The organism is Vibrio sp. Vb1337 (genome assembly GCF_033338715.1).
GTDB classification, from domain to species: domain Bacteria; phylum Pseudomonadota; class Gammaproteobacteria; order Enterobacterales; family Vibrionaceae; genus Vibrio; species Vibrio alginolyticus.
Genome location: NZ_JAWOTD010000003.1, coordinates 177,536 through 375,888, shown reverse-complemented (window position 1 = coordinate 375,888; position 198,353 = coordinate 177,536). Strand labels below are relative to the sequence as shown.

Below are 198,353 nucleotides of genomic sequence, written 5' to 3'. Positions count from 1 at the left end.
CACTTCGCAAGCCTTACCCCAACGTATTTAGTCTGTAATCCATTAAATCAAGCTCCTACTGGTGAACGGTTACGTAATAATGATTGAAGAGCAATGCTTGATGCCCCGATTTATAGATGAATAGTACTCATTACTTTATCTAATAATGTAAATTAAAAAATGTATTATAAATCTTAAATTGTTCTTTTATATTTAGGTGTTGATTATTGATTTTATGATTAATTAGGCGCAAGATAACGTAAAAATAAAATAGCATAGTTAATATTCAGAATTACACTGGGAAGTAACTTTTTCATTACATGTTTCATAATAAATAGAGATATTTTTTATCTCTGTTTTTATTTATATTAGAGATTTGTGTATGTTGAGAATCATTAGTGCAGATAAATTTATCTCTTCAAGGTTTATCTTAGAGTACAGTAAGGCTGAGTTCGCTTCTTTATTAGGTGTTTCCGTCGCTAAAATAAGTAATATTGAAAGTGGAAAATCTTCAATCCCCCCGGTGTATGATTACGCCATTAATTACTTGTTGAGTGAACATCCATTTAAAGATAGTGCTGTTGATGCTTTATGCTCTCATGAAACGTTAAACTTTGCTCGTCGTATTGACGTCAATACCAAAGTAAAACGCTTGTCCTGTAAGCGTTGCGATAGCCGTAGACTGCACGTTATGGCTGGCATGAGTGGCTTGTATTTTGTCGAGTGCATGGATTGTAAACACACTATGTACTCGTCAGGCATGTCTGTAAAACGTTATCAGCAATGGTCGAATGATGGAGTCAAACTAGATAGTCATTTATTTAATTGAATTGTGTTTCCTTTGCACCTAAAGTAAAAAGCCATCAATACATGTGTTGATGGCTTTTTTATTATGTGTTTAAATTTAGTTAAAATTAAAATATTTATCATTCCTAATAATATAGTCCTAATGATTATATAGTGATGGAAATCTCAAAAAATTATTTTCTTGATATTTTATTTCTAACAACAATGGCTATGGTCACACAATTTTTAATTATTTTTCCTTTTAAGCCTGGTTTCAATATCATTGGGCTATCAATTGGAAAGTGATGAAGATCGCGAAATTTTAATTCGAGAAAATAAGACTTTTAAATATGAAAATTTAATCACGAAATTTGTTTTTTGAATTTTAAATATCGTTTTCGTTTGTAATATCTGTACCTGTCAATTTTAAAGAACAAAAAAGAGATATTCCAAATGAAACGTTTAATTATAGGTGTTAGTAATTACATGCCAGAAGACTTCAGTTTATTAGCTGAATCTTTAGATGAACAATTTAATCGTCATTTACAACCTTTAGAGCAAGTTGAATTAACCGACGTTGGTGCGGCTATTATTACTTCAGCAGACATTAAAGCAGGTCTGCATAAAATGATTTCTGAAACGGGTTACGGTATTCCAGTTTTCTTAGTAACGGATGCAAACCCAGTTTCGGCTGAAGATTACGTTTGGCTAACTGGCGTTATCGATTTAGAAAGACAATCTATTGAGTACTACTGTCGTCAAATCAACGAAGCAGTAACCAAGTACGAATGTCGTCTGCTTCCTCCTTTCTTCAAGCAATTAACGCACTATGTTGAGATGGGTAACTCAGCGTTTGACTGTCCGGGACACCAAGGTGGTCAGTTCTTCAAAAAACACCCAGCGGGTAAACAATTCTACGATTTCTTCGGCGAAAACCTGTTCCGTAGTGACTTGTGTAATGCGGACGTGGATTTAGGTGACTTACTGATCCACGAAGGTTCTGCACATCAAGCGCAGGCGCACGCTGCAAAAGTATTTAACGCGGACAAAACTTACTTCGTACTTAACGGCACTTCTGCTTCAAACAAAGTAGTCTGTAACGCGCTGGTAACTGAAGGTGATTTGGTACTGTTCGACCGTAACAACCACAAATCGAACCACCACGGTGCGTTAATCCAAGCGGGTGGTATGCCAGTTTACTTAGAAACGGCGCGTAACCCTTGGGGCTTTATCGGTGGTATGGATGAACACTGTTTCGATGAAGAATACATTCGTGCTCAAATCGCGAAAGTGGACCCAGAACGTGCACGCGATGAACGTCCTTTCCGTCTTGCTATTATCCAACTTGGTACTTATGACGGTACTATCTACAACGCTCGCTACGTAATGGATAAGATAGGTCACCTTTGTGACTACATCCTGTTTGACTCTGCATGGGTTGGTTACGAGCAGTTCATCCCGATGATGAAAGACTGTTCACCACTGCTGCTGGATTTGAAACCAGAAGACGCAGGTGTGATCGTGACTCAGTCTGTTCACAAACAACAAGCTGGCTTCTCTCAAACATCGCAAATCCACAAAAAAGACCGCCATATCAAAGGTCAAGCTCGTTACTGTAACCACAAACGCTTTAACAACGCGTTTATGATGCACGCATCGACTTCACCATTCTACGCACTGTTCTCTGCGCTTGATGTGAACGCGAAGATCCACGACGGCGAAGCAGGTCTGCGTTTATGGCGCGATGCGGTTAAGACAGGTATCGAAGCGCGTAAAGAAATCCTTAAGAGTTGTGAATTGATTCGTCCGTTCATTCCAGATGAAGTCGAAGGCCAACCTTGGGGCAGCTACGACACTGACGTGATCGCAACGAACAAGAAATTCTTCATGTTTGAGCCAAACGCAAGCTGGCACAAATTCGAGGGGTACGGTGAAGGTCAATACTTCGTTGACCCATGTAAATTGCTACTAACCACAGCAGGTATTGCTGAAGATGGCAGCTACGCAGACTTTGGTATTCCTGCAACGCTTTTAGCGAACTTCCTTCGTGAAAATGGCATCATCCCTGAAAAGTGCGACTTGAACTCTATCTTGTTCCTACTCACTCCTGCGGAAGATATGGGTAAGATCCGTCACCTTGTGGCTCAAATTAACCGATTCGAAAAATTCATCCGTGATGATGCCCCTTTAAGTATCGTACTTCCAAGCGTCTACGAAGCGAATAAAGAACGCTACCGTGGCTACACCATCCGTCAGCTATGTCAGGAAATGCATGACATGTACAAAGAGCTGAACGTGAAACAGTTACAAAAAGCGATGTTCCGCAGCGAGTACTTCCCACAAATGGTTCACAAACCTGACGTAGCAACACGCAAATACTTCCGTGGTGAATGCAATTACCTACCACTTAAAGAGGCCGTGGGCCGCGTAGCCGCTGAAGGTGCACTTCCTTACCCTCCAGGCATTATCTGTGTGATCACTGGTGAAGTCTGGACTCAACAGGTGGTGGATTACTTCCTATCTCTAGAAGAAGGCATTAACCGCTTCCCAGGCTTCGCGCCAGAAATTCAAGGTGTGTACCTTGAAGATGTTAACGGTCGCACTACCGCACATTGTTATGTCCTAAAAGATTAATCTACCCGTTCGCACCACGCTCCGGCGTCGGTGCGAACCGCTTATTCGTGGAGAATAATTTATGAGTACTGAAACTAAAAAAATGTCGGTGGTGCAGTTAACCATTCTGACGTTCATCAATATGGCTGGCTCCGGTATTATCATGCTGCCAAGTAAACTGGCGCAAGTGGGTACCATTTCAGTGTTGTCTTGGCTGATCACGGCTGCGGGCTCTTTGGCGTTGGCTTATGTGTTTGCAAAATGTGGTCGCTTTAGTATACGAGACGGCGGTATGAACGGTTACGCGTCTTACGCATTCGGTAAATCGGGTGCGTTTATGGCGGGCTGGACTTACGGTTTGTCGCTCCTTATTGCGAATATTGCGATCGCGATTACCTGTGTGGGTTACGGCTCCGCATTCTTTGAAGTGACCCTATCTCCGGTCGAAACCTGTTTGTACACCATCGCCATTCTTTGGATTTGTACTTTCGCTAACTTCGGTGGTGCGAAAATCACAGGTCAAATTGGTACATTCACCGTGTGGGGCGTAATCCTACCAGTGTGTTCATTGGGTATTGTTGGTTGGTTCTGGTTTAACCCAACCATGTACATTGAAGCTTGGAACCCACACAGCTTGCCATTTGGTGAAGCGGTGAGTGCTTCTATTGCGATGACTCTATGGGCATTCCTTGGTCTTGAATCAGCTTGTGCGAACTCTGAAGCGGTAGAAAACCCAGAGAAGAACGTACCAATCGCAGTGCTAGGCGGTACGCTAATCGCGGCTGTGGTTTACATTGTATCGACAAACATCTGTTCTGGTATCGTTGCAAACTCTGAGCTTGCCGCTTCTACAGCGCCATTCTCAACCGTATGGACAGTGATGCTAGGTTCTGCTGCTGGTAAAGTGGTTGCGGGTATGGCGGTATTGGCTTGTGCGGGCTCTCTATTGGGTTGGCAATTCACTATCGCGTCAGTGTTCAAATCGTCTTCTGACGCGGGCTTCTTCCCTAAATTGTTCTCTCAAGTGGACAAACGCGGCACACCGATCAAAGGTATGATCGCGATTACTATCATCCAATCAGTATTGTCTCTAATGACGATTTCTCCAACGCTGAACGAGCAGTTCGAAGCACTGGTTAACCTAGCGGTAGTAACAAACGTTATTCCTTACATCTTATGTATGGGCGCAATCTTTATTATGCAGCAAGTGGCGCACGTGCCAGAGCGCGAGATGAAAACCACCAACGTTATCGCTCTGATTGGCTCTCTGTACAGCTTCTATGCGCTTTACGGCTCCGGCTACGAAGCGATGATGTGGGGCTCTATCGTAACCTTCCTAGGCTGGAGTGCTTACGGTCTGATTGCTGCGAAGCATGAGCCTTTAGCAAATTAAAAAATAATACAGAAAGAGCCTTCCCAAACGCGGTGTGGAAGGCTCTTTGTTTTTAGGCATTTACGCCAAATCCAAGTCAGCTTAATGTATTTGAGGCTAGACATCCAATGACGTGAAAACTCATTTTCGACATTTGGAGGACGAAAGATGATAAGTCAACCTGTTAAAATCGGTGACGACACCGCCGTAGTCATTCCAAGCGTAATCCTAGCTCAGCTCGGGATAAGGGAAGGAGATACCCTAGAAATCGCACTGAATAAAGACAAAATGGAAATTAAGAAGATGGTGTTGAAAACCAGCGCGCCAACTTACTCTGAAGATATTGAGGAGAATTGAGTTAGAGAATCTTGGTTTGTCGGATACACTACTGGTTTCGCAAAACTGGCGCTTGCCGCTGTCTTTGAACTATCGATAACTACAATAAGAGGTAAGGTACTATGCAAGGTATCCTCTCTATACAATCTCATGTTTCTTTTGGTCATGCTGGTAACAGCAGTGCCGTTTTCCCAATGCAACGCATGGGTTTCGAAGTATGGCCGATTCATACCGTTCAATTTTCTAACCACACGCAGTATCAAGAAGGCTGGACTGGGCGAGCGTTTGCGGCTGAAGACATCAGCGAGTTAGTTCGTGGCCTTGGTAACATCGGTGCATTGGAAAAGTGCCAAGCGGTATTGACGGGCTACCAAGGTAGCGCAGAGCAGTGTCTTGTTGTTGAAGATACCGTGACGAAAGTGAAGCAAGCGAACCCGAACGCACTTTATGTTTGCGACCCTGTGATGGGCGCGCCAGACAAAGGCTGCATTGTGGCTCCGGGCATTGCTGAAAATCTTCTAACGCGTTTGATGCCAATGGCGGACGTGATCGTTCCGAACCAATTCGAGCTAAGTCAATTTGCTGAGATGGAAATCCACTCACTAGACGATGCGATCACCGCATGCCAACGTGCGCTAGAGAAAGGTCCAAAAGTGGTGCTAGTTAAGCACCTTTACTGCCTAGAAAATGGCAGCTTCAACATGCTATTGGCTACGCAAGAAGGCATTTACCTTGCGAAGCGTCCTCAATTTGAGTTTGCTAAACAACCTGTTGGCGTGGGCGATCTTATTTCAGCTATCTTTACCGCGGGACTCTTAAAAGGCTGGTCTCCTAAACAAGCTTTCCAACATTGTCACGACGCGTGTTACGGGGTGTTGAGTGCAACGTACCATGCGGGTGAGTGGGAACTGCAAACTATTGCTGCGCAGCAAGAGTTTGTTGAACCAAGCAAACACTTCCTGATTGAAGAAGTGGCTTTGGTCACCGCGTAATTGAGCGCAATTAAACAAAAAAGGGGAGCCATCATCGGCTCCCCTTTCTATTTGTTCTGTCAGTCTTACTGAGCTTTTTGCTGCTCTGATTTACAAACTGCTGCTGTAAAGACAACGTCTGTTGAGCTGTTTAGCGCAGTTTCTGCAGAGTCTTGAATCACACCGATAATGAAGCCAACCGCTACAACCTGCATTGCTACGTCGTTTGAGATACCAAACAGGCCACACGCAAGTGGGATAAGTAGTAGAGAGCCACCTGCAACACCTGATGCGCCGCATGCAGAAACCGCAGCTACAATACTTAGAAGTAGCGCAGTCAGTAGATCAACTTCGATACCCATAGTGTGCACAGCTGCAAGCGTTAGTGTTGTGATAGTGATTGCAGCACCAGCCATGTTGATGGTCGCACCTAGAGGAATAGATACTGAGTATGTATCCTCGTCCAGTTTTAGCTTCTCACATAGTGCCATGTTTACTGGAATATTCGCTGCACTTGAACGAGTGAAGAACGCTGTTACACCACTTTCACGTAGACAACGGAATACAAGTGGGTAAGGGTTTTGTTTGGTTTTAACGAACACGATCGCCGGGTTTACAACGAGTGCGATGATCATCATTGCGCCAAGAAGAACCGCCAGAAGGTGTGCGTAGCTTGCTAGCGCGCTAAAGCCTGTTGTCGCAAACGTTGAAGCAACCAAGCCAAAGATACCAAATGGTGCAAGACGAATGATAAAGCGCACAATGTGAGACACGCTGTGGCTTAGATCTTCAAATACGGCCTTCGTTGTTGCCGATGCGTGGTGTAGTGCAAGACCCAGACCCACACCCCAAGCAAGAATGCCGATGTAGTTTGCTTCTACTAGTGCATTTACTGGGTTGTCGACCAGTTTAAACAACAATGTGCGTAGAATTTCAGCAATACCCTGAGGAGGCGTTGCACCTTCAGCGCCGGTGACAAGCGTTAAATTGGTCGGGAAAAGGAAGCTTAGAACCACTGCTGATAGCGCCGCGAAGAATGTACCCATCAGGTACAGTACAACGATTGGGCGCATGTAAGTGTGTTGGTTTTTCTTTTGGTTTGCAATTGAAGCGGCAACCAAAATAAACACAAGAATTGGCGCGATCGCTTTAAGCGCACCGACAAAAAGGCTACCAATTAATCCCGCGCTTTCGGCATGGCTTGGAGAAATTGTCGCGAGCAAAATACCAAAGACGATACCGACAAGGATCTGGACGACGAGGTTACCACGAGCATATCGGGCAACTAGGCTGTTGTGTTGCATACATCATTCCTGCAATTTTATGCCAGAGTGGCAGGGCAATAGTCCATCATTACACGGCGATAATGCCCTTATATTACAAGGGGTGAGCATTGCTTCTGGTCACTAAGACACATGATTATCAATTATCCTGTTTTTATAAATTCAGCCATTTTCTTGCTGAATATCACATATCTTAGCTTGGTAATATTTTGTGTCTAGTTTTAGTTTGTTTTTGGATTAAATGTTTGCTCAATGTTATTTAAATAAGATTTTTATGTTGAAAATTATCATTAGTTATGAGTAATGGTTTTTAATAAAGTTGTTAAAAAGGAGACTTTCGTCTCCTTTGATTTTATTGACAACTCAAACGCAACAAATTAATAACTTTGTTGGCGCCTGCGCTTATCATTCATGGCATTGCGAGCAAGTTTACCGAATTGTCGACTTTGTGCTCGTTGCTCTGCCAAAGTCGCACCGTTAAAGGCTTGTTCTCGCAATAGTTTTTGATAGTTATTGAAACGACGAACTTCCAGTTTGCCATTTTCAATCGCAGTTTGAATTGCGCAACCCGGCTCAGTTTGATGCTGGCAATCACCAAAGCGACAACGTTGAGCGAGAGCCTCAATGTCAGAAAACGCCTCACTGACCCCCGATTCACAATCTGCTAGTTGAAGCTCGCGCATTCCCGGAGTATCAATCAAGATGCCGCCATCAGGTAATAGATGGATAGAGCGCGATGTAGTTGTATGTCGACCTTTGCTATCGTCTTCACGAATATGCCCAGTTGCCTGTTCTTGTTGCCCGAGTAATGCATTAACAAGAGTTGATTTGCCAACGCCTGAAGAACCGATAAAAGCGAGGGTTTGTCCTTCTTTGCACCAGGTCATGAGTTTAGAAGCACTCTCTATTTCTAAGCCGTTGACTGTCTCTATAGCTAATAGAGGGTCGAGCTTCTGTACTTGGCTTTTTAGTTCATCAGTATTGTCACACAAATCGGCTTTGGAAAGCACGATGACGGGTTCGACTTCGGCTTCATGAGCCAAGGCAAGATAGCGTTCAATACGACTTAAATTGAAGTCGTCGTTAAGGGAACAGACGATAAACACTGTATCCACATTGGCTGCGATAAGTTGCTCTGCCACTTTGCTGCCAGCGGCTTTGCGGCTAAAGAGGCTCAAGCGATCCAGTAAGCGAACAAATTGCTGATCTTCATTTAAGATTACCCAGTCTCCGACGGTCATATTGGGTAAAGAATGGTGGGCATTAAGATGAACTTGCCCAGTTTCTGTTGCCAATAAATAACCACTTCGGTGATGCGCAATTACACGAGCAAAGATAGTGTTGTCGTAATCGTCTAATGTCAGTTGTTGCTGAAAAAATGGTTTCCAACCCAATAGTTTTAGAGGGTTTGAAGTTGAAACTAATGTGTCACAAAAAGTATGTGTTTGATTCATTATTGAATTATCCCAGACGCAACAAAGCGCCTTAATACAAATCGCATTAGGGTCTAATTCGGATAGAGTTGACCCCGGTGAAGACCGGGCAGAGAAGGGGAGTTGTGGCTATGCCACAGAGTTGGTGCTGTTAGGGTTACCCTTGCGATGCCCAGTTAGTGTTATTCAATACAATCATCTTGTGTCCTCTTCGTTGGTTAATAAATAAGTGAGTTAATTAAGCCAAAAGAGTATAGCCGCCCTTTTTTAAAGAGGGTAGCTATACTGCAAAAATATTAACTTTGTTTTGTGATGCGCTCTTCCATAATCTGCGAATACGTGTTGGCTTTTAAGCCGTATATGATTTGGACATGACGAGCATCCAATATCACGACGCCATGCGCGCCATGATTTTTGAGTGCGTTCTTATCGATGACGGACGTCGCTCTGAGGGTAAGGCGCAGCCGAGTCGCGCATGCCCCAGTTTCTAGCAGGTTTTCTATCCCCCCAATGGCGTCAATGATCGTATCGACGTCTTGTTCGACATTGGGGTTGGTTTGAGTTAGGAAATTGAAAAATTGCTTCAGCACTGACTTAACCGTCATTTGAAGAGCCTTCGGTCGTTAGTTTTGAAATGGCTTCAACAATCGGTGCCGGTGAGAGTGTATGCGGTACTTTAGTGATTAACGTGCCATCCGGCTTCAAGAAGTAAAAGTAAGAGCTATGATCCAGCGTGTACTTTAGTTCCGAGCCTTCCAATTCTGTCTTACGGAAAATGACACCATAGTTGTGTGCCAAAGGTGTCGTTACATCAAGTGGTGCCGATAGGCCTTCAATCATTGGATGGAAGTAATGGGCATATTTTGCTGATGCATCGGCCTCATCACGCTCTGGGTCTAAAGAAATGAACATCGGGCGTAGTTGTGCTTTTTGCGCGTCGTCAATTTGATTCAGTGCCCCTGCCAGCATTGCAAGAGAAGTTGGGCAAACGTCTGGGCAGCGAGTAAAGCCAAAATAGACAACTCGGATGCGAGGGTCATTCACATCGAAGATATTGACGGCTTGGTTATTTTCCCCAAACAGTACCGTTTGTTGAGAGGTGGAGCTGTCCACTAGCTCTGGCTTCGTGTTCTGATTATCTAAATAGCTCTTTACGCCAAACCCGAGTGCGAAAGCAGCTACGAGAAATAGGGACCAATTGCGGCTCATAACGATTCCTTATCTTTGCATTTTTATAGCAGGGTAAACGGTATTCTCTCCATCACTGAGTTCACCAACCCAAGTCATTGCATCCTCCGTGCAAACCGGGAGAATGATGTCACCTTGATATTGGCCAGGAGCGATTTGCTTCAGCAAAAACTTAGGCTCACCCATCTCCATTTCTCTTCCTGAAAGACTTAGGATGAGTTGCTTAGCATCGCTTGTATGCCACTCAACATTTAGAGTGGTAGGAACCAAGGGTTGAGCAGTTTCTGAGTTTAGCGTCATCGTAACATTTTCTTGGACGCAAGAGGTTGTAGAGAGAAAGCAGTATTCATCTATTGACTTGCTTTGAGTGGAAGAAGAAAAGCTTTTTATTAGAGTCGGGGCATAAAATCCCGCAACTAATGCGGCTGAAACAGCGGCGATTTGTAACACTTTCATTAAGGTTCAGCATTTATCACTTAACATTACGAGCATCGTAGCACAGATGCGCCGCTCGCCAACTCGTGACCTCAGTAAATTGTGCGTTATACCTCGGTGACCAGCTTCCTAGTAACGCGACGGACTTTATTGCATCAAATACAGCAGAGTTTTCAATTGAGATGTTTTTGCCCTTAGCCAATAGATAAAAACGGAGCCAATTGGCTCCGTTTTTATTTGGTTCAGTATATGTTTGATACCAAAGTTATTTATCTGAATCTGCGAATTTCTCTAGACCCAAAACCAGCACAATGGCTGCAAGCATCATTACGACAGCAAGTACTAACTGAGAAGGTTGTGATGTTACGTGTTCAAATTCAAATGGTGATAGGTTGTGCTGTAGCAATGGCACTTGTTCGCCCTTCGAATTGGTGCGCCAAGTGATGGTTTCTTTCCATGGCCAAATCTTTGGCAACGTACCAATCATTAATCCAGTCAAAAACATCAGGGTGAAATCACGGAACTTGCGTAGTAACCACGACAATAAGTGAGAGAAGGACAGTAAACCGATCACGCAGCCAGACAAAAATAGCGCTAATGTATCGACTTGAAAACCTTTCACTGCGGCTAATACAGGAGCATACATGCCAATCAGCAGCAAAATAAAACTGCCAGAGATACCCGGCAAGATCATCGCACAAATCGCGATAGCTCCAGCGAATAAGGTGTTAATGGCCGTTGGTTCCATGTGTAAAGGTTTGAGCACAGTAATACTATAAGCAAACCCGACACCAACGAGCAGAATGACAAAGCGGACAAGATCGCGTTGCTCAACCTGACGAATAATGTGATACACAGAGACCAAAATTAGACCAAAGAAAAATGACCAAAGTGGGATCGGGTGTGTGTCAAGAAGCCAAGTAATCAACTTTGCTAGCGTTGCAATACTGGTGAAAATGCCGGCAAACAGAGCGATAAGGAAGAATCCGTTGATGTGATTAAACACGGCTTTAACCCCTTCTTTTCGCCAGATAGAGAAAAGTGAGGGGTTAATGCGTCGAATGCTTTCAAGCAGCGTATCGTAAATACCAGTGATAAACGCGATGGTGCCGCCAGATACACCAGGTACAACATCTGCTGCACCCATGGCGATTCCCTTGAAGAAAGTAATTAAGTAGTTCATTGCTCTAATGCTAAGTCGTTTCGATGGCAGAGAGTATACAAACATTGCGATGAAAAAAGTATGAAATAGTGCTGTAACTACTTGGTTTTATATCCAATCTATTGCCTATCTTTATTACCCGCCAAGAGACAATGTCGCCGTAACGAGCTTTTAATGCTTGGTTTACATTTTTGAGATGATTAACTCTACTATCAATTATCAGTCTTGGTTGCATTATGCAATTGCAATTTGCATTACAAAGTTGCATTTTGATAATTTGCGCGTGAATAAATCCAGCTTATATGAGATCTTGTACCCAAAAATAAGTCTTTGCATTTTGGCATGATTAATGCATAATACTGCTCGACCCTTCTTAAGCCGAGGGTCACCTAGCCAACTGACGTTGTTAGTGAATACAATTTGTTCACACTAAATATAAGCCAATCGCGATTATTGCGGTTGGCTATTTTTTTATATGAACAACGTTACTTACGTGCTTTGCAAATTGCACTTCTCTTACTGTCAGTCATAAAAAAGGGCTGACGTGTTACGCCAACCCTTGTGTTTTACTTTACGTTTTAACCCGTTTATCGAGCAGTTCAGTATCCCATCAACTGCAGCAAATTTTCAGCTGTCACAATGGCTTCTTTACGATTAGCAATATTAAGCTTTTGGTACAGGTTGCGAATGTGGGTTTTAATTGTCGTACCTGCCACATCCAGCTCTTGTGCGATTTGCTCGTTACTAAAGCCTGAATAAATCAGTCCCAGAACCTGCCATTCGCGTTGTGTTAATGGGCTGGTACGTACTAGCTCTGGCACATTAGGGTGATTCACCAACTTTTCAATAAAGTCTTCATCAAAGTGAATTGACCGGCTACGTTGATTCGATGAAATGTCCTTCATTAACTGTTGAGCACGGTGACGCTCAAGATCGCCCAGTTCATGGCGGAGGCTCAACTTCTCCAGCAGACCGCCAATGGTTGCACCATCAATCAGGAAGTTTCCGACCATGCCAGTTTGGTTCGTCATTACTAATGCTTCTTTTAACAGAGCCTTGGCTTGCTCCTCATCTTTTTGGCGAGCAGAAAGGACCGCTTCAACCACTAAGTTGCGATTAGTATCTGTGATTAGGTTAGTGCGACGAGCTTCACCTTGGAGAAAATCTAACGCAGCACGAGCGTCGGTATATTGGCCTAAGTTAATGTGGGCGCGGGCAATGTTACGCCATTGCAATTGAGAAAAGTGGTTGCATGCCGATTCAGGACGAACCGCAGTGTTGAGCCATTCTTGCATTGCATCGGTATTCCCGCGCGCTTGCCAAAATAGAATCAACGATAGTGAAGCGTTTGCAGTCCAATCTACGTGATAAGTCGACTGTTTCATCAAGTGTTGGATGTGCTCAATGAATTTACCGGCTTTGTCTAATTCACCGCGTCCAATCGCAATACGCGCCAACATCGAATAGCTATGTAAGTGCTTGCTTGGTGAATGGTTTTCGAGAATTTGCAGACCTTTGTACGCGCATTCTTCCGCTTCATCAAGTCGGTTCCAGCACCAAAGTACTTGCGCGCGAATACGCAGCAAAAATTCATGAAGAGGAACATGCTGAAGCTGCTGATCTTCAATCAGACGAAATGCGGAATCTTGTAGTTCAAAGGCAGCTTGCACGTAACCTTGTGCAATCAAAATCTCGCTTTGCTGCAATATTGCCCATAACGCTTGGTGATATACCTGATACTGACGAGCTAGCTTTTCAGTTTGTTGCATCATCGGCAAAGCACGGTCTAGTTTACCTAGCACGTGGTTAACTTCACCAACAACCGAAGTCGCCACAATTCGGCTACGGTAAATAGTGTTATCAAGTTGGCTAAGCGCTAGCTCCGCTAATTCGAGAGCTTTTTCTGGTTGGTTACTGTTGATAGCCACTTGAGCAAGCAACGCGTTTGCTTGACCTTGATAATGAATATCTAACGCAATGTTACGCTTTTTGTGTTCCTCTTCCGCTTCTTCAAGCAGGTGGCCCACTTGGTTATAACGATGCTGACTTTGAGCCAACCATGCTCGGAGCATCGTAAGTTTTGGGTGGCTGAACAACAGATCATCGTCCAACTTGTTAATTGAGCTTTCCAGTGTGCTGAGTTCGCCTTGGTTAAACATCTTCCAGCCGAATTCGTTTAGGATCTCTACCACTAAGTCCTTATCATTTGATTTTTGTGCATGATGAATCGCTTGGTGCGGTGCTTTTTGTTGTAACCAAGCGATAGCAGCATTGCGGTGGAGATCTTTTTCTTGCTGAGGAATACGAGCTTGGCGCTCATGAGATAAAAACTCGCCAAATAAGTTATGGAACCGGAACCAGTTCTGTTCCCCTTCGAGCGGGTAAATGAATAAGCCGTAACGGTTAAGCGATTCAATCATTCCCAGTGCGTCTTCGCGTTGGGTAAGGGCAAACACTAACTCATCATTGAAGTGGTCAAGCACGGATACTTGCATTAAAAAGTGACGAGTTTCGTGATCGAGTAAGTCAAACACTTCTTCGACCAAGTAATCCCACAAGTGCGCGTGATTGAACTGCGATACCGACTCTACAGTTTGTGCCAATGTGCGGTTTTGATGTTGGGCTTGTAATGCGATCAACTGCATCGCCGATGGCCAACCTTCAACATAGGTTCTTAGGCTGTTCGCCATGTCTTCATCAATACCATCGGCGATACGCTGGTTAAAGAAGCGAGTGGTTTCTTCGGTATCAAACGCCAACATCTCGTTGCCGATTTCGATCATTAAATCACGAACACGTAAGTTTGCAGTGCCCAGAGGCGGCGCTGCACGACTGGTTACCACAACGGTGAGGTTGTCTGGCATGTGCTTTAAGAAGAAACGCATGGATTCATGGATTTCATCATTCGTGATTAAATGGTAGTCATCAAGCACCACGTAGCACTCTTGATGAAAGTCAGCCATTTCAGCGAATACTTCGCTAAATAGGGAGCGTAAAGACGAGATCTGACGTTTTTCCGCCAGTTTTTGTGCGTTAGCGCAACTGAAGTTGGTGGCTTTGTTTAATGCTTGAAGCAGATAGTTTACAAAGCGAAAGCCGTCGTTATCGCTGTCATCAATGCTGTACCAACCGACGTTTGGCTTATCGGATAGCCACTGCGCTGCCATTGTTGTTTTTCCGTAACCTGCTGGGGATCGGAATAAAACCAATTTGTAGTAAGGCGCTTGCTGTAGTAAGTCCAACACTCGTGGGCGCACGATGGCATTGTGCAGGCGTCCTGGTCGAGTAAGCTTAGATGGAATCCACATTAGTAGTTATGTCCTTATTTGTGTATACCCAAATGACTGCAACGTGATCATTCTAGTAAAGCCCCCTTGAAAGCCGTCTTACTGAATGATGTCATCAGCATCAAAAACACTGTTTGAATGCCAGATAATGTCGCTACTGTTGGGGCTTGCGTCCGTCTGAAAAACCATTCCATACGGTCACTTAGATATAAAAGCTAGCGAAAACTAGAAATAACTCACATCGCCTAATTCTAGTTTGTATAAAAAGCGTACAATCCTGTGAGCTGAGAGGGATGTTACGACATCAGAAATGTTCGTTACTTTGATCCACTTCCTAATTCTCAAGGGTTGATGGATTTACCATCAACTACGCCCTTTATTTGTGATTGTCGTCACTTAAATATCGTTTGTTTCGTTAGCGTTAAGATCGCGTTGCACATAGATTACGAAAAGTTCTTCTACGCTGACCGAGTTAATGTGACCGATATTACAATTTTCACATCATCAGATGAGTGGACTATAAAAAGCGTCATGAACGGGTTTTAACCTTTCTCACATTCCATTGTGATCAAAATCACTAAGAACTGGTGCAAAGTTCACTTTGTTGAGATTTGGATCACTAACCTAGCAATGGTACCCCCTCTACGCCCTCAGCCCTCCTCCTTCAAAGGATGAGAATTAGGAGGATGTTTATTCACAGAGGTAAATGCACGATGTATGGCAGATGAATTACCAAAAGACGTGAGAATTTCGTAATGAAACCTACTCAACAAAAACAATTTGACAAGAAGTCGTTCCAAGAAAGCGTAAAGAAACACCTATCTGTAACTTACGCTCATACGATTGAAAACGCAGACAGCCGCGCATGGTACCTAGCAATGGGGCATGCTCTGGCTGAATTTACTACTCTAGATTTGCTTGCGACAGAAGAAGATCCACGCATTAAAAGTGCGAAGAGCGTTAACTACCTTTCGCTAGAATTCCTTATCGGTCGTTTGACGGGTAACAACCTAATCAGCATGGGTCTGTACGAACAAGTAACAGAAGCAATGGCTGAACTAGGTTACAACCTAACTGATCTGCTAGAAGAAGAGCGCGATCCATCATTGGGTAACGGTGGCCTTGGTCGTCTGGCTGCGTGTTTCATGGATTCATGTGCGGCACAAGAATTCCCAACTGTCGGCTATGGTTTACATTACGAATACGGTCTATTTAAGCAGTCGTTCAAAGACGGCCGTCAGCAAGAAGCACCTGACGCATGGCGCGGTGTAGAAGGCTACCCTTGGGAAATTGCGCGTCCAGAACTTGCGCAAGAGATCGGTTTCTACGGTCACGTTGAAGTGATTAACGAGAACGGTAAAGAAGTTCGCAAATGGGTACCAGGCATGACAGTAAGAGCAATGCCTTGGGATCTTCCAATTGTGGGTTACGAATCAGACACGGTTTACCCGCTACGTCTTTGGGAATGTCAGGCGATTGCACCATTTTCACTAGCAAGCTTTAACAATGGTGATTACTTCGAAGCTCAGCACGCACTGATCGACGCAGGTAACATCACTAAAGTGCTTTACCCGAACGACAACCACGAGAAAGGTAAAACACTGCGTCTAATGCAGCAGTACTTCCACTCAGCAGCGTCTGTACGTGACATCCTACGTCGCCACGAAGCTGCGGGCTACTCGCTAGCGGATCTACCTAAGCAAGAGACTATCCAGCTTAACGATACGCACCCAACGATTGCGATTCCTGAACTAATGCGCATCTTGATGGATGAAAAAGGTTTAGCTTGGGAAGCGGCTTGGGAAATCAGCTCTAAGACATTTGCGTACACCAACCACACGCTACTTCCAGAAGCACTAGAGACATGGCCAGAGTCGCTAATCCAGCACCTGCTACCACGTCATATGGAGATCATTTACGAGATCAACCACCGCTTCCTACAAGACGTACGTGCAATGTGGCCGGGTGATGTCGCGAAGCAACAGAAGCTTTCTATCATCGAAGAAGGTTTCCACCGCATGGTTCGCATGGCAAACCTATGTGTAATCGGCTCTTACGCAGTAAACGGTGTAGCAGCACTTCACTCTGAATTGGTTAAGAAAGACCTATTCCCAGAGTTCCACGAAATGTACCCGACACGTCTACACAACGTAACGAACGGTATTACGCCACGTCGCTGGTTGAAGTTCTGTAACCCAGGTCTGTCTCAGCTTATCACTGAGAAAGTCGGCCCAGAATGGCCAGCGAAACTAGAGCAACTTGAAGGTATTGCGAAGTACGCTACTGACGCGACATTCCAAAAAGAATTCATGGCAGTGAAGAAAGAGAACAAAGAACGCCTAGCAACTTGGGTGAAAGAGAACATGGGTATCGAGCTCGATACTAATGCAATCTTCGATGTTCAAATCAAGCGTCTGCACGAGTACAAACGTCAGCATCTAGACTTGCTACACGTACTGTCTCTGTACCACCGTATTCTTAATGAACCAGGTTTTGAGTGTACGCCACGCGTTGTGTTCTTCGCAGCAAAAGCAGCACCGGGTTACCACCTAGCGAAAGAAATCATCTTCGCAATCAACAAGATTGCAGACAAGGTGAACAACGATCCTCGCATCGGTAACAAGCTGAAAGTGGTATTCATCCCTGACTACCGCGTGAGCATGGCTGAAATCATTATCCCTGCGGCTGACGTTTCTCAACAAATCTCGCTAGCGGGTAAAGAAGCATCAGGTACAGGTAACATGAAGATGGCGCTAAACGGTGCGCTAACTATCGGTACAATGGATGGTGCAAACGTTGAGATTCGTGAGGAAGTAGGCGATGAGAACATCTATATCTTCGGTCTAGATGTTGAAGGTGTGAAAGCGCTGAAAGCTCAAGGTTACAACCCATTTGATTACTACAATGCGGATCACTTACTCAAAGCGTCAATGGACTTGCTATTGGGTGAAGAGTTCACACCAGGCCAACCGGGCTTACTGCGTGCCACATACGACAGCCTGCTAGACGGTGGTGACCCATACTTATGTCTCGCGGATTTTGCCTCTTACGTGAAAGCACACGAAGACATGAGCGAACAATATAAAGATCAAGCTGGCTGGGCGAAGAAGGCCATTCTTAATACCGCCCTTGTTGGCAAGTTCACGTCAGACCGCTCAATCCGCGACTACGTGAACAATATCTGGAAACTTGAAGCGGTGAAACGCTAATAGAACCTAGTTAAGACCAAGGTAGCCAAGCGCTACCTTTGGTCATTTTCCAAAAGAAGTTATTGATAACAATAAAACCCTACATGGAAGGTGTTGGTATTACCTTCGGAGAAAGCGATGAAAGAACAAACAGCATTAAAGAAAGTCGCGGAAATGGCGAGATTGGCTGATAGCTATGTCAGTGCTTGGGGAGATGAGGCTAAAGTGTCTGAGGAGACGCTACGCCGCTTGCTCGCTTCGCTTGGCTATGATACTAGCAGTGATGAAAAACTACTGGCTTCTGCTGAAAAGAAACATAAAAAAGACGTACTAGCCCCTGTTCTTGTTTTACGCGACGGCGAACCAGTCGAAGTGGAACTAAACCTAGGTACGAGTGCTCGTGAGAGTGAATTCAGCTGGCGTTTAGAAACAGAACAAGGAGAGGTACTTGAAGGCTATCTTCAGTCCCAAATTGTTCGTGATGAGCGTGCTGAGGGTGGCCCTCTAGTGTTTGCATTGCCAAAGAACTTGGCTTGGGGTTATCACAAACTGATCATCAGTCGTAAGCGTCGTAAAACACCTTACGAGATGTTATTGATCATTACGCCGAAAGCGTGTTTCAAACAAGACGATCTAAACCAACACAAAAAGCTATGGGGTCCTAGTATCCAGCTTTACACACTGCGTACTCAGCATAACTGGGGCATCGGTGATTTTGGCGACCTAAAACAACTGGTGAGTGATATTGCCTCTCGTGGCGGTGACTTCATTGGCTTGAACCCTATTCACTCGCTGTTCCCTGCGAATCCAGAAGGGGCAAGCCCATACAGCCCGTCTTCTCGTCGTTGGTTGAACATCATGTACATCGACGTAAGCTCTGTACCTGAATTCGCGCTAAGTGCAGAAGCACAACAGCGTGTTGGTAGCGCAGAGTTCCAACAACGTCTACAAAAAGCGCGAGACTCTCATTGGGTGAATTACACCGAAGTTTCGCAACTAAAAATGAGCGTTCTTCCGCTGCTATTCAGTGAGTTTAAAGCTCGCCATTTAGACAAGAACACCGATCGCGCTCGTGCCTTCTTGGACTTTGTTGAAAAAGGCGGCGACAGCTTGCTACATCAAGCTGCATTCGATGCACTTCATGCTGATTTACATGCAGAAGATGCAAACATGTGGGGCTGGCCAGTATTCCCTGAGAAATACCGCACATTCGACGCAGCTGGTACTCAGAAGTACATTAAGGACAACCAAGATCGTGTTCACTTGTACATGTACCTGCAATGGATCGCAGACGATCAAATCAAAGAAGCGCAAGCGCTAGCCGAAGAAAAAGGCATGGCTGTGGGTTTGTACCGCGACCTTGCGGTGGGTGTTGCAGATTCAGGCAGCGAAACATGGGCAGACGAAGGCGCGCTAGTATTGGATGCAAGCATCGGTGCGCCGCCGGATGTACTTGGTCCACTAGGCCAAAACTGGGGTCTGCCTCCGCTTAACCCTCAGGTTTTAGAAGCGACTGGCTACGACGCTTACATCAAATTGCTACGTGCTAACATGAAGCATTGTGGTGCATTGCGTATCGACCACGTACTTGGCCTGCTTCGCCTTTGGTGGATTCCAAAAGGCGAGAAAGCGACAGAAGGCGCATACCTGTACTACCCAGTTGAAGACATGCTAGCAATCCTAGCGTTGGAATCTCACCGTCATCAGTGTTCTGTAATCGGTGAAGACTTGGGTACTGTACCTGATGAAATCGTTGATATCCTTCGTGATGCGGGTGTGCATTCGTACAAAGTCTTCTTCTTCGAAACATCAAAAGACGACGGTGGTTTTATTTCTCCGAAGCATTACGCAGAGCAGTCTATGGCGGCATTGTGTACGCACGATATGCCAACACTACGCGGTTTCTGGCACTGTGATGACTTGAAGATGGGGCGTGAGATAGGTCTGTACCCTGATGAGCAGCAGTTGGAAGGCCTATTCGCTGACCGCTTGAAGTGCAAACAAGGCATTCTAGACAGTGTTCGCTGGCATGGCTATCTGCCAGAAGGCATTGGTCATGATGCTCAGTACGTGCCAATGGATTCATACCTAAGCGAAGCGCTGCAACTGCACGTAGCCGCGGGTGACTCTGCACTGCTTAGTGTTCAGCTTGAAGACTGGCTAGAAATGGATCAACCGGTCAATATTCCTGGTACGGTGGATGAGTATCCAAACTGGCGTCGTAAATTGTCGATGAACCTAGATGAAATCTTCAGCCGTGAAGATGTGAATCGTATTTCTAAACGCCTTACTGAAGTTCGTGCACAGGCGAGTAAGTAAGATGCCTAGAGTGGCGTAGATGGACGAGCTGATTACGAATTTTGTTAGCTCAGAGGTACGAAAGTTCCGTCTAGGTCACTCATTCCTAAAACACAATCCGTTAGGATGAAGTACCGTTATTATGCCCGCGACAATAGCGGGCATTTTTGTATTTTGACGCCGTTTACGCAACGAACGTGAGAAGCGGAGTCTTTTTGTGAGTTCACAACGTTGGCTGTGGAGAAACCGATGTTTGATTCAGATCTCTGGTCTTGAAAAGGATGTTGGCTCTAGGGAGAAAGATTTGAAAACCACCAAAACCAAGAAAATAAAGAAACAACACGAACGCGCATACGAACTGCTTGCTGAGGCGGCTTACTCAGATCCATTTGCGGCGCTGGGTCCATTCATTGACGACGAAGCTTCGCTGAGAGTTTGGATGCCGGGCGCAAACAAGGTTGAACTACTTGTTAATGGTGAACCTCGCGTGGCGCTTGAGCGTGATGGCGACAGCGGTTTCATCTTAAAAGAGCAACGCGATTTACACCTGACCCACTACCGTTTAGCGGTCGATTGGAATGGTGTTGAACAAATTATTGATGACCCGTACCAGTACCACAATATCTACCAAGAGTACGAGCATCTGCATACGCCAAAAGACATGTATCACTACATGGGCGCACACTTTGTCACGCTAGAACGTGGCGGTGAAAACATCTCTGGTGTGCGTTTCCTTGTTTATGCACCACATGCATCTGCTGTTAGCCTTGTGGGTTGCTTCAACCAATGGGATGGCCGTCGTCATCCAATGCAACGCCTAGACTACGGTATCTGGGGCCTATTTATTCCTGGCTTAGAAGAAGGCGTTCAGTACAAATTTGAGCTCAAAGGGCCAAATGGGGAAGGGCTGCCACACAAACAAGACCCTTGGGGTTTCTACTCTGAGCAATACCCATCGTTCGCGTCCATTACTTACGATCACAAGCGTTACCAATGGCAAGATGCGAAATGGCAAAACCGCGCAGTGACGCAAAAGCGTGATGAAGCGTTATCGTTTTACGAGCTGCATGCTGGGTCATGGAAGCGCAACGAGAAAGGTGATTTCCTGAACTACCGCGAACTTGCGGAGCAGTTGGTGCCATACCTTGTGGATATGGGCTACACCCACGTTGAGCTGATGCCTGTGTCTGAGCATCCATTCTATGGTTCATGGGGCTATCAACCTGTTGGCTTGTTTGCACCAACTAGCCGCTTTGGCTCCCCTGATGATTTCAAATTCTTCGTGGATGCGTGTCACCAAGCAGGTATCGGTGTTGTGCTGGATTGGGTACCGGCGCACTTCCCATCGGATGATCATGGTTTAGCGAACTTTGATGGTACGCCTCTGTTCCATGATCCAGATCCGCGTCGCGGTTGGCACCAAGACTGGAACTCCTACATTTACGATTTAGGCCGTGAACATGTGCGTCGCTTCCTTGTCTCGAATGCGCTGTACTGGTTTGAACAATTCCATATTGATGGCATTCGCGTGGACGCAGTCGCGTCGATGCTCTATCTCGATTATTCACGTAGCCACGATCAGTGGGTCCCGAACGTTGATGGTGGCAACGAAAACTACGACGCAATCGCAACCTTAAAATGGATGAACGAAGAAGTGTACAAGCACTTCCCGAATGCGATGACGATTGCGGAAGAGTCAACGGCGTTTCCGGGTGTGTCTGCGCCAACCTTTATGGGTGGTTTAGGCTTTGGCTTCAAGTGGAATATGGGGTGGATGCACGACAGTCTTTCATACATCAAAGAAGATCCTGTTCACCGCAAATACCACCACAATACCATCACATTCCCGCTAGTTTATGCGCACAGCGAGAACTACGTCTTGTCTCTCTCTCACGACGAGGTGGTGTACGGCAAAGGCTCTATTCACAACAAGATGCCGGGCGATGAATGGCAGCAAACCGCAAACCTACGAGCATACTACGGTTATATGTATGGTCAACCGGGCAAAAAGCTGAACTTTATGGGCGCGGAAATTGGCCAAACAGCGGAGTGGAACCACGATGATCAGTTGCAATGGTTCTTACTGGAATATGAGCGTCATCAAGGTGTCCAAAAGCTGATGCGAGATTTGAACCACTTGTACCGAAATGAAGCGGCGATGCACGATCAAGATTGTGTTCCTGCTGGTTTTGAGTGGCGTCTACAAGACGAGGCAGATGCAAGCATCCTAGCGCACGAGCGTATCAGTAAAGAGGGTGAGCGTATTCTGATCATCACCAACTTTACGCCCGTACCACACGAGCGTTTCCGTTTAGGTGTTCCAAATGCAGGTCAATACGAACTGCTGCTGAACACGGACGACAGCAAATACGGCGGCAGCGATTTTAAAGTGCTGACCATTGTGAAAACGGAAAAAGTTGAAAGTGAATCACTGCCTCAATCACTTGAGCTTCGTTTGCCTCCACTTTCAACCGTGTTCTACAAGCTGCACAAATAATTTAGTCTAATCAAATTCTAAGCCCGTTTTACATTGTAAATCGGGCTTTTTTTGACCTATTTTTTACCTCTAAAACTTGTTGTTCTTGATTGAATCAGGCAAGCTCACGGGTTTGTTTATCATCAATCGCTAATGCATTGGGGAACTACACATGTTGAAAAGGCTTAAGCCATTTCTATTTAAAATGGTGTTGATATTGCTGATCGCCCCAGTCGTTTTGGTTGGTTTGGTGAAATATGTCGATCCACCAATATGGGGATGGAAGTTAAGCCGCATTGTTGCGCCACCAAAGAACTATCCAGACAATAGTCAACACGAATGGGTATCCTTGTCGCGCATTTCAAAAAATATGCAGTTAGCGGTGATTGCGACCGAAGATCAAAAATTCCCTCATCATTATGGTGTCGATTTCGAATCGCTATTCGACGTGATTTCCGAGGCTGGTGATAATGGTCCGTCGAGAGGCGCGAGCACTATTACCCAACAAGCCGCGAAAAATGTGTTTTTGTTTCCTTCTCACTCCTACGTTCGCAAGGCTTACGAGCTTTACTTTGCCTTACTGATGGAGCTGATGTGGAGTAAAGAGCGCATTCTCGAAGTGTATCTAAATGTGGTTGAATTTGGTCCCGGTATTTACGGCGCTGAAGCGGCGGCGCAGAATTATTTTGGTGTCAGTGCAAAGCAACTCTCGAAGTGGCAAGCAGCGCGATTAGCCGTGGTGTTGCCAAACCCATATCGAATCAAAGTCTACCCACAAAGTGAGTACACTGCTCGCCGCACAAGATGGGCGATGAATCAAATGAGCAATCTTGGCAGCGTGCAACTTTAACTCCCTCAATCTATTGCACTTAAATAGAACTACGCCCCTATATCAATAAAATGTGAAGCGTCACAAGCTTTAGGGCGTAGCCTTTCAGAATGATGTGCTCAGTTTTTCATCCATTTACTATTAGTGTGAATAAAAATACAACACGAATACTGCGCCTATGCGCAACCAATGGACTGAACGATGAAACTGAATCTGATTACGACTACCTTATTGCTTGCATCGGCAAGTGCCATCGCCGAGCCAAACATCACCATTTTGACCACGACCAACAGCCGTGACTTTCCTTTAAATGCAGAGCAGCCTTTGGTTGTGCCCTTAACCAAAGATGGATACACGCTCAAAATTACGGGTGTTGAAGGCGACTGTGTCGCGCCTGATGGCCAGAAGGTCAAATTCAATAAACCTATCGCGCTGAACTGCGGAAAGCCAACAGAACTGCCGTTAAAAATCCGCTTTACTGGCGATTACTCTTTTGCTTTTGATGCGGAAGCGAAAACACTGCGCTTCAAGCGTGAACCTAAGAAAGCCGCGAAGACTGAATTCAAACGCCCAATCCCACAAGTGCAATGTGAGGTTTACCAAGGCGGCGAAGTCACCATCGCGCTGGGTGACAGTTTCCCCGATGGCACCAAGTTGCGTGATGCTTACTCTGGGCAAATGGTTGAAGTAAAAGATCAGCAAGTATCGCTGACACCAAGCAAAGACTCAGGCGGTTTGGTGCTACTAGAGCCAGTGAAGAAAACCAAAGAAGCAGTGCCGTTTGATTATCGCAATGCCAACATTTACTTCGTGATGGTCGATCGTTTCAACAACGCCGATACCAGCAATGACAACAGCTATGGGCGCAAGAAAGACGGCAAAGAAGAGATAGGCACTTTCCACGGCGGTGACCTAAAAGGCGTGATCGAAAAGTTAGATTACATCAAGAGCCTAGGTACAGATGCGATTTGGTTATCGCCAATCGTTGAGCAAGTGCACGGCTTTGTTGGCGGCGGCGATAGCGGCTCATTCCCATTCTACGCTTACCACGGTTACTGGACGCGTGATTTCACCAAGATTGATGAGAACTTCGGTAACGAAGATGACCTGAAAAAGCTGGTGGAAGAGGCACACAAACGTGACCTTAAAGTATTGATGGACGCAGTAATCAACCACACCGGTTACTCAACGTTAGCCGATTTGCAATTTGACGGTATTGAGGTGTTAAAACCAAACGCTGATTTACCGAATAAGTGGGGTGACTGGCAACCAAAAGCGGGTGAAAATTGGCATAGCTATCACCAGAATATTGATTACCAGAGTCCAAACTGGGCGAAATGGTGGGGCGGTGACTGGGTAAGAACAGGTCTACCGGGATACCCAGTTCCGGGCAGCAGTGATATCACCATGTCATTGGCGGGTTTGCCAGACTTTATCACTGAATCAGACAAAGCCGTGAAGCCAGCTCAATGGCTATTGGATAACCCTGGCACTCGCGTTGAGGAGCGTGATAATTACACCGTCTCGGACTACCTAATTGAGTGGCAAACTGATTGGGTGAAACGCTTTGGTATTGATGGTTACCGTGTCGACACGGTGAAGCACGTTGAAGGCGATGTGTGGAAACGCTTGAAAGAAGAGGCATCAAGCAGCCTTGAGCAGTGGCGTAAAGAGAACGGTAAGTCAGGTCAGCCATTCTGGATGATGGGTGAAGTATGGGGACATACCGCATATCGCAGCCCTTACTTCGACGACGGCTTTGATGCGTTGATTAACTTCGATATGCAGAAGAAGTTAGACAAAGGCGCGGCGTGTTTCAGCCAAATGGCAGACACTTACCAAAGCTATGCGGACACTATCGCCAATGAGAAAGACTTTAACCCTGTGAGCTACATGTCTTCTCACGATACCGAGCTGTTCTTCTCTCGCTTCAAAGATTACGGTATGCAGCGTAACGCCGCGAATGCACTGCTTCTGAGTCCTGGTGCTGTTCAGGTTTATTATGGTGATGAAGTTGGTCGTAACATTGGTCCTTACGCGGACGATTTCCACCAAGGCACTCGTTCTGACATGGTATGGAAGCTATCTGATGAGAAGCAAGCGCTGCTCAAACACTGGCAAACTCTTGGTCAGTTCCGTAAAGCGCACCCAGCGATTGGTGCGGGTCAGCATCAAGTAATTGAACAAGAAGGCGCGTACGTGTTCTCTCGCTCGCTTGGCAATGACAAAGTCGTTGTGGCGTTTGTGGGTCGCGACAAGTAGTTAGAACTTCGTTTTAAGCCTAGATAGAAAAAGCCCTTCCTTGAGTTATCAGGGAAGGGCTTTGTTGTATTAGTTCGCCAGTTCTTGGTCGATGACTTTTTCTAGCTCGTCAAACGGCACATAGCCAGGAATGACTTGATCATTAATGATCAACGCGGGCGTGCCGCGTAAACCAAGTTGCGTGAAATACTGATAGTTTTTATCAAGCAACGCCTTGGTCTCTTTGTCGTCGACAAGCTGTGCTTCTGTCCCCGTTTTTTTCGCGATTTGATTTAAGGAACGTGCGTCATGTGCGCCCGGTTTTTTCACCAATAACTCATGCACTTGTCCGTACTTATCTCGCTGGTTTTGCCAAACATTTAATGCGTAACTTGCCGAGTTGTAGCCGTTTTTCTCGTATTGTTCTTTAAAAGAGACATTGAGGTTAAGCACTTTTACCTGCGGATATTCCTTACCAACTTTGACCAGCTCTCCTTCTAAACGTTTACAAAAAGGGCAGCTGTAGTCTGTTACGTTAATAATGGTTAACTCAGGGTTTTCAGCACCAAAAGAGGAATGTTTGCCATCACTTAGATATTGACGAACCTCCTTCAAGGTGTCGCCAAATGACTGTTGATACGCAATGTACTCTTGAAGGTTTTGGTGCAATGAATCAAGAATTTGAGGGTTTTCTTTTAGTATCTGAGTAACTTCCTCTAGCTTTTGTTCTGCGGTCTTTTCTGATGCGAAAGATACGGCAGGTACGATAGCCATCGTTAACGCCAAAAGTGTACGAGTGAATGTCATAATATTTCCTAAAACTTTTAAATTTCGTTGTTTGTTATGTGAAGTGAATAAAATATTTACAAAAGTCAGGCAGAAAGGTCTCTCGCCTTGCTGGCTTTATTCTCTAAATACGCAAAGTTTTAGGTGAACCCGATACTTTTCCGGTATCGGTTCTGTGTATTCCAGATAACGAATTGCTGTGGTTGTCATCGGCAGCGCCACAATCAAAGTAAACAGAAAAAATGGAATAAGAATATGATCAAACTGATGTTGGTACGCTTGAACCAGCTTTTCTGAAAGGTCGCAAGATGGTGATAAATTCACACTCTCATCTTGCTGACTCTGTATTTGGTGAGCCTTCGGGCAGCTTTTCGAGAAACCAGAATTTTGGCTTAAGCATATCATCACCACCCAAAGCACGAGGGCGAGTGTCCATTTGGCTATTTTATATTGTGAGCGTAACAATGGGTCGTATAGTCCTGTTAATTCTGGTTTATGCCGTTTACATATGACCGGGCCATCCTAACCTAAATTTCGTGGCTGAATGTTACTTTCGAGTTAATCGATATTGCCTCAATGCCAAAGTATGAAGTACGTCATGAATGTTGTAGAAAGCAATATTCGTCAGAATCATTTGTTGAGTTGATGAAGAAGTCGTGAGCTATCGACATAGATTAATATACCTAATTGTTAGCACAAATTTTTATTATCTTTCAATTGTGATTGGAATCATAAAACAAAACTTCATAACTGAGTCGCGATAATGTTCGGCAGGCGGATTGATTTTGATCATCTCTCTAGCACATTATTCAGGTGAACATATGTGTTAAGTTCCACATGTGTAGGTAATGTTATGAAAATTCCTGTTCAAACTGAGCGTAAAGTTACACTGGGGTGCTACGTTGCTCTGGCGTTTGCGGTTGTGTTCTTTTCTGGTCTGATGCAATCCAACGAATGGTACGGTGTATTCGACTTTACAACGCTTAATGGCTCTTTCGGTAAAGTGGCTTACGGCGTAACGGAAGGTGCGGATGGCGAGGTACAAGCTGCGACCACATCTTTCCGTGGTACTGGCGGTAGCGGTGCTCGTGACGGTTTCATTTTCGCACTTACTTTGATTCCAACCGTTATGTTCGCATTAGGTATGATCAACGTACTTGAGCACTACGGTGCACTTGAAGCAGCTCGTAAGCTTCTTACTCCTCTTCTACGTCCTCTAATGGGCATCCCTGGTAACTCTGGTCTGGCTTTAATTGCTTCTCTACAAAGTACCGATGCAGGTGCGGCAATGACGCGTCAGCTAAAAGACGAAGGTCACCTAACTAAGCGTGAAACGGACGTATTTACCATGTTCCAGTTCACTGCAGGTGCAACCATCGTGAACTTCTTCTCATCGGGTGCTGTGCTGTTCACACTGACGATGGCTGACGGCTCTCTAGCAGTAACGTCTTCTATTGGTTTAGCAGTTGTGGTGATGTTCGCATTTAAGATCATCGGCGCGAACCTGTTCCGTATCTACCTGAACATGACGGAAGGTAAAGAAGACAAGCAAGACCAAAACAAATCAGAGAACCTAAAAGAGGAGACGGCATAATGGGTGACGTTAAAGCGAAAAAACCAATGGTGACGGATATCTTCGTCGAGGGTGCTAAGAAAGGCTGGGTAATTGCGACTACCTCTACGGTGCCTAACGTATTGATGGCGTTCGTTATCATCAAAGCGCTTCAAATCACTGGCGCGTTGGATCTGATGGGCACGGTGTTTTCTCCAATCATGGCAGTGTTTGGTCTTCCGGGTGAAGCAGCAGCGGTATTGATCGGTGCTTGGATGTCGATGGGCGGTGCGGTTGGCGTAGTGATTACGCTGTTTGACCAAGGTATCCTGAACGGTACGCACATTGCGATTCTTGCGCCTGCTATCTACCTAATGGGCTCTCAAGTTCAGTACATGGGTCGTATCATGGGTCCAATTGGTACTGAAGGTCGTTACATCCCAGTTATGATTGCAATCTCAGTATTGAACGCGTTTGGCGCAATGCTGGTGATGAATCTGTTTGTCTAGGAGTGAGTCATGCAATTCTCTCTAAATGAATATCTAGAAGAGCTACGTCCGCTGATTAATGTGGATTGTGGCACTTACACGACTGATGGTATCGAGTTTATCGCTTCTCAATTTGAAGAGAAGTACCAAGCGATGTCAGGTTGGAGCGTAAAACGCATCGACTGTGGCAGAGCGGGCATCGGTCTTGAAGTTCGAAACAAGCCGGAAGCTGAGCAAATCGACGTAATGCTGATTGGTCACATGGATACCGTGTTCCCTGTGGGTACTGCTGAGCTTCGTCCAATGTCTCAAGATGCAGAGAAAGCCTACGGTCCGGGCGTCTCGGACATGAAATCTGGCTTGCTGAACATCGTATACGCGATGCGCAATCTAGACCAAGCGGTGTTGGATAAGTTGTCTATCGCTATCTGCATGAACCCAGATGAAGAGACGGGCTCTCTGGACTCTGTGGATTGGATTCAATCAGTAGCGAAAAACGCTAAGAATGTGCTGGTTGCAGAAGCAGCACGTGCAGACGGTGGTTTAGTGAAAGCGCGCAAAGGCATGGCTCGCTACAAAATGACCTTTAATGGCGTTGCTGCTCACGCAGGTAACGAGCCAGAAAACGGCCGCAGCGCAATCACTGAGATGGCGAATTGGATTCTGGCTGTCAATGCAATGACCAACTTTGAATCTGGTACTACGCTGAACGTCGGCATTGTTTCTGGCGGCAACGGTGCGAACATCGTCCCTGAGCACGCTGAAGCGATCGTGGATGTGCGTTTCTGGAGCAACGAAGAATACGATGATGTCGACAGCAAGCTAAACGGTACGCTGGAAACACCGTTCGTTGATGGTGTGAGTATCGAATTGGTTCGTGAAGCTTATAAGCCTTCTATGGTGCCAAGCCCACAAACAGAAAGCCTGATGATGCTAGTTGAAGAAGCGGCAAGTGAACTGGCGATCGACATCAATTGGAAGGAAGTGGGTGGCGGCTCTGATGCAAACAACACGGCGATTCTTGGCGTTCCAACTTTGGATGGTCTAGGGCCTATCGGTGCAGGCTTCCACAGTGATCAAGAGTACTTGTTGCTTGAGTCTATTGAACCACGTATCAAAATGCTGATGCGTGTACTGGAGAAGATTGCTCAATAAGGCATTCTGCTTCTAAAGCTTGGTTCCCAAAGCTGTTGGTTTCAAAACCATTTGGTTTCTAAGACTTTTGATTTCCAAGACTTTTTGTCTCCAAAGCAATAATCCCCGGACTTCGGTTTGGGGATTTTTTATCTAGCCATTTTGTTTCCTTCCTTCATTATCATTACGCGCTATTAATCCTACGTTCAGGTTCATGGTCATAATATCTATGCCACAGTCATAAATTTAGGAGGCACGATGACCACAAGCATGTCTGTAAATTCGGCGTCCGATGACGTCTTAGACCAAACGATGCAAGCGCCAGATGAGAAAACCTTCTGGCGTAAAATGAAAAATTCCGTCAAGAAAGCAGGCGAAGAGATTGCTGTTATGGGCATTAAATCATGGCTCGCGATGGCAGATTCCAACACCTCTGTTCGCCACAAGGCAATCTTAGGTGGTGCGTTGGCTTACTTCGTCCTACCAACAGATATGGTGCCAGACGTGTTAGCAGGTGTCGGCTTTACCGATGACATGGCAGCGTTGACTCTAGCGGCGAACTCGGTCGGCAATGCCATCACCGACGAGCATGAAGAACAAGCGAGAGAAAAACTGAGTTCGATGACGGAGTAGGGTTATTACCTATTCTTTAGATTCCAGATAAAACAAAAGCCCCGATGTTTCCATCGGGGCTTTCATTTAGACAGGATAATTGAGTTTGGAAGGGTTTATGCTTCCGTGCGCTTCAGGTGCACTTCTTCTTCGGCTACGCCTGCCATTGGGTCGTTGAAGCGAGCTTCATCCAATGCACCTTCTGATTTCGCAACGATGACGGTTACTGCACTGTCTCCAGTGATGTTTACCGCGGTACGAATCATATCAAGAAGACGGTCAACACCCATTATAAGTGCAATGCCCTCTAGAGGCAGACCTACTTGGTTCAATACCATTGCCAACATTACTAGACCCACACCAGGGACACCTGCGGTACCGATAGACGCCAGAGTTGCCGTCATGATAACCATTAGGTAATCGCCCATAGTTAAATCAATATTGAAAGCTTGAGCAATAAACGCAGTTGCTACGCCTTGCATGATCGCCGTACCGTCCATGTTCACGGTTGCACCAAGTGGTACTGTGAACGATGATACACGGTTCTCAACACCCATGCGGTGCTTTGCTGTTTCCATTGTCACTGGAATCGTCGCGTTCGATGATGCTGTAGAAAAAGCAAACATGATCGCGTCTTCCATCTTACGTAGGAACGTAATTGGGTTTAGACCTGTGAAACCTTTTAACATTAAGCTGTAAGTAACTAGACCGTGTAGGACAAGCGTACCAGCCAGTACTAAGAAGTACTCTGCCAGATTGACGATCGCGCCCAGACCAAGACCAGTAAATAGCTTCGCCATTAAGAAGAACACCCCATAAGGCGCCAAGTTCATCAAAATCGCGACCAGTTTCATGATCACTTCATTCAGATCAGAGAAGAATGCTGCGATACGCTCGCCTGGCTTACCTGCTGCACTGATCGCGATACCGAATAGGACGGCGAACACGATAACTTGCAGGGTTTTACCTTCTGCCATTGCGCTGATTGGGTTAGTCGGGAACATATCAATGATCACCTGACCCAAAGATGGTGCTTCTGCTGATTTGAATGAACTTGCTGCCGTTAGGTCTGCACCAGCACCCGGCTGGAATAGCGTACCCATGGTTAGAGCAAGTGTGATTGCGATAGCGGTTGTTGCTACGTAGAAAGCAAGGGTTTTACCACCCATGCGACCCAGTGTAGAGAGGTCTTTTAGAGAGCTGGTACCACAAACTAGCGAAACAAATACTAGCGGTACAACAAGCATTTTTAAGCTGGCAACGAAGATCTGTCCACCAACTTCGAATAATCCATTAACAATGTATGCGTCGACAAATCCGTTGTCGGCAAAAAGTGTGCGAATTGCAAATCCTGTCAAGATACCCGCTACCATACCTAAAATTACGCGGCTGGTGAGCGACATCGGTTTCTTGGTATTCATGAGAACACTCCTTATAGTTATGCACCTTGAGTTCACTTCAAAGCGGCGAGCAGATTAGCAGCGGAGTGAGAAAATACGAAAGAATAATCCTCTAAATGGTTAATAGATGTGAACTTTATCACTAATAAAAATGGAATTTTAACCAAATATTAACGAATTGGCTGGATAAAAAGTTTGTATTTTAACACTTTTATCGAATATACAACCGATAACAAAGAGGATTTACAATAAATTCTAATAAGAGATAGAGTGCATACTCTCTTTGAGTGGATGCATTTCTGCATAACTATTTAAGTTGTATTCAGACTAGCGGTCGCTTCTTTAGCGATACTTTAGTATTGAGTGTTCATCAGAGCCAACGAACCTTTTATGCTTTCATATTTGTCAACTCAATGATGGTTGGCAAGTGTAGTTAGTTGGAGGTGATCCCAGCTCCAATAACTTTGACTGGTATTTTTAATCCCTCCAACCCAATAGCATTGTTTCGCTCGTATTAAACCCTCCAAACACTGCTTGCCAGCCTCAGTGATACGGACGCTTTGTTCCCACCAGTGCCTTTCACGTGGCTCAATCGTGATCAAAGGTGTTTGACACTGTGCTAGAGGGAGGAGTAACGCGTAAAACATCACGTCTCCTAGGTAAGGAAGAGGTTCTAGTTGTTGATATTGCTCAAACCAATCTTTGATGGGAATTGAACGATTTTGCGAGTTCAAAACCTTTAGTGCGAGGTGTTGTGTCAAGCTCAATCCAGTTTGTGAATTAGGTAACTCTTGCAAATGGCGCTTAAGCACGTCGAGTATATTGGGTAAGCAATCCAGTTGATGTTGCTCTATCAAACTGACGATAGCTTTTGGTGAGGAACATGACACTGCTTGCCAACACTGCTTTGCTTGGCTCAATAACTTAGCAGATACGGGTTTACGATATCGCCAACAAGAACGAATAGCTTCTTCAGGCAACTGCCCAAAGCCGATGAATCGCTCAGTACCCGGAAACTGGTTCAACTCAATGATCTCTATCACTTTGTTCTCTACATTCTCTAACAGTGTTAGAGCACGAATTAGCATCAATTGATCATAGCTGTCATGTTCGACCCAAAAGACGATTCGTTCAAATACATCACTTTGCAACAGATCGAGGTTTGATTGTTCCAATGTGACTATATCTTGAACCGAGTCTTCACGCTTCATCACAGGCAGCAGAGTCTCTACGACATATTGGGCACGAATGGCAAGGAAGTTCTGTGGTGTTGCTGGTATGGGGCCAATACAAAGCGGATCGATCAGGGCTAAAAATGTCCCTTCAAATCCGCTGGCTTTTAGTTGTTGTTGAATGTCGTGGCCACAACGAACGTGTAGCGTTTTTACTTTCGCATCTAGGGGCGGTTTTTGTTCTTTGATGGCTCGTTTGTGCGCTTCTAGCTCTTCGACATGAGCTTTTAGTTTACTCCAACTGGATAAGCCCAGTTCTCTTGCGAGTGCATGTTGAACGTCAGCCAATTGAATTGTATTGGGAGTCAATGACTCTGGTTTGGAGTGACATCGCTTAACTAACTCCAACGTAGCGTCATCGTATAGGCGGATAGCTTTGAGCCTTTTTTTAGCAATGGATTTTTGCTGATTGATATTGATCGAGAAGCTATTTGTAGAGTTCATATTTCACCTTTCTTATTTCTTCCACACTCGCCTAAATAGAAGCTAAAAAGAAGGTAAAAACAGATTGTGCCTGCTAAACCAAGCAGGTGAGGATATTGCCGTGAACCGAGTTCTTTCCGCGAGTGTTGGGTGCTTTAGGCATGAGCAGAGTGATAGTAGGTGGTCGCTATCCTTCGTGCAACCTTTTGTGAGAGTGTAGCGTCACAAAATGGCCGTTTCCCTATATTTAGGGAGAATCAATAGGCGATAACACTAGCGATTCAACTCAATACCACTGTCGCTAGGCTCGAGTTTCTACACTTTTGAGTAAAGTTCGATAAAGCGCTTGAGTCGCAGGACCACTTTTGGCTCCTTTGGGCAAAGTGAGGTGCAGCGCAACTTGATATTGATGGGAGTGTTCGATCTCCAATACTTTAATTTTATCGCTCTTGCGGGCTGCGACTAAGTGCGCTGGTAGCCGACAAAATCCAGCGCCTTGCTCTACGGCGTGAAAAGCGTGGTCGAAGTTATCGACGGTAATACGCTGACGTGCGCGTAACCAACCCACATCTCTTTTCGTTTTGTCTGAATTGCCTAAGTCACGGATGACAATTTGGCTGGTGGTTGCAAAATCGTCGATGGAAACATGCGGCTTTTTAGCGAGTGGATGGTGTGCTGCGACTACAGGCAGCATGGTTGTTACGCCAAATGCTTCGGCAGGGTAGTTGGTTATCGGTAAGTTGATGATTGCGATGTCAGCGAGCTCATTTACGACCATTTCGGTTGTTTTGCTCAGTGACGTTTCAACCACTTGAACGGAGGTCGTGTTGTTGTCCTCCAAAAATTGACTGAGTGGTGCATAAAGCCAACAAGGGTCACAAAGATGATCTATTGCGACCGTGATTTGAGATTCCACCCCACTTTTTAACTGCTCGCTGATGACTTCCAGTTCCCGCGCTTGTTCAAGCATGGATTGTGCACGACGCAGTATGGTTTTGCCGTGCTCAGTCAAACCTGCTTTGCGCCCTCGTACTTCGATAAGTTGGATACCAAGTTGGTCTTCTAACTTCCTCACCGAGTAGATCAATGTGGTATGGCTCTTGTTGAGCAGCAAAGCTGCAGATTGAATGCTACCTTCTTGATCAATCGCTTGTAGCGTTTGCCATTGTTCTAAGGTCGTTTTTAGTCTCATGAGTCAATTTTTTAGACAGTTAATGGCAAAATTATGAACTTTTTTGTCAGTTTTATAAAGGTAATAATCTTGTCATCGAAAGCGAGTCAATAATAAGAGGAGACTCAAGATGGCGAAATTATTGCAAGTTGATTTTGAATTTCATGGTCCGTTTGGTGAAGAGATGTCGAATACTCTGGTCGACTTAGCTCAGTCAATTAACCAAGAGCCGGGTATGATTTGGAAAATTTGGACGGAAAGCGAAAAAGACAAACTCGGTGGTGGTATCTATCTTTTTGAAGATGAAGCCACGGCGCAAGCTTATCTCGAAATGCATGCCGCACGCTTACGAAAAATGGGCGTAGTCGAAGTACGAGGTCAAATCTTCGATATCAATCTGCCGTTAACGACGATCAATCAAGGGCCTATTGGAGGATAAGGAGATGATGACCAACCGCACTTTTCTAACCGTTCATGGCGTCATATATACGGTATTCGCTTTTGCGTTGTTTTTTGTACCAACCATGATGTGGCCGATGTATGGCGTACAAATTAACGACCAATACGCGCTGTTTTTATCGCAACATACATCGATCTTTTTAGGTGGAATCGCTGCGGTGAGTTTGATGCTACGAGATGTGGAATCTGGTAAGACTGCGAAACAGCTGTTTAAAGCATTATTTATTACTAATGGGTTAGGGGCAGTGATTACTACCTATGCCGGCATTATCGGAGTATTTGTCGGTTTTGGTTGGAGTGACCCAATATTCTTTGTCTTGCTTAGTCTGATTACGTACAAGCAATTAAGAGTGCAATAGAAAAAGCCCTGCTGTTTCTAGCAGGGCTTTGTCATATTTGATTTAATTAGCGATCTAAATTCAATTTATGATTCGCTTTTGTACGCGTAGTTATAGTAGCCGTATCCATAGCCGTATGAGTTAGATGCTTTTTTCTCAACCGCATTGAGAATCACACCTTTAACTTCAACGCCTGATTGCTCGAAGCGACCTTGCGCGACTTCAATCTCCTTCAAAGTCGTTTGATCAAAACGAGCGACCATCAGAGTTGTTCCTGCAAGCGCGCCAACAATGCTTGGGTCGGTAACTGCGAGTACAGGCGGCGTATCGATGATGACTAGATCGTATTGTGCAGACATCTCGTCAACAAAGCTCTTGAAGCGAGGGTGCATAAGAAGTTCTGACGGATTTGGTGGTACTTGGCCGCGAGTCACAACATCTAAATTATCAATGGATGTAGATTTAATGATGTTGCTAAGGGATGTCTTACCGCTCAAGTAATCAGAAAGACCGTTGTCCCAGCGTAGACCGAAGCATTGCTGCAAATAACCTTTACGCATATCCGCATCAATAAGCAGCACTTTCTGACCGGTTTTCGCAGCGACGGCCGCAAAGTTGGTCGATACAAATGTTTTGCCGATAGATGGTGCAGGGCCTGAAATCATAAGAACGTTATTCTTCGCTTCCATCATTGCAAAGTGCAAGCTAGTGCGAAGACTACGTAGAGCCTCAATGGAAAGATCGGCTGGGTTAGCTTCCGCTAGAAGGACTAGCTCATTGTTGCTGCCTTTGTTGCGCTTAAGCTTGTTTGCAAATTCCAGTTGTTGAATAGATTTTGGAACGCTTGCGTAAACTGGCATGCCAATCTGTTCAATTTGATCTGGTGTTTCCACACCACGGTGGAATGCTGCACGAATTAATACGAAAGCCACGCCTGCCATACCGCCAAGCAGTGTTGCTAGCACAACGATAAGCGCTTTTTTCGGCTTGATTGGCTTAGAGAAAGATTGAGCGTTATCTAAGATTCGAACGTTGCCAACTGTTCCGGCTTTAATAATGTTGAGCTCTTGAACCTTGTTCAATAGTTGGATGTAGATTTGTTGGTTTACTTCTACATCGCGTGTCATACGTAGAACTTCACGCTGTGTTTTCGGTAACTTTTGAACTTGTTTATTAAGACGTTCTTTCTCTTTTAGTAGTGTTTCACGTTTATCAAGTAGCGACTTATAAGCTGGGTGATCCTGTGTGAAGCGTTGGCTGATCTCACTTTCTTTGAATGTAAGCTCATTTAGCTGTGCTTCTAACTCAACCATTACTTTCAGCGTTGACTGAGCTTCAAGGCCTAAATCGATAGATTCATTTTCTTGACGGAATCGATTTAAAACGTCTTCAGAAGCGGTCAGTTTTGTTTTGATGTCTGGGAGGTGACCTTTCAAGAACTCGAGGCTTTGCTCTGCCTCTGCAGAATTTCTTTGAACGTTTTGTAAGAAGTAGTTTTGGCTAATGTCGTTCAAGATATCTTGAATCTTAGCGCGGTCTTCACCAGAGAAGCTTAAAGATATAATCCCGGTTTGCTTACCACGTTCGCTAATCGATAAGTTTTCTTGAAGTTTATTAATTGCATCTAATTTACTGATTTTGCTGACCGTGAATGAGTCACCAGTTTGAGCCACAAGTTCAGTCGCCAAAAACTGGTATCCATTCTTCTCAAGCAGTTCACCAACTTTACCTTCTAGAATGACGTTATTGTCATCTTCTAAGAGCCTGAACGTCTGTTTTTCAGAATCAATAACTTCAAGAGTTAAAGGAACGCCAACTGCGTAAGAAGGAGCATTAAATCGTGAAACGCTCAGACTGATTTGCTCACCTTGTAGTCGAGCTAGACCTTTACCAATAATTGGCATGTAGTTTGGAGAAACGACAGTCGTTAAGTTGAACTTATCAACAGTACCGCCCAAGATCATACGAGATTTGATGATCTCTATTTCTGTTGTCGCTGATGATTCTGCTGAAAACAGCTCTCCCATATCACCAACCATCGCTGAAATACCACCTGAACTCTTACTTTCGATTTGGATAAGAGCGTCAGCTTTATAGATAGGTGTTGATAGAATGGCAACGCCGACGCCTATAATCGAAAATAGGACTACGGCACATAGAATGAGCCATTTGGCATCGAGAATGATCCCAAATAACTTTCCCAAATCGATCTCATCGTCGGCTTGACGTGATTGCTTAATAGTTTGTGTTGTCATTACTTTAACTTCTTAAATACCTTGCCATTGGCGTTTATTTAGCCTTGCGGCTTATAGTTTTTGAGACCACGCTTTTGCTGCTTTTTCTATAAGCGTATATGCATGTTCGAAAGCTTCTCTACTTTGTCTGTATGGATCAGGGATGTTTTGTTCATTTATCCACTGTCCAAACAGCATCGTTTTACCTCGTGCCTCAGGAGCGATTTTGGTTAAGGCTTCTAAATGACCTTTTTCCATAACCAATATCAGATCGTATTGAGCGCAAAGCTCTGGTGTTAATTGTCGTGCTTCGTGTCCATCTAAGCTTACGCCACGTTCGTTCGCGATAGTGGTTGCCATCTCGTCAGCAGCTTTTCCCGTTAGATGGCTCTTATCTACTGCGATTCCTGCTGATGCGACATGTTTGTTTGGTAGTAAAGACTGCAAAAGCCGCTCTCCTGTTGGAGAGCGGCAAATATTACCGACACAGACGACAAGAATATTAGAAAACAAATGCTTACCCTACTTTAAATTGTATGCTTATGATCTCAACTGAATTGCTGGCTTCTTTATATTGCGCAATTGAGCTGAGTAGCTATCGATTACGTGCCGCAAGAGATAATTTTCTTGCGGCACGTTGTTTTACGGCCAAGTGCGTACTCGTAGTACACCTTCAGTTAGTTCATTAAAGCCGGAAATGGTTGGAACGAGCTGAGCAATCACACGATTCCAACGACTAACAGGTGCAGCCGTCACATAGACTATGTCGTAAGGGTTGAGATCAAACTCAGTACCAATCACCAAAGCAGAAGCGTCAGAAACATCTAGCTGATAAATGTCCGCCATTTTAGCTTCTTCTTTTGAACGTCTGATGACAAACACACCGGTAGCATCTGCGGAGATTTCACTGATACCACCAACACTGCTAAGAGCCTCAGTAAGGCTCATGCCGCTACGATCAATTTTGAGTAATTTCGGATCGTTAACCTCGCCCATAACAAATACTTTTTGCGCATCGTTTCGAGGAATATGAACAATATCGCCAGGCTTTAGAAGGCGGTTTTGAGTTAAATCGCCTTGTTGCATCAGAGCATACAAAGAAACGTTTTCAACAACGCCATTGCGTGTCAGTGTCGCATTACGCCAATCAGCCTCGGCAGCCAGTCCGCCAGCTCTATTCACAGCATCTAGAAGTGTAAGGGGGATGTTTGTAATTGGTTGTTGTCCTGGCTTGTTAACTTCGCCAGTTACATAAGTCTTTTTAGAGCGAAATGCCGCAACGCTTACATCGACCTGTGGGCTCTCAATGTATTTTGCAAGGCGGCTTGCAATGTCTGCACGAATCTGACGTACGTTTTTGCCTTCAACATGTACGACACCTATGTAAGGGTAGAAGATCGTGCCATCCGAATGCACCCAGTTACCCGCTTCGGCTGAGCTTCGGTATGAGCCCGCTGGGATCGTTAGCTCTGGGTGATCCCAAATAGTGATATTTAGGATATCGCCAGGTCCTACTTCGTATTCATATTTTGCGATTTCAATATCTAACTCTGGGTTTGGTTTTGAAAAAGGGTCCACTGAATTTAAAGACGTTACGCGCTCCAAAGTTAAGGGATAAACGGTAACCTGAGACTCTATATCACTCGATTCAGTGCTCATGACTGTTTTGTCACTGACCGAAAGGTGGCTACCAGGCAAAGTACACCCTGTAAGAAGGATTGGAAGTACTGATATCCCCAAAAATTTATTAAATGTGTTCATTGGTTTATAACTACCGAAAGAAAGTTTGCCGACTGAAATTGATTCATTCTAATTGAACTGCGTTTCATCAATATTGACGATTTACTGCAGTTTTAAGCCTTTAGAAAGCGAGTCCATTCAGAATTATTTGTGTAATAAACACTCCAAATGGCTGCTAGCAACTTAGAGCTCTTAGTTTTATTAATGAAGGTGTGAAAATCCGACCCACAAAAAATAGTCAACTATTATCCATCTGGTTGCAATAAAGGCAACAAGTTACTCGAAAAAATACTGACGAATACATGACAAAATTGTGTCTATTTAGCGTTATTGAGATGAATGCATGATTTTGCACAAGCAAACAGGCAAGAATGTGAAAAAACTCATGCCAAAGTTGTATGCATCCTATTTACACTATATGCAACTGCCGTTATGCTTCCTGTTGCGGTCGGATATAACAACAAATATTGGAGCTAATTTTGAAAATCAAACTTTTAACGGCAAGTGTGGCAGCAGTCCTACTAGCAGGTTGTGGTAGTGACAGCGACCCTGAGGTAAAAAGATACTCAGTTCAGGCTTATGACCCAGCTGTTATCGGCATGAAAGTTCAAGCAGTATGTGGTGGTGAGACATACGACGCGATTGAAAATACAACAAACTATGAAGGTATGGTTGGTAAAGCGCGTTTTGAAAATATCAACGTTGTAAATGCGCCAGGTGATTGTGCTTTCGTATTAACGCACACAGAAGATAGTAAAGACGCGTCAAATGGCAAACCTATTACATCTGACTACAAAATCCCTCAAGGCCTAGCCCAGGCGGATTCATTGGTAACAGGCTCTCCATTTACGACTTTGGTTGCTAACTCTTTAAAAGATGGTGAAGTATACTCTTCTGATATCGCTGAAAAAGTATTCGAGAATTTGGGTATCGATATCAATGCAAGTGGTAAAACAGTTGACGAAATCCTTCGTGATACAGAATCTGTAGTAGCAGGACTTGGCAGTGAGGGTGGTAACAGCGCACTTGCTACTCAGCTAGTTGCAACAGCAAACGTTGTATCAGATATCATCAAAGCGAACCCAACAGCTTCGCCTGAAGCTGTAGCTGTTGCTGCAAAAGCAATCACAGAAGATGTAATCGCGGCGAACCCAAATTATCCTGAGAATGATTCAGGAGATGTTATCTACGTAACGATTCCAGCTGAAGATACTCAGAAAGTTGTTGCAGATGTACAAGAGGCTATCGATAACGACATTCCATTAGAAGATATCGAACCTGACGTACCACAAATTCCAGATGCGGAAGTCGGTGAGCCAATTGAACCTGAAGATCCACCGGGTCCAGGCACTGGCGCGACAGGCGGTAACTAAGCAAGTTTTTGCTGATAAATTCTAAAGGCCTCTTCAGAGGCCTTTTTTGATCCTATAGTATTGTAGTCATCACCTTTTAGTGAGCCCTTTTCTGTTTAAGTAAGGCAGGATGTGCGGACGTGATTCGCCAGCCAGTTTACTGGTGACTTCTTGTGACCAAGTACTCTGTTTTTGATTGCTCGAACGGTTTGCATAGTAGTTTCGCATAGTTTGGTCATACGTCTGAATATCATCCAAGTTTAGATATTGATACTGATTCTCATGCACCACGACATGCTTAGGTAGGCGAGGTTTTACTTCAGGGGCTTGATCTGGATGACCAAGACACATACCAAACAAAATGGCGGTATTTTTAGGTAAACCTAATAATTCGTCTACTTTTTGGGCATTGTTTCGTAAACCACCAATATACACACCTCCTAGTCCCATCGACTCCGCCGCTAGCAAGCAATTTTGTGCCATGATGCCCGAGTCTACAGCGCCTATTAGCGTTAACTCGGTAAAGTCAGCTTGAACATCTGGGTTGATACTGGCGTGGCGTTGGTAATCAATGCAAAACACCAAAAACTCAGCCGCGCTTTCAACGTACCCTTGATTTCCGGCATATTGAGCTAATAGCGTACGTTTTTCTTTGTCGGTCACGCGGATAATTGAAACGACTTGCAACATGCTTGATGAGGACGCCGCAAGGCCGGCTTGAAGAATGGCATCTAATTGTTCGCTCTCAATCGGTTGTGAGGTGAATTTTCGAATTGAGCGGTGATTGAGAATTGTTTGAATCGTGCTGTTCATGGTGACTTAACATCCCCTGTTACGTTAAAGGCTGAAGACTCACCTTAGCGACATTTGATGAGTCGGTAAACTATCTCAAAAGAAAAACAATGCTTGGTGCATAAGTGTGAAGACGAATCGAGAATACACCACTCGTTCTGTTTGAGAGCGTATATACTGTTTTTAGAATCAATAATTTAAATGCAGTGGAAAATATGAAAGAACTCATTGTTCATACAGTTACGGTGTTTATGGGCTTCTTTGCCATCATGAACCCTATCGCCAATATTCCCATCTTTTTGAGTTTAACTGCTGATGAAGATAAAGAAACCATCCGTTCCATTGCGCTCCGCTCGGTTTTTATTGCATTTATTATCATCGCGATATTTTCTATTGCCGGTAAGTTAATTTTTGATTTGTTTGGTATCACGCTTTATGCATTGCGAATAACAGGCGGCATTTTGGTGTTTTTGATAGGTTTTAACATGCTTCAAGGTGATTCGACGCATCAGAAAACCAAAGAGAAGGCGTATTCACCAGCTCAGCAACGGGCGGCATTGAGTATTGCAGTGTCTCCACTGGCGATGCCAATATTAGCTGGGCCAGGAACGATTGCTACCGCGATGAACTTTGCGACAGCGGGTGGTTTCGATCAAACCATTATTACTATCGTTTCTTTCGCTGTCCTCTGTGTGATCACCTATGTACTGTTTTTATTTGGAGACAAATTGGTCAAAGCGGTTGGACCAAGTGCTCTAAATGTTGTGACTAAAATGATGGGCTTAATTCTAGCGGTTATTGGTACTCAAATGTTCATTGATGGCGCGGGCGAAGCCTATAAAACGGTTTTCTCCTAGATTTCTCTTAGACCTTGCCACCTTGGTTAAGCCCGCAATTACATTTCTAACGGGTACGGATTTTTTGAACTTTAGTTTTCATTTTCTAAGAGAGAAATAAATAGACTTCACCTATTTCAATAATAAGAATATTCAATTGTTGTGATTGCACGAATTTCATTACTCTTTTGGCAAGGAGAATGGGGGAAATATGGCAACAAAAGCAATTGTAGTAGAAGGTGGCGCGATGCGAGGCGTCTTCGCAAGCGGAGTGTTAGATGCGTTTTTAGAGCAGAGTTATAAACCGTTTGATTTTGCAATCGGTGTATCTGCTAGTGCATCAAATTTGATTGGGTATTTGACCGACTACCCGCATCGCAGTATTAACGTCATTACTAAGCTGGCCACAAGCAAACGCTTTTTTGACCCAACTCGCTTCGTTAAAGGTGGGGACCTCATTGATGTGAAGTGGCTGTTTGAAGAATCTAATCGCTTGTATCCCGTCGATGAAAATAAACTGTTTAATGGCGTTCCTTTTCTCGCAGCGACAACAAATGTAGATACAGGGCAAGCAGATTACTATCGCGTGACACGTGATAATTTTCACCATGCGATTGAAGCGACAACAGCATTGCCGATTGCCTACAAGCATACCCCTTGTTTTTCTGGCGGTTGTTATACCGATGGTGGGGTCGCTGACTCTATACCAGTGCGTGAGGCTTATCGTCGAGGGGCTCGCGACATAACCGTAGTACTCTCTCACCCGCTGAATTATGCCAAAAAGCCAGTTAAGACCACATGGCTGATGAAGAAACTGTTTGCGGAGCACCCCAAAATGGCGGATGCGATGTTAAGACGTGCAGATAACTATAATCAATCATTAGAGTTTATTCGTAACCCTCCACCAGGAACACATGTTAGGGTAATTGCCCCACCAGATAATTTTCATGTTCAGCGCTTATCAATGCGACAATCCGTTTTACTAGAAGGGTATGAAATGGGGCTGATTGAGGGGCGAGCGCATCTCACTAGTTTATCTGGTGTTCATGGTTTAGACCGGGAAAATTGTCATTTTTGCGTTTGATTATAAAAGAGCCTCATAGTGAGGCTCTTTTGCGTAACGTTCAAAGGGTGATTTAGTTGACTTTATCCCAAGCCATCTCCCAGTGTGAACCTATTCCAGGCTCGTAATGGTTTGCGCTTTCTTTCCACTGCATACAGTAACCAGAGTATGGGAAAGGTTTACATTGATAAATGCCCCCGTCGCTGGCAAGCACTTTTGTGCCCGCCGTGTAGCTAGATAGTCCTTCAGGGAAGACAAAATCGTACTCACCAGATGGTGGTGGCGTTACTGGATCTTCTTTTAAGTGAAAGTCGAGCGTTTGCTGAACCACCAAGTTGCCATCTTTATCCTTAATACGTGTTACGAGCATATGGTGACCCGGCTCCGATTTACTTAAAGCGAGCGATATCGCTTCTACCGAGCCGTCTTTCATTTCGTTTGCCCAACTTGCAAGTGGTTCGCGATGGTGATTGTAAACGGTGAGTTCTGCATTTAAATCGCCTTCAGCAGTTAGTGTCAGATCCAACGTTGTCGGTGTTGACTCAATGATATACTCGTCTGCTAAGCCATCTACTGTGAGTGAGTATTCTGGAACAGGAGTTTCAATGTTATAGCCGATCTCTACTCGCTCAAGGCCGCTATTTGCTTGCAGATACACCGGATTAGTACCATAAACAGGAGTGAATTTATCCTCTGCATACTGCCCGGCTTGCAGTTTTGTTTGTTCTTGGTTTAGCTTAGTCGCGAGTGCGTAAGACCAGTTTTTCGCTTGGCCCATTGCTGCATCGGTAATTTCTAGTTCAGTTCTATACGCCACGTTTTCACCTGCTTGATCAAATACGCGTGTATAAACCGAATCCCCAATATTTAAATCCATTGTAGGAATAATTTGACCGCCTTGCTTCCAATCTGGAATAACGGGACTGTCACCATCAAATTTCACATCGATCACGTTATAAAATGAGGCTGCAGTGTCGCCAACATCCCATACTGCCAGGATGACATGGTATCCCTCGCGAGTAGGCACATTACATTGATGGCTTACCTGTTTCGGGGGTTGAACCATATTGCCGTCGACGACACAGAAAGGAGTTAGATCAAAAGAGTCTCGTGATAGTGAAGCGTTTGGGTTCCAATCAGGCTTGGTGATGTAATATTTCCAGTCGCGCGTCACGTGGTTAGCGGTAAATGTCCATTCAAAAGTTTGTGTACCTGCTTGAATAGTGCGTTTTACCCAACGGTCGGCAGTTTGCTCATCAAGGGCAGCTGCTAAAGCGGTTTCGGCACTCGCTATTTTACCATCGCGAGGCCCTGTTTCGGGAAAGCCATCAGGGCCTTCAACGCTTTGCGGTTCATATTGAATCGCACCGCAGTTATTATTTTTTTCGTTAGTATCTGGCGTTGGATACTTACATAGTGCCGAGCGACTTGCAGCGACACCACCATTGGTTTCTGATACATAACCGTGAGCCGCAGCACCTGAGCTAATGCTTGCAAGTGCTAACGCGAGTACGGATTTGGTTGGAAATGATTTCATCACATGTCCTCTGTTATGGCTGACAAACTAGTGTCACACCCCGGCGCATGCTGAGCATAAAGCAACGCTACAGAAATTGGACTTCTGTAACACTGCGTCATGGTAACCCCGCTATCATGAGCATTCTTTTAGATTTTTAAATGCTGACAGACCGGAAGCTTTGCGTCCCACCCTTTCGAATGGTTTGCCGAAATGTGATTGAGCAGCCAAAATTTAGCTTAAGAATTTACATGTGGAAAAGTAAACGTCACTGACATGGAATCCTGTTCTCAAATTGAAAGATAACGATATCTTAACCTCGTCAATATTGTGCAGTGTCGTCTTGCAAGGTATTGATTTTAATTTTGTTTTTATCTTTTTTATAGTCATGGTGAATGAGTGGAGGTTTGTTGGGGATAAGTGGAGAGGAATCGTGCTAAGGGTGGAAGAAGTTCTGTCTAAAGGGCGGAGTGTACCGCCCTTTGAATGGTGTTATTTCGGCATGATGACAGTATCAATCACGTGAATGACACCGTTTTTAGCTTTCACATCGGTTGCAATGACATTTGCATCGTTAACCATGACTTTATCGCCCATGGTTTTAATCATCACATCTTGCCCCTGAACCGTAGTCGCTTTGTCTAGCTTAACAACATCGGCAGCCATCACTTTCCCTGGGACGACGTGATAAGTCAAAACAGTTACTAACTTGTCTTTGTTTTCCGGCATTAAGAGCATGTCGACTGTGCCGTCTGGCAGTTTTGCAAAAGCGTCATCCGTTGGTGCAAAAACAGTAAATGGGCCTTCCCCTTTGAGAGTGTCAACCAGGCCCGCTGCTTTCACCGCAGCAACAAGCGTATTGAAAGAGCCATTTTCAGCGGCAACGTCGACAATATCGGCTTTCATCATGCCATGCTCATGAGCCTTGACGGGCAGCATAAAAGATAACGTCGCCATCAGTGTCGCCGCGATAACTAAGATACGTTTGAACATAATGTGTTCCTTACTAGTTGAGGGTACAACGGGTTCCCTGGAGTGTGTTTGCATTTGTACGCATTGTGATTGAGAGATGATCATCGCGTCCTACTTTCTTTTGAGGGTCTAACATGTCGCGCAAGAATTCGTCTGCCTTCTTGTTTCACATCGGCTCGTTTCCGCCACGTCCATAAGCGCTCTCTTGCTGCCTTAGCTGCGTTGTCTGGTGTGATAATAGGTGCAAGGTAACGGCTATCTGGCTGCAACTGATACATGACAGCTTCCATCTGGGTCATTGTCCAAGGCTCGAATAAAAGAGGGGGAGGAACCATTTGCAATTCAGGTACCCACTTGTAGATGAACGTGCCGTCAGGATCATGTTCTTGGGCTTGCTTGATCGGATTATAAATACGGATTGTGTTAGTCCCGGTTACTCCTGCTTGCATTTGGAATTGTGGGTAATGAATTCCGGGCTCAAAGTCGAGAAACAGTTGCGCTAAATGCGTTACACCTACTCGCCAATTCATGTTCATGTGGTGAGTAAGAAAGCTAACCAGCATGGCACGCATGCGAAAGTTAATGTAACCAGTGTGGTGCAAACAGCGCATGCAGGCATCAATCAAAGGTACGCCAGTATGCCCGGATTTCCATGCTGCTAACTTTTCTTCATCGAAAGTACTACTTTGTTTAATCAATGGTTCGTAAGCCCGATTAACGCAGTAAAACTCCATGTCGTATTCCGATTCGAATTTTTGGATGAAGTGACAGTGCCAATGAAGCCGTGAAGACAATGCAATTAAGCTGCGACGAAACCCAGCGACTTGCCAGTGTTTCAAAAGGTATTGATAAACTTCACGCAAGGATATGTTACCCCAAGCGAGATATGGAGAAAGTCGAGTACAGGCTGTGCGTGAGGCTGTGGGACTAGAAATGCTTCGATAGTAATCACGACCTCGACGATGGAAAAAGTCCTCTAGTGTTTTCCAAGCGAGCCGGCTTCCTCCCGTTTGCATTCCTTTGCATTTTGATAGCCAGGATGATGGTGGCGAAAACGAACAGCCGAGAGCTTCTGCATCCAATGAATGCAATAAGTCGGTTTGGAGCTCAATAGGGCTTATTGAGGCTCTCATGACAGAGTCCCAATGTTTGTCCCAACCTTGCCGGTTTTTTGCACCTCTGATAACAGCACCGTGTTCGAACTCAAACCAGTCGATGTTCTGCTCATACAGCCAAGCGGCAACTTGTTTGTCGCGCTCAAAGGTGCAGTTGAGTCCTATTTCTTGGTGAGAAAAAACAGCGTTGATTTGATATTGCGCTTGAATTGATTGAAAACATGCTAAGGCATCGTCAAACAGCACCGTGATTCGATGCCCATACGCTTTGAGCGTCTCATCCATGTCTTGCAGTGATTGCCAAACAAATCGCCAGTGGCGCTCAGAATAGTGTGGGTTGTTCAATAGCAATGGTTCAACAATATACAAAAGCACAGTTGGGTGCTTTGTTGATAATGCTTGAGTTAGTGGTTGATGGTCAGTCAGCCTTAAATCTCGCTTTAACCACACGACATTGATTGTTTGCATCGGAATCCTCTTTGTTTCCGATGTTGTACGCAAGTAAACCGAAGAAATCTCATCCAATGATCGGTTTTATTCCACAAAACGTAGAGGTAACTTTTAGGGAGGTGACACATGGCAATAGCATTGAGTAAGTTACAAAAATACTTCTATGTAGACAAATTGGTCATTCATTCGCTTGATCTCGCATTGTACCAGGCATCTGTCGTGATTGATGGAGAAGCGCAATTTATCACTGATGACAACGGTATCTTTTTGAGGGCTCATTCCCTGATCGAGATGCAAAAGAAGTGCAGGAATATCAAAGCAAATAAGCAGGTTCTAGTGCATCAAAGTGCTTATGATGAAATGGTGGGGCTACCCGAAGGCAAAAGAGACAATCAACTAGAGGTATTGGTGAGGGATACAAAATTGTATTGAAAGAGTATTGGTGCGCAGTAAAAGCGAGCCACCTTACGGCAGCTCGCTAAATATAAGGAGAGTTAGGCTTAGTCTTGTTTACGCTGCGCTTCTTTTTGCGCGTACTTAGCGGCACGTCGGGCTTCTCTTTGCTTGGCACTTTCACCACCAACATGCTGCTCGCCTCGCTGCTCTGCAAGAACAATTTGTTTTTCACGCTCGCGGAATCGAGCAATTTGTTCTTCTGAGTGTGTGCCGTGACATTTTGGACAGCTCACGCCTTGCTCGAACAATTCTGACTGTTTGTCTTCTTCAGTGATCGGTAGACGACAAGCGTTACATAAATCGTAATCTGCTTTTTCTAGCTGGTGGTTCACTGCAACACGCCCGTCAAATACGTAACAATCGCCTTCCCACATGCTCTCTTCTTGAGGAACTTCTTCAAGATATTTAAGAATGCCGCCTTCTAGGTGGTAGACCTCATCAAAGCCCTGTTCTTTCATGTAAGCCGTTGATTTTTCGCAGCGGATACCACCGGTACAGAACATCGCAACTTTCTTGTGTTTTGCCGGGTCCATGTTTTCTTTTACATAGTCTGGGAATTCACGAAAGGTTTCAGTATTTGGGTTTACAGCGCCTTTGAATGTCCCGATCTCGATTTCGTAATCATTACGTGTATCGACAACAAACACTTCAGGATCAGCAATAAGATCGTTCCACTCTTGAGGTTTCACGTAAGTCCCCACTACGTGGCGAGGGTCTATACCTTCAACACCTAATGTTACGATCTCTTTTTTCAGTTTCACTTTGGTGCGATTGAATGGCTGGGTCTCAGAATACGACTCTTTGTATACGGTGCCAGTCAAACGAGGTTCGTTGTTTAGCCACTCCAGTAGCGTATCAATACCTGCACGATCAGATGCAACAGTACCGTTGATACCTTCACTTGCCAGTAGTAATGTTCCGCGAATATGGTGTTTTTCCATCAACGCAAGTAATGGCTCGCGTAGCTCTTGATAGTTATTCAGCTCAACAAACTTGTACAGCGCACAAACTACATACTGACTCATGAGGTTTCCTTTAAAAATACAGGTGGTCAACGACCTTAAAATTTTAGCGGCACGAAGTATACCTGACTAAACTAGTCGGAAATACGGACAAATTATACGGATATTATGAGTAGGCGGGGCCTGGCGGTCTTTGATAGGGGGAGCATGTCCGCAGGTGAAGCCGCTATGTGTTCAAATTATAAGCATTAATTATAGTGAGTTAGGTAGGTTGGGGCCGATACTTTTGGTTTAAATTTATGTTGTTATTCTGTTTTAGGCCCTTCAAAAAAGTTAGGCGCAAGAAGCACCAAATAATCACCGGAGTCATTGACAAGGAAAGGACATGTCGCAGTTTTATACATGAGGTGGTGAGGGATAAAGGTTTAGGGACAAAGAATGAATGACTGATCGCCATTGTTCATAAACCGCTATAAACGCCTTTTCACCACATACTGAAAAGGCGTATTTCTAATTTCTGCCGTGCTTATTTCAACGTAGCTGCGGTCTGTTTGCCCATGGCAATGAGCCTGTCGAGAATGCGTTCACCGTCGGCACGCAAACCGTTGTGCTCGTACTCGTTGGTGATCCACGCTTTTGAATTTGGGATTAACGCGAGCGTCTCTCGGCTGATATCCATTTCAACAAACATATCATCGGCGTAAACGGCGCAACTGACAGGCACTTTATTTTGAGCCAGTTGAGTTTGATCGTACAGCGCAGCCCAATCGTCTTTCGCGGCCAATATTTCTGCGGCGTCTTTTAGTGGTTTAAGGTTGACGTATTGGTCGAACATCCACGGGAAGACCATTTCCCCCGTAAAGTAAAATGGCTGGCCAGGTTCATAATTAAACTCTGTTCGGGTTTGGCGAACACGGTGCGCACTCCAATTCGACGCAAAGCCTTGGCAGTAAATCGATTCATGCAAAATGGCGTAGATCGGGTTGGTTTGGAAGTTTTGCTGCGCCAACATATCGTTCAAGAACTCATAGCGAAGTTGTGGTTTGCCGTCCACTTCAATCAACGCGCTTTCTAGCCAATAGTAAGTTGGCAAGAAAGTATCACTCACACCAAAGTTGATGCCGATTTGTTGAAATTGCTCCACCGTGAAGCGTTGACCATTTGGTAGGTACTCTTCGTTTTCCAGCAAGTGATTCGCAATGTTTTGGCAAAGTTGTTGCGCATTGGGAAATTGTTGGAAGAACGCTTGGTTTTTCTCCATGGTGCGTTTGAAGGTGGCTTCATACACATCGTCGGCATGACGCGAGACTGATGGCACGCCACCTGTGATGTAGCTTTGTAGCAAGCTGTCTGGGAACAAAGACAAATAGGTGAGGGAGCAAAACCCACCAAAGCTTTGACCTAAGATCGCCCATTTTTCGACGCCAAATTGCTCACGAATGTATTCCGCATCACGAACAATGTTGTCTGCGCGGAAGTGGCTTAAGTAGTCTGCTTGTTGCTGCGGTGTGAAATGAGCCAGAGTCTGATGATTAATCACCGAACTATTGCCCGTACCGCGCTGGTCGAGGAGCAAAACTCGGTACTCTTGCAGTGCGCGTTTTACCCAGCCGTTATTGCCGTTTTGACGCGGAGAGGGAAAGCCAGGTCCGCCCTGAAAGTAAACCAACCAAGGTTTGGTCGATTCTTCATCGCCAACTAGGCAAACCGCACGGGCGAAGACTTCAATGGTGCCTTTGCTCGCGTCTTGGTAATCCAGAGGAACGGTAAAACTGTGGGGAGTGTAATGCAATCCTGCGTCGATAAATGATTGAGCGTTCATTGTTATCTTTATTTCCTTATTGAGGGGTAGCGCTACTTTACTGCGAATGGCGCGAAGAACCAATGCTATTTCCCAATTGCCTCTTCAGTTCTATACCTTGGTCAAATCAATGTAAGTTCAAGAAAATGAAACGATTAGCGACTGGTGCAACTGGTTGAGTGAGCTATGCTCAATAGAGTTGCGACAAAGTAAGAGCATGGAGGAAGTCGGATGAAAGTGTCACTGGCTCGATGGACAATTGTGACTTGTTTAATAAGCGTACCTACTTTTGCCGTTGTTACGCCCAACCCACCTCAGTTACAGGCAAAAGGCTACGTATTAATGGACTTTCAATCCGGTGCCATTATTGCCGAGCATAACGGGCGAGCAGGCCTTGCTCCGGCGAGTTTAACCAAGTTGATGACCGCTTATGTAGTTGGACAAGAAATCAAAGCGGGGCGTTTGAAATGGGATGATGTTGTCACCGTGAGCGAAAACGCGTGGTCGGCCAAGTTTCCCGGTTCTTCTAAAATGTTCATCAAACCGAAAGATGAAATTAGTGTTGCGAACTTAATGCGCGGCGTGATCATCCAATCAGGAAATGATGCGTGCGTTGCACTGGCTGAGCATGTTGCAGGCAGTGAACGCGGCTTTGTCGCCTTGATGAATGGTTGGGCGGAGAAATTAGGACTGCAAGACACCTATTTTGTGAACTCCCATGGTCTTGATAGTGATGGCATCCAAACCTCACCAACCGATATGGCAAAACTCATGCAGTCGATCATCAGCGATGTTCCTGATGTGTACGCGCTATACAGTGAGAAAGTCTTCAAGTGGAACGACATTACGCAGTACAACCGCAATAAGTTGTTATGGGACAATTCCATTGATGTCGACGGGGGCAAAACCGGCTACACCAGCAATGCTGGATACAGCTTGGTGAGCTCGGCCAAAGAAGGAAGAATGCGCCTTATCTCGGTGGTGATGGGTACGCCAAGTAAACAGGCTAGGATCAGCCAATCGAAGAATCTACTCAGCTATGGTTTTCGCTTTTATGACACCAAGCAAGTTGCTAAACAGGGGGAAGTTGAGTCTAAAGTTCGCGTTTGGAAGGGAAATGCTAATCAAGTTGAAGCGATCTTCGCTAAAGATGCCTATCTCACTCTGCCTCGTTCAATGACGGCTGGGCTTGATAAGAGTGTGGTGTTAAATGAACCGTTGATTGCGCCGATCGCGCAAGGAGACGAGATTGGTAAGGTCGTTTGGAAAAGCGATGACAGTACCGTGGCGAGTTATCCCTTGGTCAGCAGCCAAGCGGTAGAAGAGGGCTCGTGGTTCGGTCAGCTTTGGGACAGTCTGGTGCTGTGGGTGAAATCGTTCTTTAACTAGAATAAAAACGAGCAGAAGTGTCTTTCTGCATTTTTTTGTTGATGGCCGTCCAGCTAAACGCTGGGCGGTGTTTTGTTTAACGGTTTATTCCGACAAGGTGATGATTGGTAAATCGTCCCAAATCTTACTTTCACCCGATGCGCCACCGGAGAAGTTCCAAGGGCCTTTGTCTTGTTCTAGCGGACGGTAAGTTGCCGAAAGGCCGTCTAAGTCCCAAGTCGTGACATAGAAGCGGATACCATCGAGCGAATCTGGGCGGCCTAGTGCATCGCTAGCAAAGTCCATCGAAATGGTGTTGTTGGCTTTGTCTACCGTGACCATTGGTGCTGGCGTTACGGCTTCTCCCCATGTCGTCGCATTTGCTCTTTTGGTGTTGTAAATCGAGCTTTGCCAGCCAAAAACAACCGCATTGCGACTCCAGGTTCCGTTTGGCATAGAAGCGTTGATCTTCGGTAGCTCAGACAAGTTGGTTGCGGCTTCTTCCGGTAAATCAATAAAGATGGTGAAACCCACGTGGTCGAAACCGTTTGGTGGCAACCAAGTGTCGGTGATTTTGTCCATAGTGAAGGTCAAACGTACGTTACTGCCAACGGTAAACACTTCTGCTTTGTTGATCGCGAGTTGGCTGTTGTCTTTGTCGAACGTTGGATCCGTTGGTAATGAGTAGTTGCCATTAGGGCCGCCCACGCCGTCTTGTGCATCGCCCGCATCATCAATGGTGTCGTCCGGCGTGTTTGACCAGCTTAGGTTGGAGACAAAATTCACGTCCTCGATGCCTGCTTTTTTCTCGGTGGAATAAATCGCGAAGCGGTGCTGTTGCTCGCCAATCGCAAAATGACGAGTCGACAGCGTGACACTAAACTGACCATCAGCACCTACAGTAATGGTTTGCGCTGTTTCCAAGTTACCATCGACGACGAGGTTCAACTTCTCGTTGGCGTTCGCACTACCCGCGATAACAATATCACCAGTGATGGTTTGTCCTTCCCAATCCTGCGCTAGTTGGATGTTGAGGTCTGGGGTATCTACAGATTGATTGCTGCTTGTTTTTGAGTAAATCACTGCTGACTTGGCTGGCAACTCAAGGGTTACGTGACCGTTTTCATCGGCGATTAACTGCTCTGGAGCGTCCGCCCAATTCGACATGATTTGTTGTTGGAAGACGGTGCCGCCCGCTTGCTCTACATCGAGTTGGTTCATCAACATTGGGGAGTTAGATGTGTTCATTACCACTAAGACTTCGTCGTTATCCAAAGTGCGGGTAAAGGCGAACACACCTGCACCAGCTTTATCGCTGCCAATGACTTTCATTTCGCCGCGTGTCATGACTTTGTTTTCGGTACGTAACTTAGCAAGCTCTTGGATGAACAAGTACATCTCGCTGTTTTGGTCGAATGAGTCTACGTAGTTGCCATCTTCACGGTACCCTCCGGCGAACATCGCATCACGCGCCGCTGACATCGCTTGCTCTGTACCTTGGTAAATCACAGGGATGCCCGGTACCGCCATCATTGTGATCAGAGCTTGCTTCATATCGTTGACACTGCCTTGCGATAGAAAACGTGGCATATCGTGGTTATCAATGAAGTTCGGCATGATGTATGGATTTGGGAACATGTCGATCATTTTCTCAAGACGGAAACGTAAATAGTCGGTCGGTTGCCCTGATGCAAATACGCGCGTCATGGTCGCTTGCAATGGGAAGTTCAGTACCGAGGTTAGCTGTTTCGGCGAGCCACTTTCACCGATGTAAGTCAGCATCTTCTCTTCGCCTTCGGTGTGGTAAGGCGTCGATGTTTCGAATACTTCACCAAAGGTCAGGAAGTTATCGCGACCGGTATCAACCGCTTGAGTCATCACACCATCGTCGGCGTGCAGGAAGTCGTTCCAGAAATCGTGCTCAACAAACTTCACCGTATCGATACGGAATCCGTCGACGCCGACTTCGCGAATCCATTTTCGGTAGCTCTCTTTTAGATAAGCGCGTACTTCAGGATCGGACGTATTAAGGTCATCCAAATCAGAGAGCTGCCAGGTTTTTTCTTGTACCGGATCGTTGTGGTCGGTGATGGTTGGTGTCCAGTGGTAGCTGCCTGTGCCGTCTGTTTTACACTCGTTCATGTTGAGTGGGTACGGCAGTTCTTGCCCGGCGGGTAGTGTATCTTTAATCAAACGGAAGCCTTGGCAAGGTAGGCTTGGATCATAACTGTAAGGATCATCGTAGGTGAAGAAGTTGCCTACATGGTTGGTCACGATGTCCTGAATTAAGAACATGTTACGCGCATGCACTTCGCGTGCTAACGCTTGGTAGCTTTCCATGTCACCAAAGTGCTCATCCACTTTTTGGAAATCGCGCGCCCAGTACCCGTGGTAGCCGCCGTAGTTTTGTTCTGCATCCCACCATTGGTTTGCCACTGGCGGAGTAATCCAGATCGATGTGGCACCGAGATCTTCGATGTAGCTTAACTTATCACTCACACCAACGAGGTCGCCGCCGCTAAATTTTTTATCCGAAGTCGGATCGAATTCGTTTTGCCCTTGATCATTAAGAGCGCTGTCGCCGTCGTTAAAACGGTCGATCATCAGGAAGTAAATGATTTGATCTTGCCAATCAGGAGATGCCACGTGGCTGCCTGTATCGACTGGTGTGGTTTCGTCGCTTCCACAGCCAGAAAGAGCAAGAGCGATCGCTAAAGGAAGTATTTTTATTTTATTCATTGGGTTAGGTAGAGTTTCAAACACAGTTTTTGCCTCCGTTATGCAGCAATGCAGAAACGATAAAGCAAAGGTTTGAAATTGAGAGTGTCATCTCACGCCAAAAAAGACGTGAAATGATGTCACGAAGTGATGGTTTTGATCTGACCGACAGTTTTAATTGAGCGGTTGCACAATAGGATATTGTATCGGGTAATGGTCTTTGGCTAACTCATTACCAGAATGATCATAGAGTCGAAATCGACACTGTTTAGCCGTTTGGGTGAGGGGAAGTTGTAGCGCCCAGCATGTGTAATCTTCTGCATTCTGAGTTTGGCTCATTGTGTGCGGAGCTGGCACATCACCCACGTAGCAATCGATCTTCGCCACGTCTTTTAATCTACATGCGAGTTCCACAAACAAGGTGTACTGTGTACCGAGTTGGATAAGTTGTTTTGTCGGGACAATGTATTCCGTTGCGCCAATTAAAAGCCCCTTGGAGACCACGTAATCACGCTGGTGGTTGTTATCAATGTAGCGCTCACCATCGACTTCATAACACAGGCGAAAGGTCAGTGGATGTGCGACAGGAAGCTCTGTTGTCGCCCATAGTTCGGTGCCATTATTCAAAAAACGCTCGAAGAAGGCTGGGTAGCGACGCCACGTGCCATCACGGTCTCGACATTCAACGGAGACCACTTTTTCAAACGCAATATTATCCACTTCCATCCAGATTTTACCGACGGGTTGGTCAATGTCGTTATCGGCTAAAGTATTCGCTTTGGCGTAGTACAAGCGGATGGGTTGGTTGTTGAGATGAGTGCGGTTATCTAAGCACTGCTGGCGATATTGCATTGGCGAAAATGGATACCAACGGCGAAAGGTTCGGTGGAAGTTGGAAGGCTCTTCATAACCAAGTTGATAGGCGATTTGCTGCGTTGTGAGTTGGGTGTCGGCAAGCAAAGTGAGTGCTTGCTTTCTTTTAGCGAAATCAACGCATTGAGAGTAGCTCATTTGCTTCTCTTGCAGTCGACGTTGCAAGGTGCGTTTGGAGACGCCCAGTTGCCTTGCCGCTTGCTCTAACTTGAGCGCGTAATTACTGTTTTTGATGAACAAGGCGTTCAAAACACTCAGCAATTCTGGCTGTTCAATTGGTTGGTGAGAAAGCAGCAAATAAACATGTTTCACCAGGTCAAACACGCTTGAACTCGTTTTAGAATCTCGCGTTTCCCCTAGAAAAATATCGGCCGCGAGTGGATTGCTGGCTTGAACTTGTACCTGTATTGATTCGCTTAGCTCAAGCATTTCCAATTGCATTTTGAGCAAGCCAAACACCGACTCCGCCCAATTTGGCATATCGGCCGTTCTGCATTCGACTTGCAGATGGATTTGGGCATCACCATGTTGAAATGTGACGTACAAACGGCGGTCGAATAATGAGACACTTTTACTCCACCAAAGCAGCCCTTCTTGGAGGTTAGGCGCTTCTTTCAACATCATACATTGCAAGGCCACCAACTTCTCAATGTGCCAATATTCGCCAGCAATTCGAAGGTGATTGTGACCGAGCTTTTTGCACAGAAAGGATGTAATAATGTTATCTTGAGGCAGCATGAGTTGAGTTTGGTTGCGAGCAAACATGCATTATTGCTGAAAAGATGAAGAAGTTCAGTGAGAACGCTCAAAGCCTTTCTTATCGTTTTATTTTCAAATTTATTTTGAAAATGTTTTTAATCGAAATCGGTTTTTCCCTTTATCTCATGAGGTTATGCTGTTACACAGCTTAAATTCATTAATTGGAGAACCTCATGGATATCGTACAAGCTGCAAAATCTCGATACTCAACGAAAGTGTTTGACCCAACGCGCAAGCTATCTCAAGAAAAAATCGATGCAGTTAAAGAGCTGATTCGTTTTAGTCCATCGAGTGTGAACTCTCAACCTTGGCATTTCATTCTGGCAAGCACAGAAGAAGGCAAACAGCGCATCGCTAAAGCGGCGCAAGAGAACTACGCATTTAACGCGGCGAAGATTCTCAACGCTTCTCACGTATTGGTGTTTTGTGCGAAAACAGGCATTGATAACGACTACATTGAAGCGCTAATGGTGCAAGAAGAAAAAGATGGTCGATTCCCAACTGAAGAAGCGAAAGCGGCTGTACGCGGTGGTCGTAGCTACTTTGTGAACATGCACCGTTTTGATCTGAAAGATGCAAACCATTGGATGGAGAAACAAGTTTACCTCAACGTGGGTACGTTGCTGTTGGGTGCTTCGACGTTAGAAATCGATGCAGTACCAATTGAAGGGTTTGATCCAAAAGTGCTGGATGAAGAATTTGGCTTGCGTGAAAAAGGTTATACCAGTGTTGTGATCGTGCCGCTTGGCTACCACGCGGAAGATGACTTCAACGCGAAAACGCCAAAGTCTCGCTGGGACGCAGAAACCGTATTCACCGAGATCTAATTCGAGCTTACTTACAGGTGACGTAGAACCCCGTAATCAATATATAAATCGCAAAAGAGTGATAAAACGATGATCCACTTAGTCGCAGAAGTGAAAGCCTATCCAGATAGTAAGGATCAGGTGGTGAATTTGCTTGCTGGTTTACTAGAGCCAACTCGTAAAGAAGAAGGCTGTTGCCAATACGAGTTGTATCTCGACGAAAAAGTTGATGGCCTATTTATGTTCCAAGAAATCTGGGCATCGCAAGAGGCCTTGGATAAGCATTTGCAAAGCCCGCATATGGCGACGTTTCTTGAAACATTGGAAGAGAATGATTGGGTTGAATATACCCAGATTCGTCCTCTTCGATTTATCGCCTAATGACAGAAGGTTGCCAGCACGTTGGCGCGTTGCTGGCAGCATTTTTGTTGGATAAAGTCGCGGAAAGTCCGAATCGTTGGCGTCAATAATCGACGATCGGCACATACCATGTAGAGCGGCACTGGGCCGCAATCCCACTCTGGTAACACTCGCACCAATCTTCCCTCGATTAAGTCTCGGCTAATGTCCATCAATGATTTATTCGCAATGCCTTTGCCTTTTATCGCTAACCGGTGTGGCAAGTCACTATCGTTGCTCATCAAGTTACCGCTGACCACGATTTGTTCTTTCTCGCCGTCACGCGTGAGCGTCCATTTGTTGTAGACCGAATCTGCGACCATATAGCACAAGCAGTTGTGTTGCATTAAATCGGCAGGAGAGGTGAGTTCTGGATGTGTAGCTACGTACTCTGGCGATGCACATAATATCCGTTCGTTTGACCCACATAATGCCAATACCACCAGATTGGAGTCGGCCGGCTCGCCGTAGCGAATCGCAATATCGACAGGCTTTGTGTACATATCCGTCAAGCTATCGGACAGCTCAAGTTTGATGGAAACATTTGGGTAGAGATCGATGAACTCATCCACCCAATCGAGCAACATATTGCGACCAAAATCGGAGGGTGCAGTAATGTGCAGCTGACCAGACAACTCCCCGCGCGCACTTGAGATCTGATCCAACCCCTCTTGCAATGTTGCCAACGCTTGCGTGGTTTTGTCTAAAAACAGTTCGCCCTCTGAGGTTAAACGCAGGCTTCGGGTGGAACGCACAAACAACGGGAAACCGATTTGCCCTTCAAGACGCTTAATCGATGCGCTAATGGCGGCTGGTGTCATGTCCATGCTGTTAGCGGCTTTTGAAAAGCTGCCTTGGCGCGCTGTTTCGACAAAAATATTGAGGTCGTTGAGGGCTTTCATCGTGAAAAGGGCTTTTATGAAGTTTGGGCTACTATAGGGGAGAGTCGTAGGCCAATTCAAGGTTAAAACATTAGGTTGCACGGCGAGTTTGAGTTAGATTAGCGCGCAACTTCACTTTACCGGATCAATAGCATGAGCCAACATCAGCCGAATAACCCACTTCACGGGTTGAGTTTAGAGAAAATCGTCACCCGACTAGTTGAACACTTTGGTTGGAATGGCATGTATGAGCGCGTTCGTGTGAACTGTTTTAAGAAAGATCCGTCGATCAAATCTTCTCTGAAGTTTCTGCGTAAAACGCAATGGGCAAGAGACAAAGTCGAAGCGCTGTATATTGAGACATTCTGCTAACCGCTCTATGGTCTGCAGCAAGCGGCAAGTAGATCTTAGTCTCGCTTTGGCTCGCTAGAATGACGCCACTTTTCTTATCGCGTAGGCTAGAAGAGTCGCTCTGCTGTTATGTTTGAAGCGTGATTCAGAATCTACCCTCAGATTGTATTGAGTTTATTCATAGCTCTATGGCCTGCAGAAGCGGTAAGTAGATTCTTAGTCTCGCTATGGCTCGCTAGAATGACGAAGTTTTTCTTATCGCGTAGGCTGGAAGAGTCGCTCTACTGATACGTCTAAAGCGAGATTCCGGATGGTCACATAGGCTTGTCTGGAATCGCTTTTTTAGATGGTTTTGTAGAGGTCAGAGTCAAACTCGAACCGTCATTCTGAACCGCGAGGAACGAGCGTGAATCAGAATCTACCTTCAGATTGTATTGAGTTTATTTATGGCTTTATGGTCTGCAGCAAGCGGTAAGTAGATTCTTAGTCTCGCTATGGCTCGCTAGAATGACGCAGCTTTTCTTATCGCGTCGGCTGGAAGAGTCGCTCTGCTGATACGTCTAAAGCGAAATTCCGGATGGTCACTTAGGCTTGTCTAGAATCGCTTTTTTAGATGGTTTTGTAGAGGTCAGAGCCAAACTCGAACTGTTATTTTGAACCGAGAGGAACGAGCGTGATTCAGAATTTACCCTCAGATTGTATTGAGTTTATTCATGGTTCTATGGTCTGCAGCAAGCGGCAAGTAGATTCTTAGTCTCGCTAGAATGACGCAGCTTTTCTTATCGCGTAGGCTGGAAGAGTCGCTCTACTGATGCGTCTAAAGCGAGATTCCGGATGGTCAAATAGGCTCGTCTGGAATCGCTTTTTTAGATGGTTTTGTAGAGATCAGAGCCAAACTCGAACCGTCATTCTGAACCGCGAGGAACGAGCGTGATTCAGAATCTACCCTCAGATTGTATTAAGTTTATTCATGGCTCTATGGTCTGTAGCAAGCGGCAAGTAGATTCTTAGTCTCACTTTGGCTCGCTAGAATGACGTAGCTTTTCTTATCGCGTAGGCTGGAAGAGTCGCGCTGCTGATGCGTCTCAAGCGAGATTTCGGATGGTCACTTAGGCTTGTCTGGAATCGCTTTTTTAGATGGTTTTGTAGAGCTCAGAGCCAAACTCGAACCGTCATTCTGAACAGCGAGGAACGAGCGTGATTCAGAATCTACTCTCAGATTGTATTGAGTTTATTCATGGCTTTATGGTCTGCAGCAAGCGGTAAGTAGATTCTTACTCTCGCTATGGCTCGCTAGAATGACGCTAGTTTTCTTATCACGCGGGCTGGAATGGTACCTCAGCATCATTCCCGATAGCGATGAAGAAGCGCTGTCGGGAACCTCGCCTTTAATCTCTCGTTTCTTGCTACTCCAAATGATGCGTACTACCCACGGTTCCTTCCAAGTCTAAAATCGACTGGCGAACGTGATCTGGAATCGCAGCTTTAACGTTGTTCTTAAAATCAAACATCACACCAGTGGCGGTCGCGATGGTCGCAATTTTACCCCACTTCTTACTCAGCACTTGGTACTCCATCGTGATGCGATCTTCTTGCATGTCGATTACGCGAGAACCGACTAATAGCGTGTCTGGGTAAGTAACAGGCAATTTGTAGCGGCATTGAGTCTCGCTCAGTACTGGTCCAATTTGCGAGGTCTGCAGGTCGACCAGCAGGTTAATTTTGTTGAAGTAATCTAAACGTGCGGTCTCGAAGTAGCGAAAATAGACCACGTTATTAACGTGTTGCAGAGCATCCATTTCACCCCATGCGACTTTTATCTCTGTGATAACGGGAAAGTCCTTTAACAGTGTGTCCATTTTTATTGCTCCTTTTTCATCTGCTTTGCCACAAATTGCGACGCGACTTATCACTTTGAGCATTTATTCTAGATGTAATCATTTAATATGTAATAAAATTGTTTTTAAAATGTGAAATGAAATAGTGGTTTGATTATGTAAACTAGAAACTTTACATAATCGATTTGAAGGCGTAAGTTTAACTAAGAGTAACCAGATAGGAGGTGTCTCATGATTGAACTCAAAGGTTTCAACCTCGCAAGAGTTGAGAAACGCATTGATTGGACAGGTGAGCTGTTCAGTTTGAGAATATCTGGCGCGCCTCTTTCATTTAAAGCTGGCCAATTCACCAAGCTTGCTTTGCTTGATGATGAAGGTAAGCCGATCAGCCGTGCTTACTCCGTGGTTAATGCGCCAAGCGAGCAATTCGATTGGTTGGAATTTCTAATAGTAGCCGACCCTCAAGGACAACTTTCTCCACGGCTCCAAAAGCTTAAATCTGGTGATAGCATTTATGTCGGTGCCACTGCACATGGCGATTTAACCCATGATTCTATTCCTAAACAGGCTCATGACCTGTGGCTGCTATCTACAGGTACGGGGATTGGACCGTTTTTATCGCTGCTGGATGATATAAACTTACCGCCTCACAATGAGCGCATTGTGCTGGTTCATGCCGTTCGTTTCGAAAAAGATCTGGTTTATAAATACCTAATTGAACAGCTTCAGCAACGATATGAAGGCAGATTAAAGTATATACCGATAGTCAGCAGGGAGGTGGTTGATGGTAAATTACAAGGCCGAATTCCTGAACTCATCGAATCGGGTTTACTGTCCAACGCCGCTGATGCGCCATTCTCAGCTCAGCGTAGCTTTGTCATGATGTGTGGGAATCCACAAATGATCAAAGATACCGTGCCCGTCTTACAAGAGCTAGGCTTGGAAAAGTATCGCCATCAAACCGGGGGAAATATCATTTACGAACGTTACTGGTAGCGTTTTGTTAAATTGATACGGTTATGCTCAAGATGTAATGATTACTTTTGAGATACGACCGCGATTTAGTATGTTCTTAGTTGAATATTATGTTGGCAATACCTAAACTGCGCTCACCATTGCGCGTCTGTACACTCAGTCATTCTCGCTTAACCAATTACATTGAGGTGACTGAAGTCCATGTATGCTTTTATCGCGAGCAAGCAACAGAGAATCATTGCTGGTTTTATCGACCTGCTCTTTACGATGGTGGTCGTGTTAATAATTGCATTGAGTATTAACTCTTTTCTTAACGACTTTCAGCTCTCTTTAGCAGATAACCTCACGCTTGTTCGTGAAACTCAGGCGTTTTACTTGCTTTCTTTACCAACGGTTTTAATGATCAACTGGAATGCATTGAGTCATGGGCAAACCATTGGTATGCGCATGATTGGTATTAAAGTTGTAATGAAAAATGATAGTAAGGCAACGAAAGTTACAGCAGGGTTAAGGCTTGTTATTAGCTACTTACTGGAGATGCTCATTCCGGGGATCCCGTTGGTAAATTTGGCATTGTTGTTCTTTCATCCGGAGCGACGTTTGTTGCATGACTTGATCGCCAATACTAAAGTTGTCCAAGTTTCCTAATTTTTGATCAAAAAAGCCACGTGAAGTGGCTTTTTTAATATCGATAAAGTTAACCAGATTTACTGTTGATTAACATATTTCTTAAAGCGAGCTTTGGTTTCTGCGTCTGCTTTTTGGTACCAGAAGTGCAGCATCTCTTCAGCTGTCGAATCCGCTTTAACCGCAGTAGCTCTCACTTGCTTCATATCCGCAGGAACCTTTGCAGGAAGCGTGACTGGCTGCATGGTCGCTGCGCCAGCAAAAGCCACGGCTGCTGCACCGCCAGCTTGGTTATAATCTTCGATTTCACGTACGTAATCACGACCGATTTGCATACCCGGTTTGAGCAACTTGTCCTGGTCAACCGCGATTGCGTTGCCAGAATCATCAACCAGTTTCCAATCTAAGTCTTTGATCTTCTCTTCCGCATCACGTAGGTTGCGGTATTCTGGCATTTGTAGAGTGAGTTCGGTATTGGTCGCGTCAAATCGTGTAACGATAACATCGCTTTCAACACTTAAACGGTCATTACCTTGGTTGAAGTAAGGGGCGAAACGAAATACGACTTGGTTAAGGCCATCAGGTAACGTCAGTGTTCTCTCAGAGGCGAAAAAACCACCCGAAAGTTCTGCTTTTTCACCGTTAGCCGCTAATACTGAAACGTTGTCAGGAACACTCACGGTTACATCTGCGAATGCCATGCCACTCATTGCGAGAGCAAGCGCACAAGTTAAAGGCTTGATCAATTTCATTGTTTTTATCCTAAGCAAATTAGTGGTCATCGAGAGTGCATCGTTCATTGCCCGATTGCAACTCCCAAGTGTAATAAGTATGAAAATTTAACAAGAACGTCATTTTTATCGCATTTATTACGACGAAACTGTGATCCAAATAGAATCAAACCGCTGAAATTCAGCGGTTTGATATCATAACTTATAGATTAAATTTCTTTCTAACTTATTGATTTATTAAATGCCAGCACCATGTCCAGGTTCTGATTGGTCATCAGAAGCGTCTTGTTGTTCTGCCATTTCTTCTTGCTGTTGTGCTTTCTCAATGCTCAACCACCAAACAAATAACTCATACCAAATTGCTAGGATAACGGCACCTAAGAACAGACCAACGATGCCGTAGAAAAGCATACCACCGATGGCACCGAGCAGAATCACAGGCATTGGCACGTCGACGCCACGTCCCATTAACATTGGTTTGAACAGGTTTTCAGAAAGAGCCGCAACTACGACCCAAACAGTAAACATGGTTGCTGTTGAGGTGTCTTGGGTCATGTACATGAAGCCAATCACAGGTAGCACTGCGAGCAACGCCGGGAGCTGAGCGATACATAAAATCATTAGAAGCAGTGTGAGTAAACCTGCTGCCGGAACGCCAAATACGAAGAAACCAGCACCGATCAACAGTGCTTGAATCGCCGCTACACCGACTACGCCAAGCAGTACGCTTTTAATTGTCGCAGCGATAAGCGTGGTCCAGCTTTTTGCGTTTTCACCAGCGGTTCGAATCGCGATGGTTCTTAAGCCTGATGCTGCAGATTCAGAGTACGTCATGAAACCTGCTGCAATCGCAAGTGACAAGATTGAAAGCAGTAAACTTCCCAATACGCCCCCCAGTGTACCCAGTAAAGATGTGAGTCCTGCCTTTATTTGTGGCATAAAGGTTTGAATAGCTTGTTCAAGATTAGTAGCGAATAGGGTCCACACTTCGTAGAGCTTATCACCCACGATAGGCCAATCCGCTACGGAAGGTTTTGGCCCTGGTATTTTCACTTGTCCATTTTGTAGTACTTCAAGCGCGTGCGTTGCACCATCCACAATGGAGCCTGATACCATAACAAGTGGCGTGACAAGGAGGGCAATACCAAGTAAAGCAATGGTTGTGGCTGCCAAGCCTCTACGACCACCATATACACGCTGCAATTTTTGGGTAAGCGGCATTAAAGCGACGGCTATAATAGCGCCCCAAATAACCGGAAGGATGAAGGGTTTGATGATGTCGTACGTAAACATCAGCAAGACAAAGATCAAGCCAATGCGTATTGCCGATTCCACCATATTACTGATGAAAAGCTTACTGTCGATTTTTACCGATTGTTTATCCATTTTTGTTTACCTGATGATCAATGTTAGAACTGACGAGACTTGAAACAACAATCGCCATATAAAAAACACCTGTGATGGCCTCTAAATACACCACGACTTGAGCCAGTGGTGTTAGAGGACTAATGTCGCCATAACCGAGCGTGGTTAAGGTAACGAAACTGAAATACGCTGCATTGGAGAAGTTCTGCCCCCAAGAAATCGCTTCCATACCGGTAAAGGCTTCAGGCGAAAACTCAAGCAGAACGAGGTAGGCAATCGCCCACATCAGACCAAGCAGCAAGAAAAGCGCTACCGAGCCAATGACTTTGTTGCTGTTGACATGGCCGGTGAAAAGAATCTGTCTTGCGATGGATTTAAAAGTGCCGAAAAAGAACGCAAAGGTGAGGGCAAGCATCACCACATTCATCTCTCTGATGTCGAAAACTGTCTTGATCACAATCACAAGAACCCAAACACCAAACAGGCTGTAGAGGAAACGAGACCAGGTTTTGTCAAAGCGAAGGCTCGCAAAACAGACGATAAACGTCAGAACCGTGAAAGCCTGAAGTATGTGTTCAATCGTCCCTTCACCTACTACTTGTGCCATCGCACTCCCTAGCAACAAAATCACTAGCGCTAAGGTTAGATAGAAGAAGTTGTTTTCTTCATTAATGTTTTTGAGGTTTTTACCAATGACCATGGCTCTTCTCACTTAGTTATTGTTCACTGTCTGCGGATGACTCTTTCATCACCATGATGGACGCAGAAAGCCCGAATCGAAGATCAACATCTTCAGGAAGTTCTTGTAGGGAGATTCGCACCGGAATACGTTGTGCTAAGCGAATCCACTGAAAAACAGGGTTTACGTTTGGAAGAAGGTTGTAGCCGACCGTGCCGTCTTTGGGCGCAATACCCCAACCAATCGAGTCAACCGTCGCGTCAATTGGCGTGTCTGGGTGAGACATCAAAGTGACACGCGCTTGGCTGCCAGGTTCGATTTGCGCAAGTTGGTTTTCACGGAAGAAACCAAATACCCAAAAGCTGTTTTTGTCGATCAGTGCGAGCAGTGGTTGGTTTGCGACCGCTTGCGTACCGTTTCTAATATCGAGGTTAGATACAAAACCATCGACGGTCGCATAAACTTTGGTAAAGCTGAGGTTAAGGCGCGCTGACTTTAATTGCTCTTCTGCAGATTTGATTTGCAGTAGCGATTCTTCGTAAGCGATTTCACGACGAATCAGATCCTTGTGAGAAACCGCGCCGCGGTCTTTCGCGCGAATATCTTTAAGGCGGTCGTATTCGATTTTTTTACCGCGAGAGCTAACAATGGCGCGTTCTAGTGCCACATCGGCTTGAGACAAAGCAACTTCGTAAGTCGCAGGGTCGATTTCAAACAGTAAATCGCCTGTTTTCACTTCTTGGTTATCTTGCACCGCGACATTTACAATTGGGCCTGATACGCGAGGAGCCACTTTGATGACGTTAGCACGCACTTGCCCATCTCGTGTCCATGGGTTATTAAAGTATTCCTCAAACTTTTGATAGCCGAGCCAAGCTGCGCCACCAAGAATGACAAGATTGAGTGCGATTACGAATAGTTTTTTCATCTTGTTTGGCACCTAAAATTGAATATAAAAGCTGTCGATGGCCACCACATAACCGACCATGATGGCAATAAACGTCAGAGACGGAAAAGCGATGAAGCGAGACAAACGTGTCTTGTTCAATATCATCACCGTTATCCACGTGGCCGTGACGGCGAGAAAGAGCACGAGTAGCGTAGGAGAAAAGTAAACGTCTCCCCAAGAGAGTTCATGAGGCATTACCAATCCTCCGTTTTGTTTTCATCACTGGTCTCAGCCGGAGTTTCGAGTCGCAAAGGCGGCAATACGCGGTTTTCTTCATTTAAATAACTTCCCCAGTCAGTGCGCTCTGTCATCTGCGTGGCAATCGATTCACTGATGAAAGGTTTGCCTGTTTGGGTTTGCCAGCCTCCACCGAGGGCTTTGTAGAGCGCGACAACTTGGTTCGCAACATTACCTTTGATCGTTGCGTAGCTGTCTTCTGCGCGGGTCATTTTTTCTACCGAGTTAAGCAGACGTTCGAATGAAATTTGTCCGTTTTCGTACTGTGTCATGGATATGTTGAACGCACGAATGGAAGAGTTGACCGATTGCAAGCGTAAATCTTTTTGCTGCAAATACAGGTCATATGCTTCGATTGCATTGGTGACTTCATTAACGGCTTGCAGTACCTTTTTGTTGTAGTTCGTCAGCGTTTCTTGGAAGCGAGCATCTTCGAAACGAATGTTATTTTTCACGCGTCCGTATTGGAAAATGTTCCAACTGAACGTTGGGCCAACCACCATGGTGAGCGAATCGCTAAAACTGAAACTGCTGCCATCGGGAACCGTACTGTCGATACCGATGGAACCGAACAACGAAAAGCTTGGGTACAGAGCGGTTTCTGCCACGCCAATCTGCGCACTTTGCGCGCGAGCTTGCATCTCAGAGACTTGCAAATCCGGACGTCGCATCACTAAGTTAGCATCCACTTGCGTATCCAAAAGCGGTGGACGTGGCACAATGGAGCGCTCGTCGGTGCCCGATAGCGCCGATTTTCTGCTCGTTGATTTGAACTGGGCTTCGTACTCAGCGATTTGCTTGTGCATCCCATCCGACTGTAGCAGTCCATCTACTTCTTCTGGTAACAGACCCAGTAGCAAAGCCAACACAGTACGTGATTGCTTCATTGCCACTTCGAGGCTCGGTAGCGCTGCTTTGGTGGTGTAGAGTTGGTTTTTAGCTTGTTGAACGTCCAATTCTGTAACGTTGCCAGAGTCGAACTGCACCTGAGTAATACGTACGACACGCTCTTGAATCTCGATATTGCGGCGAGACAGCAAAATACGTTCTTGGAATGTGCGATAGTTGATGTAATTGCGTGCCACTTCGGCGGTTATGGTAACCATGATGTCGTGATACGATGCGATGGATGCGTAGTAACCCGCTTCTGCCGACTCAATACCGCGAGCATACTTGCCCCAAACATCCATTTCCCAAGCAGCATCAAACGACAAAGTGGCGTTATTCACGCCCTGATCATTTACGTAGGCACGCGCTAGGTTTCCTGACACGGTTTGAACTTGTGGGTATTGCAAGCCAGTCGAAATACCAAGCAATGAACGTGCTTGTACAATTCGTAGCCCTGCGGCTTCTAAATCGAGGTTTTGTTTGCTCGCCAACTCAACCAGCTGATTAAGAGTCGAGTCATTAAATTGCTGCCACCATTGTTGTAGCTGTTGCTCTGATTGCTGCGTATCTTTGGCTGCTTTTTGCACCGACCAGTCACTTGGCAGTGGCGCCTGCTTTGGATGAACATAATCTGGTCCTACCGTGGTACACGCACTGAGTCCGAGCAAAGAAAGTATGGCGAGGCTTGGTTTGGTTAGTTTTGGAAGCATCATATCCCCACCTTTAAAAACGCTTCTGTTGTAAGTTCACCCAATCGATATCCTCGTAGGTTTGCTTGCAATGCTTGATTGCTTCGAACACGTTCCGTTTTAAATTCAGCAAGATATAAAAACCGGCTATCTCTGAATAAGCGTAGTCAGATAAATCCAACTCACTAAAAAAATCTTCCAGTTTATCTTCGAATGTTTGGTAATCCTGACTGTATTGGTCGAATACGGAGTCGAGTTCTTGTGTTGCTTGATGGCTAGCTAAAGCGCCAGCCATCAAAGGAATGATGGAATCGCGGTGCTGTTGGCGAAGCTTAGTAATCAGCGGATTGGTCATCAACTTTTTCTCGGCGGCCATTAAGATGTTGATGTGATTACTGAGTACATCACACGCTTTGCTGAACGCGCCAATCGCTTCTGGCGTGGTTTTATCAAAGTGTTTGTGGTTGATTTTCGAACCCCAGACTTTGAGCTTTTTCGATGAGACATTGAGCGTCACCAAGTGTAAGGCCCGTTTGGGCGGCGTAATAACCGAGCTAGACTGCTGTTGATAGGTAGTGAACAGCTCTCGGGTATGTCGGAAGTAGCGTTCTTTTATGGTCAAAAAGAGGTGTTCTGGTCGTGAGCTAAACGGGAAGTAGTGCGCGAAAATAATCATGAACACCACCATGTAGAACAACAGCATGATCGTCATGAGGATCCCGAAGTGATAAAACATGTTGTTGTCTAAACCGAGAACAAACAAGCCAATCATATAGAAAATCGTCACTGGCCCGTTAAACAGATAAAAACCGATAAAGGTGTAGATAAAGATGAACAGGCCAAGTTCTAACCCGAGATCCAATTGCGGAAGAATGAAGACGTAAGAAGGCACCGCGAACAAGAAGCCGAAAGTGAACAGCACAAGCAACAAAATTGGGTGCACAGGCACGAACGACAGCAAAGACATAAACATGGTCGAGAAGACCACGAACGAGTAGCCGCCTGGTGGATTGAAATAAATCCAAATCAGTCCAGCAACCCAATAAGTGACAAAGGTTTTGACCGCGGTTTTAAAGTTTTCTGCGTCCCACCATAGAAACTTGCCTTTCGGTTTCGGCAGTGGCACGTCAAAGGAGACATTGTTCGTCACAGAGTCAATACAGCTAATGCTCTCCGCTAAACGCGACAAGTTTTGATGCATCAGTTCCAACAGGTGACCAAGCGTAAGCGCAGAGCCTTTCTCTAGGTGAGCTGCGTCTTCTAGCAACGCTTGGTTGTATTTGACTTTGAATTCCTGAGCACGATAAGCGGGTTCTTTTTTTTCCCAGACTTGTTGGCAGGTATCAAATAGCGCGTCAATTTCCGCCACGGCTTGATCAAAGTTGCTGATGCTTTCACGGTCTTGCTGGTGGCTAAAGTGGCTGTGCGCCGCGACGGTCAATTGTTGCGTTACCTGCTTGTTCAAATGAACTGCCAAGCGCCACTCTTTCATGTAGGCCGACACGTCGCTGCATTCCACACTGACCGTGGCAAAGCGCTGTTCGAGTGCATTTTGAGCGGCAAACATCTGTTCGATGAGAGTGTCCACGCTAGGTTGTGGCTCTTCCGCTTCTGGATTTTCTTCTCCGTCTTCTTGAGGAGAGATTTGCCCTGCCGATTTTTGCTCGAAATTTTGCAAGATAGCGGAGAACAACGCGCGTTGTGCTTGGTTGAGTTGTTCGATGAGCTGCCTTAGGTTTTGTTCTGTTTTGGTCGGGAATAAGAAAGTCCCCACGAGTGTGTAAACCACCACCCCAAACACCGTCATATAGGCGCGGTCAACGCCATAAAGGAACGCACCTTCTGCGTCACCGCCATTGGACATCATCAACGTCATCACACCGGTCAGCATGAGTAGCGTTGGATCTTTTTGATAGGCATTACGGAAGTAAAAAATGAATGAGACCACAACCGACACGCTCAGCATGTACAACAAGCGGTCTTGAGCAAACAATCCCACCAGTAACAAGCCAACGACGGCGCCAACCAACGTACCAAACACGCGTAAGGTACCTTTGGCGAGTGATTCTCGACGACTGCCTGTGGATGCAATCAGCATCACTGTGGTTGCGGCCGTCGATGCTTGCGGCCAACCCATGGCAAACGGGATCAGATAAGCCAGAGTTAGGCTAAGCGATACTTTAATAGCGAATTTTATTTTGTCGTTCATAGTGTCAAAGTTTGCTCAGGCTTATCGTTATAAGTTGATGAATTTCTTATATGAATAATCAGAATCTTGTTCTGAATAAATTAGGGGGGCGGAATATAGCGGGTGAAAAAGTGTGCTTTGTAAACCCTTTGTCAAAACAAAAAGTGCGTATTTGGCTTGATCTCGTGCTAGCCCTTGGCGTTATTGGCGAAACGCCTAAAACGAGCAAATTCGCTATCTGTGATGATTCTCACTTTTGAAACAAAATCGTTGCATTGTGTGAGCCAATTCTCACCTTATATTCTTCGCCTGGTACCAAAGCAGACCACTTGTACCATCTGCAATGAGCTTTACTGCTTTAAAAAGCATAGATGATGAATGGGTACTTGAGAGGGAAAGTTATTACTTTTTATCGGCTTGCCGATTGTTCGTTTGTTTTTTTGGATCGAGATAAAAAAACCAAAGCGATGCCACCAAGAATGATGCCGCTGGTTAAAAGAATATGCAGTGAAAGAGGCTCGTGGAGTACGACGGTGCCGAGTAGCAAAGCAATGGCTGGCACGGAAAGTTGGCTGACGGCGGCTTGAAGCAAAGAGAGCTTACGCATTACTTGATACCAAAGCGTATAACCAAGGCCAGAGGCAATGGCACCAGATGCGATAGCGAGCAACACTCCGCTCCAAGAAAGGTGGATTGAGGACAAGATTAATGGCGAAAGGAGCACGCCAATTATTGATGCAGCGATGAATCCCCACGTGATGCCACTACTTGGAGAAGGCGCTTGTTTACCGAGCGCAGTAAACGCAGCCCAACAAACGCCAGAAATCAACATAAGAAGTGCAGAGCTAATATCGGGACGAGTGGCAGATGGCAACATCAACCAAACAAATCCAACAATTGAAAGGCCGATACCGATGATTTCGAGAAACTGAAAGCGCTCACCTTGCCACCAATAGATTGCCAGTAACGTAAGTTGCACGGCACCAAACAAAAGCAAAGCACCTGTTCCTGTCGCCAGTTGTAAGTACGCGAAAGAGAAAAGGGCAGCGTAACCAAATAACGCCACGCCAGCAAAAAAGCGAAAGCGAGAAGTTGGCCGATCGGTTTTCCACTGACCTCTCACGACAAGCATTGCGATTAAGATAACAGCGCCGGATATCAATCGAACGAGCGTGAAGCTTCCTGCATCAATTAACCCTTCTGCCAAGGCAATTCGACACAATAATGAATTGGCAGCGAACGCCAGCATTGCAATAGCAGTGAGTAAGAAGGTCGACATCCTTGATCCTTAGCGTGTAAATGAACAGCTAGTGTAGATCCAAAAGAACATTTTTATTAGTTGATAAAGTGATTAGTTATAGCTATCAGAGCAAGAAAGTCATTAAAAATAACCAGAGAAAACCTGACCTTAGCCTGAGTCTTACTGTGGTTGGGAAGGTTGTTTGTACAATGACTTAATGGTGTTTTTCAACCATAGCAATTTGGGATTGTACGCATTGCGTTTATGCCAAATCATGGTAAATGGAATCAGTAACTTGTCTTGTTGAGCTTGGTCTAATGGAATTGGCAAGCACACCAAATCGAGATGCAGCTTTTCTGTGTAACTTTTGCAATAGTGCGGCGCGGTGGTGATCATGTCATGCGTCGGCTGCGCTGCCATAAAAAGGGATTGCTCAAAGTTGGACATCGTCAGCCCGGTAGAGCGCTGTAGCCCTAGTTCCGTTAATACTTCATCCAACGCCCAAGTTTCACTTTTTTCCCAAACAATATTGATGTGTTGGTAGCTCAGAAAGGTCTCGAGATTCCACTCTTGCTGTAATGCCGGATGATCTTTATGTAAATACACCATCGGCAGGTCATAAAATAGAATCTCAAAATCCAAGAAATACGGCAGAAGATCCAACGACTCTTTCGATCTCGGGTGACTCTCTCGGCCGGTAAAACCGATATCCGCCTCGCCTCGAATGATGGCGTCGAGTGAGTCGTAATCCCAGTTACTGGTTTTTACTTTCGCTTCAGGGTATCGCTGGTGGATAGCGACGATGAGTCTGTCCAGCATTGTGAGCACTAATGGCGACTCAATCGTGATATCAAAACGCACTCCTTTAGGCGTAATATCGCTGCGTTTTTCTGCAATCTGGCAGCCAATTTGCAGCCATTCTGCAAGATCTTGCTCCATGCTTTGCGCCAAGGGCGTTGGCGCAAGACCTTTAGGTGTTTTGACAAACAAAGGATCATCGAACCAATGACGAAGTTTGTTGAGCGACTTACTTACGGTAGAGGGCGTAACGTTCAGCTTTTTCGAGGCTTTCGAGACGCTTTGCTCTTGCAACAATAATTGCAGAGTGAACATTAAGTTTAAATCAAGTCGCGCTAGGGATTTCTTCATAATGGGTATCGTGAACAGGCTTTGGAATCAATAGTATTAGAGCAAGGCTGATTACGCTACCTAGCACTAAGATAAACACCAACATATTCAGTGCAGTAACGCCGATGAAACCCATAAACCAAATATAGAACGCGGAACTACAAACTTGAGCAATGCCCAGTAACGAGCTTGCCACGCCAGCTTGTTGAGAGAATGGGCTGAGCGCTTGGCTCATGGCCACGCCAAAGCCACAAGCGAAGCCTGCGCAAATCAGCCCAAGTCCGAACACATAGTAAAAAGGTTGTCCATCATGGAAATGGGCTGCACTGAGCACGATGGCTGAACAAACGAGCAATACTTGAGAGCTCATCATTAAGGTTCGCTGCTTGAAAATCCCCAATGCCAATGGCGCCGAGAACGAAATCAACATACTGATCGTCGCAGTCCCCGCCATGATGGAAGAATAGCCACCGCGATCAAAACCAAGCATACTCATCACAACAATTGGTGAAGCGTTAACAAAGGTCAGGATAGTGGTCACTCCAAGTGCAGTAATGATCAGCCTACTGATAAAAAATCGCTCGAAGAAAGTCTCTTGATGGCTCTCTGGCGTTGTCTGTTCTTCACCTTGTTGGCTGGGTAGTGATTCCTTGAGAACAAAAATGGCCAATACACTGACGAGAATGCCCATTCCTGCCATCGTGGTAAACAAACTCGGCCAAGGAAATTTCAGCATAATCAAGTGACCAATCACGGGTGCGATCACTGGAATGATACAGGTGATGCCATTGAGCATCGACAATACTTTCGCGCGGCGTTCATCGTTTAACGTGTCGCGTAAAATCGCGAATGCGACGACATAGCAAGATCCAGCCCCGATGCCTTGGCAAAAGCGAGCAATCAAGAAAGTGTTTGGTTGCTCAGCCATCCCGCCGAGAAAAGACGCGAGCACGAAGATCATCGCGCCGACGACGGCAACAGGCTTTCGTCCCACAGAGTCTGCAATTTTCCCCGCGAATAACATGGTGGTAGCCATGCCAGCTAAATAGATCGAAAACGCAATATGCAACTGAGATTCACTGGCGTTGAGATCTGACGCAATTTGAGGCAAACCAACAAGATACAAATCAATGGCAGTAGGGTAGAGTAAAACGAGTGCAAAACTACAAAGTAAAAAACGGGACATGGAAACCTCTCTATCGAATGGCGAGGATAATAGAGTGCTAAACGTTTGCCTGCGAGTGGGAAATACGACACTAGGTATTTCTATTTACGACATACCCTGTATGAATTGAGCATAAAAACAACAAGGAAGATTATGATTACTATTGAAAAGTATTCGCCTGAGCGACATGAACACACTTGCGAACTTAGCGTTCTAGAAGAGCAATCGCAGTTTACGGTCGCGGATGTGGGTGAAATGCTTACACGTCTTGAACCCACAGAGCTTCCGCATCTGATTTTGGCAGACGATGACGTGGTTGGCTTTTTTCTATTTGATGCTGCTTACAGCGAGAAATACGATTTTTGCCCGAAAAACAGTTTAGGCGTACGTGCTTTGCTGGTGGATCACCGTCATCAAGGCAAAGGCATCGCCAAGCAAGCCATTCAACAGTTTGCCGATTTCGCCAAACGCCATTATCCCGAGTTTGATGCGCTTTATCTCACAGTGAATTGCCGCAACATACCCGCTTATCAGTGCTATTTAAAATCAGGGTTTGAAGATACCAATGAGCTTTACCACGGAGGCCCCGTTGGACCGCAACACATTATGAGACAGCCGCTTTAGCTAGGAAAAACCAAGGATGGAAAGATGAGGATTGAAATCGACAATTTAGAACGGTCGCAAGTGATAGCGCTGTTGGAAGGACATTTACAGGACATGTACGCCACGTCACCACCAGAAAGCGTGCATGCGTTAGATTTAGATAAGCTCAAAGCGCCAGAAGTGACATTTTGGACCGGATGGAAAGGTGAGCAACTGCTTGGGTGTGCGGCGATTAAAGAGTTGGATGACCAACACGCGGAGCTGAAATCCATGCGCACCACGCCTACGGCAAGAAACCAAGGTGTGGCATCTCAATTATTGATTCATGTGATTGAGCAAGCGAAGCAAAAAGGTTTGCAGCGCTTGAGTTTAGAAACGGGCTCGATGGAGTTTTTTAAACCAGCGCGCCTGTTGTATGAAAAGCATGGCTTTGTGTACTGCGAGCCGTTCGGGGATTACGAACTCGATCCGAACAGTCAATTCATGACCCTAGAACTGAGCTAGGGCCATGAATTTTTAGAAGCTAAATCCAATCGATTTAGAAATTCAGATTCAAGTTGATGGTTGGCGATAGGAGGCTTGAACGCTCGTCAGCCAATCGCTTTCTCTTCTCTTTCAGTCTTTTGGCATTATCTTTGTCTGGATTGCCATCAAGCTGATTATCGATGACCGAGATTTCAGTATCGATTTGTTGGATGCGTTGCTGGCGTTGATATTCTTGATGACCCAACTGGTAGTTCTCAATAAACTCTTTGCTGCTGCATACACCGTAATATTCTTTGCCTTCGATACCGACAGTGTACCCATTGTCTGGTGAGCAATATTGGATAGTGCCTTTATCAAAGCCTTCTTTCCATTTCGCTCGGTCGGGTGTCACACCCGCTTCACCACAGTCTTCGGTATAGCTATTGATAATGTTTGGATCGTTGCCGTCTCGGCCATCTTGATAACCTACGTTGTACCAGTTTGCTGTTTTGCACTCATCCGGAGACATGCTGGCGCAACCTGAGAGCAAAGTCAGTAAAGCCAGGGGGATTAGCGCTCTTTTCATCAGTGACTGTCCTTTAAATAAAATCGAATTGATAACTTGAGTTTAAAATGAACACTGTTCATATCAATGGTTGAAATCATTGTATTCACAATTGTGGTGACTCATTAATCTAAGTGATAAATTTATTATGCTGAATAGAAGTGTGTTTGATTAGTATTATCCACGAACTGCGCCTTTGCTGCATCAATCCACTAGCCTTGGCCCCAAATTAAGTGATAATACCAACATAAAGATAAACACCGTCAATGAGGCTAAGACATTGAGCGAACAACCCACCGTCCTTATTATCGAGGATGAATCTGCTATCGCAGAGAACCTGATTCATGTATTAGAGATGGATGGCTACCACGCAGAGTGGTTTGCAACAGCAGGAGAGGGCTTAGCTTTTTTGCAGCACAACTCCGCAGCGTTACTTGTCTTAGACGTAGGCTTACCGGATGGCAATGGTTTTGAATTATGCAAAACCATCCGTGAGTTTTCTGATATTCCCATAATCTTTCTCACCGCAAGAAGCGATGAAATTGACCGCGTAGTCGGTTTGGAAATTGGCGCGGATGATTACGTGACTAAGCCATTTAGCCCGCGCGAAATGTTGGCTCGCATTAAACTTCGAATCAAAGCTAAAGCGCCAATGATGGAGGACAAACCAGAGCCTGTAGCTGTTCCAGAACAACCTCATTTGAACCATGATTTAGTTGCGCAGAACTTCGACTACGGTGTTGGCGGGCAAATGCTTGGGCTGACCGCGGTGGAGTTCAAGATCCTCGATAAACTGATTTCTGTCTCTTCCAATGTATTGAGTCGAGAGCAACTTATGATCGCGGCAGACATGGCGCCAGAGGCTGCATATGAGCGTAATATCGATACCCATATCAAAGCCATTCGCAATAAGTTGAAGCCGTTTGAGATGTCTGAACGCATCTGTACCAAACGTGGCTTTGGTTACTTTTACTGCATTAAAGGTGAATGATGAATCGCTGGCCGAAGATCCCGCTTGGACTCAGACTGTTTTTTCTCTACTTCATCTTAGTCGGGATGACGGCTTACATGGTGAGCAAAACGGTTGTCCAAGAACTTAAGCCAACCGTGCGCCAAACCACCGAAGAGACGCTAGTGGATATGGCGAACTTGCTTGCGGTATTGGCGGAAGAAGACGTTGCGAACGGAAAGTTGTCTGAGAGTCGCTTCTCCAAACTATTAACGGCTTATGGACAGCGAGAGCCTCAAGCGCGCATTTGGGAAATCGGTAAAAAAGCGATTAACCATCGAATTTACATCACCGATAAACAAGGGATTGTGATTGCGGATTCTTGGCTGCAAGACGTAGGCAAAGACTACTCGCAATGGAACGATGTTTATCTCACGTTGCGTGGTCAATACGGCGCGCGCAGTACCATCGAAGACCCGAAAGATCCGCTCTCAACCGTTATGCACGTGGCTGCGCCCATTTACCACAAAGGTGAAATCATTGGCAGCGTGACGGTGGCAAAATCCAATCGCTCAGTACAACCCTTCATCGATCTTTCTAAACGCAATGTGCTGTTTTGGATGGTGTGGATGAGTGGTTTAGTGCTATTGGCAGGGGCATTGTTTGCTTGGCGAATTCACTCGGCACTGAACAAGCTAGAAGACTACGCGACCAAAATGGGTGAGGGTGAAAAGGTCTCTAAGCCGACATTTCGTATCTTTTATGAGTACGGCACGCTAAGCGACGCATTAGAGAAAATGCGCAATCAGCTCGATGGCAAACAATATGTGGAAGAGTACGTACAGACGCTGACTCATGAGCTGAAAAGCCCGTTATCAGCGATTAAAGGCGCGAGTGAAATATTACAAATGCCGTTGCCTGAAGAAAAGGTCGCGCGCTTTGCTGGTAACATTGAGCGAGAAAGCGACCGCATGCAGTCATTGATTGATAAGTTGCTAGAACTTGCTCGTCTTGAAAAGCGCCCCGAGCTAGAGCAAGTCGAAGCTATCTCGCTAAAACAAATGGTCAATGAAGTGGTTGAATCGGCGGATGCGCGCTTGAGTGCAAAGTCGGTGATTGCCAACATCCAAATTGATGACCATCTCGCCGTGCTTGGTGATGCCTTCTTACTGAAACAAGCCGTTTTTAACTTGATGGACAATGCGCTGGATTTTGTTGATTCGGAGGGATGCATTGAATGGAAAGCTGAGGTCGCGAAAGAGAAAATGTGCCTGTCGATTTTCAATTCAGGTCCTCACATTCCCGACTACGCGATGTCGCGTTTGACGGAACGCTTCTACTCCCTCGCTCGGGAAAATGGCGTTAAGAGCACTGGGCTCGGGCTGAATTTTGTTGAGCAAGTGATCAAGCTGCACAAAGGTCAGTTACAAGTCGAAAACGTCGATTCTGGCGTGAAAGTGACCCTGATTTTACCAACTCCATAGAAACTCCACATTAGCTCCATTCGTTCTCCAAATTGCTGATTTAGATTACTTCCATCAGCAAATGGAGAATGAAACATGAAAAAGATCCTCAATAACCAACTCGGCACGAAGTTCGCCTTCGTGCTGTTTTTGTTTGTCTTACTGCAAATCCCGCTTTCAATGGTCACAGGGCTGATCTCAGAACGCTCATATCGCCAAGATGAAGTCAGAAACGACATCGCACGCAGCAGCAGCGGCGAACAGCGCATCATTGGCCCATTCATCATGGTTAACTACACCGAAACCAGTTACCGAGATGACAAAGTACAGATTAAAGAGCGTCGTAAATTCCTCCTACCTAGCACTTTTGATATGAGCGCAAATCTGGACAGTTTTGAAAAGTACCGAGGCATTTACCGCGCGCGTTTATACAAAGCACAAGTGGCGCTGAAAGGCACTTTTGATGCAGACGATCTCGCAGCGTTGCAGGGGATTGATATTGAAAACATGAGTCTAGTGGTTGGCATTGAAGACAGCCGCGGATTGATTCGTCTGGATGACATGACCATGGCGAGCTCTGATATCGAAGTCGCACCGGGAACGGGGTTAAATCAGTTACCACAAGGCTTCCACAGTGATCTGACACTTGCAGACCTAAACGCAGAACAACCTTTGGCATTCGATCTTAACTTCTTGCTACAAGGGATGGGACAGCTTCAAGTCACACCAATTGGCAGTCAAACAACAGTGGAGCTCTCTTCAGCATGGGCGCATCCAAGCTTTATTGGTGATTACTTACCGGTGTCGTCAGAGGTATCTGAAGATGGATTTAACGCGCAATGGGCGAGCAACAACTTCTCTACCAATATCGCGCAGCTGTTCCAAAGCTGTTTGTCATCGAATCATGCGTGTCACGAGCTTGAACAGCGACAAATGGGCGTAGATTTGATTGATCCCGTGGACCACTATTTGAAATCCCATCGAGCTGTGAACTATTCACTGTTGGTTATCACATTAGTATTTGCGAGTTTCTTCTTACTGGAGCTGTTCCAAGCGCGTCCGGTTCACCCAGTGCAATACGGCTTTATTGGTCTGGCTTTAGCGCTTTTCTATCTATTGCTGATTTCGATGAGTGAACACCTCGGCTTTAACTGGGCGTATGTGGTGTCGGCAGTCGCATCGACCGGGCTTTTAAGTGTGTACGTGAGCGGTATGTTGAGCAACACCAAAAACGGCGCGATATTTGGAGCATGTTTGCTCACTCTCTACGGATTACTGTTTGGCTTGCTACAAGCAGAAAGCTACGCATTGGTGATGGGGACATTACTGTGTTTTGCGATTTTGAGCTTCACTATGGTCATTACACGCAACGTCGACTGGTACGCCCGAAATAAGAAAGCAGAAGAAAGTGCAAAGGCGAATCATGAAGACGTTTAAGCGAGCAACTCTCACTGGTCAGCCAAGCGATATGGTGGAAGAGACGTCCGCTATCCACCTGCGATTATCTGCAAAAAATGGACTCAAAAGCTTGGTGTGTTTTATCGCATTGGTCGTTATTGCGCTCTATGTTCGAGACAGCTTTATTCGTCCGACATTTGGTGATGTTCTCGTTGTGGTTTGGCTCTACTACTTTCTTGCAAGCTTGTTCTCCATGCCCGTTAACTGGCTGGTTTCACTGGTGGTGTTGATTGCGTTTGCTGTTGAGTTAGGGCAATTGTTACAGGTTACGGTTTGGCTTGGTATCGAATCTTCATCGCCTCTGGCTGTAATTTTGGGCGCCACATTTGGTTGGAAAGATATGCTGGCTTACTGCATCGGGGGTCTACTGTGTTGGTGGATGGAAAAGAAATGAAAACCGAGATGAAAGCCATTGTGCCACCAAACCGACGTCGACATTCCAAACGAGGTATTCGTAAGAGGATCAAAATCAGTTTACTCAAGCGCGTGTACCTTTGGTCACTGACTAATAGAGAACTGCTGTAAACCTCACCTCTTTATATGAAATACAAAAGGGAATCTTAAACTCACCGACGCACAGGGTGAGTTAAGATTCCCTTACTATTGACTAAGATATTGAGTTCTTACTTTTAATTAGCTTTCAAATGAAAGTTTATCGCCGAACGTCTCTTTCCAGTCTTTATCGAACTGTTCAACCGCCGGTTTTACTGCTGGGTGAGCGAACATTTGTGCCGCCACATCGGTTGGTAATGTAATGGCTTCGATGCCCAGTTTCATCACCTCCATCGCTTGTTGAGTGTTCTTGAAGCTGGCTGCCAAAATCTTCGCTGGTAGTTGGTTCTGATCGAGCAACAATTGAAGATCCGCGACCACTTCAACACCGTTGCCGTTCATCGCATCGATGCGGTTTACGTAAGGTGCTAGGTAGTCTGCACCGCACAGTGCCGCAAGGAAACCCTGTTGAGCTGAATAGATAGCGGTAGCAAGAACCTGAATTCCCTCTTTTTTCATTAGCTTAATTGCAGCTAAGCCTGTTTCTGTTGCTGGCACTTTTACCACCATATCGTAAGGCAATTCATTCAGTTGGCGCGCTTCTGCCACCATGCCTTCGACGGTTGAACTCACGACTTGAGCGTGAAAGCGAGGTGTACCGCCAAGTGCTTCTTGCATGCCTGCTAGGGTTTCATTCAGTCCCTGTTTTGATTTCGCCAAAATGCTTGGGTTTGTCGTCACGCCTTTTAGCGGTAGGCATTGGTTAAAGCGTTTTACTTCTGCCACATCAGCAGTATCTAAATAAAGTTCGATCATGGTTTCTACCTTAAACAAAATCTTCGTTTTGATGATGGGATCACTATAGATCTGACAATCGAACGAGATCTTGATTTTGATCAATTGAAATTTCATTTGAAACTATAATAATTTCATTAAATGAAAGCTTAGTGAAACTTGTAAACGCTCAAATGAAGCTTTCAGTTCGAACAAAGAAAAACCGCTCATAAGACTTAACCAGTAAGAAAGAAACGAATTAGGTACACAGCGGTAGCACAGACCAAGAGGCAAGCAGAGATGTATTTCAATATCCAACGATTCTCTACCCATGATGGCGATGGCATTCGTTCCATTCTTTTTCTTAAAGGATGCAGCTTGTCTTGTCCTTGGTGTCAAAACCCAGAAAGTCGCAGCGAAAAGCATTCACTGTTGTTTGATCAGCGAAGCTGCATGGAAGATTGCCAACTGTGCGTTTCTGCTTATCAAGCCACAACTCAATCTACAGCGGATAGTGAAACGGTGGGTGATGGTATTCAACGTATCGACAACCAGATCATCATTAATCGCAAAGCCATCAAAGAAGACCAACTGATCGCGCTGCGCAATGTCTGTCCGACGCAAGCACTGACCGTTTGCGGTGAAGAAGCGAAATCAGACATGCTGTTCGACACCTTGATGAAAGACAAACCTTTCTACGACCAAAGCCAAGGTGGCGTGACTTTCTCCGGTGGTGAGCCACTCATGCAAGCCGATTTGGTAGCAGAACTCGCACAGCGTCTGCATGACAACCAAGTCTCTACCGCTATTGAATCGTGCATGCATGTGCCGTGGAAGAACGTCGAAAAAGTCGCGCCGCATATTGATTGCTGGTTGGCGGATTTAAAACATACCGATGAAGAAAAGTTTCTTAGCTGGGCGAAAGGTTCACTAAAACGCATCAAAGACAATTTCCGAAAACTGGCACCTATCGCGAAACGCATTGTGATTCGCGTTCCCGTTGTGCCGGGGTTCAATGACACCATCGAAGAGTTGAAAGACATCATCGATTTTGCGGCTTCACTAGAGAGCTGCCAAGAACTTCACTTGCTGCCGTACCACACGCTCGGCATCAATAAATACCGTTTGCTCGATATGCCTTACGAGTGTTCTGACAAGCCATTAAACAAACCAGAACTGCTAGAAAGCGCCATGCAATACGCAAGCGAAAACACCCAACTTAACGTGATTGTAAGAGGTTAACTATGGACCTGAATTACCTTCCTGAGCGTATCAAAGCGCACAAATCGGCACTGGTAAATATCGTAACGCCACCTGTCTGTACCGAGCGTGCAGAGGCATACACTCGTGCTTATCAAGCGAACGAAGACAAACCTGTAATTGTCCAACGTGCGCTAGCACTGCAAGAGCACTTACGCACTCGTACGATTTGGATTAAGCATGATGAGTTAATCGTCGGTAACCAAGCGAGCAAAGTACGCGCTGCGCCTATTTTCCCGGAATACACTGTACGTTGGATTGAAGCGGAAATTGATGAGCTAGCCGACCGTCCTGGTGCAGGCTTTGCGGTCACTGAAGAAGATAAACAAAGCATCCACAGCATCACACCGTACTGGCGTGGCAAAACCGTTCAAGACCGTTGTTATGGCTTGTTTACTGATGAGCAGCAAGAAATCTTAGCCAGCACCATCATTAAAGCCGAAGGCAACATGACTTCGGGTGACGCGCACCTTGCGGTGGATAACGAGAAAATCTTGAAGCTAGGCATGAACGGCTTGTTAGAGGATGTTCGTCAGCACCGTGCTAACAATGATGTTTCGACCTTTGAAGGCTTGAAGAAAGAGCAGTTCTACAAGTCGGTCGAAATCGTACTGCTTGCGATTCAAGAGCACATGGTGAGCTACGCTGAATTGGCGGCAAAAATGGCGTTAGAAGAGACACGCCCGCTGCGCAAAGCTGAGTTAGAAAGCATTGCGGCAAACTGTCGTCATGTCGCGAGCCACGCGCCAGAAAACTTCTGGCAAGCACTGCAATTGAGCTACTTTGTTCAGTTGATGCTACAAATTGAATCGAACGGTCACTCGGTTTCTTTCGGTCGTATGGACCAATTCCTAAACGAATTTTATGTTCGCGATATCGAAAACGGCGCGATTGAAAAAGACTTCGCATTAGAGTTGCTGCAAAGCTGCTGGTTGAAGCTGCTTGAAGTAAACAAGATTCGCTCTGGCGCGCACTCAAAAGCCTCCGCAGGTTCTCCGCTGTATCAAAACGTGTGTATCGGCGGTCAGAAGTTGAATGAAAAGGGTGAGCCTGAAGACGCAGTAAATCCCCTTTCTTGGGCGATTCTGGAATCTTGTGGTCAGTTGCGTTCGACGCAACCTAACCTGAGTGTGCGTTACCACGAAGGTTTGAACCAAGAGTTCTTAATGGGCTGTATCGAAGTGATTAAATGCGGCTTCGGTATGCCAGCGTTCAACAACGATGAGATTGTTATTCCTGAATTCATCAAGCTTGGTGTAGAGAAAGAAGACGCTTACAACTACGCATCTATCGGGTGTATCGAGACGGCGGTTCCCGGCAAATGGGGTTACCGTTGTACGGGCATGAGCTTCATTAACTTCGCTCGTATCCTGCTCGCTTCATTGAACGAAGGTGTGGATGCAACAACGGGTAAAGCTTTCTTGTCGCACGATAAGTCATTAGCAAAAGGCAACTTTGAGAACTTTGAGCAAGTAACGGCTTCTTGGGCAGAGCAAATCCGCTACTACACCCGCAAATCGATTGAGATTGATACAGTCGTCGACAGCGTGCTTGAACAGCAGGCACAAGACATTTTCTGTTCAACGCTGGTGGATGATTGTTTAGCTCGCGGTAAAACCGTGAAAGAAGGTGGTGCGAAATACGATTGGGTATCTGGTTTGCAAGTCGGTATCGCCAACTTGGGTAACAGCCTAGCAGCAATCAAACACCTTGTTTTCGATGACGCGCAGATTACTCAGCCAGAGCTGGCAAAAGCATTGGCAGAAGATTTCGATGGCATGGAGAACGAACAGCTTCGCCAACGTCTTATCAACTTTGCACCAAAATACGGTAACGATGATGACGCGGTAGACCAACTACTGGCAGACGCGTACCAAGTGTACATTGATGAGCTAGAACAGTTTGTAAATACGCGTCATGGGCGCGGTCCAATTGGCGGTGGTTATTACGCAGGTACATCAAGTATCTCGGCAAACGTCCCATTTGGCGCTTCAACTATGGCAACGCCAGACGGTCGTAAAGCGAAAACGCCATTAGCAGAAGGTGCAAGCCCGTCGTCTGGCTCAGACCGTTTAGGTCCAACCGCAGTGTATAACTCAGTGGGTAAGATCCAAGCGAATAAGATCTTGGGTGGCGTGCTGCTTAACCAGAAATTAAGTCCGGCAGCGGTTGAGTCTGAAGGGGATAAGCTCAAGCTTTCTATGTTGATTCGTACCTTCTTCAACCACCACAAAGGCTGGCATGTTCAGTACAATATCGTCTCTCGTGAGACCTTGCTAGCTGCGAAGAAGAACCCTGAACAATATCGTGATCTTGTCGTGCGAGTTGCAGGCTACTCGGCCTTCTTCACCGCGCTATCACCAGACGCGCAAGACGACATCATCGCACGTACCGAGCACGAGCTGTAAGTACACTCACTAAGTAAAACAAAAGGCACCGATAGGTGCCTTTGGTTTGAATACTTAATTCGCGAATGACTATACCTGACCGCATTACAGCTTGTGCAAAATGGTCACGCATTTCTTCGTGACGTTGTCGTATTCTTTCGTCATGTAAGCGGTAGTGATCGCGCCCTCTTTCATGATGCAAATGGCATCGAGTAATGAAGCGTTGTCTGATTTGAGATAGCGTTGAATTAGCTCTCTGACTTGCTGCTTATGGTAGCGGCAATACGTTGCGATCTCGCCACTGTCGTCACTGAATTCCGCGGACGTATTGATGAAAAAGCAACCGCGAAACTCACCCAGCTTTTCTTCAGAGCCATGAAACCAGCCGTTGAGTGCTGTAAATAACTGATCGATCACCTCCGCGCACGTTTGTGCTGAAGAAAGCTTTTCCTCCAACCATTCCATAAATACTTGGTGGCGTTGTTCTAATGCGGCGATGATAAGCGCTTCTTTGCTCTCAAAATGGTTATATAGCGTGCGTTTAGCCACGCCGGAAACATTGAGGACTTCATTGATGCCAATAGAGTTGATGCCTTGTTTGTAAAACAGTGACAAAGCTGTGTCGATCAATAACTGTTTCTTTTTGTTCATAACTATGTCCTCAAAAAGTTCCATAAACACATATTGACAAAGGTAGACAGATTTGTCTATTTTATTTTGTAGACAATTCGGTCTACTTTGAGGTGTTTATGAATAATTTAATTTTATCGTTGGTTGCCGGGCTTGGCGCTACGTTGGCTATTGGCGTATTGTCCTACGCTGAGGTATCACTGACGGAGGTTGTACTCCTGATGGCACCATTTGGTGCTACCGCAGTACTGGTGTTTGGGGTGCCTAGCAGCCCTCTCGCTCAACCAAAAAACGTGATCATTGGTCACTTCATCACGGCATCTATCGGTATTGCGTTTAGCCAGTATGTTGACGTCACGCCGGTCACGCTCGCGATTGCGACGGGGCTAGGTGTGTCTGCGATGCTGATTACGAAGACCACTCATCCACCTGCGGGGGCAAATCCAATTTTGATCATGGCGTCTGGGCAGGGATGGAGTTTTCTCTTCACGCCTGTCCTGATTGGCGCGGTAGTGATTGTTCTGGTCGGTAAAGGGCTACAGTTGCTCCAAAGTCAGTACTTAAACCCTCGACTGAATGGTCAGAAGACCTAGTCGGATTGTAGTTAGAGCCGCGAAAGGGAGTGATCTCTTTTGCGGTTTTATCTTTTGTCGGTTTGCAAAAACAAAATCTGATTCTCTCTTGGTATTCAGTCGTATACATCAACATGGTAGTTAAATTGGTACAATGCGATGAACAGAATCCACCCTAAGAAACTATTGCACAGTAAATGGACGGCAATTTCACCTAAAAACAAAGAGAAGCATTTTGTCGTGACAGAAATGGAACTAGATGAAGATGGTAACGTTGTGAGATGTGTCATCGAGGCAGTCATGAGTAAACGCGACCGAGAGATGAACTGGCAAGACCTAAAAGACTCTGAGCAATGGATGCAAGGGTGGAAGTGAGTGACGCTTCGTTGTTGGGCGAATCAAGCAGAAACGTGCGTTGCGAGTAGGCAAAAGTGGTGCTATCTGATACGTTGATAATTCGTTCTAACGCCCACTCAAAGGATTAATTATGATTGATTTCGACAATTCCTCTGTATTTAAGCTTAAGCCGATTGACGTTTCTAATGCCAGAGAAGACTTCCTTAAGTTCTTGATTGATGGTGAGACTATTTTCGCTGCTTTTAAAACAGTTCGTGACCAAGTGGTGTTTACGAACAAGCGAGTGATAGCGGCAAATGTGCAAGGGATTACCGGCTCAAAAGTGGATTACACTTCTTTGCCTTACAGTAAGATCAATGCATTTTCTATCGAGACCTCTGGTACTTTTGATTTGGATTGTGAAATCGAGTTCTTCATGAGTGAGGTGGGAAGAGTGCGTTTTGAAATTAAAGGCTCGTTTGATTTGATTTCTTTCAACCGTATGGTTAGTGAGTATGTACTAGGTTAAGGGATTAGAAATGAGAGCTTCGCTGAGAGACAAAATTATAGAGGTCTGTGACAAAAAGATCGCGAGTAAAGGTGAATTGGTTGGTCTCTCATTTTATGCGTTTTTCGCTAATAAAAATGACGACCCAGAGCTGTTGATGGAAGCGGCTACGTGGTGGATTCAGACTCATCAGCTCGACCACTTCGAAAAAGCAGTAAAAATAAAATCAATGGTCGAGTCGGGGAGCTAAATTAAAAAAAAGAAGTAAAGAAAGCAGACAAATGCTAATAACGTTGCGGACAAAACAGGGTAGATAATGTAAGAGTCCTGCTTGTTGGTTCGTTGAAAACATAGCGAAACAAGTAAGACGTTATAAACAACAAGTAACAAGCTGATCATGGTTCCGCTGTTTAGTGTCATACTTGATAGCTGAGTTAAGAAAAACGCCAATAAAAGGTAATCGAAGACAATGAGCCATAAAAAGGCTTTCTTCAGTAAGTCGCTTTTTCTTTTTTCGGATGATGTTATGTGCATATAGAACTCAACTAAAAAGTCACAGTAACAGAGGCTTTGGTTAGAGAGGTCACCATCAGAGTGGTGACCTTTTAAGATTATAATTCTTGAATTTTTACTTCGCTGGTGGCGGTATCGCCGGAGTAATTGATGACTTCTTGACGAATGACTGGTTGGTTGAATTCAGCCTTATCTTTCGCTTTTTGCAGTTCACTTTCTTGGTGGTTGCCAAAAAGGGTCTCAAGCACTTTAGCGGCAGGAGTCGTTAAAACAAACAGCTCAATACGACGGTTTTCGCTAGAATCTGGCTCATCAGGATTAAGCAGCGCTCTATCTGACATACCCGTTACCTGCATTACTCTATCATCCGGCATACCGCCTTCAACTAACGTATTTCTTGCTACGTCTGCTCGAGAGGCTGATAACGCCCAGTTAGATTGACGACCAAAACGCTTTTTAAATGGAATTGCATCTGTGTGTCCGCTGATGATCAGAGGGTTGTTAACACGATGAAATACAGGTGCTAGTGCGAGCAGTAAATCTTCAAAAAAAGGAGTAAGTTCTGCACCACCACGGCTGAACATATGCTGTTTGTAATCATCTTGAAGGACGATACGCAAACCTTGTGGTGTCACCGTGACGTTTACATTTCCCTGCGCATTAATTTGGGCAGTCATTTGCTCAATTACTTTCGCTAGTGCGGCAAGTTGCTCTTGAGTATCGAAGTTACCAGGAATCAAAGAATCAATTTCTGGTCCATCCCCATCACCTTTAAAGTAAGAGCTTACTACATGGTTGGAGTTGTGTTTACTTGGCACAGAAGAGTCCTGTGCCAAGTCGATAGGAGAAATACTTTGTGACGTATCAAATGGGTTGCCGTAACTCTTGTCGAATACGCTTGAACTATGCAAGTGGGCAACAATCGCTTTACGCTCTTCTTTGTCTACCACCTGCATAACCCAAAGTACAAGAAACAGCGCCATTAGGGCGATCATGAAGTCAGCAAACGCGACTTTCCACGCGCCGCCATGAGACGACTCATCATGGCTGTATACTTTGGCACGTTTGAACACTACATGCTCTTGTTTTTGCATTATCCCTCCTGTTCAGCTAACCACTTCTCCATTTGGTTGAATGTTGGTTTGATGTCTAGCTGAATATGTTTACGACCAGCGTCAATGGCGAGCAATGTCGGCTTTTTCGCTACGTAGGCAACCAAGGTTGCACGAACGCACTCAAAAGCAGTCATATTACGTTTTACTCGCTGAGCCATGGCGTTACTTAGTGGATCTAAGCCACAGTAACAACCGAAAATACCAATGAATGTACCAACGAGAGCTGCCGCAACGTGATAACCAATCATAGCGATTGAGCCATCAATAGCTTGCATGGTGATAATGATGCCACCAACTGCTGCAAGAATACCGAAGCCAGGTAGTGCTTCTGCTGTACGCTGTAGTGAGCGTGAAGGTAAAAGCATTTCGTTCTGTATTGCTTCGATTTCTTGCTCTAGCAGTCCCTCTAATTCATGAGGCGACATCTGTCCCATTGCCATTAAACGTAAATTGTCAGTAATGAAAGAAATTAGGCGATGATCTTCTGCGATCGTCGGGTAAGCGAGGAACATAGAGCTTTGCTCCGGAGCCTCAATATGAGAATCCAGAAACTTGTATCCGCGATTTCTCGCTGTCTCTAGCAAGTTGTTGAGTAGTGCCATTAATTCCATGTAGTACTCATGCTCTTCTGTTGGACCTTTAATGGTCGCTGGCACTTGGCGACGCATTTCTTTCAGTACATGAGGCGGATTACCGATGATCAAAGAACCAGCAGCGGCGCCAATAATGATAAGGAATTCGGCTGGCTGCCAGATAGCACCTAAGCTACCACCGGCCCACATATATCCACCGAAGACGCACACCAGGATAGTGAGCACTCCAAAAAACTTTTGCATCTTGTGACTCCTAAGAGGACATTAATTGGTTGAGTTGTTTCAGCGCTTGTTTGTGAAGCTGACATATACGAGGTGGTGTCAGATCCAATACCAGAGCTATTTCGTGTAAGTTGAGTTCATGTTGATAGAACAGAGTCAGGAGCAGTTGATCGCGCTTAGGTAATTTACCCAAAGCACTGTCTAAACTACGACGAATATGTTCATGTTCCATGCCATCGTATTGCCCGCCAATGTAGCTATCACCGCTGCTCTCCATCAGTTGGTCAAGGCTTTGCATCTCGCCTGCGAGAGCGGCATTTTGGCGGTTGTAATAATCTTGCTCATTCGTCCCTAAAGCCTGGATGATTTCGGCATCCGTTGGCATTCGACCTAACGTTCGAGTGAGATCTCGAGTCACGTCGTTGAGCTCGTGGGCTTGTTGACGAGTCTTACGTGAACGCCAATCTAGTCGGCGTAATTCGTCTAAAATAGCTCCCCGAACTCGACAAACGGCGAAAGCAGGAAAGTGAGGATCGTCAACATCGCCATATCGGCGTCCAGCCTCGACTAGAGCGATAAGGCCTATCTGCTGCATATCTTCAATACTACAGTGAGAAGTGGCATGAACGCGCAGCTGGTTAACTACGCGTTTTACCATGACCTGATGACGTTGTAGCAATGCGTTTTCATCAATTGGTCGTGACGGTGTTGTCACTTCCTCTTCTGTGGTGTAAGTGTCTTGTACATTCATGTCTAACATGGTTGTGCTCCGTTATTGCACAACATATTTAGTCAACAAAACATCGTCGATTTCTCGGACGATGTCTGTTTTAGCAAAAGCGAGTAGAAGCGTTTGCTTCACTTCGTCTTGCAGAATATCGATGGCACCCGCTTGCTGTAACTGATCAAACGTTTTGTCGCTAAACAGTTTTAATAGAGAGTTTTGTACCATAGGCATGTATTCATCGATCTCTTTGATACGCTCTGGACGGCGTGTCTCAATTGCCAGTTCTAGCATCACAAAGTGAGTCTGTTTCTTGCCTTTAACGGTCAAAACGACTTTGTCCAAAGGATGGAAGCTAGGACCTTTACTTGTCGGTTGTTCTGTGACCAAAAAAGACAGTGGAGAGTCTTCGATCAGTGAACCAGAGTCAGGTGACTCTTGAGCGTGTTTGTTTAAGTACCAGATTCCGCCCATAATTGTGACGGCCGAAACGAGGGCACTGGTGATGATCATGGCGATAAACAGGGCGATCATTTGTTGTTTGGTCATAACCTTTTTCCTCGAAGATTCACTAAGCTTGAGTGCTTAGCCAGTGTTCTGAATAGTTAGTTGTTGTCGTGGTTTGGAATGCACCAGATTCTCGTGCGGCGAAAATATTGGCGTCTTCTTCGTTTGCATGTGGGTCATTTCGACCTTGGTTTTGATCAGAGCCAACATTGACATCGACATGAACGAAGTTTTGCTCTTGTAACTCAGTACGCAATCGTTCCGAAACTTGCATTAAAGCTTCTCGTGTTGCTGCGGCATTGGCGTTGATGTGGACACTCAATCGGTCACCTTCAACACGTACAAGTAAATCCAATTTCCCTAAGTCTGGTGGGTCTAGGCGGATTTTTGCTTCTTGTACATTTTGTTGAGCTTGGAGCGTCACGCGATCATGTAAAACTTGCATCATTTGCTCGCCCCACTTTCCGGCAGTGGTATCAACACGCACTGCTGCCCACTCAGAGCCTTGAGCTTGAACATGACTCGTCGCAACCGGTGAATGTGCAGGTTGTGTTGTAGGAGCTTGTACTTGAAGTAGAGAGGCGGTTGGTTGCCCTTGAACAGGTTGATTCAAAAGAGTTTGAAACTCAGCACCGGAGATAGGCAAACGCGAACTCGATGAAGTCGGCAGACTTTGCTTCACATCTTGTTTTGATGATGTGTTTAACATAGCGTTAGACGAATCTTGAGCAACAGACTTAACTTCGCTCGCAGCCATTAAAGATGACGCTTTTCCTAGTTTCTCAGCCTGCTTCTCTGCCATGGTAATCATACCCTGGGTTAAAGCTTGAGCTTGCGCTGCAAGATCAGTCGATTCTGTTAACCCTGGTGTACTGGTCAAGTTGGCATCCGGATCTGAAGCTGAGCGGTCATCAGTATCAAAACCATGACTTTGTACTTTGTTTGCGCTGTTCAAAGTAGAGGCCGTAAGGTGAAAACTCGGTACCGCTGACGCAGAGTTAAAGTCTTGCTCACCATTCTGCTTGTTCCCTGATTTAAAACCATGAGAAAAGCCGTGTACCGAGTTCGCTTGCTTGATGTGACCCTCATTGTTAGCTGGCGAATTACCCGAGTGCTGAGTTGAAGAAGGTATGATCATTGAGTTAGCTCCATGGTCATTGCTAATTGATAGGCCATAGCGCGTTCTTGATGGTCATTGACCATGTTCATCTCTTTTTTTAACTCGTTGGTCGACTTCTCTAATACTGCGAAGGCATTAGCGTGCACTGTTTTCGCTCGCTGGATTTCAGGTGCAAGCTTAGGATCTTTCAAAAAAGGCTTGTGACTGATCAAAAGCTCTCGCAACTGCAAGTCGTACCGCTTGAGCGCATGCCAATCGGCCGTTTTTGCGGCGAACTGGATGAGCTGAGATAAATGACGGAATCGCTCTGGCGATACTTTATGCTTGTTGTCCAAAATTCATCCAACCTTCACGAATGTTACCCATTACACGCTCAACGTTAACCAAGCGATTTGCATCGTTTTGCACGCTAGCGTAATAAAGTTCGACTTGGCAGAAGTCATACAGCTGGCGTAGGTTTTCCGCAATTTCACCGCCGTTTTCATCATCTAAAGCACTTGTTAGTCCAATCAAGATGTTCATGCATTTGTTGATTCCATTCCCTTTCTCGGCCAAACGATTTGCGGCTAGGTGGCCGCGAATACGTTCAACTTCATCGAGTAGGCCATCGATTAACATGATGACCAATTGGTGTGGATTTGCTGCTGCCGCTTGAGCGTCGAGATCGACTTGTTGGTACGAATCGTAACCAGAATCCATAAGCATGAATATTTCTCCTAAATTTGGAACCAAATGTCTTATTTTTGAGCATTAAACATGGACATGGTTTGGTTCATTTGGGTCATAATTGAATTCATTTGAGTGAATTGTTTGAGATAGCGGTTGTACGACATTTCGTACTTACGCTCTAAATTGGTTTGTTTATCTTTGATTCGGTCTAAGCTTGACTGTATTGCGTCTTTACGCGTGCTGAAGGTACCTGATGAGAACTTCAAGAAAGGCTCTACCATCGCGTCAAGAGAATCTAGCAAAGCGTCATCCCCATTAAACAACGCCTCTAAGCCTGCGCTATTTGTTTGTTGAGCTTCTTTGAACTTTTCTTGATCAACTTTCATTTTACCGTTGCGGTCTAGGCTCACGCCGATCTCGCTTAGGCGCATACCATTGTGTTCACCTCGGATTAACCCCGTTAACTGACTCTCAATAGAACGCAATGTCGAGTCGCTAGCGAGCACGCCGCGTTTCTGATCTTCACCGCCAATTTGGGTGTACTGATCGATAGTCGAAACAAGGGCATTGTAGGTTTCCACAAACTTATCTAGTTGTTCTTTAGTGCCTTCGCTATCAGCTCCAATTTTTAAACCGATTGGCGAATCTCCCGCGGCTTGCGGTTTAGATACGGTAATGTCAACACCGTCGATGACACCTTCAAAAGTATTACTTGCGTTGGTTAGTTTCAGGCCTGAGTCTTTTGCACCTAGCCACATAACCGCATCTTGCGGAGCATTGATTTGCTTGAGGTTGGTGAAGGCGTCTTCAAACCACGCTTGGCCAGTACCCGTTGCAGATACGTTGATCTTATTTTCGACACCAGTCTCAGTGCTCGATAGCATAAAGTGTGTTTGACCATTCGAGCGAACTAGAGTGGCGTTAACGCCAGGGTTATCCGTGTGATTGTTAATCGCGCTTGCTAAATCACTGATCGTTGCAGTGCCGTCACCATTAACATCAACGGAGGACAAGTCTAGAGTCATTGTTTCACCGTTGATGGTGAATTCTAAAGATCCAGTTGTTGGTACTTCTGTCGTTGCCTCAAGGTCTGCAGGCATACCTGTAGATACTTGATGCGCCGTTGCCACTTTTTCTACAAAAATCTGATAGTTACCCGTTAGCGCTTTAGCATCCGCGTTTGCAGTAAAGTTACCTTCTTGAGAGAGTGTCGCACTGTTTTTGATGATGCTGTTTGTGCTGTTATTCATCTCTTTCATTGCAGTACGAAAATCACGTAGTGCGCTTTCAACTTTATTAAAAGCTGACAGTTGTGACTGGTACACATTAGCTTGCGCTTGGTAACGGTTTTTGAATGGGTTTGTGTCCAATTGTGCGAATTGGGTTGCCATTTTTACTGGGTCTAAAGAACTCATGAGGTGTGCTCCTCTCATCTCTTATTGGCTTGAATACTTTGAATGCTACGCCTTAGTTTAATTATCAGTGGCAAGATACGTGCCGTATATTAAATTCAATTAAAACAAAGGTTTAAAGCTATTTTGTTTTCTTGGGAGGAAGTGGTGTTTCCACCTTGTTTGTTCCGCCTTCCTCCATGGAAAAAGTAATTTCCTTATAAGAAAAGGCGACCTAAACAAAGAAAATATTTAATTGTATTGACGGTTCTAATTAGGAGAGATGTTTTAATTAGACGTTATATTCAGCCTTTACTTCAGCTTGATTCAGATAATTCTTACAGAGTGCATTAATTGCGTTCTGATATTATTTTTGATAGTGCGAAGTGCAAGTGTTCTCACTAAAAATTAAATTTTTTACGTTTCAAAGAATGTCAGTTATGAATGAATTTGCGTTGCGATTGATGAAATGTGCTCGTGCATATGAAGAGTTCATTAACAAAAAACTATTAAGTAAACAGAGCATCAATTCTGATGAGATAGCTAGTATCTTAAAGGAAGCTAAGTTCAATTTTCCTGAACTTAGAGATAGTAAAATAGGAAGCAAATTAGAGACGATAGAATTAGAACTGTTTAATAAGGTTTTATTTAATATTATGTTGAAATTCGGATTCAGAGTGCCTGAATCTCACAAAGATAATACGAGCTCTATTTATATTCGTAGATAAAAATAAAGCCTTCCATAGGAAGGCTTTATAATTAAGACGATTTAAATTAAGCGCACTATTAACTAAGTAATTAGCGTAGTAGTGACATTGCCATGCTTGGAAGCTGGTTAGTTTGAGACAGAACAGTTGTACCTGCTTGCATCAACATTTGGTTCTTAGTCATGTTTGAAGACTCTACTGCAAAGTCTGTATCCATGATACGACCTTTAGATGCTGTAACGTTTTCTACCATGTTACCAAGGTTAGCCATAGTGTGCTCAAGACGGTTGATGTTCGCACCGAAGTCTGCACGAGAGCTACCAATTTTTTCTACTAGACCGTCAGCGCCGCTGATTTTGTCTAGTGCTGCTTTTGCTTTAGTCGCGTCATCGATACCATCTGTAATTGCTGCATCAGCAAGGATAGTAGTGATTTCACCGATACCTGCGCTTGCGCTTACAGTCAATGTTTCAGCAGAAGATGCACCGATTTGGAATGTTACGTCACCTGCACCGAAGCCGCCGCCTTTAAGAAGGTTTTGACCACCGAACTTAGTGTTGTCTACGATGTTGTTTAGTTCTGCAGTAAGCTGTGTGAACTCTTTGTTAAGAGACGCACGGTCTGTTGCACTGTTTGAACCGTTCAACGATTGTGTAGCAAGGTCGTTCATACGGTAAACGATGTTTGTCATTTCATCCATCGCACCTTCAGCAGTTTGCATCATAGAGATGCCGTCTTGTGCGTTACGCATTGCTACTGACATGCCGCGTGTTTGCGCTTCTAGACGGTTAGCAATTTGAAGACCAGCAGCGTCATCAGCAGCTGAGTTCACACGGTAGCCTGTGCTTAGACGTTCCATTGCTGTGTTTAGAAGTCCGCTTGTTGTGTTCATTGTGTTTTGAGTTACAAGCGAAGCGTAGTTAGTGTGCATTGATAAAGCCATCTTAGTCTCCTTAGTTAGTCACTATATCTTTCAGGCCTCGGGATATTCCCTTGTCACTAACTAGAGGCGGTCGGTCGGCTTTAATGATTAATTTGAAAATTAAAAAATTTCTAAAAAAGATAAAAATTGATGATTTTTAGTGATTTGTATTCCATGAAAACCGGGAAAGTCATCATATAAGCCTAAATTTTTTAGTTAAGTTAAAGAAACTATTGCCCAATGATCTTGTGGTTATCCGTTATAAATAAAAAAACAGCACGAATAAATCGTGCTGTTTTAAATATAAATGGTTGAGTTTCAACTATTCCTCATCAAAAGACTGAAAGGAGAGAGAGGTTGGGATATCGCTGAAATAACCAAAATAATAACTGGCACCCAATAAACGATAGCGGTTAAGTTCCGTTTGACTCGCTACACGTCCGGCAACCCAAGTATATTTATGCTTTCTTAAGAACTTAGCAATAGGTAGGAAAGCGTGTCTTTCTTCTTTATCCTCTAGTGTGACTGACAATTTGATCATATCGGGACTAAAGTCTGCGACGCGTTCGAAGTTCACTTGCGATGTCGCGACTTCAAACCAAAGTGAATATGCATTCTCTTTTAACTTTTTGGTGAGTGTGGCGACTTTATCACGATCACATAACGTTTCATCAGCTTGAAGAGAAGGAATCACATGTTGAAAAGCAGAAGAGTGGAATTGAATCGTCTGTTCGAGAAAATAAACCCCAGGCTCCCAAAGTAATGCATCCACGCGAATCGGCACGACAACATTACTAATCAAGTCGTGATGAAAGGCTTCTAACTGAAATTGTGTTTGTCTTAGTGCAAGGTAAAGACTGAACAAATCCAGGCAGTACTGCATTTGTTCAGAGAGTTTGAATTGATAGACACTTTGTTCTCCACGCATACCAAATCTCAACGTCAGGTGTTGGAATTCTACTTCCCCTGATTGAGCTTCCCTAATTGCTTGGCATGCGTGTTGGACATCATTGTGTTTTAAAGCATCAAAGACTAATTGATCGTCATCCGTGACGATGTGTTGTACTGCGAGACCAACCAAATGTTCGTACATCGCATGTGTTGAAATAAGATTAACCAAGGTTTCCTACCACATTGATTTGTTTGTTTTCTGGGATTTCGTTGTAAGACAATACTGCCAGCCCTTGTGTAAATGTACGAGCGTAACGCGCTAGAAGAGGGCGCAGCTGTGGCATAACGAGAAGGATCGGAGGTAGCCCCTGTTGCTTAAGCTGTTGTCTGATTAATGGCAAGTTTTGTTGGAACTGACCAAGAATGTTTGGCTCAATTGGGAAGCTATCTAGTGTTACCGTACCAGAAGATTGTGCTTGTTGCAGTGAAGTTAGTAGCATTTGTTCTAGCTCATCAGACAGTGCGTAGACATTTAACTCGTTCTTTTGTCCTGCAATTAAGTTAACAAGCGTACGCTTTAGTGCACAGCGCACATCAGATGCAAGTAGGATCGGGTCCTTTGTATTTTCCGCGGATTCCAACATTGTGTTGGCAATCGTGCGAATATCTTTTAGTGGCACTTGGTCCAATAAAAGCTGACGATATACTTTCAGCTGCTGCGCTGGATTAAGTGCTGCTGCTAATGCTTCTGCTAGTTTCGGGGCTTGTTGTGTCAAACGCTGGGTTATTGCTTCCACATCGTCGTGCGTAAACAATTCTGCAAGGTTTGTCTTCATGATTTTACTAATATGAGTGGCAATAACAGTGCCATCATCGACAACTTGGTAACCCATATTAAGTGCTTTTGCTTTATCTTGATGCTCAATCCATACAGCTGGCAACTGATAAGCAGGATCGCTACCCAAAATGCCATCTACCTCACCGTAAGTTTCGCCAACCGCTATCGCCATTAAACGCTCTGGTTCAATAAAGCCTTGCTCAATGACTTCGCCATTTAGAGAAATTGTGTATTGGTTTGGCTTGAGGCTCAGGTTGTCACGAATACGAACTTCAGGTAATAAAAAGCCAACTTGTTCAGAAAGGTTTCGACGCACACCGCGAATTCGTTGTGATAAAGGTGCCCCTTGTTCTTTGTTGACTAGATGGACGAGCCGGTAACCAAGCGCAAGTGATAATGTTTGGACGTGAGGAATATCATCCCATGTCAGCGGTGTATCATCGTCTTGCATTGCTTGTGAAAGTGCTTCGACCTCTTCAATCTGGGAGTCTTGCACTGGCTTCTTGGTTTGACGCCACCCTGCGAACGCTAATGCGCCAGCAAACGCAAAAAAGGCTAGGTGTGGCATACCCGGTACCATACCGATTACCGCCATAATACCTGCGACAGTAAATAGCGTTGCAGGAGTTGCCAGTAATTGCTTTTGCATGGTTTCCGACATGCCATTATCGCTATCATTAATTCGCGTAACGATAATCGCGGCAGCCGTTGCCAACAGTAGTGAAGGAATTTGAGCAACTAGACCATCACCGATTGTGAGTAGGGCATAAGTTTTAAAGGCGTCAGACGCAGCGAGTCCATGCTCGAAGACACCAATACTGATACCACCAATGATATTGATAAACAGAATCAACAAACCTGCGATGGCATCGCCACGCACAAACTTTGATGCACCATCCATCGAACCATGAAAATCGGCTTCGTTGGCGACTTCTTTACGGCGTAAGCGAGCCGTTTCCTGATCGATAAGGCCAGCGTTTAAGTCGGCATCAATTGCCATTTGTTTGCCTGGTAAAGCATCCAACGTAAAGCGGGCTGAAACCTCAGAAATACGTTCACCACCTTTGGTGATTACGACGAAGTTGATGATCATCAAGATGACGAACACCACCATACCAACGACGTAGTTACCGCCAATGACGACTTCACCGAATGCTTGAATGACCTTACCCGCTGCGTCACCACCATTATGTCCTTCTAGGAGTACAATTCGCGTAGAAGCCACGTTCAATGTGAGACGTAATAATGTTGCGACCAGCAAAATAGTTGGAAAAACAGAGAAATCTAATGGTCGCTTTGCGGTTGTGCTGACCAGCAATACTAGGATTGCTAAGACGATATTAAAGGTAAACAGCGCATCCAGTAGCAGAGGAGGCAAAGGAAGAATCACCATTGCTAATATCATTAGCAAGACGATTGGAATGCCAACGTAGCCTTTGGTTGATGTTTGAAGTTGTTTTAACCGGTTAAGCATACTTTCGTGTCCTTGGATAAACGCGGGTTAATCAGTGCTGCAAATGTTTTGGAATCGAAAAATGAGGTAAAGGAATTGGCTCTTTTCCCTCACCTTTACGAAAGGCTTTCAATTGCAAAACGTAAGTAAGAATATGTGCCACTGCGATGTACAGTTGGCTTGGGATTGCTTGTTCAATCGCCGTCGTGTGATAAATCGAACGGGTAAGTGGCGGGGAGTTAATGATTTCCACTTTGTTTTCTCGGGCGATACGTTGAATGTGCATAGCAGTTTCGTCTACGCCTTTTGCGACGACAAAGGGCGCGTCAGAAAGCGAAGGCTCGTATTTCAGTGCGACTGCGTAGTGCGTTGGGTTTGTGATGATCACGTCAGCCGTCGGCACCATTTTATCGATCTTACGGCGCGCAAACTGTTGCTGTATTTGACGAATACGTTGTTTTACTTCCGGACGACCTTCATTATTTTTAAATTCCTCTTTCAATTCTTGTTTCGTCATGCGGAGTTCTTTTAGGTGTTCCCAACGCTGATAAGGAATGTCGATAACCCCAAATAACAACAAGGCGAAGCCCATTAAGAGTAAGCCTTCAAACAGAATTGACATTACTAGAGAAAAACCTTGGCTGAGTGGGAGGTTTTGCATGCCAAGTAATGGCTGTAAGTGGTTGTCTAAATAGCCATATAAGATGCCGAAGATCACGGCTACTTTGAACGTCGACTTTAAGAGCTCAACCACTGAGCGGGTCGAAAAAATGCGCTTTATCCCGCTCAAAGGATTAATTTTGCTGAGCTTTGGCATCACGTTCGCGGGACGGAACATCCAGCCGCCTAGCACAAGGCTACTACCACAGGTCACGATAATAATGACGGTAAACAATGGTAATAGCATGTCGATGATGACTGCTAAACTTTGTCCCAATTGCTCGACAAGTTGTTTAGGATTTTCTAGGTCGGCTCGCGTCAGCATCATGTTGTAGCGAAAGATCCCCGACATGCTTTCCCAAATACTATTAAGCTGAGAGTAAAAGTAGAGCGCCACCGCTAGAAATATAACCGCAGTAGTAAACTCTTTCGCGCGAGGAATTTGTCCTTCCTGGCGGGCTTTCTTTACCTTCTGCGGTGAGGCTTTTTCAGTTTTGTCTTGAGAAGATTGATCGCTCATGCTCCCCCCAACATAAAGTTACTCAAGTGTCTAATGGTGTCGTGAACGAGCGCCGTGTAGCGACCAGGAACACCAGAAACTGAGATTAATACGCTGAATAGACCCAGCAGCATCGTCATAGGAAAACCTAACGCATAGACATTAAGTGATGGTGCGGCTCGGTTCATTACACCAAAACTGATGTTGGCTAGAAGCATGGAAACAATAGCGGGTAAAGCCAAAGCTAGTGAAGAGGCAAACATCCAACCGAAAATATTGACAACACCTTGCAGAGAAAGCGATGTGATACCAGATCCGACTGGCCAAACAACAAAGCTTTGAATCACGATATCTATGACGAGTAAGTGTCCTTCTAGCGCAAGAAACAACAAGGTTGAGAAAATCAGAAATATGCGTCCCAAAATGGCGACAGAAAGCCCGTTAATAGGATCATTCATCATCGCCATACCTAAGCCCATTTGCAGAGAAATCACCTGACCAAGCATGGTGAAAACGTTAAAGAGCATGTGCAAAATTAACCCAAACATTACCCCCCAAATAGCTTGCTCAAAAGCAAGGAACAGGGAAGTCATAGAGAATAATTCGACTTGTGGCATGGGTGGCATTAACGGTCCAGTAATGACAACGATCGAGAGGGCCAGTAAAGTACGAACCCAAACAGGAATAATTGCATCACCAAAGAAAGGCATTGAAATAAATACGGCTCCCACACGAAAAAACGGCCACCAGAGTTGACCGAGTATCGCCGAGAGCTCTGCAAATGTGATGGCCATTAGCCAATCATCCCTGGTATGTTGTGGAACAAGAAATCAAACAGTTCCATGATCTTACGGAGCATCCAGTGACCTGCAAAAATCACCATTAATAAGGTAACGAGCAAACGTGGCAAAAAGCTGAGTGTTTGCTCGTTGATTTGTGTGGCAGCCTGAAATACGGCGATACACAAACCGACAATTAAGCCTGGAACAACCAATACGGCAACCATCAAAATGATCAGCCATACTGCATCGGAAAATAACGTTACGGTTAGTTCTGGGGTCATAACTGCTCCTAGTTAACCGAAGCTGGCAGATAAGGTGCCAACTGTCATTGCCCAACCATCCACGAGTACAAATACCACCAACTTAAAGGGAAGTGAGACAATTAAAGGTGATAGCATCATCATACCCATTGCCATCAGGACACTGGCGACAACCAAGTCGATGACCAAAAACGGGATGAAAAGCATAAAACCAATTTGGAAGGCGGTTTTTAGTTCACTAATGACAAATGCAGGCAAGACAACGGCAAATGAAATATCCTCAACGTTTTGGTCGAGAGGCTCATTGGCAATACGTAACATTTGTTCAAGAGAGCTTTGGTGCGTCTGTGCCAGCATGAACTCTCTCACTGGTTTCTCTGCAACAGAGAAAGCCTGTATTAGCGTGATTTCGCCGTTGTCGTATGGCTGAAATGCATTTTCATAAATATCGCTCCAGACAGGGCGCATAATCAGTAACGTCAATGCGAGAGCGATCCCGACCAACACTCTGTTAGGTGGGCTTTGTTGAAGACCAAGAGCTTGGCGCAAAATCGCAAGGACAACGACAATTCGAGTAAAGCTCGTCGCCATCAAAATAAATGCTGGAAGAAAACTGAGCGCCGTCATCAACAACAGAATTTGCAGTTTAACGCTGTATTCTTGTTGTGTGTCGCCATCAGAAACGGACAAGATAGTTAAGCCGTTGTCAGCCGCCATTGTTGGGAAAGCAAACAAAAGTGACACCAATACCAAAAGAGGTAACCAACGGTGCCAAGCGCTCAGATTTTTCATTGTGATGCCTACCTAAGATTATTGACCAACGCCACTCAATGCAGAGTCATGTACATCGATCAGACGAAGTCCATACTTATCATTGACAACGACAACTTCAGCGTGGCCCATAAGAGAACCGTTTACTTTCACGTCTAAAGGCTCGCCATTGAGCTTTTCCAACTCGATAACCGTGCCTTCACCCGCTTTCATTAAGTCCCCAAGTGGGATCTCCTTACTCGCAACTTCCAGCGTGACTGTGACAGGAATGCTTTTGAAAAAGCTAAGGTCACGTTCCGCAGTGGCTGGTTCTTGTTGGAGCGTATCTTCGGCTTCAAAGTCTTCTAATTGAAAATCATCAAAGTTCAGTTCTTCTGCGTCGAATGCATTAGTTTCTAGCGCTTCGCTCATCGCTGCGGTTCCTTATCAGGGTTAAAGATCAAAACAAGTTGGCCGTCTTGCTCGGCAATACGACCTGTAAATAGAGATTGGTTGCCAATGCTTACTGGAACCGTGTTAAGAAGCTCAATAGGTAAAATATCGTTGGGTTGTAAGCCAACCACATCACTTAAAGGCATCTTCTTTTTACTTAGAACAACGTTCAGTCGAACGGGGGTCGTCTCTAAAGAACGACAGAAAGGTTGAAACAAATCGGTATCAGGCTGCAGTTCAAGCTGCTCGATTAGCGTTTGAATAAGATGACCATCTAGCTTGAGATGAATTGAGCCTTGATGATCGTCAAACGCAATGTTTAATTGAACGTTAATGCCAATACCTCTAGGGGTCTCATACTCACCCGTGTCCCACATTTCACCAGGAGCAAGCCAACCGATGATGATTCGACTGATGCGCTCTTGTAAACGTAAGTCACTGGCCGTCAGAGTAGCGGCTGAACGCTCTGCACTTGCACCATAAAATCTATCAGCCAACTTTATTAGCGTGTGGGGGTTACCATGGATGAATACCATGCCGCCTTCCTGATGTTGATAGGTCGACGTTTGCTCTTTGTCCATCTCAACCGATGTAAAGCGGTGCAAGTCTACTGAGGTTAAGCTAGCTTCCACTTTTCCTGTGCTGAGCCAATTTTGTAATTCAGTCGTAAGGTTTGAGCAAGATTCTGAAATTAAATTATCGAGCTTCTCACGAATGATATGAATAGGTTTGCCTAATAATTCTACATCAAGTAGTTGACTATCAGAAATAGGCTCGCTAACTCTATTTTCCATTTATATTTTACCGTGCGTTAACAATCGAAAGTGTTTTAACTTAATGGCGTGTAGTCTACACAGAAATTTTAATGATCTTTTAGCTCCAAACTCTAAGATTGTGACTTTAGTTCACATGTTGCTTTGTTCATATAGTCATAATCTTTTAATGAAATTTAAAAAGAGTTAGTTTTCTTTATAAATCGCTTAATAAATAAAATAACAATGTTGAGCGTTTTAGTTGTTATAGATTTTTTAAATTGCCTTTATGGCGTAACAACAACTTCAAATAAATAAATTATAAGATACTGTTTTTTATGCTTAAAGCTTCCGTTGGAGGCTAAGCGTGCTCTCTTGAGCGTTTTGTAACCAATTTTAATATTCAGAATAGGTAATTAAAATGATTAGCTATGCCAGTTCTCTCGGCTTGGTGGCATATTTAATTAAACGGTTTAAGTCATGGGAATGTAAGATATACATGAATCATGTCCGTTTGATAATTTGTAACACAATTATTGTTATCAGTTTTATTTTTTCAAAAGTGTCATATTCAGAAGAAGTCTTAACAATCCCTATGGACCTCTCTAAATGGACATATGAGGGAAATAAATTCAAATGCAACTTGTTGCAATCAAATAAAGACTATGGGAAGTTTTATTTCCTAGCGGAACCTAATAATAAGTTCTATTTTATTTCCGATATAGAATATGAAAACAATAAATGGAAAACGATTGCTTTAACAACTCAAAATGCTCCTTGGGGTGATGAGCTTTATAGAAAAGAATTTGGTTCCCTTGAATTTACTAAGCCGTCTCAGCGTTTCATCTTTAATAAAGGCGCTGAAGAATTCATGAATTCAATTGCTTCGGGTAGTTGGGTGACGCTGTCACTTAAAGGAAGTAATGCTTCCTCTGTTTCAGAGATTGTGATTCCTACTCTTCAAATTCAAAACGCATTGAAATCATTTAATGCGTGTCGCGCGCGATTGCCTAAATTGTCTTTTTCAGAGGCAAGGGATATGGCGCTCTCATTTGAGTTGGGTCAGAAGACGTTAAGTCGTGGACAGAAAGCAACACTAGAAGCGCTGTATAGCTATGTATCTGTGGATGATCGAGTGACCAAAATCCTCATCGACGGTCACACCGATAACGTTGGTTCAAGTTTAACGAACCTTTCTGTGTCACGTACTCGAGCAGAGCAAGTCACCAATGCTTTGATTGAGCTTGGGGTCGACGAGTCGATGATCGAAACACGAGCTCATGGTTCACGTTACCCAATTGCCAGCAATAACTCGGTTAATGGCCAAGCAAAAAACCGACGTGTCACCCTGCGTTTAGTGAGGGACAACGAGTATACGGCTACGAAACACCACCCAGATCTACAATCACAAAATCAACAAACGAAAGTTAAGGTTCAATGATGACGAAAACGAAAATTTTGTTGGTTGAGCCAAATGAAGCTCTTGCTCAACCAGTATTGGATGTGTTGCAAAATGCAGGTTACACCGCGAAACACACTCGTACTGGTCGAGGCGCTTTGCTTGAAGAGCGGGCAGAAATCACTTTAGTGAGCTCTACGCTGCCGGATATGTGTGTTCGTGAGTTTGTCGCGTGTCACCAAAAGCAGCGAAATTCGGGTGTTGTTATTGCGATTGTCGATCAAGAACAAGGCATCTTGGCTGCTGAGACGATGAAAGCGGGCGCTACTGATTATCTATTACGCCCATTTGAATCTAATCAGTTGGTTAATCTGCTTAAACGTGTTGAAGCGTTAGGTAAGCCAATGGCCAACATTGTTGCGGAGTCTTGGAGAAGCAAACAAGTTCTGCAATTGGCGCATCGTGCAGCATGTACTAACGCGAGTGTGCTTATTACAGGTGAATCGGGAACGGGTAAAGAAGTGCTGGCGCGATATGTGCATGAGCACTCTCCGCGTATCAATGGTCCATTTGTGGCGGTTAACTGTGCCGCCATTCCAGAGTCAATGTTAGAGGCTGTGCTATTCGGTCATGTAAAAGGCGCGTTCACCGGAGCGACAAATTCTCAAAGCGGTAAGTTTGAAGAAGCAAATGGCGGGACGATTCTGCTTGACGAGATTGGTGAAATGTCACCTGCGGTTCAAGCTAAATTGTTACGCGTCCTTCAAGAGCGTGAAGTAGAACGTGTTGGTAGCCATAAAGCCGTTCAGCTCGATATTCGTGTTATTGCGGCAACCAACAAAGACTTACGTGAGGAAGTTCAAAAAGGCACGTTCCGTGAAGATCTTTATTATCGATTAGATGTGCTGCCTCTGCACTGGCCGCCTTTGCGTGAAAGAAAAGAGGACATTCTACCGATTAGCCAATTCTTTATTGAAAAGTATCAAGATAGCAGCCGCTGTCACCTATCCCAAGATGCGATTAGTGCGCTGAGTCAGTATCACTGGCCGGGCAATATTCGTGAGTTGGAAAATGTCATTCAACGCGCTTTGGTCATGCGTCATGGTGATTACATTACAGCCCATGACCTGATGCTGCCTATTGAGCTTGTCGCGTCAGTTCCTACAGCAGAGCCAACTTCAAGTTTTGGTCATGTAGAAGCGAAGAAGCAAGCTGAATATCAGTTTATTTTGGAAAAGTTACGTCAGTTTGGTGGAAACCGAACGAAAACCGCAAACGCGCTTGGAGTCTCTACTCGAGCGCTACGCTACAAGCTCGCAGCAATGCGAGAACATGGTATTGATTTACAGTCGGCACTAGGCTCGGCTGCCTAATAGGAGAAAAAATAGATGGCAAGTCAACCTACTCATGCGGTCTCGGCAGAGCAACTTATGTTGTCAAAAATGCAGGCGATGCAGGCACAAGTGCAGCCGCCAGAGTTTATCGTGAGTGCAAATCCTTTAGATCAACAATCACTAAACGCACCTTTATCGTTCTCACAAGCGATGACAAATGTGTTGGATACAGTGAATCAACATCAATCAGTGGCTAGTCAAAAAATGACGGCCGTAGAAACAGGAAAAAGTGATGACCTAGTTGGTGCAATGGTCGCGAGCCAAAAAGCCAGCTTGTCCTTTAATGCTTTGATGCAAGTGCGCAACAAAGTCGTGACCTCATTTGAAGATATTATGAAGATGCCGGTGTAATTCATGTCAGAACTAACCCCCCAAGTCGCCGGAAACACAGCTATGGCTACCGGCACAGCACAGACATTTTCTACTGCCAACGGCATGGACGATGTGACAACGAAGCTGAAGCAAATCTGGTCTAGCAGTCAGAGAAACTTAGTGCTATCTGCGGTGTTAGCTGCGATTGTTGCAGCGATTATTGTGGTTGCACTATGGAGTTCCTCGCAGAGCTTTCGTCCGCTATATAGCCAGCAAGAGCGTTTTGATATCGGCGAAATTGTGTCGGTATTAGAAAGCGAAGGCGTAAGCTACCGCATGCAAGAGCAAAATGGACAAGTTCTTGTACCAGAAGGTGAGGTTGCGAAGGTACGCATGTTGCTTGCATCAAAAGGTGTTAAAGCTAAGCTGCCGACAGGTTTGGATTCGCTCAAGGAAGATAGCTCTCTTGGTACGAGCCAATTTATGGAAACGGCGCGTTATCGTCATGGTTTAGAAGGTGAGTTAGTACGTACTATCATGTCTTTGAACTCAGTAGCGAACGCGCGTGTTCATTTAGCAATACCTCGTCAAACTCTATTCGTCCGCCAAAACAGTGAGAATCCTTCAGCATCTGTCATGCTTGAGCTCAAACCTGGTGAAGACTTAAAGCCTGAACAAGTTGAAGCGATCATTAACCTAGTGGTCGGCAGTGTCACGGCAATGAAGCCAGAATTTGTTTCTGTCATTGACCAGTATGGCCGTCTTCTTAGTGCGGATGTCGCTTCTGCGGAAGCTGGTAAAGTAAATGCGAAATATCTTGAATACCAGAAGAGTGTTGAAAAACAGATCATCCAACGCGCAGCAGATATGCTTACGCCGATTGTGGGGCCGAGTAACTTCCGAGTACAAGTCGCTGCCGATCTGGACTTTAGCCAAGTTGAAGAAACACAAGAAATTTTGGATAACGCACCGGTTGTGCGTAATGAGCACACCATTCATAACAACTCGGTTGATCAAATTGCGTTGGGTGTTCCTGGTTCTCTAAGTAACCAACCGCCAGTGACAGGATCTGGTGAAGTGGAAACGAACGACAGCCAAAACACGAATGCGCGATCTGAAGTGAATCGTCAATATGCTGTAGGTAGTAGTGTTCGTCGTACTCAATACCAACAAGGCCAAATAGAAAAGCTTAGTGTCTCGGTTCTGTTGAACTCCAAAGCTTCGCCAGATGGTGTCGCGTGGAGTGAAGCCGATAAAGAGCAAATCTCAAACATGATCATGGATGCTGTTGGTATCTCTGCCACACGTGGTGACAGCTTAAGTTTAATGAGTTTCAACTTCACCCCAATTGAAATTGATGCTCCTCCTGCACTGCCGTGGTGGCAAGACCCTACAGTACAGCAGCCAATACGCTACGTTATTGGTGGCTTGTTGGGCTTGGCGATGATCTTCTTCGTACTGCGTCCATTAATCATGCACCTAACTGGCGTTGATAAACCTGTGCCTGAGCTAAATTTTGCTGAGCCTCAGGAAGAACCTGACTACGAAAACTTGCAAACGCGTGAAGAGCGCGAGCATGAAGAAGTACTTGACCGCCGCCTATCTGAAAAAGGCATCTCAGCCTCTTCAGGTTTAGATGTAAACAGCGACATGCTACCACCAGCAGGTTCGCCATTAGAAATTCAATTGAAACACCTACAGCTTATTGCTAATGAAGAGCCAGAGCGCGTAGCCGAAATACTGAAACAATGGGTAAACATCAATGAACACAGTTCTATCAAAGCAGACGCTTAGTTATGTTGAACAAACCGCGCTCGTGCTATTAGGCATGGGCGAGGATGCCGCAGCGAAGGTTTTGCAACACTTTAGCCGTGATGAAACCCAGCGTGTGACTCGTGCAATGGCGAAGTTAAATGGCATTAAGAGCGATTCTGCTCGTGGTGTTATTCAAACTTTCTTTGAAGATTTCCGTGAGCACAGCGGTATTCGAGGAGCCTCTAAGGAATACCTATCTAATACATTGCGCAAAGCGTTGGGTAACGATTTGGCAAAAGGGTTATTAAATACCTTATATGGCGATGAAATTCGCAACAATATGCAGCGCTTACAGTGGGTGGAAGCAGAAACTCTCGCTCGTTTCATTGTGAACGAGCACCCACAAATGCAAGCAATTTTTCTAGCGTATTTGCCAGCAGACAGCTCTTCAGCGGTATTGAAGCACTTGCCACAAGATTACCATGACGAAATCTTGTTCCGTATTGCTCAATTGCAAGATATCGATCATCAAGTTGCTGTTGATTTGCATGAACTCGTTGAGCGTTGCATCGAAAAAGTATCCGCAAGTCAAAGCACGCCGTTATCAGGTGTTAAGCAAGCTGCAGATATCATTAACCGCTTTGAAGGTGACCGTGGTTCATTGATGGAAATGCTGAAGTTGCATGATGAAGATGTTGTTAATGCAATCGAAGAAAACATGTTCGACTTTATGGTTCTTGGCCGACAACGCGAAGAAACTATGGACATGTTGGTGCAGCAGATTCCGCTAGAGTTGTGGGCAGTTGCGCTAAAAGGTTCCGATATTACCTTACAACAAGCTATTAAGCGTTCAATGCCGCAACGTATGGTGAAAGCGCTAGAAGATGACATGGACGCACGCGGCGCTGTTGCGTTAAGTCGAGTTCAAAAAGCACGTCAAGACATCATGCAAATGGTACGTGAGCTGGATGAATCTGGTGAAGTTCAGCTGCTTCTCTATGAAGAGCCAACGGTGGAGTAAGGTCATGCTAGAGATAAAATCAAGTACTATGCGATTGCCTCCGAGCGGGTATCGTTTACACCGTTTTCCGCCTTTAGCGCAACCTAAGACTATCGAAGACGAATTCGGGCTAGATAACCAAGGCTGGCAAGAACCTCAAATTGATATCCAACAGCAACTTGAAGAAGGTTTTCAACAAGGTTTGCAACAAGGACATGAGGAAGGCTTACGCCAAGGTATCGAACAGGGCAAGCAACAAGGTCTGTTGGAAGGCCAAAAAGAAGGTTTCCAAAAAGGCTTTGTTTCCGGTGAGCAGTCTGGAAAGCAAGGCTTTTTGGAGGCGGCGAAGCCTGTCAATGAACTTTTTCACGCCCTTTCTCGTTGGCAGGATGAAAAAGAGCAGCAACAACGTCATATGATTTGTGAACTGGTACAAAAGGTAGCTCAGCAAGTGATTCGTGCCGAGCTCACTTTAATGCCTCAGCAGATCCTAGCTTTGGTGGACGAGACATTGTCTGCCATGCCTGGTAAAGCGGAAACAGTAACTGTGCATTTAAATCCGCAAGATTTAGAGCGTATTACTCACATCAATGCTGATTTGCCGCAATCTTGGAAACTGGTCCCTAATACGGAGCTTCCTATTGGTGGCTGTCAGTTAGTGACTGATGACGCAGAAGCGGATGCGAGCTGCGACTCTCGTTTGGAAGCCTGTATGGACAATGTAAAGCAACACCTTTTGGATGAAGTCAGTATTCCACAGGTAGAGTCTGAGCATGAGTAATACCCTAAGCCATGAACTATTAAGTGAGCGTTTGAGCGAAGCCTTGGCTTCGCTTGATTCAATCCCTGTTGCTCGCGTAACAGGGCGATTGATAAAAGTAAACGGTTTAATGTTACAAGCCGTAGGGTGTCGGTTTAAGCTTGAGCAGCGTTGTCTCGTAGAAACCGCGGAAGGCGATATGATCGAAGCGCAAGTTGTGGGCTTTGAACACACTATTGCTTACCTCATGCCTATCCGCCGTTTAGGCGGTCTGTTTGCAGGTGCAAAAGTCATCCCTCTTGATGGTGACAGTACCGTGCAGCTAAGCTCTCAGTGGTTAGGACGCGTACTGAATGGTTTAGGTGAGCCGTTAGATGACGGGGCACCGCTTAAGGGGGGAGAGCGAGTTTCACTTGAACCAAAACCGATTAACCCACTGAAGCGACGCCCAGTTGATACACCACTCAACGTAGGCGTGCGTGCGATTAATGGACTATTGACGGTAGGCAAAGGCCAACGTATTGGTTTGATGGCTGGCAGTGGCGTCGGTAAAAGTGTGTTAATGGGGATGATCACCAAAAACACGGAGGCCGATGTAATTGTGGTCGGGCTTATCGGTGAGCGAGGCAGAGAAGTACGTGAGTTTATCGAGAGAAACTTAACCCCAGAAGCGCGCAAGAAAGCGATCATTATCGCGGCTCCTGCTGATGAATCCCCGCTAATGAGGTTAAGAGCGACACTACTTTGTCATCGCGTTTCAGAGTATTTCCGAGACCAAGGCAAAGACGTTCTACTTCTGATGGACTCTCTAACCCGATACGCCATGGCACAGCGCGAAATCGCTCTTTCGCTCGGTGAGCCTCCAGCTTCTCGTGGTTATCCGCCCTCAGTCTTCAGCGTGTTACCTCAACTCCTAGAGCGAGCGGGTAACAGTGAAAATCAACATGGTAGCTTAACGGCAATTTATACCGTATTGGCAGAAGGGGACGACCAACAAGATCCTGTCGTGGATTCCGCGCGCGCCATCTTAGATGGGCATGTCGTTTTATCGCGTCAACTGGCTGAGCAAGGGCATTATCCCGCGATAGATATCAACGCGTCTATTAGCCGTTGTATGAATACTTGTACGCAGGACGCACACAGCACGATTGCGAATAACTTCCGTCAAATGTACTCCAACTACCTTCAGGTTAAAGAGTTACTGCCATTAGGGGGTTATCAACCAGGACAAGATCCTGAGTTAGATCAATCTGTTGCTATGTATCCAAATTTGCGTGCATATCTACAACAAGCTGCCAACGAGTCTGTAGATTACCCAACCAGTTTGACCGAGCTCGCGCAGCTTTTTCAAAGTGCTTAATCAAATGGGAGTGACAAGGCTGAAATGAAATCCAAGTTAAAAGCCGTAGGCAAGTTACAGCAAATGGAAGAAAAACAGCGTGATCGTGTGGGTCAACAACTTGATGCCATGCGTCAGCGTCACTCCCATCTTTCAATGCAATTGGAACAGTTATCGGCGTTGAAAGGCCACGCTGGACAATCAACCCGAACCGGCCCGACGCTGACGAGCGCGGCTTTGATGAACTTTAATCGTGTTGACCAAATGCTACAAAGAATGCTTCGTCACCACGAGCAAGAGCAAGCCGTTATGCAAGCGGAATGTGCATCTGTACAGAAAACACTAGAACACAAGCACGCACGCGTTCAAGGGTTAGAAAAAGTGCTTGAGCGTTGGCGTACTAAGCAGAACTATGAAAAAGCGAAAAAAGAGCAAAAGATGATTGAAGACATCATTAACTCTCGCGTTAAGCGCAAGATATTATGATGTCTTGTTGACGCAACTAGGAGCGCGAATCATTTCTGCGGTGTCTTAGCCAACCAAACCAGCCTCCAAGCATGATCAACCCTGATCCGAGAGCACCGCCGCCGCTGCCGTTATCGTCAAAGCCCGACGTGTTAGTATCTTCTGGTTCAAAGCCGGAATCGCCTTCACTATGATAATCTTCTGTACTTGCTAAGAGGGCGTTATAACGAGTTTTCACTCCCGAACTGGTTTGGGCTTCAATCCACGTTGTATAATTTAGAACCTCAGTAAACACACTCGGAATCGCAGCAGATTCACAAACAGAAGAACCATAGCTCACAATACCGATTTGCTGATACATGCCATTATTGTCTTGATAAGTGAGGGGACCGCCTGAGTCACCGCGGCAGATACCAGTGTAGCTTCGCTCAGGAAATCCATTCGCACACAAACTTTCCTGAGCATTAAACCCTGTTACCAGCGAAGCGCATTGGGTGTCGGTAAGGGGTTTCACTTCTGCCCAGCGCAAATAGTTTGGCCCGTTTTCATCACTAGTCGAGGTCTGACCTAAACCGAATATCTGATAAACCGTCTTGCTGCTGTAGTCTCCAAAGTCTTGCGGTAAAGTGATGGATTGAACGTTATCGGTAATAGGGCGAGTCAATTCAAGGACAGCGATGTCATTAATCCATAAATCGCTAGGCACATAATCAGGATGAATCGTGATAGAGCGAACATCTTTGAATTCTTCAACAAACACGTCATTCATCGTAGGGTTTTTGACTAACACTCGTAGGTCGTTGATTGTCCAGCCGTCAGTAAAAACGCTTGGTTCTACGCAGTGAGCCGCAGTTAAAATGAAGCGGTCGTTTACAATGGTTCCCCCACAAATATTGGCAAACTGATTAGCGCCAGTTTTATGTAGAATAAGACGTGCAAAAAAAGGAAGTTGGTTTTGGGTAGCCTGCTGCCCCCCAATAATTGCCGTGGAGATCCCTTGTTCTGAAAGGCGGTTATCATTTTCTGCTTCTGCGGTCGCACTCAAAGATACTGCAAAACAGAGTGCGCTTAGCCATATTTGATACTGCTTCATAAACCATCCTTGGATGAAAAGTGCTCTTCTAACTTTATACTAGTTTTTCAGTGAATGTGCTTAACAAAAGTTTCTAGTAGTTGAATGATTGTTGTAGCCAAGATCGCAACAGATGAAACGATTCAAGCTTTAGCTTGTGTGGCGGGCATACAAAGTAAAGCTGTTGATGAGGATTAATGACGGGTTCACCCAGCTCGATTAGCTGACCATATTTGATGTCATCCTTCACAAACAAGCGATGAGTGACCAATAACCCCAAACGACGAGTTGTGGCCTGGACGGCTTGTATCGACATGTTAAAAGTGATTGGTTTTTTATTTTTAGGTCGCTGGATACCCGTCGCGTCCTGCCACACGTTCCAGTCGTTTTTTCTTCGCTCGTTAGTAACTTCAATGATGGGATACTGCTTTAAGAGTTGAGTGATGTTTGAGTCCTTTGTCTTCGCTATCAATTCAGGACTGCACACCAAAACCAGTTCATCTTCACTGAGCTTTTCGCAGTAGTAATCCTGCCATTCTTCGGGATTTCCATGCACCAAGGCCGCGTCGATACCTTCTTGTTCTAAATTGAATCTGCCAGACAGGTTTGATAAACGAACGTCTAATTGAGGAGCAAACCCTTGTAAATCTGACATTCGAGGAATCCACCAGTGAAGAGCCAACGAATTCACCATATTGAGCGTAACACGTTGCAAGTTCTGATCTTGGATGAGTGCTTCCGTTGCATCGACAATTTGCTCTAAAGCGGGTGCCACCTTCCTGTAATACTTTTTACCGTCCGCGTTGAGTTGAACTTGTCTGCCTATGCGATCAAATAGAGGCTTGTTGACTTGACTCTCCAGCGATTTAATTGCCTGACTTACGGCTGAGTGGCTCACACTTAATATCTGTGCTGCTTCTGTCATGCTGCCAGACTCAGCTACTGCAACAAATGCGTAGATGGACTTTAAGGGGACTAGTTTCCGCATAATTTAAAAACCGTAGCTGGTGATAGATAAGTTAAACTGTAAGTTTTTCTTACATCAATGGTTAATATTACTCGCTATTTACGATAAGTGATGTCTTTTAAAATGCTCCATATATTAAGGAGTATTGAATGAATGCTGTAAATAAATCTATCCTTTTCATGTTGATGTCTACGTTAAGCTTATCTGTTACTGGACTGTTAGCAAAGCAGTTGTCAGGCGAACTTTCCGTCACACTATTTAGCTTCTTACGTTTTTTGGTGCCTGCGCTTATCTTGCTTATCTTACTTCGTGTGAAAAACCTTACCTTTCCTAAAGCGGGTACGCTAAAGCCTATTTTATTGCGTGCTCTTTGTATCGGTTTGTCACAACTTTGCTTTATCGCGTCATTACAAACGTTAACGCTCGTTGAAGGGGTTGTGTTGTTTGCTACTGGCCCATTATTTATTCCCTTGGTTGAAAAGCTGTTCATGAGGGGGCGCATTCGTGTTTCAACATTGGCGGCTTTAGCAATGGCGTTCACTGGTGTGGTTATGTTGGCGGGCGGTGGAAGTGAGATTACTTGGCGAGCGGATTTATTGCTCGGCTTGGCTGGTGGACTCTTCAATTCTGGTTCTCAGCTTACGTTATATAAAGTGAGTAAAACAAATATGTCGCCGCTAGAAATCAACTTTTGGGCGTTTGGTTTTGCTGCCGTATTTCTGTTGCCGCTAACTTTGTTTAATGACTTCGACGCGTTACTTAATATGAGTGTTATGGCGCCTGAGATTTCTTCAAATACGCTGTGGATCGGTATGATGTCTCTGATGATCATTAACACCCAAGTTTTTCGCTCCAAAGCATATAAACTGGCAAGCAGTGGCTCTCAACTTGCGCCACTCATTTTTACTAACTTATTGTTCACTGCGGTTTGGCAGAGCCTGTTTTTTGAAGACCGAATGAGTCAAAGTCAAATTGTTGGGATGAGTTTAATAGTGCTCGCAATCATACTGAACACATGTTGGGTTCGCTTTACGGCGCATCGCAGTGGCGGTTTACAAGCGAGAACTTCTTAGTCTGTCGGAAAATGAAGGGGGCAGGTAGATAAATTGGTCGTGTGGTTTGATTTTTCCTGAGTATGGGCTAGCGTCAAGAAAGGTTCAGGGAGAGAAATCATGCTTACGCTAAATTATTACGTCGAAATTTCGGCGACACCGCAACGAGTGTGGGAAGTGCTAACCGATGTTGAGTTGTATAAACGTTGGGCACAAGCCTTTTCACCGCAGTCTCAATTTGAAGGAGCTTGGGAAGAAGGAGGTGGCATCACTTTTTTTGATCCAGATATGGGCGGGACAAGGGCGATCATAGATACGGTGCTACCGCTTCAAAAACTTGAATTTCATCATGTTGCCATTTTTAATCCGGATAATCGTCAACAACTCGATGCTGACCTAGCATCTAGGTGGATCGGATCGCGAGAGATCTACCAGATCGATACCAACAACGATCGTTTACTACTCAATGTTACCATTCATACTCACAATGACTTTGTTTCCATGTTTAATCACGGATGGGAAAAAGCCTTACCCTTGATAAAAGCCATTAGTGAAGAGCAAGCTTAGGGTTCTTGCTTATCTTGGGCTGACGATGCGTTGCCTGAAGGTATACAATAGCACGCAAGATAGCGCACCTTAGAGAGTGGATGATGGAATTTAAAGTTGATACCCATACACATACGTACGCCAGTGGTCACGCGTACAGTACCTTGATTGAAAATGCAAAGTTGGCAAAAGAGAACGGGCTGGATATGTTCTGCACGACCGATCACACAGAATCAATGCCGGGTGCGCCTCATTACTGGTTCTTCTCTAACCAGAAAATTCTGCCTCGCTTTCTTGAAGGCGTTGCGATTATTCGCGGCGTTGAATCTAACATTATGAATACCGAAGGCGACATTGATATTCCGCTGAGTGTAGACCGCAACTTAGATTGGGTGATCGCGAGTTTTCATGAACCCGTTTTTCGTCCTGCAAACAAGCAAACTCACACGGAAGCACTTGTTAATGTCATTCAGAGTGGTCGTATTGATGCGCTCGGTCATCTTGGTAATCCAAATTTCGACTTTGATTTTCAGACCGTTTTAGCGTGCGCGAAAGAGCACAATGTCGCGATTGAAATTAATAACACCACGCTGAAAGGCAACAGCCGAGTAGGCAGCGTAGACCGTTGCCACGAGATTGCACAAATCGGGAAAGATCTCGGTGTTTTCTTCACCACGGGCAGTGACGCGCATTTCTGTCACGATGTTGGTAATCTGGATTTGGTTGGAGAGTTAATGGACAAAGTGGGTATTGATAGCAAGAAAGTGATTACTCACACCGCTCAGCAGTTTTTGTCTTTCTTAGCTTTGAGAGGCCGTAAACCAATTGCAGAATATGACAGCATTCTCAACGCATAAACTTGATTACATTTAAGGTATGCACCCGACGCCAGATTGCTTTACACTGCGACCCGGAAATACTCAACTAAGCTAGTTTTTCGCCTCTTATGGCGTAGGTTATTTGGGTGAATAAAGCCGACACAGAATTCGGCACTATGAATGGAGAAGTGAAAAATGTTACGTCCTTTAGTCCTAGGGTGTGCGATTGCGTTTGGCTCAACATACGCAATGGCAGAAGCGGTTGATTTAAAACAAAACATGAAACAGATGAAGATGGAATTCAAACAGGCGGCGGAAGCGTCTGATGTTGAAACCATGAAATCTGCGATTGATAGCTTGCAAGCGATTGTTGAACAATCTAAGCGTGGTAATTACCCACCAGAGAAGTTTGATACTTACTTAGAAGGCTTTAACAAGCTGACGGTAACGCTAGATAAGATTGAAGCGGATCTTGATGCGGGCAAGCTACAAGAAGCAAAAGCTCAACTGCGTGAAATCGATAGTCTTCGTGAAGAGTACCACGACAAGCGCAATCCAAGCATTTGGAGCAAGTTGTTCGGCTAATTATCTACTGAGCGGAGCATTTGCTCGTGGCAGTGGGTTACGCGTTATCTCTAAGTAATGAATGAACACATTATCAGCCTGCCATTTCGGCGGGCTTTTTTGCGCCTGTCAATCGATGCATTCAAGAAAACCTGTGAGGTAGCAACCACTTATTGATACTGTTTTTTGAGCTATCACTCAAAATTGGTTACGCTGTGTGAAATTTGTTAAGTCACCGTTATGCGTAGATTAATTCCTTTTTACCGCTCGATGTTATTTGCTAGTGCTCTCAGTTGGGTGCTAGTGACGCTGATGCCTGTTATCAATGCTCATGGTAACAGCATGGGCGTGTGGGCGACGCTATGTACGCTTAACGGATTTGAGTTGGTCCAAATAGAAGAGGGCGACAATTCGGTCAGCCACAAAGGCAAGCCTTGTCCGTTTAGCCACTTCTCGACTTTTCATCACGATACACTTCCAACGACACCGATACTTTCAAGACAGAGCTTGGTGACTTCTGACAGCTACGCTTATTTGGCTCTAAGTGTGCGATTTGAAACACCAGTTCCTAGAGCGCCGCCAGTTTCCCTTTTCTCATAACAAAAACAATTACACGATACCCAAGTAACCTCGAGATGCTTGGTTCAGCGAGAATGACTTGGTTTGTAGACGCGGCGGCGATTTAAAGGTCTAGTGGGTCTAAATCAAGATATCGACAACAAAGTATACAAGCCAAGACAACTCGCCCTTCGGGGGCGTGTCATTGCTCCGATTGCTGCTTCAAACAACTTGGAAAGAGTTGTCTATTACACAGCGTTGTTTTCTTTGCACTCGAATCAATGACAACGCTCTGAATCCAGCATCTTGAAGTCACTTGGGTATATAGCCAACAACACTGCCACTTCGAGCAGTGGTACTCCCAAATCTAAGTCAATTAGCGCCGCATACGAATGTGTATGTGCAGGATGCGTTTGACTGAATTTGGGTGTTCAACAATGAAAAAAGGAAAATACACATGTTGAGAAACTCGGCAAAGCCTCAACTCAAGGAAGCCTCACGCTTAAAATCCATCTACTTTATGACGTGGCGATGGCACTTTTACGCAGGTTTGTTCGTCATTCCATTTATGCTCATGCTTTCCCTCACGGGGTTGGTGATGTTGTTTGATGACGAAATCGAATTGGCTCGATACGAAGCGACATTACAAGTTTCACCACAAGAGCAAATGGTTCCCGTCTCTGTACAATTAGAAACCGTAAAGCAGGCCTACCCCGATTTTAATGTCACTCAATTTGTACCTGCTAAAACGGCCGATATTGCCAACCGCTTCTCGATTCAAAACCAAGAAGGCAGCTCACTGATTGTTGCAGTAAATCCTTATACAGGAGACGTACAAGGCACCATTAATCGTGGTGATAGCATCTATGAACTGATGAACAGCATTCACGGTACGTTGCTCATCGGAGACTTAGGCGACCGTTTAATTGAAATCGCCGCCAGTTTAGGCATTTTACTGTTGGTGTCTGGTTTGTACCTGTGGTTACCAAGAGACAACGCAAGCCGTGCTGGCTTTTTGAAAATTCGTTTTGGCAGTGGAACTCGTATTTTGATGCGAGATCTGCATGCGAATTTAGGTGGTGTGCTATCAATTGTTCTGTTGTTCTTTTTGATTTCAGGTCTGTCTTGGGCTGGGATATGGGGCGCGAAAATGGTGCAAGCTTGGAATACCTTCCCAACCTATTACACATGGGGTGAGAAACCAGAGTCGACACTGACACACAAAGACCTGAATCATGGTGCATCAGAAGAGATGCCATGGAACTTAGAGCTTGCTGCTGTGCCTGAATCGAAAGACAAACCCGCTCATGATCATGCCAATATGAAGGAAGATATGGCATACGCAGGCAACCATGATGCGCTCTCCATTGATGATATTGTCCTCAAAGCTGAAATGATGGGCTTCACTGGCTATAAGCTGTTTTTGCCACGCTCTGAGACGGGCGTTTACACTGTTGCAGCTAACTCCATGGGTGGCGATATCTCCGACCCAAGACAAGATCGCACCAGCCACTTTGACCAGTATTCCGGTCGCTTGTTGGTGGATGTAACGTGGCAAGATTACAGTTTGTTTGCCAAGTTCATGGCGGCAGGTGTGTCATTGCACCAAGGCGATGTCAGTGTGCTTAACAAAGTGCTCAACGTAATGTTCTGTTTGGCGTTCATCTTAATCTCAATCACAGGTGTGGTGATGTGGTGGATTCGTAGACCAAGTCGCAGTGCCGCATTGGGGGCGCCACCTAAGTTCCAGCAAGACGGCATTTGGAAGCTTGGTTTAGTAACGTTGGTGGTATTGGGTCTGGCGTTTCCGATGGGCGGTTTGGCGATTGTTACGGTTCTCGCTCTGGATTGGCTGCTGTTTAACCGCGTTGAGAAGCTAAAAACGGCGTTGCGTTAGCAATACAGAAAAGAGTGGAATAGTAAAAGAGCCAGCGAAGTGCTGGCTCTTTTTATTTCTGGTAAATCTCCAGTGGCAAGCCATCTGGGTCTTGGAAGAAGGTAAATGCTTTGCCTGTGAATTCGTCAATACGAATTGGCTCAACTTCAACGTCATTCGATTCTAGGTAGGTTTTCACCTGTTCAACATCATCAACCAAAAACGCGAGATGTCGCAGGCCTTGTGCTTCAGGAAAGCTCGGTCTTTTAGGTGCGCCCGGAAAGCTAAACAGCTCAACTTGGCTACCGTCAGGTAAAGCGAGGTCAAGCTTGTAGGAGTCTCTGGCTTCACGATAGTTCTCGGCAATGACTTTTAACCCCAATACTTCAGTGTAAAAGCGTTTTGACCTTGGGTAGTCGCTACAAATGATCGCGACGTGATGAATAGCATTAAACATGGTTAGCCTCTTCAAGCATGACTCGTATCCTTAAGCATGGTTAGTGCCCTCGGAGACTAAATGCTCCTTAACGAAGTCGATAAACACGCGCAGACGAGCAGGCATGTATTTGGTTTGTGCATACTGCATCGCGATAGCGCCGTGGTAGTTACTCTTGATCATCCAATCCGGCAATACCTCAACCACTTCCCCTTGCTCTAACGCGTCTTTGATCACGAAGTCATGGAAGATTCCAATTCCCAAGCCAGACTTAACCCCATTCAAGCGCATTTGAGAATGGTTAACGGCGTAACGTCCACTCACGGCAATCGAGTGGAAAGCTTCCTCTTTAAAGAACGACCAGATGTTGTCTTTGTCGTTCTCGGCAAGGTAAATGCAGTCGTGCTGCTCAAGCTCAGTGGGATGCTCAGGCATACCGTGTTTGGTGAGGTAATCTGGAGAGGCACACAAAACAAGGTTGGTCTTGCTGATCTCTTTGAGGACCAGATTCTCATCGGGTTTATCGGTGAGCTTAAATGCGACATCAATTCCTTGGCGGAACAGATCGATCTCACCATCTGCTGCACGCAGCTTAAGCTGAATATTTGGATAACGTTCAAGGAATGGCAAAACAAACGGTTGAAGCACCGAATTAAGAAATGCTTCAGGGGCTGCTACTGTGAGTGCGCCTGTTGGCTCAGCATGATCTTCCGCAGATAGCTCAACGGCTTGCTGCGCGGCATTCACCATTGCGATGCTTTGGTCGTAAACCTTTTGCCCAGCTTGAGTGATGATCAACTTACGAGTCGTGCGCTCAAACAGTTTCACCGAGAGGGCTTGCTCTAATCGTGTGATCAACTTACTTAAAGCCGATGGCGTCACGCCGAGTTGTTTGGCTGCAGCGGTAAAACTGCCTTCGTTTACCACTAAGATAAACGAAGCAAGATCAGGAAGTAGGGCAATGAGTTTTGGATTAACCATAATTGTTCAGTTCTGCGCAGCGGAATAACGACATTGTCTGGTACGGTTTCACGAGGTTCAAGTGTCACCGTCTCGCTTTAACGATATTTTGCCAAAAATGCATTGAGTGCAGGCAAGCCAGATTCACCAGTATGGTATTGCTGCCAACAGTGATAAATGGCCGTTTCGTGGTCTGCAATCAACTCGATAGCTTCTCGCTCAGCGATTGAATACTGCTGTGAAGCTTTCACTTCTTCATGCCACTCTTGATACTTGACCTCATAAGGCTCCACCCACTTCAGAAGAGTCGCCACCAACTCTTGCCATGGTAAACCAATCCACTTGGTTGCGTCTGCCAAGCCTTTATCCAACATCTCTTGGTGTCGACTTTCGATATCCATGCCATTTGTCAGCAGTACAGGTTTGAGCTTTTCTGCGGTTAGCTCTTCCACTTCAATCAAGGTTTGCCACAGCGTTTGTTGTTCACTTTGGGCGTAATAGCTCAAGTAGTGGTTGAAAAAAGCGATGCCGTAGATTTCGCCATAGTAGGCAGACAGAACGTTATGAATCATGGTGAGAATCGTGATTTAAACAGAGAATACCGCATTGTAGGAGGGGAAAGCGCGAAGTGTAAATAGCTGATTAAGAGTAAAAAAGTGCTGCTGACAGAATTCGAACAAAACTTGTGAGAATTTTATGAGAATTCGATGAAGTTGCTGATAGATTTGCTCGTCATTCTTAGAGGCAAGAACGCAAAACGTTCGAAACGTAATGCTTAACCTACTCAAGTCACGAACAAAGAAGTAAAGCCGTACAGATGGGCTTGGGTAGTTCAACCCTCATTAAAGGATGGAATCACAATGAAAAAACGTACCCAACTCGGACTCGTCATGACTTCAGTCGCTATGGCACTAGGCTCTGCATCAGTGAATGCGGCGGAATTGGAAATCACCGTGACAAACGCAACCAAAGGCATCTACTTTACGCCTCTTATTGTTGCCGCACATGGCTCTGATCTTCAAATGTTCAGAACGGGCCAAGCAGCAACGCCTGAACTAGAAGCAATGGCAGAAGGCGGTGATATCTCTGGGCTTGCTAGTGTGATTGGTAACGCTGGTGGTGCGGTGGTAGAGAACCCTGCTGGTGGCATTTTGAACCCAGGTGTGGCAACCACCTTCACCTTGGATAGTGGCGACCACGGTTATCTTTCTCTGAGCGCGATGTTGCTGCCAACCAATGACGGTTTTGTCGGTCTAGATAGCTGGAAGATTCCAACGGAAGCGGGTACATACCGAGCAACGCTAAGAAGTTACGATGCTGGTACAGAAGCGAACGATGAGCTTGCGTCTAGCATGCCAAACCCACCTTTCATTACCTTTGGTACTGGCGGCACAGGCGTTGAAGCAACGGTAACTAACGACAAAGTTCACGTGCATCCGGGTAACCTTGGTGATAGCGACCCATCTGGCGGCATCAGTGACTTAGACAGCAGTAGCCATCGTTGGTTAAACCCAGTCGCAACCATCACAATCGTTGTGAAGTAAGGGGGATGTATGAAATACAGAATCTTACTAGTAGCAGCTTCAGTCGGCTTGCTCGCCGGTTGTCCAAGCGATGATGATAATGATGTAGTGAAATCCTACCGCTACACCGTCAATGTGGCGAACTTGACTGCGAATCAACCTATGTCTCCGCTCGCGGTACTCAGTCACAATGGTGACTACCAACTGTTTGAAATTGGCCAAGCGGCATCTGTTGAACTTGAGCATCTTGCCGAAGGCGGTAGTAACGCAGAGCTAATTGAATTGATGAACAGCAATGACAGTGTTTACCAAGGTATTTCGGGTAATGGATTGGTGTTGCCGGGTGCATCGGACGAAGTCACCATCACGGTTGACCCTAGTCGTTACGGTTACTTGTCTGTGGCGTCTATGTTTGTGAATACCAATGATGCCTTTGTTGGCGAAACGGGGTTATCGCTCAAATCGCTCGCAGTAGGTGAAAGCTATGAAATGAGCATGAACGTTTGGGATTCCGGCACGGAACTGAATGATGAGCTTGCTGCAACCATTCCGGGCCCAGCAGGTGGCGGTGAGGGCTTCAATGCCGCCCGTAATGACAGCAATGACGTTGTTGCATTCCATGCGGGGGTAGTTAGCCAAGATGATGGATTAGCAAACTCAGCACTTTCTGCGAACCATCGTTTCTTGAACCCAGGTGCGAAAGTCACCATCACTCGAGTCGAGTAACACAGGCTCCGATGACGTCTCCTTTCCAAAGCGCTTGTAGCCGAGCGCTTTATCCCTCATGGCGTCATCGGAACCTTTTTTGAAAGAATTTCTAATTTGTTCCGGTCATGTGCAAAGTGAGGATACTCGAAGGCAAGGAAAGGACCATGGAACAACAGGCAATCAATTTAGTCGCGAACATCTTGTTGGTGGAAGATGACGATGATTTGGCAGAACTGGTTCAGATGCATCTCAAGTTTCAAGGACACCAAGTATCGCGAGCCACAAATGTCGCCGATGCTAAAACGCAATACCAGCAACAACCCTTTGATTTATTGATCCTTGACCGAGGTTTACCAGATGGTGATGGTCTAGACATTTGCCATTATTTGCGTCAGCAACAAGATTGGAGCCCAGTGCTCATGCTGACAGCCAGAGACGGTGAAATGGACAAGGTAGACGGCTTAGAAGCGGGCGTTGATGACTACATCACCAAGCCATTTAGCGTATTAGAATTCCAAGCACGAGTGCGAAACGTGCTACGCCGAGTCAGCCAAACCGCAGAAGTCAAAGTAGCAAATGAAGTCCTCGATGATGCGATGGATTTTGGTCCGCTGAGAATCATTCCGGAGTTGCACCAAGTATCCCTAAACGACAAAGACGTCACTCTTACCGCGACAGAGTTTACTTTGCTGCAGTTTCTCGCGACTCGTCCGGGCAGAGTCTACAGTAAAGATGAATTGCTCGATCACGTTTGGAACACCAGTCATTCTGGTTATCACCATACGGTGTGTAGCACCATAAACCGTTTACGCAGCAAGTTGTCGTTGTCTGATTCTGATCATCACTTCATTCAAACCGTGTGGGGTGTTGGATATAAGTTTCAGCCAAGACTCTAATGCAAGAAAGTAAGTCAAAACATCAAGCCAAGACAGTAAGTCGGCAGTTGTTTTCACCGTCATTTTTCAATCATCACGGGTGTTGCAAAAGTACCGCTGTTTAAGGAGGCGATAGGATGAGCTTCAAATCTCGCTTGGTAGTATTTACTAGCTTGTGGTTCTGCCTCGCGGCGGTGGTGATTGCACTGACTTACAATTGGCAAAAAGAAACCATTGAGTTACGCACCAAGCAAAGCTTGCATAAAGAGCTAGCCAGCCACATGCGTGATGATAACCCGCTGATGATCGGGACGGATTACAACCCTAAAGCGCTCAAGTCGATTTTTCACACGCTCATGCTGATCGGCCCTGATTTTGAAATCTACTTCCTCGATAGCCAAGGCAACATTACCACTCACGCAGCGCCGGAAGGGGCGGAGATCATGGGGAAGGTGGATCTCAATCCCATTAAGCAATTTTTAAATGACCAGCCTTTTCCCATTTTGGGTGAAGACCCACGTAATCGTGGTGAACACAAAGTCTTTTCTGTCGCGGCGATAGAGGAATTAGGCTCTACGGTCGGTTATCTCTACGTGGTGATTGGCAGTACCCGACATGACGCCATTGCCAATGCTCAAGTCGATACTCCTTACATCGCGCTGGCAGGATTGGTCTTAGTGTCCATTTTAGGTTTTGCCCTCGGGGCTTATGTGCTGGTCAAACGTAGCCTGTTGAACCCGATTGAGCGTGTGACCAAGCAACTTCAACAGCAAGCTGAACATGATTTCCGCCTGCAACCTGATTTTACTCACCAAGTGCCAGAGCTTGTGCCGATTGCGCACTCTTATCAGATGATGGCGAAGCACATTCAGCAGCAGTTTTTACAGTTGGAGTATCAATCGTCTCATCGTCGTCAAAGCTTGTTGCAGCTTAGTCATGATTTAAAAACGCCGTTATCGAGCGTGCTGGGCTATTTGGAAACGTGGCGTTTGCAACATCCTGAATCCGATCCTTTGATTGACGTTGCTTTTCGAAATTGTGAGAAGCTCTCAACTCAATTGCACTCTCTATTAGACGCCGCGCGTAAAGAAGCTCCAATGCCAAACTACGAGTACCGCCCCGTAGATCTGGGCGCTTTGATGGCAGAATGTGCCGAAACGATGCAGAGCCAGTTTTCTCGTAAAGAAGTGGTGTTGAAAGTGGATATCGATAGCGAGATCCAAACCGTGGGTGATAAAGGACTCTTAGAGCGGTTGGTATTGAACCTGCTTGAAAACGCATTGCGCCACAGCCCAATCGGCTCGGAAGTGCATTGCCAAGCGCATTTGAGTGAGGATAAGTCGCGTATCCATTTTACCTTCGTCAATCACATCGAGGAAGAAGCGGAGGGCGGTTCTTTGGGGATCGGGACGAAGATTGTCCAATCGATCTTAATGCTTCACCACAGCTACCTTGAGACCAATGCAACCTCCTCTCAGTATCAACAGAAGTTCACACTTCTCGCAATCTAAAGAGAAGTGTGAGACATAAGTTAATGTTTATTCAATAACACCACATACGACGCGAGCGCCGCCACCACCTAGCTTACTTGGGTGATCGGAGTGATTGTCACCACCTGCATGGATCATTAACGCTCGACCTTTTAAATCCGATAATTTTAGGCGAGGCGCGACAACGGGCTGATTGGCATTGCCGTCCATGTCCACATAGAGTGGAGGCAAGTCGCCTAAATGATTGTCATTGGTCCAAGGATAGCCATGCTTCCCTGTGTTGTTAGGATCATAATGGCCACCTGCTGCGCCGCCTAATACGGTTTTGTCATCCTTTTCTATGCTATCGCAAGATGGATTAGTGTGAACATGGAAACCGTGCACACCTGCTGACAAACCTGATAATTGAGGCGTAAAAACAACGCCATAATCACTTTGTGAAATCTCAATGGTACCCGCGCTCTCATTGGTGTTGAGAGCAGTCATTTCTACCGTTTTTGCTAGCGCGTTAGGGGCGGCGACAAGAGCGGATGCAACTGAAATGCATAGCAATCCTTTTAACATGGGACCTCCTTCTTTTAGCGTGTACGCTCAAGCACATATTAGTGAAAACCTGTTTTACTTATGTCTGTTGAGCGGTGAGTTTATGTCATAGAGTGATGTGTATCACTTTATGGTCTTAAACTGATATCTCGATCCGAAATCAGCTTTCTTTTATTTAGTCTTAACATATTGAGATCGTTAAGATATAAAAAGAATAGACGCCAATCTTAAAATAGCCTGAATATTTTTAAATTAACGCAAAGTTAAATTTTTAATGACTTTATAACAAAGCTCATAATTGTTTTATAAAGAATTTGGTGGAATTGTCCGCAATAAAGAATAGTCAAATTAACGAATATATTAATGTGAACATTGTTGTTTATAGATTTGTGGTCAAACTGTTGCTTATATCATCAAATAAGATAAAAAATTGGAACTAAAGTCACTTAATGGCAGAGGAAAAAATTAAACTCTGATTGTAATGGGTAATAATGTTTTAGTAACAGATAGTTACGCACTTAAAATTAATAATATGGCTAATTTCCGACAAGGATTGAAAAAGATGAAAGACAAGGAATCTATTCAGACTAATAGCAGCCGCCGTAATTTTCTGAAAGGCGCAACAGGAGCTGTTGTTGCTGGTGTGAGTGCTTCCGCTTTCTCAGGCGTAGCTCAAGCACGAGAACAGAAAATTGATTGGAGCGGCCGCGGGCTAGGTAGAAAACACGATAAGCGCTTCTGGCGTAAAGTGCGAAGACAGTTCGTTTTGGACAAACGAACCACTTACATGAACATTGGTACAACAGGTTCAATGCCAAAACATGTTCTTGAAGATTACGAGCATAACAACAAGCTGGTGGCTAAATATCCTTGGGATATGAAAGGCAAATTTGGCTCTTGGCCTTATGTTTCAGAGATGGTTAAAGACGTCGCACCAGGTTTTGGTGCTAACCCAGAAGAGATCATTCTCAGCCGCAACACTACTGATGGCTTATGCTCGATCATTAATGGCTTACACTTTGAACCAGGTGATGTGATTCTAACGACACACCATGAACATATTGCTGCAACATCACCTATGAACGTAGCGAAACATCGTTTTGGTGTGGATGTGGTAGAAATTCAACTACCAGTATTTACTGGTACTGAAAACGTTTCTGAGCAAGATTACATTCAAGCGTTCCGAGACGCGCTTGATACGAATCAAAACGTTCGCCTAATTGTTTTCTCTCATATCACATACAAAACAGGAACCGCGCTACCAGCAAAAGCCATTTGTGCTTTAGCAAAAGAGTATGGTGTACCTACTCTTGTTGATGGCGCGCATACAGTCGGTATGTTTGACCTTGATTTCCACGATATGGATTGTGATTTCTATGCAGGATCTGGTCATAAGTGGCAGTGTGGTCCGGGCGCGACAGGTATTCTGTATGTTCGTGATAACGGTAACCGTTTGAATGAGTATTGGAGTGACCGAGAGAACCCGTTATGGTTGATCAACTCCTCACTTTCTCATGCTGATTACCTGGGTAAACAGCTGCAAATGCAATACATTGGTAACGATAACTATCCTGCGAAACAAGCACTAGTTGATAGTTGCAAAATGTGGGATGAGATTGGTCGAGACCGTATCGAAGAGCGAGTTGTAAGCCTTGGTAGTTTATGTAAAACCTTGCTTCAAGAGTACTTACCACAAGCCAAAATGTATTCACCAAACGTGGAAGGCTTAACCAGTGGCTTAACGACGGTTAACCCGTTCTCCGATGTAACTAATGAAGAGATACTGACGGAATTCCGAGATCGTTTACGTGAAGAGTATGGTTACATCATCCGTACGACTAGCTTTAAGCTGCATAAGGATGATGACTTTGATACTTACGCGCTGCGTATCTCTACGCATTTGTTCCATGACGAACAAGATGTGGAAGGGCTCGTAGTGGCGATGACGAATTTGTATTACTCGTCGTTCTAACATCGTTGTTTATCACTCAAGCGCCCATTATTGGGCGCTTTGTGAAAGGTAAGGATATTATTATGTCAGTCATAACATTCAAAAGAACTTTAGCGACGGTGGCGCTCATGGTTACCTCTGTTGCGTCGTCTGCCGCTTGGTCAGACGATTTACAACAAATCCGTGAACGCGGTGTACTGCGTCACATTGGTGTCCCGTACGCTAACTTTGTCTCCTATATTGAACAAGGTGAAGTGGAAACTTTGACTGGCTTAGATGTAGAGATAATAAAAGGTTTTGCCAAGTCGTTAGGTGTTCAGTACCAGTATGTTCCAGCACAGTGGAGCGACGTGGTTGGTAAGTTGACAGGGCAAAATGTGCAATATCACAACAAGCAGGCTGTTGTCGGAGAAAGTGTTCCAATTGAAGGCGATTTGATCGCAAATGGCGTTACTATTCTTGATTGGCGCTCTGAGGTTGTCGATTTTTCACAAGATTATTTTCCTTCAGGTGTATGGTTGGTTTCCAGATCCGACTCTAGTCTGAGCCCGATTAAACCAAGTGGGTCGGTCGATGAAGATGTTAAAAACGTCAAGCAGCTGATCGATGGTCGCGAAGTGTTAGCTTTAGAACATTCTTGCTTGGATCCTAACCTTTATGACTTATATGACACAGGTGCAAAAGTTATATTACCTGATGGGGCGCGTCTCCTTAATGAGATGGTTCCAGCGATAATGAAAAATGATGCGGAAAGCACATTATTAGATGTTGCGGATACGCTAATTGCCCTCGAAAAATGGCCGGGTGAAATAAAAGTCATTGGCCCTATATCTGAAAATCAAAAAATGGCTGTTGCATTCCGTAAAAATTCCCCTGAATTACGCAAAGCATTTGATCGTTATTTAGACTCGATAAAAAAAGACGGTTCATACGAAAAACTAGTAAAAAAATACTATCCATCTATTTACTACTTTTATAACGATTACTTTATAGAAGATAAAAAGAAAGTCCGATGAATAAGGCCGTTAAAAAATTTTCCAGTAAAAGATTTATTACAATAAGCGCAATATTAGTTTCAATTTACCTAGCTATGCTTATTACTGTGACTAGCGTAGGTCAAAATAAATTAAAAGAATCTCAATACAGAGAACTAGATTTAAAAGTTAAAAGTTATGCAAGCACACTCGATAATTTATTTACCATAGCGAGTGAAGATGTTGATAATCTAGCTACAGATAAAACAATACAAACATTCTTTGGTAATTTAGCTTCTGGAATGTCAATGGAGTATGGGTTAGGTGCCAGTTTAATTAATTTAAAGCGTCGCTTCGATGAGAAGATAGACAGTAAGCTAATTAATAGCAGCCAAATCTATAAAAAGCTCACGCTGGTCGGCAGTGATGGAGTCACCATTGTCACCACAGGCTCCGAAAACCTTGCCGAGCATAAGATGGACATACAAACCTTAATGACTCAACACGGGCATCCCGAAGAGGTTTGTGCGACGCGATACAATGATGACGTTCGCATTCAAGTCATTAAGCAAGTTAAGTTCTCCGGAAAGCCTGTTGCCTTTTTAATTGCCGATCTTAATAAGAATATTGTTATTGACCAACTTACTAACCAAGAACACGAAGATAGTTATAGCCGAATGGTACTAAAAATAAAAGACGTGGAAATGGTTGTATGGGATACCATAAATAAAACACCTTCTCACAATAAGGATGAGAACTATTTCGTTTCTGAGGCTGTAGACGGAAAAATTTACTTTGAAGTTCCTGTGGATAAACATCACTTCAAATTGATGGCGTGGTTCGAGCCTTTGAGTGAACGAGATATATTTACATCACGGCTCTTTATTATTGGTTTGAGTATTCTGGCCGTTATGATCGTCATTGCTTTATGTTATGCATTCATCACGAACAATAATAGGATTGAATTGAAAATTAAGCTTGAGGAAGAAAAAAAGCGTAAAGATATTCTTTCTCAACAGAATAAAAAATTAACGAACGAAATTGAACGTCGAAAAGCGTCTGAAAAAGAACTCGCCTTCCAAGCTAAATATGACACATTAACCAATTTACCTAATCGTAGTTATGGTTCCGAGCGATTGGCTTTGGAGTTAATTAGGGCATCGCGTAGTGGGTCTAAAGTTTTGGTGATGTTCATCGACTTAGACCACTTTAAGCAGATTAACGATTCAATGGGACACTTTGTTGGGGATGAAATCCTTAAACTCAGTGCTCAGCGACTGTATCAAGTCGCAAGAAAAACAGACTTATTGGCGAGAATTGGTGGGGATGAGTTTTTACTCGTCATCCCAGACTTGCCTGATAATGATACTGCAAAGCGAGTTGCTTCAAGTGTACTTTCGGCGTTTAACGATCCGTTTGTTTGGAACAACCATGAATTCTTCTTGAGTAGCAGCGTTGGAATGTCTGTGTTCCCGGATGACGGAGACAACGCTGAGCAGCTCCTTGCATGTGCTGATATGGCAATGTATCGGGCGAAACAAGATGGGCGTGATGGCTTTTGTTTTTATAACCATAATATGAACCAAGATTTGCAACGCTATTTGGATCTGGAAAATCGTCTGAGAAGTGCGATCTCCAATCAGTTATTAGAGCTGTATTATCAGCCAATTATTGAGCTGAGTAGTGGTAAAATCGTAGGTGCAGAAGCGCTAATGCGTTGGAATGATGACAAGTACGGATTTGTAAACCCTGAAGAGTTTATCTCTATTGCAGAGAAAAATGGTTTAATTCATCAAATTGGTGAGTTTGCTATTCAACAAGCGTGTCGACAAGCGGCACAATGGCAAAGTCTGACTCCGTTGTTTGTTTCTGTAAACTTTTCTAGTGTTCAATTTAGGTACTGCGAGCGCTTACTTACGTTTATTAAACACAGCCTTGAGGAGTCTGGTCTTCCGTCAGATAAGTTCGATATTGAAGTGACAGAAAGTCTCCTCTTCAATCACGATTCTGAGCTATTAGACATGCTTAATAACTTACGAGCGTTAGGCACTAAACTTACTATTGATGATTTTGGTACTGGTTATTCTGCGCTGAGTTACTTGCAGAAGTTTCCGTTCGACCGCTTAAAAATTGATCGTAGCTTTATGCAAAATATGTTCGAGAACGACTCAGACCGCGAGCTTGTGAACGTAATCATAGCAATGGCAAAAGCGCTGGATCTTAAGATCGTCGCAGAAGGCATCGAAGAACAGCGTCATGTAGATTACCTGAAAAACCTAAACTGTGAGTTCGGACAAGGTTTCCACTATAGCCGACCATTACCTGCTAAGGACTTTGAAGCACTTTTGGCTAAGCCTACCTGGCTATAATTCTTTTTATAACAACATCATAGAAAAGCATTAATCGAATTTGTGCCTAGGATTCATTAATGCTTTTCCACCTTAAGGTATAATCCTTCCTCCTTCCTTGAATTACACTACAATTAATTGATGAGTGATAGCCCGTGACGCCCGTCACATAAAGGCTAAGCCTAATTCTAAACGAGTAAATACTCGCCAAAATAACTAGGAAGGAATTTCAAATGTCTTCTGCATTCTACCAACAGATTCAGCAGCAAATCGAAGAAGTAAAGGCGGAAGGCCTTTACAAATCAGAGCGTGTCATTACGTCTCAACAGCAAGCGGCTGTTAAAATCTCTACTGGTGAAGAAGTACTAAACTTCTGTGCGAACAACTACCTTGGTCTTGCTAACCACCCGGCACTTATCGAAGCGGGTAAAGCAGGCATGGACGAGCACGGCTTTGGTATGGCTTCAGTACGTTTTATCTGTGGTACGCAAGACATCCACAAAGAGCTTGAGCAGAAGCTTTCTAAGTTCCTAGGTAAAGAAGATACGATTCTTTACACATCATGTTTCGATGCAAACGCGGGCCTATTTGAAACTATTCTAGGCAAAGAAGACGCAATCATCTCTGACGCTTTAAACCACGCGTCAATCATCGATGGTGTTCGTCTATGTAAAGCAATGCGTTTCCGCTACTCAAACAACAACATGGAAGAGCTAGAGCAACAACTGATTGCTGCGAAAGAAGCAGGTGCTCGCCACATTCTTATCGTAACGGACGGTGTGTTCTCAATGGACGGCGTAGTAGCAAACCTTCCGGCTATCTGTGACCTAGCAGAGAAGTACGGCGCATTGACGATGGTTGATGACTCTCACGCTGTTGGTTTCATGGGCAAAACAGGTGCAGGTACGCACGAGCATCACAACGTAGTTGACCGTATCGACATCATCACTGGTACGCTAGGCAAAGCAATGGGCGGCGCTTCAGGCGGTTACACATCTGGTAAAGCGGAAGTGATTGACTGGCTACGTCAGCGTTCTCGTCCATACCTATTCTCTAACTCTGTTGCACCAGCAATCGTAAGCGCTTCTATCCGCGTTCTAGATCTACTAGAAGAGAGCGGTGACCTACGTGACCGTCTATGGGAAAACGCAGCACACTTCCGTACTCGTATGGAAGACGCTGGTTTCACAATGGGTGGTGCTGACCACGCAATCATCCCAATCATGCTTGGCGACGCAAAAGTAGCAGCAGAATTTGCAGAGCGTGCGCTGGAGAAAGGCATCTACGTAATCGGCTTCTCATTCCCTGTAGTACCAAAAGGTCAAGCACGTATCCGTACTCAAATGTCTGCGGCGCACTCTCGCGAGCAACTAGACCGTGCAATCGACGCGTTCATCCAAGTTGGTAAGGACATGGGTCTTATTTAAGATTCTAGGCCTTAGACAATAGGGCCTTTAATTAAGGTTACATTATGAAAATTAAAGCATTATCAAAGCTAAAGCCTGAAGAAGGCATCTGGATGACTGAGGTTGATAAACCTGAAGTCGGCCATAACGACATTCTGATCAAAATTAAGAAAACCGCTATCTGTGGTACAGACGTACACATCTATAACTGGGACGAATGGTCACAAAAGACAATTCCAGTGCCTATGGTTGTCGGTCACGAATACGTGGGTGAAGTGGTTGCGATTGGTCAGGAAGTTCGTGGCTTTGAAATCGGTGACCGCGTATCTGGCGAAGGTCACATCACGTGTGGTCATTGTCGTAACTGTCGTGGCGGCCGTACTCACCTATGTCGTAACACGATTGGTGTGGGCGTTAACCGCGAAGGTGCATTCGCAGAATACCTAGTGATCCCAGCGTTCAACGCGTTCAAGATCCCTGAAGGCATCTCTGACGATCTAGCGTCTATCTTTGACCCGTTTGGTAACGCAGTACACACAGCACTTTCTTTCGACCTAGTAGGCGAAGACGTGCTTATCACAGGTGCTGGCCCAATCGGTATCATGGCAGCGGCAGTAGCAAAGCACGTTGGTGCTCGCCACGTAGTGATCACAGACGTGAACGAATACCGTCTAGAACTTGCTCGTAAGATGGGTGTAACACGCGCAGTAAACGTGGCTGAAGAGAAGCTAGAAGACGTAATGGCTGAGCTAGGCATGACAGAAGGCTTCGACGTTGGTCTAGAAATGTCTGGTAACCCAGCAGCATTCAACTCAATGCTAACCACAATGAACCACGGTGGTCGCATTGCACTACTCGGTATTCCACCGTCAGACATGGGTATCGACTGGAACCAAGTTATCTTCAAAGGCTTGGTGATCAAAGGTATCTACGGTCGCGAAATGTTCGAAACTTGGTACAAGATGGCTTCACTGATCCAATCTGGTCTGGATCTATCGCCAATCATCACGCACCACTACAAGATTGATGACTTCCAAGAAGGCTTCGATGTAATGCGCAGCGGTATGTCAGGCAAAGTTATTCTTGATTGGGAATAACTTATTCAAGTAAGAAATGCGCTCCTTTTTGGGGCGCATTTTTGTTTAATGAAGATTTTTGTTTCGGGAAGAAATGGTCGCCAATCTTTTCTAAACTTCCGTATCGTTCTGCTACTTTTTTAAGATTCTTTTCACTCAACTTCGCCCTACCTTCTAACTCATTGTCGATTCTATATTTGGAACAAGATAATAACCATTTGTTTTTAGTGGTTATTTTTTAGCATTACATGCTTAAAAATCGTCATTTTTAAGTTTAATGTTTTTATTTGCTGTTCGTCTTTATCCTTATCCCGCTTCTTTTTATTGTTTTACATTTTATATGCATTTGGTTTGTCATAATTGAGCTATAACTAATAAAAAGGTTACCGATATACAGTGGAATGTAAAAATGGAGCTTTATATGAAAAGATTTTATCTGATGATGCCTCTGCTCTTAACCTCATTTAGTTGGCAAGCGAGTGGAGCGTCAGTGAGCGGTACGATTGATGTTTCAATTAACCTTGTACAAGGTTGTGTGATTAATGGAAATAATGCGGTAGATGCAGCTTCTGGCGTTGGCTTTGGCTCACTCGCCTTTGGAGACGTGCCTGCAATCTTCAGTGAACAAGATGGTGTGGTAAATGGTGGTAGTGCGACGGGTATTGAAGTGCTTTGTAGTAACGGTGTGACACCGACGTTTACATTGGGCACCGGATTGTATGATGCAAGTGCGACCGTTGGTACCTACGCGATGTCAAATGGCGCGCAATTTATTGATTATACGTTGTTTACCGACTCAGACCGAAGCACACAAATTATACAAGGCGGGACGGTAGCTCTGTCTGAATTTACTAGTGCAACATCGCAAACTATTGAGCTTTTTGCGAAAGCTTACGGTACGAGCAGCATTGCCGGTACATACTCCGATACCATCAGTGTGACGCTAAGCTGGTAAAACGTGACGCTGGTTGTTAGGGGCTTTTCACTTGTCGCGATGAGTTTGTGCTCTTTAACTGTGCTGGCTGATGCGACACAAACTTTTCAGGTGTCTGCCACCGTAGATACAGGTTGTTTGATTAACGGCGCAGTACAAGAAGAAAGCGCAACCCAAGCCGGGCAAATAGGCACGTTAGATTTTGGTGAGCATTCTTCAGTTTACGCGACGGAAGTACAAGGCAGCATCACTTACAGTTCATCACTCACATTAAGCTGTACTCCGGGTATTACGATGAATGTTTCCGTAAATGGCGGGATGAATGCATCGGATGGTGTACGTAAGCTAAAGCACAGTGAAGAAGCGACAACGGTAGATTACTTTTTGTTCCAGGATCTAAATTACACGCAGGTGCTTGATATTGACACGCAATATTCCGTCGATACTGACCAAGACCCAGATAATATTCAGTTTCCTATCTGGGCAAAGGCGACAATAAATGGGAATGAAATGGCTGGAATTTATATGGATACGCTTACGCTGACATTAGAGTGGTAAGTGAACTTTGGAGGGGTGAAATGGAATTCATACTCAAAAAACTATTATTAATAGCCTTCCTTTTTGTTTTTTTCTCAAATGCCAACGCTAACTCATTATTAATTTGGCCGATTTACCCCAAAATATCAGAGGAGAGCAATGCAACATCACTTTGGATGGTAAATAAAGGCAGTGTTGATTCTTATTTACAGGTGAGAATTTTTAAGTGGGAACAAAACGAAGGAGAAGATAGCTATTCAAGTCAAAGCCAGTTAATTGCAACCCCTCCGTTTGTCAAAATTGAACCAGGTGAAAAGCAGTTAATCCGCATCATCAACCAAGATGAAGCCTCTGCGGGTAAGGAGTATGCATACCGAGTGATCATAGATGAATTACCGCCAACTCAAAACCCTCAAACAGAATTGACGGAAAATGAACTCGCTGTAAAAGTCCGAATGCGTTACTCGATACCTTTGTTTATTTACGGGAAAGGGCTGACTGATACTCAAAAACCAAACCGTGACAGTGAATTATGGGATGATTTACAGGCACAGTTTATTAAGAAAAATAATCAGCGTTTTGTTCACATTAAAAATTCAGGAAAACACCATGTTCGCTTAGTGAATTTACAATTGAACCTACCAAATAAAGATCCTGTCGTTATTTCCGATGGACTAGCTGGCTATATTCTTCCTGAACAGTATAAGGTTTGGTCTATTCCCCATAGTAATGTCAGACCTATGAGTTTGAGCGCGAATATTGGAGGTAAACGTTACCAAATACCATTGAAGCAATAATGAATAGATTTAATACAATGAATGCTTTCTTTTGGTTGGTATTACTTAGCGTAACGTGGAGCAGTATTGGTCTTTGTGCAAATTCAGCAAACCACTTCTCTGAGCTACCGAGTCCTGAAAATTTCTCTTTAGAAAAGTTTGAGAATATCAGCCTCAATCTGGAGTTGGTGATCAATCAAAGAGCAACAGGGCTTGTTGCGAAAGTTGAGCGAGTTGGCGATCAGTTCTTTTTGCTCCGGGAGGACCTCATTTCAGTTGGGGTTACCGCCAAGTCGTTGCCTGGAACCGAAGAGAGACTTGAGGTTACGTCTATCCCAGGTGTTAACGTGCGTTACTTGCAATCGTCATTGCAACTTGCAATTGACGTACCGCCTAATTGGTTACCGATGCAGAACTTATCAGCGCAGGATATGGGGCGATTTTCCCCGGCTCAGTTTGGGCGTGGTGGCCTGCTTAACTACAACGTATTTGGTGTGTACGAGAACGAAAGCCGACAAAAGGAGGTTTCTATCAATCATGAAGTCAGAGCCTTTTCTGAGTTTGGCGTTTTTTCTACTACCGGGATATTTAAATCTAACTTTCATCGCGATGTTCAGTCCCAGCAAAGCAGCCAGTACACTCGTTTTGATACGAGTTACGAGTACGTCAATCAAGAGAAGCGAATTCGTATGGAGGTAGGGGACTATATTGTTCGCCCTTTATCTTGGAGCCAACCAGTAAGACTGGCGGGTATTCAGTTGTCGCATGATTTCTCTATGCGTCCGGATGTCGTGACGACGCCGTTACCTGCATTTTACGGTGAGGTCACAGCGCCCACTACGTTAGATTTGTTTATCAATGGCTTTAAAACTGACTCAATGAATGTTGGGCCCGGTCCTTTCATTATTAACGATATTCCAATGCTCTCTGGTGCTGGGGAAGCAACGGTAATTGCAACGGATGCTCAAGGTAAGCAAACGGTCATGACCAGCCCATTTTTTCTCTCTTCCGATCTACTCAAGACCGGATTTACATCTTACAGTGCGAGTATTGGTGCGATCAGAGAAAATTTCGGTAATGCATCTAACGACTATGGAGACGGTGGCGTGGTTACCGCTCTGCGTCATGGCATGACTGATTGGTTAACATTAGAAGCTCAAGCCGAAGCAAAAGATGACCTGATCGTTGCGGGGCTGGGCTTTGTCACCAATGCTTTCAATTTAGGTACGGTGGATGCCTCGTTTCGTGTGAGTAATTTTCAGGATCAATCTACCTCATATGCGCTAGGTTATAGTTATCAGTCTCGGCGGTTTAGCTTCGCTGCTCGAACTCAAGTAGAACAAGCCGACTTTTATACCTTATCTCATTTACCAAATTACGAAATGCTCGATGACGGCAAGGACGCTTCACTCGCGTCGCGCCATCTATCACAAATCAATATGGGAGTCCGTTTGGGAGATTGGGGCTCACTTTCTGGTGGGTACTTTGATATTCAACAATCCGACTCAGATTCACGTACCCTAAATCTTACTTATAGCTACGCTCTGCCTTTTAATATCAATATGTCCCTGTCTTACAACCATAGTATTGGTGGTCAGAGTGTTACGTTGGCGCAATTCTCTCTACCTTTCAGTTCTTTGGGGGGAAGTTCGGGGCTAACGCTGAAAAGAGAGGATGATGGCGATGTGCGAGGGCGAGTGGGTTACAGCCGCCTTGCGCCAATACGAGGTGGATGGGGCGTCAATTTAGCGCATGATATTAACGAACACCCAGAAAACCGTAAACAGGCTGATTTGACCTACCGTGCGTCATGGGCGCAGTTCAGAGCGGGGTTAAATGGCACCAGTGGCGACTATGATTATTTTGCGGAAATGGCAGGTTCGGTCTCTACGTTGGATGGAGAAATATTCCCAGCGAATGAAGTGTATGACAGCTTCGCTGTGGTGAGCACCAGTGGTTTTGAAGGTATTCCGGTTAAATATGAAAATCAAATTGTCGGAGTGACAGATGATGAAGGTTACTTACTTGTTCCTTGGGCTACGGCGTATTACACCGCCAAATATGAAATCGATCCACTTAATTTACCTGCCAATGCTGCGTTTTCTGCAACAGAGCAGTTTGCTTCGATACATTCGGGCTACGGCTACCTGTTAGAGTTCCCAATAGAGCTACAAATTGCACTGAGCATGACGGTGGTAGACGAAAATCATTTGTTCCTTCCGATTGGTACATATGGCCGCTCAGAAACGGGCTTAACAAGCCAAATTGGTTGGGATGGTTTTACGTACTTTGAAGGCGTTGACCCAGGCCGCTATATTCAGTTTTATCCTCAAGGACAGTCGCCATGTAAAGTGTTTATTGAGGGGTTGTATCAGCGTGACAGTCAAAAAATACAAACATTGCCTGAGCAGGTTTGTATCAAAGCCGAAGAAGAGACCGCACTATGATTTTGCGCAGCTGGTTTGCTAGCCTACTTCTCTTTTTCTCGTGCTCGACAATGGCTTGTCAGCTCACGGCGGCAGCACCTTTAATCTTGTTTGGCAATGTTTCTTCGTTTACTGTTTCAAGCTCTCAGCAGCAAAGCTCAGCTCAGCCTCATGCGGGGATTACGTGTGACTTTTCTACACTTGTGTCTTTGTTAAGTGGCGACTACGTATCAGCAACGTTTAACAGTATAAATAATGGTTTGCTATTAAATGAGGATGATTCGAGTTCGGAGCTCAGCTATCAGATTTTTGGCGATCCAGGTTTTTCACAAGAGTATGTATTCGGCCAAACTTACAATTTTTTTGAAATCGGGTTACTCGATTTACTCGGGTTGTTTGGCACTCAAGCCGAGTTTCCGCTCTATGTTCGGACGGGAGTGGGTAGTAATCTTTCCGCTGGGACTTATAAAGACCAAATCACCGTATCCTGGATTTGGGATTACTGTAAGGGTATCGGGGTTCTAGGGGTATGCATTGGCCGCGCCAATGGCAGCGCTCAAAGCGTGATTACGGTTGAGTTGGAAGTGACCCCTGATTGTATGATCACAGCGCCAGATATTGATTTTGGTTCGTCCCCATTAGTGGCCGGTTTTGAACCAGTCAGTCAGGTTATATCGTTAACTTGTACCAAGAATAGTTCCTTCTCCATTGGCTTGAATGACGGCCTAAATGCGTCCGGCGGTCAGCGGCGAATGATTTCTAGTGGTCACTATTTGGAGTATGAAATCTATAAGTCATCAACGATGGAGCGCTGGGGAGGAACCAGTTCTGAACGTCGTGAACACAGTGACGTCGATACTGGCGGCTCTATTCCTGATGGTATCACTCCACAGAATTATAATTATCGCGCGCAGATACTAACCAGCCAAACGACCCCTCCTGCAGGTACTTACACCGACTCAATAATCGTTGACGTTCAATTTTGAGCATCATGTCAATTACATCATTAGAGGCTTCTATTCCAAAAATCTTTTGTAATCATAGTTTTCACTCTGTCACTGCTTAATTTTGTGAGATTAGTATGGCTTTATTCTCACGGAATTTAACTTTCAGAAATAAGGAAAATGATGAAGAAGTCACTAACAACATTAGGTTTGGCACTGGTATTTACAGGAACAGCTTATGCAGCAAGCTGGGGCTACGAGGGAAACCATGGACCTGCTCATTGGGGTGAGTTTGCATCTGAGTGCGCAAAAGGTCAAAACCAGAGCCCAATCAACATTGAATCGGTGACCGAAGCGAAGCTAGAAAAATTGAATTTCGACTACGAAGGTAAGGCAATTTCACTGCTGAACAACGGTCACACTTTACAGACTGGTTTAGAAGGTAAAAACACACTCACCATTGATGGTAAAGAGTTTACGTTGAAACAGTTCCACTTCCATACGCCATCTGAAAACCATGTGGACGGTAAAGAATACCCTCTAGAAGCACACTTTGTGCATGCCGACAAAGTAGGTCATCTAGCTGTTGTCGCGGTGTTCTTTAAACTGGGTGACGCGAACCCAGATCTAGCTAAGATGCTAGCTAACATTCCAACTAAAGATCAAGATGTTACCATCAAGGTTCCATTTGATGCTGATGCCCTTACCCCAAGTGATAAAGACTACTACCGCTTTAACGGCTCACTAACGACACCGCCATGCTCTGAAGGTGTACGTTGGTTGGTGATGAAAGAAGCACAAACTATTTCTCCTGAGCAGATAAAATCTTTTTCGGAAGTAATGGGGAAAAACAATCGCCCAATCCAACCGCTGAATGCACGTATGGTGTTAACGCAACAATAACCACTTCATGCGAAGAAAAATAAAAAGCCCGCTTAAACACAGCGGGCTTGATTATTTGGGTATTGGTGAGAACTAGAAGCCGTGATCTTCTTGCTCTTCCGCTTTTACCATTTGTATAGGATCAAGCTTAAGCGTCTGAGTAGGGAACGCGATATCTGCATCGTGTTCTTTAATGATGTTGATTACCTTAAGCAGTATGTCCTGCTTAACCTCATGGTATCTCACCCAATTCACGGTTTTAGTAAAGGTATAGATAAAGAAGTGCAATGATGATGGACCGAATGTATCGAAGTTGACGATAAGTGTTTGGCGTGCATCAATGTCTTTGTGATTTTTCAGCATTTCTTTTACCGCGGTGATAATTTGCGGCATTTTTTCAGCATCGTCGTAACGAAGTCCAATTTTTTCGTAGATACGTCGGTTCAGCATGCGAGATGGGTTTTCTACGACAATGCTGCTAAACACTGAGTTTGGCACATACAGTGGACGCTTATCGAAAGTTCGGATAATGGTCATACGCCAGCCAATGCGTTCTACCGTCCCCTCTATTTGTCGGTCTGGAGAACGGATCCAATCGCCAACTTTAAATGGACGATCGAAGTAGATCATAAGACCTCCAAAAAAGTTAGACAGCAAATCCTTCGCCGCTAAACCGACGATCAAACCACCAACACCACCGAAGGTAAGTAGGCCCGATAGTGACAGACCAAATGCCTGCATTACGGTTAGAATTCCGACGGTAATAAAGAACAGGCGCGCGACCTTAGCTATCGCTTGTACTGTTGTTTCATCTCGGTTCTTTTGTTCGAGAACATGCTCTTCAACATTGGTAATGAGCCGCATAACGGTCCATACGAAGATGCTGATGATTAAAATCAGTTTCAGCGTACTTAACCAGTTTATTTTATCGTTGAGCTCGCTCTCTAATATGATGCCGATAGAGACGGTTGCAGGCCAACACCAAATGAGTGTACTGACTGGCGCTTTTAGCGCATCAAGCAACATGTCATCCCAGTGGAAGGGCGTTTTCTCTACGAGCGCAGCGAGGCGAGAGCGAATCAGCCGCCAAGCTATCCAAGCTATAAAGCTAGCGAGCGTAATGAAAAGGACGCTTCCACTCCAATTTTGATGAGACGTTTCAATGTAGCTTTGTAATTCGGTAAACCACTGTGGCATATGTAACTTATTTCTAGTGAACCATGGAAGGAAAGGTAGCAGATATTACTCCTTCACCCCAGTGATTTCCTTTAAATCATTTACTTATGTCTAAACCGCCGAGATGGACTTTTCCTTCCAATGACAAGAGAGTTACCTTTACGTTTTGCTGAGCGACCGCCTCATGCATGTTCAGAGGTACGCTACCAATGATTGAGGGTTGATATTTGGACGATCAATTATAACTTCTCTGACTTATCGCTAACATTTATCTTAAGTAAGTGTGAGAGTGTATTGACTCTTGAATTAGCGGAGGCAGATATGGAATTTACAGAGCTGGATCGAAACGCGCTCTACGACATCTGGATGTCACAAAAAGCCAAAATGCACATCACTCAAATGGAAATGGCGAAGCGCCTTGGTTTGAGTCTACACGAGTTTTCTGGCTTGTTACGTGGTAATTCTCCACTGACGCTAGGTTTTGTAAAACAGCTATGCGAGCAGCTACATGTACGTCCTGGTCAGGTGATTCCGTCTTTGACGGAGCGTGATCTATCTGCATCTGGTACCGTTTATTTACAAAATCGTGTGACGGTGGATGGCGATATCAGTAACGTGTTTATCGACGGAAACCAAGTCGTGATCGAGTACGTTCACCAAGTTAGCTAGCTTGCTCGTCAAATTATCGGGTTGAAGAGCAATAAAAAACGAGCCGCTGTTGGCTCGTTTTTTCGTTTCTGTTTTGCTCGCTTGCAAAGATTATGGGATTTTCACTAGCGAATCGCGTGAAAGATCCGCGATAGACTTAGCGCCAGTCAGCGTCATTGCTACACGCATTTCTTTATCGTACAGATCCAGTAGGTTTTCAACGCCTGCTCCGCCTTGTGCTGCCAATGCGTACACAAATGAACGGCCAAGAAGCGTACAGTCTGCACCAAGTGCGAGCATACGAACGACATCAAGACCAGTACGAATACCAGAGTCTACGAAGATCTTAAGATCACCTTTTACCGCATCCGCAATGCTTGGTAGTGCTTTAGCGCTTGAAAGTACGCCATCTAACTGACGGCCACCATGGTTAGATACCACAATGCCATCTGCGCCGAAACGTACCGCATCTTTCGCGTCTTCTTCATCTAGAATGCCTTTGATAACCATTGGGCCATCCCAAAAATCACGAATCCACTCAAGATCTTTCCAGGAGATAGAAGGGTCGAAGTTTGCGCCTAACCAGCCGATGTAATCTTCTAGCTTTGTTGGTTCGCCACGATAAGTTGAGATGTTACCTAAGTCGTGCGGTTTACCAAGTAGACCCACATCCAGCGCCCAGCTTGGGTGGCGCATCGCCTGGAATACACGACGCATGGCCGCGTTAGGGCCACTCATACCTGAGTGCATGTCACGGTAACGTGCGCCAGGAACTGGCATATCAACGGTAAACACCAGCGTTGTTACGCCTGCTGCTTTTGCACGCTCAAGTACGTTTTTCATAAAGCCACGATCTTTAAGCACGTAAAGCTGGAACCACATTGGACGTTCAATTGCAGGTGCGACTTCTTCAATCGGACAAACCGAAACAGTCGACATAGTAAATGGGATGCCTTTTTTCTCGGCTGCTTTTGCTGCTTGCACCTCGCCTCGGCGCGCGTACATACCAGTTAGACCAACAGGAGCTAGCGCGATTGGCATTGCCAGTTTCTCACCGAAGATCTCGGTGTCGAGGCTCAAATCTGTCATATCGCGTAGGACGCGTTGGCGAAGAGCGACATCACCTAAATCGTCAGTATTACGCTTCAGCGTGCGTTCGTCGTAAGAGCCGCCATCAATATAATGGAATAGAAACGGGGGAAGCTTGGATTTCGCGGCAGCGCGGTAGTCAGTAGAAGCTGAGATAATCATAATGGTGTCCTAGCGGTTATTCTAAGCAAAGTTGTGGAGCAATTTGCTCTTTCGTTGAGCCTTCATCGCAAAGCAGTGAAGACATCAAAATGAGTATAGTTACCTATGGTTCACTTACGTTTGAATCGGTGATGTTGGTAACCCATTTACATAATTGGTTGAAAAATTTTGTTAAATCACTCAATCAGTTATGCAAACTGGAAAGGGTGACACAGCTGTCGGGGGAATTGATGTAGCAAGCTAAATCAACATGTCGGGGTAGTAGTGCAGACAGCTGTGTCAAATTAGGCAGGGTTGTAAACCCTGCATTTCGCGTTACTTCATTAAGACATCTGTCATTTGGAAGCCATAAATTAGCACCAATCCAATAATGCCTGTCATTACAATGTAGTAGAACGTAGGGATAATCGTCTTACGCAATGTTGCGCCTTCTCGACCAAGCAAACCTACCGTGGCTGATGCGGCAACAACGTTGTGAATCGCAATCATGTTACCTGCAGCAGCACCGACGGCCTGGAGTGATACAACAATCACACTCGAAATAGACAACGTTTGTGCCACTTCGAATTGGAACTGGCTGAACATCATATTTGATACCGTGTTTGAGCCAGCGATGAACGCACCCAGTGCACCAACGGTGGCACTCAGCGCTGGGAACGCAGAACCAACAAGGTCAGAGGCGAAGTTTGCGGTTGTGACGGGCATACTTGCTAGGTCAGCACCGTTGATGCCTGAGTTGATAAAGATACGAACCATCGGAATGGTAAATACCAAGACAAAACCCGCCCCAATCAGTGTTTTGCTTGACTCGCCAAATGCTTCACGCAATGGCTTTACGCTGCCGCTTTGTAACATTGCAGCAAGTAGTGCGACAAACACCAGAATGCCACCAGGAAGGTATAACGGCTGAATCGCAGCGCTAACGCCAGTCTCACCAAGAATGTTGCTGAACGACAAACTTACGCTTTGTACAAAGCCTTTCAGCTCAGGGCTAACGCGGCTTGCGACGAGAATAACTGCCAGCATTACATATGGAACCCAAGCTTTTACGATGCTCATTGGCTTGCCCGGATTGTCGTTTAGATCGACTTTTAGCGAACCTAACCACTCTGCAGGCCATTTGTCTTCGCTTTCGAAATCCCACTTAGTCTTTGGTACTAAGAAGCCTTTTTTCGCTGCGGTAACAACGATAGACAGACCAACCAAACCACCGATAAGTGAAGGGAACTCTGCGCCCAAGAATACGCCGGTTAACGCGTATGGAACGGTGAAAGAGACACCAGCGAATAACGCAAATGGTAGAATATCCAGGCCTTCACTCCAGCTTCTGTTCTTGCCGAAGAAACGTGTTAACATCATCGCCATTAATACCGGGATCATCGTACCTACGACTGCGTGAATGACAGCAACGTGAGCTGTGATATCTTGCAGGTACATTTCCCACGTTGCACCTTGTGCGGCCAACGACTCACTGATGTTATGCGTGTCTAAACCTTTGTTTACACCTACGATGATAGGCGTGCCTACCGCGCCGAATGAAACAGGCGTAGACTGAATCATCATGCCCATAAGGACAGCGGCTAGCGCAGGGAAGCCGATTGCAACCAGTAGTGGTGCAGCGATTGCTGCCGGGGTACCGAACCCAGATGCGCCCTCAATGAACGAGCCAAAGCACCAAGCAATGATGATGGCTTGTACACGGCGGTCAGCCGAAATATCGGTAAATCCATTACGGATTGTGGTGATCGCTCCAGTGTGTTTTAAAGTGTTGAGCAAGAAGATGGCACCAAACACGATCCATAGAACAGAGACAGTAATGCCTAGCCCTTGGAATACAGAAGCCAGTACGCGATTGGCTGACATATCCCAAAACATAAGTGCGATAGCGACGGTTAGACCGAACGCAACAGGCATGGCTTTTTTAGCAGGCCAGTTGAGACCAACCAATAAGATGGCGGCAACAACAATTGGCGAAAATGCCACTAGGGCAAGTAGGGTTTCACTCATTTGTACATCCTTCGTACGCTGACTTCTCGAACGGTGTCAATCCGCTGTAGAGGTGACTTTTTGTTGTAATGGTTTTGTTAATTTGGCGTGAATTTACTCCTTTATTTTTTGTTGATATAGGGAAATAATGAAAATAATTAATTCCAAAAGTGACATAATGGTATGAGAGCAGACGACTTAATCCTATTTTCTCAAGTAATCGAACTTGGCAGCTTTAGTAAGGTTGCAGAGGCAAATAACCTTACAAATTCGGTAGTTAGCAAAAGAATGGCGAGGTTGGAGGAAGAAATAGGGGCTCAGCTATTATATCGAACAACGCGCAAATTAACCTTGACCGAGGCAGGTAAGGTGTTACTCCACAGTGCTAAAAATGTGAAGCAGGCCACTCAGGAGGCTATGGATGCTGTTGCAGGCTTTGGAGAGAATGTGAGCGGTCATATAAAAATGTCCGTGCCGTGTATCTCTGGAGATTTGATACTTGCTGATGCTGTTGCCGAATTTTGTAACCTTCATCCGGGTCTGACCGTGGACATGTCATTGGATAATCGCTTTGTCGATTTAGTGGCTGATGGTTACGACTTAGTCATTCGAACTGGCTACCTAGCCGACTCCAGTTTGATCGCACGACATATTCTCGATTCCCAATGGGTGGTATGCGCGTCACCTTCTTATATTGCGAAAAATGGGAAACCGATCGAGCCGATTGATCTCACCACGCACAATTGTCTGCAATACGCTTACCAAACCACAGGTGCAACGGATTGGGAGTTTAAAGGAGAAGATGGCAATTACATCGTCAAAGTATCGGGCTGCTTTTCTACTGATAACGCGACCGCATTACGTAAAGCCGCTCTGGGCGGCCATGGTATTGCTTACGTCCCGCGCTGCTTGGTGTATCACGATATTCGCAATGGCCAACTGGTGGATATTTTTCCTGAATTAGTAGGTAAAAAGTTGGGTATCTACGCGGTGTATCCGTTTACTCGTCAACCACCGAACAAAGTGAAGCTGCTTATTGAGCACATTCGTGACCGATACTTGACGATATCTCATTATTTCTAGGTTCTTCATAGATTTAAAACAATGTCGTTGAAATCAAAATTGGGTGCTCTAAGGTAATCACCGCAATAAAACGATTGAAGATAAACAACTTAATAAAAACAACGGAGTAACACGGACGTTATGCATTACCCAAAAACACGTAAAGATTCTGTCGTGGACACTTATTTTGGTCACGACATTGCCGACCCTTATCGCTGGTTAGAAGATGATCGAAGTGAAGAAACCGCACAATGGGTTTCGGGTCAAAATTCGGTCACCTTCGATTTCCTTGGTCAGATACCGTACCGCCAACAAATCCGTGACTTAGTGGCGAACAGTCAAAACTACGAAAAATATTCCCAGCCATTTGTACGTGGTGACTACACCTACTTCTACAAAAACGACGGTTTGCAAAACCAAAGCGTATTGTATCGACGTAAAGGCGAGGGAGAAGCCGAGGTTTTCCTTGATCCAAATACTTTCTCCGAAGAGGGCACGACCTCTCTTGGCGAAGTCAGCTTCTCTAAAGACTGCCGTTTGGTTGCGTATTCCATCTCGGAAGGGGGCAGTGATTGGCGTAAGATCTTTGTCATTGATACGGAAACCAAAGAACAGTTAGAGCCTGAGATTGTTGATGCGAAGTTTACGTCGATTTCTTGGCTGGGCAGCAAAGGCTTCTATTACTCAAGCTACGATAAGCCGCAAGGCAGCGAGTTGTCAGCTCGAACTGAGCATCACAAGCTTTATTATCATGAACTTGGTACACCTCAATCTGAAGATAAAGTGATTTTCGGTGAGTTGGATACGCAAGTTCATCGTTATGTGTCTGGTACGACGACGACAGATGATCGCTTCCTCATTATCTCTGGCGCAGAATCTACATCGGGTAATCGTCTGTTTTATATCGATTTACAGTCTGACTCCCAAGCAATTGTGACGCTGCGCGATACAACGCAAGGCGACACCTACTTAATTGATAGCCAAGACGCAACCTTGCTGCTTTACACCAACCTAGACGCGCCGAATGGCAAAGTTGTCAGCTACAACACTCAGACAGAACAATGGGCTGACGTGATTGCTGAACAAGAACAGCCGTTAGAAATCAGCAAAGGTGGCGGTTATCTGTTTGCGACTTATATGGTAGATGTGCTTTCTAAAGTGCAGCAGTTTAACTACCAAGGTGAGTGGATTCGAGATGTACAATTGCCGGGAGAAGGCACGGCTTATGGTCTGGCGGGTAAAAAAGAAGAAACCACACTTTATTACACATTCACTAACTACGTGACGCCTCCGACGATCTTCTCATTTGATGTTGAGTCTGGTGAATCGACACTGTTTCAAGAATCAAAGGCACCGTTCGATCGTAATGAGTATGAATCAAAACAGGTGTTTTACACCTCAAAAGACGGCACGCAAGTTCCGATGATCATTTCATACAAGAAGGGCATTGCACTTGATGGTAGAGCACCAACCATGTTGTATGGTTACGGCGGTTTTAACATCAGCCTCACTCCAATGTTTTCTGGCAATGTAGCCAACTGGCTAGAGTTGGGTGGTATATACGCTGTCGCCAACATGCGAGGCGGCGGTGAATACGGTAAAGCCTGGCACAACGCAGGCACTCAGCAGCAAAAGCAAAACGTGTTTGATGACTTTATTGCGGCGGCGGAATACCTGATTGAAAACGACTACACTAGCTCGGATCGCCTAGCGATTCGCGGTGGTTCTAATGGTGGTTTGTTAGTTGGAGCGTGTATGACGCAACGCCCTGAACTATTCAAAGTCGCGCTGCCTGCGGTTGGCGTGCTTGATATGCTGCGTTACCACACGTTTACGTCTGGAGAAGGCTGGAAGTATGACTATGGCACGTCTTCGCAAAGCGAAGCGATGTTCCAATACTTGCTTGGCTACTCTCCTGTTCACAATGTAAAAGAAAACGTGCAATATCCTGCGACATTGGTGACAACTGCTGATCACGACGACCGAGTTGTGCCAGCACATTCGTACAAGTTTATTGCGGAGCTGCAAGACAAGCAGCAAGGCGCTAATCCAGTATTAATACGCATTGATGTCAATGCAGGTCATGGTGCAGGAATGCCGCTGAGTAAGCAAATTGACCTCACCACAGACGTGTATGCATTTACGTTACATAATATGGGTATTGAGTCGATTTAATGCCCTAGTTGTTCGAAGCTTCTGAGAATAAAAAAATGCCGCGACAGTGTCGCGGCATTTTTCATGGTTGGGGGAACTCAATTCATACTGTTTGCCAGTATTTGAGCCAGGTTGACTAAGTCTGACTCTTGAACCAACCAGTCTCGGCGGCCAAACCGAAAGGCAGCTACGCCATTCTTAAGACAAGATGAATTTATCACCTTTTCTTAATCCTAGTTTATGAATATGAAACTGTGATGAACCTAAGCCGCATTGTGCTGATTTTCACTGTTTTCAAGATCAAATGAGGCATCTATCAGTTTTTTCGTGTAGTCATTTTTAGGGTTTTGGAAAATCTTTTCGGCCGTACCTTGTTCCATGACCTCGCCCTTTTGCATGACTAGAACACGATCAGAGAGTGCTTTAACTACTGATAGATCGTGGCTAATAAACAAGTAGCCAATATTGTGTTTTTTCTGCAAATCTTTCAGAAGGTCAATCACTGTCAGTTGCACCGAGCGGTCTAATGCAGAGGTTGGCTCATCAAGCAGAATAAACGAAGGTTCAAGGATCAGTGCTCGCGCGATAGCAATACGCTGACGCTGGCCTCCTGAAAACTCGTGCGGATAACGGTTGATGGACGCGGGATCTAAGCGGACCTCACGGAGCACGTTGCGCGCTTTCTGCATACGTTCTTTTTTACTCAACATTGGTTGGTGGACAGTTAATCCTTCTGTGATGATCTCGCCGATAGTCATACGAGGAGAAAGCGAACCATAAGGGTCTTGGAATACCATCTGAACGTCTTTTTTCAGCTCAAAACGTTCTTTGTTTGTCAGCAAGGCCATATCTTGGCCTTTATATTCTATTTTGCCAGTTGAGGGCAGTAGACCTATCAAAGCTCGGCCGAGTGAAGACTTACCTGAACCGGACTCCCCAACGATCCCGAGGGTCTCTCCTTGTTTAAGCTCAAGAGAAATGCCTTTTACCGCTTCGAAGTACTCATTCTTGCTCGCAATAAAATGCGACTTTACCAAGAATTTGACTCGTATATCGTCGGCCTTTAAAAGCTGTGTAGCACTTTCGCTAATAGGCTCCTTACTGCCTTTAGGAATCGAGTTGATTAGCATACGTGTGTATTCGTGCTTTGGGTCCTCGAAGAGTATTTGCGTTTCGCCTTCTTCGACGACTTCTCCTTTACACATCACAATGACACGGTCTGCAAAGTGTTTTACGACGCCTAAGTCATGAGTAATAAATAGGATTGCCATGCCCATCTGAGCCTGAATTTCTTTAATCAGGTGCAACACTTCTGCTTGAACCGTGACATCCAACGCTGTTGTAGGTTCGTCGGCGATCAAAATATCGGGCTCGTTAATCAGTGCCATCGCAATCATGATGCGTTGCAATTGACCACCAGAAAATTCGTGTGGGTACTTGTTGTACGCTTTTTCTGGGTTTGGCATATGAACCAATTCAAACAGCTCTAACACCTTTGCTTTTGCTGTTCGTCTGTCGACCGGGCGGTGACACATGATGGCCTCAGCGACTTGGATACCCACCCGCATGTACGGGTTTAGTGAGGTCATCGGCTCTTGAAAAATCATGCCAATGCGATCACCGCGAATACTTTGCATTTCACGCTCTGTTTTATCCAAGATGGAGCTACCCTCGAACATGATGGATGAGTTTTCATGCAAAATAGCGTTGTCTGGCAGTAGTTTCATCAGTGCATTGGTTGATACTGACTTGCCAGAGCCAGATTCGCCAACGATGGACAGCGTCTCGCCTGCTTTTAAATCGAAGCTAACATTCTTTACTGCATCGACGATCCCATCGTTTGTCGTAAAGCTGACTGATAGGTTGTTCACCGAAAGAATGGTTTTAGAAGACATCACAGATCCTTGTGGTTGATAAAGCAAATGATACTCAAGCAATGGACAGTACAAACCTAGCTGGCCTCAATGCTTGAGCTTTAGATTAATTATACAGGTGAGAAGGCGAAGCTTTTGCCGAACTCATTGCTTGCAAATGTAAGAACTGCTCATGCGCGCGCGTTACGTGCTCGAGTTCTATCATCCATTGAGCATTACGTTGGGCAGAGCAAAATGCCGCCATGTGAGCTAATAAGTCTTCGCTCTGTTGACCAAGTAGGTGACCTACGCGCTCAATCAGTTCATGGCTCTCTAGCTGCAAAAATTGAAATAGCGCGTAAGTTTGATTGAGTATTGAGAACGCATCATGCTGTAAGCCGAGTTTGTTGAGAATCTCTGATTGCGTCACGCTAGCATCTCTAAGTCCCGTAATGAGACATACAAATTGGCAAGGTTTAGTTTGTGCATTTTCTAGCGCTAAATGAATGTGGTTGGGTAGATTGTTGAGCACGTCGTCATATAAACGATGAGCTTCTGGCCAATGGCCTTGTTCCATCAGTTGCTCCGCTTTTAAGTAGCGCATCCAGCATTGCTCAATATTCATATCCATCTCCACAACATTTGATTTGTTTAGATATTAAATGAAATTGATTATCAATTGCAAGTGCGTGTTAATATCACTTATGTGTTCATAAAATGTCCAATCAATCTAGGGTGGAAGGTAAATCACTTAAAATTAAGCAAATAATCTCTACACTCAAATAACGAAAATAAGAAAAAAGGAAGTGGATATGGCAATACTAAGATTGGAAGCTAAGCAGCTATATTCTGTAGCAGATCTAGAGAATATGCCATGTAAGTCGACCAAGGAGTTACCTCCAATTGATGAAATCGTGGGCCAAGAGCGCGCGCAAAAAGCGGTCGAGTTTGCGATGTCCATCAAAGAGAAAGGGTATAACATCTACGCCATTGGTCAGAATGGACTAGGTAAACGCACCATGATCTTGCGCTATCTGAATCGTCACCAGCACGATGCAGCAGCCCTGTTTGATTGGTGTTACGTTGCGAACTTTGAGGATACCCGTACACCAAAGGTATTAAAGCTGCCTTGTGGTATCGGAAATAAGCTACGTGTTGATATTGAAGCTTTAATGGGCAAATTATTGAATGCTTTACCCCTAGCATTCGACAATGAAATGTACTTTAGCCGCGCTGAGCGATTAAAAAATCAATTGGCAGCTAAGCAACAAAACGAGCTGGATCGTATTAGCCGAGAGGCAAAAGAAAAAGGCATCAGCCTAACACTGACTACACAGGGGGATTATCAGTTTGTCGCCATGAACGGTGATGAGCTTCATACGGAAGAGTCTTTTGATGTACTAAGCAAAAAAGAACAAGAGCAATTCAGCGATGCTATTGATGAACTCGAAGTGCGATTGCGCTCGATGGTTCGTGAGCTTACGGAGTGGGAAGAGACATACAGCGATAAAATCAAAAAGCTCAATGATGAAGTGACGCTTGATGTGATTACTCACTTCATCAAAAAACTCAAAGTGGATTACGCGCAATATTCCGAAATCAAAACCTACTTAACTGAGCTGCAAAAAGATATTGTTGAAAACGCAGATATCTTCCTTGACCAAAGTGGCGAGCAAGGCGAAATTGCGACGGCATCCTTGGATAAAAAATTGCCACGTCGTTATAAAGTGAACGTCTTGGTAAGCCGTAAAAGCAGCGAATTTCCTATCGTTGTTGAAGAAAATCCCAACTATCATTCACTCTTCGGGTCGATTGAGACTGCCACTTTCAAGGGAACGGTGTTTACCGACTTCTCGCTGATTCGCGCAGGGAGCTTGCATAAGGCGAATGGCGGCGTTCTATTAATGGATGCTCAGAAAGTACTTGAACAGCCTTACGTTTGGGATGGTTTGAAGCGCGCATTGCGTGCTCGTCAATTGAGTTTTACGTCTCTAGAAAAAGAAGTCACATTGACGGGGGCGGTATCACTCGATCCTGAACCGATTCCGCTTGATATCAAAATCATCTTGTTTGGTGATTACCGAACTTACCAATTACTCCAACATTACGATCCAGAGTTCAGCGAGTTGTTCCGTGTGACGGCAGATTTCGAAGACGAAATGAAACGTACGCCGGAGTCTGAGCTGCATTACGCGCGCTTTATCTCTAGCGTGGTGCATGACAACAATATGCTGCATTGCGATCGCAAAGCCATTGCTCGAATCATCGAATACAGCTCACGTTTGTCTGGCGACCAATCCAAGCTATCTCTACATTCGGCTAATATCGCCAACTTGCTTCGAGAGTCGAACTACGTGGCTCGTCAAGCCAACTCCAACATGATCCGTATTGGGCATGTTGAAGAGGCGCTCAATAACCAAGAAATGCGAGTAAGCCGATTACGCGATAACGTAATGGAAACCTTTATTAACGGCACAACGCTGATTCGCACCGAAGGAGAAGCCGTAGGCCAAGTGAACGCACTTTCGGTATTGAGCACTAGTGACTACATGTTTGGTGCACCGAATCGCATCACAGCGACGACGTGTTACGGTGATGGGGATGTTATCGATATCGAGCGAAGCGTGGATTTGGGAGGCAGTATTCACTCTAAGGGCGTGATGATTTTGTCTGCCTACTTATCTTCCGTATTTGGTAAAACGGCACGAGTGCCATTAACTACAACCATTACCTTTGAGCAATCTTATGGTGGTGTTGATGGTGATAGTGCCAGCATGGCTGAGTTATGTGCGGTTGTGTCTGCTTTTTCAAAGCAACCAAACCGACAAGACATTGCGATAACAGGGTCGATGAATCAATTTGGCCAAGCTCAGCCTATTGGTGGCGTAAACGAAAAGATCGAAGGATTTTATGATGTGTGTGTAATTAAAGGTCGTCATGACGGGCAGGGGGTCATTATTCCGCGCTCTAATGTTCACAATCTAATGCTTCGTTCCGACATCGTGAAAGCAGTCGAAAAAGGCGAGTTTAATATTTGGGCGATTGCCCATGTTACTGAAGCTATCGAATTGTTTACGGGGAAAGTTGCTGGTGAGCCAACCGATGAAGGCTCTTATCCAATCGATACCATTTTTGGCCTTGCTCAAGCCAAGCTCAATTCGTTGAGAAAATAGGCTGAAACCGTCCTAAATGTGAATGTATCTCATCATAAGTGATCATAATTTATCATAACGACAATATCCCGACGCCACTGTCGGGATATTGTCAATAACAGATTGAAAATGGAGAGTTTTTGTACTAGACAAAAGTGTGATCGACCTCTAATATTCGCCACTTGTTTATTCGTCTGGGATTTATCCCGTCGCAAGGAAGCATAGATATTCAAACTGCCGAAAAGTAACGTTGTTATAGGCACTGCTCGAATTTGTTTGGATATAGACATCACGCATACAACTGAGGCCCTGTCATGCAGTTATCACTGAAAAATTTGTCAGTACGAACGCAAATTTTGGTTCCGGTATTATTTACCGCGATTGTTTTGTTTATTGCTCTTTGGATTACTAAAAACAATCTTCAAGCAGAGCAAGATGTTATTGCTTCCAACCAAGAATCTTTGGTTTTTCACAAAGACACATTGGCGAGTATTGACGACCAAATTTACCCTCTGCGCATAAGCGCGGTTTACGCTATTTACGATGCTTCTCGTCGTGAGAATTTTCTAACCGAATTGAAAGAAGGCTTAAAGCAAGTTGATGCCGATTTAAGCGCAATTGAAACCCGAAACCTATTCCGTGACGATGCCGTTAAAGTTCGCCAAGCAATTGAATCCTATGTGCGATATTCAGAGCGCTCAGTTGCTTTCTTCAACCAATACGATCAAGGTTTGAAATCGGATAGCGAGTACCGTGCATTTGTCAAAGAGTATCGCAATGTTGGTCGAGAAATGGTCCAACAAATTAACACGCTATCAAAGCATGTAAACGAGCAAGCTGAACAATCTACTATCAGAAGTCATCAGCAAAATGAACGTGTGCAAAATAACGCTATGTTGACTGTTTTAGCGGTATTTGCTTTCTCATTGATAGGCGCTTGGTTCCTATCTGGCATGATTGTTACACCAATCCAAAAGCTGCAAGAAGTGATGCGTCAGTTAGCAATGGGTAATCTATCAGTACGTGCAGATGTCGATGGGGACAATGAGATCTCTAAGCTGAGCAAAGATGTAAACCAAACCGCAGAGCAGTTATACAACACTGTGGACCAGTTAACCCGTATTAGTGAGGAAGTTGCATCTGCATCGACCGAATTGGCTGCGGTAATGACGCAAGCGGAAGCGAACGCTCAACAAGAGTTGGCGGAGATCGAGCAAGTTGCATCTGCGGTTAACGAGCTTGCAAGCACTGCGAATAATGTGAGTGATAACGCGACCTCTGCTGACGCAACCGCTCGTGAAGCTGATGGACTTGCTCAATCAGGTTTGGCTATCTTCCAAGAAAGTGCGGAAGCAAGTGCACAAATGTCTCAAGCATTGAACGATGCAGCGCAAGTTGTTTTGCGTCTAAAAGAGCAATCTGTACAGATCAACGATGTTATTGAAGTGATTCGCGGCGTATCTGAGCAGACCAACTTGCTAGCATTGAATGCTGCGATTGAAGCGGCGCGAGCTGGTGAGTCTGGTCGTGGTTTTGCGGTAGTAGCTGATGAAGTACGCATGCTAGCAGCGCGTACTCAAGACTCGACACAAGAGATCCAAACGATCATTGAAGAGCTTCAAGCGCAGTCTGGGCTGGCGAATGACAGTATGCAAGTCAGCCTTGATATGCTTAGCCGCAACAACGAGCTGACGCAACAAGCGAATGAAGCGTTGGTTGGAATTACCGAGTCGGTCGCCAACATCAACGATTCAAACACGCAAGTCGCAACCGCAGCCGAAGAGCAGTCTCAAGTTACTCAAGATATCAATCGCAACGTGGTTAACATGTCGGAGCTTGTAAACCAAAATGTAGCGGGCATCAGCCAGAGTGCAAGTGCGAGTACTGAGCTTTCATTACTTGCAGAGAAGCAGAAAGAGCAATTAAGTTTCTTTAAGCTTTAATTTACCATCTACTTATCAAATCTCTAAATCCCTGAGTGAATGCTCAGGGATTTTTTTGTTTGTAATAATCGGATTTATTATCAATAAGTCTATCTAAAACAGTTAGTTAACAAGATTTTTTTGCGGGCAACATCACGTTTTGTGATATTGTTTTTACATTTTTTTCGTCAATTTTTTTTTGACGCGAACATTTTTTTTAACTCAACCGATAACTTGATGGTTGAGAGGTATTCATATCGTCATTTTAAGTGGTGTTTTCTTCTATAAGCGCTGTTTATTCAACACGTTGCGTGAAAAATAACAGCTGCTACTATGCCGCCAGTTTTCTCGTTGGTACAGAAAAGTCCTGTTTTTCTGGTGAGAAAATACATATAAAACAATGATATGGAAAATAACAATGAAATTAAAAACTTTAGCTGTAGCAGTGGCGCTAATGGCATCAGGATCTCAAGTTGTCGCTTCAGAACTATACAACCAAGATGGCACTTCTCTTGAGATGGGCGGCCGCGCTGAAGCGCGTCTTTCTATGATGGATGGTAAGGCAGAAGACCGTACTCGCATCCGTCTTAACTTCCTAGGCAAACAGGAAATCAATGAAAACCTATACGGCGTTGGTTTTTGGGAAGGTGAGTTTGTAACTAAAACTTATGATGTATTTGATTCTAAAGGTAACAAAGTTGGTGAGACAGATAGTCTTGAAACTCGTTACGCTTATGCGGGTCTGGGTGGCAAATACGGTGAAGTAACTTACGGTAAAAACGACGGCGCACTAGTGGTTCTTACTGACTTTACTGACATTATGGCTTACCACGGTAACACAGCAGCACTTAAACTGCCTGTTTCTGACCGTACAGATAACATGCTGTCTTACAAAGGCCAATTCGAGCAACTAGCTGTACGCGCTAGCTACCGTTTTGCTGATCGCACAACAGATGCACAAGGCTTTACAGACAACGAGGAAGATGGCTTCTCTCTATCTGGTGTTTACGCGTTTGCTAACACTGGTTTTGAACTAGGTGCTGGTTACGCAGATCAAAACGACAGCGATGAGTTCATGCTGGTAGCTGCATACTCTGTAGGTGACTTCTACTTCGCTGGTAACTACACTGGCGCGGATATGGATGTTGCAGGTAAGACTTTTGATTACAAAGGCTACGAACTAGCCGCTGCTTACACTATGGGTCAAACTGTATTCACTTCTACGTTCAACAAAGGTGAACTAGAAGACGCAGATACTGTAGAAAACCTAGCTGTTGATGTAACTTACTACTTCAAGCCTAACTTCCGTGGCTACGCATCATACAACTTCGATCTAATGGATAACGAAGGCGCGGCTGAAAAAGATGAGCTAGCGCTAGGTCTACGTTACGACTTCTAAGTCATGACTCTTATCTAAGATACTGCCTTATTCTTAGTAAATAAAACCCCTTACTGAAAAGTAAGGGGTTTCTTGTTTTCTAGCACTTCAAAGCTTCTTGATAAGCGATAGGGGTTATTAAATCTATCTTTTTAGTGTGAGCTTAGTCCCATCAAATTTGAGGTGACTGAGGAGGTTTTTAGCGTTGTTTTTACCAACCTCATCAAACTCCATTCCGTAGCGAGCATAGTGCGTTGATTTTTGTAAATTACAAATACGACCTCGCAACGGCGCTAGCATACGACTTTCTCCGGGCATCGTTAGATCCAATGAAACGTGGTCACCAACCTGAAGTGGTCGGCTCATCGGTGATGTTACAAAACGACAGCCACTACGAGATAAATCTCTTATTTCGCATTCAGTTCGATAGGCTTCTAAACAAACACGCGCTCTCAAATTTACTTCGTAACGCACTTCTTTGCGAAGCTGAAAGACCTGCATAGTGTTGGGTAGGTCTAGCACCAAAATTGGGTACGGATCGCCTAGTCGATGCTGTAATTGGGCCCGAAATGGGATAACGGCCCCTTCACCTCGATGAGAGTAGGCTTTTACATTGATCCAAAAGCCTTCTTGAAAATAGAACTTCAAGTCTTCATCGGAGATGTTCGGAACCTCTATCAATGCAGTATTATTTGAGTGACAGCCAACAAATGTGCTGGTTGTAATAAACTTTGTACCAACGGGGGTGGTGACGTTTAAGCTCACTTCACTGCCATGTTCGACCATTGCCATTGCATCGGTGCTATTTAATGTACTTGCCTGACGTTCTGGTGCCTTCTTGCTTTGCAGAGGTAGCTTGCCGTCTCTGGCAATTGGGCTCATATTTCTCATTATAATTGTCGTACCTGATGTGAGAAGGTAATCGCGTGAGGCGAAGCAGCACTCCCGCATGGTATCGATTTTATTCAGTGATATAGTTTGATTCAATCAATCTGTAACAAAAATTAGAGAGCAAGATATGCATAAAGTAACTCATGAGACCACGAATAGTACATTCTGGGTTGATTTAGAGCAGGGTTATAAAGCCAAGGTGATTTATCAGCTTAAGGGTAATGTCATGCACATTACATCAACGGTTGTTCCTGAAGCACTGCGAGGTAAGGGGTACGGAAAAGTGATGATGGAAGCGGTGTTGCCAGAAATTGAGTCACTCGGTTATCAAATCAAACCAGTTTGCCCATATGTTATTCACTACATGGAGAAGAACCAAACGTGGTCACATCTGCTCACATGATGAGTAACAACCACCAACGCTACCAAAATATTGGCCAGGAACTCAATCTCGGTAATTACCGCTCTGTAGAAGTCATACAATCGCTATGGGGAGGCTATGGGGAGTTAGTCCGAGTTACTTATTCTACTGGTTCAGTGATCATTAAGCATGTAAAACTCCCTAAGCCTTCAGAGCATCCTAGAGGCTGGAATACGGACCGTTCTCATCAAAGAAAGTTGCACTCTTATCAGGTGGAAGTGAATTGGTATGAGTATTTTTCCGGAGGGGTGGATACTCGCTGCCGAGTACCACAAGGTCTAAAAACGTTCCAATCGGAGAATGAATGGCTCATTGTGATGGAAGATCTCGCCGAGGTGGGCTTTCCAAAAGTCATCACAGATGCACAGCTAGAGCATCTACAAGCCTGCCTCACTTGGTTGGCGAACTTTCATGCGCGATACATCGATGTTCGTTCGGATAAGTTGTGGCATACCGGAACATACTGGCACTTAGCAACCAGACCCGACGAGCTTGAAGCATTGCAAGACACTGAGCTACAAAATGCGGCTCAATTGATTGATCAAACGCTTTCGCAAGCTAAGTTTAAAACACTAGTACACGGTGATGCCAAATTGGCGAACTTCTGTTTTGATGAAGAAGAATCAAGCGTTGTTGCGGTTGACTTTCAATACGTTGGATGTGGGTGTGCAATGAAAGATGTGGCACTGTTTATGAGTAGCGCCGTTAAGCCAGAACGTTGTGCAGAGATGGAAGTTTGGGTTTTGGATACGTATTTTGCTCAGTTGCAACACGCGCTAATTGTCTATCAACCGAATCTTGACCCTAATGAAGTCGAGCGTGAGTGGCGTCCTTTGTTTGCTGTGGCTTGGGCAGACTTTCAGCGATTTGTGAAAGGTTGGAGTCCCGACCACTGGAAGATCAATCCCTACACAGAAGCATTGACTCGCAGAGCGTTGGCTTACTTACGAAAGTGAGTCGAAGTTTAAAAAGAAAAGCCTCCAATTAGTAGGAGGCTTTGTTTTATCTTTGGCCTGGTCTGATGCGCGCCATGTAATAGGTATTGATGAATTCACCATCACGGAAGGAACCGTCAATCGCTTCACCCTCAATTTGAAATCCATGCTTTTTATAAAGCCCAATGGCGGCGTCGTTATCGGCATTGACCTCTATCTGAATTCTTCTCACATTTAACCAGTTATCTGCTAGTTCAGTGACTGTTTCTATCAATTTGCTACCAATACCGAGTCCGTGGAAACTATCATGTACTCCGATGCCAAACGATGCCGTGTGCATCGTTCTTGGACGTAGAGAGTGGTGAAAGCCAATATTTCCGACGACTTTACCATCAATTTCAGCGACATAGCTATAAACACCATCAGGTATGTTTGACAATCTTTCCACCCACATCGCGAGCGAAGGCTTTGGGAGTTGCAGGGTTTCACGTTGTGCTTTTGGTTGTGAATAGATTTCTACGAGTGCCGCTGCGTCTTCGACGGTCGTTGGACGTACGATAATTTCCATGCCTCTCTCCTTCGCTTTTTAGTTTTAATTTTTAATCTAACCACAGTTTTCTTATTTGGATAGTGTTTTTTTATGTTTAATGGATAAATGCCTTTTAAATTAGCTTGTTATGATGTCATTTTTTGAATTTTTAGTAGTGATTTATCATCGAATTGAGCGAGTAGATTGCAAAGGTGTTGAATTATTGTACTGAGAATGGCGCGTACTGCAGAGTATCGTGGTGAATTTCATGTCGCAGTAAATAAACGCATTTAGTCAAACTGTGACGACGGCACTGTGCGTCAGTTGACTTGAATCAATAGAGGATGGGGTTACCTCCTATGAGGTATAGGGAAACGACACGTTTAGGGCTATTTATGCTTAACTTGATAAGGGAGTTTTGTTGAGGAAATAGCATGAAATCCTCTCAGTCTAAAATATCGCAAAGTCGGCGCCGATTTTTGCGTGATACAGCTCGAACTGCGGCTGGTGTTGGCGCAGCTGCGTGTGTATTGGGCTTACAATCGCTACAAAGCCAAGCTCGAGAAACTAAAGGTGTGCCTATTCGTCTGCCTGGTGCACTGCCGGAAGGCGATTTCGAATCAGCTTGTATTCGATGTGGCTTGTGTGTTCAGGCATGTCCTTACGATACCTTGAAACTTGCGACATTACTTTCACCCGTCGCGACTGGCTCACCTTACTTTACTGCACGCGATATTCCCTGCGAAATGTGCGAAGACATTCCTTGTGTTGTCGCTTGTCCGATTGGGGCGCTGGATCCGAAACTAACCGATATTGATGATGCTCGAATGGGTACAGCGGTTCTTATTGACCATGAAACTTGCCTTAACTGGCAAGGGTTACGATGCGACGTTTGTTATCGCGTTTGTCCGCTGATTGATGAAGCCATCACATTAGAGATGGTTCACAACGACCGAACCGGTTATCACGCCAAACTTATCCCAACAGTGAATTCCGAAGTGTGTACCGGATGCGGTAAGTGTGAACAAGCGTGCGTGTTGGATGTCGCTGCTATTAAAGTCGTCCCGACGGATTTGGCGAAAGGCAAAGTGGGCAGCCACTACAATTTTGGTTGGAAAGAGATCGACAAACCACTCGAAAATATCCTCCCTAGTGAGACGCCTGTACCGGAAGGTGCGCTTGAATCGCTAAAAGGAGGTAAGTAATGGCAAAGAATTTAGCTCAAAATGCTGGCAAAGAAGCGCTTGAAAAGCTTGGTTGGTGGCGCGCGCATCGGTTTTTGATTTTACGTCGGCTATGTCAGTTCACCATCATTGCGCTGTTTATGGCTGGGCCGACGCTGGGAATTCTAACTGGTAATCTGTCATCAAGTATGTTGCTCGATACCGTGCCGTTAAGTGACCCGTTAATTGTGCTTCAAGCTTTGGCGACAGGGCATGTTCCGGAGTTTAATGCGTTGTTAGGCGTAGTGATTGTCGTTGCGTTTTACGCGATTTTGGCGCCGCGCGCATTTTGTGCTTGGGTGTGCCCGTTGAACATCGTGACAGACTTGGCGGCGTGGTTGCGTCGAAAGTTCAACATTAAAGCGAGCTATCGTTGGTCTCCCATGATTCGTTATTGGCTGATCCCTGTTTTGATGTTGGGCAGTGCGCTATCTGGCGCGATTCTTTGGACATGGTTAGATCCGGTTGCGGCACTGCATCGCGGGTTGGTGTTTGGTATGGGCGCAGGTTGGGTGCTAATCGCCCTAGTGTTTGTGTTGGATTTACTCTTGGTTGAGCATGGGTGGTGTGGGCACTTATGTCCACTGGGGGCTACCTATGGCGTGATAGGCCGAAAAAGCCTGTTGCGCGTTACTGCTGTTCGGCGCGAAGATTGCACCAAATGCATGGATTGCTTTTACATTTGCCCAGAACCAGAAGTGCTTCGGCAGCCTTTGAAAGAGGGAGATCGTCGAGTTATGGATCAAAACTGCATTAGCTGTGGCCGTTGTTTGGATGTGTGTCCAGAACATGTGTTTGAATTTAAAAATCGCCTATCAGTAAAAGTCATTGATTAAGCCACTGAGCACATTTACTCATGCTTTAGTTCTCTTGATACTTGAACATCGCGCTTCGCCAAGGAGTTAAGTGCGATGTTTATCTTCATAACAATATTCCTCAGCCATATCAGCTTGCTCTGGGTTGAAAATAATAATGATATTGCGAATTTGTTACATTTAAAGCTATGATGATGCCTTCATATTTAAAGGAAACATCATGACTACCTCATCGCACGGCTGGAGAACGCCGCAAAATTTCCTCCTGTTAATTTCCATTATCGTGCCCATTGCTTTTTCTACCTGGATGGCGTTGTTGAACAACTTTGTTATCGAGAAAGCAAACTTTGATGGTGCCGACATAGGCCTATTGCAAAGTGTGCGCGAAATTCCGGGTTTTTTGGCCTTTACCGCCGTGTTTGTATTGCTGTTTATCCGAGAGCAACGCTTTATGCTCGTCTCTTTGGCGATGCTTACGCTTGGTACGGCATTAACAGGTTATTTTCCCACTTTGTACGGTCTACTTTTTACAACCTTGTTAATGTCCACCGGCTTCCATTACTTTGAAACACTCAAGCAGTCTTTGTCTTTACAATGGCTATCTAAAGAAGAAGCGCCAGAAATGCTGGGTAAGTTTATTTCTGTTGGAGCTTTGGCTTCTCTGTTTACCTACGGCGCCATTTGGGTTTCGCTCGAACAGCTCAAACTTGATTTTAAAACGGTCTATTTAATGGCTGGTGGTTTAGGTTTTGTGCTCATTTTGGTGATGGCATTTGCCTTCCCACAATTTAAGACAAAAGTGCCTCAGAACAAGAAGCTCATCCTGCGTAAACGTTACTGGTTATACTATGCGCTTACGTTTATGAGTGGAGCACGCCGTCAAATTTTTACGGTGTTCGCTGGTTTCTTGATGGTAGAAAAGTTTGGTTACTCCGCCGCAGATATTACGTTGCTGTTCCTGATTAACTATGTCTTTAACTTCTTGTTTGCGAAGCGAATAGGCCGTTTTATCGGCGTTGTTGGTGAGCGCAAAGCGTTGATGTTTGAATACGTCGGTTTGATCTTCGTGTTCGTCGGGTACGGTTTGGTGCAAACGGCAGAGTGGGCGGCAGCATTGTATGTTGTCGATCATTTATTTTTCGCGTTAGCGCTTGCGATTAAAACCTACTTCCAGAAAATTGCCGATCCTGCCGATATGGCGTCGACCGCAGGCGTTGCGTTTACGATTAACCATATTGCTGCAGTTGTAATACCTGTTACGTTTGGTGTCATCTGGCTTGTTTCACCTGCGAGCGTATTTTACATCGGCGCTGGTATGGCAGCAGTGAGCTTGCTGTTGTCACTCAATATTCCAGCGAAGCCGGAAGAAGGCAACGAAACTCGCTTGTTGAAGTGGAGTTAAGTTGGTACTCACTATCTAATCATTAAAGCGAATACCTGTAATTAGACTCGCTAAAAAGGGTGCTTATGCGCCCTTTTCTTTTTATTGCAAATAGATAATCCCTCCAATGGTTGTCAATGCATGCCACGTCCGTTAGGGTTTAGAACTAAGTATTTCGAAATAACTTGGGCATAACTGACGCGAAACAATAAGAGGGGAGCTATACAGTGCAGATACATGGCAGAGAGTTGGATTTAGATCTAGGTAGCCGTCACATCGTTATTCAGCGCCGCTATGAGGCGTTAGGTGCTGCAAACGACCTACTCATTGCTATTTGGTTTTTAATTGGTAGCTTTTTCTTTTTGAATGATTCGTTGATTGAAAGTGGTACTTGGCTTTTCATCGTGGGCAGTGCGCAGTTGATCATTAAGCCCCTGATAAAACTGATGAGTTTAGTTCATGTTGGTCGTTTAAATAAGCAACTTTCTGGCACATCAGCGAGCCGCTGAAATTACCGCTTCTTTTGAACACTCGCAAGCAAGAAGCCAACAGGCGAGTTATCGAGGGGAAAGCGGGAAGATAACGTGTTCGCAATACTAAGCACGTTATCTTCTGTTTGAAACTTAAGAATTTAGAACGGATACCAGAACAGTTGTGTGTCGATAACACGCTTGCTGATCGCCGCAATCACTATCACCGCAATCCCAGCCATGCAGATCATATCGGCTTTGGTCAGTGGTTTTAAGCTGTACCAAGTGCGAGAGGAGTGACGACCAAACCCACGTAGCGTCATCGCGTTTGAGATTTGATCGGCTCTGTCCAAACTAGAGAAAATCAGAGGGCCAAGAATCTTTGCCACGTTCTTCATACGAGTGAGCAACGGAGCCTTCTTACTCAGTTCTACTCCGCGTGCTTGTTGCGCGTGCATGATGTTAACAAAGTCCTTTTTCACTTCCGGCAAGTAGCGCAGCGTTAAGCTCACAGCATAGGCGATTTTGTAAGGCACACCTAAACGGTTCAAGCTGGCTGAAAACTCTGTCGGATGAGTGGTAAATACAAACACCAACGCGATTGGGAACATGCTGAAGTACTTCAACGTCACTGTTACTAGGTAAAACAATGTCTCTTGAGTGAGCGAGTAATTACCGGGTAACGAGAGTAAAACCGTTGATGAACCCATGAACTCAGTACCTTGTTGCGGTGCTAACGCGAACATAAACAGGGCATTGATCAGCAATACCGTGCCTGTACCGAATAACAGCGGTTTGTAGACATGAAAGGGCACTTTGGTCATTTTCAATAAGCCCAAACCCAGCACGATCAACAGCGCGATGATTCGCAAGTCAAATGTGGTCAATACCACCGTTACCCAAGCAATGAAAAGCAAGAACTTAGTAATGCCATTCAACTTATGAAGTGGTGATTGGGTATCGATGTAGTTGATACCAAACTTCATCTTATTGTCTTTCATGCCACTGCTTTCTCTGGTTGGTTTACTTCGCCGCTTTTTCGTTGGCGGTGCGCTTTTTCTACATTGATAAAATGCTGCATAAAGCCATTGGTGTCTTCGATGCCAACTTTCGTAGCCAACTCAAACAGACTTGTTGTGGTGAGGTTTGCTTGGTCTAGTAGCTCTGGACTGCTGAATACCTGCGTCATTGGTGCATCCGCGACTAATTTACTGTCTGCAATCACGATAGAGCGCGAGGTGTATTCCAACACTAAATGCATGTCATGAGAGATGATCATTACGGTTACGCCCAACTCGCGATTGAGCTTTTCGATGAAACTCAGCATAGACGTGTAGTTTCGATAGTCCTGACCTGCCGTCGGTTCATCAAGGATCAGAAGCTCTGGTTCCAAGACCAAAATTGACGCAATGGTTACGCGCTTTTTCTGGCCGTAGCTCAATGCTTCGATTGGCCAGTGACGGTATTTGCTCAAACCGCACAGCTCTAGGACTTCAAGTACTTTAGCGTCGATTTGTTTCTCTTCAACGCCACGATTACGGAGGCCGAAGGCCACTTCGTCGAAAATCATGTGATGGGAAATCATGTGATTCGGGTTTTGCATCACCACACCCACTTTCTGGCTACGCTCGAAGATGGTCAGTTCGTTAAGATCTTGACCATTCATGCTCATTGAGCCGCTATCCGCTTCAATAACGCCCATAATCAGTTTGGTGATGGTCGATTTACCCGAGCCATTTTTGCCAAGTACAGAGACAAACTCGCCACACTTGATGTCAAAACTCACGTCTTCTAACGCGTTTTTCTCACCGTCGTAAGAATAGGTGAGGCCACGGACTTCAAGCAAAGTCTCGGCTGGCGTTTTAGGTGGTTGTGCTGTTGAACCATCAAACCATGCTTGTACCGCTGGTTTATATTGCTCCAACGGTAAGGTAGTTAAGCTAGAAGGTTTTGCATCGCCCTCAATCGCGCAGCCTGCTTCTTTCAGTGCTGAAATATAAAGCGGTTCGCGGATGCCGTAATCTTCTAGTAGAGGCGACGCTAAAATTTCATCTGGCGTTGTATCGGTAATGATTTCGCCGCTTTCCATCAAGATAATACGGTCAACTGAGCAATGCAGAACGTCTTCAAGACGATGCTCAATGATTACGATGGCTTTGTCCGTTTCGCGGTGTAGAGCATCGATGATCTCGATGGTTTTTTTACCCGTTTTAGGGTCAAGCGCAGCTAGTGGTTCATCAAACAAAAGGATATCGACATCATCGACGAGAATGCCCGCCAAAGAAACACGCTGTTTCTGCCCGCCAGATAAATCGTGGGGTGAGCGTTCTAGCATCTGTTCCAAGTCGACCATTTTGGCCGTGGCTTTGACCAATGGGTACATGTCGATATTTGAAGTTAGCTGGTTCTCCAGCGCAAATGCAATGTCTTCGCCAATGCTCAAACCGACAAATTGGCTGTCCGTATCTTGCAGTACGGTGCCAACTTGCTCAGTGTATTGGTGCATGTCGAAAGGGGCGGTGTCTTGACCATTGATGGTCAATGTTCCACTGGTTTCCCCTTTGATTGCGTGTGGGATCAGTCCGTTAAGACATTGCCCAAGGGTAGATTTACCACTACCACTTGGACCGATAATGACGATTTTCTCTCCTTTCTCTATCCTTAGATTGATATTTTTTAGCGTCGGTTTGTCCAGCGACTCATATCTAAAAGAGAAGTTAGAAAATTCGATTGTCATTCGACATTAAGCCTCTGTTAAGTTACGGCTTTGCTTGTTACGTTTAGCGACAGACTTAAGAATGAAGAAGCCAACAATAGCAATAAGAATGGTGTTACCGATCGCGATAATAGAAAGCTGGGTAAACACTTTAGTGAACGGTTCTGCGTATAAAATCGTGTCGAGGAATGCAGAGCAACCGTAACCAAATACGTTGCCTAATAGCGCAAGTACTACGAATAACGCGAAGTCTTTCATATTGAAATCACCTTTCTCCAAACGGTAGCGCGTTAGAGAAGGGAATAGACCGATAATCAAACCAACAATACCTGAACCAAGTACCCAAGTGAGCCATACGCCCCAACCTGCAAATAGGTCAGTAACCCAGTGACCAATAAAACCAACCAAGAAGCCAACAAGTGGTCCAAATAGTACTGAGAACAATGCTAATACTGCCATTGCTGGTTTTAGCGTTGTGTTTGCAAACACAGGGATGCCAAACATAGGTAAGCCGCCGATACCGTATAGAGCAGCACCGATTGCAATAACCACAACAGTTTTAGCGGAAAGATTCATAGATAACCTCAGTTCAATAGTCGATTTTAAAGAACGTTCATTTATATTGTTGGAAAGCGTTAGTTATTTGATTGTGTAACATATATTCAAAACAACCAAGCTGCTTATTGTTTGCTCTATTTTTCTTCAGGAAATGTGTGATTTGATTCACGCATCCCTTTGACTGGCTTTGGTTTTAGCAAGCATTAAAAATAAGGCGCGCATTATACAGAATATTAATAAAAGTGGGAATGCTATCTATCTGGATGGCTAGAATGAATCAGGGGCTGATCGTCAGCCCCTGATTACACGGTTTGATGTTATTTTTACCAATAAATGAATGCGCTATATGTTCATTAATGGTCGAGGTATAAATAGTTCTGCCAGCTCTTCATACGAATAAGCACTTTGCGCATCACTGATACGTGAGTAAAGCTGTCTGAATAAACTGCAACTTCAACCGCAGTACCCATCGGTAGGTGGTATCCACTCAAGTCGTCGGTAATTTTCAGCTTCGCAAAAACACGTCCGCTCGTGCGCAAGGCATCAGTCCCAAGCAGAGCGCCTCGCGCTTGAATTTGGCTTTCACCAATGGCTGGAATCACGTCAATGACTTCGCCACGGAACACTTTGCCCGGAATTGCGCGGAACATAAATTCTGCTTCAAAGCCTGGCTTCAAGCGTTGTAATGAGTTCTGTCTGAATGCCGCGGTGTACGTAATGTCTTCGGTATGTACGAAGGTCATTGCCGGGGCAAGTGGCAACGGCACAGCCATCACTCCAGGACGTAAAGCCAATTGCGTAACGTAACCATCGGTTGGCGCACGAACGACGGTTTGCTCTAAGTTAAACTCTGCTTTACGCAGCTCGGCAAGAAGTTGCGCGACTTGGGTATTTTCGCCTCCGATTTCAGAGTCCAGAGCGATTTGCGCTTGTTCTTGTTGCAAAATCGCAACGTCTAACATGGCTTCTGCCGCTTTATACGCTTGGCGTCGAGTATCCAAATCTTGTTCAGTAAACGCGCCACGATCAAAGCCCCTTTGATATCGGCTAAATTCCCTTTGTGTTTTATCTCTGTCCGCTTGCGCTTTCAATACAGCAGCTTCTGCTTCTCTTAGATCAGACTCTAAACCCAAGGCACCTTGGCTTGCTTCTTTGACTTTCGCTTCAAGGCGAGCAACTTCTGCTTCAAAAGGCACAGGATCGATTTTGAAAAGAATATCGCCCGTTTTGAGCGGTTGGTTGGCCTGGACTGGCACTTCCACCACGCGGCCACGCACGCCAGAGACGATGGGCGTAGTCGGGAACACTTGGTTACCCAATTGCGTAAATGGGTGGTTGTAGTTCATAAGCAGCACGAGTGTGCCCACTAACACTACGCCGCCAAGTACGGCGGTTGGAACGGTCCATTTGTTTAGAGGAATATTGAAAATTTTAAAAATGGCAATACAAAGAGCGGCGTAAGTCAGAATCAGCAATAAGTCCATTATTCGTCCTCTTTACTTTGTTCAGGCAAAGGCTTTTGCTGAATCTTTTGTTGTTTCAACATCGATACTTCGTTTTTGAGTTCGTTGACTTCATCGATGAGTTCTTCAAGGCGGTGATGAATGTCGTGTGTTTCTTGTTCTAGTTGTTTAAAACCCCAGCCGCGTTCCTTGCGCCATAATGTTGCCCAGATCCATAAAAATGGCCACAGCGCATGCAAAGTGAAAAGGCTGACCCAGCCAGCGTAGTGAATTGCGTCTTGGTGCGGGTGCTCTCTCTCTTTGGCGATTTCATATGGAATATCATGGATGACAATGATTCCGTAAAAGATCACTAAAGCAACGAAGATGAGTAACCCAAGTGCAAAATAGTCTAGAAACATCTTACCTACCTGTGCGTATTGCGAAATGGAAAATCTACGTAAATTAACAATTTAAGTATTTGTCTTAACTACAGATGAATCAAGCGGTTTTTATGTAGGAATTATGTTTATGCGATGTAAGTATCCACTGATGTTTATTGGCAGTTAAGGTGTTGCTGAGTACTTATTTAAACAAGCAGTGAAGTGATATAGGAAGGATAAGTAAAAAGTATACTAAAGCCCCAGGTGTCAACCGGGGCATGGTTTAAAGTTCGGTACAGACTTGGTTTCTGCCATTGGCTTTGGCGCGATAAAGAGCTTTGTCTGCACGATAAAAAGTTCGCTGAGTATTCTCGCCTTCTCGATGCAAGGTAATCCCTATGGATACTGTCAGCCCCCGTTCACCAAGAATATCGTCCCAACCATATTGATAAATCCGTTCACGATAATTCTCGGCATGCATTTCTGCGCGTTCCAGTTGGGTATTCTCAAGGATCACGAGGAACTCTTCACCACCAAATCGTACGCACGATGCGCCTTTAAATCTGAAGTAGGACGCCAGTTCCTGTGACACACTTTTGATCGCTTTGTCGCCAACCAAGTGGCTTAGTTCGTCATTGATGGATTTGAAGTGATCGATATCGATGACCATCAATGCAAATGCAGTATCGTGCAGAAGTAGATCTTTTAGTTTAACTTCTAACCAGCGTCGGTTGTGTAAAGACGTAAGTGGATCGGTAAAGACGTCCTGCTGTAGCTGAGCAACAGTATTTTTATGCTGCTTGGTGGTTTCTTTTAGTTCTTTGTTTTCTAGCTCTGACAAAATGAGTTTGAGTTGTAACTCAAAGCGTGAAAGTCGGCGTAGTTGAGCAGACCCTAACTCACCGATCGGAATATGTTTTACAAGATCAGATTCGATTCTATGCGCTTTTTTTTCACAATTTAATGCTTCTTGATACAACCCTTGAGAGGCGTAAACTTGACTCATCGCGTTATAAAAATGCTGAGTAACGATAGGAGATAGCTGCTTTTGAATCCTTTTACTGATGGAGTCCAACGTTAAATTAGCTAAAGAAGTGTGCCCTACACCGTTTAGACAATACGCAGTCTCAATTTTGACCATCGTGGATAACCAGTATGTAGTGGCACTACCCGTTGTATACTGAACATTCGAAATAGCCAGCAACGCATTGGGGTAGTCTTCTTGCAGACGATGTAATTTGGCTCGGTAGAGGTGAATTTGTGCGGCGAGGTTTTTATCACTGACGAGAATGCTCAGTTCTTCACATTCACTCAATAGCTCTTTGGCGTCTGCGGTACGGTTCAAGCTGATATAACAGGCAAGCATGTACAGCTTGTAACGAAGGCGTAGGGATCGACTGCCAATAGCGTGATCGATAGCATCTATTTTTTGATAATAACGTAATGCACGTTGGTGATCCCCATAGGCATCGCACAAATTACCCATTCCAATAATGGCCAATACGTACTCATCAATATAGCCGTACTCGACGGCGATATTGGTTGAAGCAACATACTCGGTTAATGCCGCATTGTAGTCACCTACTTCAACTAAACGCTCACTCAAGCTTGCTTTCACAGAAAGAATATCTTCTACATCTTCTGGTAAAACAAGCAACTCAAGCGCTTGTTTCAATTCACTAATGCTGTCGTTGAGCTGTTTGATCTCTCTTCGATACTCGGCGCTAATGATATAGCAATGCGCTTTCTCTCGGTTTGTTGACGCAATATGTAACCCTATGTGTTCCCATAGCGTAATCGCTTCTTCACCTGAAACGGAAGAAGGATCGATACCTGCGTCAGTCACCTTGCTAAGCAGTTGTTCCATTCTTCATTACCTCAATATAACTTTCTTCGAGCTGTTCTAACGTGAATGGGAAGGTCAGGATATCTTGCAAATACAGTATCGGTTTCGGGCCTTTGATTCCGCGTCGCTTCCATGGATAGATGTCTAACATCGCTTGGACAGTGCGGTAGACCTCTTCTGCTGCTTGACCTTTTTCTGCAATTAACATTGCTAGCCTGTTACTGGAAATTCTCGAGATGAGGTCGCTAGAGGTTGTCAATGCATGAACGAGCTCGGTACAAACATCGAGAACTTCGGGGTTTGAATGCTGAATCATAATGATGGCGTGGTTAGAGCGTTTGAGCTCCGTTTTAAACAAAACTAATTGTTCCCACCAGTAGGTCTCCGAAACGACATTAGAGAACTGCTTTTCAGGGTCGTATTCGTGTTGAGAGCGAATATGATTGATCAGCTTACGTGCTCGCTGCTCTAGTTGGCGTTTAGAGCCTCTTGCTTTATCCATGCTGATTCGGTGAGTTTGTTCTTTGAGCATTTTGAGTGCGTGCTTACGGTATTTCTTGAACGCGTTAAACGCAGACTCAAAGTCTCCTTGTTCTTCAGCGACTCGTGATTGTTGGAAGCAAATTTGGCTGAGTAGCTCACCGTGGTCGAAACTGAGTGCAGACTCTTCTGCTGCAAGTAGCAACTTGGCAGCGCTGTCTGTGTTTTGGCGCAAAAGCTCAAGTCTTGCTCGGCTAATAAAAGAGTGTGCTTTCATCCAAACGAGGTCATGCTCAATGGCGAGCTGGTGGGCTTTTTGGGTGGCTTCTTCGGCCGCATCAAGGCGTTCTAGTCCAAGCAGTGCTAACCCTTTAAAGTCCCAGATCTCGGCTTGCCACGTACTATCATCATGATCTTTTAATACTTCGGTTGCTCCATCCAGTACCGTAAGCATCTCGACAAACTTATTTAGTAAGTAATAGTCCCAAGCTAATAGGATGCGCGCTTTGCCTTCTAACCAAGCAATACGAACATTGTTTGCCACTTTAACGGCTAACTCATGAGTTGAAGCGGCAAGTTGGTGTTCATTAGTGATGCGCCATACATTACCAAGCCCAATTAGAGATTCGATTTGAATTTCAACATCATCAACAAGAGCAGATTGTTCGAGCGCATTAATCCAATATTGTTGCGCGGAATAATACTTTGCTTGGCCCCAATATTGGAGTGCAAAAAGATGGAGAATTTCCGGGAGATGATCGTCGGTTTCAAGCTGTGTTTGTTTGCTGTAAGCGTCTTTGACGAGTTTTAAGCCTTGTCGGTAATCCATTAGGCACCAACAGCATTGCGCCATGATGAGTAAGGCTTTGATCTCTCCGTCCACAAATAAAATTTGTTCCGCGCGGATAAGATATTGCTGCGCAACATTAAAGGTATGTTTAGGGGCCGATTTTATTTGGCCTTTAAGCTTAGTGAGATCATCTTCTAGCTGAATTTGGTTTTTATCCAACGTTCACATCCATGACTATCGAACTGGAAATCACACCTAATATTAAGTGGTTAGATGCATGTTTCTTTACCAAAGCGATGCGGATAACGTTTTGGTAAACGATCAGGGGCCGTAATGTATACCGTTACAACCCCTAATTACTACATCTAAATTACCAATAGAATAGCTACGATAGGAGCTGTTTGATTGTCAAAGGTGCATCAGAGACTTCTAACCTTTGTGCAGCGGTAAGACCTTGTTTATCCTGATAGCACAAATTATGCCAAGCTCTGAATATATCTAAAAGAGGTAAAATACCAGCAGGTCGTAATTTGCGACGTGGCTCGTTAATGAAGCTTTCGAAAAGAATCTGAAAGCGGTTTTGATAAAACTTCACATGACGAGTTGTCGCAACGTTAAACCATTTTTCAGGCTCATTTTGATCGCCAGCGAGGTAGCAAATGCCTTTGTGGTTTTCGTTTTGACTAGAGATTGCCCAGCGATCGCGCCACCAACTCATATAGGCGATATCGACTTTGCCAAAGGGAGTACTCATGTCCCAACTAGCGTCCTCTTCTACGTACATCAAGTCGACACTTTTCTCTTTAATGCGAGGTAAACAAACGCTCAGTGCAGCCGAACGTAGTAGGGGATCTTGAGGCATGTATAGAGATACACGTTTGTTTGGGCAGCACATATCAAGTACGTGCAAATAGTGTGCATATGAGGTGTATGGTGGACGGACTAATGCCCCTTTTGAAGGGTAATGAAATACAGATAGATTACCAAGAGGGTCTTCTACGTTACCGCGAGCCAAAATTGTTTGGTATTTTTGGTCAATTCGCTCTCTGAGGTGATGAGAAGGTTCCGCAAGCGGCTCACTTGCTTCCGCTGCGTACTCCTGGGAAACAAAACGAGACACCTCATCGTAAGGATTATGATCGAGCGTTGCGATTGGCTCTTCATCAGCGGAATAATTGACGTGCTGGCAAAGAATATAGCCAGAATGCGCTTCGCCAGAAACAATCCAATACACACCGTTATTGCTGTTCGGTTGCAATGCAATATAGTTTGAGGCCAATTCATAATGCGTTGCGTGGTTTACCCAGCGCGCATCAATGGTTGCCAGCTTACGGCGGCAGCGGCTAGCTATATGGTCAACATGATCGTAAAAGGTTTTTGGGTTAATACTAAGCTTGCGGCAGATTTCTCGTACTGAATATCCCGTAAACAACAAGCCCATCAAGTTCTCTTGAAATTGAAGCTTCTTGTTGGCACCAGACCACTTGTCAACAAAGGTACTTTGACACACTTTACAGCGGTAACGTTGGCGATCGCCACTGTAACCGAAAGCGTGATAGAGGTGTTTGTGAGTGTGGACAGAAAGTCCAAAGTTGTCGCAATCATCATTACGGCAAGCAGGCAACCCGTCACTGTGGACGTGCCGCAGGCGATGAAGTTCGTTCACGACATCGCGATTATTAAGTAAGGGGGGGAAAGCTCCACATTCACGGCATACCATCGCCGGACGCTTAGGGTTCGCATGTTGCAGAACGTAACGCTTTGCATCACTCAATCCAAAGTTGTCACACGCCAATGTTTTACAAAAGTTGAGTTGTAACCCATCTGCGTCTTTTGGCAGTTCGCCGTTAGACACAATCGCCCCCTCGGGATAATTCGGGCAGCCAGCATAACTCTGGCTGCAAATTATTACTTACTATTTGTTCTTAGATGTTGATTGCAGTTTCTAGTGCAACTTTCATCATGTCGTTGAACGATTTCTGACGCTCTTCTGAGCTTAGTTTTTCACCACGGATGATGTGGTCAGAAACTGTCAGGATAGTCAGTGCTTTCGCGCCTAGGTCAGCTGCTACGCCGTAGATACCAGCCGCTTCCATGTCTACACCTAGGATGCCTAGTTTTTCCATCTTCTCGAAGATGTCTGCTTCTGGTGTGTAGAACAGGTCTGCAGAGAATACGTTACCTACTTTTACAGGCACTTCCTGAGCGCGCGCTTGGTTAACGGCTTCTTCTAGAAGACCGTAATCAGCGATTGCTGCGAAATCGTGGTTGTTGAAACGGATACGGTTAACTTTAGAGTCTGTAGAAGCACCCATACCGATAACAACGTCCATTAGTTTCACGTCGTCACGTACTGCACCACAGCTACCTACACGGATAACGTTTTTCACGCCGTATTCAGCGATTAGCTCGTGTACGTAGATACAGCAAGACGGGATACCCATGCCGTGGCCCATTACAGAAACTTTTTTGCCTTTATAAGTGCCAGTAAAGCCGAACATGTTGCGAACGTCACAAACTTGTTTCACATCTTCTAGGAACGTTTCAGCGATGTATTTAGCGCGCAACGGGTCGCCTGGCATTAGAACTGTTTCAGCGAAATCACCTGGTTGTGCGTTAATGTGTGGGGTTGCCATAAGTGCTCTCCAAAGTTTTGTTTTGATAAAACGCCTCTATTATAGAACGCTATTACCAATTCTGTTGAACTTGTTCGTTTTCGTTGAGGCAATAATATCGGGACGTACAGTGGCCCCTTGAGAGCTTAGTCACAAAAACCACGCATTTAGAAACTGCAATTACTATTGATAACCAAATCTGTTGAAATCAAAAGAGCAATCGATTTGCTTTTGAGCAGTTTGTCGATTGCGCGCACAAATTCTTTGTTTTTGGGCCAAACTTTTTTCTGACAGCTGGTTGATCGAAATACTTTCGAGTGAAGTAAAACGATTAAATTGTACAACTTATTTTCTTGTACAATCTGGAAAGGCTTGCTATAAGTTATACAACAAAACTTTTTGTATAGGGATGCGTCATCATGGAATCTTCAATCAAAGTAGGTATCAGTTCGTGTGTTTTGGGTGAACGAGTGCGTTTTGACTCTGGTCATAAGGTGAGCAACTTTGTGACTAAAGAGCTCAGCCCGTATTTTGACTTTGTTTCGGTATGCCCTGAAGTCGGCGTAGGTATGCCAGTACCCCGTCCAACAATTCGTCTTGTTTCTAATGAAGAGCGTGTTGCATTGGTTGAAACCAAAAATCCAGAAAATGATCATACCGACAATATGCTCACTTACTCGGCCAATAAAGTAGATGAACTTCAAAGCGAGCAGCTTTGTGGTTACATCGTTTGTGCCAAGTCACCAACTTGTGGCATGGAGCGAGTCAAGGTTTACAGCAAGAACAGTGCTGCGAAAGAAGGTGTTGGCTTGTATACACAAACATTGATGCAAAAAATGCCTTGGTTGCCTGTTGAAGAGGATGGCAGACTTAACGACCCTGTATTGAAAGAAAATTTTATTACTCGAGTATTTTGTCTAAATGACTTTTACGACTCGATGGATGGTGAGCCTACTCGTGGCAAAATCATCGACTTTCATTCGCGCTACAAACTGACGTTAATGGCACACCACCCAGAGTCATACCGATCCCTTGGCCGCTTAGTTGCCGATGTCGCTAATTATGAAATTGAAGACTTTTACCAAGAGTATCGTTTAGGACTGATGAAGGCGTTAACGAATCGGGCTAGCCGCAAAAATAACACAAATGTGTTGATGCATTTACAAGGGTACTTCAAACGCTCACTAACTAAAGAAGAAAAAGAAGAGTTAGCGACAGTGATTCACGACTACCGTATTGGAATGCTGCCTCTGCTAGCACCACTTACGTTGATTAAGCATTACTTAAATACTTACCCAGACGAGTATTTAGCAAAACAGAAGTTTTTAGAACCGTATCCGCAGGAGATGAGATTACGCTATGGTTTGTAGTTCAGAAGAAAAACTATACGCGATCCGAGATGTCGCAGAAATCACGGGTGTAAAACCAGTTACGCTGAGAGCTTGGCAACGAAGATACAACTTGATCCAGCCTCAGCGAACTGAAAAAGGACACAGACTCTATCGCCAGCAAGATCTCGATACGATTCGCGAAGTCCAGAGTTGGCTCGCGAAGGGGATTTCGATTGGTAAAGTTAAGGGGTTGCTAGGAAAAAGCGCCGATGTCGAAGTCAAAAACGAGGTTCGCACACTCGAAGAAGTTGAAAACATGCTGCTTGCGCTGTCTACCCTGAATCGAGGAAAAGCAGAGAGTTTACTTGCCTCTGTTCTTAAAGAGTACCCACTAAAACTCGTTATTGATCAGTTTATTAGCCCAGTATTTGATGCGCTAGATATGGTAAAAGGATCGTTGCGATCCTTGCAGGTGGGGTTATTTCAGACTTGTTTAATCACTCGACTTGCCCTTGTTATCGATTCTGAAAACAAAGCCGCTTCCAAAGGAAAGTGTCTGCTCATTAGCTTTGAACAAAACAGAGAATCTGAGAGTTGGATTCAAGCAGCGAAGCTTTGTGAACAAGGGTATCACACGACTTTGATCGATAAGGTTGATGATGTTTCTGGTCTACTAGATCACGAGGTCATTGAAAATGGTTCGTTTATCTACCTTTTCTCCAATAAAGCACTAGCTGCTAAACAAGTAGCGTCCATCAAAATGCTTCACGCACAGCTAGGTGATCGGATGGGGTGCTCTGAAGTGATAGAGAAATTACACCTAACTTAGTAGACAAAAGATAGGAGCTACCATGATTTTAGTATGGTTTCGACGTGACTTGCGTACGTTAGACCACACGGCACTCAAAGCGGCATTGGATTCAGGTCAGCCTGTCGTCGCTTGCTTTATCGCGACGCCAGAGCAGTGGCGGGAGCATCACATGGCGCCGATGCAGGCAGACCTCATTGCTCGTCGCTTAGCTTGTCTTAACGAGGAGCTTGAAAGCCTTAATATTCCTTTTTTGTACAAAGAGGTGCCGTCGTTTTCCGATTGTACAGATGTGATTAGTGGGTGGGCGGAAACACTTGAAGCCACGTCTGTCATGGCAAACATTCACTATGAGGTGAACGAACGAGAGCTCGACACACAAGTAAGTGAAGCGTTAGCTTCTCACGATATCGAATTTGAACTGTTTCATGACAAATGTGTGCACGCGCCAACGACGGTTCTTAATAAGCAAGGCGAATATTTTAAGGTATTTACGCCATTCAAGCGTGCTTGGTTAACGCAGTTCCATATGCCGACGGTAGTAAAACCTCACGAGCAAGCGCCACTCAATAAAAAGGTACTCGAACAATTAGAGTCGGCTCGATTTAATTCAAGCTTCACATTTAGCTATCCTCGAGAATCCAGTGAAGACTGGCTGGCTTCGACTAATGATATTTTGAAGCAGCTTAGGGAATTTGCACGAGAGCGCAGTGACGCGTATCAAAGCGAGCGAGACTTTCCAGCTATTGATGGCACTAGCCAACTGTCTCCATACCTTGCGATTGGCGCACTATCGCCAAGGCAGTGTATTGCTCGTTTGTATGCTGAAAATCAACAAAATGACCTTACAGAAGGGAAAGCAACTTGGCTAAGTGAGATCATTTGGCGTGAGTTTTATCAGCACCTATTGGTTTTCGAACCAAAACTCGTCAAAGGCAAAGGATTTATCGATTGGGAGGATAAAATCCAGTGGTCCTATGATGAGAAAGCCTTTGAGCGATGGAAGACAGGAACAACAGGATACCCAATCGTTGATGCAGCAATGCGTCAGCTCAATCAAACAGGCTGGATGCACAACCGATTACGTATGATTGTCGCGAGCTTTCTTACCAAGGACTTACATATTGATTGGCGATGGGGAGAAGCGTACTTCATGAGTAAGCTGGTGGACGGCGATTTTGCAGCGAACAATGGTGGCTGGCAATGGTCTGCTTCTACGGGTTGTGACGGGCAGCCATACTTTCGTATTTTCAACCCGATAAGCCAAGGCGAAAAGTTCGATGTTAATGGTGAATTTGTGCGCCACTGGGTACCAGAAATCAAAAGTGTACCGAACAAATACATCCATAAACCTTGGACTTGGGAGGGCTTTTCTTTACTGGAATATCACAAGCCGATGGTTGATCACAAGACAGAAAGAGAGATAACCTTACAGCTCTTTAAAAGTGCCAAGGAATAGAGTGAAATGCTTAGCAAAAAGCGATCAATGAGTTTCGCAAAACGTACCCTGCTATCTGTGTCGTTATCTTTAGTGAGTGGTCTATCATTCGCTAAGATGTACGAATTACCAGAGGATGGAAGCCGTTTAATTGGTCGCCTTGAAAACCACGTCGTTCAAGAAGGCGAAACCATGGCAAATATCGCTAAGCTCTACGATGTGGGTATGCTAGGTTTAATGGCCGCAAACAAAGGCGTGGATCCCTTCTTACCAGAAGAGGGGCATGTTCTTACTATTCCGACACAGCTAATCCTCCCAGACGTACCTTATAAAGGTATCGTTATTAATCTAGCCGAGCTGCGCTTGTATTACTTTCCGAAAGGAGAGGATATTGTCCATGTATTTCCTGTCGGAATTGGCCGAATAGGGCGCGATACCCCAGTAATGACAACGCGTATCAGCCAAAAACGACCGAACCCTACATGGACTCCTCCAGCCTCTATTCGTGCCGAGTACAAAGCAAAGGGCATTGATCTACCAGCCGTTGTTCCTGCGGGGCCTGATAATCCACTTGGTATGTTTGCATTGCGTTTAGCTTACGGGAATGGCGAATACCTAATTCATGGTACCAACAAGGACTTTGGGATTGGTATGCGAGTCAGCGCGGGTTGTATTCGTATGGACCCAAGTGACATTGAGTGGTTATTTGACAAGGTTCGTAACGGCGAAGACGTTAACATCATTAATCAGCCTATCAAAATGACACTTGAGCCTGACAGAAGTGTGTTCTTAGAAGCACATGAGCCTTTGACTCGTAGTAATGGCGAGAAAGATGAACTGAAAGTGCCGAAAGAGTTAAAGTGGTGGCTGGATGAATTCGGTATGAAAAACGTGAAGGCTAAAGCAGCAATCGCTGCACAGAATGGGGTTCCTGTCGAAATAACCGCGCCTTAACGGGCGTTAAGACGCGGTATCAAATCTTACTTAGTGTAAGACTGAGCGATGTTATCGATACGCTCGTTAGCACGCTCAGCTTCTTCTTGAGCAGCCATTGCTGCTGCGCCTGATTTTTGAACGTCAGATTGAAGAGCTTGTACGTCTTGGCTTAGTTGGCTAACTTGGTTGCTTAGTTCGTCTAATTTTGCTGCATTTGCTGTTGCTGCGTCATCAGAAGAAGCACAACCGGCTAGTAGAAGTACTGAAGTTGCTGCAGCTGCGATCAACGTTTTGTTCATATAAGAACTCCTTGCTTATAGTGAAAGTCTCGCCACCAACTATTATTTTATACAGTAGCGAGGTTAAATGTGGTTACATTTTATCAGTACATGATGTAGCAAAAGTCAAAAAAACCCAAGAATTTCATGGAGTACCTGACGTCAACTTTTACCTGAGCTTAACAAAGGTGAATAGTCTATCTTCTCCCTCGCTCTCACAACAGTTTTCATAGCAGGTGTATTTGCCACGTTCCTGATATCAATAATTTAGACGATATTGACACAAATGAAAGTTTATTGGCCCAAATAACTGCTATTTACGTCGTTTTGTTGAAGAATAGAAGACATATCTGAAAGGCCTTTCACTGAACTTCACGTTCAGATGCACATCAAAAAGGCTAGGGTTTACTCTGAACTGAGCCACAAATGATGTTTTACCGTCACCACAGGGAATTAGTTTGTGTGATCTCTATCTATACTCCTATGATTTGCGGTATTATACCGAGCTTTATTTTTTTGCTGCGTTAGAGCGGAAACGACACTACAGAGCGCTCAGACGCTGACTGATTTATTGGAGAATACTTTGCAATTTAAAGATCTAGGCCTAGACAACCGATTGTTGAAGAACCTAAAACACTACGATTTTAAAAAAGCGACTGACATTCAGCAGCAGGCGATTCCTGTTGCGATTGCAGGCAAGGATCTATTGGCATCTTCGAAAACGGGTTCGGGCAAGACTTTGGCGTTTGTATTGCCAATGCTTCATAAGTCTTTAAAGACAAAATCGTTTTCTGCGAAAGACCCTCGCGCGGTTATCCTTGCTCCTACTCGTGAGTTAGCGAAACAAGTATATGGTGAGCTTCGTTCTATGCTAGCTGGCCTATCTTATGAAGCAGCACTGATTTTGGGTGGTGAGAACTTTAACGATCAGGTAAAAGCTCTGCGTCGTTACCCGAAATTTATCGTGGCGACACCAGGACGTTTGGCTGATCACTTAGATCATCGTTCGCTTTATCTGGATGGTTTGGAAACGCTGATTCTTGACGAAGCAGACCGTATGTTGGATTTGGGCTTTGCACCAGAGCTTCGTCGCATTCATAAAGCAGCCAAGCATCGTCGCCGTCAAACGTTGATGTTCTCTGCGACATTAGATCATGCAGACGTCAATGAAATCGCGGCTGAAATGCTCAATGCGCCAAAGCGTATTGCTATCGGCGTTTCTAACGAAGAACATAAAGATATTACGCAAAAATTTTACTTGTGTGATCATCTGGATCATAAAGAGGCGATTTTAGATCGTGTTCTTTCTGAGGCTGAATATCGTCAAGTTATTATCTTTACGGCAACGCGTGATGATACTGAGCGACTAACAGAAAAGCTAAACGAAAAGAAACTGAAGGCTGTAGCACTGAGTGGTAACTTGAACCAGACTCAACGTAACACCATTATGAGTCAGTTTGAGCGCGCAGTATTTAAGATCCTTGTAACGACTGATGTTGCTTCCCGCGGTTTGGATATTGCAACTGTGACACACGTCATCAACTTCGATATGCCAAAGCATACCGAAGAATACGTACACCGAGTTGGTCGTACTGGTCGTGCTGGAAACAAAGGGGATGCAATCTCTCTTGTTGGTCCAAAAGACTGGGATAGCTTTAAACGTGTAGAAGCATACCTACAACAAGATCTTGAGTTTTCAGTGTTCGAAGATTTGAAAGGTAAGTTTAAAGGTCTTAAGCCACCTAAACCAGATTTCCGCAATAAGAAAGCGACCGCAAAGAAAGCTCGCCCTCAAGCGAAAAAATCAGCGAAAAAACCAGCTAAGCGTGACAAGAGCTTCTACAAAAACGTATCTGTGGGTGATGATGTCTTCATCCCTAAGAAAAAACCAGCGGCACCGAGCTCTGAAGAGTAAAAGCTGCTGTAGTTTCCCATTGATTTTAGTTCTTAAAAATCCGAGTGTTCGCACTCGGATTTTTTATGTCTGTCGCTAGGTGAAATAGCCTCTTTCCATACTCACTCGTTTGTCAGTTTTTATATTTGTCTGGTTGTATATAAACAGCATAGAACGCTAATTTAGGAAGTTATTAAGTTTTATTACCTCGGTCAAAGCAAACGTTTTTCCTCACACACTAGATAAAAATCTCACATGATTATGAAAATGATAATTGATCTCATTTTTATTTAGGGGCAGAATACGCGCCATTGTATTAATCCTATAAATGAATTCGCTCTCTATATGAAATTTACTCATGTTTTTTTAGGGCTCATAATTACCTCTAGTTCTGGCTTTGCTGCTGATGATTTCAACTGGCTTCGAGATGATGCTCGTAAAGATGAACGAGTTCTTACCTACCTAACAGAACAAAACCACAAAACTGAACAGCACCAAAAAAGTTATCAGACGTTGACAAAAAACCTACTCACACAGTGGGGTACCATGGTGGCAGACAAAGGTGATAAGCCATGGTCGATCATGAGTGGAAGAGAGTGGACGCTAACGCGTCGCGATGGTCGTTACTTACTGTTATCCCGTGCGAGTCAACATGCACCAGAAAACGTGGTGTTCGATTTCGATGAACGACAATCTGCGCATCAGTACTACCAACTTGGTCAATGGCAAGTGAATGGTGACACATTACTTTTCACGGAAGATATCGACGGCAGCGAACAATATCGCGCCGTGGTTGTTGATTTACTCTCCGGCCAATCTACGGAACTGGCGACGCACGTCGATAGTGGCGTATTGTTATCACCTAACGGAAAAGTGGCATTCCTCGTTGCAAAGGAAAAGCGCACTCAGCGACCTCATCAGATCTTAAGTATCTCCACTGAATCTTTGGCAAAAACAGTCCTATGGAATGAACCCAAGTCAGATTGGTTACTTTCTTTCTATCGTGCGGCAGATAGCCGTTATGCTGTGCTGCAAAGCAACAACGAGTCAACAACAGAGCAGAAGCTTGTCGATCTAGAAACGGGCACTGTCTCAGATTCATTGCGAAAGCCTGAAGTGGGTGTTGAATATTACGCGGATGTGGCGAAAGGTTACATTTATCTTAAAAGCAACCTGGAAGGAAAGTTCGCCCTTTACCAAGCCGAACTCGCACCGCTTGGCGCAACATGGCAACGCTTTACCAATCCTCGTGAGCCGCTTGAACAGTTCTACCTTTATGATGCAGGAGTTGTGGCACTTAGCAAGCCAAACAATGTGTCGACTTTGACGGTGTATTCTTACCAAGGTCAGGAAAAAGTGATACTGCCATTGGAACACGATGGTCATGTCGCTTGGCTAAGCACGTTGGGCGATTTTGAATCAAACAAGATTCGTATCCGAAGCATGTCGATGACTACGCCTCCTCAGTGGGAAGAGTTCGATGTAAAAACGCTGAATAAATCCTTGTACTCTCAAGATGCTTACCAAGACTTTGATAGTCAGCGTTATGTATCCCAACGTATTTTTATTAAGCACGACGGCGTTTCTGTCCCGGTCTCTTTGGCGTATCGCAAAGACAAATTGCACCCACAATCTCCTGTGATGATTTACGGTTACGGCGCGTATGGTTTTACGATGAAACCGTACTTTATGCCTCAGGTTATCAGTTTACTCGACCAAGGTGTGATTTACGCTATCGCCCATGTCCGTGGCGGTGGGTACTTTGGCGATGAATGGCACGAGCAAGGCCGTGGTGTGCGAAAAGCCAATTCTATTGGTGATTTTGTCGCGGCCGCGAAGGCGCTGCAAACATTCGAACGTGGCAATAGAGAGGTTTTCGCCATCGGTTCTAGTGCTGGTGGCACGTTGGTGGCCGGAGCGGTTAATCAAGATCCTAAATTGTTTTCAGGTGTCGTACTTAAAGTGCCTTTTGTTGATGTGGTTGCAAGTATGTCGGATACCTCACTTCCGCTTACCACACAGCAGTATGGCGAATGGGGTAACCCAACCAAACCTGAACAATTGGCGTTAATGAAGGCGTACGATCCGATTCTCAATATCCATAAAGACGCTTACCCACCCATGTTTGTTCAAGTCGGTTTAATCGATCAGCGCGTGCCATATTGGGAAGGCGCTAAGTATCTCGCTAAAGTTTCAGCGTTAAGTGAGCGCAACGGGCCGTACTTGTTGCAAACTAATTTTAATTCGGGCCACCAAATGGACCCGCGACAAGCGCAAGAACAACAAGCAAAAGAATACGCATTTCTACTATCACTCATTAAAACATCTAAAGCGGAGCAGTAAATGAAGCTTACCCCAGTGTCAGCGGCAGTACTTTCGGTACTTGCTGCCAGTCAAGTGCACGCCGAATCTAAGGTTTTCTCAATGGAAGAGGTGGTGGTAACCGCCAATAAAATCGATCAGCCATTGTCAAAAGTGGCAGGTAGTGTCGCGGTTATCACAAACGAGCAAATCGAAGAAAGAGGCGAGACCGAGCTATATGACGTGCTGCGTAACGAACCTGGTGTAAGCGTGACGGGCGGTGCAGGACGTCCGCAAAACATTACCATCCGTGGTATGACGGGTAACCGCATTATGATCGTTCGTGATGGCATTCGTTCTGCGGATGGCTTCGGTGCGAATGACATTAATGATGCCGTTGGGCGAGATACTTTTGATTTATCCAATTTTGAATCGCTGCAAATCATTAAAGGGGCAAGTTCTTCGGTGCATGGCTCTGGCGCGATCGGCGGTGTGGTGATTTTAGAATCCAGCCAGCCGGGTGATTTCTTAAAAGACAAAGACTTCTACACCGATGTTTCCGGTACTTACACCGATATCAGCAACAAGTACAAAGGCACGAGTAATCTAGCTTTCCGTTCCGGTGATACAGAGAGTTTGTTTAACGTTTCATACTGGCAAGGACAAGAGACACGTAACTTTGATGAAGATTTGTATAACCGCGACCTCGATGGTTACAGCGGTGCTTATACGATCAACCACTTTTTCAATGAAGAGGTGATGTTGAAAGCCAAAGCGGAACTCTACACCCAGAATCAAGAGCGTTTGGAGGGTTCACCGTCCATTCAACCTGATGGAATTTGGCATATTGAAGACTTTGCTGAGGATGAAACCACGGAAGAGTACAGCGCTTATATTGGTGCAGAGGTGACTCCGATTAATCCAACTTGGTTCGAAGAGTTGGATACCAAAGTTTACTGGCGTCACACCGAAGTGGTGGAAGACACCAACCGTTTAATGCGCCAAGTGGATCACAATGGTTTGATCACCAAGCGTCGCGAGCTGGAACACAAAACCTTCATTGACGAAACAATTGGCTTCCGTGGCGATTTCACCAATACGATTTATGCAGCAAATGCTGAGCACCAATTGGCTTACGGTGTTGAGCTTTCTACAGACTATTACGAGCGCACAGATAGCGATTCCAAGATTGATTGGAACGGGGTAACGCCTTCGACCAAACAACCTTTCGCTCCTGCTCGTGCTTATAACATTGGCTTGTATGTTCGAGACATGGTGGAACTGGATAAATGGACCATCACAGGTGGCCTACGCTTTGATGCGCACCGTCTCACGCCAGACGGTGCGGGTGAAGTGGGCGGCTTCCCATTAAAAGACATGGATAGCTCAGAGGTATCTCCAAGTTTGTCGGTTTCTCGTGAGGTATTTGCCAACAACATTGCTTATGTATCTTATAACCATGGTTACCGTGCTCCGGAATACGATAAAGCGTATGGCTTCGTAAGCCACGACTTTGTGCCGCTCACGCCGTTTGTCATTGCACCAAACATGGATCTAGAAGCTGAAACTTCCGACTCATTTGAAATCGGTAACAAGTTCGATAACGGTCGTGCGTATGTCTATGCGTCTTTGTTCTACAACAAGTTTGAAAACTTCATCGACGTTGTGACCACGGGCTTTGACTCAAGCAATGGTAATTACATTAAACAATACCAAAACCTCGATGGTGTCGAGACGTATGGTGCAGAGCTTTCTGCGGGTTACGCGATCACTAAGCGATGGAACATCAGCACCAAGTTTGGTTACGTAGATGGCAAAGACGCGGAAGGTGAATACGTTCGAAGCATTACGCCATTCGAAGGTAACGCTCAACTGAAATACGCCAACCAAGACTTCAATGCTTACGTGGCTTGGAACTGGGCCGCGGCAATGGATCGCGTTCCTAAATGCCAGACCACGCTTGGTCTAGCGACAGATTGCGCGCAGACAAGTGCGTGGAATACGTTTGATATTGGCGCAACTTACCACGTTTCCAAAGACCTTCGTGTTAGCGCAAACATCATCAACCTATTCGACAAAGAATACATCCGATACCAAGACGTAGCGGGTATCGTTGAGGAAAGTAAGCGTTACTCAACTGAGCCAGGGCGCTACTTCACGCTGACTGCAAAATACGAATTCTAGGACGAAATCATGAAGCTAAAACCATTGGCGTTTTCACTGCTTATTGCATGTACCCCTGCGGCGCTGGCTGCAGAGTGGGATTATCCCTCAACGGATTCTGTGGTGACCAATGAAGCGCAAGCGAAAACTTATCTAGACAGCCACTACTCAGAAGCGGGCGAGTTTAAGTTCCGTTACAAAACCCAGTCTCAGCTTGGCAAGCATTACAATTTTGATGTTTGGGTTAACGGTGAATATCAAGCACAGCGTGCCCTCGTAGTAACAACCGATAAAAATCATCACGTTGTGCGAGTGTTTAAGAGCCTTGACGATACGATCATTCGCAACGGTAAACCAACGGTTGCAATGGAATTGGAATCGCCTCGCCAACTGCAAGCACAAGAGCCACCGGCTTTGAGCTCTGGAAGTCTGGTTGATGTTGAGGTTTCTTTATTCAACCCAGATCTTCGCACCATGCAACAGCAAGCAGCACCAGAATCGACGTGGTCAGCACTGTCCGATTACCCTCAGCCGATCGAGTACGTAACCAAGTCGATTGAGGTTTTAAAGTCGGGAGGTAAGTTCTATCTCTCTAACCCAAGATTAAAGCAAGTGGATGCGACGGGTTTATTTGCAGCCCCAGCACCTGGTGAAGCGCCTGTACTCGATACGTTGGACTTTCTCAGCGCAGAAGGGGTTCAAGCATTTGACAGTGTTGATGAGATGCAAAGCACCGAGTTTGGTGACAATGCGTTCCCACAGTTGATGGCTTTTTATCATCTTGATAGCTCGATCCAATATCTGACAAGCCTGACTTACGACTTGTTTGACGAACCGCTTCGTTTTGACGCTCGCGGTTTATCAAAAGATAACTCTACTTACTATTACGGTCCGAAAGCACTCATGCTGGGTGTCGGTGGTGTTTCTCCGGATGCAGTCGATGCTGATGTCGTGATACACGAGCTTGGGCATGGCATTCATTACCAAATCGTACCGGATTGGGCGTACGGTCACACTGGTGCTATCGCAGAGGGTTTTGCTGATTACTGGGCGGGCAGCGCGAGCTACCGCATTCAATATTTGGATGCTTCGCGTCGTGGTCAAGAATTCGAGTTAGATACGGTGTTCAACTGGGACGGTGTGTTTGGAACACGCAAAACAACTCGTAGCTTATGGAACCAAAGAGCACGTTACTTCGAGAGCTCAGAGTACCCAGCGCACGTTAGTGTGGGCGGTGAACTAGGTGACGAGCTATGGTCAACGCCGCTGTTTCAAGCGCTTAAAGCATCGGTTGAACGATACGGTGATGATACCGATAGGGTGTTCCGCGAGTTTGACGCCATTGTTCTTGAAGGCATGTACGGCATTGGTCGTGGCGTGAAAATGCATGATCTGGCGGAGTCGACCGTGTTTGCCGCAAACACCTTGTTCCCAAATAAAGACTACGCCCAATTCCTGACGGACAGCTTCAACAGACACAACTTACTTAAAGCGCCTCTTCGTGTTCGCTATGACGCTCGATACATCGCACAAGGTCAAGACGTTGGTTTGAGCCTGAGCCAAACTGGCCGTGAAGCGAGCATCAAAGGGCAATGGCAGCTAAACAACGCATCTGTTTTCGACTTTGATGAAACGCTTTCTGACTCGACCTCAATGAAGGTGGCGTTACCAAGCGGTCTAACATGTGGCACGCAATTCGATTCCTCTATTTCATTGGATTATCAATTTTCTGAAGGCCTAAAGACTCACCAGTGGAGTGAAAAGGTGATGCTGGTTAATGGTACGCCAGAGCTCGATATCCAGCCTCAACCAGTGAACTCCGCTTTGCCGGAACAGGGCGACAGACTGTTCTCTCAGACGCTATCGGACAAGTCACGCACGATTGATGATTCGTTTGCGGTTTACCTGAACATCGAACATGACTCACTGCAAGATCTGCAAGTGACGCTTGTGTCTCCACAAGGTAAATCGGTCGTGCTACTTAGCCATCAATCAAGCAATACCAAAGGATTTAAAGGTTACTTCACCGCTCAGTATGACGAGGAGTTACAAGCACTTGTCGGGCAACCGAGTTGGGGTACTTGGCGTCTCGAAGTGTCTGACCGCGTGTCAGGGAACTCTGGGGTGTTGAAAGAGTGGGGTGTGAGTCACTTTGCTCAGTATCAGTGTAGTGCTGATACCACTAAAGAAAGCAGTGGCGGTGGTTCAGGTGGCAGTGGTTCGCCTTGGACCTTGTTAGGACTTTTCCTGCTTTCAATGGTGAGAGTGATTCGCTCTCGTTAATTAAAATCAAAAGAAGATAAAATCTATGAAGTTTCAATATTCTTTCGTTGCTATGTCACTAGCCCTTGCTGGCTGTGGCGGAGGTTCTGGTGGTGACACGTCGGCACCGACCTATGATGTAGCTGGCACCATCGTTTCTGCAGGTACACTTCTTGATACGCCAGTATGTATCGATTTAAACCAAAACTACGTTTGTGATTCCACTGAACCGAGTGCTAAAACGGATAATGCCGGTAAATTTAGCCTGACTTCAAGCGACAAAAACGTACTAACCAGTACCATTCTTGCTCAAGTTGATCAAGGTTCAAGCCAAACGTTGCGTCTTGCGGCTCCGGGTCAAAATTTAGCAACGGGTAACACGGTCAATGGTGTAACAACGTTGCTCGCGGGTCTTGTAATTGACGGTAAAACCGTTGCTCAAGCTGAAGAGATTGTGAAAGCGCAACTCGCCGATGCCGGCGTTTCTCTTTCTGGTACGGTGATGTCTAACGCAGAAGCTAGCGAGCTAGACAAGCTAGAGCAAAACACGGTTGTGCTATTAGCTGCGATGCAACCAAAGCAAATGATCAAAGGCGTAGCGCTGCTTGCTCAAAATCTTAGCTTCCAAGGTAAATCGTTGGCCTCTGATCTTCTGTCTGAAGCGGAAGTAAGTGCATTTGCTGAAGAAATTGTAGCGGTTGCTGAACAAACGGTTGGTAGTAACGATACGGGCGCCGTTCTTTATTTTGCTGAAGGAGCAGCAGACGTAGTAGAGGTTCAAGCGTCTTACCCTGGTCAAGATGCGGAATACGGCTTCGACAAAGAGGACAAGCAAACGTCGACAGGCGCTGGCTTTAAGTTCGTTAAGCTAGATTCACAAGGTGCAGCTTTAGCTGCAGATGCGACTGAGTGGGCTTGTACTATGGACGAACGTACTGGTCTTGTTTGGGAAAATAAGAGTGCGGATGCGAGCTCGGTTCAATTCAAAGATCGTACATTCGTGTATGAGTCAGCAACATTCAAACCGTATTACGAAGATCTTGAAGTCGTTGGTTGTGTGGATGCTGCTGATGGCATCTGTTCAACAAGCCAATATGTTGAACATATAAACAAGCAATCACTATGTGGCATTAGTGACTGGCGCCTACCAACATACCAAGAGTTCTACGATGTTCTCGACTTAGGTGAGACAGAGAAAGATGCCGACGGCAATGTCTATGGTATGACGATAGCTTACTTCCCTCAACAGGGTAAAGGCAGCCCAGATGCTAAATCAGGTGCTATTTGGCTAAGTGATTTCACATTTAATAATTACTCTCCTGCTAACTACGAAGGTGCACTTCAATTTGCAGTGATTGCAGCAAAGGGCGCTGACCGTGGCCACGTAAGCTTTGTTGAAATTTATTCTGACAAAGTAGAGCGTGACACAGGCACGTCATTCCAATTCCCAATCCGTCTAGTAGCAGTAAAGGGCCAATAAGATGAAGAAATTAATAACTGTACTATCTCTTGCTTTGGCTTCTCAAACTGTAATGGCTGCACAAGAGTGTTCTACTGACTTTGCTAAAACGGCACCTAACACGCGTTATACATATTCTGAGAGCGGTACCGTAACTGACCTGAAAACAGGTCTAACATGGATGCGCTGCCCTGTTGGTTCAACGTGGAATACGGCAAACGAAGCTTGTGATGGCGCTGCGACTAAGATGTCATGGCAGTTAGCGCTATCAACCGCTGAGCAAATCCGCAATGAATCAGGTAATCATGCTTTATATGACTTCGCTGGCAAAAAAAATTGGCGCATACCAAACATTAAGGAGTTAGTCGCGTTGACAGAACGTGCTTGCCATAGCCCTGCGATGAACGGCACTGCATTCGCAAGTGGCTACACGCTAGAGGTGGGTGACTATGCTGGTTACATCTGGAGTAACACACCAAACGGTGATGGCTCAAACGTTATGGTGTTTGATTCATTTAATGGTGAGGTTTACAACTGGAACCCACTAGAGTCAACGAACATTTCCTCTGTTCTGCTGGTTACTGACGAGGAGTAATCACCCCGTTGGATTTTCACGAATCCAGATGTTAATAAGCTCCGCCAGTGCGGAGCTTTTTCTTTTCTAACCTTTGGAACTTATCGTGTTGAGCAGAGTATTTAAACTTGGAACTGCTTAAGCTGATGTTTTTGGTTTTCCGCTAAGCCAGAAAGCTCTTGAGCGGCAGCAGCGGATTGCGTAATGCCAGTGACGTTCTGGCTCACTAGTTCATAGATGTTCGTTAAGTTGTTGTTGATATCAGCCGTGACCTGCTTCTGCTCTTCTGATGCGGTCGCAACTTGAGTGTTGATTGAGTTCAGATCGGCGATAGCATTACTGATATTAGCAAGTGATTGGCTAACTTCTTGTGTCAGAGCTTGGTTGTCTGACAACATGGCTAAGCTGGAATGCATACTTTCATTTGCGTGACCAGATTGTTGCTGTAGCTCTTCTATAATGGTTTGGATCTCTTTGGTGGACTCCTGAGTTCGCGCTGCCAGCATACGTACTTCATCGGCCACTACCGCAAAGCCTCTGCCACTTTCGCCCGCTCGTGCAGCTTCAATCGCTGCATTCAGTGCAAGTAGATTCGTTTGCTCAGAAATACCTTCAATCACTTCGATCACGCGACCAATGTGTTCTGATTGTTCTTTTAGCGAAGTCACGACGGCAGCGGCTTCGTTAAGTTGTTCCGCCATCTTTTCACTTGCGCGAGTACTTTCCCCAAACATGCTTATACTTTGTGAGGTTAACGTACGTGCTTGATTTGATGCACTATCGGCTTCTTGTGCATTGGTCGATACTTCAGCTGCGGTCGACTCTAGCTGATTGATCGCCGAGGCTACTTGCTCAACTTCTTGCTTTTCTTGATCCGAGTTGACGCTGCTTTGAGTCATAACAGTTGCTAACTCGGTTGATGCTGATGCCACATCTTCACTAATGCGAACCAATGCACTTACAGTTTCACGCAGTTTTTCTATGGTCTGGTTTACATCCCGAGCCAGCTGAGACACTTCGTTTTTCCCGATGGCTTCGGCCTTAACTAGTAGGTTTCCCTTCGCGACTTCCTGCATCGTTACTTGAAGGTTACGAATCGGCGCAACGATGTAGCTGGCGAGTACCCAACTAATAAGTGAAGCGGCACTCAAGATCACCGCAAGCGAGACGGCGCTGTAAGTTAGCGTGGTTGAATGTTGTTCGCCATTCGTTTCGACTTCATCGGTGACGATTTGATTCAATTGTTTAGATAGTTTGTCGATGGCGTTGATCATCGCTTCGCCAGCTAATCGATACTCAGCCATTGCAGATTCGTACTTTTGATTGAAATCAGAGGTGGTGTAATCAGAAGAGTGTTTAGTGGTGAGCAGAGGTGTCATGGTAACGCGAGTGAAATCAACATAGTGATTCATGGCCTTACGCATAGCATTGACTTCATTTTGAACGCCAGGGAGATTGTCGATGGAGTTAAGAAAATCGCGGTTTTTGTTTTGTCGCTCAGAAAGCTCTTGGTTGAGAGACTGAACATCTTCGGCTCTAAATAGACTATAAATGGCTTTGATGCGCATGGCGTAAGTGTTGTCTACGATGCCGCTAAGTTCCTCTTTGTGAATGATTAGCTTATGGGTGGAAGCCGAAACCTTATTGAATGCTTGATCGAGTTTACCGATTCCGACACTCAGTCCAATGATGAGTAATATAACTGTGAATAGAACAGGCAGAAAAACCTGAAGTTTAATAGAAAGCGTACTAAGAAATTGACGCATGAGATTGACCCTCTATCGGTTTAATTATTATCTTTTTTATAAATAAGCATTTCGATTTTAATTGTTATATTTGCCAAATCAATGAGTTACTCATATCTAATTGTTATGAAATGTACCAAAATCGATGGGGTTATCATCTTGAACATGAGGCAACGTTATAAAAACGTTACGTTCAAATTGAGAGAGGGATAAGTCGCGGAATTAATAGTTAGAAATGACAACGTGTCATAGAGGGTTCAACTAAGTGAAACACAACTGTCATATTCAAATTCTAAAGTGAGCACCGTTCAAGTGAAACACAACGGCAATAAAGCCACTTAAGGAAATTGTGATGAAAAAGACAGTAATCGGTGCAATCGCACTTCTAGGCGCAATGGCAGTGACTCCTGTTTCTGCTAAAGAAACTATCTCTGCAGTGGGTTCTAGCAGCGTAACTCCACTGATGGAAGTTTTCTCTGAAACGTACATGAAGAAGAACCCTAACGTATTTATCGAAGTTCAAGGTCCTGGTTCTTCAGCTGGTGTAAAAGCAGCGAAAAATGGTTCAGCAGACCTTGGTATGTCTTCTCGTAATCTAAAAGACTCTGAAAAAGAATCAACACTAATCGAAGAAGTGGTTGCTCGTGATGGTATCGCAGTGGTTGTTAACCCACAAAACAAACTGCCAGGTCTAACAGCCGAGCAAGTGACTGCAATCTACAAAGGCGAAGTATCAAACTGGAAAGAAGTCGGTGGTGCAGACAAGCCAATCGTAGCCATTACTCGTGACACAGCTTCTGGTACTCGTGGCGCATTTGAAGACATCATGTCTCTAAAAATGAAGATTTCTGGTAAGAAAGTATCAGCTATCTCTCAACGTGCTCAAGTTGCAAACGGTAACGGCGCACTGAAAACAATGGTTGCATCTAACCCATACGCAATCGGCTACATTTCTCTTGGTACTGTAGACAACACTGTTAATGCGCTAGCAATCGACGGCGTTGATGCAACGGTAGCTAACGTTAAAAACGGTTCTTACAAAGTAGCGCGTCCATTCCTTGTTCTTTACAAAGAAGGCAAGCCATCAACAGAAACGCAAAAATTCCTAGACTGGATGCTAACTGACGAAGCGCAAGCGCTAGTTGACCAAAAAGGTTACATCTCAGTTAACTAATCCCATCGGGACTCTAAAGTTTGCTCAGCCCAACGTTTCGGGCTGAGCCTTTTCTATCCATTGTGTTCAACGGCATTGCCCAGAACCGTGAGATTTTTAAATGACCATCGCAACAAATAGTGAAAAGCTTATGAATACTGACGCTAGAGCTATCAGCAAGTCAGGCCTACGCGAGAAGCGTCGTGTAGACTGGAAAGAGCGCATCTTCCACGGCTTGTTCCTAACGAGTGCCGTAATCGGCATTGTTTCATTGGCCGTTATTGCATACTTCATCGTTCGAGAGAGTATTCCGGCATTCCAAGAAGCAGGCGTATCGGGCATTGTCTTAGGACAAAACTGGTTACCACCTGCGCTTTACGGTGTCGCCACCATGATTGTGGCATCTATCGTATCGACGGCTGGTGCTGTCATTGTTGGGGTTCCAATTGGTGTTCTGACCGCCATTTTTATCGCTGAAATCGCACCAAAGCGATTAGCAGACATCATCCGTCCAGCGGTTGAGCTGCTAGCCGGTATTCCTTCAGTGGTCTACGGTTTCTTCGGTCTGGTTATTATCGTTCCATTGATTCAGAAGGTATTTGATGTACCTGCAGGTAATACTATCCTTGCCGGTATCATTGTTCTTGGTGTGATGATTCTACCAACGGTAATTACGGTATCTGAAACGTCTATCCGCGCTGTCCCTCGTACTTATAAAGAAGGTTCTTTGGCACTGGGCGCATCGAAAATCTACACCATCTTTAAGTTGCTCGTTCCAGCGGCTCGCTCAGGCATCATGACAGGTGTGATTCTGGGTATCGGTCGTGCGTTGGGTGAGACCATGGCGATTATCATGGTTATGGGTAACGCGCCGGCAATGCCAGAAGGCATCCTTGATTCGGCTCGTACACTAACTGCAAACATCGCTATTGAAATGTCTTACGCAAGTGGTGTTCACGCGAACGCACTTTACGCTACAGGTGTAGTACTTCTGGTCTTCATCATGTCGTTGAACGCTGTACTACTGTACCTAAACCGAGAAAAAGCGAAGTAATCGCTCGTTAAAGGTGACTATTATGGATCGCGCAAAACTAAAAAAAGCACGCCAGTTCAAAGATAATGTCTTTAACGCATTTGTCTGGATCTCGGCAGCACTAACGGTAGGTTTCTTGTTCTGGATTATCTGGTACATCCTATCAAACGGTCTACAACACGTAGATTGGAACTTCATTACTGATAACTATACGCGCACAGGTGAAGAGCACGGTATCTTCCCAATGATTGTGGCGACCATTTACATGGTTATCGCTTCTATCGCAGTGGCAGCGCCACTCGGTATCATGACGGCAATCTACTTGACCGAATACGCGAAAGTGGGCAGTCGTTTGGTGAAAATCATCCGATTCTGTACCGAGTCATTGGCGGGTATCCCGTCGATCATTTTCGGCCTGTTTGGTATGACTTTCTTCGTGGCGATTCTTGGCCTTGGCTTCTCGATTCTGTCGGGTGCATTGACGCTAAGTATCCTAATCCTGCCAGTTATCATCCGTACAACGGAAGAAGCGCTGATGGCAGTACCACAAACGTACCGTGAAGGCTCTTATGGCCTCGGTGCTTCTAAGATTTACACTATCTGGCGTTTGATTCTTCCGAGCGCAATGCCAGGTATCTTAACCTCGGTCATTCTAAGTATTGGTCGTGTCATTGGTGAGTCTGCTCCAGTATTCCTGACAGCAGGTATGGTTGCACGTATTCCGGATTCTTTATTGGATTCAGGTCGTACGCTAACCGTTCACCTATACAAACTGACTACCGAACTGTTTACCGTTGAAGAATGGAATCAGGCTTACGGTACGGCAACAGTGCTTATCGTAGTTGTTCTCTTGATCAACATGGTAACGAAACTGATTGCTAGACGTTTTAACACCGCAACTTACTAACAACACTAATTAAGAACGCACGTTAAAAGACACGAATTCAAGAATTAAGAGATTAAGACAATGAACAAATTTGATATTGAAAACCTAGACCTATTCTACGGTGACAACCAAGCACTGAAATCGATCAACTTACCAATTCCAGTTCGCCAAGTGACGGCACTTATCGGTCCGTCAGGTTGCGGAAAATCAACGCTTCTACGCTGTTTGAACCGAATGAATGACCTAATCGAAGGCGTGAAAATTACAGGTAAATTGGCGATGGACGGCGAAGATATTTACGGCAACATTGATGTTGCTGACCTTCGCATCAAAGTCGGCATGGTATTCCAAAAGCCAAACCCATTCCCGATGAGCATTTACGAGAACGTGGCTTACGGCTTACGTGCTCAAGGTATCAAAGACAAAAAGACAATTGATGAAGTGGTAGAGCGTTCGCTGCGCGGTGCTGCACTTTGGGATGAGGTGAAAGATCGCCTTAAATCACACGCATTCGGTCTTTCTGGTGGTCAGCAGCAACGTTTATGTATTGCACGTACAATCGCGATGGAGCCTGATGTGATTCTGATGGATGAACCAACGTCGGCACTTGACCCAATTGCGACACACAAAATCGAAGAACTGATGGAAGAGCTAAAGAAGAACTACACCATCGTTATCGTGACTCACTCAATGCAACAGGCGCGTCGTATCTCTGACCGCACTGCGTTTTTCCTAATGGGTGAACTGGTTGAGCACAACGATACGCAAGTGATCTTTAGCAACCCTCAAGACGACCGTACTCAAGGCTACGTAAATGGTGATTTCGGTTAATCCACCGTATTTCAAGCATAACTAAATAACTATAAGCGATGGTAACTTTGCCCCTCTTGATGAGGGGCCTTTTTCTTTTTAAGTCGTAGGCTTAAAACATCTACCAACACAAAAATCTTGTAAATAAGTACAACTTTCCTCCCCAGTTTATAAAGCATGTAACTTATGTGAAACATGGCTTTAAAAGTGCTGAAGAGCTCTCGAATGTAACACTAAGTCTGATAATTTTGCGAATGACTTAACAGCTCAAATTTGAACGTATTGATTGCATATCATGGCCTAAGTAGTTTTTTTATCGAGGATAAAAAAGTAGATTAGGTTGGTAGGGTGAGTTTAAGAAGTTTTACAAGAAAAGTGTCTTCAACAAGGGACCATCGGTTGCTAGCGGAGGCAATCTTTGATCATTTAGAGAGTCTGTTCTCCCCTCAAGCCCTCGCTATTTTTGAAGATCCTTCAATTAACCCTCGTCATTCAATGAGCTTCTCTCGCGGAGAGCTTTACCCAACCCAAAACTATCCTGAGACATTCTGGGAGTGGGCAAGTCAGTTTGATACCTCTGAAAGCATCATACCTCTGGCGATTAACACTTGTAACTGGAATCACACCCGAGATTTAGGCGGTGATAGTTACATCATGATGCTCGACAACACGCCTATCAAACGTACCTACCTACTGATTCAATCTGTACATGCTCGCACAGCACATAATATCTATGAAGAAAGTTACGACGCAATGCAGCTCGCAGCGGCGCGTTGGCAATGTATTCGTGCTGAAAAAAATGCCTCGAAAGAGATCAGGCACAGAGATATTCGTGAAGCGCAATATGTTGATGAGATTAGCCAACGCGAGCGCTTTATCGAAAATATGAAGTTAGTTCAGCAAGTTGCACTCGAAATCTCTAATCCTGATTCTTTAAAGGACTTGTACTACAAAGCCGTCGAAGCGTTACGTGAACGACTTGGGTTTGATCGCTCTACACTGATGCTTCTCGATATGAAAAAGCGTAGCTTCAGTGGTACATACGGTACGGATGAGTCAGGAATTACGATTGATGAATTTCACACACAATATGATTTACACCAACTTAGCGAGGAGTATATCACCGCGTTATCTAGCCTTGAGAGCAACTTAGTGATTGTAGAAGACGCGCCAATATATACAGCAGGCAAGGTCATCGGGCAGGGCTGGAATGCGATGTTGATTTTACGCGATGGCAATGAACCGTTTGGGTGGTTCGCGCTAGATAACTTTATTCATCGTAAGCCGATAACGGCATATCAAAAACAGATGTTGGACTCGTTTGGTTCACTCTTCTCTCAAATTTACATTCGTAAGCGCCAAGAACAAAACGTACGCATGTTGCATTCAAGCATGGTTGAGTTATCACGTTGCACTACTGTCAGTGGAGTATGCAAATCGGCCGTCACTTTCGCCATTAAAAATCTTGGTATTGATCGAATGGCGGTGTTTTTAACTGATGAAAATTGCTCTTACATGCAAGGAACGTGGGGTACCGATATTCAAGGTAATGTGGTGGATGAATCTTACTTCTTTGGCGAAACCCAAGATTTCTCTCTTATAAATCTGGCTCGCTCAATGCCAAACGAAGTCGCATTTGAAGAATCAGTGCCTATTTATCATGACTATAATATTGTTGGCTTTGGTTGGGCTGCGATGACGGTATTGACTTCAAATAGCAGTGGTCCTATCGCCTTTATCGCTGTTGATAATTTGCTGACACGTGCGCCCTTAACTTCTCAGTTACGTGAAGTGATTCGTATGTTCGCGTCCAGCTTAGCTGAAGTATTGCAACGTACTCAAGCTCAAGAGGCGATTCGCGAACTAAACGAAAACTTAGAGCTGGAGGTTCAGAACCGAACAAAAGAGTTGGAGGAAGCCAATCGACAGCTTGAGGTACTTTCTAAGCTCGATCCTTTGACGCGTCTTGGTAATCGCCGCATGTTAGAGCATGTGATGCAAAAATATTGTGCCCTAGAGTGTGAAGACGACATGTCGTTTGGCCTGATCCTGATTGATATTGACCATTTTGGCTTATTCAATAATCACTATGGTCATCTCGAAGGCGATATTGCATTGATGCGAATTGGCTATATCTTGGATCATCATACCAAAGGTGAAGATGAAGTTTTTTGCCGTATCGGTGGTGAGGAGTTTGCGTTGCTCATGATTGGTTCTGAGCAAGAGGAGGTTCGATTGAGAGCAGAGTGCATTCGTCAGTGCATCGAGGGCGAGGGGATAAAGCATCGACATAACCCAGACGGGGAGTTACTTACCGTTTCAGTCGGTTATTCTTGTTATAAAGCGAAAGGCAAAGACTTTAATTTCGACCATTTATATCAGTTGTCGGATAAGGCACTCTATCAAGCGAAGAATCATGGGCGAAATTGTGTAAGGCGATACGAATACGTGCCCCAAGTTTTGTTGAGTAAGTGATGTTCATAAGAGCAACTTGATAGGGAAGAGGCGGCGGTTGGTGCTCTAGATAAAACCGCTAAAGCAAAATTTGGCCGGATAAGAGAATTGGCAGCTCATGAGAGCTGCCATTGTTATCTAGTTATTTATAGCTTTTCGAGTTGGTGGTCGGTTTTCGTTACGTTTGCTTTGCCAAGGTTTTGAATTTTCGCTAGCAGCGAATCAGGGCTCCAAGGTTGTTGGTTAGCACTAAAACGCGCTTGATTCATGGCATTAAGCTCTTGCTTAATTGCTTGTACGTCACCAGGGTTTAACCTGTCTTGATGAGTGGTTAAATACTCATTTACAGAGCGTTCAATTTTCGCAGCATCGCCCTCTTCGATGACTTTTTTTAGCGCGTCGATGCAAAGTGGTTGTTCAGTATTTGAAACCGTTCCACTCGCTGTTATTGACCGCTTTTTCCATGCCCAAATAGCGATTCCCAATGTCATTATCCAAAGCCCTAAGAAAACAAAGGTTAATGTTCGCCAGAGACTGTTTACATCGCCGCTTGATTCAGGACTAGGGGCTGACACTAAAGGCGCTGAAAGAGGCGATTCCGGCAACGTGATTAGCCCAGTGTCATTTTTCTCTACGTCTAATGTTAGCTCTGGTAACGTTGTTTTCTTCGCTTCATCATTTTGACTGTCCCACCAGTTCAAGTCGTATCCTGGTAAGGTATATTTCCCGGCCTCTGTAGGAATAATGACTTGCTTCACCGTCATGGTAACGGTGCCATCTCTCGCGCTATCGAACTTAGGTTGTTCGGGATACACGCGCAGTGAACTCGGGTAACTAATATTGACTCGTGGCAGATATTCGGCTTGTGTACCGCGAGCCTTAACTTGAATGGTTCGAGTGAGTGAAGAGCCTTGTTTTACTGTGTTGATTGCGTTAGTCGACAATAGATTACCTTGATCGTCTTGCCAGCTCTGTGTCATTTCTAACGCTGAAGCAGGAAGCCATTCACCTTTAAATTCGCTCGGAATCGGTTTGACCGTGATTGGCATGCGTTCCGCTTTGGTGTTGATAGGCATTATTTTGGTTGAGCCCGTCAAGCTGTCGCCATAAATATAAGAACCGGTCAGTTTAGGACCTATCAAGGTATAAGTGCCTGGTTGATTTGCCGTTAAGCGAAACGACTGCTCTATGACCGCTACTTCTAACCCATTTAAGATCTTCTGTCTTTGTTGTAAGCCACCCAGTGCCTCAAGCTTCATGCCTTCAATCTGCGGAGGTACTATTTGCGGGTTATCTAGGCGTCGAGTGTCCGCTTTAATTAGAAGTTGTATACGTAATGTTGCAGATTGCTGAGGGTAGAGCGTACTGTTGTCGACCGTAATATTGAAGCTAAATAGATCATCAAGATTGGGGTCTGTTTGGCTCGCGTTGACACGTAGTTTGATCGGCTCCGTTTTCATGCCATCAGCGGAAAAACTTGGAATAGTCAAAACACCTTCTTTCATTGGTGCAATTGAGATACTCCACTCGGTACGCACTGATTTTCTTCCGTTAATGTTATTGCTAGAGCGGCCATAACGAGGTTGACCCAAGAAGAAGTCTTTCTCTAGAACGTTGAAGTCGATTGCGTCTGAGCTGAGCTCAGTATCTGAAATGATTCTGAGGTTAATCACTTCATTCTTGGCTACTTGTGTTTTATTCACACTAGCTTGAAGTGTCTGTGCCATCACCGAGAAATTGGATATTAGGCTGGCCACAAAAATAAAGACCAGTTTTACGCCTTTGTTCATCACAGGCTTACCACTCCTTTTGAGATTGTTGTGGAGGTTGTTTTTGTTGCGCTTGAAGTTGCATTTGCGCACGGATCAAAAAGCTTGGGTCGCGAGCACTTTCTACTGCTTCTAGTCGACGAAACTCAGGATCATCCTGATGCATTTTTTCGGGATGCGCTTTAGCCTGTATTGGTTCACCTTGATCCTTCACTTGCTTGTCATCTCGTTGCGGTTGATGTTGTTCCGTTTCTTGTTTTTCTTTTTTATTTTCAGAATCTTGCTGATTTTGTGACTGTTGTCCTTGCGCTTCTTTCCCTTCGTTTTGAGACTTTTGTTGCTGTTGCTGTTGCTGTTGCTGTTGCTGTTGCTGTTGCTGTTGCTGTTGCTGTTGCTGTTGCTGTTGCTGTTGCTGTTG

178 protein-coding genes, 1 pseudogene and 1 riboswitch are annotated in these 198,353 nt (G+C 45.0%); of the genes and pseudogenes, 96 read left to right on the top strand and 83 right to left on the bottom strand.

Annotated elements, in window-relative coordinates; genetic code table 11:
- The first annotated feature begins 361 nt into the window (after positions 1–361).
- From R7E42_RS05450 to pdxY, 5 genes are all read left to right on the top strand, one after another.
- The gene (locus R7E42_RS05450; protein ID WP_005374797.1) at positions 362–808 is read left to right on the top strand and encodes a helix-turn-helix transcriptional regulator; all 447 of its coding nucleotides are present in this window, start codon (positions 362–364) and stop codon (positions 806–808) included.
- Positions 809–1,218: 410 nt separating this feature from the next.
- Positions 1,219–3,399, top strand: a complete 2,181-nt coding sequence (gene speF, locus R7E42_RS05445; protein ID WP_005384659.1) for an ornithine decarboxylase SpeF — start codon at positions 1,219–1,221, stop codon at positions 3,397–3,399.
- 61 nt (positions 3,400–3,460) lie between these two features.
- Complete coding sequence (gene potE, locus R7E42_RS05440; RefSeq protein ID WP_318072410.1) at positions 3,461–4,771, top strand: putrescine-ornithine antiporter; 1,311 nt, start codon at positions 3,461–3,463, stop codon at positions 4,769–4,771.
- Between the two features lie 147 nt (positions 4,772–4,918).
- Positions 4,919–5,107, top strand: coding sequence for an AbrB/MazE/SpoVT family DNA-binding domain-containing protein (locus R7E42_RS05435; RefSeq protein ID WP_017634469.1), 189 nt, complete (start codon positions 4,919–4,921; stop codon positions 5,105–5,107).
- 101 nt (positions 5,108–5,208) lie between these two features.
- The gene (gene pdxY, locus R7E42_RS05430) at positions 5,209–6,078 is read left to right on the top strand and encodes a pyridoxal kinase PdxY (protein ID WP_213962302.1); all 870 of its coding nucleotides are present in this window, start codon (positions 5,209–5,211) and stop codon (positions 6,076–6,078) included.
- Between the two features lie 65 nt (positions 6,079–6,143).
- Here pdxY and sstT read toward each other — a convergent pair whose 3' ends face one another.
- The 7 genes from sstT to malT all read right to left on the bottom strand — a co-directional run bounded on the left by sstT (position 6,144) and on the right by malT (position 14,866).
- Entirely contained in the window at positions 6,144–7,361 is a 1,218-nt protein-coding gene (gene sstT, locus R7E42_RS05425) for a serine/threonine transporter SstT (protein WP_005374821.1), read from the bottom strand.
- A 356-nt stretch (positions 7,362–7,717) separates the two neighbouring features.
- Entirely contained in the window at positions 7,718–8,794 is a 1,077-nt protein-coding gene (gene rsgA / locus R7E42_RS05420) for a ribosome small subunit-dependent GTPase A (protein WP_182038102.1), read from the bottom strand.
- A 275-nt stretch (positions 8,795–9,069) separates the two neighbouring features.
- Entirely contained in the window at positions 9,070–9,378 is a 309-nt protein-coding gene (locus R7E42_RS05415) for a PTS transporter subunit EIIB (RefSeq protein WP_213960553.1), read from the bottom strand.
- Complete coding sequence (locus R7E42_RS05410) at positions 9,368–9,982, bottom strand: SCO family protein (protein WP_017820122.1); 615 nt, start codon at positions 9,980–9,982, stop codon at positions 9,368–9,370. The genes R7E42_RS05415 and R7E42_RS05410 overlap by 11 nt, the downstream gene beginning before the upstream one ends.
- A 9-nt stretch (positions 9,983–9,991) precedes the next feature.
- Positions 9,992–10,417 carry a hypothetical protein gene (locus R7E42_RS05405; protein WP_017820123.1) on the bottom strand — a complete coding sequence of 142 codons (426 nt, stop codon included), beginning with the start codon at positions 10,415–10,417 and terminating at the stop codon, positions 9,992–9,994.
- Between the two features lie 244 nt (positions 10,418–10,661).
- On the bottom strand, positions 10,662–11,579 hold the full coding sequence (locus R7E42_RS05400) for a DUF368 domain-containing protein (protein WP_318072409.1): 918 nt from the start codon (positions 11,577–11,579) through the stop codon (positions 10,662–10,664).
- Between the two features lie 578 nt (positions 11,580–12,157).
- On the bottom strand, positions 12,158–14,866 hold the full coding sequence (gene malT / locus R7E42_RS05395) for an HTH-type transcriptional regulator MalT (RefSeq protein ID WP_005374834.1): 2,709 nt from the start codon (positions 14,864–14,866) through the stop codon (positions 12,158–12,160).
- Positions 14,867–15,600: 734 nt separating this feature from the next.
- Here malT and R7E42_RS05390 point away from each other — a divergent pair.
- The 5 genes from R7E42_RS05390 (at position 15,601) to R7E42_RS05370 (ending at position 25,898) form a co-directional block, all read left to right on the top strand.
- Positions 15,601–18,054 (top strand): glycogen/starch/alpha-glucan phosphorylase, encoded by a 2,454-nt coding sequence (locus R7E42_RS05390; protein ID WP_005374836.1) that lies wholly within the window; start codon positions 15,601–15,603, stop codon positions 18,052–18,054.
- A gap of 117 nt (positions 18,055–18,171) precedes the next feature.
- The gene (gene malQ, locus R7E42_RS05385) at positions 18,172–20,352 is read left to right on the top strand and encodes a 4-alpha-glucanotransferase (RefSeq protein WP_213871292.1); all 2,181 of its coding nucleotides are present in this window, start codon (positions 18,172–18,174) and stop codon (positions 20,350–20,352) included.
- Between the two features lie 283 nt (positions 20,353–20,635).
- Complete coding sequence (gene glgB / locus R7E42_RS05380) at positions 20,636–22,828, top strand: 1,4-alpha-glucan branching protein GlgB (RefSeq protein ID WP_318072408.1); 2,193 nt, start codon at positions 20,636–20,638, stop codon at positions 22,826–22,828.
- Positions 22,829–22,979: 151 nt separating this feature from the next.
- A complete protein-coding gene (mtgA, locus tag R7E42_RS05375; RefSeq protein ID WP_318072407.1) occupies positions 22,980–23,657 on the top strand; it encodes a monofunctional biosynthetic peptidoglycan transglycosylase in 678 nt (225 codons plus the stop codon).
- A 180-nt stretch (positions 23,658–23,837) separates the two neighbouring features.
- Positions 23,838–25,898 carry an alpha-amylase gene (locus R7E42_RS05370; protein ID WP_318072406.1) on the top strand — a complete coding sequence of 687 codons (2,061 nt, stop codon included), beginning with the start codon at positions 23,838–23,840 and terminating at the stop codon, positions 25,896–25,898.
- A gap of 69 nt (positions 25,899–25,967) precedes the next feature.
- Here the strand turns inward: R7E42_RS05370 and R7E42_RS05365 are convergent, their stop codons facing one another.
- Together R7E42_RS05365 and R7E42_RS05360 are read right to left on the bottom strand one after the other, a co-directional pair.
- Positions 25,968–26,684: a DsbA family protein gene (locus R7E42_RS05365; RefSeq protein ID WP_238966371.1), complete on the bottom strand. Its 717-nt coding sequence runs from the start codon at positions 26,682–26,684 to the stop codon at positions 25,968–25,970.
- Between the two features lie 96 nt (positions 26,685–26,780).
- Positions 26,781–26,987, bottom strand: coding sequence for a copper resistance protein (locus tag R7E42_RS05360; protein ID WP_238966370.1), 207 nt, complete (start codon positions 26,985–26,987; stop codon positions 26,781–26,783).
- A 529-nt stretch (positions 26,988–27,516) separates the two neighbouring features.
- Here R7E42_RS05360 and R7E42_RS05355 point away from each other — a divergent pair.
- The 4 genes from R7E42_RS05355 to R7E42_RS05340 all read left to right on the top strand — a co-directional run bounded on the left by R7E42_RS05355 (position 27,517) and on the right by R7E42_RS05340 (position 30,470).
- Positions 27,517–28,257 carry a nucleoside recognition domain-containing protein gene (locus R7E42_RS05355; protein WP_213891063.1) on the top strand — a complete coding sequence of 247 codons (741 nt, stop codon included), beginning with the start codon at positions 27,517–27,519 and terminating at the stop codon, positions 28,255–28,257.
- The gene (locus tag R7E42_RS05350) at positions 28,257–28,724 is read left to right on the top strand and encodes a YjiG family protein (RefSeq protein ID WP_005374849.1); all 468 of its coding nucleotides are present in this window, start codon (positions 28,257–28,259) and stop codon (positions 28,722–28,724) included. The genes R7E42_RS05355 and R7E42_RS05350 overlap by 1 nt, the downstream gene beginning before the upstream one ends.
- A 9-nt stretch (positions 28,725–28,733) precedes the next feature.
- Positions 28,734–29,858 carry a M20 family metallopeptidase gene (locus R7E42_RS05345; RefSeq protein WP_238966369.1) on the top strand — a complete coding sequence of 375 codons (1,125 nt, stop codon included), beginning with the start codon at positions 28,734–28,736 and terminating at the stop codon, positions 29,856–29,858.
- 237 nt (positions 29,859–30,095) lie between these two features.
- Positions 30,096–30,470 (top strand): YkvA family protein, encoded by a 375-nt coding sequence (locus tag R7E42_RS05340; protein WP_009698021.1) that lies wholly within the window; start codon positions 30,096–30,098, stop codon positions 30,468–30,470.
- 95 nt (positions 30,471–30,565) lie between these two features.
- Here the strand turns inward: R7E42_RS05340 and R7E42_RS05335 are convergent, their stop codons facing one another.
- From R7E42_RS05335 to R7E42_RS05325, 3 genes are all read right to left on the bottom strand, one after another.
- Positions 30,566–31,870, bottom strand: a complete 1,305-nt coding sequence (locus R7E42_RS05335) for a dicarboxylate/amino acid:cation symporter (protein ID WP_238966368.1) — start codon at positions 31,868–31,870, stop codon at positions 30,566–30,568.
- Between the two features lie 389 nt (positions 31,871–32,259).
- Positions 32,260–33,525 carry a DUF1835 domain-containing protein gene (locus R7E42_RS05330; RefSeq protein ID WP_318072405.1) on the bottom strand — a complete coding sequence of 422 codons (1,266 nt, stop codon included), beginning with the start codon at positions 33,523–33,525 and terminating at the stop codon, positions 32,260–32,262.
- Between the two features lie 280 nt (positions 33,526–33,805).
- Positions 33,806–34,696 carry a LysR family transcriptional regulator gene (locus R7E42_RS05325; protein ID WP_318072404.1) on the bottom strand — a complete coding sequence of 297 codons (891 nt, stop codon included), beginning with the start codon at positions 34,694–34,696 and terminating at the stop codon, positions 33,806–33,808.
- 109 nt (positions 34,697–34,805) lie between these two features.
- On the opposite strand from R7E42_RS05325, the gene R7E42_RS05320 reads away from it, so the two are divergent.
- Together R7E42_RS05320 and R7E42_RS05315 are read left to right on the top strand one after the other, a co-directional pair.
- Positions 34,806–35,114 (top strand): monooxygenase, encoded by a 309-nt coding sequence (locus tag R7E42_RS05320; RefSeq protein WP_017447198.1) that lies wholly within the window; start codon positions 34,806–34,808, stop codon positions 35,112–35,114.
- A gap of 7 nt (positions 35,115–35,121) precedes the next feature.
- Positions 35,122–35,493, top strand: a complete 372-nt coding sequence (locus tag R7E42_RS05315; protein WP_213962501.1) for a hypothetical protein — start codon at positions 35,122–35,124, stop codon at positions 35,491–35,493.
- 65 nt (positions 35,494–35,558) lie between these two features.
- Here the strand turns inward: R7E42_RS05315 and R7E42_RS05310 are convergent, their stop codons facing one another.
- The 3 genes from R7E42_RS05310 to R7E42_RS05300 form a co-directional block, all read right to left on the bottom strand.
- Positions 35,559–37,727, bottom strand: coding sequence for a polysaccharide biosynthesis tyrosine autokinase (locus R7E42_RS05310; protein WP_213875830.1), 2,169 nt, complete (start codon positions 37,725–37,727; stop codon positions 35,559–35,561).
- Between the two features lie 51 nt (positions 37,728–37,778).
- Positions 37,779–38,219 (bottom strand): low molecular weight phosphotyrosine protein phosphatase, encoded by a 441-nt coding sequence (locus tag R7E42_RS05305; RefSeq protein WP_154204039.1) that lies wholly within the window; start codon positions 38,217–38,219, stop codon positions 37,779–37,781.
- 129 nt (positions 38,220–38,348) lie between these two features.
- Positions 38,349–39,467 carry a polysaccharide export protein gene (locus R7E42_RS05300; RefSeq protein ID WP_017820139.1) on the bottom strand — a complete coding sequence of 373 codons (1,119 nt, stop codon included), beginning with the start codon at positions 39,465–39,467 and terminating at the stop codon, positions 38,349–38,351.
- 458 nt (positions 39,468–39,925) lie between these two features.
- Here R7E42_RS05300 and R7E42_RS05295 point away from each other — a divergent pair, with 458 nt between their 5' ends.
- Entirely contained in the window at positions 39,926–40,819 is an 894-nt protein-coding gene (locus R7E42_RS05295; RefSeq protein WP_031780904.1) for a hypothetical protein, read from the top strand.
- Between the two features lie 69 nt (positions 40,820–40,888).
- Here the strand turns inward: R7E42_RS05295 and nfsA are convergent, their stop codons facing one another.
- A complete protein-coding gene (nfsA, locus tag R7E42_RS05290) occupies positions 40,889–41,611 on the bottom strand; it encodes an oxygen-insensitive NADPH nitroreductase (RefSeq protein ID WP_054728823.1) in 723 nt (240 codons plus the stop codon).
- Between the two features lie 194 nt (positions 41,612–41,805).
- Between nfsA and R7E42_RS05285 the strand changes: the two genes are divergently transcribed.
- Positions 41,806–42,447 (top strand): MarC family protein, encoded by a 642-nt coding sequence (locus R7E42_RS05285; protein ID WP_005374889.1) that lies wholly within the window; start codon positions 41,806–41,808, stop codon positions 42,445–42,447.
- A gap of 190 nt (positions 42,448–42,637) precedes the next feature.
- A complete protein-coding gene (locus tag R7E42_RS05280; RefSeq protein WP_318072403.1) occupies positions 42,638–43,510 on the top strand; it encodes a patatin family protein in 873 nt (290 codons plus the stop codon).
- Between the two features lie 52 nt (positions 43,511–43,562).
- Here R7E42_RS05280 and gbpA read toward each other — a convergent pair whose 3' ends face one another.
- The 3 genes from gbpA to R7E42_RS05265 form a co-directional block, all read right to left on the bottom strand.
- The gene (gbpA, locus tag R7E42_RS05275; protein WP_318072402.1) at positions 43,563–45,026 is read right to left on the bottom strand and encodes an N-acetylglucosamine-binding protein GbpA; all 1,464 of its coding nucleotides are present in this window, start codon (positions 45,024–45,026) and stop codon (positions 43,563–43,565) included.
- 98 nt (positions 45,027–45,124) lie between these two features.
- Positions 45,125–45,225, bottom strand: a riboswitch (cyclic di-GMP riboswitch).
- 272 nt (positions 45,226–45,497) lie between these two features.
- Positions 45,498–45,998, bottom strand: coding sequence for a fasciclin domain-containing protein (locus R7E42_RS05270; protein ID WP_318072401.1), 501 nt, complete (start codon positions 45,996–45,998; stop codon positions 45,498–45,500).
- An 80-nt stretch (positions 45,999–46,078) separates the two neighbouring features.
- Positions 46,079–47,560 (bottom strand): cryptochrome/deoxyribodipyrimidine photo-lyase family protein, encoded by a 1,482-nt coding sequence (locus R7E42_RS05265; RefSeq protein ID WP_170893945.1) that lies wholly within the window; start codon positions 47,558–47,560, stop codon positions 46,079–46,081.
- Positions 47,561–47,668: 108 nt separating this feature from the next.
- On the opposite strand from R7E42_RS05265, the gene R7E42_RS05260 reads away from it, so the two are divergent.
- The gene (locus tag R7E42_RS05260) at positions 47,669–47,974 is read left to right on the top strand and encodes a DUF6482 family protein (RefSeq protein WP_017634442.1); all 306 of its coding nucleotides are present in this window, start codon (positions 47,669–47,671) and stop codon (positions 47,972–47,974) included.
- 68 nt (positions 47,975–48,042) lie between these two features.
- On the opposite strand, the gene R7E42_RS05255 is transcribed toward R7E42_RS05260, so the two are convergent.
- Complete coding sequence (locus tag R7E42_RS05255) at positions 48,043–49,023, bottom strand: rhodanese-related sulfurtransferase (protein ID WP_017634441.1); 981 nt, start codon at positions 49,021–49,023, stop codon at positions 48,043–48,045.
- 463 nt (positions 49,024–49,486) lie between these two features.
- On the bottom strand, positions 49,487–50,782 hold the full coding sequence (locus R7E42_RS05250; protein WP_318072400.1) for an alpha/beta fold hydrolase: 1,296 nt from the start codon (positions 50,780–50,782) through the stop codon (positions 49,487–49,489).
- Between the two features lie 210 nt (positions 50,783–50,992).
- Here R7E42_RS05250 and R7E42_RS05245 point away from each other — a divergent pair, with 210 nt between their 5' ends.
- Positions 50,993–52,150, top strand: a complete 1,158-nt coding sequence (locus R7E42_RS05245) for a D-alanyl-D-alanine carboxypeptidase family protein (RefSeq protein ID WP_005484191.1) — start codon at positions 50,993–50,995, stop codon at positions 52,148–52,150.
- An 84-nt stretch (positions 52,151–52,234) separates the two neighbouring features.
- Here R7E42_RS05245 and R7E42_RS05240 read toward each other — a convergent pair whose 3' ends face one another.
- Both R7E42_RS05240 and R7E42_RS05235 read right to left on the bottom strand, forming a co-directional pair.
- Positions 52,235–54,892, bottom strand: coding sequence for an alpha-amylase family glycosyl hydrolase (locus R7E42_RS05240; protein ID WP_318072399.1), 2,658 nt, complete (start codon positions 54,890–54,892; stop codon positions 52,235–52,237).
- 129 nt (positions 54,893–55,021) lie between these two features.
- Positions 55,022–56,485, bottom strand: a complete 1,464-nt coding sequence (locus R7E42_RS05235; RefSeq protein WP_318072398.1) for a helix-turn-helix transcriptional regulator — start codon at positions 56,483–56,485, stop codon at positions 55,022–55,024.
- Between the two features lie 167 nt (positions 56,486–56,652).
- Between R7E42_RS05235 and R7E42_RS05230 the strand changes: the two genes are divergently transcribed.
- Complete coding sequence (locus R7E42_RS05230) at positions 56,653–57,306, top strand: oxygen-insensitive NAD(P)H-dependent nitroreductase NfsB (RefSeq protein WP_005384588.1); 654 nt, start codon at positions 56,653–56,655, stop codon at positions 57,304–57,306.
- Between the two features lie 69 nt (positions 57,307–57,375).
- Positions 57,376–57,666 carry a putative quinol monooxygenase gene (locus R7E42_RS05225; RefSeq protein ID WP_005374925.1) on the top strand — a complete coding sequence of 97 codons (291 nt, stop codon included), beginning with the start codon at positions 57,376–57,378 and terminating at the stop codon, positions 57,664–57,666.
- On the opposite strand, the gene R7E42_RS05220 is transcribed toward R7E42_RS05225, so the two are convergent.
- The gene (locus R7E42_RS05220; RefSeq protein ID WP_015313624.1) at positions 57,663–58,586 is read right to left on the bottom strand and encodes a LysR family transcriptional regulator; all 924 of its coding nucleotides are present in this window, start codon (positions 58,584–58,586) and stop codon (positions 57,663–57,665) included. The genes R7E42_RS05225 and R7E42_RS05220 overlap by 4 nt on opposite strands.
- A gap of 132 nt (positions 58,587–58,718) precedes the next feature.
- On the opposite strand from R7E42_RS05220, the gene R7E42_RS05215 reads away from it, so the two are divergent.
- Positions 58,719–58,937, top strand: a complete 219-nt coding sequence (locus R7E42_RS05215) for a VF530 family DNA-binding protein (protein ID WP_025613103.1) — start codon at positions 58,719–58,721, stop codon at positions 58,935–58,937.
- Between the two features lie 1,385 nt (positions 58,938–60,322).
- Here the strand turns inward: R7E42_RS05215 and R7E42_RS05210 are convergent.
- Entirely contained in the window at positions 60,323–60,775 is a 453-nt protein-coding gene (locus tag R7E42_RS05210; protein WP_005374933.1) for an acyl-CoA thioesterase, read from the bottom strand.
- 210 nt (positions 60,776–60,985) lie between these two features.
- Between R7E42_RS05210 and R7E42_RS05205 the strand changes: the two genes are divergently transcribed.
- Positions 60,986–61,750: a ferredoxin--NADP reductase gene (locus R7E42_RS05205; protein ID WP_062730902.1), complete on the top strand. Its 765-nt coding sequence runs from the start codon at positions 60,986–60,988 to the stop codon at positions 61,748–61,750.
- Positions 61,751–61,930: 180 nt separating this feature from the next.
- Positions 61,931–62,377 (top strand): RDD family protein, encoded by a 447-nt coding sequence (locus tag R7E42_RS05200; protein ID WP_025768614.1) that lies wholly within the window; start codon positions 61,931–61,933, stop codon positions 62,375–62,377.
- A gap of 59 nt (positions 62,378–62,436) precedes the next feature.
- On the opposite strand, the gene R7E42_RS05195 is transcribed toward R7E42_RS05200, so the two are convergent.
- From R7E42_RS05195 to R7E42_RS05150, 10 genes are all read right to left on the bottom strand, one after another.
- Positions 62,437–63,108 carry a DUF2057 domain-containing protein gene (locus tag R7E42_RS05195; protein WP_213867900.1) on the bottom strand — a complete coding sequence of 224 codons (672 nt, stop codon included), beginning with the start codon at positions 63,106–63,108 and terminating at the stop codon, positions 62,437–62,439.
- 216 nt (positions 63,109–63,324) lie between these two features.
- Complete coding sequence (locus R7E42_RS05190; protein ID WP_005386936.1) at positions 63,325–64,473, bottom strand: AI-2E family transporter; 1,149 nt, start codon at positions 64,471–64,473, stop codon at positions 63,325–63,327.
- Positions 64,466–65,152, bottom strand: coding sequence for a potassium channel family protein (locus R7E42_RS05185; RefSeq protein ID WP_198556848.1), 687 nt, complete (start codon positions 65,150–65,152; stop codon positions 64,466–64,468). The genes R7E42_RS05190 and R7E42_RS05185 overlap by 8 nt, the downstream gene beginning before the upstream one ends.
- 16 nt (positions 65,153–65,168) lie before the next feature.
- The gene (locus tag R7E42_RS05180; RefSeq protein ID WP_151515290.1) at positions 65,169–66,059 is read right to left on the bottom strand and encodes an HlyD family secretion protein; all 891 of its coding nucleotides are present in this window, start codon (positions 66,057–66,059) and stop codon (positions 65,169–65,171) included.
- 12 nt (positions 66,060–66,071) lie between these two features.
- Positions 66,072–66,275: a DUF1656 domain-containing protein gene (locus tag R7E42_RS05175; RefSeq protein WP_005374946.1), complete on the bottom strand. Its 204-nt coding sequence runs from the start codon at positions 66,273–66,275 to the stop codon at positions 66,072–66,074.
- On the bottom strand, positions 66,275–67,918 hold the full coding sequence (locus tag R7E42_RS05170) for an efflux transporter outer membrane subunit (RefSeq protein WP_318072397.1): 1,644 nt from the start codon (positions 67,916–67,918) through the stop codon (positions 66,275–66,277). Before R7E42_RS05170 ends, R7E42_RS05175 begins: the two co-directional genes overlap by 1 nt.
- A 10-nt stretch (positions 67,919–67,928) precedes the next feature.
- The gene (locus tag R7E42_RS05165) at positions 67,929–70,103 is read right to left on the bottom strand and encodes an FUSC family protein (protein ID WP_213867899.1); all 2,175 of its coding nucleotides are present in this window, start codon (positions 70,101–70,103) and stop codon (positions 67,929–67,931) included.
- Positions 70,104–70,491: 388 nt separating this feature from the next.
- On the bottom strand, positions 70,492–71,361 hold the full coding sequence (locus R7E42_RS05160; protein ID WP_213961678.1) for a DMT family transporter: 870 nt from the start codon (positions 71,359–71,361) through the stop codon (positions 70,492–70,494).
- 141 nt (positions 71,362–71,502) lie between these two features.
- Positions 71,503–72,471, bottom strand: coding sequence for an HTH-type transcriptional regulator YidZ (gene yidZ / locus R7E42_RS05155; protein ID WP_318072396.1), 969 nt, complete (start codon positions 72,469–72,471; stop codon positions 71,503–71,505).
- The gene (locus tag R7E42_RS05150) at positions 72,446–73,636 is read right to left on the bottom strand and encodes an MFS transporter (RefSeq protein ID WP_017820546.1); all 1,191 of its coding nucleotides are present in this window, start codon (positions 73,634–73,636) and stop codon (positions 72,446–72,448) included. Before R7E42_RS05150 ends, yidZ begins: the two co-directional genes overlap by 26 nt.
- 132 nt (positions 73,637–73,768) lie before the next feature.
- Here R7E42_RS05150 and R7E42_RS05145 point away from each other — a divergent pair, with 132 nt between their 5' ends.
- Positions 73,769–74,239: a GNAT family N-acetyltransferase gene (locus R7E42_RS05145; protein WP_017820545.1), complete on the top strand. Its 471-nt coding sequence runs from the start codon at positions 73,769–73,771 to the stop codon at positions 74,237–74,239.
- Between the two features lie 24 nt (positions 74,240–74,263).
- On the top strand, positions 74,264–74,722 hold the full coding sequence (locus tag R7E42_RS05140) for a GNAT family N-acetyltransferase (protein ID WP_053303884.1): 459 nt from the start codon (positions 74,264–74,266) through the stop codon (positions 74,720–74,722).
- Positions 74,723–74,756: 34 nt separating this feature from the next.
- Here R7E42_RS05140 and R7E42_RS05135 read toward each other — a convergent pair whose 3' ends face one another.
- Entirely contained in the window at positions 74,757–75,269 is a 513-nt protein-coding gene (locus R7E42_RS05135; protein ID WP_005374970.1) for a DUF2799 domain-containing protein, read from the bottom strand.
- A gap of 259 nt (positions 75,270–75,528) precedes the next feature.
- Between R7E42_RS05135 and R7E42_RS05130 the strand changes: the two genes are divergently transcribed.
- The 5 genes from R7E42_RS05130 (at position 75,529) to R7E42_RS05110 (ending at position 79,643) form a co-directional block, all read left to right on the top strand.
- Positions 75,529–76,239: a response regulator gene (locus R7E42_RS05130; RefSeq protein ID WP_182016018.1), complete on the top strand. Its 711-nt coding sequence runs from the start codon at positions 75,529–75,531 to the stop codon at positions 76,237–76,239.
- On the top strand, positions 76,239–77,681 hold the full coding sequence (creC, locus tag R7E42_RS05125) for a two-component system sensor histidine kinase CreC (RefSeq protein WP_213876152.1): 1,443 nt from the start codon (positions 76,239–76,241) through the stop codon (positions 77,679–77,681). Before R7E42_RS05130 ends, creC begins: the two co-directional genes overlap by 1 nt.
- 75 nt (positions 77,682–77,756) lie before the next feature.
- Positions 77,757–79,097: a cell envelope integrity protein CreD gene (creD, locus tag R7E42_RS05120; protein ID WP_213875848.1), complete on the top strand. Its 1,341-nt coding sequence runs from the start codon at positions 77,757–77,759 to the stop codon at positions 79,095–79,097.
- Complete coding sequence (locus R7E42_RS05115) at positions 79,084–79,512, top strand: DUF2809 domain-containing protein (protein ID WP_213875851.1); 429 nt, start codon at positions 79,084–79,086, stop codon at positions 79,510–79,512. The genes creD and R7E42_RS05115 overlap by 14 nt, the downstream gene beginning before the upstream one ends.
- Positions 79,509–79,643 carry a hypothetical protein gene (locus tag R7E42_RS05110; protein ID WP_262643694.1) on the top strand — a complete coding sequence of 45 codons (135 nt, stop codon included), beginning with the start codon at positions 79,509–79,511 and terminating at the stop codon, positions 79,641–79,643. The genes R7E42_RS05115 and R7E42_RS05110 overlap by 4 nt, the downstream gene beginning before the upstream one ends.
- 108 nt (positions 79,644–79,751) lie before the next feature.
- Here R7E42_RS05110 and R7E42_RS05105 read toward each other — a convergent pair whose 3' ends face one another.
- The gene (locus tag R7E42_RS05105) at positions 79,752–80,426 is read right to left on the bottom strand and encodes a fructose-6-phosphate aldolase (protein WP_021707589.1); all 675 of its coding nucleotides are present in this window, start codon (positions 80,424–80,426) and stop codon (positions 79,752–79,754) included.
- A 258-nt stretch (positions 80,427–80,684) separates the two neighbouring features.
- On the opposite strand from R7E42_RS05105, the gene R7E42_RS05100 reads away from it, so the two are divergent.
- Positions 80,685–81,626, top strand: a complete 942-nt coding sequence (locus R7E42_RS05100; protein WP_213875853.1) for a glycyl-radical enzyme activating protein — start codon at positions 80,685–80,687, stop codon at positions 81,624–81,626.
- Positions 81,627–81,628: 2 nt separating this feature from the next.
- Positions 81,629–84,052, top strand: coding sequence for a formate C-acetyltransferase/glycerol dehydratase family glycyl radical enzyme (locus tag R7E42_RS05095; RefSeq protein ID WP_213895266.1), 2,424 nt, complete (start codon positions 81,629–81,631; stop codon positions 84,050–84,052).
- An 84-nt stretch (positions 84,053–84,136) separates the two neighbouring features.
- Here the strand turns inward: R7E42_RS05095 and R7E42_RS05090 are convergent, their stop codons facing one another.
- The gene (locus R7E42_RS05090) at positions 84,137–84,682 is read right to left on the bottom strand and encodes a TetR/AcrR family transcriptional regulator (RefSeq protein ID WP_054574902.1); all 546 of its coding nucleotides are present in this window, start codon (positions 84,680–84,682) and stop codon (positions 84,137–84,139) included.
- Positions 84,683–84,780: 98 nt separating this feature from the next.
- On the opposite strand from R7E42_RS05090, the gene R7E42_RS05085 reads away from it, so the two are divergent.
- The 4 genes from R7E42_RS05085 (at position 84,781) to R7E42_RS05070 (ending at position 86,327) form a co-directional block, all read left to right on the top strand.
- Positions 84,781–85,254, top strand: coding sequence for an HPP family protein (locus R7E42_RS05085; RefSeq protein ID WP_005374998.1), 474 nt, complete (start codon positions 84,781–84,783; stop codon positions 85,252–85,254).
- Between the two features lie 138 nt (positions 85,255–85,392).
- Positions 85,393–85,608, top strand: coding sequence for a TIGR02450 family Trp-rich protein (locus R7E42_RS05080; RefSeq protein WP_005374999.1), 216 nt, complete (start codon positions 85,393–85,395; stop codon positions 85,606–85,608).
- Between the two features lie 112 nt (positions 85,609–85,720).
- Complete coding sequence (locus R7E42_RS05075; RefSeq protein WP_005386881.1) at positions 85,721–86,098, top strand: PH domain-containing protein; 378 nt, start codon at positions 85,721–85,723, stop codon at positions 86,096–86,098.
- Positions 86,099–86,108: 10 nt separating this feature from the next.
- Entirely contained in the window at positions 86,109–86,327 is a 219-nt protein-coding gene (locus R7E42_RS05070) for a DUF6500 family protein (protein ID WP_017634431.1), read from the top strand.
- On the opposite strand, the gene R7E42_RS05065 is transcribed toward R7E42_RS05070, so the two are convergent.
- The 9 genes from R7E42_RS05065 to fliD form a co-directional block, all read right to left on the bottom strand.
- Entirely contained in the window at positions 86,324–86,611 is a 288-nt protein-coding gene (locus tag R7E42_RS05065) for a hypothetical protein (protein ID WP_005375002.1), read from the bottom strand. The genes R7E42_RS05070 and R7E42_RS05065 overlap by 4 nt on opposite strands.
- A 77-nt stretch (positions 86,612–86,688) precedes the next feature.
- Positions 86,689–87,684: a flagellar motor protein MotB gene (locus tag R7E42_RS05060; protein WP_005375003.1), complete on the bottom strand. Its 996-nt coding sequence runs from the start codon at positions 87,682–87,684 to the stop codon at positions 86,689–86,691.
- Positions 87,684–88,541 carry a flagellar motor stator protein MotA gene (gene motA / locus R7E42_RS05055; RefSeq protein ID WP_005375006.1) on the bottom strand — a complete coding sequence of 286 codons (858 nt, stop codon included), beginning with the start codon at positions 88,539–88,541 and terminating at the stop codon, positions 87,684–87,686. Before motA ends, R7E42_RS05060 begins: the two co-directional genes overlap by 1 nt.
- 10 nt (positions 88,542–88,551) lie before the next feature.
- Complete coding sequence (locus tag R7E42_RS05050; RefSeq protein ID WP_005375008.1) at positions 88,552–89,280, bottom strand: FliA/WhiG family RNA polymerase sigma factor; 729 nt, start codon at positions 89,278–89,280, stop codon at positions 88,552–88,554.
- A gap of 12 nt (positions 89,281–89,292) precedes the next feature.
- Positions 89,293–89,793: a flagellar basal body-associated protein FliL gene (gene fliL / locus R7E42_RS05045; RefSeq protein ID WP_005375011.1), complete on the bottom strand. Its 501-nt coding sequence runs from the start codon at positions 89,791–89,793 to the stop codon at positions 89,293–89,295.
- Positions 89,794–89,815: 22 nt separating this feature from the next.
- The gene (locus R7E42_RS05040; protein WP_262631739.1) at positions 89,816–90,889 is read right to left on the bottom strand and encodes a flagellar hook-length control protein FliK; all 1,074 of its coding nucleotides are present in this window, start codon (positions 90,887–90,889) and stop codon (positions 89,816–89,818) included.
- Entirely contained in the window at positions 90,886–91,206 is a 321-nt protein-coding gene (locus tag R7E42_RS05035) for a hypothetical protein (RefSeq protein ID WP_005375013.1), read from the bottom strand. Before R7E42_RS05035 ends, R7E42_RS05040 begins: the two co-directional genes overlap by 4 nt.
- Complete coding sequence (gene fliS, locus R7E42_RS05030) at positions 91,190–91,576, bottom strand: flagellar export chaperone FliS (protein WP_005375014.1); 387 nt, start codon at positions 91,574–91,576, stop codon at positions 91,190–91,192. The genes R7E42_RS05035 and fliS overlap by 17 nt, the downstream gene beginning before the upstream one ends.
- 32 nt (positions 91,577–91,608) lie before the next feature.
- Positions 91,609–92,955: a flagellar filament capping protein FliD gene (gene fliD, locus R7E42_RS05025; RefSeq protein WP_031781075.1), complete on the bottom strand. Its 1,347-nt coding sequence runs from the start codon at positions 92,953–92,955 to the stop codon at positions 91,609–91,611.
- Between the two features lie 416 nt (positions 92,956–93,371).
- Here fliD and R7E42_RS05020 point away from each other — a divergent pair, with 416 nt between their 5' ends.
- On the top strand, positions 93,372–93,659 hold the full coding sequence (locus R7E42_RS05020) for a hypothetical protein (protein ID WP_005375016.1): 288 nt from the start codon (positions 93,372–93,374) through the stop codon (positions 93,657–93,659).
- A 70-nt stretch (positions 93,660–93,729) separates the two neighbouring features.
- On the opposite strand, the gene lafA is transcribed toward R7E42_RS05020, so the two are convergent.
- The 9 genes from lafA to R7E42_RS04975 all read right to left on the bottom strand — a co-directional run bounded on the left by lafA (position 93,730) and on the right by R7E42_RS04975 (position 101,940).
- Positions 93,730–94,581, bottom strand: a complete 852-nt coding sequence (lafA, locus tag R7E42_RS05015; RefSeq protein WP_005375019.1) for a lateral flagellin LafA — start codon at positions 94,579–94,581, stop codon at positions 93,730–93,732.
- 301 nt (positions 94,582–94,882) lie between these two features.
- Positions 94,883–95,653 (bottom strand): EAL domain-containing protein, encoded by a 771-nt coding sequence (locus R7E42_RS05010; protein WP_005375023.1) that lies wholly within the window; start codon positions 95,651–95,653, stop codon positions 94,883–94,885.
- Positions 95,654–95,672: 19 nt separating this feature from the next.
- Positions 95,673–97,763 (bottom strand): flagellar biosynthesis protein FlhA, encoded by a 2,091-nt coding sequence (gene flhA, locus R7E42_RS05005; protein ID WP_005375024.1) that lies wholly within the window; start codon positions 97,761–97,763, stop codon positions 95,673–95,675.
- Between the two features lie 31 nt (positions 97,764–97,794).
- Positions 97,795–98,922 carry a flagellar biosynthesis protein FlhB gene (gene flhB, locus R7E42_RS05000; protein ID WP_005375025.1) on the bottom strand — a complete coding sequence of 376 codons (1,128 nt, stop codon included), beginning with the start codon at positions 98,920–98,922 and terminating at the stop codon, positions 97,795–97,797.
- Positions 98,919–99,695: a flagellar biosynthetic protein FliR gene (gene fliR / locus R7E42_RS04995; protein WP_005375027.1), complete on the bottom strand. Its 777-nt coding sequence runs from the start codon at positions 99,693–99,695 to the stop codon at positions 98,919–98,921. The genes flhB and fliR overlap by 4 nt, the downstream gene beginning before the upstream one ends.
- Positions 99,695–99,964 (bottom strand): flagellar biosynthesis protein FliQ, encoded by a 270-nt coding sequence (gene fliQ, locus R7E42_RS04990; protein WP_005375036.1) that lies wholly within the window; start codon positions 99,962–99,964, stop codon positions 99,695–99,697. The genes fliR and fliQ overlap by 1 nt, the downstream gene beginning before the upstream one ends.
- 12 nt (positions 99,965–99,976) lie before the next feature.
- The gene (gene fliP / locus R7E42_RS04985; protein ID WP_005375037.1) at positions 99,977–100,735 is read right to left on the bottom strand and encodes a flagellar type III secretion system pore protein FliP; all 759 of its coding nucleotides are present in this window, start codon (positions 100,733–100,735) and stop codon (positions 99,977–99,979) included.
- Between the two features lie 18 nt (positions 100,736–100,753).
- Positions 100,754–101,125 carry a flagellar motor switch protein FliN gene (fliN, locus tag R7E42_RS04980; protein WP_005375038.1) on the bottom strand — a complete coding sequence of 124 codons (372 nt, stop codon included), beginning with the start codon at positions 101,123–101,125 and terminating at the stop codon, positions 100,754–100,756.
- Positions 101,122–101,940 (bottom strand): FliM/FliN family flagellar motor switch protein, encoded by an 819-nt coding sequence (locus tag R7E42_RS04975; protein WP_005375039.1) that lies wholly within the window; start codon positions 101,938–101,940, stop codon positions 101,122–101,124. Before R7E42_RS04975 ends, fliN begins: the two co-directional genes overlap by 4 nt.
- Before the next feature lie 379 nt (positions 101,941–102,319).
- Between R7E42_RS04975 and R7E42_RS04970 the strand changes: the two genes are divergently transcribed.
- From R7E42_RS04970 to fliJ, 8 genes are read left to right on the top strand one after another with little or no spacing between them, the layout of a single operon-like run.
- Complete coding sequence (locus R7E42_RS04970; protein ID WP_213875861.1) at positions 102,320–103,339, top strand: OmpA family protein; 1,020 nt, start codon at positions 102,320–102,322, stop codon at positions 103,337–103,339.
- Positions 103,339–104,670: a sigma-54 interaction domain-containing protein gene (locus R7E42_RS04965; RefSeq protein ID WP_031778880.1), complete on the top strand. Its 1,332-nt coding sequence runs from the start codon at positions 103,339–103,341 to the stop codon at positions 104,668–104,670. Before R7E42_RS04970 ends, R7E42_RS04965 begins: the two co-directional genes overlap by 1 nt.
- Positions 104,671–104,685: 15 nt before the next feature.
- Positions 104,686–105,042 carry a flagellar hook-basal body complex protein FliE gene (fliE, locus tag R7E42_RS04960; RefSeq protein WP_005375045.1) on the top strand — a complete coding sequence of 119 codons (357 nt, stop codon included), beginning with the start codon at positions 104,686–104,688 and terminating at the stop codon, positions 105,040–105,042.
- Positions 105,043–105,045: 3 nt separating this feature from the next.
- Positions 105,046–106,797, top strand: coding sequence for a flagellar basal-body MS-ring/collar protein FliF (fliF, locus tag R7E42_RS04955; protein ID WP_005384024.1), 1,752 nt, complete (start codon positions 105,046–105,048; stop codon positions 106,795–106,797).
- Positions 106,766–107,779 carry a flagellar motor switch protein FliG gene (locus tag R7E42_RS04950; protein ID WP_005375048.1) on the top strand — a complete coding sequence of 338 codons (1,014 nt, stop codon included), beginning with the start codon at positions 106,766–106,768 and terminating at the stop codon, positions 107,777–107,779. The genes fliF and R7E42_RS04950 overlap by 32 nt, the downstream gene beginning before the upstream one ends.
- A 4-nt stretch (positions 107,780–107,783) precedes the next feature.
- The gene (gene fliH / locus R7E42_RS04945; protein ID WP_064354936.1) at positions 107,784–108,539 is read left to right on the top strand and encodes a flagellar assembly protein FliH; all 756 of its coding nucleotides are present in this window, start codon (positions 107,784–107,786) and stop codon (positions 108,537–108,539) included.
- On the top strand, positions 108,532–109,878 hold the full coding sequence (gene fliI / locus R7E42_RS04940) for a flagellar protein export ATPase FliI (protein WP_053350026.1): 1,347 nt from the start codon (positions 108,532–108,534) through the stop codon (positions 109,876–109,878). Before fliH ends, fliI begins: the two co-directional genes overlap by 8 nt.
- A gap of 24 nt (positions 109,879–109,902) precedes the next feature.
- Positions 109,903–110,343, top strand: a complete 441-nt coding sequence (gene fliJ, locus R7E42_RS04935; protein ID WP_005384016.1) for a flagellar export protein FliJ — start codon at positions 109,903–109,905, stop codon at positions 110,341–110,343.
- Positions 110,344–110,359: 16 nt separating this feature from the next.
- On the opposite strand, the gene R7E42_RS04930 is transcribed toward fliJ, so the two are convergent.
- Together R7E42_RS04930 and R7E42_RS04925 are read right to left on the bottom strand one after the other, a co-directional pair.
- A complete protein-coding gene (locus R7E42_RS04930) occupies positions 110,360–111,415 on the bottom strand; it encodes a S1 family peptidase (protein WP_213866718.1) in 1,056 nt (351 codons plus the stop codon).
- Positions 111,416–111,488: 73 nt separating this feature from the next.
- Entirely contained in the window at positions 111,489–112,382 is an 894-nt protein-coding gene (locus R7E42_RS04925; protein ID WP_053307935.1) for a LysR substrate-binding domain-containing protein, read from the bottom strand.
- A gap of 128 nt (positions 112,383–112,510) precedes the next feature.
- Between R7E42_RS04925 and R7E42_RS04920 the strand changes: the two genes are divergently transcribed.
- The 6 genes from R7E42_RS04920 to R7E42_RS04895 all read left to right on the top strand — a co-directional run bounded on the left by R7E42_RS04920 (position 112,511) and on the right by R7E42_RS04895 (position 117,796).
- Entirely contained in the window at positions 112,511–113,434 is a 924-nt protein-coding gene (locus R7E42_RS04920; protein ID WP_053307934.1) for a DMT family transporter, read from the top strand.
- Between the two features lie 99 nt (positions 113,435–113,533).
- Positions 113,534–113,980 carry an SRPBCC family protein gene (locus R7E42_RS04915; RefSeq protein WP_005375065.1) on the top strand — a complete coding sequence of 149 codons (447 nt, stop codon included), beginning with the start codon at positions 113,534–113,536 and terminating at the stop codon, positions 113,978–113,980.
- Positions 113,981–114,063: 83 nt separating this feature from the next.
- Complete coding sequence (locus R7E42_RS04910; RefSeq protein WP_318072395.1) at positions 114,064–114,816, top strand: phosphatase; 753 nt, start codon at positions 114,064–114,066, stop codon at positions 114,814–114,816.
- A gap of 156 nt (positions 114,817–114,972) precedes the next feature.
- The gene (locus tag R7E42_RS04905) at positions 114,973–115,362 is read left to right on the top strand and encodes a cytochrome b562 (protein ID WP_021035869.1); all 390 of its coding nucleotides are present in this window, start codon (positions 114,973–114,975) and stop codon (positions 115,360–115,362) included.
- Positions 115,363–115,581: 219 nt separating this feature from the next.
- Positions 115,582–115,941 carry a hypothetical protein gene (locus R7E42_RS04900; protein ID WP_080276971.1) on the top strand — a complete coding sequence of 120 codons (360 nt, stop codon included), beginning with the start codon at positions 115,582–115,584 and terminating at the stop codon, positions 115,939–115,941.
- Positions 115,942–116,356: 415 nt separating this feature from the next.
- Entirely contained in the window at positions 116,357–117,796 is a 1,440-nt protein-coding gene (locus tag R7E42_RS04895) for a PepSY-associated TM helix domain-containing protein (RefSeq protein ID WP_132936282.1), read from the top strand.
- A 52-nt stretch (positions 117,797–117,848) separates the two neighbouring features.
- On the opposite strand, the gene R7E42_RS04890 is transcribed toward R7E42_RS04895, so the two are convergent.
- From R7E42_RS04890 to R7E42_RS04880, 3 genes are all read right to left on the bottom strand, one after another.
- Complete coding sequence (locus R7E42_RS04890; RefSeq protein ID WP_213895953.1) at positions 117,849–118,232, bottom strand: VOC family protein; 384 nt, start codon at positions 118,230–118,232, stop codon at positions 117,849–117,851.
- Positions 118,233–118,262: 30 nt separating this feature from the next.
- Complete coding sequence (locus R7E42_RS04885; RefSeq protein WP_213893263.1) at positions 118,263–119,192, bottom strand: LysR family transcriptional regulator; 930 nt, start codon at positions 119,190–119,192, stop codon at positions 118,263–118,265.
- 77 nt (positions 119,193–119,269) lie between these two features.
- Complete coding sequence (locus tag R7E42_RS04880; protein WP_213895952.1) at positions 119,270–119,743, bottom strand: hypothetical protein; 474 nt, start codon at positions 119,741–119,743, stop codon at positions 119,270–119,272.
- Between the two features lie 288 nt (positions 119,744–120,031).
- Here R7E42_RS04880 and R7E42_RS04875 point away from each other — a divergent pair, with 288 nt between their 5' ends.
- The 4 genes from R7E42_RS04875 to R7E42_RS04860 all read left to right on the top strand — a co-directional run bounded on the left by R7E42_RS04875 (position 120,032) and on the right by R7E42_RS04860 (position 123,788).
- On the top strand, positions 120,032–120,715 hold the full coding sequence (locus tag R7E42_RS04875; protein ID WP_151515308.1) for a spondin domain-containing protein: 684 nt from the start codon (positions 120,032–120,034) through the stop codon (positions 120,713–120,715).
- 9 nt (positions 120,716–120,724) lie between these two features.
- Entirely contained in the window at positions 120,725–121,420 is a 696-nt protein-coding gene (locus R7E42_RS04870; RefSeq protein ID WP_045413258.1) for a spondin domain-containing protein, read from the top strand.
- Between the two features lie 146 nt (positions 121,421–121,566).
- Complete coding sequence (locus R7E42_RS04865) at positions 121,567–122,298, top strand: response regulator transcription factor (protein ID WP_053307929.1); 732 nt, start codon at positions 121,567–121,569, stop codon at positions 122,296–122,298.
- A gap of 116 nt (positions 122,299–122,414) precedes the next feature.
- Positions 122,415–123,788 (top strand): sensor histidine kinase, encoded by a 1,374-nt coding sequence (locus R7E42_RS04860; protein WP_005383993.1) that lies wholly within the window; start codon positions 122,415–122,417, stop codon positions 123,786–123,788.
- Between the two features lie 27 nt (positions 123,789–123,815).
- On the opposite strand, the gene R7E42_RS04855 is transcribed toward R7E42_RS04860, so the two are convergent.
- Positions 123,816–124,331 carry a superoxide dismutase family protein gene (locus tag R7E42_RS04855; protein WP_005383991.1) on the bottom strand — a complete coding sequence of 172 codons (516 nt, stop codon included), beginning with the start codon at positions 124,329–124,331 and terminating at the stop codon, positions 123,816–123,818.
- Between the two features lie 541 nt (positions 124,332–124,872).
- On the opposite strand from R7E42_RS04855, the gene R7E42_RS04850 reads away from it, so the two are divergent.
- From R7E42_RS04850 to tdh, 5 genes are all read left to right on the top strand, one after another.
- Positions 124,873–126,282 (top strand): aminotransferase class V-fold PLP-dependent enzyme, encoded by a 1,410-nt coding sequence (locus R7E42_RS04850; protein ID WP_213962325.1) that lies wholly within the window; start codon positions 124,873–124,875, stop codon positions 126,280–126,282.
- Positions 126,283–126,344: 62 nt separating this feature from the next.
- Positions 126,345–127,277 carry a transporter substrate-binding domain-containing protein gene (locus R7E42_RS04845; RefSeq protein ID WP_005375093.1) on the top strand — a complete coding sequence of 311 codons (933 nt, stop codon included), beginning with the start codon at positions 126,345–126,347 and terminating at the stop codon, positions 127,275–127,277.
- Complete coding sequence (locus R7E42_RS04840) at positions 127,274–129,604, top strand: putative bifunctional diguanylate cyclase/phosphodiesterase (RefSeq protein ID WP_005375094.1); 2,331 nt, start codon at positions 127,274–127,276, stop codon at positions 129,602–129,604. Before R7E42_RS04845 ends, R7E42_RS04840 begins: the two co-directional genes overlap by 4 nt.
- A 212-nt stretch (positions 129,605–129,816) precedes the next feature.
- Positions 129,817–131,010, top strand: a complete 1,194-nt coding sequence (locus R7E42_RS04835) for a glycine C-acetyltransferase (RefSeq protein WP_005375095.1) — start codon at positions 129,817–129,819, stop codon at positions 131,008–131,010.
- Positions 131,011–131,054: 44 nt separating this feature from the next.
- Entirely contained in the window at positions 131,055–132,086 is a 1,032-nt protein-coding gene (tdh, locus tag R7E42_RS04830) for an L-threonine 3-dehydrogenase (protein ID WP_005383983.1), read from the top strand.
- 1 nt (position 132,087) lies between these two features.
- On the opposite strand, the gene R7E42_RS04825 is transcribed toward tdh, so the two are convergent.
- Positions 132,088–132,225, bottom strand: coding sequence for a hypothetical protein (locus tag R7E42_RS04825; protein WP_318072394.1), 138 nt, complete (start codon positions 132,223–132,225; stop codon positions 132,088–132,090).
- A gap of 249 nt (positions 132,226–132,474) precedes the next feature.
- Between R7E42_RS04825 and R7E42_RS04820 the strand changes: the two genes are divergently transcribed.
- The 6 genes from R7E42_RS04820 (at position 132,475) to R7E42_RS04795 (ending at position 138,585) form a co-directional block, all read left to right on the top strand.
- On the top strand, positions 132,475–133,020 hold the full coding sequence (locus R7E42_RS04820; protein ID WP_005375099.1) for a spore coat U domain-containing protein: 546 nt from the start codon (positions 132,475–132,477) through the stop codon (positions 133,018–133,020).
- Between the two features lie 39 nt (positions 133,021–133,059).
- A complete protein-coding gene (locus R7E42_RS04815) occupies positions 133,060–133,557 on the top strand; it encodes a spore coat U domain-containing protein (protein WP_017820521.1) in 498 nt (165 codons plus the stop codon).
- Between the two features lie 20 nt (positions 133,558–133,577).
- Positions 133,578–134,333, top strand: a complete 756-nt coding sequence (locus R7E42_RS04810; RefSeq protein ID WP_169628864.1) for a molecular chaperone — start codon at positions 133,578–133,580, stop codon at positions 134,331–134,333.
- Positions 134,333–136,759, top strand: a complete 2,427-nt coding sequence (locus tag R7E42_RS04805; RefSeq protein ID WP_372082160.1) for a fimbria/pilus outer membrane usher protein — start codon at positions 134,333–134,335, stop codon at positions 136,757–136,759. Before R7E42_RS04810 ends, R7E42_RS04805 begins: the two co-directional genes overlap by 1 nt.
- Positions 136,756–137,724, top strand: a complete 969-nt coding sequence (locus R7E42_RS04800; protein ID WP_318072393.1) for a spore coat protein U domain-containing protein — start codon at positions 136,756–136,758, stop codon at positions 137,722–137,724. Before R7E42_RS04805 ends, R7E42_RS04800 begins: the two co-directional genes overlap by 4 nt.
- 141 nt (positions 137,725–137,865) lie before the next feature.
- Entirely contained in the window at positions 137,866–138,585 is a 720-nt protein-coding gene (locus tag R7E42_RS04795; RefSeq protein WP_318072392.1) for a carbonic anhydrase, read from the top strand.
- 72 nt (positions 138,586–138,657) lie between these two features.
- Here the strand turns inward: R7E42_RS04795 and R7E42_RS04790 are convergent, their stop codons facing one another.
- The gene (locus R7E42_RS04790; RefSeq protein ID WP_005375107.1) at positions 138,658–139,761 is read right to left on the bottom strand and encodes a mechanosensitive ion channel family protein; all 1,104 of its coding nucleotides are present in this window, start codon (positions 139,759–139,761) and stop codon (positions 138,658–138,660) included.
- 300 nt (positions 139,762–140,061) lie between these two features.
- Between R7E42_RS04790 and R7E42_RS04785 the strand changes: the two genes are divergently transcribed.
- Positions 140,062–140,409 carry a helix-turn-helix domain-containing protein gene (locus R7E42_RS04785; protein WP_005375109.1) on the top strand — a complete coding sequence of 116 codons (348 nt, stop codon included), beginning with the start codon at positions 140,062–140,064 and terminating at the stop codon, positions 140,407–140,409.
- Positions 140,410–140,499: 90 nt separating this feature from the next.
- Here R7E42_RS04785 and lldD read toward each other — a convergent pair whose 3' ends face one another.
- Positions 140,500–141,639 (bottom strand): FMN-dependent L-lactate dehydrogenase LldD, encoded by a 1,140-nt coding sequence (gene lldD, locus R7E42_RS04780; protein WP_318072391.1) that lies wholly within the window; start codon positions 141,637–141,639, stop codon positions 140,500–140,502.
- Between the two features lie 315 nt (positions 141,640–141,954).
- Positions 141,955–143,646 carry an L-lactate permease gene (locus tag R7E42_RS04775; protein ID WP_005375111.1) on the bottom strand — a complete coding sequence of 564 codons (1,692 nt, stop codon included), beginning with the start codon at positions 143,644–143,646 and terminating at the stop codon, positions 141,955–141,957.
- A 162-nt stretch (positions 143,647–143,808) separates the two neighbouring features.
- Between R7E42_RS04775 and R7E42_RS04770 the strand changes: the two genes are divergently transcribed.
- A complete protein-coding gene (locus R7E42_RS04770) occupies positions 143,809–144,708 on the top strand; it encodes a LysR family transcriptional regulator (protein WP_005375112.1) in 900 nt (299 codons plus the stop codon).
- A gap of 120 nt (positions 144,709–144,828) precedes the next feature.
- Complete coding sequence (locus R7E42_RS04765; RefSeq protein ID WP_025768573.1) at positions 144,829–146,862, top strand: prolyl oligopeptidase family serine peptidase; 2,034 nt, start codon at positions 144,829–144,831, stop codon at positions 146,860–146,862.
- Positions 146,863–147,104: 242 nt separating this feature from the next.
- Here R7E42_RS04765 and R7E42_RS04760 read toward each other — a convergent pair whose 3' ends face one another.
- On the bottom strand, positions 147,105–148,736 hold the full coding sequence (locus R7E42_RS04760) for an ABC transporter ATP-binding protein (protein WP_318072390.1): 1,632 nt from the start codon (positions 148,734–148,736) through the stop codon (positions 147,105–147,107).
- Positions 148,737–148,821: 85 nt separating this feature from the next.
- Positions 148,822–149,319, bottom strand: coding sequence for a hypothetical protein (locus R7E42_RS04755; protein WP_017635485.1), 498 nt, complete (start codon positions 149,317–149,319; stop codon positions 148,822–148,824).
- Between the two features lie 187 nt (positions 149,320–149,506).
- On the opposite strand from R7E42_RS04755, the gene R7E42_RS04750 reads away from it, so the two are divergent.
- The 3 genes from R7E42_RS04750 to R7E42_RS04740 all read left to right on the top strand — a co-directional run bounded on the left by R7E42_RS04750 (position 149,507) and on the right by R7E42_RS04740 (position 155,167).
- The gene (locus R7E42_RS04750; protein WP_318072389.1) at positions 149,507–151,867 is read left to right on the top strand and encodes an ATP-binding protein; all 2,361 of its coding nucleotides are present in this window, start codon (positions 149,507–149,509) and stop codon (positions 151,865–151,867) included.
- Positions 151,868–152,160: 293 nt separating this feature from the next.
- The gene (locus tag R7E42_RS04745) at positions 152,161–153,789 is read left to right on the top strand and encodes a methyl-accepting chemotaxis protein (RefSeq protein WP_318072388.1); all 1,629 of its coding nucleotides are present in this window, start codon (positions 152,161–152,163) and stop codon (positions 153,787–153,789) included.
- Positions 153,790–154,186: 397 nt separating this feature from the next.
- Positions 154,187–155,167 (top strand): porin, encoded by a 981-nt coding sequence (locus R7E42_RS04740; RefSeq protein ID WP_025768571.1) that lies wholly within the window; start codon positions 154,187–154,189, stop codon positions 155,165–155,167.
- A gap of 123 nt (positions 155,168–155,290) precedes the next feature.
- Here the strand turns inward: R7E42_RS04740 and R7E42_RS04735 are convergent, their stop codons facing one another.
- Positions 155,291–156,037, bottom strand: coding sequence for a flagellar brake protein (locus R7E42_RS04735; protein ID WP_042521645.1), 747 nt, complete (start codon positions 156,035–156,037; stop codon positions 155,291–155,293).
- A 127-nt stretch (positions 156,038–156,164) separates the two neighbouring features.
- Here R7E42_RS04735 and R7E42_RS04730 point away from each other — a divergent pair, with 127 nt between their 5' ends.
- Together R7E42_RS04730 and R7E42_RS04725 are read left to right on the top strand one after the other, a co-directional pair.
- The gene (locus R7E42_RS04730; RefSeq protein WP_005375124.1) at positions 156,165–156,440 is read left to right on the top strand and encodes a GNAT family N-acetyltransferase; all 276 of its coding nucleotides are present in this window, start codon (positions 156,165–156,167) and stop codon (positions 156,438–156,440) included.
- On the top strand, positions 156,437–157,414 hold the full coding sequence (locus R7E42_RS04725; protein WP_132936476.1) for a phosphotransferase: 978 nt from the start codon (positions 156,437–156,439) through the stop codon (positions 157,412–157,414). Before R7E42_RS04730 ends, R7E42_RS04725 begins: the two co-directional genes overlap by 4 nt.
- Before the next feature lie 46 nt (positions 157,415–157,460).
- On the opposite strand, the gene R7E42_RS04720 is transcribed toward R7E42_RS04725, so the two are convergent.
- Positions 157,461–157,961, bottom strand: coding sequence for a GNAT family N-acetyltransferase (locus R7E42_RS04720; protein ID WP_017820512.1), 501 nt, complete (start codon positions 157,959–157,961; stop codon positions 157,461–157,463).
- A gap of 395 nt (positions 157,962–158,356) precedes the next feature.
- Between R7E42_RS04720 and napG the strand changes: the two genes are divergently transcribed.
- From napG to R7E42_RS04700, 4 genes are all read left to right on the top strand, one after another.
- Positions 158,357–159,127, top strand: coding sequence for a ferredoxin-type protein NapG (gene napG, locus R7E42_RS04715; RefSeq protein WP_318072387.1), 771 nt, complete (start codon positions 158,357–158,359; stop codon positions 159,125–159,127).
- The gene (gene napH, locus R7E42_RS04710) at positions 159,127–159,981 is read left to right on the top strand and encodes a quinol dehydrogenase ferredoxin subunit NapH (RefSeq protein WP_053350046.1); all 855 of its coding nucleotides are present in this window, start codon (positions 159,127–159,129) and stop codon (positions 159,979–159,981) included. Before napG ends, napH begins: the two co-directional genes overlap by 1 nt.
- Positions 159,982–160,180: 199 nt before the next feature.
- Positions 160,181–161,362, top strand: a complete 1,182-nt coding sequence (locus R7E42_RS04705) for an MFS transporter (protein WP_005375129.1) — start codon at positions 160,181–160,183, stop codon at positions 161,360–161,362.
- Between the two features lie 206 nt (positions 161,363–161,568).
- Positions 161,569–161,850 carry a YrhK family protein gene (locus R7E42_RS04700; protein ID WP_025768568.1) on the top strand — a complete coding sequence of 94 codons (282 nt, stop codon included), beginning with the start codon at positions 161,569–161,571 and terminating at the stop codon, positions 161,848–161,850.
- Positions 161,851–161,972: 122 nt separating this feature from the next.
- On the opposite strand, the gene R7E42_RS04695 is transcribed toward R7E42_RS04700, so the two are convergent.
- The 9 genes from R7E42_RS04695 to deoD all read right to left on the bottom strand — a co-directional run bounded on the left by R7E42_RS04695 (position 161,973) and on the right by deoD (position 172,662).
- The gene (locus R7E42_RS04695; protein ID WP_136976847.1) at positions 161,973–162,812 is read right to left on the bottom strand and encodes an energy-coupling factor transporter transmembrane component T family protein; all 840 of its coding nucleotides are present in this window, start codon (positions 162,810–162,812) and stop codon (positions 161,973–161,975) included.
- On the bottom strand, positions 162,809–164,548 hold the full coding sequence (locus R7E42_RS04690) for an ABC transporter ATP-binding protein (protein WP_318072386.1): 1,740 nt from the start codon (positions 164,546–164,548) through the stop codon (positions 162,809–162,811). Before R7E42_RS04690 ends, R7E42_RS04695 begins: the two co-directional genes overlap by 4 nt.
- A 6-nt stretch (positions 164,549–164,554) precedes the next feature.
- Positions 164,555–165,103: an ECF-type riboflavin transporter substrate-binding protein gene (locus R7E42_RS04685; RefSeq protein WP_005375133.1), complete on the bottom strand. Its 549-nt coding sequence runs from the start codon at positions 165,101–165,103 to the stop codon at positions 164,555–164,557.
- Between the two features lie 335 nt (positions 165,104–165,438).
- Positions 165,439–166,569, bottom strand: a complete 1,131-nt coding sequence (locus R7E42_RS04680; protein ID WP_318072385.1) for an HlyD family secretion protein — start codon at positions 166,567–166,569, stop codon at positions 165,439–165,441.
- The gene (locus tag R7E42_RS04675) at positions 166,569–166,949 is read right to left on the bottom strand and encodes a DUF3302 domain-containing protein (RefSeq protein WP_005375135.1); all 381 of its coding nucleotides are present in this window, start codon (positions 166,947–166,949) and stop codon (positions 166,569–166,571) included. Before R7E42_RS04675 ends, R7E42_RS04680 begins: the two co-directional genes overlap by 1 nt.
- 244 nt (positions 166,950–167,193) lie before the next feature.
- The gene (locus tag R7E42_RS04670; RefSeq protein WP_053307917.1) at positions 167,194–168,777 is read right to left on the bottom strand and encodes a GGDEF domain-containing protein; all 1,584 of its coding nucleotides are present in this window, start codon (positions 168,775–168,777) and stop codon (positions 167,194–167,196) included.
- On the bottom strand, positions 168,761–170,245 hold the full coding sequence (locus tag R7E42_RS04665) for a hypothetical protein (protein WP_053303858.1): 1,485 nt from the start codon (positions 170,243–170,245) through the stop codon (positions 168,761–168,763). The genes R7E42_RS04670 and R7E42_RS04665 overlap by 17 nt, the downstream gene beginning before the upstream one ends.
- Positions 170,246–170,411: 166 nt before the next feature.
- A complete protein-coding gene (locus R7E42_RS04660) occupies positions 170,412–171,881 on the bottom strand; it encodes a lactate dehydrogenase (protein ID WP_025768563.1) in 1,470 nt (489 codons plus the stop codon).
- A gap of 70 nt (positions 171,882–171,951) precedes the next feature.
- Entirely contained in the window at positions 171,952–172,662 is a 711-nt protein-coding gene (gene deoD, locus R7E42_RS04655; RefSeq protein ID WP_005375140.1) for a purine-nucleoside phosphorylase, read from the bottom strand.
- Positions 172,663–173,060: 398 nt separating this feature from the next.
- On the opposite strand from deoD, the gene R7E42_RS04650 reads away from it, so the two are divergent.
- From R7E42_RS04650 to R7E42_RS04635, 4 genes are read left to right on the top strand one after another with little or no spacing between them, the layout of a single operon-like run.
- Positions 173,061–174,011, top strand: a complete 951-nt coding sequence (locus R7E42_RS04650) for a YbgA family protein (RefSeq protein WP_005375141.1) — start codon at positions 173,061–173,063, stop codon at positions 174,009–174,011.
- Positions 174,001–174,801, top strand: coding sequence for a MerR family transcriptional regulator (locus R7E42_RS04645; RefSeq protein WP_005375142.1), 801 nt, complete (start codon positions 174,001–174,003; stop codon positions 174,799–174,801). The genes R7E42_RS04650 and R7E42_RS04645 overlap by 11 nt, the downstream gene beginning before the upstream one ends.
- A 22-nt stretch (positions 174,802–174,823) precedes the next feature.
- The gene (gene phrB / locus R7E42_RS04640; protein WP_033906725.1) at positions 174,824–176,239 is read left to right on the top strand and encodes a deoxyribodipyrimidine photo-lyase; all 1,416 of its coding nucleotides are present in this window, start codon (positions 174,824–174,826) and stop codon (positions 176,237–176,239) included.
- A 6-nt stretch (positions 176,240–176,245) separates the two neighbouring features.
- Entirely contained in the window at positions 176,246–177,172 is a 927-nt protein-coding gene (locus R7E42_RS04635) for a L,D-transpeptidase family protein (RefSeq protein ID WP_005383933.1), read from the top strand.
- Between the two features lie 26 nt (positions 177,173–177,198).
- Here R7E42_RS04635 and R7E42_RS04630 read toward each other — a convergent pair whose 3' ends face one another.
- Positions 177,199–177,453: an Lpp/OprI family alanine-zipper lipoprotein gene (locus R7E42_RS04630; RefSeq protein ID WP_005375145.1), complete on the bottom strand. Its 255-nt coding sequence runs from the start codon at positions 177,451–177,453 to the stop codon at positions 177,199–177,201.
- Between the two features lie 550 nt (positions 177,454–178,003).
- On the opposite strand from R7E42_RS04630, the gene R7E42_RS04625 reads away from it, so the two are divergent.
- The 6 genes from R7E42_RS04625 to R7E42_RS04600 all read left to right on the top strand — a co-directional run bounded on the left by R7E42_RS04625 (position 178,004) and on the right by R7E42_RS04600 (position 188,106).
- Complete coding sequence (locus R7E42_RS04625; RefSeq protein ID WP_005383932.1) at positions 178,004–179,347, top strand: DEAD/DEAH box helicase; 1,344 nt, start codon at positions 178,004–178,006, stop codon at positions 179,345–179,347.
- 324 nt (positions 179,348–179,671) lie between these two features.
- Positions 179,672–181,669, top strand: a complete 1,998-nt coding sequence (locus tag R7E42_RS04620; RefSeq protein ID WP_258666601.1) for a prolyl oligopeptidase family serine peptidase — start codon at positions 179,672–179,674, stop codon at positions 181,667–181,669.
- Positions 181,670–183,811, top strand: coding sequence for a TonB-dependent hemoglobin/transferrin/lactoferrin family receptor (locus R7E42_RS04615; RefSeq protein WP_262606612.1), 2,142 nt, complete (start codon positions 181,670–181,672; stop codon positions 183,809–183,811).
- A 9-nt stretch (positions 183,812–183,820) separates the two neighbouring features.
- A complete protein-coding gene (locus R7E42_RS04610) occupies positions 183,821–186,073 on the top strand; it encodes a proprotein convertase P-domain-containing protein (RefSeq protein WP_262606611.1) in 2,253 nt (750 codons plus the stop codon).
- A 25-nt stretch (positions 186,074–186,098) separates the two neighbouring features.
- Positions 186,099–187,532, top strand: a complete 1,434-nt coding sequence (locus R7E42_RS04605; RefSeq protein ID WP_262666556.1) for a DUF1566 domain-containing protein — start codon at positions 186,099–186,101, stop codon at positions 187,530–187,532.
- A gap of 1 nt (position 187,533) precedes the next feature.
- Entirely contained in the window at positions 187,534–188,106 is a 573-nt protein-coding gene (locus R7E42_RS04600) for a DUF1566 domain-containing protein (protein WP_017820503.1), read from the top strand.
- 101 nt (positions 188,107–188,207) lie between these two features.
- On the opposite strand, the gene R7E42_RS04595 is transcribed toward R7E42_RS04600, so the two are convergent.
- Positions 188,208–189,851, bottom strand: a complete 1,644-nt coding sequence (locus tag R7E42_RS04595) for a methyl-accepting chemotaxis protein (protein WP_262659740.1) — start codon at positions 189,849–189,851, stop codon at positions 188,208–188,210.
- 331 nt (positions 189,852–190,182) lie between these two features.
- On the opposite strand from R7E42_RS04595, the gene R7E42_RS04590 reads away from it, so the two are divergent.
- From R7E42_RS04590 to R7E42_RS04570, 5 genes are all read left to right on the top strand, one after another.
- Positions 190,183–191,004: a phosphate ABC transporter substrate-binding protein gene (locus R7E42_RS04590; protein ID WP_005375153.1), complete on the top strand. Its 822-nt coding sequence runs from the start codon at positions 190,183–190,185 to the stop codon at positions 191,002–191,004.
- A 100-nt stretch (positions 191,005–191,104) separates the two neighbouring features.
- Positions 191,105–192,037 carry a phosphate ABC transporter permease subunit PstC gene (gene pstC, locus R7E42_RS04585; protein ID WP_005375154.1) on the top strand — a complete coding sequence of 311 codons (933 nt, stop codon included), beginning with the start codon at positions 191,105–191,107 and terminating at the stop codon, positions 192,035–192,037.
- Positions 192,038–192,059: 22 nt separating this feature from the next.
- Complete coding sequence (pstA, locus tag R7E42_RS04580) at positions 192,060–192,923, top strand: phosphate ABC transporter permease PstA (RefSeq protein ID WP_005383923.1); 864 nt, start codon at positions 192,060–192,062, stop codon at positions 192,921–192,923.
- 60 nt (positions 192,924–192,983) lie between these two features.
- Positions 192,984–193,733 (top strand): phosphate ABC transporter ATP-binding protein PstB, encoded by a 750-nt coding sequence (pstB, locus tag R7E42_RS04575; protein WP_005375156.1) that lies wholly within the window; start codon positions 192,984–192,986, stop codon positions 193,731–193,733.
- Positions 193,734–194,060: 327 nt separating this feature from the next.
- Positions 194,061–196,187, top strand: coding sequence for a GGDEF domain-containing protein (locus R7E42_RS04570; RefSeq protein WP_318072384.1), 2,127 nt, complete (start codon positions 194,061–194,063; stop codon positions 196,185–196,187).
- 125 nt (positions 196,188–196,312) lie between these two features.
- Here the strand turns inward: R7E42_RS04570 and R7E42_RS04565 are convergent, their stop codons facing one another.
- On the bottom strand, positions 196,313–197,959 hold the full coding sequence (locus R7E42_RS04565; protein WP_318072383.1) for a BatD family protein: 1,647 nt from the start codon (positions 197,957–197,959) through the stop codon (positions 196,313–196,315).
- A 4-nt stretch (positions 197,960–197,963) separates the two neighbouring features.
- Positions 197,964–198,353: pseudogene (locus R7E42_RS04560) on the bottom strand (hypothetical protein); the annotation flags it as partial.

Excerpts from the sequence above, each read along its gene's own strand:
- R7E42_RS05450 (WP_005374797.1), top strand. The coding sequence starts at position 362 with ATGTTGAGAATCATTAGTGCAGATAAATTTATCTCTTCAAGGTTTATC.
- speF (WP_005384659.1), top strand. The coding sequence starts at position 1,219 with ATGAAACGTTTAATTATAGGTGTTAGTAATTACATGCCAGAAGACTTC.
- potE (WP_318072410.1), top strand. The coding sequence starts at position 3,461 with ATGAGTACTGAAACTAAAAAAATGTCGGTGGTGCAGTTAACCATTCTG.
- R7E42_RS05435 (WP_017634469.1), top strand. The coding sequence starts at position 4,919 with ATGATAAGTCAACCTGTTAAAATCGGTGACGACACCGCCGTAGTCATT.
- pdxY (WP_213962302.1), top strand. The coding sequence starts at position 5,209 with ATGCAAGGTATCCTCTCTATACAATCTCATGTTTCTTTTGGTCATGCT.
- sstT (WP_005374821.1), bottom strand. The coding sequence starts at position 7,361 with ATGCAACACAACAGCCTAGTTGCCCGATATGCTCGTGGTAACCTCGTC.
- rsgA (WP_182038102.1), bottom strand. The coding sequence starts at position 8,794 with ATGAATCAAACACATACTTTTTGTGACACATTAGTTTCAACTTCAAAC.
- R7E42_RS05415 (WP_213960553.1), bottom strand. The coding sequence starts at position 9,378 with ATGACGGTTAAGTCAGTGCTGAAGCAATTTTTCAATTTCCTAACTCAA.
- R7E42_RS05410 (WP_017820122.1), bottom strand. The coding sequence starts at position 9,982 with ATGAGCCGCAATTGGTCCCTATTTCTCGTAGCTGCTTTCGCACTCGGG.
- R7E42_RS05405 (WP_017820123.1), bottom strand. The coding sequence starts at position 10,417 with ATGAAAGTGTTACAAATCGCCGCTGTTTCAGCCGCATTAGTTGCGGGA.
- R7E42_RS05400 (WP_318072409.1), bottom strand. The coding sequence starts at position 11,579 with ATGAACTACTTAATTACTTTCTTCAAGGGAATCGCCATGGGTGCAGCA.
- malT (WP_005374834.1), bottom strand. The coding sequence starts at position 14,866 with ATGTGGATTCCATCTAAGCTTACTCGACCAGGACGCCTGCACAATGCC.
- R7E42_RS05390 (WP_005374836.1), top strand. The coding sequence starts at position 15,601 with ATGAAACCTACTCAACAAAAACAATTTGACAAGAAGTCGTTCCAAGAA.
- malQ (WP_213871292.1), top strand. The coding sequence starts at position 18,172 with ATGAAAGAACAAACAGCATTAAAGAAAGTCGCGGAAATGGCGAGATTG.
- mtgA (WP_318072407.1), top strand. The coding sequence starts at position 22,980 with ATGTTGAAAAGGCTTAAGCCATTTCTATTTAAAATGGTGTTGATATTG.
- R7E42_RS05370 (WP_318072406.1), top strand. The coding sequence starts at position 23,838 with ATGAAACTGAATCTGATTACGACTACCTTATTGCTTGCATCGGCAAGT.
- R7E42_RS05365 (WP_238966371.1), bottom strand. The coding sequence starts at position 26,684 with ATGACATTCACTCGTACACTTTTGGCGTTAACGATGGCTATCGTACCT.
- R7E42_RS05355 (WP_213891063.1), top strand. The coding sequence starts at position 27,517 with ATGAAAATTCCTGTTCAAACTGAGCGTAAAGTTACACTGGGGTGCTAC.
- R7E42_RS05350 (WP_005374849.1), top strand. The coding sequence starts at position 28,257 with ATGGGTGACGTTAAAGCGAAAAAACCAATGGTGACGGATATCTTCGTC.
- R7E42_RS05345 (WP_238966369.1), top strand. The coding sequence starts at position 28,734 with ATGCAATTCTCTCTAAATGAATATCTAGAAGAGCTACGTCCGCTGATT.
- R7E42_RS05340 (WP_009698021.1), top strand. The coding sequence starts at position 30,096 with ATGACCACAAGCATGTCTGTAAATTCGGCGTCCGATGACGTCTTAGAC.
- R7E42_RS05335 (WP_238966368.1), bottom strand. The coding sequence starts at position 31,870 with ATGAATACCAAGAAACCGATGTCGCTCACCAGCCGCGTAATTTTAGGT.
- R7E42_RS05330 (WP_318072405.1), bottom strand. The coding sequence starts at position 33,525 with ATGAACTCTACAAATAGCTTCTCGATCAATATCAATCAGCAAAAATCC.
- R7E42_RS05325 (WP_318072404.1), bottom strand. The coding sequence starts at position 34,696 with ATGAGACTAAAAACGACCTTAGAACAATGGCAAACGCTACAAGCGATT.
- R7E42_RS05320 (WP_017447198.1), top strand. The coding sequence starts at position 34,806 with ATGGCGAAATTATTGCAAGTTGATTTTGAATTTCATGGTCCGTTTGGT.
- R7E42_RS05315 (WP_213962501.1), top strand. The coding sequence starts at position 35,122 with ATGACCAACCGCACTTTTCTAACCGTTCATGGCGTCATATATACGGTA.
- R7E42_RS05310 (WP_213875830.1), bottom strand. The coding sequence starts at position 37,727 with ATGACAACACAAACTATTAAGCAATCACGTCAAGCCGACGATGAGATC.
- R7E42_RS05300 (WP_017820139.1), bottom strand. The coding sequence starts at position 39,467 with ATGAACACATTTAATAAATTTTTGGGGATATCAGTACTTCCAATCCTT.
- nfsA (WP_054728823.1), bottom strand. The coding sequence starts at position 41,611 with ATGAACAGCACGATTCAAACAATTCTCAATCACCGCTCAATTCGAAAA.
- R7E42_RS05285 (WP_005374889.1), top strand. The coding sequence starts at position 41,806 with ATGAAAGAACTCATTGTTCATACAGTTACGGTGTTTATGGGCTTCTTT.
- R7E42_RS05280 (WP_318072403.1), top strand. The coding sequence starts at position 42,638 with ATGGCAACAAAAGCAATTGTAGTAGAAGGTGGCGCGATGCGAGGCGTC.
- gbpA (WP_318072402.1), bottom strand. The coding sequence starts at position 45,026 with ATGAAATCATTTCCAACCAAATCCGTACTCGCGTTAGCACTTGCAAGC.
- R7E42_RS05270 (WP_318072401.1), bottom strand. The coding sequence starts at position 45,998 with ATGTTCAAACGTATCTTAGTTATCGCGGCGACACTGATGGCGACGTTA.
- R7E42_RS05265 (WP_170893945.1), bottom strand. The coding sequence starts at position 47,560 with ATGCAAACAATCAATGTCGTGTGGTTAAAGCGAGATTTAAGGCTGACT.
- R7E42_RS05260 (WP_017634442.1), top strand. The coding sequence starts at position 47,669 with ATGGCAATAGCATTGAGTAAGTTACAAAAATACTTCTATGTAGACAAA.
- R7E42_RS05255 (WP_017634441.1), bottom strand. The coding sequence starts at position 49,023 with ATGAGTCAGTATGTAGTTTGTGCGCTGTACAAGTTTGTTGAGCTGAAT.
- R7E42_RS05250 (WP_318072400.1), bottom strand. The coding sequence starts at position 50,782 with ATGAACGCTCAATCATTTATCGACGCAGGATTGCATTACACTCCCCAC.
- R7E42_RS05245 (WP_005484191.1), top strand. The coding sequence starts at position 50,993 with ATGAAAGTGTCACTGGCTCGATGGACAATTGTGACTTGTTTAATAAGC.
- R7E42_RS05235 (WP_318072398.1), bottom strand. The coding sequence starts at position 56,485 with ATGTTTGCTCGCAACCAAACTCAACTCATGCTGCCTCAAGATAACATT.
- R7E42_RS05230 (WP_005384588.1), top strand. The coding sequence starts at position 56,653 with ATGGATATCGTACAAGCTGCAAAATCTCGATACTCAACGAAAGTGTTT.
- R7E42_RS05225 (WP_005374925.1), top strand. The coding sequence starts at position 57,376 with ATGATCCACTTAGTCGCAGAAGTGAAAGCCTATCCAGATAGTAAGGAT.
- R7E42_RS05220 (WP_015313624.1), bottom strand. The coding sequence starts at position 58,586 with ATGAAAGCCCTCAACGACCTCAATATTTTTGTCGAAACAGCGCGCCAA.
- R7E42_RS05215 (WP_025613103.1), top strand. The coding sequence starts at position 58,719 with ATGAGCCAACATCAGCCGAATAACCCACTTCACGGGTTGAGTTTAGAG.
- R7E42_RS05210 (WP_005374933.1), bottom strand. The coding sequence starts at position 60,775 with ATGGACACACTGTTAAAGGACTTTCCCGTTATCACAGAGATAAAAGTC.
- R7E42_RS05205 (WP_062730902.1), top strand. The coding sequence starts at position 60,986 with ATGATTGAACTCAAAGGTTTCAACCTCGCAAGAGTTGAGAAACGCATT.
- R7E42_RS05200 (WP_025768614.1), top strand. The coding sequence starts at position 61,931 with ATGTATGCTTTTATCGCGAGCAAGCAACAGAGAATCATTGCTGGTTTT.
- R7E42_RS05195 (WP_213867900.1), bottom strand. The coding sequence starts at position 63,108 with ATGAAATTGATCAAGCCTTTAACTTGTGCGCTTGCTCTCGCAATGAGT.
- R7E42_RS05190 (WP_005386936.1), bottom strand. The coding sequence starts at position 64,473 with ATGGATAAACAATCGGTAAAAATCGACAGTAAGCTTTTCATCAGTAAT.
- R7E42_RS05185 (WP_198556848.1), bottom strand. The coding sequence starts at position 65,152 with ATGGTCATTGGTAAAAACCTCAAAAACATTAATGAAGAAAACAACTTC.
- R7E42_RS05180 (WP_151515290.1), bottom strand. The coding sequence starts at position 66,059 with ATGAAAAAACTATTCGTAATCGCACTCAATCTTGTCATTCTTGGTGGC.
- R7E42_RS05175 (WP_005374946.1), bottom strand. The coding sequence starts at position 66,275 with ATGCCTCATGAACTCTCTTGGGGAGACGTTTACTTTTCTCCTACGCTA.
- R7E42_RS05170 (WP_318072397.1), bottom strand. The coding sequence starts at position 67,918 with ATGATGCTTCCAAAACTAACCAAACCAAGCCTCGCCATACTTTCTTTG.
- R7E42_RS05165 (WP_213867899.1), bottom strand. The coding sequence starts at position 70,103 with ATGAACGACAAAATAAAATTCGCTATTAAAGTATCGCTTAGCCTAACT.
- R7E42_RS05160 (WP_213961678.1), bottom strand. The coding sequence starts at position 71,361 with ATGTCGACCTTCTTACTCACTGCTATTGCAATGCTGGCGTTCGCTGCC.
- yidZ (WP_318072396.1), bottom strand. The coding sequence starts at position 72,471 with ATGAAGAAATCCCTAGCGCGACTTGATTTAAACTTAATGTTCACTCTG.
- R7E42_RS05150 (WP_017820546.1), bottom strand. The coding sequence starts at position 73,636 with ATGTCCCGTTTTTTACTTTGTAGTTTTGCACTCGTTTTACTCTACCCT.
- R7E42_RS05145 (WP_017820545.1), top strand. The coding sequence starts at position 73,769 with ATGATTACTATTGAAAAGTATTCGCCTGAGCGACATGAACACACTTGC.
- R7E42_RS05140 (WP_053303884.1), top strand. The coding sequence starts at position 74,264 with ATGAGGATTGAAATCGACAATTTAGAACGGTCGCAAGTGATAGCGCTG.
- R7E42_RS05135 (WP_005374970.1), bottom strand. The coding sequence starts at position 75,269 with ATGAAAAGAGCGCTAATCCCCCTGGCTTTACTGACTTTGCTCTCAGGT.
- creC (WP_213876152.1), top strand. The coding sequence starts at position 76,239 with ATGAATCGCTGGCCGAAGATCCCGCTTGGACTCAGACTGTTTTTTCTC.
- creD (WP_213875848.1), top strand. The coding sequence starts at position 77,757 with ATGAAAAAGATCCTCAATAACCAACTCGGCACGAAGTTCGCCTTCGTG.
- R7E42_RS05115 (WP_213875851.1), top strand. The coding sequence starts at position 79,084 with ATGAAGACGTTTAAGCGAGCAACTCTCACTGGTCAGCCAAGCGATATG.
- R7E42_RS05110 (WP_262643694.1), top strand. The coding sequence starts at position 79,509 with ATGAAAACCGAGATGAAAGCCATTGTGCCACCAAACCGACGTCGACAT.
- R7E42_RS05105 (WP_021707589.1), bottom strand. The coding sequence starts at position 80,426 with ATGATCGAACTTTATTTAGATACTGCTGATGTGGCAGAAGTAAAACGC.
- R7E42_RS05100 (WP_213875853.1), top strand. The coding sequence starts at position 80,685 with ATGTATTTCAATATCCAACGATTCTCTACCCATGATGGCGATGGCATT.
- R7E42_RS05095 (WP_213895266.1), top strand. The coding sequence starts at position 81,629 with ATGGACCTGAATTACCTTCCTGAGCGTATCAAAGCGCACAAATCGGCA.
- R7E42_RS05090 (WP_054574902.1), bottom strand. The coding sequence starts at position 84,682 with ATGAACAAAAAGAAACAGTTATTGATCGACACAGCTTTGTCACTGTTT.
- R7E42_RS05085 (WP_005374998.1), top strand. The coding sequence starts at position 84,781 with ATGAATAATTTAATTTTATCGTTGGTTGCCGGGCTTGGCGCTACGTTG.
- R7E42_RS05080 (WP_005374999.1), top strand. The coding sequence starts at position 85,393 with ATGAACAGAATCCACCCTAAGAAACTATTGCACAGTAAATGGACGGCA.
- R7E42_RS05075 (WP_005386881.1), top strand. The coding sequence starts at position 85,721 with ATGATTGATTTCGACAATTCCTCTGTATTTAAGCTTAAGCCGATTGAC.
- R7E42_RS05070 (WP_017634431.1), top strand. The coding sequence starts at position 86,109 with ATGAGAGCTTCGCTGAGAGACAAAATTATAGAGGTCTGTGACAAAAAG.
- R7E42_RS05065 (WP_005375002.1), bottom strand. The coding sequence starts at position 86,611 with ATGCACATAACATCATCCGAAAAAAGAAAAAGCGACTTACTGAAGAAA.
- R7E42_RS05060 (WP_005375003.1), bottom strand. The coding sequence starts at position 87,684 with ATGCAAAAACAAGAGCATGTAGTGTTCAAACGTGCCAAAGTATACAGC.
- motA (WP_005375006.1), bottom strand. The coding sequence starts at position 88,541 with ATGCAAAAGTTTTTTGGAGTGCTCACTATCCTGGTGTGCGTCTTCGGT.
- R7E42_RS05050 (WP_005375008.1), bottom strand. The coding sequence starts at position 89,280 with ATGTTAGACATGAATGTACAAGACACTTACACCACAGAAGAGGAAGTG.
- fliL (WP_005375011.1), bottom strand. The coding sequence starts at position 89,793 with ATGACCAAACAACAAATGATCGCCCTGTTTATCGCCATGATCATCACC.
- R7E42_RS05040 (WP_262631739.1), bottom strand. The coding sequence starts at position 90,889 with ATGATCATACCTTCTTCAACTCAGCACTCGGGTAATTCGCCAGCTAAC.
- fliS (WP_005375014.1), bottom strand. The coding sequence starts at position 91,576 with ATGCTTATGGATTCTGGTTACGATTCGTACCAACAAGTCGATCTCGAC.
- fliD (WP_031781075.1), bottom strand. The coding sequence starts at position 92,955 with ATGAGTTCTTTAGACCCAGTAAAAATGGCAACCCAATTCGCACAATTG.
- R7E42_RS05020 (WP_005375016.1), top strand. The coding sequence starts at position 93,372 with ATGAATGAATTTGCGTTGCGATTGATGAAATGTGCTCGTGCATATGAA.
- lafA (WP_005375019.1), bottom strand. The coding sequence starts at position 94,581 with ATGGCTTTATCAATGCACACTAACTACGCTTCGCTTGTAACTCAAAAC.
- R7E42_RS05010 (WP_005375023.1), bottom strand. The coding sequence starts at position 95,653 with ATGTACGAACATTTGGTTGGTCTCGCAGTACAACACATCGTCACGGAT.
- flhA (WP_005375024.1), bottom strand. The coding sequence starts at position 97,763 with ATGCTTAACCGGTTAAAACAACTTCAAACATCAACCAAAGGCTACGTT.
- flhB (WP_005375025.1), bottom strand. The coding sequence starts at position 98,922 with ATGAGCGATCAATCTTCTCAAGACAAAACTGAAAAAGCCTCACCGCAG.
- fliR (WP_005375027.1), bottom strand. The coding sequence starts at position 99,695 with ATGGCCATCACATTTGCAGAGCTCTCGGCGATACTCGGTCAACTCTGG.
- fliQ (WP_005375036.1), bottom strand. The coding sequence starts at position 99,964 with ATGACCCCAGAACTAACCGTAACGTTATTTTCCGATGCAGTATGGCTG.
- fliP (WP_005375037.1), bottom strand. The coding sequence starts at position 100,735 with ATGAAAAATCTGAGCGCTTGGCACCGTTGGTTACCTCTTTTGGTATTG.
- fliN (WP_005375038.1), bottom strand. The coding sequence starts at position 101,125 with ATGAGCGAAGCGCTAGAAACTAATGCATTCGACGCAGAAGAACTGAAC.
- R7E42_RS04975 (WP_005375039.1), bottom strand. The coding sequence starts at position 101,940 with ATGGAAAATAGAGTTAGCGAGCCTATTTCTGATAGTCAACTACTTGAT.
- R7E42_RS04970 (WP_213875861.1), top strand. The coding sequence starts at position 102,320 with ATGATTAGCTATGCCAGTTCTCTCGGCTTGGTGGCATATTTAATTAAA.
- R7E42_RS04965 (WP_031778880.1), top strand. The coding sequence starts at position 103,339 with ATGACGAAAACGAAAATTTTGTTGGTTGAGCCAAATGAAGCTCTTGCT.
- fliE (WP_005375045.1), top strand. The coding sequence starts at position 104,686 with ATGGCAAGTCAACCTACTCATGCGGTCTCGGCAGAGCAACTTATGTTG.
- fliF (WP_005384024.1), top strand. The coding sequence starts at position 105,046 with ATGTCAGAACTAACCCCCCAAGTCGCCGGAAACACAGCTATGGCTACC.
- R7E42_RS04950 (WP_005375048.1), top strand. The coding sequence starts at position 106,766 with ATGAACACAGTTCTATCAAAGCAGACGCTTAGTTATGTTGAACAAACC.
- fliH (WP_064354936.1), top strand. The coding sequence starts at position 107,784 with ATGCTAGAGATAAAATCAAGTACTATGCGATTGCCTCCGAGCGGGTAT.
- fliI (WP_053350026.1), top strand. The coding sequence starts at position 108,532 with ATGAGTAATACCCTAAGCCATGAACTATTAAGTGAGCGTTTGAGCGAA.
- fliJ (WP_005384016.1), top strand. The coding sequence starts at position 109,903 with ATGAAATCCAAGTTAAAAGCCGTAGGCAAGTTACAGCAAATGGAAGAA.
- R7E42_RS04930 (WP_213866718.1), bottom strand. The coding sequence starts at position 111,415 with ATGAAGCAGTATCAAATATGGCTAAGCGCACTCTGTTTTGCAGTATCT.
- R7E42_RS04925 (WP_053307935.1), bottom strand. The coding sequence starts at position 112,382 with ATGCGGAAACTAGTCCCCTTAAAGTCCATCTACGCATTTGTTGCAGTA.
- R7E42_RS04920 (WP_053307934.1), top strand. The coding sequence starts at position 112,511 with ATGAATGCTGTAAATAAATCTATCCTTTTCATGTTGATGTCTACGTTA.
- R7E42_RS04915 (WP_005375065.1), top strand. The coding sequence starts at position 113,534 with ATGCTTACGCTAAATTATTACGTCGAAATTTCGGCGACACCGCAACGA.
- R7E42_RS04910 (WP_318072395.1), top strand. The coding sequence starts at position 114,064 with ATGGAATTTAAAGTTGATACCCATACACATACGTACGCCAGTGGTCAC.
- R7E42_RS04905 (WP_021035869.1), top strand. The coding sequence starts at position 114,973 with ATGTTACGTCCTTTAGTCCTAGGGTGTGCGATTGCGTTTGGCTCAACA.
- R7E42_RS04900 (WP_080276971.1), top strand. The coding sequence starts at position 115,582 with ATGCGTAGATTAATTCCTTTTTACCGCTCGATGTTATTTGCTAGTGCT.
- R7E42_RS04895 (WP_132936282.1), top strand. The coding sequence starts at position 116,357 with ATGTTGAGAAACTCGGCAAAGCCTCAACTCAAGGAAGCCTCACGCTTA.
- R7E42_RS04890 (WP_213895953.1), bottom strand. The coding sequence starts at position 118,232 with ATGTTTAATGCTATTCATCACGTCGCGATCATTTGTAGCGACTACCCA.
- R7E42_RS04885 (WP_213893263.1), bottom strand. The coding sequence starts at position 119,192 with ATGGTTAATCCAAAACTCATTGCCCTACTTCCTGATCTTGCTTCGTTT.
- R7E42_RS04880 (WP_213895952.1), bottom strand. The coding sequence starts at position 119,743 with ATGATTCATAACGTTCTGTCTGCCTACTATGGCGAAATCTACGGCATC.
- R7E42_RS04875 (WP_151515308.1), top strand. The coding sequence starts at position 120,032 with ATGAAAAAACGTACCCAACTCGGACTCGTCATGACTTCAGTCGCTATG.
- R7E42_RS04870 (WP_045413258.1), top strand. The coding sequence starts at position 120,725 with ATGAAATACAGAATCTTACTAGTAGCAGCTTCAGTCGGCTTGCTCGCC.
- R7E42_RS04865 (WP_053307929.1), top strand. The coding sequence starts at position 121,567 with ATGGAACAACAGGCAATCAATTTAGTCGCGAACATCTTGTTGGTGGAA.
- R7E42_RS04860 (WP_005383993.1), top strand. The coding sequence starts at position 122,415 with ATGAGCTTCAAATCTCGCTTGGTAGTATTTACTAGCTTGTGGTTCTGC.
- R7E42_RS04855 (WP_005383991.1), bottom strand. The coding sequence starts at position 124,331 with ATGTTAAAAGGATTGCTATGCATTTCAGTTGCATCCGCTCTTGTCGCC.
- R7E42_RS04850 (WP_213962325.1), top strand. The coding sequence starts at position 124,873 with ATGAAAGACAAGGAATCTATTCAGACTAATAGCAGCCGCCGTAATTTT.
- R7E42_RS04845 (WP_005375093.1), top strand. The coding sequence starts at position 126,345 with ATGTCAGTCATAACATTCAAAAGAACTTTAGCGACGGTGGCGCTCATG.
- R7E42_RS04840 (WP_005375094.1), top strand. The coding sequence starts at position 127,274 with ATGAATAAGGCCGTTAAAAAATTTTCCAGTAAAAGATTTATTACAATA.
- R7E42_RS04835 (WP_005375095.1), top strand. The coding sequence starts at position 129,817 with ATGTCTTCTGCATTCTACCAACAGATTCAGCAGCAAATCGAAGAAGTA.
- tdh (WP_005383983.1), top strand. The coding sequence starts at position 131,055 with ATGAAAATTAAAGCATTATCAAAGCTAAAGCCTGAAGAAGGCATCTGG.
- R7E42_RS04820 (WP_005375099.1), top strand. The coding sequence starts at position 132,475 with ATGGAGCTTTATATGAAAAGATTTTATCTGATGATGCCTCTGCTCTTA.
- R7E42_RS04815 (WP_017820521.1), top strand. The coding sequence starts at position 133,060 with ATGAGTTTGTGCTCTTTAACTGTGCTGGCTGATGCGACACAAACTTTT.
- R7E42_RS04810 (WP_169628864.1), top strand. The coding sequence starts at position 133,578 with ATGGAATTCATACTCAAAAAACTATTATTAATAGCCTTCCTTTTTGTT.
- R7E42_RS04805 (WP_372082160.1), top strand. The coding sequence starts at position 134,333 with ATGAATAGATTTAATACAATGAATGCTTTCTTTTGGTTGGTATTACTT.
- R7E42_RS04800 (WP_318072393.1), top strand. The coding sequence starts at position 136,756 with ATGATTTTGCGCAGCTGGTTTGCTAGCCTACTTCTCTTTTTCTCGTGC.
- R7E42_RS04795 (WP_318072392.1), top strand. The coding sequence starts at position 137,866 with ATGAAGAAGTCACTAACAACATTAGGTTTGGCACTGGTATTTACAGGA.
- R7E42_RS04790 (WP_005375107.1), bottom strand. The coding sequence starts at position 139,761 with ATGCCACAGTGGTTTACCGAATTACAAAGCTACATTGAAACGTCTCAT.
- R7E42_RS04785 (WP_005375109.1), top strand. The coding sequence starts at position 140,062 with ATGGAATTTACAGAGCTGGATCGAAACGCGCTCTACGACATCTGGATG.
- lldD (WP_318072391.1), bottom strand. The coding sequence starts at position 141,639 with ATGATTATCTCAGCTTCTACTGACTACCGCGCTGCCGCGAAATCCAAG.
- R7E42_RS04775 (WP_005375111.1), bottom strand. The coding sequence starts at position 143,646 with ATGAGTGAAACCCTACTTGCCCTAGTGGCATTTTCGCCAATTGTTGTT.
- R7E42_RS04770 (WP_005375112.1), top strand. The coding sequence starts at position 143,809 with ATGAGAGCAGACGACTTAATCCTATTTTCTCAAGTAATCGAACTTGGC.
- R7E42_RS04765 (WP_025768573.1), top strand. The coding sequence starts at position 144,829 with ATGCATTACCCAAAAACACGTAAAGATTCTGTCGTGGACACTTATTTT.
- R7E42_RS04760 (WP_318072390.1), bottom strand. The coding sequence starts at position 148,736 with ATGTCTTCTAAAACCATTCTTTCGGTGAACAACCTATCAGTCAGCTTT.
- R7E42_RS04755 (WP_017635485.1), bottom strand. The coding sequence starts at position 149,319 with ATGAATATTGAGCAATGCTGGATGCGCTACTTAAAAGCGGAGCAACTG.
- R7E42_RS04750 (WP_318072389.1), top strand. The coding sequence starts at position 149,507 with ATGGCAATACTAAGATTGGAAGCTAAGCAGCTATATTCTGTAGCAGAT.
- R7E42_RS04745 (WP_318072388.1), top strand. The coding sequence starts at position 152,161 with ATGCAGTTATCACTGAAAAATTTGTCAGTACGAACGCAAATTTTGGTT.
- R7E42_RS04740 (WP_025768571.1), top strand. The coding sequence starts at position 154,187 with ATGAAATTAAAAACTTTAGCTGTAGCAGTGGCGCTAATGGCATCAGGA.
- R7E42_RS04735 (WP_042521645.1), bottom strand. The coding sequence starts at position 156,037 with ATGAGAAATATGAGCCCAATTGCCAGAGACGGCAAGCTACCTCTGCAA.
- R7E42_RS04730 (WP_005375124.1), top strand. The coding sequence starts at position 156,165 with ATGCATAAAGTAACTCATGAGACCACGAATAGTACATTCTGGGTTGAT.
- R7E42_RS04725 (WP_132936476.1), top strand. The coding sequence starts at position 156,437 with ATGATGAGTAACAACCACCAACGCTACCAAAATATTGGCCAGGAACTC.
- R7E42_RS04720 (WP_017820512.1), bottom strand. The coding sequence starts at position 157,961 with ATGGAAATTATCGTACGTCCAACGACCGTCGAAGACGCAGCGGCACTC.
- napG (WP_318072387.1), top strand. The coding sequence starts at position 158,357 with ATGAAATCCTCTCAGTCTAAAATATCGCAAAGTCGGCGCCGATTTTTG.
- napH (WP_053350046.1), top strand. The coding sequence starts at position 159,127 with ATGGCAAAGAATTTAGCTCAAAATGCTGGCAAAGAAGCGCTTGAAAAG.
- R7E42_RS04705 (WP_005375129.1), top strand. The coding sequence starts at position 160,181 with ATGACTACCTCATCGCACGGCTGGAGAACGCCGCAAAATTTCCTCCTG.
- R7E42_RS04695 (WP_136976847.1), bottom strand. The coding sequence starts at position 162,812 with ATGAAAGACAATAAGATGAAGTTTGGTATCAACTACATCGATACCCAA.
- R7E42_RS04690 (WP_318072386.1), bottom strand. The coding sequence starts at position 164,548 with ATGACAATCGAATTTTCTAACTTCTCTTTTAGATATGAGTCGCTGGAC.
- R7E42_RS04685 (WP_005375133.1), bottom strand. The coding sequence starts at position 165,103 with ATGAATCTTTCCGCTAAAACTGTTGTGGTTATTGCAATCGGTGCTGCT.
- R7E42_RS04680 (WP_318072385.1), bottom strand. The coding sequence starts at position 166,569 with ATGGACTTATTGCTGATTCTGACTTACGCCGCTCTTTGTATTGCCATT.
- R7E42_RS04675 (WP_005375135.1), bottom strand. The coding sequence starts at position 166,949 with ATGTTTCTAGACTATTTTGCACTTGGGTTACTCATCTTCGTTGCTTTA.
- R7E42_RS04670 (WP_053307917.1), bottom strand. The coding sequence starts at position 168,777 with ATGGAACAACTGCTTAGCAAGGTGACTGACGCAGGTATCGATCCTTCT.
- deoD (WP_005375140.1), bottom strand. The coding sequence starts at position 172,662 with ATGGCAACCCCACACATTAACGCACAACCAGGTGATTTCGCTGAAACA.
- R7E42_RS04650 (WP_005375141.1), top strand. The coding sequence starts at position 173,061 with ATGGAATCTTCAATCAAAGTAGGTATCAGTTCGTGTGTTTTGGGTGAA.
- R7E42_RS04645 (WP_005375142.1), top strand. The coding sequence starts at position 174,001 with ATGGTTTGTAGTTCAGAAGAAAAACTATACGCGATCCGAGATGTCGCA.
- phrB (WP_033906725.1), top strand. The coding sequence starts at position 174,824 with ATGATTTTAGTATGGTTTCGACGTGACTTGCGTACGTTAGACCACACG.
- R7E42_RS04635 (WP_005383933.1), top strand. The coding sequence starts at position 176,246 with ATGCTTAGCAAAAAGCGATCAATGAGTTTCGCAAAACGTACCCTGCTA.
- R7E42_RS04630 (WP_005375145.1), bottom strand. The coding sequence starts at position 177,453 with ATGAACAAAACGTTGATCGCAGCTGCAGCAACTTCAGTACTTCTACTA.
- R7E42_RS04620 (WP_258666601.1), top strand. The coding sequence starts at position 179,672 with ATGAAATTTACTCATGTTTTTTTAGGGCTCATAATTACCTCTAGTTCT.
- R7E42_RS04615 (WP_262606612.1), top strand. The coding sequence starts at position 181,670 with ATGAAGCTTACCCCAGTGTCAGCGGCAGTACTTTCGGTACTTGCTGCC.
- R7E42_RS04610 (WP_262606611.1), top strand. The coding sequence starts at position 183,821 with ATGAAGCTAAAACCATTGGCGTTTTCACTGCTTATTGCATGTACCCCT.
- R7E42_RS04605 (WP_262666556.1), top strand. The coding sequence starts at position 186,099 with ATGAAGTTTCAATATTCTTTCGTTGCTATGTCACTAGCCCTTGCTGGC.
- R7E42_RS04600 (WP_017820503.1), top strand. The coding sequence starts at position 187,534 with ATGAAGAAATTAATAACTGTACTATCTCTTGCTTTGGCTTCTCAAACT.
- R7E42_RS04595 (WP_262659740.1), bottom strand. The coding sequence starts at position 189,851 with ATGCGTCAATTTCTTAGTACGCTTTCTATTAAACTTCAGGTTTTTCTG.
- R7E42_RS04590 (WP_005375153.1), top strand. The coding sequence starts at position 190,183 with ATGAAAAAGACAGTAATCGGTGCAATCGCACTTCTAGGCGCAATGGCA.
- pstC (WP_005375154.1), top strand. The coding sequence starts at position 191,105 with ATGACCATCGCAACAAATAGTGAAAAGCTTATGAATACTGACGCTAGA.
- pstA (WP_005383923.1), top strand. The coding sequence starts at position 192,060 with ATGGATCGCGCAAAACTAAAAAAAGCACGCCAGTTCAAAGATAATGTC.
- pstB (WP_005375156.1), top strand. The coding sequence starts at position 192,984 with ATGAACAAATTTGATATTGAAAACCTAGACCTATTCTACGGTGACAAC.